We start from the raw sequence: 227,400 nt of genomic DNA, 5'->3' as shown, positions 1-227,400 counted from the left end.
TTGTTCATCCCAGATACATCAGCAGAGGTTTATCGCTATGCCTGACTACAAGGCCCCCTTGCGTGATATTCGCTTCGTTCGTGACGAACTGCTCGGCTATGAAGCGCACTATCAGAGCCTGCCGGCTTGCCAGGACGCTACCCCGGACATGGTCGACGCCATTCTGGAAGAAGGCGCCAAGTTCTGTGAGCAAGTGCTGGCACCGCTGAACCGCGTGGGTGACATCGAAGGGTGTACCTGGAGCGAGTCAGGCGTTAAAACCCCAGCAGGTTTCAAAGAAGCCTACAAACAGTTCGTCGAAGGCGGCTGGCCAAGCCTGGCTCACGACGTGGCACACGGCGGTCAAGGCCTGCCCGAGTCCCTGGGCCTTGCAGTGAGTGAAATGGTCGGCGAAGCCAACTGGTCGTGGGGCATGTACCCAGGCCTGTCCCATGGCGCTATGAACACCATTTCCGAGCATGGCACGCCCGAGCAGCAAGACGCCTACCTGACCAAACTGGTCTCGGGCGAGTGGACCGGCACCATGTGCCTGACCGAACCGCACTGCGGCACCGACCTGGGCATGCTGCGCACCAAGGCCGAACCCCAGGCCGACGGTTCCTACAAAGTCTCCGGCACCAAGATCTTCATCTCGGCCGGTGAACACGACATGGCCGACAACATCGTCCACATCGTCCTGGCGCGCCTGCCGGATGCACCGGCTGGCACCAAAGGTATCTCGTTGTTCATCGTGCCCAAGTTCCTGCCCAACGCCGATGGTTCGGTGGGCGAGCGCAACGCGGTGACCTGTGGCTCCCTGGAGCACAAGATGGGTATCCACGGCAACGCCACCTGCGTGATGAACTTCGACGCGGCTACCGGTTACCTGATCGGCCCGGCGAACAAAGGCCTGAACTGCATGTTCACCTTTATGAACACCGCGCGTCTGGGGACTGCGCTGCAAGGCCTGGCCCACGCCGAAATCGGCTTCCAGGGCGGCCTCAAATATGCGCGTGATCGCTTGCAGATGCGCTCCCTGACCGGCCCGAAAGCGCCGGAAAAAGCCGCCGACCCGATCATCGTGCACCCCGACGTGCGCCGCATGCTGCTGACCATGAAAGCCTTCGCCGAAGGCAACCGTGCGATGGTGTACTTCACCGCCAAGCAAGTGGATATCGTCAAGTACGGCACCGATGACGAAGCCAAGAAACAGGCCGATGGCCTGCTGGCCTTCATGACCCCAATCGCCAAGGCGTTCATGACCGAAGTCGGTTTCGAGTCCGCCAACCACGGCGTACAGATCTACGGCGGCCACGGGTTCATCGCTGAGTGGGGCATGGAGCAGAACGTTCGCGACAGCCGTATTTCGATGCTGTACGAAGGCACCACCGGCATTCAGGCGCTGGACCTGCTCGGTCGTAAAGTGCTGATGACCCAAGGCGAAGCGCTGAAGGGCTTCACCAAGATCGTCCACAAGTTCTGCCAGGCCAACGAAGGCAATGAAGCGGTCAAAGAGTTCGTTACACCGCTGGCGGCGCTGAACAAAGAGTGGGGCGAGTTGACCATGAAGGTCGGCATGGCCGCGATGAAAGACCGTGAAGAAGTCGGTGCCGCCTCGGTGGACTACCTGATGTACTCCGGTTACGCGTGCCTGGCTTACTTCTGGGCCGACATGGCCCGCCTGGCCGCTGAAAAACTGGCCGCCGGCACCACCGAAGAGGCGTTCTACACCGCCAAGCTGCAGACCGCGCGCTTCTACTTCCAGCGCATCCTGCCGCGCACCCGCACCCACGTGGCAACCATGCTGTCGGGCGCGAGCAACCTGATGGACATGAAAGAAGAAGACTTCGGCCTGGCTTACTAAGCCGCACCGGGATCTTCCGAAACCGCCGCCCTTAGGGGGGGCGGTTTTTTTTTCGCCGGTTGTAATGCCACTAGCCGATCCCCTGTGGGAGGGGGCTTGAACTGGCCTAATGATCCCGGACACCTCTTAAGGGCGATATGATTCGCCCAATCAGGAGGTTCCATGCAAGAACGAAAGACCTACACCCGCGAGTTCAAGCAACGTGCTGCAAGTATGGTTCTTGATGATAACTGCTCAGTTCCTGACGTCTGCGCGTCGATGAGCGTTGGGCCTACGGCTCTGCGCCGTTGGATTGATCAGGTTCGCAAAGAGCGTCAGAAAGGGCAGCCAGTGGCAGGTACCAAGGCAATCAGCGACGAACAGCGAGAGCTTCAACAGCTGCGAGCCAAGGTCAAGCGCCTGGAGACCGAGGCTGAAATCTTAAAAAAAGCTACGGCTCTCTTGATGTCGGATCCCGATCGTTTTTCCTGATCGAGGAGCTGAGAGAGTCGAGCTCATATCCGACCCGCCTTCTTTGTAGTGCGCTGAACGTTTCCCGCAGCGCGCTTTATGACTGGCTTAAGCGTCGCTCAGAGCCGAATACCAAGCGTGACGCGCTTAGAGCAAAAGTCGTGCAACTGCATGACGAAAGCCGGGGAAGTGCAGGTGCACGGATGATCTCTCAGCACTTGAAGGCCCAGCAGATCAAGGTAGGTCGGCATCTGGCCGGAAAACTCATGGCGGAGGCAAATCTGGCCAGCAGACAGCGCCGCCGCCATCAATATCGCTCTAGAGGCGTTGAAGCATTTGTGGCCAAGAACCTGCTTGAGCGTAACTTCGAGCCAACCGCAATTAATCAAGTCTGGTGCGGCGACGTTACCAGCCTAATGGTTGGGAAACGCTGGTATCACTTGGCAGTGGTCATTGATCTGTTCGCCCGCCGAATCGTTGGCTGGGCGTTTTCTCTGATCAATGACGCCAACCTGGTTAGCAAGGCGCTGAGAATGGCGGTGGAGGTTCGAGGCAAACATGCAGGCTTGATGTTTCATTCGGATCAAGGCTGCCAATACACCAGCCAGCTCTTTCAGTCCGCGTTGCTGGAGTATGGGATAACCCAAAGCATGAGCCGCAGAGGGCAGTGCTGGGACAATGCACCAACAGAGCGTTTCTTCGGGACGCTCAAATCAGAGTGGGTGCCCACCAAGGGCTATATGACAGTTGAAGAAGCCAAGCAGGATATGACCAGCTTCTTCATGCGATACAACCGAATCAGGCTCCACAGCTACAACAACTACCTGTCGCCAATAGCCATGGAGCAGAAGGCGGCTTGATCACCGTAATCGGTGTCCGGAAAAACTTGACCAGAACAGCTTGCTCCCGATAGCGGTGGGTCAGCTACAAAGGGGTTGACTGATACACCGCTATCGGGAGCAAGCCCCCTCCCACATTCGGTCACTGTCGACTATAAAAATTGCACCCTTGCATTAAGGGATTACCGGACCGTGCCGTTACAGTGATGGCAATGTGATACATGTCGGACGAGTTGTGTTTAACTGGTCCCGCAGAGGCACTATGCCATCACTTTTTGCGGGTCGGAGTTTTACCCTTGTCACGCGTGTCTGCCGTACGGTTCAGCCATTTCCTGCCCTCGTTGCTGCTGTTGCTGGCCGGGCTCTCGGCTGCGTATCTCAAAGACCTCAACGTCTTCTTCACCTCGCTGTTCAACGTGCTGCCCACCTTGGTGCTGTTGCTCGGCGGTGCGTACTGCGCGGTTTATCGGCGCCAGCGTGAGCTGTTCCTGATGATCACGGTGTATGTCGCGTATTTCCTGCTCGACACCCAGACCGATTTCTACCGCGATAATGGCCGCGTGCGCGAAGACGCCGCCGTGGTGTTTCACCTGTGCTGCCTGCTGCTGCCCTTGCTGTTCAGCGTGTATGCGCTGTGGCAGGAAAAGACCCACTTGTTTCGCGACTTCGTCGCACGCTGCGCGGTGTTGCTGGCCGTCGGCAGCGTGGCGCTGGCGCTGGAGCAAAGTTATCCCCAGGGCGTGCTGGACTGGTTGGCTGAAATTCGCTGGCCGGCGCTGCATGGCGCCTGGATGAGCCTGATCCAGCTGTCATACCCGATGTTTCTGATCGGCTTTCTCACCCTGGCCGCCCAGTACTGGTATCAGCCGCGCCCGCTGCATGCCGCGCAGTTGGTGGGGTTGCTGGGGATGTTCTGGATGCTGCCGCAAACCTTCATCCTGCCGTTTACCCTCAACATCATGTGCAGCCAGGTCATGCTGATGATCGCTGCCGGTGTGGCGCACGAGGCGTATCAAATGGCGTTTCGCGATGAGCTGACCGGCTTGCCGGGGCGCCGCGCCCTTAACGAGCGCATGCAGCGGCTGGGCCGCAACTACGTGCTGGCGATGGGCGACGTCGACCACTTCAAGCGTTTCAACGACACCCATGGCCATGACGTGGGTGACCAGGTGTTGCGCCTGGTGGCCAGCAAGCTGTCCAAGGTCAACGGCGGCGGGCGCGCCTATCGTTACGGCGGGGAAGAGTTTGCCGTGGTGTTCGCCGGCAAGACCCTGGATGAATGCCTGCCGCACCTGGAGGAAATCCGCGAGATCATCGCCAACTATGCGATCAAATTGCGCAACCCGGACCGACCCCCTGACGACCATCAAGGCCGCCAGCGTCGAGCCGGCAGCGGCGCCTCGAGTGTGTCGGTGACCGTCAGCATCGGCGTGGCCGAGCGCCAGGCCGAGCAGCGCAGCCCTGAAGAAGTGCTCAAATCCGCCGACCAGGCGCTGTATGCCGCCAAGGGCGCCGGGCGCAATTGTGTGATCGCAGCCGGGCAGAACCGTCGCGGTGCGGTGCGTATGGAGCGTGCTGCCGGTTGAGTAATGGTGCTGTATTCAGCAGCGCTACAGTGATTGTTCGAGGCGTTGGCCGGCAGTAGCTTGAACTATCTGCCGCCGGAGACATTGCCATGCCTGAATACAAAGCTCCCCTGCGCGACATGCGCTTTCTGATCGACAACGTGTTCGACTTCCACGGCCACTACGCGGCCCTGGGTGCGACGGACGCCAGCCCCGACATGGTCAATGCAATTCTCGAAGAGGGCGCGAAGTTCTGCGAGAACGTACTCGCGCCGCTCAATCGCAGCGGCGATGAAGAGGGCTGCCATTTCGATCAGGGTGTGGTGACCACGCCCAAGGGCTTCAAGGAAGCCTTCGCTCAGTACGCGGAAGGTGGCTGGCACGGCTTGGCGGCCGACCCGACCTACGGCGGCCAAGGCTTGCCGCAGTCACTGGGGCTGGTGCTGAGCGAGATGATCGGCTCCAGCAACACGTCCTGGGGCATGTACCCAGGCCTGACCCACGGTGCAATGTCAGCGATCCACGCCCATGGCACCGACGAACAGAAAGCCACTTACCTGCACAAGCTCACTGCTGGCGAATGGACCGGCACCATGTGCCTGACCGAAGCCCACTGCGGCACCGACCTGGGCTTGATCAAGACCCGCGCCGTACCTCAGGCCGACGGCAGTTACGCGGTCACCGGCAGCAAGATCTTCATCTCGGCCGGCGAGCACGACATGAGTGCCAACATCATCCATCTGGTGCTGGCCAAACTGCCGGATGCACCGGCGGGCACCAAAGGCATCTCGTTGTTTATCGTGCCCAAGTTCCATGCCGATTCCGGTGAACGCAACGCGGTGCACTGCGGCTCCATCGAGCACAAGATGGGCATCAAGGCCTCGGCCACCTGCGTGCTGAACTTCGACGGCGCCAAGGGCTTCCTGATTGGTGAGGCGAACAAAGGCCTCAACTGCATGTTCACCATGATGAACCACGCGCGCCTGGGCACCGGGATGCAGGGCTTGTGCAATGGCGAGGCGAGCTTCCAGGGCGCGATCAAATACGCCAACGACCGCCTGCAAATGCGCTCGTTGACCGGCGCCAAGGCCCCGGAGAAAGCCGCCGACCCGATCATCGTGCATGCCGACGTACGCCGCATGCTGCTGACCATGAAAGCCTTCAACGAAGGTAATCGCGCGCTGACCTACTTCACCGCCCAGTTGCTCGACACGGCGCACCTGAGTGACGACGCCGGCCAGCGCCAGGAGGCCGAGGACTTGTTGGCCTTCCTCACGCCGATCTGCAAAGCCTTCATGACCGAAACCGGGCTGGAGGTGACCAACCACGGTATGCAGGTATTCGGCGGCCATGGCTACATTCGCGAGTGGGGCATGGAGCAATTGGCCCGGGATGCACGGATTGCGCCGATCTATGAAGGCACCAACGGTATCCAGGCCCTCGACCTGCTGGGGCGCAAGGTGCTGGGCAGCCAGGGCAAGTTGCTGCGCGGCTTTACCAGAATTGTGCATAAGTTCTGCGTCGCCAATGCCGAGCATGCGCAATTCAAGGCCGCGGTAGAACAGCTCAACCAGTTGAACCAGCAATGGGGTGAGCTGACCCTGAAGGTAGGCACGGCAGCGATGAAAAATCCTGATGAAGTAGGCGCGGCGGCCATGGATTACCTGATGTACAGCGGTTACATCATCCTCGCCTACCTGTGGTTGCGCATGGCGATCGCGGCGCAGGCACACCACGAGCCAGAGTTTGCCCAGAGCAAACTGGCGACCTGCGACTTTTACTTCAAGCGCCTGTTGCCACGCACCGCCATGCACCGGGCTGCGGTGGAGGCGGGCAGCGACTGCCTGATGATCTTACCGGCGCAGGCGTTTGCCCTATAGACGGAAGAGGTTCGGCGTGACTTTTAAATACTTAATGGTCACGAACGGACCCTATGTGTCTGAAAAGTTGTTCGGGTACACTCGGAGTCTGTAAAACCGATCCTATCGAATCACTTTTCACGTTCTCACGAGGTTTGCCATGGCTGATTACAAAGCGCCGTTGCGTGATATGCGCTTCGTCCTCAACGAAGTTTTTGAAGTCGCCACGACGTGGGCCCAGTTGCCTGCCCTGGCCGACACGGTTGACGCCGAAACCGTTGAAGCGATCCTCGAAGAAGCCGGCAAGGTCACCGCCAAATCCATCGCGCCGTTAAGCCGTGGCGGCGATGAGCAAGGCTGCCACTGGACGGACGGTGCGGTCACTACGCCGGACGGTTTCCCCCAGGCCTACGCGACTTACGCCGAAGGTGGTTGGGTCGGGGTGGGTGGCGACCCGGTGTACGGCGGCATGGGCATGCCCAAGGCGGTGTCGGCGCAGGTTGAAGAGATGATCAACTCGTCCAGCCTGGCTTTCGGCCTGTACCCGATGTTGACCTCGGGCGCTTGCGTGTCGATCAATACCCACGCCAGCGAGGAACTCAAGGCCACCTATCTGCCGAAGATGTATTCCGGCGAGTGGGCCGGTTCCATGTGCCTGACCGAAGCCCATGCCGGCACTGACCTGGGCATGATTCGCACCAAGGCCGAGCCCCAAGCGGACGGTTCCTACAAAGTCAGCGGCACCAAGATTTTCATTACCGGCGGCGAACACGACCTGACCGAAAACATCATCCACCTGGTGCTGGCCAAACTGCCGGATGCACCGGCGGGCCCCAAAGGCATCTCGCTGTTTCTGGTGCCGAAGTTCATGGTGAACGCCGACGGCAGCCTCGGCGCACGCAACCCGGTGAACTGCGGTTCGATCGAACACAAGATGGGCATCCAGGCCTCCGCGACGTGCGTGATGAACTTCGACGAAGCGGTGGGTTACCTGGTCGGTGAGCCTAACCGTGGCTTGGCGGCGATGTTCACCATGATGAACTACGAGCGTCTGGGGGTGGGCATCCAGGGCCTGGCATCCGGCGAGCGCTCCTACCAGAACGCGATTGAATATGCCCGCGACCGGCTGCAGAGCCGCTCTCCATTGGGCGCACAAGCCAAGGAAAAACCCGCCGACCCGATCATCGTGCACCCGGACGTGCGCCGCATGCTGCTGACCATGAAGGCGGCGAACGAAGGCGGCCGTGCGTTCTCCACCTACGTCGCGACGCAACTGGACATCGCCAAGTTCAGCGAAGACGCCGCCGCCCGCGAGCGTGCCGACAACCTGGTGGCGCTGTTGACGCCGGTCGCCAAGGCATTCCTCACGGACCTGGGCCTGGAAACCACCGTGCTCGGCCAGCAAGTATTTGGTGGCCACGGCTACATTCGCGAGTGGGGCCAGGAGCAGTTGGTGCGTGATGTGCGCATCACCCAGATCTACGAAGGCACCAATGGTATCCAGGCGCTGGATCTGATGGGGCGCAAGATCGTCGGCAACGGCGGCGCGTTCTACACCTTGTTCGCCGATGAGATCCGCCAGTTCATCGCCACTGCGGGCGAGGCATTGGGCGAGTTCACCCGTCCGCTCGGCGCGGCAGTGGATAACCTCGATGAACTGACCGCCTGGGTGCTGGACCGTGCCAAGACCAACCCGAATGAAATCGGCGCAGCCTCGGTGGAATACCTGCATGCGTTCGGTTACATGGCGTATGCCTATATGTGGGCGCGCATGGCCAAGGCTGCGTTGGGCAAAGAGGCCGAAGAGGATTTCTATGCCAGCAAGCTGGGCACTGCGCGCTTCTACTTTGCGCGCCTGTTGCCACGCATTCACTCGTTGAGTGCGTCGGTAAAAGCCGGTAGCGAATCACTGTTCCTGATGGATGAAGCACTGTTCTAGGGGGCGAAGCGCGCATGTAAGCATTCTCTTACATGACGTGCTGCTAATCGTCCTCTATCGCCATATTGGATCCACGGATAATCTACTTCACATGGACGTCGCGCAGGAAGCGCAAAGCAACAACACGGACACGTAGGATTCTGCCAGGATGGCGGAGTGAAATGGATGTCAGGGAAACAGTCTGCAAAGCCCCGCTTCGGCGGGGTTTTCTTTTGCCCGCGAAAAAGTCAGGCGCCTGCCTGCGGGGCATTCATCACGTCCTCCAGCAACGTGCGCAGCAATGCCACCGTCGCTTGCTGGCGCTGCACGTCACGGCACACCAATCCGACTTTCAACGGCACCCTGGGTTCGCTCAAGGGTTTCCACAGCAGCGACTGGCTGTTGTGTTCGTCCTGCGAACGCCCCGGTAGCACAGTGGCCAACTGGGTGTGGGGCAGGCTGTCGAGAATCCCCACCATGGTATTGAGCTCCGCCTGCACCTGCGGGCGCCGACCCAGGTTGGCCAACTGGGCCTGCCAGATCTGGCGCACCTGAAATTCCTCGCCCAATAGCAACATCGGCAACTCGGCTGCCTGTTTCAGCGAGACCTTCTTGAATTCCCGCAAGGGATGTTGCTCAGGGATGACTACCTTCAACTCATCTTCATACAACAACACGCCATGCAGGCCCGGCTGGCGCGGTGGCAGGTAGCTGATACCGATGTCCAGCGAGCCGTTGAGCAGCCGGCGTTCGATTTCCAGCCCGGTCAATTCGTAGATCTGCACCACCAGGTGGGGTTGGGCCTTGCGCACCCGCTCGAGCATCTGCGGCACCAGGCTGGTGTGCACGGTTTGTAGCACGCCGATGGCCAAGGTGCGCATCGCCTGGCCTTTGAAGTTGCGCAACGCCTCCACGGCTTGTTGCATGCCGTCGATCAGGGGCAAGGCATGGTTGTACAACGTGTGTGCCGCCAGCGTAGGGAGCAGGCGTTTGCTGCTGCGCTCGAACAGGCTCACGTCCAGGTTCTGTTCCAGTTGGCGAACCTGCTGCGACAAGGCCGGTTGGGAAATCGACAGACGCTCGGCGGCACGGCCTACATGGCCTTCTTCATACACCGCGACGAAATAACGCAGTTGCTTGAAATCCATAAGATTTGCTTATCGAAAAAGCTGGAAAATCGAAATGGCCGTGGGCCCTTGAGACGCCTAGTCTAGCGCCTATTCGCAGGGCTTACAGGGCCGGATCGGGCAATGAATAACGTTTTTGGTAATGGCGTTTACATAGGCAAGGCAAAACACCTCAGCACCGGGCTTGCGCCCGGTACCGACCAAGGTCCGCTTGCTGTCAGGGGTGAACTGTGAACCTGTTCCGGCGCGCCGCGCCGAGCCTTGATGACCTGGTGCTTCATGATCCGCATCGTGATTTTTCCAGCCATTGCCTGATGCCTACTGTCGCGCGCCCCTGCGAGGTGTTCGTCCAGGGTCACGGCTCCTGGCTGTCGGACAGCGACGACCGTGCCTACCTGGATTTCAGCCAGGGCGGCGGTGCCAACAGCCTAGGCCATAGTCCACAAGCGGTGCGCGACGCCATTGCTGAACAGATGCAAACCGTGATCAATCCTGGCATGGGGTTGCATAACCGGGCGCAGCTCGACCTGGTTGAGCGCCTGTGTCATCACACCGGCAGCGATCAGGCCTATCTGCTCAATAGCGGTGGGGAGGCTTGTGAAGCCGCAATCAGACTGGCGCGCAAGTGGGGCCAACTGCATCGCGGCGGCGCTTATCACATCATCACGGCGGGTAACGGCTGCCATGGCCATGGTTTCGCAGCGATGTCGGCTTCGGCCGTTGCCCGCGAAAACCGTTTCGACCCGCTATTGCCGGGCTTCAGTCATGTGCCGTTCAACGATCTGCCGGCGCTGCACGCTGCCGTCGACGCGCACACCGTCGCCATCATGCTGGAGCCAATCCAGAGCGCCGCGGGTGTCATTCCCGCGACCGAACACTACCTCAAAGGCGTCGAACGCCTGTGCCGCGAGCTGGGGATCCTGCTGATTCTTGACGAAGTGCAAACCGGCATCGGCCGCTGCGCCAGCCTGCTCGCCGAACAGCAATACGGCGTGCGCGCCGACATCATTACCCTCGGCAAAGGCCTGGGCGGTGGCGTGCCCCTGGCGGCATTGCTGGCGCGCGGCACAGCCTGTTGCTTCGAGGCGGGCGAGCTGGACGGCACGCATCACGGCAATGCGCTGATGGCGTCAGCGGGTAGTGCGGTACTCGATGCCGTGTTGGCCAACGGCTTTCTCGAACAGGTACGCGAATCCGGCCAGTACCTGGCAGAAGGCCTCGCGCGCCTGGCCCACCGTTATGAACACGGACAATTGCGCGGCAACGGTCTGCTATGGGGCCTCACACTGTCGGACGATTCTGCGACCGCGGTGGTAAAAGCCGCGCTCCACGAAGGCCTGATCCTCACCGCTACGCAGCCTGATTGTCTGCGCTTTACCCCCGCCCTGAATGTCAGCAGAAACCACATCGACGAAATGCTTCTGCGCCTTGCCCGCGCCTTCTCTCGGGTACGTACCGCTCAACTGCAATGCCGCAAGGGCATCGCTGTCTGACCTCGATTTCCTGAACCGTCTCGCGGGATACGCGGCGCCTCCAGCCTGATTCTTTTGGCTGGGGGCGTTTTTTTGCGTGGGTAATTTTTAGACTGAAAAGGTTCCTTGTGCGTCATTGGAAATAGTGGCTTTTTAGCAATATCAGTCAGAGTGAACTGGATGGGTTTCGGTCGCTGGCGAAGATCTATGAAAATTTAAACGATGCTCAGATTCAGCAATTGCTGGATCTAACAGAGTTTGTGGAGATATATCATGACCAGAAAATATAAAAGTGAGGCGCTTGAGTCCATTCACCAATCTGCCGAAGCGCTTTTTACAATTGGTGCCATTGGCAAAACCACGCTTCGTGAGTTCGACGAATCGTGTCTGGCAACGGTTCCTGCACAAATGCTAGCTGAGCAGATCAAACACTTACGTGAAAGCAGCCACGTCAGCCAACCGGTGTTCGCTCGCTACCTGAACACCAGCGCCTCGACGGTAAAGCAGTGGGAATCCGGCGAAAAACAGCCCAGCGGCATGGCGCTCAAGTTGTTGAGCATCGTTCAAAAGCATGGCCTGCAGATTCTGGCGTGAGATGGCCCAATGCCAGAACCCACTGAACCCTCACGAAGCGCCAAGGTCGATTAGCTACACGGCTCACACGAGCCGATTTTCTGGAGCTGACCCATGGACATCATTCGTATCATCATCGCCATTCTGCTGCCGCCACTGGGTGTGTTCCTGCAAGTAGGCTTCGGCGGAGCGTTCTGGCTGAATATCCTGCTGACCCTGTGCGGTTACTTCCCCGGCATCATTCACGCGGTGTACATCATCGCCAAGCGCTGAGGCCCTCAGCCTTTGGCGATGAGGCGCGAATTGCGCTCATTGCGAAACGCCAGTTGCTCGATGGTCTGGGTGGCATGTTCGGCTTCTTCCCGCGCTTGAAGGATGATGCCGTGCTGCTCGGACTTGCTGCACACCGGGTCGGCGTTGCTTGCATCCCCCGTGAGCATGAAGGCCTGGCAGCGGCAGCCGCCGAAGTCCTTTTCCTTCTCATCGCATGAACGGCACGGCTCGGGCATCCAGTCGTAACCGCGAAAACGGTTGAAGCCGAACGAGTCGTACCAGATGTGTTGCATGCTGTGGTCGCGCACATTGGGAAACTGTACCGGCATCTGTCGGGCGCCATGACAGGGCAGCGCAGTACCGTCCGGTGTCACTGTCAGGAAAATACTGCCCCAGCCATTCATGCAGGCTTTCGGGCGTTCTTCGTAGTAATCCGGCGTGACGAAAATCAGCTTGCACGGGTGGCCTTCGGCTTCGAGCTTGGCGCGGTATTCGTTGGTGATGCGTTCGGCGCGTACCAGTTGTTCCCTGGTCGGCAATAACCCCACACGATTGAGCTGCGCCCAGCCGTAGAACTGGCAGGTGGCAAGCTCGACAAAATCTGCCTCAAGGGCAATGCACAGCTCGATAATGCGGTCGATCTTGTCGATGTTATGCCGATGGGTGACGAAGTTCAGCACCATCGGGTAACCGTGGGCTTTCACCGCTCGGGCCATTTCGAGCTTTTGCGCGAAGGCTTTTTTCGAGCCGGCCAGCAGGTTGTTGACCTGTTCGTCGCTGGCCTGGAAGCTGATCTGGATATGGTCCAGGCCGGCCTTTTTGAAATCGCTGATCTTCTGTTCGGTCAGGCCAATGCCTGAGGTGATCAGGTTGGTGTAGAACCCCAGCTTGCGCGCTTCGAAGATCAGTTCGGCCAGATCCTGGCGCACCAGCGGTTCGCCGCCGGAGAACCCGAGCTGAGCGGCGCCCATCTCCCGGGCCTCGCGAAAGACCTTGATCCATTGCTCGGTGCTCAGCTCCTTGCCCTGCTCGGCAAAGTCCAGCGGGTTGGAGCAGTACGGGCACTGCAGCGGGCAGCGGTAAGTCAGCTCGGCGAGCAGCCACAGCGGCAGGCCGATGGCGGGTTTTTCAGGCAAGGGTGATCCAGTGCTCGGCACGGGCGACCTCCATGAATTGCTCGATGTCATCACCGAGTTCCGGCACGCCGGGAAATTGCTGGTCCAGCTCGGCGATGATGGCGGCCACGTCGCGCTCACCGTCGATCAAGCCACCAATCAGCGCGGCGCTGTCGTTGAGCTTGATCATGCCTTCGGGGTAGAGCAACACATGGCCTTTTTGCGCGGGTTCGTACTGGTAGCGATAGCCTTGGCGCCAGGCCGGTTTTCTGCTGCGATCAAAGCTCATAGGGTGATCCCTTTATGCCAGACCCGCTGCGCGGTCACGCTGTGATACGGCGGGCGGTTCAGTTCGTAGGCCATGCTCATGGCGTCAAGCATGCTCCACAGGATGTCCAGTTTGAACTGGAGAATTTCCAGCATGCGCTCCTGGCCTTCACGGGTGGTGTAGTGCTGCAGGGTGATCGCTAACCCGTGTTCCACGTCGCGACGGGCCTGGCCCAGGCGGGTGCGGAAGTATTCGTAGCCGGCCGGGTCGATCCACGGGTAATGCTGCGGCCAACTGTCGAGGCGCGACTGGTGGATCTGCGGCGCGAACAGTTCGGTCAAGGAGCTGCTGGCGGCTTCTTGCCAACTGGCGCGGCGGGCGAAGTTGACGTAGGCGTCTACCGCAAAGCGTACTCCGGGCAGCACCAGTTCCTGGGAGCGCAGTTGGTCCGGGTCGAGACCGACGGCTTGGCCCAGGCGCAGCCAGGCTTCGATGCCGCCGTCTTCTCCGGGCGCGCCATCGTGGTCGAGCAGGCGCTGGATCCATTCGCGACGGATTTCACGGTCCGGGCAGTTGGCCAGGATCGCTGCGTCCTTGAGGGGAATGTTCACCTGATAATAGAAACGGTTGGCGACCCAGCCCTGGATCTGCTCGCGGGTGGCGCGGCCTTCGTACATCGCCACGTGATACGGGTGATGAATGTGGTAGAGGGCGCCTTTGGCGCGCAAGGCGTGTTCGAATGCTTCGGGGGTCATCGGTGTATCAGTCATATGAGTCTCCTACAACTCGATGCTCATGCCGTCGTAGGCTACTTCGACATTACGCCGCACCAGCTCGGCTCGCTCGGGGGAATCTTCATCGAGGATCGGGTTGGTGTTGTTGATGTGGATAAGCACTTTGCGCTGCTCGGGCAACTGTTCCAGCACTTCGAGCATGCCGCCAGGGCCATTTTGCGCCAGGTGGCCCATTTCGCGGCCGGTGCGGGTACCGACGCCACGGCGCTGCATTTCGTCGTCGTCCCACATCGTGCCGTCCACCAGCAGGCAGTCGCTGCCGGCCATGATGTCCAGCAGCGGCGCGTCGACCTTGCCCAGGCCTGGGGCGTAGAACAGTTTGCCACCGGTGCGCAGGTCTTCGACGATCAGGCCGATGTTGTCGCCTGGGTGCGGGTCGAAGCGGTGCGGAGAATACGGCGGGGCGGCGCTGCGCAGCGGCAGTGGCGTGAAGCGCAGGTTGGGGCAGGCCGGGATGGTGAAATTGGCGTCCAGCTCAATACGGTTCCAGGCCAGGCCGCCGTTCCAGTGAGTAAGCATGGTGAACAGCGGGAAACCGGTGCTCAGGTCTTCATGGACCATGTCGGTGCACCACACCTGGTGCGGGCAACCCTCGCGCAGGCTCAGCAGGCCGGTGGTGTGGTCGATCTGACTGTCCATCAGGATGATCGCGCTGATGCCGGTGTCACGCAGGGCGCGGCCCGGTTGCATCGGCGCAAACCCTTGCAGTTGTGCGCGGATATCCGGTGATGCGTTGCACAGTACCCAATTCACACCATCATCGGAAATCGCGATGGACGACTGGGTCCGCGCCTGGGCCCGCAGGCTACCATCACGAAAACCTGCGCAATTCACGCAGTTGCAGTTCCACTGCGGGAAGCCGCCGCCGGCGGCGGAACCTAGAATCTGGACAAACATGATCGCTCCATCAAGCACAGCTCAAAACAAAAACGCCCCGGGCGAACCGAGGCGTTGTATTACCCAGCGGATTAACGGCTGGCGAAGTACATGGTGACTTCGAAACCGATGCGCAAATCAGTGTAAGCAGGTTTGGACCAGGTCATATTCATACTCCTATCAAGGGACGGGATGTTCACTACCAAGTAGTACATATAGTCCACCTCCCATGGGAGATGTTCAGATATTGCGTGGGAATATTACGCAATTCTTTTCAAGTTAGCGCTGTCCCGAAAGAAAAAGCCTGTTGCACGGTTGGCAATGATCACGCCGCTGGCTGCCAGCGCCCCCCGATGCACGGGCCGTTGGCGATGCAGCGCCAGCCGCCTGTGGCGTCGTTCAGTTGTTGCGCGGCGCGCCGCATATCGTCCCGCGAGCAGCTTTGTATCAATTCTTGTAATTGTTCCAGATAACCCGATGAGTGGCCCGCCAACTGCGCATGCCACAGCAAGTCGGCGGCTTGGGCCATCGGCAGGGATTGGGCAGTGAATTGCTGCGCCAAGGCTTCGTTGCCCATGTCTGTGCTGCGCTCGATCAACGACGGCAGTTGTGCCAGGAACGTCTGCACCTGTTCGACGATCTCACCGAGGGATGCGCTGGGAGACTGCACGCCGAACAGCAAGCCGGTCTGCCCATTGACCTGTCGGATGCCACTGAAAACGGCGTAGCCGATTTGTAGTTCGACCCGCAGGCGCTGGTAGAACGGCCCCTGAAGCAGATGACCGAGCAAGCGCCAGGCGGCTTCATCGGACAGGGCTTGAGTGGGTGTCGGGTAAAACAACAGCATCGCCGCTTCGCTGGACGCGGTGTTGATCTCGTGCCAGCGGCGCTGACCTTTGAGCGATTGAGGTTCGTATTGCAAAGGCGCAGGCTGCCCAGGCAAGCGGGCCGCTGCGGTCTTGATCGCCGCTTCACAGGCTGCCGGCAACCCTGAGCCCAGCCCTTGCCAGTGGGCGGTGGCCCACGAGGCTGGCGTCGCTTGGGGCGTCGGTTGAACGCCGACACAGCAGGCGGGCAATGCCTTGAGCAATTCGCGGATGGCAATCATCGGTGCCGGAGGTGGAGGCGCCAAGTGTTCAGCGCCAGTGCTCAAGCAGCGCGTCATTGCTTCAAGCACGGCTGGCATGGGCTCGTGGAAACCGAGCATTTTTACCTGCCAGTCATTGGCGATGGTTTCGAAAGCCAACTCGACGCCCGCTTGACCGGCACTGTCGCGCAGCGGTTGTAAAAGACTGTCCAGGCCAGCAGGCACGGCGCCCTCAAATCGCCAGCGCAGGTACAGGGCGCCTTCACCGGTGTCATTGGCCAATGCCTGGCTGAATGTCAGCGCCGATGTTTCCCGTCGGCCCCGCGAGCGGTCCTGGGCGAATGTGCGCAAGCCCCGGTGGGCGCTGGTCTGGCCGCGAATCAAGCCGGCACGTTCTTCTTGAGCAGCGGGACGAAGAAACGGGTTAGCCGGCGCAAGCTGCCATTCATGCCTGGCGGGCGGCAGATGCAGTGCGTCGAGCATGGCCTTGAGCGCTGCGAGACTTTGGTCCGATACGTCTTCAAGGTCGTTGCGTGCCAGCCCCAGGGCGCTTTGGACTTGTTGTTGGCGAGCAGTCAGCAAGACGAACTCTTCGCGTAGGGGCGTCCAGTCGCTGTGTGCGAAAAAACTCAGCCAGTCGTGCAGCAGCGCCTCGATCTGTGTAGTCGCATCGCCTTGGATGTCGATATCCAGCACAGCATGTCCGGCAAAGTGGTACAGCACCGAGGCGTGCAAGGCAGTCGCCAGGCGTCGCGCTTTGAGTTCAGCGAGCAAGCCACCCGGCGCCGGGCTGTTGAGCCAGGTACAGAGAAACGCCAGCGCTTCGCGCGGTGCGTCACAGGTGATGACCTGATGCAGATGATGATCGGCAACATGTTGATAGCCCCTGGCTTGCCCGGCCATCAACGCTGGCGGCGCGGCCTGGGGATGTAACGGGCCGCCGTTCAACTGCGCACTGAATTGCTGCGCCAGCGCTTCCAGGTCTTGCTGCGATTGTGGGCCGGCAAGGCTCAACGTCATCTGCCCGCTTTGATAGAAGCGCTGATGAAATTCGCGCAACGCCTGCTGAAAAGCCTCACATTCCACTGGCAGGCTGTCGCGATTGCCCGCATGGAAGCCGCGCAACGGGTGATCAGCGGCCAAGCCCTCCAGCAAGGCTACCTGTTGCTGCGCCTTGGCATCTTGCGACCAGGCAACGAACTCGGCGTGCAGCACTTCGCGCTCGCGCAGTTGGTCATCGAGGGCCAGGCGAGGGTGCGTCAGCATGTCGGCTAACCGCACGAGCCCATCGTCGAAGGTCGGAACCGGCAGCTCAAAAAAGAATTCGGTAGTGCGCTCGCGGGTGCTGGCATTCACTTGCCCGCCATGACGCTGCACGTAGGCCATCAACCCTTCGTCTGCCGGAAAACGCTCGGTTGCCAAAAACAACAAATGCTCAAGGAAATGCGCCAGCCCCGGCCATGCCAATGGCGCGTCATGGCTGCCGGCAGCCACGCGCAAAACGGCCGCGCAGCGCTTCAAACGCGGTGCATGGCGCAGGCAAATGCGCAGGCCATTAGCCAGAGTGAGGTGCAGGGGTTGAGCGTGAACCGACGCAGGCATGGGCACTTCCGAAGCGGGGGAAGCGCCTATGCTAGCAAACCCGGTGGATCAGGGCTTGTGCAGCGCGCCGTAAAGCTCGGGGCGACGGTCGTGCAAGTAATGATTGGCGGCGCGGGCGTTGAGGATCGATTGCCGGTCCAGCGTGCCGACGATCAACGCTTCATCCAGGCCCGCCTGGGCGATGCGGTGGCCATCGGGCCCGGCAATGCTGCTTTGGCCGCAATAGTGAATATCGCCTTCGTGCCCGCAGTAATTGGCATAGGCCACGAAACATTGGTTCTCGAACGCTCGGGCCCGCACGGTGACGTCGGCGACAAAGTCGAACGGCACCATATTGGCAGTGGGTACCAGAATCAGTTCGGCACCGGCCAGGGCCAGGCGCCGCGTGTTTTCCGGAAACTCCAGGTCGTAGCAAATCAGGAAACCCAGCTTCCAGCCGTTCACTTCCACCAGCGGGAAGTCATCCTCACCAGCACTGAACATCGCGTGGTCGAGGTCGCCAAACAGGTGAGTCTTGCGGTAGTTGCACAGGCGTTTGCCGTGGGCGTCGATCAACTGCACGGCGTTGTAGATCTGGCCGTCTTCGGCCCGCTCCGGGTAACCATACAGAATCGCCAGCCCGGCACTTTGCGCGATTTCAGCAATGGTGTGTGCCGACTCGCCATCCCGGGCCTCGGCCAAGGCGCCTGTGGCTTCGGCGCCAATGTTGTAGCCCGTCAGGAACATTTCCGGCAGCACCAGCACATCGGCACCCGACGCTTCATGCGCCAGTTGCTGCAGGCGCTTGAGATTACCGGCCACGTCCAGCGGCAGTGGCGGGCATTGGTACAGGGCGACACGCATGTCAGGCTCCTTATTCGGGCAGGGCGATTGGCCCTATCTCGTCAAACACATCGCCGGGCCCTGGGTTTTCCGGGTGGGTGCTGCCGCCGAAGTGAGTCATGATGCCCCACACCGCGTTCAGCGAGGTTTGTACCGCGCCCTCCACCCAGGCTGGGGTCCAGGAAACGTCGTCGCCGGCGATAAAAATCCCACGTTGTTCGGCGGGCATGTCTTTCTGCATGAAGTGCGCATACATGCGCTGGTTATACCGATAGTGGCCGGGCAATGCACCTTTGAAAGCCCCAAGGAAATGCGGGTCGGCTTCCCAGGACACGGTGATCGGGTCGCCGATGATGCGCGCCTTGATGTCGACTTTCGGGTAGATCTTCGTCAGCGCGTCGAGTGCCAGTTTGACCCGCTTATCGATGGGCTGGGGCAGCATTTTCAGCGCGTCGCTCATCCACGAGTAGGACAGGCAAATCACCCCAGGCTTGTCGTCGCCGTTGTCGAAAAGATAAGTGCCGCGCGTCAGGCGGTCGGTGAGGGTCATGCTCATCAGGTCGCGGCCGGTTTCCGGGTCTTTGTCTTTCCAGAACGGGCGGTCAACCATGACAAAGGTTTTCGATGACTGCATGTAGCGCGTGCGGTCCAGGGCCATCCACATCTTTTGCGAGAACAGGGTTTCGTCGCATTCGATCTGGGTGGTCAGCAGCCAGCTTTGGCAGGTGGTCAATACGGCGGCGTATTCGCGGGTGTCACCGTAGATGTCGGTAACGGCGAAACGGCCGTCGGCGGCGTGAGCAATGCGCTTCACGCCGGCCCGTGGCGCGCCTCGATGCAATGAGCTGAGGCTGGTGCCGGCAGGCCAGTGGGCGCATTGCTCCGGTACGTGACGCCAAATGCCCATGGGCACTTGTGCCACGCCGCCAACGACCAGGTGCTGATGGTCGTCGCAGTTGGTCATCACCACGCGGAAGATTTCCAGCATCGAGTTGGGGAAATCCGAGTCCCAGCCGCCGGTGCCGAAACCGACCTGGCCAAATACTTCGCGATGATGAAACGATAGCTTGGCAAAGGCTTTTGAGGTGGCGACGAAATCGTAGAAAGTGCGGTCGTCCCACAGCGGCACCAGTTTATTCCACAGCGCTTTGAGGCGCGGCACGTCGCGGTCACGGATCGCCTGTTGAATATCGCCGAACTGCGAACCGGCTTCCAGCGCGTCGGCCCAAGCGTCGGCGACCTCCTGGAACAGCACCGGCAGGTCGGAGAGTTTTTGCGCGTAGTGCGTCTGGCCTTCCAGATCGATAACGGTACTGCCAGACGCTGGCGTCAGCGGGTTGGGAAAGGGTTTGGTTTCCAGGCCCAGCTTGTCCACATAGTGATAGAAGGCCGTGGACGACACCGGAAAGCGCATCCCACCCAGCTCGGCGATAATGCCTTCGGCGCCTTCAAACGCCTGGGAGCGCAGGCGACCGCCCATCTTCGAAGCTTCGTATACCACCGGCTTCAAGCCCAGCTTCATCAGTTCGTAGGCCGCCACCAGGCCCGCGATTCCCGCGCCGACAATCGCCACTTCAGCACCATGGTTGGCGGCGGGAATACTGCCCAGGCCGGCCGGGTGCTCGATCCAGTCATCAAAGGCAAACGGAAAATCCGGGCCGAAGATGGTGATGGGCTTTTTACCATTGGCGGGGTGTCGGTTGGTCTTGCTGATGGTGCTGGACGGAATGCTCATGGCTGACCTTACTGACGACTCGGCGGGACAGGGCCCGTTGAGTATAGGAAAAGATGGCAGCCAGTTTAGGGAGCGTTGCGCTCGTTAATAAGACGCAATGTGTCGTCGGATTGTACTGGTTTTAGTCAATCTGACGAAGTTACTGGTCAGATAGGTTGTCCACGGTCTAATTTGTTACTGAGAATGATTGAAGTAGTGGTTTTTTCCACACCCTCGACACTGCCGATCTGATCCAGCAATTGATCAAGCTGCTCCGGCGACTCGGTCCGCAGCCACGCCACGTAATCAAATTCACCGCTCACAGCGCACAACTGCTGCACCTGAGCCATCGCGCTCAGCCGGCGCAGCACTTCCTTGCCCGAACGCGGTTGCACGGTAATGCCCACATACGCCTGCAGCCCGCCATCCGCCACGCGCTGGCCCAGGCGCACGCCATAACCGGTAATCACCTGAGTCTTCTCAAGGCGCGCCAGGCGCGAAGTCACCGTGGTGCGCGCAATCCCCAACTGCCGGGCAAGCATGGCCACGCTTTCGCGGGCGTTGAGCTGCAAGGCGGCGATCAGTTGACGGTCGATTTCGTCTAGGGCGGGCAAGGGTGGAGCTCCAGTGCGGGGGCAGTGGGTGTGCATGTTACAGGCTTGGTCGGGCTTACAGAACTGCGGTGCCAGACATGCAAAGCGGTAAGCTCAGCGGCAGCATTCGAACTTAACCATAAGGTATGAGTAGTTAAGTTTGATGCTATCAGTGGACCAGTGAATTGCCAGTAATACTCAAATCAGGTTTATGTACTGTCAGTGTGCCTGCCAAAGGAGTGGTATAGGATGTATCTTTATGAAGGTTTCTTGCGCGTTGTGATACGGTCAAGAGGGTGATAAGAATAAATTTCTGGTGGAGATTATTATGGTTGAATGGCTATTTTCTGGTATCGGGGCGACGCTTGTATCCGATTGGTTGAAAAAGCGTGAAAGCCGAAAGCAAAACCTATTTTTCCCGCAAAGCATCCAGCCGCTTGTATTGACGGACTCACCGTATGCATTGTCGCTTGGAGCAAGAGTAAAATTTATCCGCACAGAAATTTTAAACCTGAGCTTAAGACAGTTAAGTGAAATATTAGAGATCGAAAAAGTTTCCAGTCTCGAACGTTTTGAGTTAGGTGTTGAAGAATTCCCCCTTCAAGTATTGAAAAAATTCGAAGCGTATTTTTCTATAAGGCCAGAGTATCTGGACGGGGTCAGTAAAGGGATTTTTTTGAATTTTCATTTGTGTTCGTCTGAGGTCGAGCATTACCTTTCGCAGGGTTACACACCGCTTATACTATGCTGTCCTAGCGAGCGGAGTGAGCTGTTTTGTAGAGTCGTTTTTAAGAAGCATGATGGCGCATTTTTAAAGGTTGTAGTGGGTGATTTGTTGTGCTCGTTCGCATCAAGTGGAGGAGGGCAACTCAATATTCAGATACTGATTCAAGCTTTATTGCAGCGAAACGCTTCTTATACCGATGTAAGAGTTTTAAAGGTTGCAAGCCGTGCCTGGGAATTAATGAGGCAGGGAAGTTATTACAATCAGGATGAATTCCATCGTTCGGCGGATTGGGATTGCCAGGATGTCTTCGTTAAGTGGTTTAAGGACTGCGAAGAGTCTAATAAGCGTTGGAATAAAGTTTGTTAGCAGCAATGAGTTGCAGTAGGTCTTGCCTACAGATGCCGGGTGAGCTGGACGTGTGCTTAGGTGCTCTTATCAGCTTACCTATGGGCATGCCTTAAGCAGGATGCGCCGATAAAAGCCTATAAGGGCTTACCTGCGCGCTGGCGTTAGGATGAAGTCGAGCTTCGTAATGTATTCGTTTTCAGGTTTGGAGTTGCTTGAGATCGCGGATGAGATCGATCGGGACCGGCTGTAGGTTACCGTTAAAAAACGAACCGGGAGTGGCGGCGTGGATATTCCGTAATGCACGTGCCGTTGAACCTATGATGCTTGAATGTGGACATTTTTTGGACACTTTTGCTTTTCATGAGCATTTTTTGCCCAGCATTTCGGAGTGTAGAAACGGCAAAAGCCGCGCAGTGCGCGGCTTTGAGTATGGTGGGCCCAGTAGGACTCGAACCTACGACCAAGGGATTATGAGTCCCCTGCTCTAACCAACTGAGCTATAGGCCCTCAGTAGGTCGCGGATTATAACGATGGTTTGTTCACTGTGCCATCCGAAAAATCCTTCTGCCTCGTGCGAAGGAAGGTTGCGGCAAATTGCTCCGGTGGCAGGGGCAGGCTGACGATGTAGCCTTGCATCTGTTCACAGCCTTCTGCGGCGAGGAAGGCTTGCTGGGCGGGGTTCTCCACGCCTTCGGCGATGATGGTGAATTGCATGCTGTGGCCGAGGGCGATGATGGCGCGGACGATGGCGGCGTCGTGAGGGTCGTCGGGCAGGCCGCGGACGAAGGATTGGTCAATCTTGAGGAAGTCCAGCGGCAGGCGTTTGAGGTAGCTGAGGGAAGAATAGCCGGTACCGAAATCATCGATTGCCAGTTGCACGCCCAGGCCTTTGAGTTGGTGCAGCACCTCCAGCGCTTCTTCGGCTTGGCTCATGATGAAGTTTTCGGTGATCTCCAGTTGCAGGCAGCCGGGCTCCAGGCGGTAGTCGCGCAGCAGTTGTTCGATGCGTGACAGCAGGTTGGGGTGACGCAGTTGCGCGCCGGCGAGGTTGACGGACAGTGGCCCGAAATCATCGAAAGCGTCTTGCCAGGCGTGCATCTGTCGGCAGGCCTGTTCCAGTACCCAGTCGCCAATTTGCAGAATCGTGCCGTTCTCTTCGGCCAGGGCGATGAAGTGTTCGGGTGGTACGTCGCCAAAGGTCGGGTGATGCCAGCGTATCAAGGCTTCGGCGCCGATCAGTTGCTGGGTGAGCAGGCTGCGTTTGGGTTGGTAATACAGGCTCATCTCTTCACGTTCGATGGCGCGGCGCAGTTCATGCTCCAGTGCCACGCGTTCATTGGCCTGGGCCGTCAGGTCGCGGGTGTAGCTTTCAACGCGGTTGCGGCCCTTGGCTTTGGAACGGTACATCGCGGCGTCGGCATTTTTGACCAGGGTGGCGACATCGGTGCCGTCCTGCGGGTACAAACTTGTGCCGATACTCGCGCTGATAAAGAATTCGTGCTCGCCGGCCTGGAAGGGCGGTGTGAAGCAATCGAGCAGTTTGTTCGCCAGATATTGCGCATCGCTGGCCTGGTGCAGGCCGGGCAGCAGGATGATGAATTCATCGCCGCCCAGGCGGGCGACGGTGTCGATATCGCGCAGCTGGTCCTTGAGGCGTACGGCGATGTCTTTGAGCAGCAGGTCGCCGACCGGGTGGCCCAGGCTGTCGTTGATGTGTTTGAAGCGGTCCAGGTCAAGAAACAACACCGCGCCTTGACTGCCGCTTTCCTGCTGGCCGTTGAGTGCCGCCTGCAGTCGGCTTTCAAACAGCGTGCGGTTGGGCAGGCCGGTCAATGGGTCGTGATGGGCCTGATAATCGAGGCGCGCCTGGGCGAGCTTGAGGCTGGAGATGTCGGCAAATACGGCGACAAAATGCGTGACCACCTGCTCGCGATTGCGCACGGCGCTGATGGTCAGCCAGCTCGGGTACAGCTCACCGTTCTTGCGCCGGTTGGAAATTTCGCCCTGCCAATGACCCTGGGTCGACAGTTGGTACCACATTGCGGCATAGAAAGCGCTGTCGTGCATGCCAGAGGCGAGCAGGCGCGGGGTATGGCCCAGCGCTTCGGCCTCGCTGTAGCCGGTGATTTCGCTGAAGGCGCGGTTTACCGCACTGATGTTCTGCCGCGTGTCGGTGATCAACACGCCTTCGGCGGTGCTTTCGAACACCGTGGCGGCTTGTTGCAGTTTTTCCTGCATCAGCTGGCGTTCGGTGATGTCGCGGGCGATGGTCAGCATGCAGTCTTCGTCGCCGATGGGCAGCGGGCGGCTGGAGAGTTCGCAGAGGCGAATCTGGCCGTCAACGCGGCGGATATGGCAGATGAAGTCGCGGACAAAGCCGTCGCGCTGCATCAACTCCAGCATGTGCTTGCGCTCATTAAGGTCGACCCATATGCCAAGGTCCAAAGCCGACTGGTCGAGCGACGTGGCGCTGGTGTAGCCGGTCAGGTGGCTGAAGCCTTCGTTCACTTCGATCAGCAGACCATCGCTTTGCCGGCTCAGCAACAAACCATCGGGGGAGGCATGAAACGCCTTGGCAAACTTCTCTTCGGAAGTTTGCAGCTGCTGTTGGGTTTCCTTGAGCTGGGTGATATCTCGCACCACGACCACCAGGGCCTCGGTGGTATCGAGTTGGAACGGCTCGGTCGAAATAAGCCCGGTAAACGCTTGGCCATTGCTGCGCCAGAAAATCATCTCCAGGTTGCGGATGCTGGTGGTCTGCACGCGTTGCAGCAAATCCGGGCCGACGCCTTCAACACCCCAGATATTCAGCTCGGTGGCGGTTTTGCCCACCACCTCCTGGGCGCTCAGGCCAATCTGGTCTTCAAAGGCCTTGTTGACTTCAAGCAGGCATCCGTCGGACAGGCGGGCGATCACCAGGATGTCCGGGCATTGCTGGAACACTGAGGCAAACTTCTGCTCGGACAGCTGCAGTGCCTCTTCCGTACGCTTGGCTTCGCTGATGTCGATCATCAAGCCGCGCAGCACCGGTTCATGGCCGTACTCGATCAGGCTGACAATGTCGCGTACCCACAGGCAGCGGCCATCGGCGGTGATAACGCGATAGTCGATGCTGTGATCATGGTTGGCGCGGGTTTCACGGTAGCAATACGTTTCGGCGCGGGTCAGGTCGGCGGGGTGAATGATGTTGCGCCAGAAACCGGGGATCAGCCAATGTGCGCGGGGGTAGCCGAGCAATTCTTCAGCATGGGGCGACACGTAGCTGTAGGTGAAGTCGCTGATGTTGGCTTCCCAGGCGATAGCGGACAGGCTCTCCACCAGGCCGCGATAGTGGTACTCGCTGCTGCGCAGTTCTTGCTCAAGGGCGACCCGGCGGGAAATTTCCGAGCTGAGCCGACGATTGATTCGAATCACAACGGCCAGCACGGTGCTCAGCAGCAATACCGCAGGCAGACCGTACATCAGCAAATCCGCCCAGAGCGTGCGGTGATCGCTGAAGCTGCCGACCCAGCGCTGCTGGATCGCATCGGTTTCGGCTGGGCTGAGATCGGCGAGGACCTTGTCCAGAATGCCCACCAGTATTTTCTCATCCTGTGGCACGCCCATTGCCAACTGATAGCGGTAGGGCGTTTCGCCGCTCACGTATAAACCATCGAGTTTCAGTTGGCGCAGGCTCCACACGCTGGAAGCCAGGTCGCTGACGACCGCATCGACTTCATCGGTGGCCAGGGCCTGCAGCATAGAGCTTACGTTCGGCATCGCGACGAGATTGAGGTCGGGGTGGTGGGTGCGCAGTAATTCATGAGGCGCATAGTTTTCCACCACGGCGATTTTCAGTCCGTACAAGTCGTTGAGATTGCGCGGCTTGGCGCCGCCTTCATGGGCCAGTATCACGATGGGAAAGTCGAGATAGGGGCGCGTGAAGGCCAGGAAGCTCTGGCGTTCCGGGGTAGACATGACGCCAGGTAGCAGGTCGAGCTGACTGTTGCGTGCTTGCTCAAGCACAGCGGTCCAGTTTGCCGGCTCGATCAGCTTGACCCGGATGCCCAGGCGATCCTGGATCAGGCGCACATAATCGGCGGACAGGCCCTGGTAGCGGCTCTCTTCATCGCGGTATTCAAAGGGCGGCCAGGACGCATCCACCCCAAGGCGCAGCTCCTGATGGTCCGTCAGCCAGCTACGCTCATCATCCGTGAGAGTCAACGCGCCAGCCGTTGCGGTCCAGGTCAGCAGCGACAGCAGTATCACGGTCGGCAATCTGGGCATAACGGTCTCGTTATGGCACGGGGAATTTCTCGAGTGTAGACGGGCATTGCGGGGGAGGGGAGGGGCAGGGCAGTTATCTGTGGAAAGTAATTGTTAGAAAGCAAAACCCCCGGCCTGGGCCGGGGGTTCTGGTATCACTCGTCGAGGAAGGAGCGCAGATGCTCGCTTCGCGTCGGGTGGCGCAACTTGCGCAGCGCCTTGGCCTCGATCTGACGGATCCGCTCACGGGTCACGTCAAACTGCTTACCGACTTCCTCAAGGGTGTGGTCGGTATTCATGTCGATGCCGAAACGCATGCGCAGTACCTTGGCTTCACGGGCAGTGAGGCCGGAGAGTACGTCGCGAGTCGCTTCCTTGAGGCTCTCAACGGTGGCGACATCGATTGGCGACTGCATGGTCGAGTCTTCGATGAAGTCACCCAGATGGGAGTCTTCGTCATCACCGATCGGGGTTTCCATGGAGATCGGCTCTTTAGCGATCTTCAATACCTTGCGGATTTTATCCTCAGGCATTTCCATGCGTTCGCCCAGCTCTTCCGGGGTCGGTTCGCGACCCATTTCCTGCAACATCTGCCGGGAAATACGGTTGAGCTTGTTGATGGTCTCGATCATGTGCACCGGAATACGGATGGTGCGGGCCTGGTCGGCGATCGAGCGAGTGATCGCCTGACGGATCCACCAGGTGGCATAAGTCGAGAACTTGTAGCCGCGACGGTATTCGAACTTGTCCACCGCTTTCATCAAGCCGATGTTGCCTTCCTGGATCAGGTCGAGGAATTGCAGGCCACGGTTGGTGTACTTCTTGGCGATGGAGATCACCAGACGCAAGTTGGCTTCAACCATCTCTTTCTTCGCGCGGCGGGCCTTGGCCTCACCGATCGACATGCGACGGTTGATGTCCTTGATCTCGGCAATCGTCAGGCCGGTTTCAGCCTCCAGTGCGCTCAGTTTCTGCTGGCAACGGAGGATGTCCGGCTGCAGGCGGCCAATGGCTTCGGCGTATTTCGCCTTGCCTTTGGCCAGGGCGTCGCTCCAGTTTTCGTCAACTTCGTGGCCGGGGAACTGGCGCAGGAAGTCGGTACGCGGCATGCGCGCATCACGGACACAGAGCTGCATGATCGCACGCTCTTGTGCACGCAGACGCTCAAGAGCGCTACGAACCCGTTCAACCAGGCCTTCGAATTGCTTCGGTACCAGCTTGATCGGCATGAACAGCTCAGCCAGGGCCAGCAGCTCGGCAATGGCCTGCTTGTTGGCACGACCATGCTTCTTCAGGGCCTTGCGGGTGATTTCCATTTGATCGGAAACCGCACCGAAACGCTGGGCAGCGATGACTGGGTCTGGACCGCTTTCGACTTCTTCTTCGTCGTCGGTGCTGGCTTCAGCCTCGTCTTCGTCGGCGTCGTCGTCCGCTTTCGGCGCCTTCGGATCGACAGGCGGCGGTATTTCGGCGGCAGGCGGCGCAATGCCGTCGTCCGGGTCGATATAACCGCTGAGGACGTCAGACAGGCGGCCACCTTCGGTGGTGACGCGAGTGTACTCGGAGAGAATGTGGTCAACCGTGCCAGGGAAGTGCGCGATTGCGCCCATCACTTCACGGATGCCCTCTTCGATACGCTTGGCGATTTCGATTTCGCCTTCGCGTGTCAGCAACTCGACGGTACCCATTTCACGCATATACATGCGCACAGGGTCAGTCGTGCGACCGATGTCGGTCTCCACCGCGGCCAACGCGGCAGCGGCTTCTTCAGCGGCTGCCTCGTCGGTATCGGCGTCGGCCAACATAAGGGCGTCCGCATCCGGAGCACTCTCGTGTACGGGGATCCCCATGTCATTAATCATGCGGATGATGTCTTCCACCTGCTCTGGATCTGAAATATCCTCAGGCAGGTGGTCGTTGACCTCTGCGTAAGTCAGATACTTCTGCTCACGACCAAGGGTGATCAACTCTTTGATACGAGACTGCTGTTGCGCTTTTCCGGACATAACACCCTATCCACTGAAGGTCTTGGCGGGCAAAAAACAAGCCGAGGATTATACCCGAGCTATGACCTCACACGCCAGCTGAGGTCGGGTTTGATGTGCAAACGTTCTGTTTTAAGAGGTCGCGCATCTGTTTTGCTATCTGAATCTGCTCTTCAGCCGACAATCCCGGCTGTCTTGCTCTCTTGATGAGCTCATCGAGGGTCTGTGTATGTTGACCCGCGGATAACCTGTTAATGGTGTCTAAAAACTGTTGTTCAAGGTTATCGCCGTCAATTAGCCACTCCTTTTCCGCGAGTGCCTTCAATAGGCGGCCCTGTTCCGTGCCATGCCAGCGAGCCATCAGCTGAATTGAGTTTAGCTTAGGATTTTTCTGCACGGCCTCGATCAGGGCGATAAGCACCTGAGCGTAGGTGTTGCTCTCGTTGGCAAAATGATCGGCGCTTTCTACCTTGCCCGCCAATTGCGGGTGGTGGATAAGCGTGCGCAACGCAATCAGTGTCGGCGCTTCTACGGCAACCGGCGTGCGCGGGGCATAAGCCTCATCGCGATCGCCGCGCTTGCCATTCTTGCTCCAGGGCTTCTTGTCCCACTTCTTGCCGCCGGCCCCGGGCTTCTTCGGCGTCCACTCCTGCTGGGGCGTAAACGCCTCCTGCGGTTGGTGGAAGTCGGCATAGTCCGGCATGGCGTCGTAATCCATGCCTGGGTCGTAGGCGGGCGGCGCATGCTGAGGAGCGCTGTGCACCAGCTGGCTCACGGCCTCGCCGCTCAATCCGGTGATTTCCAGCAGGCGCTGGCGCATCAGGGTGCGCAAGTTGGCACCTGGGACTTTGTCGATCAACGGCGCTGCGAGGGTGGCCATATGGGCCTTGCCTTCAAGCGAGCGCGGGTCGGCCTCTTCGGTCAACTGCTGGAAAAAATAGTCCGCCAGCGGTTGTGCATGTTGATTGATACGCGCCCGGAACGCGTCGGTGCCTTCGGAGCGCACCAGGGTGTCCGGGTCTTCGCCTTCGGGCAGGAACAAAAAGCGTGCACGGCGCCCGTCCTGCAGGCTCGACAGCGTGGCCTCAAGCGCGCGCCAGGCGGCATTGCGGCCGGCCTGGTCGCCGTCGAAACAGAACAGCACGCTGGGCACCACGCGGAACAGGCGCTTCATGTGTTCTTCGCTGGTGGCTGTGCCGAGGGTCGCCACCGCATTGCGCAGGCCCTGCTGGGCCAGGGCGATGACGTCCATATAGCCTTCAACCACGATGATCTCGTCGAGGTTGCGGTTGTTCTTGCGCGCTTCGAACAGGCCGTAGAGTTCCTGGCCTTTATGGAAAACCGGGGTTTCCGGGGAGTTCAAGTACTTGGGCTTGTCGTCCCCCAGCACTCGGCCACCGAACGCGATGATGCGGCCGCGGCTGTCGCGGATCGGAAACATCACGCGGTCACGGAAGCGGTCATAGCGTTTGCCGGTCTCGGCGTTTTCAATCAGCAGGCCAGCGTCAATCATGGCTTTTTGCTGGAGCGTATCGCTGCTCAGGTGCTTGTACAGGTTGTCCCAGCCGGGCGGGGCAAAACCGAGGCCGAAGTCCCGGGCGATTTCACCGGTGAGGCCCCGGCCCTTGAGGTAATCGACAGCGGCTTTGCGCTGCGGATGGCTTTTAAGCGCCTGCCGATAGAAATCGGCAGCGGCGGTCAGCAGCGGATACAGCGGCGAGTCGGTGGGTTGGCGCGGTTTGTGCGCGCGGCCGCTTTCTTCGCGGGGGATTTCCATGCCGGCGGCTTTCGCTAGGTCCTCGACGGCCTGGGGGAAATCCAGGTTGTCGTGGTCCATCAGGAAGCCGAGGGCGTTGCCGCCGGCGCCGCAACCGAAGCAGTAATAGAACTGCTTGTCCGGGCTGACACTGAACGACGGGGTTTTTTCCTTATGGAACGGGCAGCAGGCGGTGTAGTTCTTGCCGGCTTTTTTCAGTTGCACGCGTGAGCTGACAACATCGACGATGTCGGTGCGGTTCAGAAGGTCGTCAATAAAGCTCTGGGGAATCAGCCCGGCCATGGCGTTCTCGTCATCACTGCGTGTAAATGAGGGCCCGTGAAATGTTCAAGCGCACGTTGGGCGCTCGAGCATTATCGTCTGCATGGGGTGTCAGGGAGTGTATCTGCCGAACATTCGCTGACGTTAGTCTCTATCAGTGTCCGACGAATAAAAGTTGCCCGTGAGTCCGGTCTTGACCTGTGAGCGGTCTCGGAAGCTCATTGATGGGCACAGTCGACACAGTTGATCGCCTGCTTGAAGAATAGGTGTGCTCGTCAGTAGCCTTGTTAGGCTCGTCAGAAGAGACGTGCACCGCTGGCAAAAGAGCCAGTCCTGACGTGTGAAGCAGTGTCTCGGTCGCGTGTGCGGCGTCGACGATGAAGCACCAAGCGATATCCGCAAATGCCAACAGCCCGGCTGAGGGCCGGGCTTGGCAGAAGCTTGCTACGAACGTCTGTGTATTAGTACAGACGAACGGCGCGGCGCTGTTCGCGCTGAACTTTCTTGGCGTGACGCTTAACAGCGGCTGCTGCCTTACGCTTACGCTCAGAAGTTGGCTTCTCATAAAATTCGCGGCTACGAACTTCAGCCAGAACACCGGCTTTTTCGCAGGAGCGCTTGAAACGACGCAGAGCTACGTCGAAGGGTTCGTTCTCTTTTACTTTGACGGCTGGCATCCAGAGCTACCTTCTTTCATTACCGGGATCAACGTTCTCGTCGCAAACAATTCGCGGCTGAGGTCGTCGGTTTTTAAGGGTTGCGGATGTTAACCCCTCATTGGCAGGAATGCAAAGCCTCTGATCGAAAACCGCTAGTCGGGAGGGGGAGTGACGACTATTATGCGCGCCTTCGAATTCAGCCTCTACAAGGCGCAAACCCATGCTAGTACTGGGACTTGAAACCTCCTGCGACGAAACCGGTGTCGCACTTTACGACAGTGAACGCGGGCTTTTGGCCGATGCGCTGTTCAGTCAGATCGACCTGCACCGTGCCTATGGCGGCGTGGTGCCGGAGCTTGCCAGCCGTGATCACGTCAAACGCATGCTGCCGTTGATTCGCCAGGTGTTGGATGAGGCTGGCTGCGTGCCGACCGAGATCGACGCGATTGCCTATACCGCAGGCCCGGGATTGGTCGGAGCCCTGCTGGTTGGGGCTTCCTGTGCCCAGGCGCTGGCGTTTGCCTGGGGGATTCCGGCCCTCGGTGTGCACCACATGGAAGGGCATTTGCTGGCACCGATGCTGGAAAAAACACCGCCAGCGTTCCCGTTCGTCGCTTTGTTGGTTTCGGGGGGGCATACGCAGCTGGTTCAGGTCGACGGCATCGGCCAATACACGTTGTTGGGCGAGTCGCTGGACGATGCCGCAGGCGAAGCATTCGACAAGACCGCGAAGATGATGGGGCTCAATTACCCCGGTGGTCCGGAAATCGCCCGTCTTGCCGAAAAAGGCGTAGCCGGCCGTTATACGTTCCCACGGCCGATGTGCGATCGCCCGGGGCTGATGTTCAGCTTCAGCGGCTTGAAAACTTCAGCGTTGAATACCTGGCAGCAGAGCGTCAGCGCCGGAGACGATGGCGAGCAAGCCCGTTGCGACATTGCGCTGGCGTTCCAGCAGGCCGTGGTGGAGACTTTGACCATCAAGTGCAAGCGCGCCCTGAAGCAGGCAGGCATGAAGCGCCTGGTGATTGCTGGCGGCGTCAGTGCCAACAAGGCTTTGCGCAGCGCGTTGGAGAAAATGCTCGGTGAGATGAACGGCGACGTGTTCTACGCGCGCCCTGAGTTCTGCACCGACAATGGCGCGATGATCGCCTACGCTGGTTGTCAACGCCTGCAAGCCGGGCAGCATGAGAGCCTGGCGATCAGCGTGCAGGCGCGTTGGCCGATGGAGCAGTTGTCGCCGCTGTAAGGGTTAGCCTGGACGGCCCTTAGAAATGCCGTTCGCGCCCGGCAAACAGGTCGCGTAGATTGCCGCGGTGGCGCCAGACGATCAGCAGTGTCAGCACGCTCATCGGCAGCAGCGCCGCCGGTGCTTGCCAGGCCAGTAATGGCAGGGTGAGCGGTGTGGCGATCAGCGCAGCCAACGAGCTGGTGCGGGTCAGGTAGAACGTCAGCAGCCAGGCGAGCACCGCCAGCAACGCTGCCGGCGGGTAGATCCCCAGCAGCATGCCGGCCGCCGTGGCGACGCCTTTGCCGCCGCGAAAGCGGAAGTACAGGGGGAACAGATGGCCCAGGACGGCGCATACGCCCACCCAGGCCTGCTGTTGCAGGGTAAGGCCGACGAGGCTGGCGAGCAGTACGGGCAGCAGGCCCTTGCAGATGTCGCCCAGCAGCGTCAGCACGGCGAGTTTCTTGCCGGCCAGGCGCAACATATTGGTGGCACCGGCATTGCCTGAGCCACTCATTCGCGGATCGGGATTTCCCGTCAGGCGGCTGAGCAAAATGGCAAAGGACAGCGAGCCGAGCAGGTAGGCGAGAATCGCCAGTGACCAAAACATGCTAACTATTCCGGGCGAGGACGCCCTGATTCTAACGGGGCATCGCGCCCTTGTCGTGCTGCGGAGAAGAGTGCTTGGACAGAGTGTTTATCGAAGGCCTGGAAGTCGACACCGTGATCGGAGCCTACGACTGGGAGCGCGGAATCCGTCAATGCCTGCGCCTGGACCTGAGCTTTGCCTGGGATAACCGTCCGGCCGCCGCTGGCGACGACCTGACCTTGGCATTGGATTATGCCAGCGTGTCCGCGCGTATCCAGGCCTTTGCCGAGCAGTCCCAGTACCAGCTGGTGGAAACCTTCGCCGAACGCCTGGCCGAAGTGTTGATGAGTGAATTCCAGATTCCCTGGCTGCACCTCAAATTGACCAAGCCAGGTGCCGTCCCGGCGGCCAAAGGCGTGGGCGTGGAGATCGAGCGCGGATGTCGCTGACTCAGGTTTACCTTGGCCTGGGCAGTAATATCGAGCGCGAGCTCAATTTACGTGCGGGACTCGATGCGCTGGCGAGCTTTTTGACGGGCATGCGCTGTTCGGCGGTGTTCGAAAGCCAGCCGGTGGGTATCAAGAGCGGGCCGTTCTTCAATCTGGTGGTGTCGGCGTGGACCGACCTGTCGTTGATGGAGCTGGACCGTCGGTTGAAATCCATCGAGGCCGACAACGGCCGCTATGCGCCAGATCGTAAGGGGCTGCCCCTGGATATCGATGTGCTGCTGTATAGCGATCTAGTGGGTAATTTCGACGGTTTGATCCTGCCGCGGGCTGAGATCCTGAAAAACGCTTTCGTATTGTGGCCGCTGTCGATGATGGCACCGGATCGGGTGCATCCTGAAGCGGGCAAGACCATGGCTGCGCTGTGGCGCGATGCGCAGATCGATCAGGTGCTCGCGCCTGTGGCGTTTGAGTGGCAGGGCCGGCAACTCACGGCAGACGTGCTTCTGTAGGAGCCGAGCTTGCTCGCGAAAAACCAGAGGGCGCTGCGTTATCGCTGATGTCCTTCGCGAGCAAGCTCGCTCCTACAGAGGCTTGTGTTGTTCTTTGTAGGCTTTTAGTGCGTTAAGCCGTTCACGCTTGAGCGCCTCGCCCAGCTCCGGGCCTTTGAAGCCTTTTTCCAGCAAGGGCGCCACTGCCACCTCGCGCGCAGCCTTCGCCGCGCCCCGCAAATAATCTGCCTGTGGATAACTGCGCTGTTCAAGACCCTTGCGGCCCCGCGCATCCATCTCGCAGGCGACCACGAATTCCTCGAAGCGTTGCGGTCGACGGTAGACGTCAAAACTTTGCAGCAACTCCAATAGCGTCGATGCCTTCAGCTCCAGGGCGCGATGCCCGTGGGTGTGATATTGGCCCACCAGCAACGCCAATTCCTGGCAATCCTTTGGCACTTTGAAACGTTCATTAACTGCCTTGATCAGCTTCAAGCCCCGGTGTTCGTGGGCAATGTGCTGCGGCAACTTATCCACAGGCGTCAGACCTTTGCCCAGGTCGTGCAGCAGGCAGGCCCAGCGTACGCTCAGCGGTTGTTTGTGCACTGCAGCCTGTTCCAGCACGCTCAGGGTGTGCACGCCGGTGTCGATCTCGGGATGATGGGCTTCGGGCTGCGGTACGCCGAACAGCGCATCCACTTCCGGCATCAGGGTTTTCAGCGCATGGCTGTCGCGCAGCACCTGAATAAACACCTGGGGCTGGTCTTCCATCAATGCCCGGGAAATCTCCTTCCAACTGCGCTCCGGCGTCAACGCTTCCAGTTCGCCGGATTCGCTGAGCTGACGCATCAGTGCCAGGGTTTCGGGAGCCACGCTGAATCCGAGGTGCGCATAACGCGCGGCAAACCGCGCAACCCGCAGCACTCGCAGGGGATCTTCGGCGAACGCGGGCGAAACGTGACGTAAAACGCGTGCTTCCAGGTCGCGTTGGCCGTGGTAGGGGTCAGTCAGATTGCCCTCATCATCTTCGGCCATGGCATTGATGGTCAGGTCGCGACGAACCAGGTCTTCTTCCAGCGTGACGTCGGGGCTGGCGTGAAACACGAAGCCGCCGTAGCCCCTGCCACTTTTGCGCTCGGTGCGGGCGAGGGCGTATTCATCGCCGTTTTTCGGGTCCAGGAACACAGGGAAGTCAGCGCCGACCGGCTTGAAGCCTTTGGCCTGCATCTCTTCGACGGTGGCGCCAACGACGACGCGATCGATATCGATGACCTCGATGCCCAGCAGGCGATCACGCACGGCACCGCCGACTTTGTAGATTTTCATGAAAAAGCCTCCATTAGCGGCACAGGATACCGTCTGCGCCGGGCCAATGGAGGCTTTGCCGTTTCAGAGATGCACGACGGCCAGGTCCAGACGGCCGTAGTCGGTGTCGTTATGATCGCTGCGCGGGGGAACATGGTGGGTTTTCACCACTTGGTCGCCCTGCAGGGTTTCCAGGTGGATATCGAAGCCCCACAGCCGGTGCAAGTGCTTGAGCACCTCCTCGGTGGATTCGCCCAAGGGTTTGCGGTCGTGCTGCTGGTGACGCAAGGTCAGCGAGCGGTCACCCCGCACGTCGATGCTGTAGATCTGTACGTTGGGCTCGCGGTTGCCCAAGTTGTATTGCGCCGCCAAGGTCTCGCGGATAGTCCGGTAGCCGGGTTCGTCATGAATGGCCGGCACTACCAGGTCGTCCTTGAGGTCGTCATCCATGATGCTGAACAGCTTGAGGTCGCGAATCACCTGGGGAGACAGGTACTGCAGGATGAAGCTCTCATCCTTGAAGCTGCTCATGGCGAACTTGATGGTGGAGAGCCAGTCGCTGCCAGCGATTTCCGGGAACCAGCGACGGTCCTCCTCGGTGGGGTGTTCGCACATGCGCCGGATATCCCGATACATCGCAAAGCCCAGCGCATAGGGATTGATGCCGTTGTAGTACGGGCTATCGAAACCGGGCTGGAACACCACACTGGTATGGGAGGTGAGGAATTCCATCATGAACCCGTCGGTGACCAGGCCCTCGTCGTACAGGTCGTTCATCAGCGTGTAGTGCCAGAACGTCGCCCAGCCCTCATTCATCACCTGGGTCTGGCGCTGGGGATAAAAGTACTGGGCGATCTTGCGCACGATGCGCACGATTTCGCGTTGCCATGGCTCCAGCAGTGGCGCATGTTTTTCCAGAAAATACAGGATGTTTTCCTGAGGTTCGGCGGGGAAGCGTGCATTGTCCTTGTCGCTGTTCTTGCCGGCGCGCTTTGGAATGGTGCGCCACAGATCGTTGATCTGTTTCTGCAAGTGCTCCTCACGTTCCTTCTGACGCAGACGTTCTTCTTCGGCCGAAATCGGATAGGGGCGTTTGTAACGGTCAACGCCGTAGTTCATCAACGCGTGGCAGGAGTCGAGCAGGTCTTCCACCGCGTCGATGCCGTGGCGCTCCTCGCATTGCATGATGTACTGCTTGGCGAACACCAGGTAATCGATGATCGAACTGGCATCGGTCCAGGTGCGGAACAGGTAGTTGCCCTTGAAAAAGCTGTTATGCCCGTAGCACGCGTGGGCCACCACCAACGCCTGCATGCAGATGGTGTTTTCTTCCATCAGGTAAGCGATGCACGGGTCGGAGTTGATCACGATCTCGTAGGCCAGGCCCATCTGGCCGCGGGTATAGGACTTTTCGGTGCTGAGAAAGTGTTTGCCGTAGGACCAATGGTGATAACCCAGCGGCATACCGACGGAGGCGTAGGCGTCCATCATCTGTTCGGCGGTGATCACTTCGATCTGATTGGGGTAAGTGTCCAGGGCATAACCCGCCGCGATGCGGCTGATTTCCCGGTCATAGGCCTGGATCAGTTCAAAGGTCCACTCGGACCCGGTGGAAATAGGTTGGCGCTTATGCTCTTTTTTGGCGGTCATGACACTAACCTGCGCTGGAAGAGTTCACGGAAGACCGGATAGATATCGCCGGCCGAGACCAGTTGCTGTTGGGCGAACGTATCGGCAAAGGCTTCGCCGATGCGCTCGTATTCGAACCATAGCGCCTGGTGCTCACGGGGGGTAATTTCGACGTAGGTGTAGTACTGCACGAAAGGCATGATCTGGTTGATCAGGATGTCGCGGCAGATCGGCGAGTCATCGTTCCAGTTGTCCCCGTCGGACGCCTGGGCCGCGTAGATATTCCACTCATTGACCGGGTAGCGCTCGGCCATGATTTCCTGCATCAGCTTCAGGGCGCTGGAGACGATAGTGCCGCCGGTTTCGCGGGAATAGAAGAATTCTTCTTCGTCCACTTCCCGGGCGCTGGTGTGATGGCGGATGAACACCACCTCGATCTTGTCGTAGTTCCGCTTCAGGAACAGGTACAGCAAGATAAAGAAGCGCTTGGCAATGTCCTTGGTGGCCTGGGTCATGGAGCCGGACACGTCCATCAGGCAGAACATCACGGCCTTGGAACTCGGGTTGGGCTGCTTGACCAGCAGGTTGTATTTCAAGTCAAAGGTATCGAGGAACGGCACGCGATGAATGCGCGCGCTGAGCTTCTCGATCTCTGCCTCTATTTCCTGGATATCGCCGAAGTTGTCCGGTTCTTCGCGCCTCAGGCGCTCCAACTCTTCCTTGGCCTGCTTCAATTTTGCACGGCTGCTTCCTGACAGGGCGATACGCCGGGCGTGGGCTGAGCGCAGGGTGCGGATGATGTTGATACGCGACGGGTTGCCCTCGTTGCTGATACCCGCACGCACGGTTTTGAACGTGTCGGTGCCAGTCAGGTTGCGTTTGACCAGGTTGGGCAGTTCCAAGTCCTCGAACATGAATTCGAGAAATTCTTCCTGGGTGATCTGGAACACGAACTCGTCCATGCCCTCGCCGGAGTTACCGGCCTTGCCCGCGCCCTTGCCCCCACCGCCACCTTGCGGGCGCTGAATGTGGTCACCCGTGGTGAACTCCTTGTTGCCCGGATGCACCACGGTTTGCTTACCGCCCCGGCCGTGGTGCAGCACGGGTTCGTCGATGTCCCGTCCGGGAATGCTGATTTGTTCGCCATGTTCCATGTCGGTAATGGAGCGGCGGCTGACGGCCTCTTCAACGGCCTTTTTGATATGGTCACGGTAACGCCGCAGGAACCGCTGGCGGTTTACCGTGCTCTTGTTCTTGCCATTGAGGCGTCGGTCGATCACATAGCTCATGGGGAGCCCTCCGGGCAGCTTCACGTTACAAGCTTCAAGCCGCGAACTGGAAGCTTAGGGACAAGCGGTCGACTGCCAGGCCGGATGCCTGGCAGTGGCCGCCTGTCGCTGCCTTACTGCGATTTGCGCACCCGCAGGTACCACTCGGAGAGCAGTCGTACCTGTTTGTCGGTGTAGCCGCGCTCGACCATTCGTGTGACGAAGTCGTTGTGTTTTTGCTGATCCTCCTTGCTCGCCTTGGCGTTGAAGCTGATAACCGGCAGCAGATCCTCGGTGTTGGAGAACATTTTCTTCTCGATCACCACCCGCAGCTTCTCGTAGCTGAGCCAAGTTGGGTTCTTGCCGTTGTTGTTGGCGCGGGCGCGCAGCACGAAGTTGACGATTTCGTTGCGGAAATCCTTCGGATTACTGATGCCGGCGGGTTTCTCGATTTTCTCCAGCTCCTCGTTGAGTGCCACGCGGTTGAGGATTTCGCCGGTTTCCGGGTCGCGGTATTCCTGGTCCTGAATCCAGAAGTCGGCATACAGCACGTAGCGGTCGAAAATGTTCTGGCCGTACTCGCTGTAGGACTCTAGGTAGGCGGTCTGGATTTCCTTGCCGATGAATTCGATGTAGCGCGGCGCCAGGTATTCCTTGAGGAAGCGCAGATAGCGCTCGCGGGTTTCGGCCTGGAATTGTTCCTGTTCGATCTGCTGCTCCAGCACGTACAGCAAATGCACCGGGTTGGCGGCGATCTCGTGAGGGTCGAAGTTGAACACCTTGGACAGGATCTTGAACGCGAAACGCGTCGACAGGCCGTTCATGCCTTCATCGACGCCCGCCGTGTCGCGGTATTCCTGGATCGATTTGGCCTTGGGATCGGTGTCCTTGAGATTTTCCCCGTCGTACACGCGCATTTTCGAGTAGATATTCGAGTTCTCCGGCTCCTTGAGGCGCGACAGCACGGTGAACTGGGCGAGCATCTTCAGGGTGTCGGGTGCGCAATGCGCCTTGGCCAGGGAGCTGTTGAACAGCAGTTTGTCGTAGATCTTGATTTCATCGCTGACCCGTAGGCAGTACGGCACCTTGACGATGTAGATACGGTCGATGAAGGCTTCGTTGTTCTTGTTGTTGCGGAAGGTGTGCCACTCCGATTCGTTGGAGTGAGCCAGCAGGATCCCAGTGAATGGAATCGCGCCCAGGCCTTCGGTACTGTTGTAGTTACCTTCTTGCGTGGCCGTGAGCAGTGGGTGCAGCACCTTGATCGGCGCCTTGAACATCTCCACGAATTCCATCAGGCCCTGGTTGGCCCGGCACAGCGCGCCCGAGTAGCTGTAGGCATCGGCGTCGTTCTGTGGGAATTCTTCCAGTTTGCGGATATCGACCTTGCCCACCAGTGCGGAGATGTCCTGGTTGTTCTCGTCGCCCGGTTCAGTCTTGGCGACGCCGATCTGGTTGAGGATCGACGGGTAGAGCTTGACCACGCGGAACTGGCTGATATCGCCACCGAATTCGGACAGGCGCTTGGTGGCCCAGGGCGACATGATGGTATTGAGATAGCGCCGAGGGATGCCAAAGTCTTCTTCGAGGATGGCGCCGTCTTCGGTGGCGTTGAACAGGCCCAGGGGCGACTCGAACACCGGCGAGCCCTTGATCGCGTAGAAGGGCACCTTTTCGATCAGTTGCTTGAGTTTTTCGGCCAGGGACGACTTGCCACCGCCGACGGGGCCGAGCAGGTAGAGGATCTGTTTCTTTTCCTCCAGGCCTTGGGCAGCATGGCGGAAGTAGGAGACGATCTGGTCGATGCATTCTTCCATGCCGTGGAAGTCTTCAAAGGCCGGATAGCGGCGGATCACCTTGTTGGAGAATATTCGCGACAGCCGCGAGTTGTTGGCGGTTTCCACCAACTGCGGCTCGCCGATTGCCAGCAGCAGGCGTTCGGCGGCAGACGCATAGGTACTGCGATCCTGTTTGCACAGTTCGAGGTACTCTTGAAGCGTGAGTTCCTCCTCCTGTGTGGACGCGAAACGTTGTTGGAAGTGGCTAAAGATACTCATGACGTCGTCACCTCGCTCGATACGTGGAGCCGACGCCGGATCAATCAGTCGATGCTGGCAGTCATTGACGTTCGCCAATAGCTGTTTTCCCCCCAGAACACCCTGAAACGCTACCGATGACCCGCACGCCGGTGTACCGGCTCTCCCCTGATTTGGATGGCCTGCGCTTAAGGATAGTTCGGAATCGGGGAGGTCAAGGCGCGATGCGTAATTAGTTTGGCCGCGCCGTTCGTCAGAAACGGCGCAAGCCCAAGCGTCACGCGGGGTAGCGGGGTGTGAAAAAAATTATTGCGAATCGCCTGAAGATATTTCCGCAGGATAGGTCGCACGCCACAGCTCAAAGCCGCCGTCCAGGCTGTAGACGTCGGAGAAACCCTGGCTGACAAGATAAGCCGCTGCGCTCTGGCTGGAGTTGCCGTGGTAGCACGCAACGATCAGCGGCGCGTCGAGGTCGGCGGCGCGGATAAAGTCGGCGATGTTGACGTTGTCCAGATGCCGGGCGCCGGCAATGTGCGCAGCGGCATACGTAGGCTGGTCACGGATATCGACGACCACAGCGCCTTGTTCGCGCAGGGCCTGGGCTTGTTCGGGGGGAATACGTTTGAATTCTGTCATGGCGGGCTCCTAGGGCTTGGCGGCGGCCGTCTGTGTATTGGATACGGGGGATTCACACTGGCAACTGATGCGCTCGCCGGTGTCGATGTTCATCAGGGTCATGGCACCACCCCACACGCAGCCGGTGTCGAGGGCGAACACGCCGGGTTCTTCGCATTTGCCTTCTAGGGCGGCCCAATGACCGAAGATGATTTTCGTGTCACGGGTTTTGCGTTCCTTGTGCGCAAACCAGGGTTTATAGCCAGGCAGCGCGGTATCGGCGCCTTCCTTGCTCTTGAGGTCCAGTCGGCCCTCGGCCGTGCAAAAGCGCATGCGCGTGAAGTAGTTGGTGATCACCCTCAAGCGGGCAACGCCGCTGAGGTCGCTGTCCCACTTCATCGGCTCGTTGCCATACATGCCGTCGAGGTAGGCGGTGTAGAGGTTGTCATCGGCCAGGGCGCTTTCGACTTCGGCTGCGCACTTGAGGGCTTTTTTCAACGTCCATTGCGGTGGGATGCCAGCATGGACCATGGCGATGTTGCGGGCCTCGTCGTAATGCATGAGCTTTTGTCGGCGCGCCCACTCCAGCAACTCGGCCCGGTCCGGCGCTTCGAGGATTTCCCGCAGCGTATCGCCTTTTTTCAGACGCTCGATGTTGTGGCCGGCCGCGAGCAGGTGCAGGTCATGGTTGCCCAGCACGCAGACCAGCGAATCACGCAGCTTATAGAGGTAGCGCAAGGTTTCCAGGGACTGCGGACCACGGTTGACCAGATCGCCGACCAACCAAAGGCGATCGGTTGCCGGGTCGAACGTGACGCGTTCGAGCAGGCACTTGAGGGGCTCCAGGCAGCCTTGCAGGTCACCGACCGCATACGTTGCCATCAGTGCAGGGCTCCGGGTACGGCGAGGCGGAATGGCTTGATGATCGCGTCGAACAGCTTGCCGTCGGTCGCTTTCATTTGATAGGTGCCTTGCATGGTGCCGACTTTGGAGGTCATCACCGTGCCGCTGCTGTAGGTATGGCTGGCGCCGATGTCGATCAACGGTTGCTGGCCGACAACACCCGCGCCGCGTACTTCTTCGACCTGACCATCACCGTCGGTGATCACCCAATGGCGCGACAGCAGCTTGGCCGGCACCAGCCCGTTGTTTTTCACCGTGATGGTGTAGGCAAAGGCAAAGCGGTTGTGTTCAGGTTGGGATTGGTCCGCCAGGAAGCGGGTAACGACGCTGACGTCGATCTGGTAGCGAGGATCGGACATGCAAGAGGCCTTAAAAGCAGATGCGCAGGACAGCTGATGCGGGCCAGTCTAGGCCAAGAGGTGGCCACTAGGCCAGATATGTGATCCAAATGTGGGAGGGGGCTTGCTCCCGATAGCGGTGTGTCAGTTGAAATTTATCCACTGATACTCCCCTATCGGGAGCAAGCCCCCTCCCACATTGGATCGCGTTGAACCTTACCCTTCTGTCGGGGCAGGCTGAATCGCCAGCTGGTCGGCCAGGCGCACGAACGCGGCTAGGTCCAGTTGCTCGGGGCGCAGGCTGCCGTCGACGCCGGCCGCTTCGATTTCGGCGTTGCTCAACAGCGCCTTGAGCGTGTTGCGCAGGGTCTTGCGGCGTTGGTTGAACGCTTCACGCACGACGCGCTCAAGCAATTTGTGGTCCTTGGCCGGGTGCGGCAGCACGGCATGGGGCACCAGGCGCACGATGGCCGAGTCGACCTTCGGCGGCGGGTTGAATGCGCCCGGGCCAACGTTGAACAGATGCTCGACGCGGCAATGGTACTGGACCATGATCGACAGCCGGCCCCAATCACCACCACCCGGCCCGGCGGCCAGGCGCTCCACCACTTCTTTTTGCAGCATGAAGTGCATGTCGCGGATGATCCCGGCGTTGTTCAGCAGGTGGAAAATCAGCGGGGTGGAGATGTTGTATGGCAGGTTACCGACCACACGCAGGCTGCTGGGCGCAGCATTGAGCGTATTGAAGTCGAACTTCAGCGCATCGCCCTGATGCAGATTAAAGTTGGGCTTGTCGGCAAACTGCTGGTTGAGAATCGGGATCAGGTCCTTGTCCAGCTCAACCACGTCCAGTTGGCCGCCACTGGCCAGCAGGCCCTGGGTCAATGCGCCCTGGCCTGGGCCGATTTCCAGCAGGCGGTCGCAAGATTTGGCGTGGATGGAGCGCAGGATGCGGTCAATTACGCCAGCGTCGTGCAGGAAGTTTTGCCCGAAGCGCTTGCGCGCCCGGTGTTGGTAATGCTCAGTCATATACGGGTCTCGGCCATCTGATAGGCGGTTTCCAGGGCCATGTGCAGGCTGCCGGTATCGATCTTGCCGCTGCCTGCCAGGTCCAGGGCAGTGCCATGGTCGACGGAGGTGCGGATGATCGGCAGGCCCAGTGTCACGTTGACTGCGGCGCCGAAGCCTTTGTATTTCAGCACGGGCAGCCCCTGGTCATGGTACATCGCCAGCACTGCGTCGCAGTGCTCCAGATATTTGGGGGTAAACAGAGTGTCGGCAGGCAATGGGCCGCGCAGGTCCATGCCTTCTTGGCGCAGACGCTCTAATGTCGGTTCAATGATGTCGATTTCTTCACGGCCCAAATGCCCGCCTTCACCGGCGTGGGGGTTGAGCCCACAGACCAGGATACGCGGTTGGGCAATGCCGAATTTGTGTTGCAGGTCGGCGTGCAGGATGCGTGTGACGCGTTCTATGCGCTCGGCGGTGATGGCGTCGGCGATGTCGCGCAGCGGCAGGTGCGTGGTGACCAGCGCGACGCGAAGGCCCCGGGTGGCCAGCATCATCACGACTTGTTCGGTGTGTGTGAGTTCGGCCAGGAATTCGGTATGGCCGGAAAAGGCGATACCGGATTCGTTGATCACGCCTTTATGGACGGGCGCGGTGATCATGCCGGCGAAGTCGCCGTCGATGCAGCCTTGGCCGGCGCGGGTCAGGGTTTCCAGTACGAAGGCCGCATTGGCCTTGTCCAGTTGCCCGGCGATGACCTTGGCTTGCAGGGGCGTGTCCCACACATACAGGCTGCCCGCCGGCGCCGGCAGGTCGGGCCAGTTGCCCGGTGCGACGCTCAGCAGGTTGACAGCCACACCCAGTTGCGCGGCCCGCTCAAGGAGCAGGTCGCAGCTGGTGATGGCAATCAGGGGGTGTGGCTGGGGTTGCGAGGCGAGCAGCAGGCACAGGTCTGGACCAATGCCGGCCGGCTCGCCGGGTGTTACCGCGAAACGCTGGGGTTTCACTGGGTTGCCTGGTCGGTGCCTGTTTGCTCGGCGCCTGGCAGCTTGTTTTCTACGTAGGCTTCGTCACGGATCTGACGCAACCAGGTTTGCAGCTCTTCGTCGTACTTGCGGTTACGCAGTACGGTCAGGGCTTGCTGTTCGCGGGCCTGGTTGGTGTTGTCGGTGGCGCGACGGCCAAGGACTTCCAGCACGTGCCAGCCGTATTGGGTCTTGAACGGCTTGGACAGTACGCCTTGCGGAGTATCGGCCATCACCTGCTGGAACTCGGGCACCAGGGCTTTCGGGTCGATCCAGTTCAGGTCGCCGCCGTTGAGGGCAGAACCTGGGTCTTCCGAAAAGCTCTTGGCCAGGGTGGCGAAGTCTTCACCGCTTTCGATGCGGTCATAGATCTTCTGGGCCAGTTCCTTGGTTTGTGCCTCGGTACGGATTTCGCTTGGTTTGACCAGAATGTGACGAACGTGTACTTCGTCTTTCAGCGAGGTCTCGCCGCCGCGCTTGGCCAGCAGCTTGAGGATGATGAAACCGCCCGGAGTACGTGCCGGTTGGGTAATGTCACCCACGTTCATCGCACTCAGCTCGCGGTCGAACGGCGGCGGCAGTTGAGCGGCTTTACGCCAGCCCATGTCACCACCGTCGAGCGCGTTGTCGCTGCCGGACTGGGCAATCGCCATCTGGGCGAAATCAGCGCCGGCCTTGAGGCGATCATAGATAGCCTGGGTTTTGGCTGCGGCCGCATTGAGCTGCTCGGCGTTGGCGCTGTCGGGCGTTGGGATCAGGATATTGGCCAGGTGCAGCTCTTCGGAAAGCTGCATCTTGCCCAGGTCCGAGGCCAGGAAGTTCTTCACTTCCTGCTCCGACACCTGCACCCGTTCGGCTACGCGACGCTGGCGTACACGGCTGATGATCATTTCACGCTTGATCTGGTCACGCGCGTCCTCATAGGACAGGCCATCGTGCGCCAGAGCTGCGCGGAACTGGTCGATGCTCATATTGTTGCGTTGAGCGATGGTGCCGACGGCCTGGTTCAGCTCTTCGTCAGAAATACGGATGCCGGAGCGTTCGCCGATCTGCAGTTGCAGGTTTTCCACGATCAGGCGTTCCAGCACCTGGGGTTCCAGGACGCTGGTCGGCGGCACACCACCGCCACGCTTGGCGATGGTTTGCTGAACTTCCTTGACCCGTTGGTCCAGTTGGCTCTGCATGATCACGTCGTTATCGACGATGGCTGCGACTTTATCCAGCTGTTGCACCGCGGCATGCGCCGAGGCGGCACCCAGGAACAGCGCGCCCAGCACGAGCGGGCGCAAGCACTCAGAAAGCTTTGTCTTCACGTTCACGATAACCTTCAATGCCTTTGTCGAGGAAGCTCTCTACCTTGGCGCCGGTCAGGCCGCCGAGTCCTTTGAGGACAATTTGGAAGAAGAGCCCGTGGTCACCCTTTTCGTTGAGAGGGGCGATCTGGCTGTATTCGTCGTTGGAAACCCAGTAGCGGTTGATGACGCGCAGTTTCCAGCAGCAGTTGTCGTACTCGAAACCGCCGAAGGCTTCCAAGGTACGGTTGCGGGCGTAGTCATACTGCCAGCGGGTGATCAGGTTCCACTGCGGAATGATCGGCCACATCATCGAGAAGTCGTGTTGCTGGATTTTGTAGTAGTCCTTGATGAAGTTCGGGTTGCCTTCGCTGCCATAGTCACCACCAAATTGCCATTTGCCGGTCAACTGGTTGTAGACGACCTGGTCATTACGGTAGCGATAGCCGACGTTGATTACCTTATTCGGGTTGTCTTCCGGCTGGTAGTGGAACATCGCGCTGCCGGAGCGTGGGCTGTGGCTGGTAGGGTCCCAGTTGTAGTCGGCCGTCGCACGCCAATCTCGGTTGAAGCGGAAAGAGTAATCCAAGGCGATCGGCGACACGTCTTCATGTGCATCATCACGGGTTGTCGCGTCTACACCTGGCAATTGTACTTCGCGGTCTTTGAAGTACACAGCCTGGCCGATACTGATACGTTGACGCTCAAGGCCGTCGTCTTGAATCCAGCGGCTGGTCAGGCCCAGCGACAGTTTGTTTTCGTCGCCGATACGGTCGCCGCCGGTGAAGCGGTTGTCACGGAACAACGAGTCGAAACTGAATGGAGTTTCGCTAGTGTCAAACACCGGGATATTTTTCTGATCTTTCTCTGGTACATAGAGATAGAACAAACGTGGTTCCAGGGTTTGCTGGTAATTACGACCAAACCATTGGGTATTACGGTCAAAGAAGAGGCCGCTATCGATACTGGCAATGGGGACGGAGCGATTTTGAGAACTATTGAACGTCTCGCCCAGAGCCGACGCGCCTAGTCTATTGACTACCAGGTCATTCTTGCCGGTGTTATCCAGGTCAAGGTCGTATTTGGTATAGACATACTTGAGCTTCGGTGTAATGAAACCGTAGGTCCAATTCAGCGGCAGGGAGACGCTCGGTGCTGCACTCAGGCGAGTACCGTTGGCACGGCTCAACCCGAGGACGTTGTTGTCCAGACGAGAGGAAATTGCTCCGTCCTTGTCAGTGTAAGAGCCGTTCTGAAGATCTCGGTCGAACCGCACCGCTTCTGTTTCGTAAGCGAGGTCCAGCCCGCCAGGATGGTAAGGCAGCGCACCGTTGAAAGTGATCTGTGGCAAGCGGTCGTATGGGGTGAACTCCGATACCGTCGCCAGTTGGTACGCCTGAACGTTCAAGCGAGCCTGGTACGTATCACCGCGGTAAGTCAGGGAACCCTGCTGGTTGACGAAGTCGCGACTCTCTACGCCTTCTTCGTAGGACTTCAGGTCCTGGAAGTAGTAAGGATCGCTGATTTTGGTGTAATCAACCAGTGACGTCAGCCGCGAATCCAAGCCACCTTTATGCTGCCAATTGAGCATATAGCGGGTTTTTTCGGAGTCGGTCTGGTTCTTGCGCTCATCGTTGTCGTCGTTGAGGTACGCCCCACCAAACTGCCCTTCGCTGGACTTGGTGAGGTAGCGGAATTCGCCTTCCATCAACATGCCGCGCTTGGTCATGTATTGCGGGTACAACGTGGCGTCGTAGTTCGGTGCCAGGTTGAAGTAGTACGGCGTTACCAGCGTAAAGCCAGTTTCACTGCCGGTGCTGAAGCTCGGCGGCAGGAAGCCGGATTGACGACGGTCGTCAATCGGGAAATAGATGTAAGGGGTGTACAGGATCGGGATGTTCTTGACCCGCAACGTCGCGTTGGTGGCCGTACCGAAACCGGTGGCCGGGTTCAACGTGATGTTGTTGCCCTTGAGCTGCCAGGCGTTGCTGTCCGGCTCGCAGGTGGTGTACGTACCGTCCTTGAGACGGATGATCGCGTTCTCGGCACGCTTGGCGTAGAGCGCGTTACCGCGGATACGCGACTTGTGCATCACGTATTCGGCGTTGTCGATCTGGGCGGCGCCGGTATCGAGCTGGACCTGGGCATGGTCGCCCACGATCAGCGCGCCGTTGTCGCGCAGACGCACGTTGCCGTTCAGCTCGCCACGGTTCTCGGCCTGATACAGGCTGGCTTCCTCGGATTCCAGCTGCATGCTGCCCTGGCGCATGACGACGTCACCGGCCAGTGTCGCGACCTGCTGTTCCTGCTCGTAACGAGAGGCTTTGGCACCGATGAAGGTCGGCGCATCGCCCTTGTCCGTCTTGTCGTTCATGCCAGGACGAGTCGGCTCGATGTAGGCACCGCCGCAGTAAGGGCCGGTTTCGGCCAGCTGCGCTGCGGTCAGCTTCTCGCGAGGCACCCAGTCCAAGTGGCTGTAGTCTTTGCTGCGCGAACGCAGCCCACGGCCCTTGGCTTCGGTGACCAGCATGGTCTTGGGCTCGGCGTCGGCGCTGCCGCCAGCCTCGCCTTGCGGCGTGCTGTTGGCCGAGCTGACGGCAGAGCCGTCATGCACCGGCCGCGGTGGCAACGGGGCGGCGGCGGTTTTCGGCGCGCAATCCCAGGCACCCGAAGCAGAGACTGAGCAGTCATACTGTTCCGCGGCGACCACGAATGAGGTGGCGAAGGGTTGCAAGGCCAGCAGACTGCCGGTTACCAGCAACGGAAATTTTCTACGAAACGCGGGGGATTTCAATGCCATCTTATTAGTCCGGGCTTCCTGCGTGCCATCTGCCCGCGGTTTGGGCCGCACGCCTCTCGATGGTCTGAAAAAGATGCGTGATAATAAAGCATGCCCCGCTTGACGGCTAGCGCCGTCGGAGACCCTTGTAATGCCCGAGCACGATCTACGTTTACAACAGCTGGAAGTCTGGCTGGATGAGCAGTTGCCGATCCTCTTCAACGCCCAGGACTGGGGTGCCGTACCCCCGGCCACATTGACTGCGGCCAGCAGCGACGCGAGTTTCAGGCGTTACTTCCGCTGGGAGGGTGGGGCGCATACATTCGTCGTGATGGATGCGCCACCGCCCCAGGAAAACTGCAAACCTTTCGTCGATATCGCGCATTTGCTCGCGAAATCGGGAATTAATGTGCCAAAAATTTATGCGGAAGATTTGCCGCGTGGCTTTCTTTTGCTCAATGACCTGGGCCGAAACACCTACCTGGACGTGATTGACGAACAAAACGCCGATCAATTGTTTGCCGACGCCATCGACGCGTTGCTGGCATTCCAGCAGTTGCCGATGGACGCGCCGTTGCCCAGCTATGACGTGGCGTTGCTGCGCCGCGAGCTTGAATTGTTTCCTGAATGGTACGTACGCCGCCACTTGGGTATCGAGCTCGATACCCAGCAGCAAGCCCTCTGGCAGAGTGCCAGCGAGCTGCTGGTCGACAGCGCCCTGGCGCAGCCCAAAGTGCTGGTGCACCGCGACTATATGCCGCGCAACCTGATGATCAGCGAGCCCAGCCCCGGCGTGCTGGATTTCCAGGACGCGGTCTACGGCCCGGTGACCTACGACATTACCTGTCTGTTCAAGGATGCCTTCCTCAGCTGGCCCCAGGCTCGCGTGCGGGAGTGGCAGCGCGGCTATTGGGAACGCGCCGGGCAGTTGGGGATCCCCGTGCAGGCTGAGTTTGAAGAGTTCCTGCGCGCCAGCGACCTGATGGGCGTGCAGCGTCACCTCAAGGTCATCGGTATCTTCGCGCGGATTTATCACCGCGACGGCAAGCCACGCTACCTGGCGGATGTGCCGCGTTTCTTTGCCTATATAGAAGCGGTGCTCGCCGACCGTCCGGAGTTGAGTGACCTGGGCGAGCTGCTCGCCAGCCTGCGCCAACCGGCCGAGGCCTGCGTATGAAAGCGATGATCCTGGCGGCCGGCAAGGGCGAACGCATGCGCCCGCTGACGCTGCACACGCCCAAGCCGCTGGTGCAGGCGGGCGGCAAGCGGTTGATCGAGTATCACCTTGAGGCGCTGGCCAAGGCCGGCTTTACCGAGATCGTGATCAACCATGCCTGGCTCGGCGAACAGATCGAAAGCTACCTGGGCGACGGTGCCCAGTTCGGCTTGCGCATCCGCTATTCGGCCGAAGGCGAGCCGCTGGAAACCGGCGGCGGGATTTTCAAGGCCTTGCCGTTGCTGGGGGATGCGCCGTTTCTGGTGGTCAACGGTGATATCTGGACCGACTACGACTTCAGCCAGTTGAAGCGACCGCTCCAGGGCCTGGCCCACCTGGTGATGGTCGACAACCCGGCGCATCACCCGTCTGGTGGCGACTTCTACTTGAACGACGGGTTGCTTCATGATGCGGCGCCGGGTGCCGATAACCTGACCTTCAGTGGCATTTCCGTGCTCGACCCCCAGTTGTTCGCGGGCTGCAGTGCGGGTGCCTTCAAGCTGGCGCCGCTGTTGCGGGCGGCGATGGACAAAGGTCTGGTAACGGGTGAACACATGAAGGGACGCTGGGTTGATGTCGGAACGCTTGAGCGTCTGGCGCAGGTCGAAACCTTGCTGACAGCGGGGCCGTAGGGATGTTGTGGCCAGGGACGCTGATCGGCGCCGGGGCTGGCTTTGCGATTGCCAGTATTCCGGGGGCTTTGTTGGGTGCATTGTTGGGACAGGCGCTGGACCGGCGCCTGCAGTTGCACAGCTGGGCGCAGTTGCGCGAACGCCTTGGCGGGCGCCCCGCGTTGCGCAACGACGAATTGTTGTTCGTGCTGTTGGGGCGCCTGGCCAAAAGTAACGGCCGGATCGTGGACGGGCATATCCAGCAGGCGCGCCAGGAAATGCGCACACTGGAGATGACCGAGTCGGCCCAGCGCCGAGCCATCCTGGCGTTTAACCGTGGCAAATCCGGCAGCGATCGAGTACGCAGCTATCTGCGCGTGCTCAAGGCGCAACCCCATGCCGCCGAGGGCGTTTTACGTGCCTGCTGGCGCATGGCCTGGGCGGACGGCCGGGCGGATGATGCCGAGCGCGACTTGATCGAGCTGTGGGGTAAATGGCTGGGCTGGACGCCGCAACAGGTCCGGGCCCTGGCGTCCGATTACGCGCCGGCGCGCAAGCCATTGGTCAATCGTAACGGGACCTATCAGGACGCGTTGCGGCTTCTGGGGGTGACGGCCACCGCCGAGCCTTCGGTGATCAAACGGGCCTATCGCCGCCTGCTCAGCCGCCACCACCCGGACAAGATCGCCGGCAGTGGCGCCAGCCCCGCGCAGGTGCGCGAGGCGACCGAGCGAACCCGTGAGCTGCATAACGCCTATGCGTTGATTCGCGAGCGGCGGGACTTTCGCTGAGGCGATTGCCCTAATGTGGGAGTCCCCCCTACGCCTCCGGCGTAGCGCTGTCGCGCATCAAACTGGTTCATCGTAAAGTTGAAGAACGCGGGCGGGGCAAAGGCCGTAGCCAGCACTGGTGTGTCACCACCCGAGTGGGAGAGTGGCCTGCACGGTATCGGCGTGGAGTCATTGTCGGCACAGCAAGCTGTGACCACATATAAGAGAGTGAATCCGCTCGCCACCGTGTACCCCGCCCGCGTCGTTCAATCCTGCGAGGAATTGTCATGACGCGCAAGAACCAAAAACGTTTTGAAGTTATCCATCCGGACTGCGCTGCCGTTGATGTAGGCGGCCGAGAGCATTTAGCCGCTGTTGATCCGTCGAAATACAGTGACCCGGTTAAGCGGTTTTCAACCTTCACCGATGATTTGCATGCCATGGCCGATTGGTTTGAATCCATGGGCGTCAAGGTGGTGGCGATGGAGGCGACCGGCGTTTATTGGATCCCGCTCTTCGAAATATTGGATAGACGAGGTTTTGAGGTCTATCTCGTTAATTCCCGTGCGACTCGGCAAATAACCGGTCGCAAGTCCGACGTACTGGATTGTCAGTGGATCCTTCTACTCATGACGCACGGCCTGTTGAGGGGCGCTTTTCGGCCTTCGGACAACGTGTGCTCACTGCGCTCCCTGGTCCGTCAGCGTGGCAATAAAGTCCGCGACCAAGCCAAAGCCCTCAACCGGATGCAAAAGGCTTTGGTGCAGATGAACATCCAATTGGCGCAAGTCATCAGCAACATTGCCGGGGTGACAGGCATGAGCATTTTGCGGGCGATTGTTGACGGAGAGCGCGACCCCGAAGTACTTGCCATGCTCAGAGACAAGCGTGTCAAAGCCGATCAGGCAACCGTTGCGCGTAGCTTGAGGGGCAATTGGCGAGCCGAGCATTTGCATGCGCTGAGCCAGGAACTGGCGGCTTATGACTTCCTGGAAAAACAGATCGGTGAATGCGATCAAGCTATTGCTTTTGCGCTTGAGCGGTTGCCGGTTCTTCAGGAGCAAGTTATCCCTCCCAGCAAAACACTGCGTAACCCGCACCGCTCCAATGAGCAGCAATCAGTTCTGCATCGTGCACTGAACCAAGTAATGGGGGTGGATTTGACCGCCATCCCTACCATCGGAATCGATACGGCGCTGGTTTTGGCCAGCGAATTAGGACCGGACTTATCACGATTCCCTACCTCCCAGCACTTCTGCTCTTGGCTAGGGCTTGCCCCGCCCACGAGGATTTCTGGAGGTAAGCCCCTTGCGGGCAAAGGCGTAAAAGTGATTAACCGTGCCGCACAGGCATTGAAGCAGGCGGCTTCTATTGCACGCAATGACAAGAGTTTTATCGGTGCCAGCCATCGTGCACGTTTGACCCGAATGGACACCTGCTGTGCGATTAAAGCGACAGCGCATCAGTTGGCACGGTTGATTTACGCCATGCTGACTAAAGGCCAGCCTTACGTTGAAAAAGGGATAGAGGAATTTGAAGAAAGAAGCCGTGACCGGCAAATGCGCGCCTTGGAACGCAAGGCGCGCAAGCTGGGATTAGAGTTGGTTAAAGCGGCTTAAATTTTAAGAGCAAAAACAATGGGTTATTTTATGTTTGATAAGAGGGGGCTTGCTCCCGATAGCGGTGGGTCAGTTTGAATTACTGAGACTGACACACTGCTATCGAGAGCAAGCCCCCTCCCACATTGGTTTTGTGGCATTGGCGAGCACTGTGTTCAGCCTTTGTCGGCCTGCGGGCTCAGCCAGCCGCGAACGCGCCGGTACAACTGTTCTTGCTCGGCGGCGTCGTTGCCGGGCAAGGCCTTGAGCTGCACCTGCTTGTACCCCTCATTTTTGCCGCGTTTGGCCGCCTGGCTACGGGCCAATGCGTTTTTGCCGTCCTGGGCGCCGTCTTGATAGAACACATCCGCCGTAGGCAGTTTCAACGCTGGCGCCAATTGCTGCAGGTCCGGTTGACGCGCGGCGGGTGTCTTTCCAGCCACCATCACCAGTTTCTGTACCTGGGCAGGCTGTTTCTCGCTCAGATAACGCGCAGCCCACCATGCGCCGGTGCCATGACCGAGCAATACCACACTGCGGGCACCCTGGGTCTGGGCGAACGCGACGGCGGCGTCGATGCGGTCGAAGATGCGTTTGGCATCGGTTTTGTCCTGTTCATCCGCGCCCGGTACCACCGCCGGGTCAGTGCCTTCGGCTTCTGCGCTGGCGGCCTGTTCGACCGGCTTGGCGACCGTGCTGCCGTCTTTGCTGCTGGTGTCGACCGCCGCTTTGGGCGGTTCGATGACGCGTGGCGGCAGGGTGTCCAGATTGACGTCCGGCAATGACAGGCTGAGGGTGCCCCAGGCAGCGTTCGGCAACTTACTGCGCAGCGGGCCGATTGCCTGCGGCCAGTCAGCATTTTCGCCGGCGCCTGGCACGATAATCACCACGCCCTGGGGTTCGGCGCTGTTGGCGGGCTTCCACAGGGCCAGGAACGTATCGCTGCCGGCCTGCAATTGTTGTTGTTCCTGTTGCGCGACCTGGCGTTCGAGGGCGCTGGCTTCTGCCTGGCTGCGCTCGACCAAGGGCTGGCGCTCGACGGGTGTTTCGGCGGCGGGCGCTGGCGCGTCGGCGGCCTGGACAGAAAAGGCGCTGGTAAATAGCAGCGACAGGCACAATGCTGGCAGTGCCGAACGGTTTCGAGGTGGCATCGTTAAATCCCGGCCAGAAATGATTCCAGCAGCCTAATGGGTTGATCAGTATTTGTCAGTGATGTGAGACGTGGATCATGGGTTTTCGCTTCCTGCTGGTTATCGGCTGTCTGTGGGTTGCCTTGATGGCGAACGCCGCGCCGGCACCCGCTACACCCCAGGCGCAACTGAATGCGCAGCAGCGCGCATGGCTGGCGCTGCACCAGCAATTGCGCGTGGGCTTGGTACTGCAGGCGCCTTACGCACAATACGACCGACGGCTGCAGCGCTTGTCCGGGGCCAATGTCGAGTTGATGCAGTGGCTGGCCAAGGCGCTGGGCATCGAGCTGACCTGGCGTAACTTTCCTGATCTGGAGCAGTTGGAAGCTGCCGTGCGTGACGGCGAGGTGGATATCGCACCCGGCCTGCAGCAAACCCCGGCCGGCTTGCGCCTGTGGTTGTTCAGCGACCCTTATATGCGTGTGCCTCAGCATATCGTCGGCATTCGCGACGGCGGCGGCGCGGTGGAGTTGGAAAAACTCGACGCACACACGCGCATCGCCGTGCGCATGCCCAGCGCGGTGGCCGACTACCTGCGCAGTACGTATCCCAATCTCAACCTGCAAGGCGTGCCCATGGAACGCCAGGCCCTGCAGTTACTGGTGAGCCAGCAGGCGCGCTATGCGGTGGTGGATGAGGCGCAACTGAGCCGGTTGGCCGGCGAGGCGGAGTTTGCCGGGCTGGCGGTGGTCGGCGATATCGGCTTGCCGCAATTGCTGCGGGTGGCCACGCGGCATGAATGGCCGGAACTGGCGGGCATCATGCAAAGTGCCTTGCGGGCGATACCCGCCCGCGACCTCGACCAGTTGCACAACCGCTGGCTGCAACCCCAGTACCCGCGTTTTTCCGAATCAATGGGCTTGTGGAAAAACCTCAGCGTGTTGCTGGGCCTGTTGCTGCTCGCCAGCCTCGCGGCAGTGCTCTGGCAGCGCCGCCAGCAGCGCAGTCTGGAGCACGCCCTGCTGGCGGCGCGGGAGGAAAGCGCAGCGCGTGCCGCCGGTGCCGAAGCCTTGCGGCTGACGCAGTTTTCCATCGATCAAAGTACGGTCGGCATCCTGTGGGTCAATTGGGACAGCCATGTGCGGTACGCCAACCGCGCCGCCGAAAGCATGCTCGGCTATGGCCCTGGCGCGTTGATCGAACGGCCGCTGATCGATCTTGACCCGGCCTTGAGCATGGACCGCTGGCTCAACCTGTGGAAGCGCGCGCGTGCCAGCGAGGACGGCGCCCAGACCTTCGCCACCGATTGCCTGCGTGCTGACGGCAGCATCCTGCCCGCCGATGTGTCCTTGAGCTTTCTGCGCTTTGCCGACGGCGAGTACCTGGTGGTGTACCTGACGGACGTCACCGAGCGCCGCCGCTATGTGGCCGCCTTGCTGCAAAGCGAGGCGCAGTTGCGTGAATTGTCAGCCCACCTGGAAACGGTGCGCGAAGAAGAAAAGGCGCGTATCGCCCGCGAGGTTCACGACGAACTCGGGCAAATGCTCACCGTGCTCAAGCTGGAAACCTCGATGTGCGAATTGGCCTATGCGCAGCTCGACCCGGGCCTCAACGAGCGCTTGAACAGCATGAAGCGCCTGATCGCCCAACTCTTCCAACTGGTGCGGGATGTGGCAACCGCGCTGCGCCCGCCGATTCTCGACGCCGGCATTGCTTCGGCCATCGAATGGCAGGCGCGACGTTTCGAAGCGCGCACGCTGATTCCCTGCCTGGTCAAAGTCCCGGAAAACGTGCCGGTGCTGAGCGATGCCAAGGCCATCGGCCTGTTTCGCATTCTGCAGGAGGCCCTGACCAATGTGATGCGCCATGCCCGGGCGCATACTGTAGAACTCACGCTGGAGGTGGACGGCCCGGACCTGCGGCTGACCATCAGCGATGACGGTATCGGCTTCGTGCAGGCCCAAGGGCGGCCGGTATCGTTCGGCCTGGTCGGCATGCGCGAGCGGGTGCTGATCATGGGCGGGCAGTTGTCCCTGGTCAGTGAGCTGGGGGAGGGCACCACCCTGAGTGTCACGGTGCCGTTGAATGCATGACACTAAAAGGAAATTCCCGTGATCCGCGTACTGGTAGCCGAAGACCACACCATTGTTCGTGAAGGCATCAAGCAATTGATCGGCCTGGCCAAAGACCTGCTGGTCGTGGGCGAAGCGAGCAATGGCGAGCAGTTGCTGGAGACTTTGCGACATGTGCCCTGCGAAGTGGTGTTGCTGGATATCTCCATGCCCGGTGTGAATGGCCTGGAAGCCATCGCGCGCATTCGTGCGCTGAATAACCCGCCGGCAATCCTGGTGCTGTCCATGCACGATGAAGCGCAAATGGCCGCCCGTGCTCTCAAGGTTGGCGCGGCCGGTTATGCCACCAAGGACAGCGACCCGGCGCTGTTGCTGATGGCGATTCGCAAGGTCGCGGCGGGCGGGCGTTATATCGACCCGGACCTGGCCGACCGCATGGTTTTCGAAGTCGGCCTGACGGACTCACGCCCCTTGCACTCGTTGCTGTCGGAGCGCGAGTTCTCGGTGTTCGAACGCCTGGCCCAGGGCGCCAACGTGAACGACATCGCCGTGCAACTGGCCCTGAGCAGCAAAACCATCAGCACCCACAAGGCGCGCTTGATGCAAAAGCTCCATATCAGCTCCCTGGCCGAGCTGGTGAAATACGCCATGGAACACAAGCTGCTGTAGCGGCGTATCCATTAACGACACCGCGCAAGCGCCGCCCAGCGAAGGCTTGTCGCTGCACTGTCCCATGCCCGCCATGTGTGTAGGGCGATCCCTACCCCGAACCTTCCATCCGGCTGATGCGATTCTCTCCTGGCCCCCGATTTCCGGGGCCTCGCGCCTGGACTACGCTTGTGTCACAGCAGTCCAAAACACAAAGGTGCGGGTATGAGCGAGGTGGATTCAAATGATGTGCTGGTCAGCTTTCGTGGCGTGCAGAAAAGCTACGATGGCGAAAACCTGATCGTCAAAGACCTCAACCTGGAGATTCGCAAGGGCGAGTTCCTCACCTTGCTCGGGCCGTCCGGTTCGGGCAAGACCACCAGCCTGATGATGCTGGCCGGTTTTGAAACGCCCACCGCTGGCGAAATCCAGCTGGCTGGCCGCTCGATCAATAACGTGCCGCCGCACAAGCGCGATATCGGCATGGTGTTCCAGAACTACGCCTTGTTCCCGCACATGACCGTGGCCGAGAACCTTGCATTTCCCTTATCCGTACGTGGCTTGAGCAAGACTGACATCAGCGAGCGGGTCAAGCGCGTGCTGAGCATGGTCCAGCTCGACGCCTTTGCCCAGCGCTACCCGGCGCAACTGTCCGGGGGCCAGCAACAGCGGGTGGCCCTCGCCCGCGCATTGGTGTTCGAGCCGCAACTGGTGCTGATGGACGAACCCCTCGGCGCCCTCGACAAGCAGCTGCGCGAACACATGCAGATGGAAATCAAGCACCTGCACCAGCGCCTCGGCGTCACCGTGGTGTATGTGACCCACGACCAGGGCGAAGCCTTGACCATGTCCGACCGCGTGGCGGTGTTCCACCAGGGCGAAATCCAGCAGATCGCCGCGCCGCGCACCCTCTACGAAGAACCGAAAAACACCTTTGTGGCCAATTTCATCGGCGAAAACAACCGCCTCAATGGCCGTCTGCACAGCCACACCGGCGAGCGCTGCGTGGTGGAACTGGCGCGCGGCGAGAAGGTGGAGGCGCTGGCGGTGAATGTCGGCCAGATCGGCGGCCCGGTGACCCTGTCGGTGCGCCCGGAGCGCGTCAGCCTCAATGGGGCCAGTGACAATTGCATCAACCGTTTTTCCGGGCGGGTGGCGGAGTTCATCTACCTGGGCGACCACGTGCGTTTGCGCCTGGAAGTCTGCGGCAAGACCGATTTTTTCGTGAAACAACCGATCGCCGAGCTGGACCCGGCCCTGGCGGTCGGCGACGTAGTACCGATTGGCTGGCAAGTCGAGCACGTTCGCGCACTCGACCCACTTCTAGAGGCGAACTGATCGCCCCCTGGCTTCACCAACCCTGCACGTGGAGAGCACAACAATGTTGAGATCCCTTAAGTTTTCCGTCCTGGCTATCGGCCTGATGGGCGCGACACAGGCCATGGCAGGCCCGGACCTGACCGTCGTATCGTTTGGCGGCGCCAACAAGGCGGCCCAGGTCAAGGCCTTCTATGCACCGTGGGAAAGCGCGGGCAACGGCAAGATCATCGCCGGTGAATACAACGGTGAGATGGCCAAGGTCAAAGCCATGGTCGACACCAAGAGCGTGTCCTGGGACCTGGTGGAAGTGGAGTCGCCTGAGCTTTCCCGTGGGTGCGACGAAGACATGTTCGAGCCCCTGGACCCGAAACTGTTCGGCAACACGGCGGACTACGTCAAAGGCGCGATCCAGCCTTGCGGCGTAGGTTTCTTCGTATGGTCGACGGTGCTGGCCTATAACGCCGATAAACTGGCGTCCGCACCCGCCGGCTGGGTGGATTTCTGGGACACCAAGAAATTCCCGGGCAAGCGTGGCCTGCGCAAAGGCGCCAAGTACACCCTGGAATTCGCCTTGATGGCCGACGGCGTCGCGCCTAAGGACGTCTACAAAGTGCTGGCCGGCAAAGATGGCCAGGACCGTGCGTTCAAGAAACTCGACGAACTCAAAGCCTCGATCCAATGGTGGGAGGCCGGTGCGCAACCGCCGCAGTACCTCGCTTCGGGCGACGTGGTGATGAGCTCGGCCTATAACGGCCGCATCGCCGCCGTGCAGAAAGAAAGCAACCTGAAAGTGGTGTGGAACGGCGGCATCTATGACTTCGACGCCTGGGCCATTCCAAAGGGCCTGGACAAGGACCGCGCTGAAGCTGCGAAGAAATTCATCGCCTTCTCGGTGCAGCCGCAGCAGCAGAAGACCTACTCCGAAAACATCGCCTACGGCCCGGCCAACACCCAGGCCGTCCCGTTGCTGGCCAAGGACGTGCTCAAGGACATGCCGACCACCCCGGAAAACATCGCCAACCAGGTGCAGATCGATGTGAGCTTCTGGGCCGATAACGGCGAGCAGCTCGAGCAGCGCTTCAATTCCTGGGCAGCTAAATAACACCGCCTAACTCTTGTGGGAGGGGGCTTGCTCCCGATAGCGGAGTGTCAGTCAGCCAATCTATAGCTGATCTGCCGCCATCGGGAGCAAGCCCCCTCCCACAAGGGATCTGCATTTATTTTCAAGATCCGGAGTTCAGCCATGGCCCTCGCCATTCCCACCCTCAAGCAGCGCCTGGCCCGTGCCGAGCGGCTCAATCGCTGGAAAGCCCAGGCCTTGATTGCGCCATTAGTGCTGTTTTTGCTGCTGGTGTTCCTGGTGCCCATCGTTGCGTTGCTCTACAAGAGCGTCGGCAACCCGGAAGTGGTGGGCGGCTTGCCGCGTACGGTGGTGGCGGTCACGGCTTGGGATGGCCGTGGCTTGCCCGGCGAGCCGGTGTACCAGGCGCTCAGTGAAGACCTGGCGCAAGCGCGCAAAAACCAGACCCTTGGCGATCTGTCCAAACGCTTGAACATGGAACTGGCCGGCTATCGCAGCCTGCTCACCAAAACCGCGCGGGCGCTGCCGTTTACCGAAGCGCCGGCCTCTTATAAAGCCGCGCTGGAAACCCTCGACGAACGTTGGGGCGACCCGGCGTACTGGCAGGCGATCCGGCGCAATACCAGCAGCCTGACGCCTTACTATCTGCTGGCGGCCGTCGATCACCGTATTGACGACTTGGGCGAAATCGCTCCGGCCACCCCCGACCAGGCCATCTACCTGGATATCTTCGCCCGAACGTTCTGGATGGGCCTGGTGATCACGGTCATCTGCCTGCTGCTGGCCTATCCCCTGGCTTACCTGTTGGCCAACCTGCCGGCGCGCAAAAGCAACCTGCTGATGATCCTGGTACTGCTGCCATTCTGGACCTCGATCCTGGTGCGGGTGGCGGCGTGGATCGTACTGCTGCAATCCGGCGGCCTGATCAACAGCGCCCTGATGGGCCTGGGCCTGATCGATGCGCCGCTGGAATTGGTGTTCAACCGTACCGGCGTGTACATCTCCATGGTGCATATCCTGCTGCCGTTCATGATTCTGCCGATCTACAGCGTGATGAAAGGTATCTCGCCGACGTACATGCGTGCGGCGATTTCCCTGGGCTGCCACCCGTTCGCCAGCTTCTGGCGCGTGTACTTCCCGCAAACCTACGCCGGCGTCGGCGCCGGTTGCCTGTTGGTGTTCATCCTGGCGATTGGTTACTACATCACCCCGGCCTTGCTGGGCAGCCCGAACGACCAGATGGTCAGCTACTTCGTGGCCTTCTACACCAACACCAGCATCAACTGGGGCATGGCCACGGCGTTGGGCGGCTTGCTGCTGCTGGCGACGGTGTTGCTGTACCTGATCTACAACCGGCTGGTGGGCGCCAGTCGCCTGCGCCTGAGCTGAGGAGACCTTGCGATGCTGAGCCCTTATATGTCACCGGTGGAGCGGCTGTGGTTCTACAGCCTGCGAATTTTGTGTGGCCTGATCCTGCTGTTCCTGATCCTGCCGGTGCTGGTGATCATCCCGCTGTCGTTCAACAGCGGCAGTTTCCTGGTGTACCCGTTGCAGGGCTTCTCGCTGCAGTGGTACCAGGACTTCTTCGCGTCGGCCGAGTGGATGCGCGCCCTGAAGAACAGCATCATCGTCGCCCCGGCAGCCACGGTGCTGGCGATGGTGTTCGGAACGCTGGCGGCGATTGGCCTGACCCGTGGCAACTTCCCCGGCAAGGCCTTGGTGATGGCCCTGGTGATTTCGCCGATGGTGGTGCCGGTGGTGATTATTGGCGTGGCCAGTTACCTGTTCTTCGCCCCGCTGGGCCTGGGCAACAGCTTCTTCTCGCTGATTGTGGTGCATGCGGTGCTGGGCGTGCCGTTTGTGATCATCACCGTGTCGGCGACCTTGCAGGGTTTCAACCACAATCTGGTACGGGCGGCGGCCAGTCTGGGCGCATCACCGTTGACCGCGTTTCGCCGGGTGACCTTGCCGCTGATCGCGCCGGGGGTGATTTCCGGGGCGTTGTTCGCCTTCGCCACTTCGTTCGATGAGGTGGTGGTGACGCTGTTCCTCGCCGGGCCGGAGCAAGCCACATTGCCCAGGCAGATGTTCAGCGGCATCCGTGAAAACCTCAGCCCCACCATTGCCGCAGCGGCGACGCTGCTGATCGGCTTCTCGGTGGTGCTGTTGCTGACCCTGGAATGGCTGCGTGGCCGTAGCGAAAAGCTGCGCACCGCCCAGGTCTAAAGCCCGGTACAGATTAAAATGTGGGAGGGGGCTTGCCCCCGATGGCAGTGTGACAGTCAGCAACTCTGATACTGATACACCCTATCGGGGGCAAGCCCCCTCCCACACTGCTTCTTTGTCATTCAGATAACCATTCAGCTCTTGAATGGCAGACAACCCAGTTGTCTCAGCTATTCTTGTGCCAGCCCATCACCGACAAGAGGCCGCGCACATGAGTACTTCCTCATTCAAGATCGCCCACAAACTGCTGACCGGCGCTGGCGCCATTGAGCAACTCGGCGCCGAGTTGACGCGCCTGGATGTGGATAACCCGCTGATTGTCACCGATGCCGCGCTGGTCAAGTCCGGCACCGTCGCGCTGGCACTCGAACATCTGGGCGGGCGGACTTATGAAATTTTCGACCGCGTGCTGCCCGACCCGGAAATCGCCATTGTCGAAGATTGCATGCAGGCCTACCGCGACGGCGGGCACGACGGCCTGATCGGCGTGGGCGGCGGCAGTGCCATCGACATCGCCAAGAGCGTGGCCGCATACGCCGGTTACCACGGCGCCCTGGCGGATTTGTTCGGCGTCGACCAGGTGCCGCGCAAGGGCCCGCCGCTGATCGCGATTCCCACTACCGCCGGCACCGGCTCCGAGGTGACCAATGTGGCGATCCTCTCCGACAAGGTCGCCCAGCTGAAAAAAGGCATCGTCAGCGACTACCTGCTGCCGGATGTCGCGCTGATCAGCCCGCAAATGACCCTGACCTGCCCACGCAGCGTCACTGCCGCCAGTGGCGTCGACGCGCTGGTGCATGCCATTGAATCCTACCTGTCGCTGAACGCCTCGCCGATCACCGATGCCCTGGCGATCGGCGCCATCAAGCTGATTGCTGGCGCCTTGCCCAAGGTTTATGCCAACCCGGCCAACCTGCAGGCCCGTGACGATATGGCCACCGCCAGCCTGATGGCCGGCATGGCCTTTGGCAACGCGGGCGTCGGCGCGGTGCATGCGCTGGCGTATCCGTTGGGCGGCCGGTTCAACATCGCCCACGGCGTGAGCAACGCATTGTTGCTGCCCTATGTGATGCACTGGAACAAGCTGGCCTGTGTCGAGCGGATGCGCGACATCGCCCAGGCCATGGGGGTAAATGTCAGCGGGTTGAGCGTGAATGATGCCGCCGACCAGGCCGTCGAGGCGATGACGCGACTGTGCGCCGCCGTCGAGATTCCGTCGGGCCTGCGCAGTTTCGGCGTGCCGGAGGAGGCTATCCCGGCGATGGCCACTGAAGCGGCGGGTATTGAACGCCTGATGCGCAACAATCCGCGCCAGCTCAGTGCCGCCGATATCGAGAAAATCTACCGGGCTGCGTACTAGCCGTTGAGTTAGGTCACGGTGCGCAGGGCAAAGCATGAGGTATACAATGCGCGCCATCGTGATTTAGCTCAAAAAAGGTGCGTCATGCAGCCCTTCGTCATTGCTCCATCGATTCTCTCCGCCGACTTCGCCCGCCTGGGCGAAGAAGTGGACAAGGTATTGGCCGCGGGTGCCGACTTCGTGCACTTTGACGTCATGGACAACCACTACGTGCCCAACCTGACCATCGGCCCGATGGTGTGCGCTGCGCTGCGCAAATACGGGATTACCGCGCCGATCGACGCGCACCTGATGGTCAGCCCGGTGGACCGCATCGTCGGTGACTTCATCGACGCCGGCGCGACCTACATCACCTTCCACCCGGAAGCCACGCTGCACGTCGACCGCACCCTGCAGTTGATCCGCGAAGGCGGCTGCAAGGCGGGCCTGGTGTTCAACCCGGCCACGCCGCTGAGTGTGCTGGAGTACGTGATGGACAAGGTCGACATGGTCCTGCTGATGAGCGTCAACCCAGGCTTTGGCGGGCAGAAGTTCATCCCCGGCACCCTGAACAAACTGCGCGAAGCGCGGGCGCTGATCGATGCGTCGGGCCGGGATATCCGTCTGGAAATCGACGGCGGGGTCAATGTGAACAATATCCGTGAAATCGCGGCGGCGGGCGCCGACACCTTTGTGGCCGGCTCGGCGATCTTCAATGCGCCGGATTACCAGGAAGTGATCGCCAAGATGCATGCCGAACTGGCGCTGGCGCGCCCATGAGCGGCTTTGAGCAGCTGTTCCCCGGCAAATTGCCACGGCTGGTGATGTTCGATCTGGACGGTACCTTGATCGACTCGGTGCCTGACCTTGCGGCGGCGGTGGACCAGATGCTGCTCAAGCTGGGGCGCAAGCCTGTGGGGATTGAGGCGGTGCGTGAATGGGTCGGCAACGGCGCGCCGATGCTGGTGCGACGGGCGCTGGCAGGCCATATCGACGCCACCGGTGTGGACGAGATGGAAGCCGAACAGGCCCTGCAATTGTTCAACACCGCCTATGAAAGCAGCCACGAACGGACGGTGGTGTATCCCGGCGTGCGTGACACCCTCAAGTGGTTGAGCAAGCAGGGCGTGGAAATGGCCCTGATCACCAACAAGCCGGAGCGCTTCGTCGCTCCGCTGTTGGACCAGATGAAGATCGGCCGGTATTTTCGCTGGATCATCGGCGGCGATACCTTGCCACAAAAAAAGCCCGACCCGGCGGCGCTGTTCTTTGTGATGAAAATGGCGAATATTCCGGCGTCCCAATCGTTGTTCGTCGGCGACTCGCGCAGTGATGTCTTGGCGGCAAAAGCGGCGGGAGTGCAGTGCGTGGCCCTGAGTTACGGCTACAACCATGGCCGGCCGATTGCGGAAGAATCGCCAGCGCTGGTCATCGATGACCTGCGCTTGTTAATCCCCGGTTGCTTGGGCGCGGGCGCTGAGATAACGTTGCCCGACATCGACCCGTCCCCTACTGGAAATGCCATCGTGGTGGTCACTCGCAAACTCTGGATGAAAGTCATCAAGGCCCTGGCCCGCTGGCGTTGGCGCGCCTGACTGATCCCCGCCGCGCTGCGGCCCGTTTGCCTACCTGACCGATTGACCCTCACACCACGAGGCACCTGATGATCCGCGAAGAATTCCTGCGTTTGGCCGCTGCCGGCTATAACCGTATCCCCATGGCCCGTGAAACCCTGGCCGACTTCGACACGCCGCTGTCGATCTACCTGAAACTGGCCGACGAGCCGAACTCTTATCTGCTGGAGTCGGTACAGGGCGGTGAGAAGTGGGGCCGTTATTCGATCATCGGCCTGCCGTGCCGCACGGTACTGCGAGTGCATGACCATCATGTGAGCATCACCCATGATGGCCTTGAGATCGAAAGCCATGACGTAGAAGACCCGCTGGCCTTCGTCGAAGCCTTCAAGGCGCGCTACAACGTGCCGACCATTCCTGGCCTGCCGCGTTTCAACGGCGGTTTGGTGGGGTATTTCGGTTATGACTGCGTGCGCTACGTGGAGCAGCGTTTGGGTAAATGCCCGAACCCGGACCCGCTCGGCGTGCCGGACATCTTGCTGATGGTCTCCGACGCGGTGGTGGTGTTCGACAACCTTGCCGGCAAGATGCACGCGATAGTGCTGGCCGACCCTGCCCAGGCGGATGCCTTCGAGCAAGGCCAGGCCAGCCTCGAAGCGCTGCTGGAAAAACTGCGCCAGCCAATCACCCCGCGCCGTGGCCTGGACCTCAGCCGTCCACCCGCCGCCGACCCGGTATTTCGCTCCAGCTTTACCCAGGCGGACTACGAGCGGGCAGTCGATACCATCAAGGAATACATCCTCGCCGGTGACTGCATGCAGGTGGTGCCCTCGCAACGGATGTCCATCGACTTCAAGGCCGCGCCGATCGACCTGTATCGAGCGCTGCGTTGCTTCAACCCGACGCCGTATATGTACTTCTTCAATTTCGGTGACTTCCACGTAGTGGGCAGTTCGCCGGAAGTGCTGGTGCGCGTCGAAGACAACCTGATCACCGTGCGCCCGATCGCCGGCACGCGCCCGCGTGGCGCCACCGAAGAAGCGGATCTGGCGCTGGAAGAAGACCTGTTGAGCGACGACAAGGAAATCGCCGAGCACCTGATGCTGATCGACCTGGGGCGTAATGACACCGGGCGGGTCTCGGAAATCGGCTCGGTGAAGTTGACCGAGAAGATGGTCATCGAGCGGTATTCCAATGTGATGCATATCGTGTCCAACGTCACCGGTGAGCTGAAGGCCGGCCTGACTGCGATGGACGCACTGCGTGCGATTCTGCCGGCCGGTACCTTGTCGGGCGCGCCAAAGATTCGCGCGATGGAAATCATCGACGAACTGGAGCCGGTCAAGCGTGGCGTCTACGGCGGCGCCGTGGGGTATTTCGCCTGGAACGGCAACATGGACACGGCGATTGCGATCCGCACGGCAGTGATCAAGGACGGCGAGCTGCATGTGCAGGCCGGTGGCGGCATCGTGGCTGACTCGGTGCCGGCCCTTGAATGGGAAGAAACCCTGAACAAGCGCCGGGCGATGTTCCGTGCGGTGGCGTTGGCTGAGCAAACGCCGCAAAGCTGAAGCCAAATGTAGATCAAAATGTGGGAGGGGGCTTGCCCCCGATAGCAGTGTGTCAGCCAGCACATCATGGACTGACAGACCGCTATCGGGGGCAAGCCCCCTCCCACATTAAGCCTTCATTGTCCTGCTGTTAGAAATCCAGACTCACCCCGACACTGACCCCTTGCTGGGTCAAACTGTCATCCTTCCTCACGTTGTACGCCGCCCGTAACGCCAGGTCCTGCGTGAGCTTGTGGCTGACCCCCAGGCTCAAGCGATCCGAATTGCTGCGCGGCGTATATCCGTCCAATTTGAAGTCGAGCCCTTGCACGCTGTTGAGCGAAATATTCACCTTCTGGGTGTCATTTTCGAACTCGTGCTCGTGGGCCACTTCGCCAAACACCTGGGTGTGCGGGGTGATGCGGTAGCTGCCCTGCAGCCCGACGCCCAGGCGCTTGGAGTCGCGCTGCTGGTCATCGAAGGTCAGGGCGGTGGAGCGGCTGTCTTTTTCCGAGTAGCCGTTCACTTCGACCCGCGCGTAATCGGCGCTGATAAAGGGCGACAGGTGCCAGTCACTGCCCGGCGCGGCGATGTCATAACCCACGCGACCGCTCAGGGCCCACAGCCAGCCATCGGTGTCACCCTTTTCCGACCCCTCGCTGACGCCCAGGGCGAACTTGCGCTTGAGGCTGTCGAAGTCCAGCTTGCCGCCGGTCAAGGCGGCGTCGGCCCACCAGTGATTCTGCTGATACTGGGCGAACGCCGTGCCCATGTAGCTGTTGAGCTTGTAGTCCGAATCGCTGGCGCCAGCTTCCAGTGTCTGGCGGTACAGGCCTGCGGCTACGCCCATGCGCCAGGCCTCGTTGAGTCGGTAGCTGCCACCGATGTTGAGGTTATAGCCACTGCCATCGCCGCTGGCCGAGCTGCTCTGGTCATCGAAATCCAGACGCTGGCCACCGCCCGCCACGATCGCTCGCCATTGGCCAACGGCTTGCCAGTGGCCGGTATCTGCCTGCCATTGATTGCGCAACTCATCTTGATGGGCGCGCAATGTGCCTTGGGCCATTTCCGGCAGCAGGGTCAGCTCCCAGGGCGCCGCGAGGAGGGAATAGGCGTAGTCGGCAATCAGCTGTTGCCCCGCCACCGTGGGGTGGACCGAGTCGTTGTAGATCAGCTTGGTCGGGTCCGGATTGGTGCCGCCGATGCCGTAGACCGGGTTGGCGGTGCAACTGTTTCCACTGAAACAGGTACCGGTCAAGTTTTGCCCGGTGGCGAGGCCGAAGCGGGCCGGATCGGCGAAGGCTTCGTTCAACAACAACGGAATGTTCAGCGGGATCACCTGCGCATCGATCTGCGACAGGCGCTGTACCAGGGACTGGTTGAAAATAGTGCTCAGGGCCGACGTTGCTGCCTGCTGCGGGGTGCCATTGATGGCCGGCGTCAGTCCGAGGTCGGGCAGCATCCATACCATGATGTAACGCGCGCCGGCTTGTTGCAGGGCCTGGGCACTATCCGCCAGGCGCCCGCCAGCGGCGACCGCCTGGGCGGGGCTGAGTACGCGACCCTGGAGAAAGTCATTGCCGCCACCGGACAGAAAGTACAGCGCATTCGGATCGGCCAGCCCGCCGTTGGCCGGCAGGTAACCCTGTCGACTGCGCAGCACCGTGCCGCCCCCTGCATTGCCGGGGGGGATCGCAGCGTTGGAAACCGAAGTAATGGAGTCGAGGATATTGTCGGTACGGTAGCCGCCGACCGCCCAGTTGTTGCCGTCCGGCAAGCCCTGGGCCGCGCGCACCGGTGAGGTGGAGGCGTTCAGGTCGTTTGGTGCCACACCCAGCTTTGCGCCGAGCAAGGTCGAAGAAACGAGACCGTAATCGGCTTGGAACGTCGGCCCGGTGCGGTTGGTAAAGCGCAACGTCGATCCGGCGCTGCCGTCGGGGAACTGACCGGCATCAGCCAGGCTGTCGCCGAACACCACCATGGTTGAGTAAGGTGACGGTGCCGCATAGGCCTGCGCGCAAGCCAGGGATAGCAGGCCGGCAGCCAGGGGCGCGAAGAACGGAGCTCTGGGCATGGAAAATTCCATTGAGTTATTTTTATGTCGGAATCGAAACACTAGCAAAGTATTGAGCGTTTTCTATAGCGCAAAACCGAATTTTCCTACGCGCATCCCAACGAGCATAAGCCCGTATTTGCTGCTCCATATTGCACCGCTGGCGAGGCTACGTTACTGTGCCTGAACGTATGAATGAGACCCTCCCCGTGTTGATCATCAGCAAACTCTTGATGCGAGTAGTCAAGGCACACGCCCGTTGGCGTTGGCGCGCCTGACATTTTTCCCTGCCGGCCTGGCCGGATCTGTACCGATTTGCCTTCTTTTACTTTTGTCTGACGCCCCTTGCCGTTCACCCCGGCAACCGGAACGTGCGTCTGGCAGCGGGCCACACGCTTGGAAGGCGGTCATTTGAAATCAGTGAATTCAAGAGGTTTGAACCCACATGTTGCTGATGATTGATAACTACGATTCCTTTACCTACAACGTTGTGCAGTACCTGGGCGAGCTGGGTGCCGAGGTCAAGGTGGTGCGCAACGACGAACTGACCGTCGCCGAGATCGCCGCACTGAATCCGGAACGTATCGTGGTTTCGCCTGGCCCGTGCACGCCGAACGAAGCGGGCATCTCCCTGGAAGCCATTCAGTATTTTGCCGGCAAGCTGCCAATTCTTGGCGTGTGCCTGGGCCATCAGTCCATTGGCCAGGCGTTTGGCGGCGACGTGGTGCGCGCGCGCCAGGTGATGCACGGCAAGACCAGCCCGGTATTCCACAAGGATCTGGGCGTGTTCCACGGCTTGAACCTGCCCGTGACCGTGACCCGTTATCACTCGTTGGTGGTCAAGCGCGACACCCTGCCCGAGTGCCTGGAACTGACGGCCTGGACCCAGCTGGAAGACGGCTCGGTCGACGAGATCATGGGCCTGCGCCACAAGACACTGAATATCGAAGGGGTGCAGTTTCACCCTGAATCGATCCTGACCGAGCAGGGCTACGAGCTGTTCGCCAATTTTCTCAAGCAGAGCGGCGGCACGCGCTAAGGACTTTCCATGGATATCAAGACTGCCCTGGGCCGTATCGTCGGCCACCTGGACCTGAGCACCGCTGAAATGAGCGATGTGATGCGCGAGATCATGACCGGCCAATGCTCCGACGCACAGATCGGCGCCTTTATGATGGCCATGCGCATGAAGAGCGAAAGCATCGACGAAATCGTCGGCGCCGTATCGGTGATGCGTGAACTGGCGGACAAGGTCGAACTCAAGACCCTCGACGGCGTGGTCGATGTGGTCGGCACCGGCGGCGACGGTGCGAACATCTTCAACGTATCGACGGCGTCCTCGTTCGTGGTCGCGGCAGCGGGTTGCACCGTGGCCAAGCACGGCAACCGCGCGGTGTCCGGCAAAAGTGGCAGCGCGGACCTGCTGGAAGCGGCCGGCATCTACCTGAACCTGACGCCGGTACAGGTGGCACGCTGTATCGACAGCGTCGGCATCGGCTTCATGTTCGCCCAGTCTCACCACGGCGCGATGAAACACGCGGCCGGCCCGCGCAAGGACCTCGGCCTGCGTACCCTGTTCAATATGCTCGGCCCGCTTACGAATCCGGCCGGTGTGAAGCATCAAGTCGTCGGTGTCTTCAGCCAGGCGTTGTGCCGGCCATTGGCCGAAGTGCTGCAGCGCCTGGGCAGCAAGCATGTGCTGGTGGTGCATTCCAAAGATGGCCTGGACGAATTCAGCCTGGCGGCGCCAACCTTCGTGGCGGAGTTGAAGAACGACCAGGTTACAGAATATTGGGTCGAGCCTGAGGATCTGGGCATGAAGAGCCAGAGCCTGCATGGCCTGGCGGTGGAAAGTCCGGCGGCGTCGCTTGAATTGATTCGTGATGCCTTGGGGCGACGCAAGACCGAAAACGGTCAAAAAGCCGCGGAAATGATTGTGCTCAATGCTGGCGCGGCACTTTACGCAGCCGACCATGCCTATAGTCTTAAGGAAGGTGTCGCCTTGGCCCACGATGCGCTGCACACCGGTCTGGCTCGCGAGAAACTTGAAGAACTCGGAGCATTCACAGCCGTATTCAAGATGGAGAATGAAGCATGAGTGTTCCGACCGTTCTGGAAAAAATCCTGGCGCGCAAGGCTGAAGAAGTCGCCGAGCGCCGTGCCCGTGTGAGCCTGGCCGAGCTGGAAGCCCTGGCAAAAGCTGCTGATGCACCACGAGGGTTTGCCAGGGCCTTGCTCGAACAGGCCAAGAAGAAGCAGCCGGCGGTGATCGCCGAGATCAAGAAGGCCTCACCGAGCAAAGGTGTGATCCGCGAGCACTTCGTGCCACAGGAAATCGCCGTCAGCTATGAAAAGGGTGGGGCGACGTGCCTGTCCGTACTGACCGATGTTGATTTCTTCCAGGGATCTGATCTGTTCCTGCAGCAGGCGCGCGCCGCGTGCACATTGCCGGTGATCCGCAAGGACTTCATGGTTGATCCCTACCAGATCGTCGAAGCTCGCGCCCTGGGCGCCGACTGTGTGCTGCTGATCGTTTCCGCACTGGATGACGTGAAGATGGCCGAGCTGGCCGCTGTAGCCAAGAGCGTGGGCCTGGATGTACTGGTCGAAGTGCACGACGGCGACGAGTTGGAGCGTGCACTGAAGACCCTCGACACACCGCTGGTGGGGGTCAACAACCGTAACCTGCACACCTTCGATGTCAGCCTGGAAACCACCCTCGACCTGCTGCCGCGTATTCCGCGTGACCGCTTGGTGATCACCGAGAGCGGCATCGTCAACCGCGCCGATGTGGAGCTGATGGAGATCAGCGAGGTGTATTCGTTCCTGGTCGGCGAGACGTTCATGCGCGCCGAGAACCCAGGGGCGGAACTGCAGCGTCTGTTCTTCCCGGAGCGGGGTGTGGTGGTCAGCGGTTCCACGCTCGATTGAATCGATTTGAAACGCGATCAAAATGTGGGAGGGGGCTTGCTCCCGATAGCGGTGGTTCAGTTGACTGATTCACAACTGATACCCCGCCATCGGGAGCAAGCCCCCTCCCACATTGGTCTTGTGCTTATTCAGGTAGGTCAATGTAGATGACTAAGCTGGTTTCGATGACTGTGCAAGCAGGCCTTGCCGCCGAGCAGGACTTGCTGGCCGCCGTCTGCGCAGGTGAGCGGGAATACGGGCTGTTGTTCTGGCAACCCAACGATCAAGCCTTGGTCATGCCGCGCCGTTTGAGTCGATTGCCGGCTTTTGAAGCGGCCAGCCGAGTCTCGGCAGAGGCCGGTTGGCCGGTGCTGTTGCGCGAAACCGGCGGTGAGCCGGTGCCGCAGTCGGCCGCCACGGTCAATATCGCCTTGGTCTATGCGCCGCCGCGCAGTGAGGGGGATCAAGGGCGCATCGAAACCGGCTACCAGCGCCTGTGCCAGCCGATCTGCGATGTGCTGCTTGAATTGGGCGGCGAGGCGTCTATTGGCGAAATTGACGGCGCGTTCTGCGACGGTCGTTACAACGTCAATCTCAACGGCCGGAAAATGGTCGGCACGGCCCAACGCTGGCGGCAGAGCGCTGGTCGCCCAGTGGGGTTGGTACACGGTGCTTTATTGCTGGATAACGATCGCGATGAGTTGATTGCGGCGGTCAATCGGTTCAATCAAGCCTGTGGCCTGGAACAGCGGGTGCGTGCCGAGAGCCATATCGCGCTGCACGAAGTGTTTCCGGTGCCGGACGTGCTCAGCCGGCTCGACACCTTATACCGTCAGATGTTGGCAGGTTTGCTGCCAGGCTAACGGGTTCCGAACACCACCATTGTCTTGCCTTTGACGTGCACCAGGTTGCGCTCTTCCAGGTCCTTGAGCACACGCCCCACCATTTCCCGCGAACAGCCCACGATGCGCCCGATTTCCTGGCGCGTGACCTTGATCTGCATCCCGTCGGGATGGGTCATGGCGTCTGGCTGCTTGCACAGCTCCAGCAGGCAGCGAGCGACACGCCCGGTCACGTCGAAGAACGCCAGGTCGCCGACCTTGCGCGTGGTATCCCGCAGACGTTGGGCGATCTGCCCACTCAGGGCATACAGAATGTCGGGATCATGTTGGGCCAGTTCGCGAAATTTCGTATAGCTGATCTCGGCCACTTCGCACTCCACCTTGGTGCGCACCCAAGCGCTGCGCTGTTGCTCCTTGCCGGCCTGCTCGAACAGCCCCAGCTCGCCGAAGAAATCCCCGGTGTTGAGGTAGGCGATGATCATTTCGCGACCGTCTTCGTCCTCGATCAGGATGGTGACCGAGCCCTTGATAATGAAGAACAGCGTTTCGGAGCGCTCGCCCGCGCAGATGATGTTGTGCTTGGCCGGATGACGCCGGCGTTGGCAATGCATCAGCAGCTTGTCGAGGTTCTTGATCTTGGGTGTGGGAGTAAGAGCAACCATGGTTGTATCCCGAAAAACTGCACGATGTGGTTGGATTTGTTTTTATCAGCGCGACCGGCATTGATACACGCTGTACAAACGATGGCAATGCGCCATTGATTTGGCGCCAGCTTACCAGACACATTCTGACTCGATTAGCGTATTTCACCGGCAAACGCTGTTATTGATCGTTTTCCTGCAGGGCGCTGCCGCTGCGAAGCCCTGTGCTAAGCTGGCGACCCTTTTTTTAGCAGTGGAGTCTGGGCGATGAAGGCACGCATCCAATGGGCGGGCGAAGCCATGTTCCTCGGAGAATCGGGCAGTGGCCACGTGGTGGTCATGGACGGCCCGCCGGAAGCCGGTGGCCGCAACCTGGGTGTACGCCCGATGGAAATGTTGCTGCTGGGTGTCGGCGGTTGCAGCAATTTCGACGTGGTCAGTATCCTGAAAAAATCCCGTCAGGCCGTGGAAAGCTGCGAAGCCTTTCTGGAAGCCGAACGCGCAACCGAAGATCCCAAGGTGTTTACCAAGATCCATATGCATTTTGTGGTCAAGGGGCGCGCGCTGAAGGAAGCGCAGGTCAAGCGTGCCATCGAGCTGTCGGCAGAGAAGTACTGCTCGGCGTCGATCATGCTGGGCGCGGCCGGTGTGGCCATTACCCATGACTACGAAATCGTCGAGTTGGGTTGATCGTTCCCGCGCTCTGCGTGGGAATGCATCTCGTGACGCTCCGCGTCACCCTTGCGCAGGTGCCGGATTTTGCGCTGAAAGCGGGACGCGGGGCGTCCTGGGTGGCATTCCCACGCGGAGCGTGGGAATGATCTTCATGCTTCAGATTCTGTAGGTGCTTTTAGTCATGACCTTGGCCAGCATGCTCATGCCGAATCTCACCGGCGCAGGAAAGCGGAAGCCGCCGGCGTCCAGTGCGCTTTCAGCGTGATGTTCTTCATCGATGCGCATCTGCTCGAGAATGGCCCGGGACTTTTCGTCCTCGGCCGGCAATTGTTCAAGGTGTTCGTCCAAGTGCTTGCAGACCTGGCGTTCGGTAGCTGCGACAAAACCGAGGCTGACCTTGTCACTGATCAGGCCGGCAGCGGCGCCGATACCGAACGACAAACCATAGAACAGCGGGTTCAGCACACTGGGATGACTGCCCAGCTGGCGAATGCGTTGTTCGCACCACGCCAGGTGGTCGATCTCTTCCTCGGCCGCGTGCTCCATCGCTGCACGTACCTGCGGTAACTTGGCGGTCAGGGCCTGGCCCTGGTACAACGCCTGGGCACAGACTTCACCGGTGTGGTTGATGCGCATCAGGCCAGCTACATGGCGGGTCTCGGTCTCGCTCATCTGTGCGTCCGGCTGCACGATGGCGGGTGACGGGCGGTACGGTTGGCCGCTGAACGGCAGCAGCGTACGCATGGCCGTGTCGGCTTGCAGCAACAGACGGTCAATCGGCGAGTAGTGACGTTGGGTAGTCATGCTGACCTCCGGGAAGAATCTCGGCGGCCAGTTTACCGCAAGAGAGGACGGCGCGTTTGCGCTGAGTCAATTTGCCCTGCGCACTCAGCCCGGTGGCCAGTTCATCTGGCGCTGACCCAGCACATGCATATGAATGTGGTAAACGGTCTGCCCGCCGTCTTCGTTGCAGTTCATCACCACGCGGAAGCCTTTTTCGCAGCCTAGTTCCACCGCCAGGCGCTGGGCGGTGAACAGGATATGGCCAGCCAGGGCTTTGTCGTCTTCGGTCAGGTCATTGAGGGTGCGAATGGGCTTTTTCGGGATGACCAGAAAATGGACCGGCGCCTGTGGGGCGATGTCGTGGAAAGCCAGGACATGGTCATCTTCATAGATGATGTTCGCGGGTATTTCCCGGTTGATGATCTTGGTGAACAGAGTATCCACAGCTGTTTCTCCAGGGTGAAAGTGAAGGTGAGTGTACTCAAGCGGTCAACGCGGGCAATAGGCCTTGTTGATGGCGCCGGCAATTTTGCGGGTCAGCCAGCGCGGGCTCAGACGTGGGCTGAATGCCAGCCAGCGGTTGCGCCGTCCGGGGATGATAATGGCCTTGTTCTTTTCCAGCGCACGCACGGTATAGAGCGCGACTTCTTCGGGACTCATCAACTGTTGGCTGCGGTCGAGCTTTGCGGTGTCCATTTGCGCGGTACCGAAGAAGGCGGTGCGCGTGGGGCCTGGGCACAGCACCGAGACCTTGATGCCACAGGTCTTCAGTTCCTCGCGCAAGCCTTCGGAAAAATGCAGCACATAGGCTTTGCTTGCGTAGTAGCTGCTCATCCACGGGCCTGGCTGGAAGGCGGCGACCGAGGCCACGTTGAGAATTTGCCCGCCGCCGTGCAATGCCATGGCGTTGCCCAACGCATGGCACATGCGGGTCAGGGCGAGGATGTTGACTTCGATCAGGTCCTGCTCGGTCATCCAGTCCTGGGCCAGGAACGGCCCGCTGGTGCCGATACCGGCGCAGTTGACCAGCAGGTCGATCTGCCGCTCACCTTCTTCGAGTTCCAGCAAAAAACCCGACAACCGCAGCGGCTCGCCAAGGTCACAGGCGCGAAACAGCACCTCGACGCCGAAACGCTGAGTCAATTCGATCGCAATGCTTTCCAACTGATCACGCTGGCGGGCCACCAGAATCAAGCTGCGGCCACGTCGGGCCAGGGCTTCGGCCAAAGCCAGGCCGATACCGCTGGAGGCACCGGTGATCAGAGCGTAACGGGTCATGCCTTTCTCCATCGCAACGCCGCCGGCCTGTGACAGAGGCATCACAGGCGGCGGGCGTTTCTTCACTGTTCTGGAGAGTCTACAGGTTCGGCCGCGTCGTCAGCACTTTGCGCGGCGTCTTCATCACCGATGACGCTTTGGTCGGCATCTTCATCGGTGCTCAGGGAGCTGCTTTCATAGCTGCTGCCCATGTTGGCTTCGAGTTGGTCCAGATAGCCGTTCATGCCCAGGGTGACCACGACGATGAGCATCAACGGGATAAACGCCAGCCACAACGAAGCCAGGATTTTAACCGCTGTGGAGTTGCGGGGTGGGGGCGCACCGTACTGGTTGGCGCCAGTGTTACCCGGCAGTACCAGCAGCAGCAGAGGGAAAACGCTGTTCACCAGCGGCACCAGGTTCAGCAAGTACAGCCAGCCAGACCAACCCAGGTCGTGCAGGCGCTGCACGCCGATTTGCACGCTTACCACGACGAGCGCAACGAACAGTGCAAAGCCCAGCAGCGAGCCGAGAATGATCGCGATCGTTGGCGAGGCAGTGGCCACCGCGAAACCCACGGTGCTGATGATGCCTGCAGCCACAAGCATCGCGACGGTCAGTGCCAGCGTCCAGGCGAGATAGCGCAGGCGACCGATACGCCCGTGGATAGTGAAGACCTTGAGCGTGGCGTACTCGGGCAAGTTATCACCGACCGCAGCGCGTGGCGGTGCGTAAGGCGATGCGGCGGTATGCGAGAAGTCCGAGGCCGATGCGCCTGTTTCGTGGGTTTCGGCAAGGCTGAAAGCCACGGGTTGTTCGGCTTCGATACGTGCCTCGACCCCGGCGTTTTGCAAGGCGGTGAGGTAGGTGTCGGCATCGGCGCGGGACAGATCGCGCTTGAGCGCGACCGGGCGGCCGGTGAAAAGCTTTTCGATCGCTTCGACATCGCTCTTGAACAGCTCGGCGAGGTTCAGTTTGGCGGTGGTGCTTTCGACACCCGGGCGCAAGGCTCCGTCGAACACAATCTTGAAACGGCTGTCGCTCATGCGGGCATCCTTGTCACTTGATCAGGGGAGGGTATGCAGGCTGCCCAATCGGCAGGCCTGGTATTTGGTTCAACGTGGCCAGCGTAATTGTGCCGAGTTTTCGCGTGCCTGGCGGTATTGCGCATCCAGTCGCGCGACGAGTTCATCCACGCTCGGCAAATCATTGATCTCACCGACGCCTTGGCCGGCAGACCATACAGTCTTCCATGCTTTGGCCTCATCGCTCAACGGTTTGAGCTTGGAACCGAGGTTGACCTCGCCTTTGCCTTGAAGGGCAGCGAGATCAAAACCGGCGTTTTCCAGGCTCTGGCGCATAAAGCTTGCAGGTACGCCGGAAACAGCCGGAGTGTGCACGATGTCGGCGGCGCGCGCTGTGAGCAGCATCTCTTTATACGCATCCGGGGCATGGCTTTCGGTGGTACCGATAAAGCGCGTGCCGAGATACGCCAGGTCTGCGCCGAGCACCTGGGCGGCGAGAATCTCCCGACCATGGTTGAGACAGCCGGCCAGCAACAAGGTTTTGTCGAAGAACTGGCGTATCTCGGCAACCAGCGCAAACGGGCTCCAGGTGCCGGCGTGCCCCCCTGCGCCGGCGGCGACCGCGATCAAGCCGTCGACGCCCGCTTCAGCGGCTTTTTCGGCATGGCGACGAGTAGTTACGTCATGAAACACCAGGCCGCCGTAGCTGTGCACGGCATCGACCAGTTCCTTCACCGCACCGAGGCTGGTGATAACGATGGGTACTTTGTGCTCGACGCAGATCGCCAGGTCGGCCGCCAGTCGTGGGTTACTGTTGTGCACGATCAGGTTGACGGCATAGGGCGCCGGGTTATCCAACAGCGCCAGGCCGGCTTCGATTTCCTCCAGCCAGGCCCTGAAGCCGCTGCTTTCGCGTTGATTGAGTGCCGGGAAACTGCCGACGACCCCGTTGCGGCAGCAGGCCAGCACCAGTTGCGGGTTGGAAATCAGGAACATCGGCGCAGCCACCACAGGCAGGCGCAGACGTTGTTCAAGCAGGGCGGGCAGCGACATTGGAGATTCCCCGGGTAATGACGTTAAAACGGTTTGACCACGACCAGAATTACGACCGCCAGCAATATCAGAACGGGCACTTCATTGAACCAGCGATAAAAGACATGGCTGCGGGTGTTTTCGCCACGGGCGAAGCGTTTTACCTGCGCGCCACACATGTGGTGGTAGCCGATCAGCAGGACGACCAGGGTGAGTTTGGCGTGGATCCACGCGCCCGATTGGAAGATACCGGGGTTGAGCACCAGCAACCAGATGCCGAAGACCAGCGTGGCAACCATCGCCGGGCCCATGATGCCCCGGTACAGCTTGCGCTCCATGACGCTGAAGCGCTCCTTGCTGACGGTGTCTTCACTTTGGGCGTGGTAGACAAACAGGCGTGGCAGGTAGAACAGCCCGGCAAACCAGCAGACGATGCTGACGATATGGAAGGCTTTGACCCATAGATAGAGCATTTTTAGTAATTCCCAGGTTCACGGTAGCGAAGATAGTAGTAGCTCATGCGCCCGTACGTCACGTTGGCGGTTGTCGCAGGGCGATACGGCCCCTATTATCGACGGCTTTCCAGTGGGTTCGTTGAGGGCAGGTTTATGGTCAAGGTCGGTATCGTCGGCGGCACGGGTTACACCGGTGTCGAATTGCTGCGTCTGTTGGCTCAGCATCCGCAGGCTGAGGTGGTGGTCATCACTTCACGCTCCGAGGCTGGCCTGGCCGTGGCCGATATGTACCCGAACCTGCGAGGCCACTACGACGGCCTGGCCTTCAGCGTGCCGGACATCAAGACGTTGGGCGCCTGCGATGTGGTGTTCTTCGCCACGCCTCACGGTGTTGCGCACGCGCTGGCCGGCGAGCTGTTGGCGGCGGGCACCAAGGTTATCGATCTGTCGGCGGACTTCCGCCTGCAAGATGCCGATGAGTGGGCCAAGTGGTACGGCCAGCCCCACGGCGCGCCAGAGTTACTGGAGGAGGCGGTGTACGGCTTGCCGGAAGTCAATCGTGAGCAGATCAAGCAAGCCCGCCTGATCGCGGTGCCGGGTTGCTATCCGACTGCGACCCAGCTGGGTTTCCTGCCGCTGCTGGAGGCCGGCTTGGCGGATGCTTCGCGTCTGATCGCGGACTGCAAGTCGGGCGTCAGCGGTGCTGGTCGTGGGGCCGCAGTGGGCTCGCTGTACTCCGAGACGTCGGAAAGCATGAAAGCCTATGCGGTAAAAGGGCATCGTCACCTGCCTGAAATTCGCCAGGGGTTGCGCCGTGCTGCGGGTAAGGACGTGGGCCTGACCTTCGTACCGCACCTGACGCCGATGATCCGTGGGATCCACTCCACGTTGTACGCGACCGTTGTCGATCGCTCGGTAGACCTGCAGGCATTGTTCGAAAAGCGTTATGCCAACGAACCGTTCGTCGATGTGATGCCGGCGGGCAGCCATCCGGAAACCCGTAGCGTGCGGGGCGCCAACGTGTGCCGGATTGCGGTGCATCGTCCGCAGGATGGCGACCTGGTGGTGGTGTTGTCGGTGATCGATAACCTGGTCAAGGGCGCATCGGGCCAGGCGGTGCAGAACATGAACATCCTGTTTGGTCTGGATGAGAAGTTGGGCTTGTCCCATGCGGGCATGTTGCCTTAAGGCGTTCGCCCTGATGCGCAAAAGGCCCGTAAGTCGGGCCTTTTGTATTTTTACGGGGTGCAACGCAGATTGATATACCGTAACAATAGTTGACCGCTTTTCTAGGAGAAGCGGATAATACCGGCCATTACGCATATGGCGGCGCTACGCCGGGAGATTATCAGCATGAGCGTTGAATCCTTCACCCCCACGGCTTTGCAATTCACCCACGGTGCTGCGCACAAGGTGAAGAGCCTGGTCGATGAAGAGGGTAATGATCGCTTGAAGCTGCGCGTATTCGTTACGGGCGGCGGTTGTTCAGGGTTTCAGTACGGTTTTACCTTCGATGAAGATGTGGCCGATGACGACACCATCGTTGAGCGCGAGGGCGTGAGCCTGGTCGTTGATCCGATGAGCTTCCAGTACCTGGCGGGTGCTGAAGTGGATTACCAGGAAGGGCTCGAGGGGTCGCGTTTCGTGATCAAGAACCCTAACGCTACGACGACCTGTGGTTGTGGGTCGTCGTTCTCGATCTGATCGGAAGGCTAATCTGCACGCATAAAAAACGCCGCTTGGCTTTGATAGGCCAAGCGGCGTTTTGCTGCCTGGAGATCAGGCCGGGTAGATCGCGCCCAGCACGCGCAGCCCGCGAGCACCTGTGACGCTAGGGCGGTTCGCGGCGATGCCTTCCAGGCAGCAGTGGGCCAGCCAGGCGAAGGCCATGGCTTCCACCCAGTCCGGGTCTACGCCATAGAGCGCGGTGCTACTGACCTGTGTGGACGGTAGCAGCGCGGCCAATCGATTCATCAGCGTCCCGTTGTGGGCGCCGCCGCCGCATATCAACAGGGTTTCTGTCTGAGGTTGGGCGCTTTGCAGGGATTCGACGATGGTCAGGCTGGTCAGCTCCAGCAATGTGGCTTGCACGTCCTCGGGAAGAAACGCTGGCAGCCCGTCGAGATGTTGCTGCAGCCAACGCAGATTGAAAACTTCCCGGCCGGTACTTTTCGGGCCTTTGGTCGCGAAAAAAGGGTCGCTGAGCAGCGTGTTGAGTAACTGCGGCTGAACCTTGCCGCTGGCTGCCCATTGCCCGTCACGATCAAAGTGTTCGCCACGTTGATGATGAATCCACGCGTCCAGCAAGACATTACCCGGGCCGCAGTCGAAGCCCGATACCGGCCTGCCGGTTTCTATCAGGCTCAGGTTGCTGAAACCGCCGACATTCAACACCGCACGCTTGCCGGTACTTTCACCGAACAGCGCCTCGTGGAAGGCAGGTACCAAGGGTGCGCCCTGACCGCCTGCGGCTACGTCGCGGCTGCGGAAGTCACTGACCACCGTGATGCCAGTCAGCTCGGTGAGCAACGCAGGATTGCCGATCTGTACCGTAAAACCTCGGGCAGGTTCATGGCGGATGGTCTGCCCATGGCTGCCAATCGCGCGGATGTCCTGGGGTGTGAGGTTTTGCTGGTCCAGCAAAGCGCGGATGCCTTGAGCGGCGAGTGTCACCCAGGATTGCTGGGCGATTGCCGAACGGGCGATCTCATCCGGGCCGCTGGCGCACAGGCTTAGCAGCTCGGCGCGCAGAGGGGCAGGCATGGGGATGTAATGGGTGGCGATCAGACTGATCGCCGAATCTTGTTCGATAAGGGCGATATCCAGGCCATCGAGACTGGTCCCGGACATCACACCGATATAACGCGGCATGCCTTAACGCTTCGCCGAAGCCAGCAGGGTGGAGCGCTCCTGATCCATACGGGCCATCAGTGGCTGGCTTTGTTGCATGAAGCGCGCGCGTTCTGCTTTGGCGATCGGGTCGGCCATCGGGAGTTTCTGGCCCAATGGATCAACGTGTACTCCGTTGACCTGGAATTCATAATGCAAGTGCGGCCCGGTGGACAGGCCGGTCGTGCCGATGTAACCGATCACTTGCCCCTGCTTCACGTTGCCACCGGTTTTGACGCCCTTGGCAAACCCTTGCATGTGGCCATACAGCGTACGGTAGGTGTTGCCGTGCTGAATGATCACTGTGTTGCCGTAACCACCGCGACGCCCGGCCAACAGAACCTTACCGTCGCCAGCTGCCTTGATTGGCGTGCCACGGGGAGCGGCATAGTCGACACCTTTGTGAGCGCGGATTTTGTTCAGAATTGGATGCTTGCGACCCATGGAGAAACGCGAGCTAATACGAGCGAAGTCCACCGGTGTACGGATGAACGCCTTGCGCATGCTATTGCCATCTGCGGTGTAGTAACTGCTGTTGCCCTGTTTGTTGGTATAGCGCACTGCGGTGTAGGTTTTGCCGCGGTTGGTAAAGCGCGCAGACAGGATGTTGCCGGTGCCGACCACTTTGCCGTTGGCAACTTTCTGCTCGTAGATCACATCGAATTCGTCACCCTGGCGAATGTCCTGGGCGAAGTCGATGTCGTAGCCAAACACGCTGGCCATATCCATGGTCATGCTGTGGGACAGGCCGGCGCGGGCGGCGGATTGCGACAGCGAGCTATTGATCACGCCGTGTACGTAGGCTGAGCGCATGACCGGTTTGGTGGTGATGCGATTGAAGGCAAAACCCTTTGCGCCTTTGCTCAGGCTGATGCTTTCCAGGTCATTGATATTGGTGTGCAGGTTGTTCAACTGGCCATCGGGCGTCAGTTCGAACTCAAGCTTCTGCCCATGTTTGAGCTGGGTGAATTGCTTGGCTTGCTTATCGGTGGCCAGGACGTCATTGACGGTGGCGGCAGGCAATCCAACCTTTTCGAACAGCGTTGACAGCGTGTCACCTTTACTCACGATCACTTCGCGGTGCTGAGGACTCTTGGCTGCAACTGCTGCGGGCTTTTCCTGGGCGGCTTCCTGAGTCTCTTCAGGCGTGTTTTCAATCTGTGCGAACGGAGACTCAGCAGGGGTATTTGTGGCTTGTTGAGCGTCGGAAGCGTCTTGATCTTGTGTCAGTTGCTCAACAGGGCTTTCCAGGTCGAGGCTTAGGGATGTTCGTTTGGCTTCTACGTCACTGGAAGGGAATACCAGGAGTGCCAGGCTGAGAAGGGCGGCGATACCACTTGCGGCGAGCAGGTGGGTCTTCGGGTAAAGCGGCGGCGCTTTAGACGGTTCAGTGGTCATAGGTATTTTGACTTTGAAGATGAAATGGAAAAGATGAATGACATGATGAAGATGAAATAACTGTATAAAATATAACCAAATCATCTGTGGCGCAAGCTCGCGAACGCTGGGCTTGTGCAATGGTGTCCGTGCGCAGGGCAAAACTTGTAATTAGTCCCTGATCTTGTATGGTTGGTTCCCTTTTGAATCTGAGCCTTGCGGGTCTGTTATGAAGTCGGTTGAAGAGCAGCTAGCGCTGATAAAACGTGGTGCGGAAGAACTGTTGGTCGAAGCTGAGCTGGTCGAAAAGCTCAAGCGTGGCCAACCCCTGCGTATTAAGGCCGGCTTTGACCCAACCGCGCCGGATCTGCATCTTGGCCATACCGTGCTTATTAATAAGCTGCGTCAGTTCCAGGAGCTGGGTCATCAAGTCATCTTCCTTATCGGTGACTTCACCGGGATGATCGGCGACCCGAGCGGCAAGAGCGCAACGCGCCCGCCGCTCACTCGCGAGCAAGTGCTCGACAATGCCGAGACCTACAAGACCCAGGTATTCAAAATCCTTGATCCGGCCAAAACCGAGGTGGCATTCAACTCCACCTGGATGGACCAGATGGGGCCGGCGGACTTCATCCGCCTGACGTCGCAATACACCGTCGCGCGCATGCTCGAGCGCGATGACTTCGACAAGCGCTATTCCACCAATCAGCCGATCGCTATCCATGAGTTTCTTTACCCGTTGGTCCAGGGGTATGACTCGGTAGCTTTGCGCGCGGATGTCGAGCTGGGCGGGACGGATCAGAAGTTCAACCTGTTGATGGGGCGTGAGCTGCAGCGTGCCTATGGGCAGGAAGCTCAGTGCATTTTGACCATGCCGTTGCTGGAGGGGTTGGACGGCGTCAAGAAGATGTCCAAGTCGCTGGGCAACTATGTCGGCATCCAGGAAGCGCCGGGCGTGATGTACGGCAAGCTGGTTTCCATTCCGGATTCGTTGATGTGGCGTTACTTCGAGTTGCTGAGCTTCCGCTCGATGGATGAGATCAATGCGTTGCGTGCTGATGTGGAGGCAGGTGCAAACCCGCGTGATGTGAAGATCAAGCTGGCCGAAGAGATCGTGGCGCGTTTCCATGGTGAAGAGGCTGCGGCCAACGCTCACCGTGCGGCGGGTAATCGTATGAAGGATGGCGAGTTGCCGGACGACCTGCCGGAGATCGAGTTGACGGCGGCAGAGGCAATGCCGATCGCGGCTGTCCTTAATAAGGCGGGCCTGGTGAAGAACTCAGCGGTTGCCCGTGACCTTCTCGGTTCGGGCGGTGTGCGTATAGATGGTGAGGTGGTTGATCGCACCTTTATATACGAGCTGGGCGCGACTCATGTTTGCCAGGCGGGAAAGAAGGCATTTGCGCGTATCACGCTCAAATCCGAATAAGTCGTTAATAAGGGCTTGACGGCGAATTATATCGCTCTATAATTCGCCCCACTTCCGGCGCAGTCGAAACGGAAAACTCCTTGGTAAACAATGAGTTAAGTAGGTTTCGGCAGCAAGTTGCTTCAGTCCATCGAAGCCAAAAGGAAGTTGAAAAAGAGGTGTTGACAGCAGCGTGTAACGCTGTAGAATTCGCCTCCCGCTTACGAGAGATCGCAAGCGCAAGTGGTTGAAGTTGTTGAAGAAATCTTCGAAAACTTCTGAAAATAACCGCTTGACAGCAAATGAGGCTGCTGTAGAATGCGCGCCTCGGTTGAGACGAATAGCTCTTAACCAACCGCTCTTTAACAACTGAATCAAGCAATTCGTGTGGGTGCTTGTGGGGTCAGACTGATGGTCAACAAGATTATCAGCATCACAAGTTACTCCGCGAGAAATCAAAGATGTAACCAACGATTGCTGAGCCAAGTTTAGGGTTTCTTAAAAACCCAAAGATGTTTGAACTGAAGAGTTTGATCATGGCTCAGATTGAACGCTGGCGGCAGGCCTAACACATGCAAGTCGAGCGGTAGAGAGAAGCTTGCTTCTCTTGAGAGCGGCGGACGGGTGAGTAATGCCTAGGAATCTGCCTGGTAGTGGGGGATAACGTTCGGAAACGGACGCTAATACCGCATACGTCCTACGGGAGAAAGCAGGGGACCTTCGGGCCTTGCGCTATCAGATGAGCCTAGGTCGGATTAGCTAGTTGGTGAGGTAATGGCTCACCAAGGCGACGATCCGTAACTGGTCTGAGAGGATGATCAGTCACACTGGAACTGAGACACGGTCCAGACTCCTACGGGAGGCAGCAGTGGGGAATATTGGACAATGGGCGAAAGCCTGATCCAGCCATGCCGCGTGTGTGAAGAAGGTCTTCGGATTGTAAAGCACTTTAAGTTGGGAGGAAGGGCAGTTACCTAATACGTGATTGTTTTGACGTTACCGACAGAATAAGCACCGGCTAACTCTGTGCCAGCAGCCGCGGTAATACAGAGGGTGCAAGCGTTAATCGGAATTACTGGGCGTAAAGCGCGCGTAGGTGGTTTGTTAAGTTGGATGTGAAATCCCCGGGCTCAACCTGGGAACTGCATTCAAAACTGACTGACTAGAGTGTGGTAGAGGGTGGTGGAATTTCCTGTGTAGCGGTGAAATGCGTAGATATAGGAAGGAACACCAGTGGCGAAGGCGACCACCTGGACCAACACTGACACTGAGGTGCGAAAGCGTGGGGAGCAAACAGGATTAGATACCCTGGTAGTCCACGCCGTAAACGATGTCAACTAGCCGTTGGGAGCCTTGAGCTCTTAGTGGCGCAGCTAACGCATTAAGTTGACCGCCTGGGGAGTACGGCCGCAAGGTTAAAACTCAAATGAATTGACGGGGGCCCGCACAAGCGGTGGAGCATGTGGTTTAATTCGAAGCAACGCGAAGAACCTTACCAGGCCTTGACATCCAATGAACTTTCCAGAGATGGATTGGTGCCTTCGGGAGCATTGAGACAGGTGCTGCATGGCTGTCGTCAGCTCGTGTCGTGAGATGTTGGGTTAAGTCCCGTAACGAGCGCAACCCTTGTCCTTAGTTACCAGCACGTTATGGTGGGCACTCTAAGGAGACTGCCGGTGACAAACCGGAGGAAGGTGGGGATGACGTCAAGTCATCATGGCCCTTACGGCCTGGGCTACACACGTGCTACAATGGTCGGTACAGAGGGTTGCCAAGCCGCGAGGTGGAGCTAATCCCAGAAAACCGATCGTAGTCCGGATCGCAGTCTGCAACTCGACTGCGTGAAGTCGGAATCGCTAGTAATCGCGAATCAGAATGTCGCGGTGAATACGTTCCCGGGCCTTGTACACACCGCCCGTCACACCATGGGAGTGGGTTGCACCAGAAGTAGCTAGTCTAACCTTCGGGAGGACGGTTACCACGGTGTGATTCATGACTGGGGTGAAGTCGTAACAAGGTAGCCGTAGGGGAACCTGCGGCTGGATCACCTCCTTAATCGACGACATCAGCTGCTCCATAAGTTCCCACACGAATTGCTTGATTCATTGAAGAAGACGAAAAGAAGCAGCCCGAAATTGGGTCTGTAGCTCAGTTGGTTAGAGCGCACCCCTGATAAGGGTGAGGTCGGCAGTTCGAATCTGCCCAGACCCACCAATTTTGTGTGGGAAACGCCTGTAGAAATACGGGGCCATAGCTCAGCTGGGAGAGCGCCTGCCTTGCACGCAGGAGGTCAACGGTTCGATCCCGTTTGGCTCCACCACTACTGCTTCTGTTTGTAGAAAGCTTAGAAATGAGCATTCCATCGTTGTGATGGTGAATGTTGATTTCTAGTCTTTGACTAGTTCGTTCTTTAAAAATTTGGGTATGTGATAGAAAGATAGACTGACCGTTACTTTCACTGGTAACGGCTCAGGCTAAGGTAAAATTTGTGAGTCGCTCTTAATTGAGTATGATCGAATTTTCGGCGAATGTTGTCTTCACAGTATAACCAGATTGCTTGGGGTTATATGGTCAAGTGAAGAAGCGCATACGGTGGATGCCTTGGCAGTCAGAGGCGATGAAAGACGTGGTAGCCTGCGAAAAGCTTCGGGGAGTCGGCAAACAGACTTTGATCCGGAGATGTCTGAATGGGGGAACCCAGCCATCATAAGATGGTTACCTTACACTGAATACATAGGTGTATGGAGCGAACCAGGGGAACTGAAACATCTAAGTACCCTGAGGAAAAGAAATCAACCGAGATTCCCTTAGTAGTGGCGAGCGAACGGGGACTAGCCCTTAAGTGGCTTTGAGATTAGCGGAACGCTCTGGAAAGTGCGGCCATAGTGGGTGATAGCCCTGTACGCGAAAATCTCTTAGTCATGAAATCGAGTAGGACGGAGCACGAGAAACTTTGTCTGAATATGGGGGGACCATCCTCCAAGGCTAAATACTACTGACTGACCGATAGTGAACTAGTACCGTGAGGGAAAGGCGAAAAGAACCCCGGAGAGGGGAGTGAAATAGATCCTGAAACCGTATGCGTACAAGCAGTGGGAGCCCACTTTGTTGGGTGACTGCGTACCTTTTGTATAATGGGTCAGCGACTTATTTTCAGTGGCGAGCTTAACCGAATAGGGGAGGCGTAGCGAAAGCGAGTCTTAATAGGGCGTCTAGTCGCTGGGAATAGACCCGAAACCGGGCGATCTATCCATGGGCAGGTTGAAGGTTGGGTAACACTAACTGGAGGACCGAACCGACTACCGTTGAAAAGTTAGCGGATGACCTGTGGATCGGAGTGAAAGGCTAATCAAGCTCGGAGATAGCTGGTTCTCCTCGAAAGCTATTTAGGTAGCGCCTCATGTATCACTGTAGGGGGTAGAGCACTGTTTCGGCTAGGGGGTCATCCCGACTTACCAAACCGATGCAAACTCCGAATACCTACAAGTGCCGAGCATGGGAGACACACGGCGGGTGCTAACGTCCGTCGTGAAAAGGGAAACAACCCAGACCGTCAGCTAAGGTCCCAAAGTTATGGTTAAGTGGGAAACGATGTGGGAAGGCTTAGACAGCTAGGAGGTTGGCTTAGAAGCAGCCACCCTTTAAAGAAAGCGTAATAGCTCACTAGTCGAGTCGGCCTGCGCGGAAGATGTAACGGGGCTCAAACCATACACCGAAGCTACGGGTATCACGTAAGTGATGCGGTAGAGGAGCGTTCTGTAAGCCTGTGAAGGTGAGTTGAGAAGCTTGCTGGAGGTATCAGAAGTGCGAATGCTGACATGAGTAACGACAATGGGTGTGAAAAACACCCACGCCGAAAGACCAAGGTTTCCTGCGCAACGTTAATCGACGCAGGGTTAGTCGGTCCCTAAGGCGAGGCTGAAAAGCGTAGTCGATGGAAAACAGGTTAATATTCCTGTACTTCTGGTTATTGCGATGGAGGGACGGAGAAGGCTAGGCCAGCTTGGCGTTGGTTGTCCAAGTTTAAGGTGGTAGGCTGGAATCTTAGGTAAATCCGGGATTCTAAGGCCGAGAGCTGATGACGAGTTGTCTTTTAGACGACGAAGTGGTTGATGCCATGCTTCCAAGAAAAGCTTCTAAGCTTCAGGTAACCAGGAACCGTACCCCAAACCGACACAGGTGGTTGGGTAGAGAATACCAAGGCGCTTGAGAGAACTCGGGTGAAGGAACTAGGCAAAATGGCACCGTAACTTCGGGAGAAGGTGCGCCGGTGAGGGTGAAGGACTTGCTCCGTAAGCTCATGCCGGTCGAAGATACCAGGCCGCTGCGACTGTTTATTAAAAACACAGCACTCTGCAAACACGAAAGTGGACGTATAGGGTGTGACGCCTGCCCGGTGCCGGAAGGTTAATTGATGGGGTTAGCTAACGCGAAGCTCTTGATCGAAGCCCCGGTAAACGGCGGCCGTAACTATAACGGTCCTAAGGTAGCGAAATTCCTTGTCGGGTAAGTTCCGACCTGCACGAATGGCGTAACGATGGCGGCGCTGTCTCCACCCGAGACTCAGTGAAATTGAAATCGCTGTGAAGATGCAGTGTATCCGCGGCTAGACGGAAAGACCCCGTGAACCTTTACTATAGCTTTGCACTGGACTTTGAATTTGCTTGTGTAGGATAGGTGGGAGGCTTTGAAGCGTGGACGCCAGTTCGCGTGGAGCCAACCTTGAAATACCACCCTGGCAACTTTGAGGTTCTAACTCAGGTCCGTTATCCGGATCGAGGACAGTGTATGGTGGGTAGTTTGACTGGGGCGGTCTCCTCCTAAAGAGTAACGGAGGAGTACGAAGGTGCGCTCAGACCGGTCGGAAATCGGTCGTAGAGTATAAAGGCAAAAGCGCGCTTGACTGCGAGACAGACACGTCGAGCAGGTACGAAAGTAGGTCTTAGTGATCCGGTGGTTCTGTATGGAAGGGCCATCGCTCAACGGATAAAAGGTACTCCGGGGATAACAGGCTGATACCGCCCAAGAGTTCATATCGACGGCGGTGTTTGGCACCTCGATGTCGGCTCATCACATCCTGGGGCTGAAGCCGGTCCCAAGGGTATGGCTGTTCGCCATTTAAAGTGGTACGCGAGCTGGGTTTAGAACGTCGTGAGACAGTTCGGTCCCTATCTGCCGTGGACGTTTGAGATTTGAGAGGGGCTGCTCCTAGTACGAGAGGACCGGAGTGGACGAACCTCTGGTGTTCCGGTTGTCACGCCAGTGGCATTGCCGGGTAGCTATGTTCGGAATAGATAACCGCTGAAAGCATCTAAGCGGGAAACTAGCCTCAAGATGAGATCTCACTGGGACCTTGAGTCCCCTGAAGGGCCGTCGAAGACTACGACGTTGATAGGTTGGGTGTGTAAGCGCTGTGAGGCGTTGAGCTAACCAATACTAATTGCCCGTGAGGCTTGACCATATAACACCCAAGCAATTTGTTGCTCCTAGTTGAAAGACGAAAGAGGCCAGATTGCGGTGTGTGAAGACGCAATGAACCGAAAGTTCGATGCTCACGAAACACCGAATTCTATCCCATACCCAATTTGCTGAAGCGAGGCCATCTGGTCACGACTCAGTACCCGAATTTCTTGACGACCATAGAGCATTGGAACCACCTGATCCCATCCCGAACTCAGTAGTGAAACGATGCATCGCCGATGGTAGTGTGGGGTTTCCCCATGTGAGAGTAGGTCATCGTCAAGATTAAATTCCGAAACCCCATTTGCGAAAGCAGGTGGGGTTTTGTTTTGGGCGGTCGAAAAGTGCCAGGGGTATATATCTCCGGCTGGGGATGTGCGGCCTTTCTATGCAATGCCTCTTCGCATGGCTATTATGCGTGCCTCATTGTGAGGCGATACCTGCATGCTTACGCTGTTAGAACTTCTGAAAGATGGCCGATTCCATTCCGGAGAGGCGCTGGGTGCCGCCCTGGGCGTTAGCCGCAGTGCCGTGTGGAAGCAGCTTCAGCTTCTTGAGGCTGAATTGAATCTGCCTATTCATAAGGTGCGTGGTAAGGGATACCAGCTAGCATCGCCGCTGGTATTTTTGAATGCAGAAGAAATTACGCGAAGTGTGCCTTCGTTGCCGTGGCCTATCCACATTCATGACTCGATTGATTCCACCAACGCTGAGGCGTTGCGCTTGGTGGGTGCCGCGCAAGCCGCGCCGGTTCTGGTATTGGCTGAGCAGCAAACAGCCGGCCGGGGCAGGCGTGGCCGAAAGTGGGTCAGTCCATTCGCCCAAAACATCTATTACAGTCTCGTGCTGCGTATTGAGGATGGCCTCGGGCAATTGGAGGGCTTGAGTCTTGTGGTGGGTTTGGCGGTCATCCAGGCTTTGCGAGAGTCGGGTGTGCAGGGCGCAGTCTTGAAATGGCCAAACGACGTACTGGTCGGGCAGAAGAAGATTGCTGGAATATTGCTGGAGTTGGTGGGGGATCCGGCAGACATCTGTCACGTGGTTGTCGGCATCGGCATCAACGTGAATATGCAGAAGGCCGAGGTTGACCAGCAATGGACGTCGGTACAGCTTGAGACGGGTTCTGCTGCTGATCGTAATGCCTTGGTGGCCCAAGTCAGCTTGCAGCTCCAGCGCTACCTGGATCGGCACAGGGAGTCTGGCTTTTCAGCTCTCCAGGAGGAGTGGGAGAGCAATCATGCATGGCAAGGGCGAGCGGTATCGCTTATCGCCGGTGTGAGTCGTATTGATGGAGTGGTACTCGGTGTTGACCGTCAAGGTGCGTTGCGCTTGAGCGTTGACGGTGTTGAGAAAACTTACAGCGGCGGTGAGCTAAGCCTGAGGTTGCGTGATGATTCTTGAGCTCGACTGTGGGAATAGCTTTATCAAATGGCGAGTGCTGGGTGTCGACAGGGTGGCCGCCGTGGCGGAGGGCGTTGTCGGTTCGAATCTCGCATTGATTGAAAGCCTGAATGCGGTGCCGGATATGTCGCTCACCCGTTGCCGGCTGGTGAGCGTTCGTGCGCTGGAGGAAACAAACAAGCTGGTCGAGACATTGGTCGAGGCTTTTGGCATCACTGTTGCCTGCGCGACATCAGCTGCGCAGATGGCGGGCGTTCGCAATGGCTATGACGATTTCGAGCGGCTTGGTCTGGATCGTTGGCTGGCGATCCTTGGTGGGTACAAGTTGGCGTCAGGCGCTTGCCTGGTGCTGGATTTTGGCACTGCGGCGACTGCCGATTTTATCGATGCCGATGGCGAACACTTGGGAGGTTTCATTTGCCCAGGCCTGCCTCTCATGCGCAACCAGCTGCGCACGCATACCCGCAAGATACGCTACGACGATGCTGCTGCTGAGCGTGCTCTGGAACGTCTATCGCCTGGACGTACAACCGCCGAGGCGGTCGAGCGTGGCTGTACACTGATGCTAAGGGGGTTTGTGTTGACACAGATCGAGCTTGCCAGAGGTTATTGGGGAGACGACTTCACGGTGTTCCTGACTGGTGGAGATGCTGACCTGGTGTTCGACGCTGTGCCGCAGGCGCGGCTTGTTCCTGATCTGGTATTTATTGGTCTGGCAATGGCGTGTCCGTTGTTATGAGGTGTTTATGCGTTGGCTGTTCCTGCTTCTACTGATCCTCAACGTCTTTTATTACATATGGCATCAGCAAGAGGCGCCATTGCGCGCCAAGGACGTCACCCCGCTGAGCCTTTATCGTGGCTCCCAGCAGGACATACGATTGCTTAGTGAATCTTCCGAAACGATGGCTCGCAGGGATCGTGCAAAAACGCCCGACACGCAAAATTCCTGCCTGTACATCGGAGGATTTACCGATCAGCGTCAAGCGCAAGCTGTCGAGCAGCGCCTCACCAGCCTGGATATAAAGGTCAAGGTTCAATTGCTGAACATGCCTGAGGCCAGCGGTTACTGGCTTCGAGTGGCCCCTGAAAGCAGGCGCTTGGCGGATGATCTGCCCTTTGAAAACCTTGCTAAGGAATTCAATGAGTTAAAACACAAAATAATGCTGTGCGAAGGCATTGCAACTCTCGAATAGTTTGCATAGAATGGCGCCCGCTTCGCAGTGAAGACCTTCAGAGGCTTTGGTGGGAAGTGACGTCAATGCAGCTAACCTCATAATTTAAATGAGAAAATGCTTGACAGAAGGTCGGCGTGATGTAAAATGCCGGCTCGCTTAGGAGGGGTTCCCGAGCGGCCAAAGGGATCAGACTGTAAATCTGACGTCTACGACTTCGAAGGTTCGAATCCTTCCCCCTCCACCATTTTAGCGTGAGCTGCAAGCTCCGCGGGTATAGTTTAGTGGTAGAACCTCAGCCTTCCAAGCTGATGATGCGGGTTCGATTCCCGCTACCCGCTCCAAGTTTGCAGGTTGTGCACGGTGTTTTGCTCTTGTAGCTCAGTTGGTAGAGCACACCCTTGGTAAGGGTGAGGTCAGCGGTTCAAATCCGCTCAAGAGCTCCATATAACAAGGCAGATATGAAAATATCTGCCTTTGTTTTAACGGCTGCCTCGGCTTGTGTCATGTTGTTTCTGGCGTTGGTTGTCAGTTGATTTCAAGTCTGTTGGGGTTGGTTGTTGTAAAGTCTTTTTCGGGCCTGCATAATGGTCGGCCTGATTTTGTTTTAGGTCAGTAGCTCAATTGGCAGAGCGACGGTCTCCAAAACCGTAGGTTGGGGGTTCGATTCCCTCCTGACCTGCCAGATTCACGTGGTGTGTCTGGCTTTCTTTTCACAGGATCTTCATAGATGACTCCTAAGGCTGAAGCTCAAAGCTCTCGTTTCGATCTGTTCAAGTGGCTCGCCGTAGTCGCCTTGGTGGTCGTAGGCGTTGTTGGCAATCAGTACTATTCTGCTTCGCCGATCCTGTACCGCGTTCTCGCTTTGCTTGCCCTTGCTGCTGTAGCTGCCTTTGTAGGTCTGCAGACCGCTAAAGGCAAGTCTTTCGCGGTCCTGGTAAAGGAAGCTCGCACCGAAATTCGTAAAGTCGTTTGGCCGACTCGCCAAGAAACCACACAGACCACATTGATTGTCGTGGCTGTCGTTCTGGTTATGGCGTTGCTGTTGTGGGGGCTTGATTCCCTGCTCGGCTGGCTTGTTTCCTTGATTGTTGGCTAAGGGTGTCCCGTGGCTAAGCGTTGGTACGTTGTGCATGCTTACTCGGGTTACGAGAAGCATGTTATGCGCTCTTTGCTGGAGCGCGTAAAGCTGGCAGGCATGGAAGATGGCTTCGGCGAAATTCTGGTTCCCACTGAAGAAGTGGTTGAAATGCGGAATGGTCAGAAGCGCAAGAGTGAACGCAAGTTCTTCCCTGGCTACGTGCTGGTACAGATGGACATGAACGAAGGTACTTGGCACTTGGTCAAGGACACTCCTCGTGTCATGGGTTTCATTGGCGGTACCGCTGATAAGCCTGCGCCGATCACTGACAAAGAGGCGGAAGCAATTCTGCGTCGTGTTGCTGATGGTAGCGACAAGCCTAAGCCGAAGACGTTGTTCGAGCCGGGTGAGGTTGTTCGTGTTACAGACGGTCCGTTCGCTGATTTCAACGGCACTGTCGAAGAAGTTAACTACGAAAAGAGCCGGATCCAAGTGGCAGTGCTCATTTTCGGTCGCTCTACTCCGGTAGAGTTGGAGTTCAGTCAGGTCGAGAAGGTCTAGCTGAGCAAGCATCCCAACCCCGCAGCCTAGGCTGTGGGGTTTTGTCGTCACTGGGATAAACGCGCAAGTAACCGGGGAGCCTTTCGAGGCGTTCGAACCCGTAATTGGAGTGCCTCATGGCCAAGAAGATTACCGCTTACATCAAGCTGCAAGTGAAGGCCGCTCAGGCCAACCCTAGCCCACCCGTCGGTCCAGCTCTGGGTCAGCACGGCGTGAACATCATGGAATTCTGCAAGGCTTTCAACGCCCGTACTCAGGGTCTTGAGCCAGGTCTGCCGACTCCAGTGATCATCACTGTATACAGCGACCGTAGCTTCACTTTCGAAACCAAGTCGACTCCGGCTTCGGTTCTTCTGAAGAAAGCTGCTGGTCTGACTAGCGGTTCCGCTCGTCCGAACACCGTTAAGGTTGGCACCGTAACTCGTGCTCAGCTGGAAGAAATCGCGAAAACCAAAAACGCGGATCTGACTGCAGCTGATATGGATGCAGCCGTGCGTACCATCGCCGGTTCTGCTCGTAGCATGGGCCTTAACGTGGAGGGTGTGTAATGGCTAAGCTGACCAAGCGCCAAAAGGCTATCGCTGGCAAAATCGAAGCGGGCAAGGCCTACAATTTTGTAGACGCTGCTGCTCTGCTGACCGAGCTGTCGACTGTCAAGTTCAGCGAGTCCGTTGACGTTGCTGTGAACCTGGGTGTTGACCCACGTAAATCCGACCAGGTCGTTCGTAGCGCTACTGTGCTGCCACACGGTACTGGCAAGACCGTACGTGTTGCCGTTTTCACCCAAGGCCCGGCTGCTGAAGCTGCTCTGGCCGCCGGCGCCGATCGCGTTGGCATGGACGACCTGGCTGCCGAAATGAAAGGCGGCGACCTGAACTATGACGTCGTTATTGCCTCCCCGGATGCAATGCGCGTTGTAGGTCAGTTGGGTCAGATCCTGGGTCCACGTGGCCTGATGCCTAACCCTAAAGTCGGTACCGTAACGCCAGACGTAGCTACCGCGGTTAAAAACGCCAAGGCTGGTCAGGTTCGTTATCGCACCGACAAAAACGGCATCATTCACACCTCCGTTGGCAAAGTCGGCTTCGATGCCGTCAAGCTGAAGGAAAACGTTGAAGCCCTGATCGCTGATCTGAAGCGTATCAAGCCTGCTTCCTCGAAAGGTATCTACGTCAAGCGCGTTACCCTGAGCACCACTATGGGCCCAGGTCTGGTCATCGACCAAGGCTCGCTGGACGTATAAGACACAGGTTGGCGCAAGTGATTGCGCCAATTGAAAGATTGGGGTCCCTGCCTGGCGGGGGCTATCCAAGACCGTAGGCGACGTAAGTCTTAAACCAACAAGCCTACGCAGATGGTGCTCCCGGTTCCTTACCGAATCAGACACCAAAACGACATCAGGCCTAGGCCGGATGAAACGGTAACAAGCAGGAGTTAAACCCGTGGCAATTAATCTCGAAGACAAGAAGGCCATCGTCGCTGAAGTCAACGAGGCTGCCAAAGCTGCTCTGTCCGCTGTCGTGGCTGATGCCCGTGGTGTGACAGTAGGCGCTATGACCGGACTCCGTAAAGAGGCTCGTGAAGCTGGCGTGTACGTACGTGTTGTACGTAACACCTTGCTCAAGCGCGCCGTTGCTGACACTGAATACAGTGTGCTCAACGACGTGTTCACCGGCCCGACTCTGATCGCGTTCTCCAAAGATCATCCAGGCGCTGCTGCCCGTTTGTTCAAGGAATTCGCCAAGAGTCAGGACAAGTTCGAGATCAAGGCAGCTGCGTTCGAGGGCAAGTTCCTCGCAGCTAACCAAATCGACGTACTGGCAACACTGCCGACCCGCGACGAAGCCATTTCGCAGCTGATGAGCGTGATTCAAGGCGCTACCAGCAAGCTGGCTCGTACTCTGGCTGCAGTTCGCGAGCAAAAAGAAGCTGCCGCAGCCTAAGGCTGAGCAACTTCTCTCGCGTATTTTTGTTTATTTCGATGGCCGCGTAGGCCGTCCCCCAATTCAGGAAATACAGCAATGTCTATCTCCCAAGACGATATCCTCAACGCCGTAGCTGAAATGTCGGTTCTGCAGGTTGTTGAGCTGATCAAAGCTTTCGAAGAAAAATTCGGCGTTTCCGCTGCCGCTGCTTCCGCTGGCCCAGCTGTTGCTGCTGTCGCTGCTGAAGAGCAAACCGAATTCAACGTCATGCTGCTGGAAGCTGGCGAGAAGAAAGTAAACGTGATCAAGGCAGTACGTGAACTGACCGGTCTGGGCCTGAAAGAAGCCAAGGCTGTAGTTGACGGCGCTCCTGCCCAGGTTCTGGAAGCTGTGTCGAAAGACGCTGCTGACAAAGCCAAAGCTACTCTGGAAGAAGCAGGCGCTAAAGTCGAGCTGAAGTAAGCATCGACCTTGCGTCTCCAGCCCACGCTTTAAGCTGAAGGCTGATGGCTGGTGGCTCTTGCCACCGGCCTTTTTCCGTTCTTGGCTGACGACTCGGTCGCCGCCATTAACGCGCTGTAGCCACCCGATGCGGTGGTGCAAACCATGGGGTTTGCAAGATTTTCTGGCTGCTCCCGTCGGGAGGGCCAAACAAGCAGGTGACCAAGCTGGGGAACGCTGATGGCTTACTCATATACTGAGAAAAAACGTATCCGCAAGGACTTTAGCAAGTTGCCGGACGTCATGGATGTCCCGTACCTTCTGGCTATCCAGCTGGATTCGTATCGTGAATTCTTGCAGGCGGGAGCGACCAAAGATCAGTTCCGCGACGTGGGCCTGCATGCGGCCTTCAAATCCGTTTTCCCGATCATCAGCTACTCCGGCAATGCTGCGCTGGAGTACGTCGGTTATCGCCTGGGCGAACCGGCATTTGATGTCAAAGAATGCGTGTTGCGCGGTGTTACGTACGCCGTACCTTTGCGGGTAAAAGTCCGTCTGATCATTTTCGACAAAGAATCGTCGAACAAAGCGATCAAGGACATCAAAGAGCAAGAAGTCTACATGGGCGAAATCCCACTGATGACTGAAAACGGTACCTTCGTTATCAACGGTACCGAGCGCGTAATCGTTTCCCAGCTGCACCGTTCCCCGGGCGTGTTCTTCGACCACGACCGCGGCAAGACGCACAGCTCCGGTAAGCTCCTGTACTCCGCGCGGATCATTCCGTACCGCGGTTCGTGGTTGGACTTCGAGTTCGACCCGAAAGACTGCGTGTTCGTGCGTATCGACCGTCGTCGCAAGCTGCCGGCCTCGGTACTGCTGCGCGCGCTCGGCTATACCACTGAGCAAGTGCTGGACGCCTTCTACACCACCAACGTATTCAGCCTGAAGGATGAAACCCTCAAGCTGGAGCTGATCGCTTCTCGTCTGCGTGGTGAAATTGCCGTCCTGGACATCCAGGATGAAAAGGGCAAGGTCATTGTTGAAGCTGGCCGTCGTATTACCGCGCGCCACATCAACCAGATCGAAAAAGCCGGCCTCAAAGAGTTGGAAGTGCCGCTGGACTACGTCCTGGGCCGCACTACCGCCAAGGTCATCGTTCACCCGGCTACAGGCGAAATCCTGGCTGAGTGCAACACCGAGCTGAACACCGAGATCCTGGCCAAAATTGCCAAGGCCCAAGTCGTTCGCATCGAGACCCTGTACACCAACGACATCGACTGCGGTCCGTTCATCTCCGACACGCTGAAGATCGACTCCACCAGCAACCAATTGGAAGCGCTGGTCGAGATCTATCGCATGATGCGTCCTGGTGAGCCGCCAACCAAAGACGCTGCCGAGACCCTGTTCAACAACCTGTTCTTCAGCCCTGAGCGCTATGACCTGTCTGCGGTCGGCCGGATGAAGTTCAACCGTCGTATCGGTCGTACCGAAATCGAAGGTTCGGGCGTGCTGTGCAAGGAAGACATCGTCGCGGTATTGAAGACCCTGGTCGACATCCGTAACGGCAAAGGCATTGTCGATGACATCGACCACCTGGGTAACCGTCGTGTTCGCTGCGTAGGCGAAATGGCCGAGAACCAATTCCGCGTCGGCCTGGTACGTGTTGAGCGTGCGGTCAAAGAGCGTCTGTCGATGGCTGAAAGCGAAGGCCTGATGCCGCAAGACCTGATCAACGCCAAGCCAGTGGCTGCAGCGGTGAAAGAGTTCTTCGGTTCCAGCCAGCTCTCGCAGTTCATGGACCAGAACAACCCGCTCTCCGAGATCACCCACAAGCGCCGTGTCTCCGCGCTGGGCCCGGGCGGTCTGACCCGTGAGCGCGCTGGCTTTGAAGTCCGTGACGTACACCCGACGCACTACGGTCGTGTATGCCCGATCGAAACGCCGGAAGGTCCGAACATCGGCCTGATCAACTCCCTGGCCGCTTATGCGCGCACCAACCAGTACGGCTTCCTCGAGAGCCCGTACCGTGTGGTGAAGGAAGGTCTGGTTACCGACGAGATCGTGTTCCTGTCCGCCATCGAAGAAGCTGATCACGTGATCGCTCAGGCTTCGGCCACGATGAACGACAAGAAAGTCCTGATCGACGAGCTGGTAGCCGTTCGTCACTTGAACGAGTTCACCGTCAAGGCGCCGGAAGACGTCACCTTGATGGACGTATCGCCCAAGCAGGTAGTTTCGGTTGCAGCGTCGCTGATCCCGTTCCTGGAACACGATGACGCCAACCGTGCGTTGATGGGTTCCAACATGCAGCGTCAAGCTGTACCGACCCTGCGCGCCGACAAGCCGCTGGTAGGTACCGGCATGGAACGTAACGTAGCCCGTGACTCCGGCGTTTGCGTCGTGGCTCGTCGTGGCGGCGTGATCGACTCCGTTGATGCCAGCCGTATCGTGGTTCGTGTTGCAGATGACGAAGTTGAAACCGGTGAAGCCGGCGTCGACATCTACAACCTGACCAAATACACCCGTTCGAACCAGAACACCTGCATTAACCAGCGTCCGCTGGTGCGTAAGGGTGATCGCGTTCAGCGTAGCGACATCATGGCCGATGGCCCGTCCACCGACATGGGTGAGCTGGCACTGGGTCAGAACATGCGCATCGCGTTCATGGCCTGGAACGGTTACAACTTCGAAGACTCCATCTGCCTGTCGGAACGAGTTGTTCAAGAAGATCGCTTTACCACGATCCACATCCAGGAACTGACCTGTGTGGCGCGTGACACCAAGCTTGGGCCAGAGGAAATCACTGCAGACATCCCGAACGTGGGTGAAGCTGCACTGAACAAGCTGGACGAAGCCGGTATCGTTTATGTAGGTGCTGAAGTTGGCGCTGGCGACATCCTGGTCGGTAAGGTCACCCCGAAAGGCGAGACCCAGCTGACTCCGGAAGAGAAGCTGCTGCGTGCCATCTTCGGTGAAAAAGCCAGCGACGTTAAAGACACTTCCCTGCGTGTACCTACCGGTACCAAGGGTACTGTCATCGACGTACAGGTCTTCACCCGCGACGGCGTTGAGCGTGATGCTCGTGCACTGTCCATCGAGAAGACTCAACTCGACGAGATCCGCAAGGACCTGAACGAAGAGTTCCGTATCGTTGAAGGCGCGACCTTCGAACGTCTGCGTTCCGCTCTGGTAGGCCACAAGGCTGAAGGCGGCGCAGGTCTGAAGAAAGGTCAGGACATCACCGACGAAATCCTCGACGGTCTTGAGCACGGCCAGTGGTTCAAACTGCGCATGGCTGAAGATGCTCTGAACGAGCAGCTCGAGAAGGCTCAGGCCTACATCGTTGATCGCCGCCGTCTGCTGGACGACAAGTTCGAAGACAAGAAGCGCAAACTGCAGCAGGGCGACGACCTGGCTCCAGGCGTGCTGAAAATCGTCAAGGTTTACCTGGCAATCCGTCGTCGCATCCAGCCGGGCGACAAGATGGCCGGTCGTCACGGTAACAAGGGTGTGGTCTCCGTGATCATGCCGGTTGAAGACATGCCGCACGATGCCAATGGCACCCCGGTCGACGTCGTCCTCAACCCGTTGGGCGTACCTTCGCGTATGAACGTCGGTCAGATCCTCGAAACCCACCTGGGCCTCGCGGCCAAGGGTCTGGGCGAGAAGATCAACCGTATGATCGAAGAGCAGCGCAAGGTCGCAGACCTGCGCAAGTTCCTGCACGAGATCTACAACGAGATCGGCGGTCGCAACGAAGAGCTGGACACCTTCACCGACCAGGAAATCCTGGATCTGGCGAAGAACCTGCGCGGCGGCGTTCCAATGGCTACCCCGGTGTTCGACGGTGCCAAGGAAAGCGAAATCAAGGCCATGCTGAAACTGGCAGACCTGCCGGAAAGCGGCCAGATGCAGCTGTTCGACGGCCGTACCGGCAACAAGTTCGAGCGCCCGGTTACTGTTGGCTACATGTACATGCTGAAGCTGAACCACTTGGTAGACGACAAGATGCACGCTCGTTCTACCGGTTCGTACAGCCTGGTTACCCAGCAGCCGCTGGGTGGTAAGGCTCAGTTCGGTGGTCAGCGTTTCGGGGAGATGGAGGTCTGGGCACTGGAAGCATACGGTGCTGCATACACTCTGCAAGAAATGCTCACAGTGAAGTCGGACGATGTGAACGGTCGTACCAAGATGTACAAAAACATCGTGGACGGCGATCACCGTATGGAGCCGGGCATGCCCGAGTCTTTCAACGTGTTGATCAAAGAAATTCGTTCCCTCGGCATCGATATCGATCTGGAAACCGAATAACACGTGACGCGAATCGAGAGCGGGGCAGTGATGCCCGCTCTCTGCTCCGCCAGGAGGAAAGGCCTTGAAAGACCTACTGAATTTGCTGAAAAACCAGGGTCAAGTCGAAGAGTTCGACGCCATCCGTATTGGACTGGCATCGCCTGAGATGATCCGTTCGTGGTCGTTCGGTGAAGTTAAAAAGCCGGAAACCATCAACTACCGTACGTTCAAACCTGAGCGTGACGGCCTGTTCTGCGCCAAGATCTTTGGCCCGGTAAAGGATTACGAGTGCCTGTGCGGTAAGTACAAGCGCTTGAAGCACCGTGGTGTGATCTGCGAGAAGTGCGGCGTTGAAGTTGCGCTGGCCAAGGTTCGTCGTGAGCGCATGGCGCACATCGAACTGGCTTCGCCGGTTGCCCACATCTGGTTCCTGAAATCGCTGCCGTCCCGTATCGGCTTGCTGATGGACATGACCCTGCGTGATATCGAACGCGTTCTCTACTTCGAGAGCTATGTCGTTATCGACCCAGGCATGACCACCCTTGAAAAAGGTCAGCTGCTGAACGACGAGCAGTACTTCGAAGCGCTGGAAGAGTTCGGTGATGATTTCGATGCCCGCATGGGTGCCGAAGCTGTCCGCGAACTGCTGCACGCTATCGACCTGGAACACGAGATTGGCCGTCTGCGCGAAGAAATTCCGCAAACCAACTCCGAAACCAAGATCAAGAAACTGTCCAAGCGTCTGAAGTTGATGGAAGCCTTCCAGGGTTCCGGCAACTTGCCAGAGTGGATGGTGCTGACCGTTCTGCCGGTTCTGCCGCCAGATCTGCGTCCGCTGGTACCGTTGGACGGTGGTCGTTTCGCGACGTCCGACCTCAACGACCTGTACCGCCGCGTGATCAACCGTAACAACCGCTTGAAGCGCCTGCTCGATCTGTCCGCTCCGGACATCATCGTGCGCAACGAAAAGCGTATGTTGCAAGAAGCGGTCGACGCCTTGCTCGACAACGGTCGTCGTGGCCGCGCTATCACCGGTTCCAACAAGCGTCCTCTGAAATCCCTGGCTGACATGATCAAGGGTAAGCAAGGTCGTTTCCGTCAGAACTTGCTCGGTAAGCGTGTTGACTACTCCGGTCGTTCGGTAATTACCGTAGGCCCGACCCTGCGTCTGCACCAGTGCGGTCTGCCTAAGAAGATGGCGCTCGAGCTGTTCAAGCCGTTCATCTTCGGCAAGCTGGAAATGCGCGGTCTTGCGACCACCATCAAAGCGGCCAAGAAAATGGTCGAGCGCGAGCTGCCAGAGGTTTGGGACGTTCTCGCTGAAGTGATTCGCGAACACCCGGTTCTCCTCAACCGTGCACCGACCCTTCACCGTCTGGGTATCCAGGCGTTTGAACCGGTACTGATCGAAGGCAAGGCTATCCAGCTGCACCCTCTGGTCTGTGCTGCGTACAACGCCGACTTCGACGGCGACCAAATGGCCGTGCACGTTCCGCTGACACTGGAAGCCCAGTTGGAAGCGCGTGCGTTGATGATGTCGACCAACAACATCCTGTCGCCAGCCAACGGTGAGCCAATCATCGTTCCGTCGCAGGACGTTGTATTGGGTCTGTACTACATGACCCGTGAAGCGATCAACGCCAAGGGTGAAGGTCGTGTGTTCGCTGACCTGCAGGAAGTTGACCGTGTGTTCCGTGCCGGCGAAGCCGCACTGCACGCCAAGGTCAAAGTGCGGATTCACGAAACCGTCAACGACCGTGACGGCGGCAGCGTGAGCAATGTTCGTATCGTCGACACGACTGTCGGCCGTGCGCTGTTGTATCAGGTTGTACCAAAAGGTTTGTCGTACGACGTCGTCAACCTGCCAATGAAGAAAAAGGCGATCTCCAGGCTGATCAACCAGTGCTACCGCGTGGTTGGTTTGAAAGAGACCGTGATCTTCGCTGACCAGTTGATGTACACCGGTTTTGCTTATTCGACCATTTCCGGCGTTTCCATCGGTGTTAACGACTTTGTTATCCCAGATGAAAAAGCTCGCATCATCGCGGCTGCAACCGATGAAGTGAAAGAGATCGAGAGCCAGTACGCCTCCGGCCTGGTAACCCAGGGCGAGAAGTACAACAAGGTGATCGACCTTTGGTCCAAGGCCAACGACGAAGTTTCCAAGGCGATGATGGCCAACCTCTCGAAAGAGAAAGTCATCGACCGTCACGGCGACGAAGTTGACCAGGAATCCTTCAACTCGATGTACATGATGGCCGACTCGGGCGCACGGGGTTCTGCTGCGCAGATCCGTCAGCTCGCCGGTATGCGTGGCCTGATGGCCAAGCCGGACGGTTCCATCATCGAAACGCCGATTACAGCGAACTTCCGTGAAGGGTTGAGCGTACTCCAGTACTTCATCTCTACTCACGGTGCTCGTAAAGGTCTGGCGGATACCGCGTTGAAAACCGCTAACTCCGGTTACCTGACACGTCGTCTGGTAGACGTTGCCCAGGATCTGGTTGTAACCGAGATCGATTGCGGCACCGAGCATGGCCTGGTGATGACTCCGCACATTGAAGGCGGTGACGTTGTAGAGCCGCTGGGTGAGCGCGTATTGGGTCGTGTTATTGCCCGTGACGTCTTCAAACCGGGTACCGAGGAAGTTATCGTTCCTGCCGGCACTCTGGTAGACGAGAAATGGGTCGAGTTCATCGAACTCAACAGCATCGACGAAGTGATCGTTCGTTCGCCGATCAGCTGCGAAACCCGCTATGGCATCTGCGCCAAGTGCTACGGTCGTGACCTGGCTCGTGGTCACCAGGTGAACATCGGTGAAGCGGTCGGCGTTATCGCTGCCCAGTCCATCGGTGAGCCGGGTACCCAGCTGACCATGCGTACGTTCCACATCGGTGGTGCGGCAAGCCGGACCTCCGCAGCCGACAGCGTTCAGGTGAAGAATGGCGGTACTGTCCGTCTGCACAACCTGAAACACGTTGAGCGAGTGGATGGCCACCTGGTTGCTGTGTCCCGTTCCGGTGAGCTGGCAATCGCTGATGACTACGGTCGTGAGCGTGAGCGTTACAAGCTGCCGTACGGTGCTGTGATTTCGGTTAAAGAAGGTGACAAGGTCGACGCTGGCGCAATCGTGGCCAAGTGGGATCCGCACACTCACCCAATCGTTACCGAAATGAAAGGTACCGTGACCTACGTGGGCATGGAAGAAGGCATCACGATCAAGCGTCAGACTGACGAATTGACCGGTATGACCAACATTGAAGTACTCGACGCGAAAGATCGTCCAGCTGCCGGTAAAGACATCCGTCCTGCCGTGAAGATGGTCGATGACAACGGCAAGGACTTGTTGCTGCCAGGCACTGACGTAATCGCTCAGTACTTCCTGCCAGCCAACGCCCTGGTCGGTGTAGCGGATGGTGCGAAGATCGCGATCGGTGATGTTATCGCGCGTATCCCGCAAGAAACTTCGAAGACTCGAGACATCACCGGTGGTCTGCCGCGTGTTGCCGACTTGTTCGAAGCTCGTCGTCCGAAAGAAGCGTCGATTCTGGCTGAAGTCAGCGGCACCATCGCGTTCGGTAAAGAGACCAAGGGCAAGCGTCGTCTGGTCATTACCCCGAACGACGGTAGCGATCCGTACGAAGAGCTGATTCCGAAGTGGCGTCACCTGAACGTCTTCGAAGGCGAACAGGTAAACCGCGGCGAAGTTATCTCCGACGGCCCGAGCGACCCACACGATATCCTGCGTCTGCTGGGTGTGAGTGCGCTGGCCAAGTACATCGTTAACGAGATCCAGGACGTTTATCGTCTGCAAGGCGTGAAGATCAACGACAAGCACATCGAGACCATCCTGCGTCAGATGTTGCGTAAAGTTGAAATCGCTGAATCCGGCGATTCCAGTTTCATCAAGGGCGACCAGATGGAATTGACTCACGTACTCGTAGAGAACGAGCGTCTGGCTGGCGACGAGAAATTCGTTTCCAAGTTCACTCGCGTCCTGCTGGGTATCACCAAGGCGTCGTTGTCCACTGAGTCGTTCATCTCGGCGGCCTCCTTCCAGGAGACCACTCGCGTACTGACCGAAGCAGCGGTAACCGGCAAGCGCGATTACCTGCGCGGCCTGAAAGAAAACGTGGTCGTGGGTCGTCTGATCCCGGCTGGTACCGGTTTGGCTTACCACAGCGAGCGCAAGCGCCGCCGTGACGCTGACAAGCCGTTGCGCGTAAGCGCCAGTGAAGTGGAAGCTGCACTGACCGAAGCGCTGAACTCAAGCGGTAACTGAGTTCTGCGATAAATAAGTCTGGGCCCTGGCAGCCCCATTCGTCGGATCGAGGCATTTTTGCCCCGGTTCGACGGGCGGGGAGGTCGGGGCCTTGCCTTGACTGGGGGCAAGATCCTCTTTAGACTCTTGTACCCCTAAATTTGGCGGGAATTCGTTCCTGCCATTTTGCTTTTCTTGCAAGACAATAGCGTCGCAAGACAACAGTGGAGCTAGTAGATGGCAACTATCAACCAGCTGGTACGTCAGCCGCGTAAGCGTATCGTCGAGAAATCCGACGTGCCTGCGCTGCAGAACTGCCCGCAACGTCGTGGCGTATGCACCCGTGTGTATACCACCACGCCGAAAAAACCTAACTCGGCACTGCGTAAAGTATGCCGTGTGCGCCTGACCAACGGTTTCGAGGTTTCCTCGTACATCGGCGGTGAAGGCCACAACCTGCAAGAGCACAGCGTGGTACTGATCCGCGGCGGTCGTGTAAAAGACTTGCCAGGTGTTCGTTATCACACCGTACGCGGCTCCTTGGATACTTCCGGCGTTAAAGGTCGTAACCAGGGTCGTTCGAAGTACGGTACCAAGAAGCCTAAGTAGTAACGGCTTTTTGTAAACCTGAATCATCTTATTTTCTGAGTCGATAAGAGTAAGGTCGGAGGCGTCCCGAAAGGGCACCGATTCCGAGCGAACCTGAAGACCGTTTGAGGGCTTATCCATGCCAAGAAGACGCGTAGCAGCCAAGCGCGAAGTGCTTGACGATCCAAAATACGGAAGCCAAATTCTGGCCAAGTTCATGAACCACGTTATGGAAAGCGGCAAGAAAGCCGTTGCCGAGCGTATCGTTTATGGCGCGCTGGAAAAGGTTAAAGAACGCAAGAACAGCGACCCCCTGGAAATCTTCGAGAAAGCTCTCGACGCCATCGCTCCGCTGGTCGAAGTGAAGTCGCGCCGTGTAGGCGGTGCTACTTACCAGGTTCCGGTTGAAGTTCGTCCGTCCCGTCGTAACGCTCTGGCAATGCGCTGGTTGGTAGACTTCGCCCGTAAGCGCGGCGAGAAGTCTATGGCCCTGCGTTTGGCCGGCGAACTGTTGGACGCTGCTGAAGGTAAAGGTGCTGCTGTTAAGAAGCGTGAAGACGTGCACCGTATGGCTGAAGCTAACAAAGCTTTCTCGCACTACCGCTTCTAATTTTAGCTTCACTAATTTTGCGAGGGCTTTATGGCTCGTACTACTCCGATTAGCCGCTACCGTAATATCGGTATCGTCGCTCACGTGGATGCTGGTAAAACCACCACCACCGAGCGCGTACTGTTTTACACCGGCAAAAGTCACAAGATGGGCGAGGTGCATGACGGCGCCGCGACCACAGACTGGATGGTTCAGGAGCAGGAGCGTGGTATTACCATTACTTCTGCTGCTATTACCGCCTTCTGGAAAGGTTCCGAGAAGCAGTACAAAGACGAGCACCGCTTCAACGTAATCGATACCCCGGGCCACGTAGACTTCACCATTGAAGTTGAACGTTCCCTGCGCGTACTCGACGGCGCTGTCGTTGTGTTCTGCGGTACCTCGGGTGTTGAGCCACAGTCGGAAACCGTATGGCGTCAAGCCAACAAATACGGCGTTCCACGTCTTGTTTACGTAAACAAGATGGACCGTGCTGGTGCCAACTTCCTGCGCGTGATCGGTCAGATCAAGCAACGTCTGGGTCACACTCCGGTGCCGATCCAGTTGGCTATCGGTTCCGAAGATAATTTCCAAGGCCAGATCGATCTGCTGACCATGGAAGCTGTCTACTGGAACGATGCCGACAAAGGTATGGTTCCTGTTCGCAAGCCTATCCCTGCTGAACTGCAGGAACTGGCTGACGAATGGCGCAACAACATGGTTGAAGCTGCGGCCGAAGCCAACGAAGAGCTGATGAACAAGTACCTCGAAGGTGAAGAACTCACCAACGTGGAAATCAAGGCTGCTCTGCGTCAGCGTACTATCGCTGGTGAGATCGTCCTGGCTGTTTGTGGCTCCTCGTTCAAGAACAAGGGCGTTCCCCTGGTTCTCGATGCTGTGATCGACTACCTGCCGGCACCGGTTGATATTCCTGCCATCAAGGGTACCGACCCGGATGACGAGACTATCGAGTTGGAGCGTCATGCAGACGACGCAGAACCGTTTTCCGCTCTGGCATTTAAAATTGCCACTGACCCATTCGTGGGTACCTTGACCTTCGTCCGCGTTTACTCGGGCGTGTTGAACTCCGGCGACGGCGTAATCAACTCGGTTAAAGGCAAGAAAGAGCGCGTGGGTCGTATGGTGCAAATGCACGCAAACGCCCGCGAAGAGATCAAGGAAGTACGCGCTGGTGACATCGCGGCCTTGATCGGCATGAAGGATGTCACCACTGGTGAAACCTTGTGCAACGCTGACAAGCCAATCATCCTGGTTCGCATGGACTTCCCGGAGCCGGTTATTTCGGTTGCTGTTGAGCCTAAGACCAAGGATGACCAGGAAAAAATGGGTATCGCTCTGGGCAAGCTTGCTCAGGAAGATCCATCTTTCCGCGTCAAGACTGATGAAGAGACTGGTCAAACGATCATCTCGGGCATGGGCGAGCTTCACCTGGACATCCTGGTTGACCGGATGCGCCGTGAGTTCAACGTCGAAGCCAACATCGGTAAGCCTCAGGTTTCCTATCGTGAGCGCATCACGAAGAGCTGTGAAATCGAAGGCAAGTTCGTTCGTCAGTCCGGCGGTCGTGGTCAGTTCGGTCACTGCTGGATCCGTTTTGCTCCTGCTGACGAAGGTCAGGAAGGTCTGCAATTCGTGAACGAAGTAGTAGGTGGTGTTGTTCCTAAGGAATACATCCCTGCTATCCAGAAGGGTATCGAAGAGCAGATGAAGAACGGTGTTGTTGCCGGCTATCCGCTGATCGGCCTGAAAGCAACCGTTTTTGACGGTTCTTACCACGACGTCGACTCCAACGAGATGGCGTTTAAGGTGGCTGCCTCCATGGCAACCAAGCAGCTGGCCCAGAAGGGCGGTGGTGAGTTGCTTGAGCCAATCATGGCGGTAGAAGTTGTTACACCTGAAGACTATATGGGTGATGTCATGGGCGACCTTAACCGTCGTCGCGGCATGATCTTGGGTATGGAAGACACGGTTTCCGGCAAAGTGATTCGCGCCGAGGTTCCGTTGGGTGAGATGTTCGGTTATGCGACCGACGTTCGCTCCATGTCTCAGGGTCGCGCAAGCTACTCTATGGAATTCAAAAAATACAACACAGCTCCGGCGCACATCGCTGAAACTGTATCCAAAAAACAAGGCTGATTCAGTCCTTTAGGCAAGGAGTTAATTGTCGTGGCTAAAGAAAAATTTGATCGTTCCCTACCGCACGTCAACGTTGGCACTATCGGTCACGTTGACCACGGTAAAACCACTCTGACTGCTGCTCTGACTCGCGTTTGCTCCGAAGTATTCGGTTCCGCAATCGTTGATTTCGATAAAATCGACAGCGCACCAGAAGAAAAAGCTCGTGGTATCACCATCAACACCGCGCACGTTGAATACAACTCGCTGATCCGTCACTACGCTCACGTTGACTGCCCAGGTCACGCTGACTATGTGAAGAACATGATCACCGGTGCTGCCCAGATGGACGGCGCGATCCTGGTTTGCTCGGCCGCTGATGGTCCGATGCCACAAACCCGTGAGCACATCCTGCTGTCCCGTCAGGTTGGCGTTCCGTACATCGTGGTTTACCTGAACAAGGCTGACCTGGTAGACGACGCTGAGCTGCTGGAACTGGTTGAGATGGAAGTGCGCGACCTGCTGAGCACTTACGACTTCCCAGGTGACGACACTCCGATCATCATCGGTTCTGCTCGTATGGCTCTGGAAGGCAAAGACGACAACGAAATGGGCACCACGTCCGTTCGTAAACTGGTTGAGACTCTGGACAGCTACATTCCAGATCCAGTCCGTGTTATCGACAAGCCGTTCCTGATGCCAATCGAAGACGTATTCTCGATCTCCGGTCGCGGTACTGTTGTAACTGGTCGTATCGAGCGCGGTATCGTTAAGGTTCAAGATCCACTGGAAATCGTTGGTCTGCGTGACACTACCGTCACCACCTGTACCGGTGTTGAAATGTTCCGTAAACTGCTCGACGAAGGTCGTGCTGGCGAGAACTGCGGCGTTCTGCTGCGTGGTACTAAGCGTGACGACGTTGAGCGTGGCCAGGTTCTGGTCAAGCCAGGTTCGGTTAAGCCGCACACCAAGTTCGAAGCTGAAGTGTACGTGCTGAGCAAAGAAGAAGGCGGTCGTCACACTCCGTTCTTCAAAGGCTACCGTCCACAGTTCTACTTCCGTACTACTGACGTGACTGGTAACTGCGAACTGCCGGAAGGCGTAGAAATGGTAATGCCAGGCGACAACATCAAAATGGTTGTCACCCTGATCAAAACCATCGCTATGGAAGACGGTCTGCGTTTCGCAATCCGTGAAGGCGGCCGTACCGTTGGTGCTGGCGTTGTAGCTAAAATCATCGAGTAATTATCTCTTCTGAGATAGTTCTGATGTTTTGAAAAGGCCCCCGCTCAGCGGGGGCCTTTTTTATTGGGTTGACACCTATCAGGGCCGTCTATAGAATTGCGCCTCCTTTTAACGGGCGTATTGCGCTCGCTGGGAATAGCAGCCGGAGTCTGAAATCCAATGCAAAATCAGCAAATCCGTATCAGGTTGAAGGCTTTTGACCATCGCCTGATCGACCAATCCACCCAGGAAATCGTGGAAACCGCGAAACGTACTGGTGCACAAGTGCGTGGTCCAATTCCACTGCCTACCCGTAAAGAGCGGTTCACCGTTCTGGTCTCTCCGCACGTCAACAAAGACGCGCGTGACCAGTACGAGATCCGCACTCATAAGCGCGTACTGGACATCGTCCAGCCAACGGATAAAACCGTTGACGCACTTATGAAGCTTGATCTGGCGGCCGGTGTGGAAGTACAGATCAGCCTCGGCTAAGACTTGGGTCTTAGTCGTGTAACGCTCTGAAATGGGCGGCCATAGCGGGTGAAAGCCCCGTACACTCATGAGGTTTACAACATGACTATTGGTGTAGTCGGTCGTAAATGCGGTATGACCCGTATTTTCACCGAAGAAGGTGTCTCCATTCCGGTCACGGTCATTGAGATCGAGCCGAATCGCGTCACCCAGTTCAAAACTGAAGAAACCGATGGCTATCGTGCAGTGCAAGTCACTGTCGGCGAGCGTCGTGCTTCGCGCGTGACTGCTGCTCAAGCAGGTCACTTCGCTAAAGCAAACGTTGCAGCTGGTCGCACCGTCATGGAGTTCCGTCTTGAAGACGGCGACTACAAGGCTGGCGATCTGATCAACGCTGAAATCTTCGCCGCTGGTCAACTGGTTGATGTAACCGGTCAGTCCAAGGGTAAAGGCTTCCAGGGTACGATCAAGCGTTGGAATTTCCGTGGTCAAGACAACACTCACGGTAACTCCGTTTCCCACCGCGTCCCGGGCTCTATTGGCCAGTGCCAGACTCCTGGTCGTGTATTCAAGGGCAAAAAAATGTCCGGTCATATGGGCGCTGAGCGCGTGACCGTGCAGTCCCTCGAAGTAGTGCGCGTCGACGCTGAACGCAATCTGTTGTTGGTCAAGGGTGCTGTTCCTGGCGCTACTGGCGGCAACCTGGTTGTACGTCCAGCGGCCAAGGCTCGCGGTTAAGGGGAAGCTGACATGCAATTAAATGTAAATGACGCTCAAGCGATCGAAGTTTCCGAACTGACATTTGGCGGCGAATTCAACGAGACGCTGGTTCACCAAGCAGTCGTGGCCTACATGGCCGGCGGCCGTCAAGGTAGCAAGCAGCAAAAGACCCGTTCCGACGTACGTGGTGGCGGTAAGCGCCCTTGGCGTCAGAAAGGCACTGGCCGTGCTCGTGCCGGTACTATCCGTAGCCCAATCTGGCGTGGCGGTGGTACCACTTTCGCAGCTCGTCCACAGGATCACTCTCAGAAGCTCAACAAGAAGATGTACCGCGCAGCACTGCGCTCCATCCTTGCTGAACTCGTGCGTACTGATCGTCTGGTCGTGGTTCAGGACTTCGCTGTTGAAAGTCCAAAAACCAAAGAACTGCTGGGCAAACTGACCAACATGAGCCTGACCGACGTTTTGATCGTGTCTGAAGCTGTTGATCAGAACCTGTACCTGGCTGCTCGCAACCTGCCACACGTTGATGTACGTGACGTGCAAGGTTCCGATCCAGTTAGTCTGATCGCATACGACAAGGTGTTGATCACCGTGTCGGCCGTGAAGAAATTCGAGGAGCTGCTGGGATGAACCAGGAACGCGTATTTAAAGTTCTGCTTGGCCCGCACGTTTCCGAAAAGGCTACGGTTCTGGCTGACAAGAAAGGCCAGTTCGTTTTCAAGGTTGCAACTGACGCAACCAAGCTGGAAATCAAGAAGGCCGTCGAAAGCCTGTTCAGCGTGAAAGTAGAGCGTGTTACTACCCTGAATGTTCTGGGTAAGAGCAAGCGCACTGCTCGCGGTCTGGGCAAGCGTAATGACTGGAAGAAGGCGGTTATCTCCCTTCAACCAGGCCAAGATCTCGATTTCAGCAGCAGTGCTGAGTAAGGAAGGGGTGCATCATGGCAATCGTTAAATGCAAACCGACTTCCCCTGGCCGCCGTTTTGTGGTCAAGGTGGTCAACCAGGAGCTGCATAAAGGCGCTCCTCACGCACCGCTGCTCGAGAAGAAATCGAAGACTGGTGGTCGTAACAACAATGGTCGTATTACCACTCGTCACATCGGTGGTGGCCATAAGCAGCATTATCGTCTGGTCGATTTCCGTCGCAACGACAAAGATGGCATCTCCGCCACTGTCGAGCGTATTGAATACGATCCAAACCGTACTGCTCACATCGCTCTGCTGCTGTACGCAGATGGCGAGCGTCGCTACATCATCGCCCCTAAAGGCGTGAGTGCTGGTGACCAGCTGATCGCAGGTGCCTTGGCACCGATCAAGCCGGGCAACGCTCTGCAACTGCGCAACATTCCAGTTGGTAGCACCGTACACGGCATCGAATTGAAGCCAGGTAAAGGCGCGCAAATCGCTCGTTCCGCTGGTGCTTCGGCTCAGCTGATCGCTCGTGAAGGTGTCTACGTGACCCTGCGTCTGCGTTCTGGTGAGATGCGTAAAGTACTGGCTGAATGCCGTGCGACCCTGGGCGAAGTCTCGAACTCCGAGCACAGCCTGCGTTCGCTGGGTAAAGCTGGTGCCAAACGCTGGCGTGGCGTTCGCCCAACCGTTCGTGGTGTTGCCATGAACCCGGTTGACCACCCACACGGTGGTGGTGAAGGTCGTACCTCTGGTGGTCGTCATCCGGTATCGCCATGGGGCTTCCCGACTAAGGGCGCGAAGACTCGTGGTAATAAGCGTACCGACAAAATGATCGTCCGTCGTCGCAAGTAAATAGAGGGATACGACAGTGCCACGTTCTCTGAAAAAAGGTCCTTTTATTGATCTTCACCTACTGAAGAAGATCGAAGTGGCGGCGGAAAAGAACGATCGCAAACCAGTTAAAACCTGGTCGCGTCGTTCGATGATCCTGCCACAAATGGTCGGTTTGACCATCGCAGTACACAACGGTCGTCAACACGTCCCAGTTCTCGTTAACGAAGACATGGTCGGCCACAAACTGGGCGAGTTTGCCGGTACCCGCACTTATCGTGGGCACGTGGCAGACAAGAAAGCCAAGCGTTAAGGGGTTAGGAAATGGAAGTAGCCGCTAAGTTGTCGGGCGCTCGAATCTCCGCCCAGAAAGCCCGCTTGGTCGCCGACCAGATCCGCGGGAAGAAGGTGGGCGAAGCGCTCAACCTGTTGGCTTTCAGCAGTAAGAAAGCCGCCGAGATCATGAAGAAAGTGCTGGAGTCGGCCGTAGCCAACGCCGAGCATAACGAAGGCGCAGACGTTGATGACCTGAAGGTCAGCACCGTTTTCGTCAACGAAGGGCGTTCGCTGAAGCGCATCATGCCACGTGCCAAAGGCCGTGCTGATCGCATCGTCAAGCGGTCTTGCCATATCACTGTCAAGGTTGCTGACAAGTAACGGAGTCGAAGAGATGGGTCAGAAAGTACATCCCATTGGCATTCGCCTGGGAATCGTCAAGGAACACACCTCCGTCTGGTATGCAGACGGCCGGACTTATGCGGACTATTTGTTCGCTGATCTGAAGGTGCGTGAGTATCTCCAAGACAAACTAAAAAGCGCGTCCGTAAGCCGTATCGATATCCATCGCCCGGCGCAAACCGCACGTATCACCATCCACACCGCTCGTCCAGGTATCGTTATCGGGAAGAAAGGTGAAGATGTTGAGAAACTGCGTCAGGACCTGACCAAGCAAATGGGTGTGCCTGTGCACATCAATATCGAAGAGATCCGCAAGCCGGAGCTCGACGGTATGCTGGTTGCGCAGAGCGTAGCTCAGCAGCTGGAGCGTCGTGTCATGTTCCGTCGCGCTATGAAGCGCGCTGTACAGAACGCCATGCGCATTGGTGCCAAAGGCATCAAAATCCAAGTGAGCGGTCGTCTCGGCGGTGCTGAAATCGCACGTACTGAATGGTATCGCGAAGGTCGTGTGCCATTGCACACCCTGCGTGCCGACATCGACTATGCCAACTACGAAGCTCACACCACTTACGGTGTGATCGGTGTAAAGGTTTGGATCTTCAAAGGCGAAGTAATTGGTGGTCGCCAAGAAGAACTGAAACCACAAGCACCAGCGCCTCGTAAAAAAGCTGCTAAGTAAGGGGTACGCCAAATGTTGCAACCAAAGCGTACGAAGTTCCGCAAGCAGATGACAGGCCACAACCGTGGTCTGGCTCAGCGCGGTAGCAAAGTCAGCTTCGGCGAGTTCGCGCTGAAGTCTGTAGCTCGTGGTCGTCTCACCGCTCGTCAGATCGAGTCAGCGCGTCGTGCTCTGACCCGTCACGTAAAACGTGGCGGCAAGATCTGGATCCGTGTATTCCCGGACAAGCCGATCTCCAAAAAACCTCTTGAGGTTCGGATGGGTAAAGGTAAGGGTAACGTGGAATACTGGGTAGCCCAGATTCAGCCAGGCAAAGTCCTGTATGAAATCGAGGGTGTAACTGAAGAGCTGGCGCGTGAGGCTTTTGCCCTGGCTGCTGCAAAGCTGCCGCTCGCCACCGCCTTTGTTAAACGGACGGTGATGTGATGAAAGCGAATGAACTTCGTGAAAAATCCGCACAGCAGCTGAACGAGCAACTGCTCGGCCTGCTGCGCGACCAGTTCAATCTGCGTATGCAGAAAGCAACTGGCCAGTTGGGGCAGTCTCATCTGCTCTCGCAAGTTAAGCGCGACATCGCTCGCGTGAAGACTGTGCTCAACCAGCAGGCAGGTAAGTGATCATGGCTGAAGCCGAAAAGACTGTCCGTACGCTGACTGGCCGTGTTGTCAGCGACAAGATGGACAAAACCATCACCGTTTTGATCGAGCGTCGCGTTAAGCACCCGATCTACGGTAAATATGTTAAGCGTTCGACTAAGCTGCACGCGCACGACGAAACCAATCAGTGCCACATCGGCGACAAAGTCACTATTCGTGAAACTCGTCCGCTGGCCAAGACCAAGTCTTGGGCATTGGTTGATGTTCTCGAACGCGCTGTGGAAGTCTAAGGACTAGGGGTCGGAGAAATTATATGATTCAGACTCAATCCATGCTCGATGTGGCCGATAACAGCGGCGCTCGCCGCGTTATGTGCATCAAGGTGCTGGGTGGCTCCCATCGTCGTTACGCTGGTATCGGTGACATCATCAAGGTTACCGTCAAGGAAGCAATTCCTCGCGGTAAAGTGAAAAAAGGCCAAGTGATGACTGCTGTTGTAGTCCGCACTCGTCACGGCGTACGTCGTGCTGATGGCTCCATTATCCGCTTTGATGGCAACGCTGCTGTTCTTCTGAACAACAAGCAAGAGCCTATCGGCACCCGTATCTTTGGGCCAGTGACCCGTGAACTTCGTACTGAGAAGTTCATGAAGATCGTCTCGCTCGCCCCAGAAGTGCTGTAAGGAGATCCGACATGCAAAAGATTCGTCGTGACGACGAGATCATCGTGATCGCCGGCAAAGACAAAGGTAAGCGCGGTAAGGTGCTTAAGGTTCTCGCTAATAACCGTCTGGTTATCGGCGGTCTGAACCTGGTCAAGCGTCATACCAAGCCTAACCCGATGTCGGGCGTGCAGGGCGGTATCGTCGAAAAAGAAGCTCCGCTGGACGCTTCTAACGTCGCCATTTTCAACGGCGAAACCAACAAGGCTGACCGCGTTGGTTTCAAAGTAGAAGATGGCAAGAAAATTCGTGTCTTCAAGTCGACCCAAAAAGCGGTTGATGCTTGAACACTGCTAGGTAGAAGACCATGGCACGACTAAAAGAGATTTACTGGAAAGAAATCGCACCGAAACTTAAGGAAGAACTTAAGCTTTCGAACGTGATGGAAGTTCCACGCGTTACCAAAATCACCCTGAACATGGGTTTGGGCGAAGCGGTCGGTGACAAAAAAGTCATCGAGCACGCTGTTGCTGACCTGGAAAAGATCACCGGTCAAAAAGTCGTTGTGACTTACGCTCGGAAATCCATCGCTGGCTTTAAAGTCCGCGAAGGCTGGCCGATCGGCGTCAAAGTGACTCTGCGCCGTGAGCGTATGTACGAATTCCTGGATCGTCTGCTGTCGATCTCCCTGCCTCGGGTTCGCGACTTCCGCGGCCTGAATGCCAAGTCCTTCGATGGTCGTGGTAACTACAGCATGGGCGTGAAAGAGCAGATCATCTTCCCGGAAATCGACTACGACAAGATCGATGCTCTCCGCGGTCTGGACATCACCCTGACCACCACTGCCAAGAACGATGATGAAGGTCGCGCCCTGTTGCGTGCTTTCAAATTCCCGTTCCGCAACTGATTGGAGTAGGACCATGGCCAAGATGAGCATGAAAAACCGCGAGCTGAAACGTCAGCTCACGGTTGCCAAGTACGCCAAGAAGCGTGCAGCACTGAAAGCAATCATCGTTGATCTGAACGCAAGTCCAGAAGCGCGTTGGGAGGCTACAGTTGCTCTGCAGAAGCAGCCACGTGACGCAAGCGCCTCGCGCATGCGTAACCGCTGCCGCCTGACCGGTCGTCCACACGGCGTTTACCGCAAGTTCGGCCTCGGCCGTAACAAACTGCGTGAAGCGGCAATGCGTGGTGACGTACCAGGTCTGGTTAAAGCCAGCTGGTAAGTACTTTCAGCGTCAAGGTGGTTGGTATCGCAAGATACTGACCGCCGGTGACCTTGAATCTGGAACAAGCCCCTTTTGGGGCTTGTTTCATTTCCGGACTGTGTCTAAAATACGCGGCTCGCCTGAGCCCGTGTTTTTTACGCTCGGAGATTCTCGGCGACATATGTAGCCGCAAGGCTAATTTTTTGTGTATTAGGAGCGTCTAGCCCATGAGTATGCAGGACCCGTTAGCGGACATGCTAACTCGTATCCGTAATGCCCAGATGGCTGAAAAGTCCGTCGTAAGCATGCCATCTTCCAAGTTGAAGGTAGCTGTTGCCAAAGTCCTGAAAGACGAAGGTTACATTGCGGGTTATCAGATCAGCAGCGAAATCAAGCCGTTGCTGTCCATCGAGCTGAAGTACTTCGAAGGCCGTTCGGTCATCGAGGAAGTGAAGCGCGTTAGCCGTCCAGGCCTGCGTCAGTACAAGTCCGCTGAAGATCTGCCGAAAGTTCGTGGCGGTCTGGGCGTGTCTATCGTCTCCACCAACAAAGGTGTGATGACGGATCGTGCTGCGCGCGCTGCCGGTGTCGGCGGCGAAGTTCTTTGCACTGTGTTCTAAGGGGGGATAAGCATGTCTCGCGTCGCTAAGAACCCCGTTAAGCTGCCAGCCGGTGTCGAAGTCAAATTCGCAGGCCAACAGCTTTCGGTGAAGGGTGCCAAGGGCACTCTTGAACTGAACATCCATTCGTCCGTTGAGATCGTTGAAGAAGCTGGTGAGCTGCGTTTCGCTGCTCGCAATGGCGATCAACAAACTCGCGCAATGGCCGGTACCACGCGTGCGTTGGTAAACAATATGGTCCAAGGCGTAAGCCAAGGCTTCGAGCGTAAGCTCCAGCTGGTCGGTGTTGGTTACAAAGCGCAAGCAAAAGGCACGGTTCTGAACCTTGCCCTTGGCTTCTCGCACCCAGTGGATTACGAACTGCCGGAAGGCATCACCGCTGAGACCCCTAGCCAAACCGATATCCTGATCAAGGGCATCGATAAGCAGCTGGTAGGTCAGGTGGCCGCTGAGATCCGCGACTTCCGTCCACCAGAGCCGTACAAAGGCAAAGGTGTGCGCTACGCGGACGAAGTCGTCCGTCGTAAAGAAGCCAAGAAGAAGTAGGGCATAGCAAATGACCGACAAAAAAGTTACTCGACTGCGTCGCGCTCGCAAAGCACGCCTGAAAATGCACGAACTCGAAGTCGTGCGTCTCTGCGTGTACCGCTCGTCGCAGCATATCTACGCCCAGGTCATCTCGGCCGACGGCAACAAAGTCCTGGCAAGCGCCTCGACTTTGGATAAAGAACTGCGTGATGGTGCCACCGGCAACATCGACGCGGCCACAAAGGTTGGCCAGCTGGTCGCTACACGTGCTAAGGCCGTGGGCGTCTCGCAAGTGGCTTTCGACCGCTCTGGCTTCAAGTACCACGGCCGCGTTAAAGCGCTGGCTGATGCTGCTCGTGAAGCTGGGCTGGAGTTCTAAGTTATGTCAAATAACGACCAAAAGCGCGACGAAGGCTACATTGAGAAGCTGGTTCAAGTTAACCGCGTAGCCAAAACCGTTAAGGGCGGCCGTATCTTCACTTTCACCGCGTTGACCGTGGTTGGTGATGGTAAAGGGCGTGTTGGCTTCGGCCGTGGCAAGTCACGTGAAGTGCCTGCCGCGATCCAGAAGGCAATGGAAGCTGCTCGTCGCAACATGATCCAAGTTGATCTGAACGGCACCACTCTGCAGTACGCAATGAAGTCCGCCCATGGCGCTTCGAAGGTGTACATGCAGCCTGCTTCTGAAGGTACCGGTATCATCGCTGGCGGCGCTATGCGTGCTGTCCTCGAAGTTGCTGGCGTTCAGAACGTTCTGGCCAAGTGCTACGGCTCGACTAACCCGGTAAACGTGGTTCACGCCACTTTCAAAGGTTTGAAAGCTATGCAATCTCCTGAGTCCATTGCTGCCAAGCGCGGCTTGACTGTCAAGGAGATCTTCTGATCATGGCTACCGTTAAAGTAACGCTGATCAAAAGCATGACCGGCCGCATCCCTAACCACAAATTGTGCGTTAAAGGTCTGGGTCTGCGTCGCATCGGTCACACTGTAGAAGTCCAGGATACTCCCGAGAATCGCGGGATGATCAACAAGGCTTACTACATGCTGCGTGTAGAGGGTTAATCGATGAAACTCAATGATCTGAGTCCAGCGCCGGGTTCCCGTCGCGAAAAGCATCGTCCGGGCCGTGGTATCGGTAGCGGTTTGGGTAAGACTGGTGGCCGTGGCCACAAAGGTCAAACCTCCCGCTCCGGTGGCACCATTGCTCCAGGCTTTGAAGGCGGTCAACAGCCGCTGCATCGTCGCCTGCCTAAGTTCGGTTTCGTATCCCTGAAAGCCATGGACCGCGCAGAAGTGCGTCTGTCCGAGCTGGCTAAAGTGGAAGGCGACATCGTTACTGTGCAGACCCTGAAAGATGCCAACGTGATCAACGTCAACGTACAGCGTGTGAAAATCATGCTGTCCGGTGAAGTGACTCGCGCTGTCACTATCGGCAAGGGAATCGGCGCCACCAAAGGTGCGCGTTCGGCTATCGAAGCAGCTGGCGGCAAGTTCGAGGAATAAATGGCTAAGCAAGGTGCTCTCTCAGCGCTCGGCAAAGGCGGTATGTCTGAACTTTGGGCTCGTCTGCGTTTTCTGTTCCTGGCGATTATCGTCTACCGAATAGGCGCACACATCCCGGTTCCAGGTATCAACCCGGACCGACTCGCAGACCTGTTTCGACAGAATGAGGGGACCATTCTTAGCTTGTTCAACATGTTTTCCGGCGGCGCGCTGGAACGGATGAGCATCTTTGCACTGGGGATCATGCCGTACATTTCGGCATCGATCATCATGCAACTGATGACCGCCGTCAGCCCGCAGTTGGAGCAGTTGAAGAAGGAAGGTGAAGCTGGCCGTCGCAAGATTAGCCAGTACACCCGCTACGGCACTGTCGTCCTCGCCCTGGTTCAAGCTATCGGCATGTCCGTTGGCCTGGCTGGGCAGGGCGTTGCGTTCACTGGTGACTTTGGCTTCCATTTCGTCGCGGTATCCACTTTTGTGGCTGGTGCGATGTTCATGATGTGGCTGGGTGAGCAGATTACTGAGCGTGGTGTTGGCAACGGTATCTCGATGTTGATTTTCGCAGGTATCGTCGCCGGTCTTCCGAGAGCAATCGGGCAGTCTTTCGAGTCTGCGCGTCAGGGCGATATCAATATCTTCGCCTTGGTTGCCATCGGTTTGCTGGCAGTAGCGATTATCGGTTTTGTGGTGTTCATTGAGCGTGGCCAGCGTCGTATTGCTGTTCACTACGCCAAGCGTCAGCAGGGCCGTAAGGTCTTTGCTGCGCAGACTAGCCACTTGCCGCTGAAGGTGAATATGGCCGGCGTTATTCCGGCAATTTTCGCGAGCAGCATCTTGCTGTTTCCGGCTTCGTTGGGTACCTGGTTTGGTCAGTCCGAAAATATGGGCTGGCTGCAGGACCTCTCTCAGTCGATCGCTCCTGGTCAGCCGTTGAATATTCTGCTGTTTAGTGCAGGGATTATTTTCTTCTGCTTCTTCTATACGGCGTTGATGTTCAATCCGAAAGACGTAGCGGAAAACCTGAAGAAGTCCGGTGCCTTTATTCCGGGTATTCGTCCAGGTGAGCAGTCTGCGCGCTACATTGATGGCGTTCTGACTCGTTTGACCCTGTTCGGTGCTCTATATATGACGGCCGTGTGTCTGCTTCCCCAGTTCCTGGTGGTTGCAGCAAACGTTCCGTTCTACCTTGGCGGGACCTCGTTGCTGATCGTGGTCGTGGTTGTGATGGACTTCATGTCCCAAGTACAATCGCACCTCGTTTCGCACCAGTACGAATCCCTGATGAAGAAAGCCAACCTGAAGGGCTACGGCAGCGGCATGTTGCGCTGAGTACCCCATAAGGTTCGAGGAGTTGGTGATGAAAGTTCGTGCATCGGTGAAAAAGCTGTGCCGTAACTGCAAGATTATTCGCCGCGAAGGTGTTGTTCGAGTAATTTGCAGCGCGGAACCGCGTCACAAACAGCGCCAAGGCTGAGTGTGATCCGCTTGAAGCCCGGCAGCTAGTGCGCTGCCGGGTTGATTATTTGTTATTACAGCGATATTATCTCGCGCCCTATTTCTTGGCTTCCGGGGCGTAGGTAGCTGTCAATTGGAGTCCCACTGAATGGCCCGTATTGCAGGCGTTAACATTCCAGATAACAAGCACACTGTTATCTCGCTGACCTACATCTATGGTGTTGGTCGCACTACTGCGCAGAAAATTTGCGCAGATACTGGGGTAAACCCAGCCGCAAAGATCAAAGATCTGAGCGACGAGCAGATTGAGCTGTTGCGTGGCGAAGTGGCGAAGTTCACCACTGAAGGTGACCTGCGTCGCGAAATCAACATGAAAATCAAGCGTTTGATGGACCTCGGTTGCTACCGTGGTCTGCGTCATCGTCGTGGTCTTCCAGTGCGCGGTCAGCGTACCAAGACTAACGCGCGTACCCGTAAAGGTCCGCGTAAGCCGATCCGCAAGTAATCGCCCACGCGAATCGACAGGAAAATTATCATGGCAAAACCTGCTGCTCGTCCTCGTAAAAAAGTTAAAAAGACAGTGGTTGATGGCATCGCCCACATCCATGCATCTTTTAACAACACAATCGTGACCATCACCGACCGTCAAGGTAACGCGCTTTCTTGGGCTACCTCCGGTGGTTCGGGTTTCCGCGGTTCCCGCAAGTCCACCCCGTTCGCTGCTCAAGTAGCTGCTGAACGTGCTGGCCAAGCTGCGCTGGAATACGGCCTGAAAAACCTCGACGTTAACGTCAAAGGTCCAGGTCCAGGTCGTGAGTCTGCTGTCCGTGCTTTGAACGGCTGTGGCTATAAGATCGCCAGCATCACCGACGTGACGCCAATCCCGCACAACGGGTGCCGTCCGCCGAAGAAGCGCCGCGTGTAATCCAGGAGATTGTAAAGAATGGCTCGTTACATTGGTCCAAAATGCAAACTCGCTCGTCGCGAAGGCACCGATCTCTTCTTGAAGAGCGGCGTGCGCGCGATCGAATCGAAGTGCAACATTGAAGCAGCACCTGGTATCCACGGCCAACGCCGCGGTCGCCAGTCCGATTACGGCACCCAACTGCGTGAAAAGCAGAAGGTCCGTCGTATTTACGGCGTTCTCGAGCGTCAGTTCAGCGGCTACTACAAAGAAGCTGCTGGCAAAAAAGGTGCAACCGGTGAAAACCTGCTGCAACTGCTCGAATGCCGTCTGGACAACGTTGTATACCGTATGGGCTTTGGTTCGACTCGTGCCGAATCCCGTCAGCTGGTATCGCACAAGTCGATCAGCGTTAACGGTCAGACCGTAAACGTTCCGTCCTACCAGGTTCGTGCTGGTGACGTGGTCGCAGTTCGCGAGAAAGCAAAAAACCAACTTCGCATTGTCCAAGCTCTCGATCTGTGTGCCCAACGTGGCCGCGTAGAATGGGTAGAAGTAGACACTGAGAAGAAGTCGGGCGTTTTCAAGAACGTTCCTGCTCGCAGTGATCTGTCCGCCGACATCAACGAAAGCCTGATTGTCGAGCTCTACTCCAAGTAAGGGCTAGAAAATAGGTGCATCCATGCAGATTTCGGTAAATGAGTTCCTGACACCCCGCCACATTGATGTGCAGGTTGTCAGTCCAACCCGCGCTAAAATTACGCTCGAGCCTCTCGAGCGTGGTTTTGGCCACACCCTGGGCAACGCGCTGCGCCGCATCCTGTTGTCCTCAATGCCCGGCTGTGCAGTAGTCGAGGCCGAGATTGACGGTGTGCTCCACGAGTACAGCGCCATCGAAGGTGTACAGGAAGACGTAATTGAAATCCTGTTGAACCTTAAAGGTCTGGCTATCAAGCTGCACGGCCGTGACGAAGTTACGCTGACCTTGTCGAAGAAGGGTTCGGGGGTGGTTACCGCTGCCGATATTCAGCTGGATCATGATGTCGAGATCGTTAACCCCGATCACGTAATCGCTAACCTGGCGTCTAACGGCGCCCTGAACATGAAGCTCACCGTAGCTCGTGGTCGTGGTTATGAACCGGCCGACTCGCGTCAGAGCGATGAAGACGAAAGCCGCAGCATTGGTCGCTTGCAGCTTGACTCTTCGTTCAGCCCGGTTCGCCGTATCGCATACGTGGTGGAAAACGCCCGTGTCGAACAGCGTACTAACCTGGACAAGCTGGTTATTGATCTGGAAACCAACGGTACCCTGGATCCTGAAGAGGCTATCCGCCGCGCTGCAACCATTCTGCAACAGCAGTTGGCTGCGTTCGTCGACCTCAAAGGTGACAGCGAACCAGTGGTAATCGAGCAGGAAGACGAGATCGATCCGATCCTGCTTCGCCCGGTTGACGATCTGGAACTGACTGTACGTTCGGCTAACTGCCTTAAGGCGGAAAACATTTACTACATCGGTGATCTGATTCAGCGTACCGAAGTAGAACTGTTGAAGACTCCGAACCTGGGCAAGAAATCCTTGACTGAAATCAAGGACGTTCTGGCCTCCCGCGGTCTGTCCCTCGGCATGCGCCTCGACAACTGGCCGCCTGCAAGTCTTAAGAAGGACGACAAGGCGACTGCCTGATCGTCGTAATCACCGAACGTGAGTTTGGTAAGGAATGAACCATGCGTCATCGTAAAAGTGGTCGTCACCTGAGCCGTACCAGCTCGCACCGCAAGGCCATGTTCCAAAACATGGCGGTGTCGCTGTTCGAGCACGAGCTGATCAAAACTACACTGCCGAAAGCTAAAGAACTGCGTCGCGTTGCTGAGCCGCTGATCACTTTGGCCAAGACAGACAGCCTGGCTAACCGCCGTCTGGCTTTCGACCGTACTCGTTCGAAAGCTATCGTTGGTAAGCTCTTCAACGACCTGGGCAAGCGTTACGCTACCCGTGAGGGTGGCTACCTGCGCATCCTCAAGTGCGGTTTCCGCACTGGCGACAACGCGCCTATGGCGTACGTCGAGTTGGTTGATCGTGCTACTGCCGGCGAAGCTGTAAGCGCCGAGTAAGACGAGTCTGTAACGAAGAACCGGGCCTAGCGCCCGGTTTTTTGTGCGCGTAACAAAAGCGCGATATGTACAAGTTTCCCTATGGAGCAAGGGGCACTATGCGTATTGCCTTGGTTGGTAGTAATTTTCTATTGAAGTCCGCAATTTAATAAATTTGTGGGTGTCATGCCGTTGATCAATACTCCCTCCAAGCCGATTAGCCGGCAGTTTCAATTCCGACCTGAGGAAGATTGCGCATGAGCCAGAATAAAATCCTTACCACCGCCAGCGGCGCTCCCGTTGCGGATAATCAGAACTCCCGTTCCGCCGGCCCCCGTGGCCCACTGCTGCTCGACGACTTTCACCTGATCGAGAAGCTCGCTCACTTCAACCGTGAAAATATTCCGGAGCGCCGTGTACACGCCAAAGGTTCGGGCGCCTATGGTACGTTCACCGTTACCCAAGACATCACTCAATACACTAGCGCCAAGCTGTTCGAGTCAGTAGGTAAGCAAACGCCGACCTTCCTGCGGTTCTCCACTGTGGGTGGCGAGCGCGGTTCGGCTGACACTGAGCGCGACCCACGCGGTTTCGCCTTGAAGTTTTACACCGAGGAAGGCAACTGGGACATCGTTGGCAACAACACGCCGGTGTTCTTCATCCGCGACCCGCTGAAATTCCCCGATTTCATCCATACCCAAAAGCGCTTGCCGCAAAGCAACCTGAAAAGCGCGCAGATGATGTGGGATTTCTGGTCGCACTCCCCAGAGGCGCTGCACCAGGTCACCATCTTGTTTTCGGACCGTGGCATCCCGGACGGCTACCGCCACATGCACGGCTTCGGCAGTCACACCTACAGCCTGATTAACGCCAAGGGCGAGCGCCACTGGGTGAAATGGCACTACAAGACCAAGCAAGGCATCAAGAACCTGGCACCGGCTGAAGCTGCGCGCCTGGCGGGTACCGACCCAGACTACGCCCAGCGCGATCTGTTCGGCGCAATCGAGCGCGGTGACTTCCCGAAATGGCGCGTCTGCATCCAGGTCATGACCGAGGCCCAGGCCAATGCTCATTACGAAAACCCTTTCGATGTAACCAAGACCTGGTCGCAGAAGGAGTTCCCCCTGATCGAGGTGGGTGAGCTGGAACTCAACCGCAACCCGCAGAACTATTTCGCTGAAGTGGAACAAGCCGCGTTCGGCCCAAGCAATATGGTTCCGGGCGTTGGCCTGTCGCCAGACCGTATGCTGCAAGGACGCGTCTTTGCCTACGCAGATGCTCATCGGTACCGCGTTGGCACCAATCACCAGCAGCTGCCGGTGAACGCCCCACGTAACCCCGTCAATAGCTATCAGCGTGACGGTTCGATGGCCTTTGGCAGCAACGGTGGCGCAGCGCCCAACTACGAGCCAAACAGCTACGCCGATGCGCCTAAGCAGGCGCCACACTACGCGGAGCCCGCATTGGCCTTGAGCGGCGCTGCAGATCGTTACGATCATCGCGAAGATACCGATTACTACAGCCACGCCGGCGCGCTGTTCCGCTTGATGAGCGACGAGCAGAAAGCGCTGCTTACCAGCAACATCGCCGGTGCGATGAGCGGCGTTTCCAATGATGTGGTCCAGCGCCAACTGCAGCATTTCTATAAGGCGGACCCCGCTTATGGAGAAGCAATCGCAAAGGCACTGGGTGTATCGCTTAACTGACTCTAAACGATAAGCAGAACCGCCCTCATTTGGGCGGTTTTTGCGTTATTTCAGCTACTTTTCTCCGGAAATCTTCGCTTTTCTGCCGTTGATCCCGTGACCTTCAAGTCATCATGGTTCAAACTACAGACTTTCAAGCAGGGAGATGTAGGGCGATGCAAGGTCACCCCGACGTAATCGATTACCTCAACACGTTGCTGACGGGCGAACTGGCAGCTCGTGACCAATATTTCATCCATTCGCGCATGTACGAAGACTGGGGCTTTACCGAGCTCTACGAACGTATCAATCATGAGATGGAAGAAGAGGCGCAGCACGCTGACGCACTGATGCGCCGTATCCTCATGCTCGAAGGTACGCCACGTATGCGCCCCGACGACTTGGATGTGGGCACCACGGTGCCGGATATGCTCGCTGCTGACCTTCGCCTGGAATACAAGGTCAGGGCCGCGCTCTGCAAGGGCATTGAGCTGTGCGAGCAGCACAACGACTATGTCACTCGTGAAATCCTGCGAGTGCAGTTGAATGACACCGAAGAAGATCACACCTACTGGCTGGAAAAGCAGTTGGGTCTGATCAAGCTGATCGGCCTGGAAAATTACCTGCAATCGCAGTTCTGATTCCGGCTGCAAAAAAGCCCCTGCCACCGATGAGGTGACAGGGGCTTTTTATTGGGCCCGATAAATCAGGCCCGGTCACGCTCCATCAGCGGCTTCAGGTAGTAGCCAGTATGGGACTGTGACATTTCGGCGACTTGCTCCGGTGTACCGACCGCAATGATCTGGCCGCCCTTGGAACCGCCCTCCGGTCCGAGGTCTACCAGCCAGTCGGCCGTCTTGATCACGTCCAGGTTGTGCTCGATAACTACCACTGTGTTGCCGTGATCTCGCAAGCGGTGCAGCACGTCCAGCAGTTGCTGGATATCGGCAAAGTGCAGGCCCGTGGTGGGTTCATCAAGGATGTACAGGGTTTTGCCCGTATCTCGTTTGGACAACTCACGGGACAACTTCACCCGCTGCGCTTCACCACCCGATAGCGTGGTCGCCGACTGCCCCAGCTTGATATAAGACAGGCCAACATCCATCAACGTCTGCAGCTTGCGCGCCAGCGCCGGAACCGCATCGAAGAACACCCGGGCTTCCTCGATGGTCATCTCCAGGGTTTCGTGGATGTTCTTGCCCTTGTATTTGATTTCCAGGGTTTCGCGGTTATAGCGTTTGCTCTTGCACACGTCGCACGGCACGTAGATATCCGGCAGGAAGTGCATCTCTACCTTGATCAAGCCGTCGCCTTGGCAGGCTTCACAGCGACCGCCCTTGACGTTGAACGAGAAGCGGCCCGGCCCATAACCCCGCGAGCGGGATTCCGGAACGCCGGCAAACAGCTCGCGAATCGGCGTGAACAGCCCGGTATACGTCGCTGGGTTGGAACGCGGCGTACGGCCAATCGGGCTCTGGTCGATATCGACCACCTTGTCTAGGTGTTCCAGGCCCTTGATGCTGTCGTGGGCCGCCGCTTCCTGGGTAGTGGCACCGTTCAGGGCGGTGGCACTCAATGGGAACAGCGTGTTGTTGATCAGCGTCGACTTGCCCGAACCGGAAACACCGGTCACACAGGTCAGCAGGCCCAGGGGAATTTCCAGGTCCACATTGCGCAAGTTGTTGCCACGGGCACCCTTGAGGTGCAAGGCCATCTTCTTGTTGCGCGGAGTACGTTTGGCCGGCACTTGAATTTTGACCCGGCCAGACAGGTATTTACCGGTCAGGGAGTCCGGATGAGCCATTACTTCGGCAGGTGTGCCTTCGGCGACAATATGCCCGCCATGTATGCCAGCCCCCGGGCCGATATCAACGACGTAATCCGCCAGGCGAATAGCGTCTTCATCGTGCTCGACCACAATTACCGTGTTGCCGATATCCCGCAGGTGTTTCAGCGTACCCAGCAGGCGATCATTGTCACGTTGGTGCAGGCCAATCGACGGCTCGTCGAGGATGTACAACACGCCCACCAGCCCTGCGCCGATCTGGCTGGCCAGGCGAATCCGCTGGGCCTCGCCACCCGACAAGGTATCAGCACTGCGATCCAGCGATAGATAGTCCAGGCCGACGTTGACCAGGAACTGCAGACGTTCGCGAATTTCCTTGAGGATCTTGTCGGCAATCTCCCCGCGGCGGCCGGTCAGCTTGAGCACGCCAAAGTATTCACAGGCATCGCCGATTGGCAGGTTGGTCACCGCCGGCAACGTCTTCTCGCCAACCCACACATGCCGCGCTTCACGGCGCAGGCGAGTGCCGCGACAATCAGGGCAAGGTTGGGTGCTGAGGAATTTCGCCAGTTCTTCACGTACGCTCGCCGACTCGGTCTCGCGATAGCGACGTTCCAGGTTTGGCACGATGCCTTCGAACGGGTGCGAACGTTTGACGATATCGCCCCGGTCGTTCAGGTATTTGAAGTCGACATTCTGCGAACCACTGCCATTGAGGATGACCTTCTGCTGGTCAGCCGGCAATTGGTTGAACGGCACCTCCAGGCTGAACTTATAGTGGGACGCCAACGACCCCAGCATCTGGAAGTAATAGACGTTGCGCCTGTCCCAGCCGCGTATCGCCCCCTCGGCCAAGGTCAGTTCGCCATTGACCAGGCGCTTGATGTCGAAGAACTGCTTAACGCCCAGACCATCGCAGGTCGGGCAGGCGCCGGCCGGGTTGTTGAAGGAAAACAGCTTGGGTTCCAGTTCGCTGATAGCGTGGCCGCAGATCGGGCAGGCAAAGCGCGCAGAGAAAATGACCTCTTCGCCCGGCTCATCGTCCATCGGCGCCACCAGGGCAATACCGTCTGCCAGCTTCAGCGCGGTCTCGAACGACTCCGCCAGGCGCTGCTGCAGATCGGCACGCACCTTGAAGCGGTCGACTACTACATCGATGGAGTGCTTCTTCTGCTTGTCGAGCTTCGGCGCTTCATCCAGCTCATAGAGCTTGCCGTTGATGCGGGCGCGCACGAAACCTTGCGCCCGCAGCTCTTCAAAGACCGACAGGTGCTCACCCTTGCGCTCGCGGATGACGGGCGCCAGCAGCATCAGCTTGGCACCTTCCGGCTGGGTCAGGACCAGGTCGACCATCTGGCTGACGGTCTGGGCTTCCAGCGGAATATCGTGGTCCGGGCAGCGGGGAATACCCACCCGTGCATACAGCAGACGCAGGTAATCGTAAATTTCGGTAATGGTGCCCACGGTGGAGCGCGGGTTATGGGACGTCGACTTCTGCTCTATGGAAATGGCCGGCGACAAACCTTCGATGGTGTCGACGTCGGGCTTTTCCATCATTGACAGGAACTGCCGGGCATAGGCCGACAGCGATTCCACATAGCGCCGCTGGCCTTCGGCGTACAGCGTGTCGAACGCCAGGGACGATTTGCCCGAGCCGGACAGGCCGGTGATAACGATCAATTTGTCCCGGGGCAGGGTCAGGTCGATGTTCTTCAGGTTGTGGGTTCTAGCCCCACGAATCAGGATCTTGTCCAAGATGGCCTCGCACGGCGGGCGTAAATAATGCCGGAGTATACGGCTAAAGACTGGATGAATATACACTGTCAAAAGGCCGCTTGCAGCCTTACATGAAAGCTGCGCGGCAAAGCGCCGCATATACCCCCTCAATCGATGGGACTGGTAGAATCGCCGCCGGTTCACACGAGGTTTTTCCATGCACGATCCCCATAGCGAACGCATGAGTAGCGGCGAGACCCGAGCGGCAAGCGGTCTGGCCCTGGTGTTCGCCTTCCGTATGCTGGGCATGTTCATGGTGTTGCCGGTGCTGGCGACCTATGGGATGGATCTCGCCGGCGCGACCCCCGCATTGATCGGCCTGGCGATTGGCGCCTATGGCCTGACCCAGGCGATCTTCCAGATTCCGTTCGGCATCATTTCCGACCGTATCGGCCGGCGCCCGGTGATTTACCTGGGGCTGATCGTGTTCGCCCTCGGCAGTGTGCTCGCGGCGCAGTCTGATTCGATCTGGGGCGTGATCGCCGGACGTATCCTGCAGGGCGCCGGGGCGATTTCGGCCGCGGTAATGGCGCTGCTGTCGGACCTGACCCGCGAACAGCATCGCACCAAGGCCATGGCCATGATCGGCATGACCATCGGTTTGTCGTTTGCCGTGGCAATGGTGGTCGGCCCGCTGCTGACGCGCGCGTTCGGCCTGCATGGGTTGTTTCTTGCCACCGGCGGCATGGCGTTGTTCGGTATCGTGATCGTGGCCTTTATGGTGCCGCGCTCTACCGGCACGCTGCAGCACCGTGAATCCGGCGTCGCGCGCCAGGCGCTGTTGCCGACCCTCAAGCATCCGGACCTGTTGCGCCTGGATTTAGGTATCTTCGTGTTGCACGCAATGCTGATGTGCAGCTTCGTCGCCTTGCCCCTGGCCCTGGTGCAAAAAGCCGGGTTGCCCAAGGAGCAGCACTGGTGGGTCTACCTGACCGCGCTGTTGGTTTCGTTCTTCGCCATGATCCCGTTCATCATCTACGGCGAGAAGAAACGCAAAATGAAACGAGTTTTACTCGGCGCCGTCGCGACATTGATGCTCACTGAACTATTCTTCTGGCAGTTCGGCGACAGCCTGCGGGCGCTGGTGATCGGTACGGTGGTGTTCTTCACCGCGTTCAACCTGCTGGAGGCGTCATTGCCTTCGCTGATCAGCAAGGTTTCACCGGCCGGTGGCAAGGGCACGGCGATGGGCGTGTATTCCACCAGCCAGTTCCTCGGTTCGGCGCTGGGTGGGATCATGGGCGGCTGGATGTTCCAGCATGGCGGTTTGTCGGTTGTGTTCCTCGGATGCGCCGGGCTGGCTGCACTTTGGCTGGCCTTTGCTGTTACCATGCGCGAACCTCCGTATGTGACGAGCCTGCGCCTGCCGTTATCGCCTGAAGCGATGCGCGAAGCTGGCCTGGCCGAGCGCCTCAAGGCCGTCGTTGGAGTAACGGATGCAGTAGTGATCGCGGAAGAAGCTGCGATTTACATCAAATTGGACACCGAATTATTGGATCGCGCGACGCTCGAGCAACTGGTCAACCCAGTGCCGACAGCGCGCCCAGCCTAGGAGAACGTTATGGCCCGTGGGGTTAACAAAGTCATATTGGTCGGTACATGCGGCCAGGATCCCGAAGTTCGCTACCTGCCGAACGGTAACGCCGTGACCAACCTGAGTCTGGCGACCAGCGAACAGTGGACCGACAAGCAGACTGGCCAGAAGGTCGAGAAAACCGAATGGCACCGTGTGTCGATGTTCGGCAAGGTTGCCGAGATCGCCGGTGAGTATCTGCGCAAAGGTTCGCAGGTGTACATCGAAGGCAAATTGCAGACCCGCGAGTGGGAAAAAGACGGCATCAAGCGTTACACCACCGAAATCGTGGTCGATATGCAAGGCACCATGCAACTGCTGGGCGGCCGTCCACAGGGCGATCAACAGGGCCAGGGCGGCATGTCCAACTCGGCACCGCGTCCACAGCAGTCGCGTCCGCAGCCAAGCCAGCAGCCTCAGCGTGAGTCGCGCCCAGCGCCACAACAGGCCGCGCCGCAGCCAGCTCCGGATTTCGACAGCTTTGATGACGATATCCCGTTCTGAGGCCTAAACCTCCAGACACAACAAAACCCCCGATAGCCTGGCGTCGGGGGTTTTTTATGGGCGATGCTTAACCACCAAGAGAGGAGAATCCTATGACCTGGTCCGCCAAGCAATACACGATGTTCGAGCAGCAACGCACGCGCCCCGTCCGCGACCTGGTGGCGGCGATTCCCAATACCGACGTGGGCACAGCCGTCGATTTGGGCTGTGGCCCCGGCAATTCCACCCAGGTGCTGACCGAGCGCTTTCCCCATGCGCACATCACCGGCATGGACAGCTCCGACGACATGTTGATCGACGCGCGCAAACGCTTGCCGACGCTCAGCTTCGAATTGGCGGATATCGGCGCCTGGACCCCGGCGCAGCAGTTCGACGTGATTCTCGCCAATGCTTCCCTGCAGTGGCTGCCTGACCACGCCACGCTCTATCCGCATCTGGTCCATCAACTGACCCCCGGCGGCACGCTGGCGATACAGACGCCGGACAACCTCGACGAGCCTGCCCACCGGCTCGCCCGCGAAGTCGCGGCGCAGGGACCATGGGCTGCAAAGATCGGCGCGGTCAAGCATAACGAGCGACATTCGGCGAGCTATTACTACGAGCTGCTGAGTCGGTACTGCACTACCGTCGACGTATGGCGCACCACCTACCAACATCCGCTGGCAGACCACGCGGCCGTGGTGGAGTGGTTCAAGGCTTCAGGGCTGCGACCCTTCCTGGCCCCCCTGAATGATGGCGAACAAGCTGCGTTCCTGCAGGAGTACCAGGCGCGGATTAGCAACGCTTACCCAGCCCTGAGCGACGGCACCGTGTTGCTGCCATTCCCGCGCCTGTTCATCATCGCCACGCGCTGAGGTTACTCAGCGGCGGTCAAGCCACCGCCGCTTGGGCCTTCAGATAGTCATTTGTCGACACCACGCCCGCATACCCGAAGGCCAGCGACGCCATGTATGCGCCATGCACTTGCGCGGCGGGAATCACCTGCCCATTGAATTCCTGGTCGCGGGTCGCGCACGCATCGTGGATCACCGTGACCTTGTAGCCCAAGTCCGCTGCTGCCCGCACCACCGCATCGATGCACATATGGCTCATACTGCCGACCACAACCACGTCGGTGATGCTGCGCTGTTCCAGCAACTCGCGCAGGTTGGTCTGGCGAAAAGCATTCACAAAATGCTTGAGCACCACCGGCTCATTGCCCTGGTTCAGCACTTTGGCATGCAGATGAGCACCTTCTGAGCCCGGCGTGAAGAACGGCGCGTCATCGCCTTCGAACTCGTGACGAACGTGAATCACGGCATCCCCGGCCTGACGAAAGGCCTGCAGCACTCGCGCAGCGTTGTCCGCGGCGGCCTCCACACCATCAAGCGGCCACTTGCCCTGGGGGAAGTAGTCGTTCTGGACATCGATCAGGATGAGTGCTTGCTTGGCCATGTGAATTGCCTCGTGATGGGTTGATAGGCCCAGTATCTTAGCTGGCGCCGTCGCCGGATATGGGGTGCGATTCATGTGAATCGTGCAGAACGCCGCATACCCGCAGCAGCGTCGTGCAGAATGACGCAGGCTAACTGCTATTGCGTTTGCTCCAACTGTTTGATTTTCAAACGATCCTCCTCAACCAGATATTGGCCTGATCCCTGCTACGCTTCCCCCACATACATGGCCGAATGCCAAGGGGGACGCATGACCCCAATTTCACCGAAAAAATGGGTAGTCGCTCACTCGACACGCGCTGGCGCACCCCAGCATGAAGTCGACACCAATCGCGCCCTGGCGCGCTGGCTGGCGCAGATACTGGGGCTCAAGTTCGGCGGCAGCTACGATCCACAGAAGCATGCTGGCCGCGATCTGTACCTGCTTCCCACACAAACCCTGGTGGGGGCGGCCCAAGCCCGCGCGCTCAATATCAAGGGCCCGCAAGACCTGTGGGGCGGTTATGTCGATCACGGGTTCATCTGCACCAAAGCCATCAGTCATGGCCTGCTGGGCCCAGAAGCCAAGGCGCCGGAAGGCTGGTCGCCGTTGTTCAGTGAGCGGGTGCGCGACGTGGTACTCGATGGCTTGAGTGTCTTCGCTGTGGAGGATGCACGGCCGGCCGCCACGCGCTTGCTCTACAGCGGGCCGATTCGCTTGAAACCCGTGAACGCCTGCGCTGGGCGCGGCCAGCAAGTCATTCGCAGCCTCGACGAATTCGACGCCCTATTAGCGCGTCCCGAAGCGGCGGGGATGTTCGACGATGGCGTGGTGCTGGAACAAGACCTGCACGACGTGGTCACTCACAGTGTAGGCCAGAGCTTTATTGGCGATCAGGTGCTGAGCTACTGCGGCGAGCAATACCTGACCCGGGACGGGCAGGGGGAGGACGTTTATGGCGGCTCTCAACTGCTGGTGGTGCCCGGTGGCTACGACGACCTGCTCACGCTGGACCTGCCCGATGATGTGCGTGAAGCCGTCAGGCAAGCACAGGTCTTCGACAGTGCTGCCGACGAAGCCTACCCGGGCTTCTACGCCTCGCGGCGCAACTACGACATCGCCCAGGGCCTGGACAGCGACGGCCAGCGCCGCAGTGGCGTGCTCGAGCAATCCTGGCGCATGGGCGGGGCCAGCAGCGCGGAAGTCGCGGCGCTGCAGAGCTTTATCAACAACCCGAGCCTTACGGCGATCCGTGTGGCCTCGGTGGAAACCTACGTGGACCAGGCGCTGCCGGCGGATGCCATCGAGGTGTACCGAGGCCCGGCTGAAAACAGCGATTTTTTACTCAAATACGTGACGGTTGAGGCTTATGACGGCTAGAAGCGAGAGCATTGCGATCGATATAGACGACGAACAGATGAGCGGGACCTTCCTGAGCCCCAAATCCAAAGTGCCGGGCGTGCTGTTCGTGCATGGCTGGGGCGGGAGCCAGGAGCGCGACCTGGAACGGGCCAAAGGCATCGCGGGGCTCGGTTGCGTGTGTCTGACCTTCGACCTGCGCGGCCACGCCGGCACCGGGATCCCGCTGTCCCGCGTGACCCGTGAAGATAACCTGCGCGACCTGCTGGCCGCCTATGACCGCCTGCTGTCCCACCCGGCGATCGACACCTCGGCGGTGGCGGTGGTGGGCACCAGCTACGGCGGCTACCTGGCGGCCATCCTCACCTCATTGCGCCCGGTGCGCTGGCTGGCGTTGCGTGTGCCGGCGCTGTACCGCGACCAGGAATGGCTCAAGCCCAAGCGTGACCTGGATAAAGCCGACCTGATGGACTACCGCAGCACCCTGGTGCGTGCCGAAACCAACCGCGCCTTGCATGCCTGCGCGCAATTTACCGGCGATGTACTGATCGTCGAATCGGAAACCGACGACCACGTGCCCCACGCCACCATCATGAGCTACCGCGCGGCGTGCCAGCAGACCCATTCCCTGACCCATCGCATCATCGACGGCGCCGACCATTCATTGAGCGATCCGGTGTCGCAGCAGGCCTACACCTCGATCCTGGTGGACTGGATCACCGAGATGGTAGTGGGCGAGCGGTTGAGCATCATTCAGTCGCAATAAGCCAGTGACGTAGATCGTTCCCATGCTCTGCGTGGGAATGCCTCCCGGGACGCTCCGCGTCCAGCCAAGCTAATGCGCACGGGTGACGCAGAGCGTCCCGGGCTGCATGGCCACGCGGAGCGTGGGGACGATCAGTCTGTCTGTTTCAACTTCGTATCAGGCTGTCTTCTTGACCCGCAACGCCTTGGCCTTCGCTTCCACACCCAAATACATCACCAGTGCGATCAGCAGCGGGCAAATAAAATAGATCGCCCGATAAGCAATCAACCCGGCCAGCAAACTCCCGCGTGACGCCTCATGCTGCAACAGCCCAATGAATACCGCTTCGAGCACGCCAAGCCCCGCCGGAATATGCGTGAGCACCCCGGCAATCGCGCTGATCAGCAGCACTCCCAGCACCAGCGGATAGTCCAGTTTCGACGGCAACAGTGTGAAAATCACCGCCGCCATCAGCGCCCAATTCAACGCGCCCAGCATCAATTGCAAACACGCCATGCGCAGCGACGGCAGGTTGATTTCCATGCCGCGAATCGTCCACGCGCGCTTTTTCGAAAACCGGCAGGCGGCCAGGTAGCCCAGGCTGGCCAGTACCAGCAGCGCGCCGATGCCTTGCAGTGCCGTGGTGCTGACCTTCCAGCCCGGCGGCATGGTGACCAGGCCGCTGCTGAAAATCACCCCCGAGATAGCCATATAGCCGAACCAGTTGGTCGCCAGGCTCAGTCCCAGGATCTTGGCGATGTTGCTGGTGCTCACCCCCAGGCGCGAGTACAGGCGATAACGCATCGCGATGCCGCCCACCCACGCGCTCAGGTTGAGGTTGAACGCGTAGCTGATGATCCCCACCGGCAGGATCTGCTTCCAGCGCAACGGCTGACGAATGTAGGTGCGGCCGATCAAGTCAAAGCAGGCGTAGACGATAAAGCTGCACACGGTGAGCGCGCTGGCGATCAGCAAGGTGCGCACTTTGAATTCGCTCAGGGTCTGCAGCACTTCGCTCCAGTCGATGCGCCGGGCAAGCAGGGTGAACAGCACGATCAGCAGCAGGAAGAACGCAATGGTCAGGGGTTTCTTCCAGCGCTGGAACCGTGAGCCGTGTTTTTCAGACGTCATGGGCCGGACTCTCAATGGGTTTCAAACGCGGTTTGTGCGCTGGCAGCCAGCCGGTCAGGACCGGGAAATGACGCATTACATGAAACACCAGGAAACCCACGGTCAGGCGCCACAACCACAGGCGGGGTTTGCGCTTCTCCGGCATGGTCTGGCAGTGGTTTCTGGCCAGCGCTTCGAGGCTTTCGTACAACTGCTGATTGAACGCCCGATCCCGAATCAGCACATTGGCTTCCAGGTTCAATGCCAGGCTCAACGGGTCCAGATTACTTGAGCCCACCGTACTCCAGTCATCGTCCACCAAGGCGACCTTGCCGTGCAGCGGGCGCTGGCAGTATTCATGAATCACCACGCCATCCTTGAGCAGATAGTCATAGAGCATGCGCGCCGCCAGCTTGGCGAGCAGCACATCCGGCTGGCCTTGCATGATCAACTGGACGTGCACGCCACGGCGGGCGGCGTTGCGGATTTCGCGCAGCAGGCGGTAGCCGGGGAAGAAATACGCGTTGGCGATCACGGCGCGTGTACGGGCTTTGCTCAGGGCGTGGATATAGGCTTCTTCGATGTCATCGCGATGCTGCACGTTGTCGCGATAAATCAGGCGCACCAAGCCGTCTTCCTCAGACGTGGCCCACGGCGCAGGGCGTTGCGGGCGCCGCCGCCAGCCACGCCGAGTGCGCACCTGACGACCACTTTGCGCCAGGGCGAAGTGGTGCAGGTCGGCTACTGCCGGGCCGACGATTTGCACCGCATAATCCTGCTTGGCTTCAGGGCCGAAGTCGCCCAGGTGGTCGGCGGAAAAGTTGATGCCGCCGATGAAGGCCACAGCGGCATCCACCACCACTATTTTGCGGTGCAGGCGGCGAAACCAGTTGGTGCGGATGCCCAGCGTTTTCGAGGCCGGATCGAACATCTGCACCGCCACCCCGGCCTCGGCCAGCTCGCGCAAAAACGAAACACTCAATTCGCCGCAACCAAAGCCATCAAGGCTGGCAACCACCTTTACCCCGCGCTGCGCCGCCTCGATCAAGATGTCTTTGAGCTCAAAGCCGACCTTGTCTTCGAAGAGGATAAACGTCTCCAGCAGAATCTCGCGCTGTGCCGCGCGCATGGCCTCGAACACCTTGGGGAAGTAGGCCTCGCCATTCTCCAGCAGTTCGATTTGATTGCCACTCTGCCAGCCGTAATCCAGGTCACGCGCCTTGGCGTCATCCGGCGGTTGATCGGTGGCGATATGTTCTACAGCAACGTTCATAGCTCAATCTCCACCGACAGCGGCACATGGTCCGAGAGGTGCGACCAGGGCCGCGTGGTCAGCACGCGGGGGTTATGCACCTTCAAATTGCGCACGTAAATGCGGTCCAGCGGCAACAGCGGCAGGCGCGCCGGAAACGTGCGCGCAGGTTTGCCCAGGGTGTCGGCGAAGACCTCCTTGAGGCCGCTTTGGCTGAGGTCGGCGCGCTGGCGCCAGTCGTTGAAATCGCCGGCGACCACCAGCGGCGCGTCAGCCGGAATCTCGCTGATGCGCTGCTCCAGCAAGCGCAATTGCTGCTGGCGATGCACCTCACGCAAGCCCAGGTGGATGCAGATCGCATGCACCTGCTGCCCGCTGCCCGGCAGGCGCAGGACGCAATGCAGCAGGCCACGGTTTTCATGGCCGCTTTGGGAGATGTCGAGGTTGTCGTGACGGATGATCTGGAATTTCGACAGCAACGCGTTGCCGTGGTCGCCGTGGGGGTAGACCGCGTTGCGCCCGTAGGCGAACTGCGGCCAGATGCTGTCGGCGAGGAACTCGTACTGCGGCATCTTCGGCCAGTCGCTGTAGCGCTGGGGATGGCGCTCGTGGGTGCCGTGGATTTCCTGGAGGAACACCATGTCGGCGCCGACGCTGCGCACCGCTTCGCGCAGTTCGGGCAGGATGAAGCGTCGATTCAAGGCGGTGAAGCCCTTGTGGATATTGACCGTCAGCACGGTAAAGCGCGTGATGGCGGTGGTGGGCGTGGGCGGGATCAACTCCGGCTGGGTCATGCCAGCACCCCCGGCTCGGGCAGTCGTCCGGGCTCCGTCAGCAGGTTGGTATCCAGCCCGAAGCGCTGCAGCAATTGGCGGGCATCGTAAGGTGCGCGCACCTTGATGTCGTTGTCGAAAAAGCAGAATACGTCGCGCTGTTTGCGGGCGCGTGGCTTGTGTTTCGGATCAATCAGGTGCGCATCCGTGGGCTGTTTGCCGTGACGCCAACGCTCGATGCGGTCGCCCCAGCGCTTGAGGGCTTCGTCGGTATAGCCGCTGGCGTACAACTGTTTGTCGCCATGCAAACGCAGGTACATGAAGTTGGCGGTAACGTCTTCGGCATACGGCCACTTGCCAGCGGTGTCCGCCACCACCAGGGCCACGCCGTACTTATCCAACAGCTGCACGAACTCAGGCACCGCAAAACTTGCGTGACGAATTTCCACGGCATGGCGCATGGGTCGCTTGCCGTAGGCCTTCATGCTCGCCTTGCCATTCAGGCGCGGCTCATGCTGATGGGCGAGGGCGGCCGCCTGCTGGGTGTCGGTGGGCAGTTCGGCGAGGAAGGCTTCGAACAGGGGCGGGTCGAACTTGAAGCTGGGCGGGAACTGCCAAAGGATCGGCCCAAGCTTTTCTTTCAACTCCAGTACCCCGGAGGCGAAGAAATTCGCCATGGGCTTGTGCACCTCCCGCAGGCGCAGGATGTGCGTGATATAGCGTGGGGCCTTGACGCTGAACAGGAAGCCTTCAGGCGTGTCGGCATACCACTCGGCGTAGCGCTTGGGCGTTTGCAGCGCATAGAACGAACCGTTGATTTCAATGCCGTTGACGGCGCGTGACGCAAACTGCAACTCGCGTTTCTGGGTCAAGCCTTCGGGGTAGAAATCGCCCCGCCAGGGCGTGTAGCGCCAGCCGGAAATGCCGATATGAATCGCCGCCATGCTTACTCCCATTGATGTAGGGTCGATTGCCCTGCGTTTTGGGATGACTGTGAATTTTGACCGAAAGTTTCCACATTCCTACAAACGGTCGAGCGTCCGAAGGTAGGAAGCAGGTGGTTGAATCAGGGGAACGATCACGGCTCAAACCCGTCAGTTCCTAACAGACCCTCTGAAGGAGCCCGGTGTTTTGCTGAATTTCAAGACTGCATTACTGCTCGGCGCGCTGCTGTTCTGCGGCAATGGCGCACTGTATGCCGCAGCCACCGCGCCTGAGCCCGAAGCCCCGGCCAAGCCGGAATTGCTGGTGGAGGGCGGCCTGCTGGGGGCCATCAGCTCCAGCATCGACGATGTGCAGCAGAAGCTGGACCTCAACCAGAATTTCATCGACGAATGGCGCCTGCGCGCCGACCGCGCCGCCAACGAAGTAGGGCGGCTGGTCAACCAGACGGCCGCGCGCTCGCCGTGGAGCGTGGTCGGGGATTTTCTGTTGCTCTCGGCGGTGTGGATCGGCGCCTTTGCGCTGTTGACCCTGCTAGGGCGCCTGATCGTCCGGCGCTTGAGCCAGCGGGTGTTTTTCCAGCGCCGGGCGCGCCTGCTGGCGGTGCTGGGGTACGTGGTGCCTTACACCATCCCGGCGGTTATCTGCCTGCCGTTGACGCTGTCTGTCAGCCACTTTCTAGTCAACTCCGTGGGCCGGGCGCTGGCGCTGTGTTTTGCCTACGCCACCAGTAGCGGCATCTTTTCCACCTCAATGCTGCTGTGCGTCATTGTCATGTTCAACCTCGGCCACAAGCGCCCGGCGGTGCAGATCATTCGCGACTACTGCCCCAAACCGCTGTTTCTGATCGGCTTCCTCGCGGCCCTCAGCGATGCACTGACCAGCCCGCAGATCGCCCGCCAGTTCGGCGGCAATATCACCAGCAGCATCGCCGTGTTTACCGGCCTGTTCGCCACGCTGATCTTCGGCGTGCTGGTGGTGCGCCTGCGGCGTCCGGTGGCACATTTGATTCGTAATCGGCCGCTGGCCCAGCGCCTCAAACACCCGGCGTTGCAACAGTCATTGCGAGTATTTTCCGGGCTCTGGTATTGGCCGATTCTGCTGATGGTGCTGGTCTCGGCGATCAACCTGATCGGTGCCGGCGACGACAACCAAAAGGCCCTACGCTGTGCCTTGTTCACCACGATCCTGCTGATCGGCACCGTGTTCCTCAGTACCGTGCTGCAACACCTGTTCAAGTCGCGCAGCCAAGTGGCGATCCAGCGCAGCAGCGCGTACAAGGAGCGCTTCCTCAGCCTGTTGCACGCGATATTGCGCATCGTCATGGCCATCGCCTTTATTGAAATCCTCGGGCGGATCTGGGGCGTGTCGTTGTTCGAGTTTGCCCAGCGCAACTCGGTGGGCCGGGCGATCAGCGATTCCCTCAGCAGCATCGGCCTGATCCTGCTGATGACCTGGCTGTTCTGGGTGGTGCTTGATACGGCGATTCAGGAAGCGCTCAAACCCCCGGTGAACAAGCGCTCCAGCCGCCAGCCCAGCACCCGCGTGAAAACCATCCTGCCGCTGCTGCGTAACGCGGTGAAGATTATCCTCGTGGTGATTTGTGCGATCACCACCATGGCCAACCTGGGCATCAACGTCGCGCCGCTGCTGGCGGGTGCCGGTGTGGTCGGCCTGGCCATCGGTTTCGGTTCGCAGCAGTTGGTGCAGGACGTGATCACCGGCCTGTTCATCATCATCGAAGACACCTTGTCGATCGGCGACTGGGTGGTGCTCGACTCCGGCCATGCCGGCACCGTCGAGGGCCTGACCATCCGCACCCTGCGCCTGCGCGACGGCAAGGGCTTCGTGCATTCGGTGCCGTTCGGGCAGATCAAAGCCGTCACCAACCAGTCGCGGCAGTTCGCTTATGCGTTCTTCTCGGTGCAGTTCACCTACGACACCGATGTGGACAAAGCCGTGGAGCTGATCCGCGAGGCCGGGCAGTCGATCCGCGACGATGTGTTCCTCAAGTACAACCTGCAAGGGCCGCTGGAGGTGTTTGGGGTCGACAAGATGGACCTCAACGGCGTGGTGCTGACGGCGCAGTTCCGTACCGTGTCGGGTGGGCAATATGCGGTGAGCCGTGCGTTTAACCAGCGTCTGAAAAAGCTTGTGGATAACTGCGATGAGGTGCATTTCGCGCAGACTTATCCACAGCAGGTGTTGTTGCCCAAGCGCACTGCCCAAGTGGATGAGCCGGAGGCGGTGATGCTGACCGAGCAGCCTCGCTCGCAATAATTGTGTTGCTTTAGCTGAAGCCATCGGGGGCAAGCCCCCTCCCACATTTTGATCTGTGAACGCAATCAACTGTGGGAGGGGGCTTGCTCCCGATGAGGCCCTCAAACTCAATGCCGGATCAACTTCTCCTGCACCGCCTGCCGATCCACCTCCGACAAAATCTGCTGCTTACCGCCCACCATCACCGCCGCCGGCACCCCATCCCGATACACAATCCGATTGCCACTCACCGCCGGCACCTTGTTGCCTGGTAACAGCGTACCTACCAGATTCAACGGATCCGCCCCGCACACGGCAATCAAGCTGCCGTCGTGAGGGCGCCGCCTTACTTCGCGCAGCAACGGGATAGCCTCCGGCAATGCAAACTGCTCACCCGCCAACCCGCTGACAAACCGTCCGCCGCGAATTTCGCCCCGGGCCTCCAGCCGATGGAAAGTGCGCAGCAATTCGCGCCAGCTCGGCAGCCAGTCCGCCTCGCGCTCCAGCAAGCGCCAGAACACCACGCCATAGCGGCGCAGCAGGGTCATCGCCACATGTTCCAGCGTCTCGGCCGAATGCGCACCGGCGTCGCTCGGCGCGCGGCGGATCAAGGCCCAGCGCCCGGCGTCGTCCATGCCGCCGATAAACGCGCCGCGCCCACGCCGGCTGCTGCGCGCCTGGCGTTTGCTGGCGGGTGTGGTCAGGGCGCGCAGCCCGGCGAAGCTGTCGGCATTGACCAAGCCCGCGCCGACCAACTCCTGCAACGCGGTTTCCAGCTCGCTGCGCAGCAGATGGGCTTCATGCACCAGCTCATCGAAAAACAACGCGCCCTGTTCGCGCAGGGCTAAATGGACCTTTTGCGCCTTGGGCGACAGCGTTGTGCTGTCCGTCTGTTCGGTCAGCCCGCTCCACAGCGGCACCTGGCTGCGCGGCAACAGTACGATCGGCGTGCTGCGCAAGGCCATGGCGCTGGCCTTGTGGCTCAGGCGTGTCCACACCAGCTTGCCGCTGCGGCACAAGTCGTCGAGCCAGGTCGACGAGTAGTCCTTGATCCGCGCGCTGAGCAGGTCACTGTCCCAGGCCGAAGTAGCAGCGGCATAGCCTTCGAACTGACCGACGATTTGCGGCAACACCGCGCTGCCTTGGCCGCGCGTGTGGTCGGACAGGTGCTGCCAGTCGAACAGAAAACGCATGAAGTCCTGCAGCGCCACCGGTTCGATTTCCCGGCGCAGGCGCTTGACCGTGTAGCGATGAATACGCGCCAGCAGGTGCCGTTCGCACCATTGCTCCTCAACGGCGCCGGGGCTGAAGTGCCCGCGCAGCACATAGCCTTCCTGCTCCAGCCGCGCCAGAGCCTGGGCCACGGTGGCGGCGGGCAACGCCAGCGGCGCGGCAATCTCGGGCAGCGTCAACGGGCCGAAACCGCCCAGGCGTGCGCGCAGCACTTCTACCAACGCCTCATCGAATGTCCACGGCTCATCGAAACCGGGCAGCAGCGGCAGAGTGTGCGGGTAAATCGCCTGCAAACAGCTCAAGCGTTCCACGGCCACCCATAGGCCGTTGGGCAGCGGGTAAGCGCGTCCGGCCTCGGTCAATGCTTGCAGCCACTCGGCCCATTGCGGCGTGACTTCCTGGCCTGCAATGCAGGCAAGGCTCATCAGCGCTTCGTGCATTTCATCCGGCCCCTGGGGCGCCGGCCAGGCCTCTTCGCGTACGCCGGCGATGGCCTCGGCATCCAGTGCGCCGAGGTCGTCGGTACTTTGCGGGTCGCTCCAGCGGCGGTTGAGCACGGCCTGGGTGCGGCGTTCTTCCAGCGGCGCGTCATCGAGGAAGGTGTAGGGGCGCGCGCTGAGAATCTCGGCGGCCATCGGCGAAGGCGCGGGCAGGTCGCGGCTGACCATGCGAATGTCGCCCGCTTCCATGCGCCGCAGCAGGGCCAGCCAGCCATCGCTGTCCATGGCTTCGTGCAGGCAGTCGTCGAGGGTTTGTTCCACCAGCGGATGGTCGGGCACTTCGCGTTCGCCGGCGAGGTTTTCCAGGCAGGCAATCTGGTCGGGAAACACACTGGCGATCAGGTCTTCGCTTTTCATGCGCTGGATCTGCGGCGCCACCTTGCGCCCGCCGGTATAGCGCGGCAACGCCAGCGCCACGCCGGCGTTCCAGCGCCAGCGCACACCGAACAGCGGTGCATCCAGCACCGCCTGGATCAGCAGGTGCTCAGCGCTATTGCTGTTGAGGTAACGCCACACTTTATCGAGGGCGAAGCTGTGACTGGTGGACAGCGACAGCACGATCGCATTTTCGCTGGCCGCCGCTTGCAGCTCGAAGTTGAAAGTGCGGCAAAATCGCTTGCGCAGGGCCAGGCCCCAGGCGCGGTTGATGCGGCTGCCAAAGGGCGTGTGGATGATCAACTGGGTGCCGCCGGACTCGTCGAAAAACCGCTCCATGATCAACGTGTCCTGGGACGGCAACGCGCTGAGGGCCAGGCGTGCGCGGGCCAGGTAATCCAGTATTTGTTCGGCGCTGGCGCGGTTCAAACCCAGCGTATCAGTGAGCCAGCCCTGCGCCGGGAGCAGGTCGCCGGGGCTGGCGCTGAGCAGCTGATCCAGCTGCCCCTGCAAACGGGCCACCGCCGCCGACAACTCATTGCTGCGCCCCGGCGCTTCACCCAGCCAGAACGGAATGGTCGGCGGCTGGCCGTGGGCGTCCTCGACCCGCACCTTGCCGGCTTCTACCCGCAGGATGCGGTACGACGTATTGCCCAACTGGAAAATATCGCCCGCGATGCTTTCCACCGCGAAGTCTTCGTTGACGCTGCCGATGTTCAGGCTCTGGGGCTCCAGCAGCACGCTGTAGTCGGCGTTGTCGGGGATGGTGCCGCCGCTGGTCACCGCCGTGAGCCGGGCGCCACGGCGGCCGCGCAGGGTATGGGTCACGGCGTCACGGTGCAGATAAGCGCTGCGGATACCCTGGCGCCCGTTGTAGCCCTCGGCAAGCATGTGCAGCAGCGCCTGGTAGTGGCGCTGATCCAGCTCGGCATACGGCGCGGCGCGGCGGATCAGCGTCAGCAGGAGCGCTTCCGACCATTCGCGGGCGCTGACCTCGGCGATGATCTGCTGGGCCAGCACGTCCAGCGGCGCCACGGGGATGTGCAAGGTGTCGAGTTCGCCACGGCGTACGCAATCGAGGAGGGCGGCGCATTCGATCAGGTCGTCGCGGGTAGTGGCAAACAGGCGGCCCTTGGGCGTGCCGCCGACCTGATGCCCGGAGCGGCCGACCCGTTGCAGAAAGCCGTTGATCGAGCCGGGCGAGCCGATCTGGCAGACCAGGTCCACATCGCCGATATCAATCCCCAGCTCCAGGGACGCGGTAGCGATCAGCACTTGCAGCTCACCGGCCTTGAGGCGTTGCTCGGCGTCCAGGCGCATTTCCTTGGCCAGGCTGCCATGGTGGGCGGCCACCGCCGTTTTGCCCAGGCGCTCGCTCAGGTGCCGCGCCAGGCGTTCGGCCAGGCGTCGCGTGTTGACGAATATCAGGGTGGTGCGGTGTTCACGGGCCAGTTCGGCGAGGCGGTTATAGACCAGTTCCCACACATCATTGGCCATCACTGCCGAGAGCGGCACCGGTGGCACTTCTATATCCAGGTCGCGCGGGCGGGCGTGGCCGATGTCGACGATGGTGCATTCGCGCCCGGTGCCGACCAGAAACCGCGAGACCGCTTCGATGGGCTTTTGCGTGGCCGACAGGCCGATGCGCGTCAGCGGCTCGGCGCACAGCGCTTGCAGGCGCTCCAGGCTCAGCGCCAGGTGACTGCCACGCTTGCCGGCGGCAATCGCATGGATTTCATCGACGATCACCGTGCGCGTGCTGGCGAGCATCTGCCTGCCCGAGTCCGAACCGAGCAGCACATACAGCGATTCCGGGGTGGTGACCAGGATATGCGGCGCGCGCTTGCGCATCTGGGCGCGATCTTTTTGCGGGGTGTCGCCGGTGCGCACTGCGGTGCGGATCACCAACGGCGGCAGGCCTTGTTTCTCGAGGTGCTCGGTGATGCCTGCCAGTGGGTTTTGCAGATTGATCTGAATATCGTTGGAGAGTGCCTTGAGCGGCGAAACGTAGACCACCAGGGTTTCATCGGGCAATTGGCCGCCGTTGGCCAGACCCTGGTGGACCAGGTCGTCCAGCACCGCGAGAAAGGCGGTCAGGGTCTTGCCCGAACCGGTCGGCGCGGCGATCAGCGTCGAGCGGCGCTGCCGGATCAGCGGCCACGCCTGGGCCTGCGCGCCGGTCACCGAGGGGAAGGTACTGCGGAACCAGGTACTGACGGCGGGGTGGAAGCCGTCCAAAGCACTGTCCGTTGATTCGGGAAAGTTCATGTAGTGATTGATGCCACCTGCTCCAACAAGTTGCAAACACCTACTTTGTCCGTGACGGTTGCGCTACAAACCCGCAAAATGCAACGATTCTGGAATAAACCTACGGCAAGGCTCACGCGCCTGCCGACACAACCATCGTTCCAAACAGACCGGGCCTGCTCAATCTATGCGAATGCGCCTTATGTTACTGGGCGGCGGGAATGCCCTCGGGCAGGCGCTGATTCGCCTCGGTGCAGAGGAAGACATCGGTTTCCTCGCCCCCAAACCGCCCCAAGACGGCTGGGATGCCGCAAGCCTCACCCAGTTGCTCGACGACACCCGTCCCGATGCGTTGATCAACCTCGCCTACTATTTCGACTGGTTCCAGGCCGAAGCGGTCAGCGAAACCCGCCTGGCGTCCCAGGAATTCGCCATCGAACGCCTCGCCGAGTTGTGCCAGCACCACAGCATTACCCTGCTGCAACCGTCCAGCTACCGCGTGTTCGACGGTTCCCGCGCCACCGCTTACAGCGAAAAAGACGAGCCGGTGCCCCTGGGCCTGCGTGGCCAGGCGTTGTGGCGTATCGAGCAGAGCGTACGCGCCACCTGCCCGCAACATGTGCTGTTGCGCTTTGGCTGGCTGCTCGATGACAGCGTCGACGGCACCCTCGGACGCTTCCTTGCCCGGGCCGAACAGCCGGATGAATTGCTGATGGCGGACGACCGTCGCGGCAACCCGACGCCGGTTGACGATGCGGCGCGGGTGATCATTTCCGTGCTCAAGCAACTCGATTGCGCGGCGCCGCTATGGGGCACCTACCATTATGCCGGCCACGAGGCGACCACACCGCTGGCGCTGGGCCAGGCGATCCTCACCGAAGCGCGCAACTTCCACCCGCTGGCCATCGAGTCACCGACCGCCCAGGCCCACGCGGCGCGGCCGGATGCGGCAGAAGAACCGCAACACGCGGTGCTGGCCTGCAAGAAAATCCTGCATACGTTCGGCATCAAGCCACGGGCGTGGCGTGCGGGCTTACCGGCGCTGCTTGACCGCTTCTACCGCCACACCTGACACACTACAAAACCAAATGTGGGAGGGGGCTTGCCCCCGATAGCAGAGTGTCAGTCAACAGATTCATTGACTGATCCACCGCCATCGGGGGCAAGCCCCCTCCCACATTTTGGTTATGCCTATTGCTTAGAATTTGTAGCCGATACCCACCATGTAGACCATCGGGTCGACGTCCACGTTGACCTTGGCCCGAGTGCCCTGGCCCAACGCATTGTTATCCACCGTCGCCTTGGTGCTGATATCGATATAGCGCGCCTGGGCGTTGATCATCCATTTGTCGTTGATCATGTAATCGGCGCCGATCTGCGCGGCCCAGCCCCAGGAATTCTCGGCCTTGAAGTTGCTGAAGCCGGCCTGCTCGGCACGGCTGCCGACGTGCTCGTCGTAGATCCAGGTGTAATTGATACCGGCGCCCACATACGGTTGAAACGCCGACTGGTGATCCAGCGGATAGTACACAACGCTCAAGGTCGGCGGCAGATGTTTCAGCGTGCCGAGCTTGCCGTTGGCGGCGCCGAGGGCGGTGTTCTTGATTTTTACGTCATGCTCGAATGGCGTGGCGGCCAGCAGTTCGATACCGACGTGATCGGTGAGCATGTAGGCGAAGTTCAAGCCCAGTTGGGTGTCGCTGCTCATGGTCGCCTTGCCGCCCAGGTTGGTGCCCGCCAATGGGCCCTGGTCAACCTTGACGCTGCTGCTGTCGGCCTTCGGATTCACCGTGATTGCACCGGCGCGAATCAGGATGTCGCCCGCCTGGTGAGCGTGAGCGACAGGGGCGACGAGGGCGAGCGCGAACAGGGACGCGCCGAGCAGGGACTTGTTCATGGGAGCTCCAAAAGGACGTTAAAAGTTGTACGTCCAATGGTAAAGATCGTTCCGCTCGATCTGTTGACTCAGCTCAATGAAAGGGCAACCACGCGGTAAAAACTGTGGGAGGGGGCTTGCTCCCGATGCGGTGGGTCAGCCAATAACTCTGTTGACTGGCACTCTGCTATCGGGAGCAAGCCCCCTCCCACATTTTGATCTGCGGTGTGTTTGCAGTTAAGGGTTATTCCTCCAGCTCGTACATATAAATCTTCTCGGCATCCATCTGGTAACCGGCGTCAGCCAACTCACTGGACGACGGCTTGACCTGCATCGCACCTTCGATCCAGTACGGCTGGTACAGCTCATCGAGTTTCACGCCGACTTCGCTTTTCACATGCACGATCTGGTTCGACGGCGGCGGCGGAACGTGGATGCACGCGCCGAAATACGGCACCAGCAGGAACTCGGTGGTGCGGCCTTCTTCGCTCACCTCGAGCGGCACGATGTACCCCGGCAGGCGAATGTGCTGGCCGTCCAGGCTCTGTACCACCGGCGCGTTGGGCAGGTCCTGCCTCGCAGCCGGCGCGGCTTCGACGGACAAGGCATCGGCCATGTTCGAGAGGTCATGCAGCGGTTTCATATTGGGCACTTCCGGTGGCGCATCCGGCGGGATCATTTCCTGCCACGACAGATCCCTGGGCTGCTCCTCGGCCCAGGCAGGCACGGCCACCAGCAATAGCAGGGCAAACAGGGCACGACGCATCGACAGCTTCCTCATAAACGGATGGACAGGCCATCGGCCAACGACTGGCGATAGGCACGCCATGCGGGCACGCTGCCCATCAATAACGCCGCCGCCAGGATACCGGCGAGCAACGTCCATTCATATTCGCTCGGCCACGCCATCGGCAGGTCCAGGCCGTAATTGGCCTGCAAATAACCGCGCGATGCGGCAATGCACAGGTACAACAAACCCAGACCTGCCACCACGCCGGCCAGGGCCAGGGCGAAGGCCTCGAAGATCAGCAGCGTTGCGATATGCCACGGCCGTGCGCCCACCGAGCGCAGGATCGCCATTTCGCGGCGGCGTTCGTTGAGGCTGGTGAGGATCGCCGTGAGCATGCCGATCAAGCCGGTCAGCACCACGAACAGCGAAATCACGAACAAGGCTTTTTCGGCCGTGCCCATCATGCTCCACAGCTCTTGCAGCGCCACGCCCGGCAGAATCGCCAGCATCGGCTCGCCACGGAATTCATTGATTTCCCGTTGCAGAGCGAAGGTGGAAATCTTGTTGTTCAAGCCGAGCATGAAGGCGGTGATGGCTTGCGGCGTGAGGTCCATATTGCGCGCCTGATCGGCGCTGATACGGCCTTTGCCCTGGGCCGGCACGCCGTTGTGCCAGTCGATGTGGATCGCCTCCATGCCGCCGAGGCTGATATGCAGCGTGCGGTCCACCGGCGTGCCGGTGCGCTTGAGGATGCCGACCACGGTGAACGGCTTGTCATCGTGCTTGACCAGGCTGACCACCGCCACGCCATGGGCCAGCACCAGCTTGTCGCCAAGTTTGTAGTGCAGTGCATCGGCCACTTCGGCACCGAGCACCACCTCGAACGGGTCGGTGGCAAAGGCGCGGCCGCTGGCCAGCTCAAGGTTTTGTTTGCGCCCGTACTGGTAATGCTCAAAGTACGATTCGTTGGTGCCCATCACCCGGTAACCGCGATGAGAGTCGCCGAGGGAAATCGGGATCGCCCATTTCACCTGAGGGTTGGCGGCGAAGTGCTCATAGCTGTCCCAGCGGATGTTATTGGTGGCGTTGCCGATGCGGAACACCGAGTACAGCAGCAGGTTCACCGAGCCCGAGCGGGCACCGACGATCAGGTCGGTGCCGCTGATGGTGCTGGCGAAGCTGTTGCGCGCTTCCACGCGCACGCGTTCCACCGCGAGCAACAAGCAAACGGAAAGCGCGATGGCGAAGGCGGTGAGGATCGCGGTAAAGCGGCGGTTAGCCAGGCTGGCCATGGCTAGACGAAACAGATACATCTCAAACCTCTGCGGGCGCGGCGGCGCGATTGAGTTCGGCCAGCGACAGGTTGCGGTCGAACAGCGGCGCCAGGCTTTGGTCGTGGCTGACAAACAACAGGCTGGCCCCGGCGTCGCGGCATTCGGCGAACAGCAACTGAATGAATGCCTCGCGCGCGTCGTAGTCAAGGGCCGAGGTGGGTTCGTCGGCGATCACCAGTTCCGGTTGGCCGATCAGCGCACGGGCGGCGGCCACCCGTTGTTGCTGGCCGATGGACAGCGAGTCGGCGCGGCGCTCGAGCAGGTCCGGGTCCTTCAAGCCCAGGTGTGCCAGCAAGGTCGCCGCGGCCTGGTCGACACTGCCGTGGCGCTGGATCGCTCGCTGCGCACGCAGTTTGGAGAAGTGGCACGGCAACTCGACATTTTCGCGCACCGACAAAAACGGCAGCAGGTTGAACTGCTGGAAGATGTAGCCGGTGTGGTCCACCCGGAACCGGTCACGGGCGCCGGCCGAGAGTTCGGTCAGCTCCTGGCCAAGCAGGCGGATACTGCCCCGGCTGGGCGTCTGCACACCGCCGAGCAGTCCGAGCAAGGTGGTTTTGCCACTGCCGCTGGGGCCCTTGAGGAACAGGGTTTCCCCCGGCTCCAGGCGGAACGCGGGGATGTCCAGCAACTGCGGGTGGCCGGGCCAGTTGAAGCCCAGGTCGGACAGTTGGATCAATGCATGGGTCATGTGAACTCAGAACTTCAGGGTGGCTGCAGTGGCTGTCGCGTCAACGCCTTGCTGGCCGCTCGGGCCGATCAGTTGTACCTGAATCTTCTGGGTGGCGGGAAAGGTCTTGAACACTTGGCTCAGGTCCAGGTTGCTCAGCGCCGTCGGCGTGGCGCAGGTGAACTGGTAATGGGCGTGGATTTCGCTGTGGTCGTGATGGTGTTCGTGGGCGGCGACGCCTTTGCCGTCGGTGGCGTGGTCATTGTCATCGCCATCGTCGTCATCGTGATCGGCTTCCGGTTTATCGCCGAACAGCGGGCTGTTGAGTTCCTGGGAGCTGACGACGCAACCGGCGGCCTTGGGCAGGTTGAACAACACCAGCGGGCTTTCCAGCTGTTTGCGCGCAGCGGCGACTTTGGCCTTGTCGGCGGCACTGGTCGCGACGTGTTCGAAACCCACCAGGTTCATGGCCGGGCTGTCCAGTTCAAGCTCCAGGGACTGGCCGTCGAGCACCGCATTGAGACGGCCCACGCCATGTTCATGGGCACCGAGGCTGGCGTGCTCATGGTCGTGATCTTCATGAGCATGAGCGACCGCCAGTGGCAGCAGGGCAAACGGCAAAGCGAGCAGCAGACGGCGCATGACAGGACTCCAAAGATGAAGGTTTTGTTATGTGATCTTATAACACTGGTGCCGAGAGTTTGACCGGCCGCTTGGCGTTGCGCAAGCTGCATGGGAGCATGCCCGTCAGAAAAAATGCAGGAGTAAGGACGATGTTGCGAATTCGTGGAACCGTCGGCGACCTGCCGGTGGACTTGACCCTGGAGTTGGACGACGGCGATTGGGCGCGGTTGGGCGCACAACTGCAGGCCGCCCCGGTGCCTACCGAGTCGACTGCGGTACCGCTCAGGCAAAGTGAGGATCTATGGCAGAACGCCCAGGATCTGTTGCGCAACGCCGGGCAGCTCAGCGGCTTGGAGTTACTGGATCAACTGGAAGGCCTGGCCGGCGATGCGGCGGCAGGCAAGCGCCTGTTGGTGCGCCTGCGCCACAGCGCCAAGGTGAAGGTGACCAGCGGCGGGGATACGCCGCTGTACAGCTGGATGGGCGATTAATACAACGCGGCAAACAATTTGCGGCGGTACGCCGTGACCAGCGGGTGATCGTTGCCCAGCAGCTCGAACACCTGCAGCAAGGTCTTGTGCGGCAGGCCTTCGCTGTAGCTGCGATTGCGGATAAACAGTTTGAGCAGGCCTTCCAGCGCGGCGTCGTATTGCTGGCGCGCCAGTTGGTGAATGCTCAACTGATAGGCCGCTTCGTCATCCTGCGGGTTCTGCGCCAGGCGGCTTTTCAGGTCGGCGGCGTCCGGCAGGTCGGCCGCCTGGCGCAGGAAGGTGATTTGCGCCTTGGCCCCGGCGAGGGCAGCTTTGTGGTCATCGCCTTTTACGGCGTCCAGCACGGTTTGTGCTTCATCCAGTTCGCCGCGCTCGGCCAGGCAACGCGCGTACAGGATCAGCGCGGCGGCGTTGGTATTGTCTTCGCCCAGCAGCGCCACCAGCACGGCTTCGGCATCGCTGATGCGGCCTTCGGCGAACAACGCTTGTGCCTGCTCCAACGGATCGGCCGCAGCCGGTGGTGGCATCTGCACATGGGGCTCGAGCATCGCCCGCACCGCCGACTCCGGCTGCGCCCCGGCAAACCCATCCACCGGTTGACCGTCCTTGAACAGCACCACGGTCGGCAGGCTCTGAATACCGAAACGCGCAACGATGTCCTGCTCGGCCTCGCAATCGACCTTGGCCAACAGCAATTCGCCGCGATAACTCTCGGCAATCTGCGCCAGCATCGGCATCAGCGCCTTGCACGGCGCGCACCACTCGGCCCAGAAATCCACCAACACAGGTTTTTCAAAAGAGTTCTGAATCACCGCCTGGTCGAAGTTGGCGGTGGTGACGTCGAAGATGTACGGCGTGGGCTCACTCATGAGGCGTCTCGAATAAAGCGGGAATGGGGGCAACTATAAGGGCTGGCGTGGGCTATCGGAAGTCGTATGGGAGTCAGCGCTCGGACGCGTGCCAAAACGGGTCGAGGTACCAGTCTTGAGCATAGGTATCTACACAACTTTGTAGCAGCCTACGCTAACCACGATGCGAAGCGAGCCGCTCTTGATCTTGCTCTTGATCTAGGCGCCCCGTTAAACCACGCTGGCCGGAATTCGATATTGATTTGGGGGGTAAACCGGCAGGGATGCCGGTTTAGCCGCCCCGCGCCATGGATGGCGCGTGGCGGCGGCCCCCCAAATCACTGTCGGATTACGGGCACACCGAGCCTAAGCGAGGTGCCGAGTGGTGGGGCATGAGCGTTTTGCTTACTTTTGCGCTTTTCAAAAGTGAGACGCCGTAAGGGCGGAACCCTAAGCCGTCGTTACCGCAGCAACGGATATGTACTCGCCTTGATCCAACATCCTGGTCGGCTGTCAGGCCGCCATCGGGGGCAAGTCGAATCGTCGCACCGCCCCTCCCACATTTGGATCGCGCGGCATCAGTCAGATAGCTATAGGCCGCCAGGTCGCCACGGGCGCAAGCTCCCTCGCCACAGGTTCAGGGCTACGCCAAAGTTGTGTAGATACCTATGAGGGAAACCCATTGTTTTGATACTGACCTCGGCAAACTCGCTGATAAGCAAATGCAGGCTGCGGCGCCAGCGAATGCGTGGACTAACTTGGCGCAAATTATCAGTCCGCGCAGCTTGAGCAGTTCCAGTTGAGCTGGAACATCGATGGCAGGTTTGCTGAATGACCTCATGCTCCGAAAATACCGGGCATAAAAAACCCGCACAATTTGTGCTTGGTTACCGAAGCAACCAGAGGCATGGCGGGTGTATTAGCGCAAAGGTTAGGCAGATGCCCTGCATTTGACAAGTCCTTTGCTTCTTTGGTTATCAGAGAATTTGTGTGCGAAGACATTGCAGTCGACTGTCAGAGCTGCGAGCGAGGAATGGCATTTTCCACGCCGTGCTTTTTCTTGTCTCAACCAATTTATTGCTGGAAATTTGTAACGCTGGCGATCATCGCCGCGAATGGTACAAGCTCACCTTGCGAAACTCCCAGGGCTCGGCCAGGTCCGGCAGGGTCAATGCGTCCAGCACCTCCAGGCGCTGATAACTCGCGTGCTGGAAGTCGCGCACCCGCGAATCGGCCACCAGGGCTTCGCGGCCACGGGTCAGGAACTGGTCCAGCAGCGGCAGGTTGGCGCGGTCGTAAAGCACGTCGGCCACCAGGATCAGGTCGAAGCGATCGGCTTCGGTGAAGAAGTCCGCCGAATAACTCAGTTTCACCCCGTTGAGTTCGGCATTCGCCCGGCAAGCGGCCAGCGCCAGCGGGTCCAGGTCACAGGCCACCACTTCCAGTGCCCCGGCTTTGACCGCTGCAATCGCGGCCACGCCGGAACCGGCGCCGAAATCCAGCACGCGCTTGCCCGCGACCCACTCGGGATGCGCCGCCAGATAGCGCGCCAGCGCCAGCCCGCTGGCCCAGCAGAAGCTCCAGTAGGGCGGCTCATGCAGGATGCGCCGGGTTTCTTCCTGGCTGAAGGCGCGGTCCATGTTGTCGGCGTCGAGCAGCCACAACGACAGTTCGGTGCCCGGCAGCGCGCAGGGCACCAGCTGTGCGTCGCCGATCAACTCGCTCAGGGCGTGTTGCAGGTGCAGCGGTGGCGTCATGGTGCCTTGACGAGCTGCAGGGGGCCGGTGGTCTGGGTGATCGCCTGGGTGATGCGCACTGCGGGCAGGTGCAGGATCAACTGGCCGGACTGGCTGGCGCGAGCACGCAATTCCACCCGCGCACCGGCCGGGAACGCTTCGGGGTTGAAGCGCAGGCGAAAGGCCAGGGGCTTGCCGTTGCCGGTCAACACGCTGCTGGCAAGCAGTTGTTGCGGGCGCGAGCGGTCGTCGATCACCAGCAGCGCCATTTCGACTTCGGCGCCGGCCGGCACGTTGGTCAGGTTGCCGCTGATTTCACGCTGGTAGGCGGGCAGGGGGCCGAGGTCTTCAATGCCGGGGACTTTTTTCTCTTGTGCAGGGGTTGGCTGCGGCGCGGCAGGCTTGGGGGCTTCGCTGCTGCAGGCGACCAGAAAACTGAACAGGGTGATCAAAACAAGTGGTCGTAACTGCATGTACGGCTCCAGAAAGGACAAAATCCGTGGCTTAAAAATATGAAACATATAAGCCTGCCTATATACCGTAAAGGCTATGGCTTGTCTTGCTACGGGGATGCGCTACCATGGCCCTCCCATTTTTTGTTGCCTGCCAACCATGCACTGTCCCTTCTGCGGTGCCAACGACACCAAGGTCATCGACTCGCGTCTGGTCGCCGAGGGCGACCAAGTGCGTCGCCGGCGCGAATGCCTGGCCTGCGGTGAGCGTTTCACCACCTTCGAAACCGCCGAACTGGTATTGCCACGTCTGATCAAGTCCGACGGCAGCCGCCAGCCTTTTGACGAAGAAAAACTGCGCGCCGGTATGCAGCGCGCCCTGGAAAAACGCCCGGTGAGTGTCGAGCGGCTGGAAGCGGCGCTGGCGCATATCAAGCACAAGTTGCGTGCGACCGGCGAGCGCGAGGTCAAGAGCCTGGTGGTGGGCGAGCTGGTGATGGGCGAGCTGCAAAAGCTCGATGAAGTCGCCTATATCCGTTTCGCCTCGGTGTATCGACGCTTTCAGGACCTCAATGAGTTCCGCGAAGAAATCGACCGCCTGGCCCGTGAGCCTTCCAAACAATGACCGCTGAACAGGCTGTGCTCGACGCCCATTACATGGCCCGCGCCCTCGAATTGGCGCGCAAGGGCCTGTACACCACCCATCCCAACCCACGGGTGGGCTGCGTGATCGTGCGCGATGGGCAGATTGTCGGCGAAGGCTGGCATGAGCGCACCGGCGAGCCCCACGCCGAACCTAATGCCTTGCGCGCCGCCGGTGACAAGGCGCGTGGCGCTACGGTGTACGTGACCCTCGAGCCGTGCAGCCACCACGGCCGCACGCCGCCCTGCGCCGATGCGCTGGTGAGCGCCGGTGTGGCGCGGGTAGTGGCCGGCATGCAGGACCCCAACCCGGAAGTGGCGGGGCGCGGCATGCAGCGCTTGGCCCAGTCCGGGATCGAGATTCGTAGCGGCGTGCTGGAATCTGAAGCGCGCGCGCTGAACCCTGGCTTTCTCAAGCGCATGGAACAGGGCCTGCCGTTTGTGCGGGTCAAACTGGCGATGAGCCTGGACGGGCGCACCGCGATGGCCAGCGGCGAAAGCCAATGGATCACCGGCCCCGCCGCCCGCGCCGCCGTCCAGCGCCTGCGTGCCGAAGCGAGTGTGGTGCTGACCGGCGCCGATACGGTGCTGGCCGATGGCGCGCGCCTGACCGTGCGCGCCGCCGAGCTGGGCCTGGATGCACACACCACCGCCCTGGCCATGTCGCGCCCGCCGCTGCGCGTATTGATCGACGGTCGCCTGCGCGTGCCGCTCAATGCACCTTTCTTCAAGGCGGGCCCGGCGTTGGTGATCACGTGCGTGACCGCGGAAAACCAGTTCCCCCGTGGCCCCGAGTGCTTGGTGGTGCCGGGTGTCGAGGGCCAGGTCGACTTGCGTTCAGCGTTGGTGGCACTGGCCGCCCGTGGCGTCAACGACGTGCTGGTGGAAGCGGGCCCAAGCCTGGCGGGCGCGTTTGCCCAGCAGGGCCTGGTCGACGAATACGTGATTTTCGTCGCCGGCAAGTTCCTTGGCTCCGCAGCCCGGCCCTTGCTGGACTGGCCGCTTGAGAAACTCGTCGACGCCCCCCACCTCAAGATCACTGACATGCGCGCGGTTGGCGACGACTGGCGAATCACCGCCGTCCCGCTGCCGGCCGCGAGCGTATAATTCCCGGCCTGCGCGCAAGCGTCAGCCCCCCGTTTTCAGGAGCACGACATGTTCACCGGCATTATCGAAGCCATCGGCAGCATCCGCGCCATGACCCCCAAGGGCGGCGACATCCGCCTGCTGGTTGAAACCGGCAAGCTCGATCTGGGCGACGTCAAGCTGGGCGACAGCATCGCCGTCAGCGGTGTGTGCCTGACCGTCGTCGATCTGCCGGGCAATGGCTTTGCCGCCGATGTCAGCCGCGAGACCCTGGACTGCACCGCGATGAGCGATCTTGCGGCCGGCAGCCCGGTCAACCTGGAAAAAGCCCTGACGCCGACCACGCGCCTGGGCGGCCACCTGGTCAGCGGCCATGTCGATGGCGTCGGCGAAGTCGTGGCGCGCAGCGAAAACGCGCGCGCCGTGGAATTTCGTATTCGCGCGCCGAAGGAGCTGGCCAAGTACATCGCCCACAAAGGCTCGATCACCGTCGACGGCACCAGCCTGACCGTGAACGCCGTCAATGGCGCCGAATTCGAACTGACCATCATTCCCCACACCCTCAGCGAAACCATCATGGCCGCCTACCAGCCAGGTCGCCGGGTGAACCTGGAAGTGGACTTGCTTGCCCGTTACCTGGAGCGCCTGTTGCTCGGCGAAAAGGCCGCAGAGCCTGCATCGGGTAACATCACCGAAAGTTTTCTGGCCGCTAACGGCTACCTGAAATCCTGACCAAGGGGGTGCCGCGTGGCGCTCAATAGCATCGAAGAACTGGTTGAAGACATCCGCCAAGGCAAGATGGTCATCCTGATGGATGACGAAGATCGCGAGAATGAAGGCGACATCATCATGGCCGCCGAGGCCTGCCTGCCTGAGCACATCAACTTCATGGCCAAGCACGCCCGTGGGTTGATCTGCATGCCCATGAGCCGCGAACGCTGTGAACTGCTCAAGCTGCCGTTGATGGCGCCGCGCAATGGCTCGGGTTTCGGCACCAAGTTCACCGTATCGATTGAAGCCACTACCGGCGTCACCACCGGCATCTCCGCCGCTGACCGCGCTCGCACCGTGCAGGCCGCCGCCGCCAAGGATGCCAAGGCCGAAGACATCGTCAGCCCGGGCCACATCTTCCCGCTGATGGCCCAACCGGGCGGTACCCTGGCACGCGCCGGCCATACCGAAGCGGCCTGCGACCTGGCGCGCATGGCCGGGTTTGAGCCGAGCGGCGTCATCTGTGAAGTGATGAACGACGACGGCACCATGGCCCGTCGCAGCGAACTCGAAGCGTTCGCCGCCGAACACAACCTCAAGATCGGCACCATCGCCGACCTGATCCACTACCGCATGATCCACGAACGTACCGTTCAGCGGATTGCCGAGCAGCCGCTGGACAGCGAACTGGGCCAATTCAATTTGGTGACCTACCGTGATTCAGTGGAAGGCGACGTGCACATGGCCCTGACCCTGGGCAACATCTGCGCCGACGAGCCAACCTTGGTGCGCGTGCACAACATGGACCCGCTGCGCGACTTGCTGATGGTCAAGCAGCCCGGCCGCTGGAGCCTGCGCGCCGCCATGGCCGCGGTTTCCCAGGCGGGCAGTGGCGTGGTGCTGTTGCTTGGTCACCCGCTGGATGGCGACGTGTTGCTGGCGCATATCCGCGAAACGGCGGAGCACGCGCCGGTGAAAAAACCGACCACCTACAGCATCGTCGGTGCCGGTTCGCAGATCCTGCGCGACCTCGGTGTGCGCAAAATGCGCCTGATGAGCGCACCGATGAAATTTAATGCGATATCCGGTTTCGATCTGGAAGTTGTAGAATACGTGCCCTCCGAATAAAGGCTGGCGATTTTTTGCCCCTTGTTCGCGGTTAAATCATCACTGAGGGACGCACTTTTCGCGTCCCGGCTCTTTAAGAGATTTGTCGAATGACCCTGAAGACCATCGAAGGTACCTTCATCGCCCCCCAAGGCCGCTATGCCCTGGTGGTTGGCCGCTTCAACAGCTTCGTGGTTGAAAGCCTGGTAAGCGGTGCCGTTGACGCCCTGGTTCGCCACGGTGTGAGCGAGAGCGACATCACCATTATCCGTGCCCCTGGCGCCTTCGAAATTCCACTGGTTGCGCAAAAGGTTGCCCAGCAGGGTGAATACGCGGCGATCATTGCCCTGGGCGCGGTCATTCGTGGCGGTACCCCGCACTTCGAATACGTGGCGGGCGAATGCACCAAGGGCCTGGCCCAGGTGTCCATGGAGTTCGGCGTGCCGGTCGCATTCGGCGTGCTGACCGTGGATTCCATCGAGCAAGCCATCGAGCGTTCCGGCACCAAGGCCGGTAACAAAGGCGCTGAAGCTGCCCTGTCCGCCCTGGAAATGGTCAGCCTGCTGTCGCAGTTGGAGGCCAAGTGATTTCCGACGAGAGCGATCGTTTCAACCCTCGCGACGAGCGTCCAGCCGACGCCGGCAAACCGTCGAAAAGCGAAAAGCGTCGCGCGGCCCGCCAGCTCGCGACCCAGGCCCTGTACCAGCGCCACATGGCCGGTACGTCGCTGAACGAAATCGAAGCGCAATTTCGCGTCGACAACGATTTCACCTTCGCCGACCAGAGCTACTTCCACGACATCCTGCACGGTGTTCCGGCCAACCTGACCGAGATCGACGCCGCGCTGTCGCCATGCCTGGACCTGACCCTCGAAGAGCTGGACCCGGTTGAACTGGCCGTATTGCGCCTGTCCACCTGGGAACTGCTCAAGCGCGTCGACGTACCGTACCGCGTGGTGATCAACGAAGGCATCGAACTGGCGAAAGTCTACGGTTCGACCGACGGCCACAAGTTCGTCAACGGCGTGCTCGACAAGCTGGCTCCGCGCCTGCGTGAAGCCGAAGTGAAGGAACACAAGCGCTGATTTGCGCTTGAGTCCCGTGGGCGAGTTCGAGCTGATCCGCAACTACTTCGCCGCCGCGCCCTGTGCGCAAGGCGGCGAAGGCATTGCCCTGGGGATCGGCGACGACTGCGCCTTGCTCGCGCTCCCTGCCGGGGAGCAGCTGGCAGTTTCTACAGACACCTTAGTGGCCGGCGTGCACTTTGCCGACCCGTGTGACCCGTTCCTGCTCGGCCAGCGCTCGCTGGCCGTGGCGGTGAGCGATTTGGCCGCCATGGGCGCCCACCCCCTCGCGTTTACTCTTGCCCTGACCACGCCGACCGTCGATGCCGACTGGTTGCAACGCTATGCCCAGGGTTTGAACGCCATGGCGCAACGCTGCGACGTGGGCCTGGTGGGCGGCGATACCACGCGCGGGCCGCTGAGCCTGACCTTGACCGTGTTTGGCCGCGTGCCGGCCGGGCTTGCCTTGACGCGCAGTGGTGCGCGGCCGGGGGATTTGCTGTGCGTCGGTGGGGAGTTGGGCAATGCGGCCGGGGCCTTGCCGCTGGTATTGGGTCAGCGCAGCGCGGCAGCCGCCATCGCCGAACCGCTGCTCGCCCACTATTGGTCGCCGCAGCCGCAACTGGCGTTGGGCCTGGCCCTGCGCGGTAAAGCAACCTCGGCCATGGATATCTCCGACGGGTTATTGGCCGATTGCGGGCATATCGCCAGGGCATCGGCTGTCAGCCTGTTGATCGAGCGCGACACATTGCCGTTGTCGGCGGCATTGCTGGCGTTTGTTGGCAGCGACGAGGCCCGTGTGGCCGCGTTGAGTGGGGGCGACGACTATGTGCTGGTGTTCACGCTACCCCAGGCCGAACTGGCACCGTTACGGGCCAATGGCTGGCCGATCCATGTGATCGGACGGGCCGAAGCGGGGCAGGGCGTGACGCTGCTCGACAGCCACGGCCAGGACATTACCCCGGCAGTGCACGGCTATCAGCATTTCCGCGAGCTGCCGTAGCCGGCGCGCTGGGCTACCCTTCATATGAATATCTCCACGTAGGAAGCCGTCACTATGAGTGTGCGCCGCTGGTTGCTGATCATGCTGTGCGCCTTTACCGCTGTGCTCCAGGCGGATGAAGCCCCGGCGCCTGGCAAGATCATGCTGGCCAGCGAGGAATGGGACGACTACACCAATAAAGATGGCAGCGGCCTGGCCTGGGACGTGCTGCGCCGGGTGTTTGAACCGGCAGGCGTCACCCTGCAAATCCACAGCGCGCCCTATACCCGCTCGATTGGCCTGGCCCAGCGTGGCGAGGTGGATGGCTGCGTCGGTTCCTATCGCGACGAAGCTGACCAGGTGCTGTACCCGCACTGGCCTTTCGATTCCGACCCTATCTATGCCCTCGGGCTGGCCACGTTGCCCACGCCCAACCTGGCGACGCTCGGTGATTACCGCCTGGCTTGGGTGCGTGGCTATAAATACGAGAAATATTTGCCGAATGTGCGCCGGTTCAACCAGATTCAGCGCCGCAGCGGCATTTTAGCGATGCTGCAATACGGCCATGCAGACTTCTACATTGAGGCCCTCACCGAAGCCAAGTACGTGCTCAGTCAGGCCGACGACCCGTCCCGGTTCACCCTCACGCACATCATGGAACTGCCGCTCTATATAGCCTTTGCCGATAACGAACGCGGGCGAGCATTGATGAAAGTCTACGACCAGCGCATGACTGTCTTGGTGAAAAGCGGCGAGTTGAAGCCGATTTTCGAACGCTGGAAACAGCCCTATCCGTTCTGACCTGCATAGAACCAAGCCGAAGGCCAATCGAACCTATTGATCTTTATCAGCGATCATTCAGCTTAAGCGTCTGTAGGAACAGGCTGTTACAATGCCCGCCTCTGTGAAATCTGAAATCAGGAGCACACGGTGCCCGTCGTTTTCGTCGCCGCTTCCAAGCTGCCTACCCCCTTTGCCACGTTCACCATGCATGGCTTTCTCGAAGAAGCCACCGGGCGCGAGCACGTTGTGCTCAGCCTGGGCGATATCGCTGATGGTGCGCCGGTGCTGGGCCGCGTGCATTCCGAATGCCTGACCGGCGACGCGCTGTTCAGCCAGCGCTGTGACTGCGGTTCGCAATTGGAAGCCGCGTTGCAGGCCATCGCCCGTGAAGGGCGTGGCGTGCTGCTGTATTTGCGACAGGAGGGCCGTGGCATCGGCCTGCTGAACAAGATCCGCGCCTATGAATTGCAAGATGGCGGCGCCGACACCGTGGAAGCCAATGAGCGCCTGGGCTTTGCCGCCGACCAGCGTGACTACGCCATCTGCCTGCCGATGCTCGAGCACTTGGGCGTGAAATCCCTGCGCCTGATGACCAACAACCCGCGCAAGGTCAAAGCCTTGACCGAAATGGGCATCACCGTGGCCGAGCGCGTCCCGCTGCACACCGGGCACAACCCGCACAACAAACTCTACTTGGCCACCAAAGCCAGCAAGCTCGACCACATGATGGGCAATGAGCATCAAGGCGAGGTCGACCGCGCGTGACCCGCGGCCAGGTGAAACGGCGACTGTCCTTCAACTGGTGGCAGTACCTGGCCCTGGCATTGCTGCCATTGTTTGTGATCAACCTGGTGTTCGGCCGCGCCGAGTCCCTGCTTCCCGTACTGGCCATGCCGTTGTTTATCGCCGGCGTAGCCTCGATGTTTCTCAGCCTGCGTTATTTTCACGCCTATAAACACGCGCTGATCGCCACCTCCAAAGCCCTCGACACCCCGGAAGAACCCGCCGCCTGGATCGCCCTCGCGGCGCGTCGACGCACGGCCTTGCTGGTGGCGGCATTGCCAGCCTGGATCGGTGCGCTGGCGGTGTTCGTCGGCCTGGAAGCGGTGCCGCTGTTCTTGCTGGCGCTGTCGACGATGGTGCTGTTTTACCTCTATCGCATACCGCGTCAGTTGGGATGAAGCGCTACGGGCTGGCGTTGCTGCTGGTATTCAGCGCCCAGGTGGTGGCGGTTGATCGGGTGGTGAGCCTGGCGCCGTCGCTTTCCGAAATCGTGGTCGAGTTGGGTGCCGCTGACTTATTGGTCGGCGTGCTCGATGGCGGCGATCGTCCGGCGCAATTGGCAAGCGTGCCATCGGTCGGCCGCTACGGCCAGTTGGACATGGAACGCCTGCTCAGCCTCAAGCCCGATCTGATCCTGCTCTGGCCCGGCAGCATCGGCGCGGCCCAGCGCGAGCAGTTGCAGCGCCTGAACCTGCCGGTGTACATCGCCGAGCCCCATAACCTTGAACAACTGACCGCTCAGGTCCAAGCCATTGCCGAGCAATTGGGGCGCGGGGAGGCCGGCCGAGTACTTGCCGACAAACTGCGCCAACGCCTCGCCTACCTGCGCCAGCGCTATCAGCGCGCCGAGCCGGTGCGGGTGTTTTACCAGGTATGGAACCAGCCGCTGTACACCGTGGGCGGTGGGCAGATCATCAGTGATGCGTTGACGGTGTGCGGGGCGCGTAACGTGTTCAACGACCTCACGCTGCCGGCGCCTCAGGTCAGTGTCGAATCAGTGTTGCAGCGTGATCCCGAGCTGATCCTGGTGGGCGATCAGGCGCAACTGGACGCTTGGAAGGTGTGGCCAACGATGACGGCGCGCGTGCGCTTGGTGCCGGACAAGGGCCTGGAACGGCCCAGCGCACAGATGCTGGAAGCGCTGGCGCGGTTGTGTCAGGTGATTGCGCCGAACCTGTGAGGCCGCTATCGGGGGCAAGCCCCCTCCCACATTTTGTGGCGCCTCACATCTGCGGCGTCCACGTTACGCCGAACATCCAGACCCGGCCTTCTTCCCGGTAATCCTGATTGTTCAGGAACGCCGGATCGTTATAGCTGTAGCGCGCACGGGAATAGGTTTTGTCCAACAGGTTGTCGACCTTCAACGACAGCGACACCGCGTGGCTCAACGCCCAACTGCTGCGCAGGCCCAGCAAGGAGTAACCGCCCAGGCGATTACGGTTGGCTTCGTCATCGTAGCTGCTGCTGATGGCCTGCCAGCTTGCACCTACGCCGAACTTATCGAACTGCCGGTCCAGATCCAGGTTCATCGTGCGCCGTGCACGACGAGCCAAAGTATGGCCACTGTCGCGATCACGCGGGTCGATCAGCGACACGCCCAGGTTGCCCTGCCAGCCAAACAGCTCCTGCTTGAGCGCCGCCTCAAAACCATTGATCCGCGCCGACGCCACGTTCTGCGGCTTGCCGCCGTCGAGGATGATCGCGTCACTCAGGTCGGTGCGGTACAGCGAGGCCTCGAGGCGGGTGCTGTCTGTTAACTGACTGCGCCATTGCAGCTCGTAACTCTTTGAGCGTTCAGGTTGCAGGTTGGGGTTGCTGTATTGCGTGTCGGGGTAATACAGGTCGTTGAAGGTGGGCGCACGCAAGCCTTCGCTGTAGCTGAGCAACACATCGTTGTCCGGATTGATCGGCACCGTCAGCGTGCCACTCCAGCTGTTCTGGCCGCCGAACTGCTGGTTCTGGTCGCGGCGCAGGCCCAGTTCGGTGGAAAACCACTCACCCTGGAAACGGTGCTGCACAAAGGCGGCGCGGTTCCAGCGGCTGTCTTCGGTAAAGGTGGTGGAGCCGTGGAAGCGGTCTTCGTACCAGTCGCCACCGACGATCAAGCTGTTGCGGTCGTTCAGCGTCAGGTCGTTCTGCCAGTTGACCGAGTCGCGGTAGGTATTGAACACGCTGAAATCCTCGCTGAGGGTATCGCGCTTGGTGTCGCGGTTTTCGCTGTGGCCCAGTTCCAGGCGCGACTGCCAGCCTTCGCTGAGAGTGGCGTCGACATAACCGCTGGCACTGCTGACGGTGTAGTCGGTGTAGGGTTTCTGACCGAGGCTTTGCCCGGTGGCGAAGTCATAGCGCCCGAAGCTGTTGTCGTACTCCGACTTGCCACGGTTATCCAATAGGTTGAAACCCACCTCCAACTCGTCGCTGAACGAATGGCTGAGGTTCAGGCTCAGGGACCGGTTGCGGTAGGCATCATGGTCGCCATCGCTGGGAAACGACTGATGGGTAGAATTGATGCCGGCGGTTTCATCCAGGCTAGCGCCCAGGTTGAAGCGCGTCTGTTCATCGCCGCCCGACAGGCCGAGGCTGTGCTGCCATGTCTGGTTGCTGCCAAAACCCAGCTTCAGGCGCGGTTGCAGGCCTTGCGCGGCGTTGCGCCGGGTAAACACCTGGATCACTCCGCCGATCGCATCGCTGCCGTAGATCACCGAACGTGAACCGCGCAGCACTTCCACGCGCTCGATCTGGTCGACGTTCAGGTATTGCAGGCCGCTGTCGCCGGACGTGGTGTTGGCAATGCGCTGGCCGTCCACCAGCACCAGGCTTTGCGCAGACTTCGTGCCGCGAATGTAAATGCCCGGCAAGCTGCCCCGGCCGCCGGTGGGCGCAACTTGCACGCCGGGCACGCGGCTGAGCAGATCGGTCAGGCTGGAAGGTTGCAGGCGGTCGATATTGGCGCGGGTGAACACGGTGTTGGCAGCGCTGCTGTCATTGCGCGCCTGCACCTGGCGGTTGGTGCTGATGACCACGTCGGAGAGCTTCAGGGCCTGGTCCCGGGTATCGGCGAGCAGGTGCGAGGCTGGCAGAAGCAGCAATGCGAGGTACAGGCGTTTCATGGGCCGTCCATAGCGTTTGAAGGTTGCACACATCAAAAAATGTGGGAGGGGGCTTGCCCCCGATTGCAGTGCTTCAGTCAATAGCTACAACTGATACACCGCTATCGGGAGCAAGCCCCCTCCCACATTTGGATCCGGTTACGGATTCAAGAGCGCCAAGCGCTCGCGCACCGAGGCTTCGATACCGGCTTCATCCAACCCGCATTCAGCCAGCATCTGCGCCGGTTTTGCGTGTTCGACGTACATATCCGGCAGGCCCAGGTGCAGCACCGACTTGAGGATATTCGCCCGCGCCAGGAACTCGCTGACCGCCGCGCCGGCACCGCCCATGATGGCGTTTTCTTCGATCGTCACCAGCAACTCATGGCTACCGGCAATCTCGCGCACCAACGCTTCATCCAGCGGTTTGACGAACCGCATGTCGACCACTGTGGCGTCGATCTTCTCGGCGACTTTCAAGGCTTCGGCCAGTTGCACACCGAACACCAGGAAGGCCGTCTTGCTGCCCTGGCGGCGCACGATGCCCTTGCCGATCTCGATAGGTTCCAGGTCTTTCTCGATGAGCGCATTCGGGCCATTCCCGCGCGGATAGCGCACGGCCGCCGGGCCGTTGTACAGGTGGCCGGTGCTGAGCATCTTGCGCAGTTCGTTCTCGTCGCTCGGCGTCATCACCAGCATGCCGGGGATGCAGCGCAGGTAGGACAGGTCGAAACTGCCGGCGTGGGTCGGGCCGTCCTCGCCCACCAGGCCGGCGCGGTCGATGGCGAACAAGACGTCGAGATTCTGCACCGCCACGTCATGCACTAACTGGTCATAACCGCGTTGCAGGAAGGTGGAGTAAATCGCCACCACCGGCTTGGCGCCTTCGCAGGCCATGCCGGCGGCGAAAGTCACCGCGTGCTGCTCGGCAATCGCCACATCGAAGTAACGCAGCGGGAAACGCTCGCTGAACGCCACCAGGTCGGAGCCTTCCTTCATCGCCGGGGTAATCCCCACCAGGCGCGGGTCGGCGGCGGCCATGTCGCACAGCCATTCGCCAAAGACACCGGAATACTTCGGCCCGCTGGCCTTTTTCGGCGCAGCGGCGGGAGCGTCCAGCGGTTCCAGCTTGGTAATCGCGTGGTAACCAATCGGGTCGACTTCCGCCGGCGCGAAGCCTTTGCCTTTTTTGGTGACGATATGCAGGAACTGCGGGCCCTTGAGGTCACGCATATTGCGCAGCGTGGCGACCAGGGTCGGCAGGTCATGGCCGTCGATAGGGCCGATGTAGTTCCAGCCCAATTCTTCGAACAGCGTGCCGGGCACCAGCATGCCCTTGGCATATTCTTCCGTGCGACGGGCAATTTCCCACGCGCCGGGCAGGCGCGACAGCACTTTCTTGCTGCCTTCACGCATGCTGGCATAGGTACGGCTGGAGAGGATTTTCGCCAGGTAATTGGACAGGCCGCCGACGTTTCGCGAAATCGACATGTCGTTGTCGTTGAGGATCACCAGCATGTTGGCGTCCACTTCCGGCGCATGGTTCAACGCTTCGAAGGCCATGCCCGCAGTCAGCGCGCCATCACCGATCACCGCAATCGCCTTGCGATCGCTGTTTTGCAGGCGAGCGGCAATCGCCATGCCCAGCGCTGCGCTGATCGAGGTGCTGGAGTGGCCGACGCCAAAGGTGTCGTACTCGCTCTCGGAGCGACGCGGGAAGGCGGCGATACCGTCCTTCTGGCGCAGGCTGGCCATACGCTCGCGACGCCCGGTGAGGATTTTATGCGGATACGCCTGATGGCCCACGTCCCACACCAGCCGGTCGTCCGGGGTGTCGAATACGTAGTGCAAGGCGATGGTCAGCTCGATCACGCCCAGCCCGGCGCCGAAGTGCCCACCGGTCTGGCCGACCGTGTAGAGCAATTCCAGGCGCAGTTCATCGGCCAGGGTTTCCAGCTCGGCTTCACCCAGTCGACGCAGGCCGTCCGGCGTGGCAGCGCGGTCGAGCAGGGGCGTGGACGGGCGCTTGCGGGGAATCTCTTGGAACGTCGTGGGCATCAGGCGAATCGTTATAGGTATAGAAGAGGCGGCAGTTTACCTCAAGCGTTGCAAACTGCCCACGCAGGGGCGCCAACTTGGCCGATATGCGGCGCTGATCGCCACGGTTATCAGTGGCGACGTTCGACGATATACCGCGCCAAGTCACGCAACGGCTCAGCCGCCGCGTCGAAAGGTCGCAGGGCGTCCAGGGCCTGGTCGCGCAGTTCCAGGGCATACGCCTTGGCGGCTTGCAGCCCGAGCAGCGCAGGATAGGTCGGTTTGTCCCGAGCGATATCGGCGCCCTGGCGTTTGCCGAGGGTCGCGGTGTCACTTTCCACGTCGAGAATGTCGTCCTGCACCTGGAACGCCAGGCCAACAGCCCGTGAATAGGTGTGCAGCGCCGCCAATTGCGCGACTTGGGCCCGACCACTGGCCAGGGCACCGAGCTGCACCGCAGCCTCGATCAACGCGCCAGTCTTGTGGCGATGCATGTGTTCCAGGGCCGTTTGATCCAGCTTGCGGCTGACCGAACCCATGTCGATCGCCTGCCCGCCGACCATGCCGGCCGGACCTGCCGCCAGTGCCAGGGCGGTGACCATGCGCAGGCGGATCTCGGCATTCACGCGGCTCAAACGCGGGTCGAGCAACGCGCTGAACGCCAGGCTCTGCAGGCCATCACCGGCCAGGATCGCATAGGCTTCATCGAAGGCTTTATGGGTGGTCGGCTGGCCGCGACGCAAATCGTCGTCGTCCATCGCCGGCAGATCGTCGTGTACCAGGGAGTAGGCGTGAATCAGTTCTACCGCACAGGCCGCGCCATTCGCGTCCTCGGCTGGCGCACCCAGCGCTTCACACGCCGCATACGCCAGCAACGGGCGCACGCGCTTGCCGCCATTCATCACGCTATAGCGCATGGCGTCGTAAAGGCGCTTCATTTCCGGGCTTGGCGCAACAAACAAGGGCTCCAGCGCCGCATTCACCCGGGCTTGGCTACTGGCCTGATACGCATCGATCATTCGGGTTGTTCCGCATCGAAAGGTTCTTCGGCCAACTCCCCATCACGCTCAAGCAATACCTGCACTTTCTGCTCAGCCTGCGCCAACGCGCTCTGGCAGTCACGGGTCAGGCCGATGCCTTGCTCAAACGCCGTCAACGAGTCTTCCAGCGACAACTCGCCGTTCTCCAGACGCTCGACCAGGGTTTGCAGGTCGGCGAGGGATTGTTCGAAATCGAGTGCAACTTTTTTGCGGGCCATGGCGGCAATTCCGGTAGACGGTAAACCGGCGCGACACTAGCAGACATGGGGGATTGGGGCAAATGAGTGGGGGGTGTCATTCTCCTTGGGTATTGACCTGGTAACGCGTGCTGCGACCGCTTCCGGGGAGACGGATCAGGCAGTTTTTTTCCAGCAAATCAGACAGATGGCGGGTGGCTGTCGCCTTGGACACTTTGGCGACTGCCTGGTACTGCGCGGCGCTGATCCCATGCTCAAAGCCTTTATCACCACCGTCGAGCAGACGATTGAGTACTTTGACCTGCTCGGCAGATAACGCAGCGCCGCGGTGTTGGTCCCAGAACCTGGTCTTGCTCAGCAAACGGTCAATTCGTGCCATCGCTTGTTGCAGGCTGCGCAACAATGTTCTCAGGAACCACTCCAGCCAATCAGTGATATCGAGCGTGGCCTTTTGGCTGGACTCCAATGCGTTGTAATAGCCCATGGGGTCGTCAAGGATACTGGCTGACATCGCATAAAAGCGTATCGCGTGATGGTCGCCCTGGGCCAAGGCCAAGTCAGTGATGGCGCGTGTCAGGCGACCATTACCGTCATCGAGCGGGTGAAGTGTGACAAACCAGAAATGCGCAATGCCAGCGCGTATGAACGGGTCCAGTTCTGGTTGATGGCGGCTCAGTTCGAACCATTCAAGGAAGTCATCCAGCGCCTGCTCCAGCCCCTGGCGTGGCGGCGCCTCAAAGTGCACGGTCGGCCGGTCAAGACGCCCCGATACCACCTGCATAGGCTCATCCCCTCGCAACCCCCCGACCTTTATGCTTCGCGCGGTAAGGCCCGCTTCTGGAATCGGAAACAGCAGATGATGCCAGTGCATGAGACGCGAGTACGTGAACGGCTCGGCAAATTGCTCAGTGGCATCTATCATCAGGTCAGCGAGGCGTTCGCTACGGCGGCTGACCTGACCGTCTTTCGTCGTTTCCAAGCCTAACCGTCGCGCCAGGGAGGACCGCACCGAGCCGACATTCAGTTGCTCACCTTCAATAGCGGAGGAGGCCAGGATGTTTTGCAGCAGCGCGTCCAGTTCGTTCTGCGCGCTGGCTGCCTGACCAGCGGAGCCGAGCATGCCTAGGAGTTTGCCTTGGGAGTGACCGCAGTCGCGCAGCAAGGCAGCCAAGCGTCCGGGCTGCCAGTGGAAATGGGGCCAGTCGATGTGTTGCCAGATCCAGCGTGGTTGATTCATAGGGGGAAGCCTAGGCGTGTGAGTCGAATAAAGGGGGTATTCGGCTCATTTGGTGAGCCGATTGTGCTTGGTATTTGGCTCGTCGTCTAGGCTGCATCGGGCCACCGAGTGCGTTTCCGGAGTGGGCATTTGATATCAACAGAAGCTGACGTCGATTCTGTCGACTTTTAGTTTTATGAAGCGCTCGTTACATTCAGGATGGTCGTAATGAATGTCCTCATCATTTAATGAGACGAAGCTGTGAAATTGTGTGTCGTGTAGGTTCCCGTAGAGTAGGTAGGCGTAGCCGGGACTTATCTTTTCAATCAATGGTGTTCTCGGTTCAACCCTCTCAATCTCGTAATCATCAGATAGATTCATTGTCAGCTCGACGTCATAGATTTTTCCGACTTCTATGTCATGTGGCGAATAGCTGACGAAGCAATTTATGATGGTTCCCTCAATGAGCAGAGTTATGTCTTCCTCTATATGCTCGTTGAGCGCTAACACCTGTGCCTTTATATAGCTATTTTTTGTGTGGTCTAATGGTTTTATCAGAGGGGTCGCCATTTATCATCCTCCAGAAGTCTTTTCCGCTTTTCGTATGCAAAGTCGTAATATGGCCGCTTGTATTTGTTCCTGCAAACGCGAATTTCGCTTGCCCTGTCCTATTTGTTCCCATTAGTAAAACATATCCAGTTGTTGGAGCGTTTCTGTACGAATATTGAACCTGCGTGCCTTCATTTATTACATGTCGGGCGGTGAGTAAGTATTCGTGACTAGAGTCGGCGCCGAATTCAGAACCGTGCTTCTCGTAATGCTCATTGAGTTTTTGCTTGCTGGCAAATGCTGACGGACGTTGTGTTGCAGATGGACTATTAGGTTCGCCTGCATCGACCTGGGCATCACTCGCGGGCTCCTTAGGCTCTTTTTTAGCGTTACATCCTTTTTCCTCCGGGCAATTGCTCAAGCCTAACGGGTCTACCCATCCCGTCGGATTGGGCACGTACTGGTACGCGTTGATCCCACCGGCCAGCTTCACCGGATCAGGTGTCAGGTAACGACCAATATCTGGATTGTAGTAGCGATGGCGGTTGTAGTGCAGGCCGCTTTCCTGGTCGAAGTATTGGCCTTGGAAACGTAGCGGGTTGTCGATTTTGCCTACGTCGAGACGGCTGATTTCGCCGTAGGCGCGGTAGTGGGCGGACCAGACGATTTCGCCTTCGGGCGTGGTGAGTTCTTGCGGTGTGCCGAGGTGGTCGAGTTGGTAGTGGTAGGGCTTGGTTTCTTCTGGGCCGAAGCCTTCCAGCAGTGCTAATGGGCGGAAGCTGTCGGGTTCGTAGAGGTAGCTGCGGTGACATTCCGCATGATGTTCGGCGATCAGCTTGTCGCCTTGCCAGAAGAACTCGGTGGTTTTCCCGTCCACAGTTTTGCTGATGCGCCGACCGAACGGGTCATAACGATAACTGGCGCTTTGGCCGTTTGGCTTGGTAATGCCGATTAGCCGATGCTGGCAGTCGTAGCGGTACTCGGTAACGAGTGAATGACCCTTGCCGCGTCGTTCGCATATCAGGTTGCCGAAGGCGTCATAGTCGTAATGATGATCGCCTTGGATCATCAATCGATTACCCGCGACGATGTCCGGGCCTGGCCTGTCTTGCATGAGCAGGTTGCCCGCCGGGTTGTGGCCGAAGCGTTCCTGGGCGTCTTGCGAGTGATCGGCGCGGGTCAGGCGGTGGAGCGGGTCGTAGCGGTAAAGATGTTCGCCTTTGCGGGTGTCGTGCAGGCGGGTGAGGTTGCCGGTTTTGTCGTAATCGTAGTGGCGTTGGTAGAGGTGGTTTTGCTGTTGCGTGACGGCGTGGGTATGTAGCCGGTTTTGGTCGTCGTAGTGGTAGTGGCTGAGCAGTTGGCCTTGTTGGCGTTGGTGTTCGCGACCGGCTTTGAACAGGTGTGAGGTCAGCAGCGAACCGTTCAGTTCGACGGTGACGAGGTGGCCGCCTTTGTCGTGGTTGAAAGTGAGGCGGTTGTTGTCCGGTAGGCGTAAATGCTGAAGTTGGCCGCAGGCGTCGTAGCCGTAGCGCAGCGTGCCCCAGCCTTGGTGTTCGGCGGATAGGCGGTTTTGGCGGTCGTATTCGTAGGCCAGGAACCAGTGGCCGTCGTCGACGCTGAGGAGGTTGCCTTGGCGGTCGTAGGTGTATTCAACCGTATTGCCGTCGGGCAGGGTTTTTCTTACGAGGCGACCGGCATAGTCGCGCTGGTATTGAGTGACGAGCTGACTGCCGTCGTCGCCGTATTCGGTTTTCTCCAGCAGATTGCCGTTGAGGTCGTAGGCATACGCAGTGCGTTGGCCGTCGAAGCCGGTTTCCTGTTGGATCAGGCCGTTGGGGTGGTAGTCGAGCTGGTAGGTTTCGCCGACTTCGTTTTCGATGGCAGTCAGCAGTAAGCGGGCGTTGTCGTAGCGGTAGTTGACCTGGGTGCCGTCGGCATTGATGCGGCGGCTGATCAGGTGCAGGCCGTCGGCGTATTCGTAGCGGGTGACGTGGCCCAGCTCGTCGCGCTCGGCGATGATTTTTCCGTAGGGGTTGTAGCTGAATTCTCGTGTGGCACCGTCCTGCAATACCAAGCGAGTTAACCGACCCACGGCGTCCCATTGATACTGAGTCAGCGCGCCCTGTTCATCCTCACGCGCAACCTGCCGGCCCAGGTCGTCATAGCGATAGCGCTTGATCCCGCCATTCGGTAGCTGTTCTTCAACAAGCTGTCCGCGTTCGTTCCACACCAACCGATGACAACTGTGATCCGGATACCAAACCCCGGTCAGTTGCCCTTGCTTGTCGTAGCTGTAGTCAGTCGCGTTGCCATCCGGGTCAATCTGGCGAATGACATCGCCCTGTTCATTACGCTCATATTTCCAGACCGCCTCACCACGTCTTACAACCCGTACGAAACCGTTGTCATGCTCGTAGGACGTCGGCTCATCATCCCCAGGAAACAGCGCGACCAAGCGTCCGGCGTCGTCGTATTGATACGCCGTCACCGCACCCAGCGGGTCCTGCTCGGCCGTCAGGCGGCCCTTGTCGTCGTAGGATTTGAAATGTTGAGCGCCGTCGGGATCGATGCGCTGTACCAGCCGCGCTCGCTGGTCATGTACGTAAACTTCCTGGCTGCCGTCGGCGTTGTGCACGGTGACGCGACCGTCGTCACCCCAGGCATACCGCGTGTCCATCTGCGAAAAGCTGGCCCAATGCCTGACACAGCGCGCTGCCTTGCCAGCGCGTTCCCATTCCCAGAAGAAACTCGCCCCACCGGCCAGTTGCCGTTCAAGAATGACGTGCTGCTCGTCGTACCGATAAACCTCGCGTTCACCGACAGCATTGGTCGCTGACACCAGTCGTCCAGCGCCGTCATAGGCGTAGGAAACGACGTTCTGCTCGGTCACCCAAACGAACGGTTCATGCCCCGTGGCGCGATGAACCTGGTAATCCACCGCCACGATGCGGTCGAACTCATAACGCAACAGAAGCGAACGGCCCACGCCGTTGTCCAGCCGCTCAAGCCGTCCCAACCGATCCCGGACAACCAACAACCGGTTGTCATACGCATCGCTGATCGCCGTCAGCACACCGTCGCAAAAGTGGTAGAACCGCGACCCCTGGGCCAGCACCAGTTCATCCGGCAACGACCCCAAGTAAATCGCGGCTTCGGCCAGGCTGTTGGTAATCGCCGGTCGAGCAACCGTCGGCAAGGGCAGGGTGGTCGAGCGATTCTCATGGTCTGTCCACACCACCGAATCGCCTGACACCACAAGCCGCTGTGCCAGCGCATGACTCCAGCCAAACCCCAACCCACAATCCACTTCCACCGCACTGGTGCGATACAAGCGCGTCCACTCAAACGGCAAGATGCCATCCAGCGCGCCATCGGTGAGCGTCAGCAGTTCCTCGCCGGTGACCATCGACACCGGGCAACCGTTCGTAACGGTTTTATCCGCAGAGGCCGCCGCATCACCCTTCGGGTTCGAAGCCACGGCAGGCACATCATCCACATGCTCTTTGTGCCTCAGCACCGCGTTCTGCCGAGCCTTCCAGCGCATCTGCAGGGTGCCCTGTTTCAGCCCACCGACCACCCCTCGAACCGCCACCGCTTTATAGCGATCCACCGCCTGCATAAACTTGGTCAGAATCGCCAACATACTCTGTACGAAGCCAACCGCGGCCTCAACAATCCGAGCGCCATACTTGACCAGCCGCAAGCTTAAATACGCCACACCCGCCGCCGGTAAGGCGATGGTCAGCACCGCGCCAATCACCAGATCAATCAGCAGCGATACTATTAACCCTGCAGCCATTTCCGCGACCTGGCTCGGCGGCAACGCGTCCAGCCATATCATCGCCGTACGTATCAGCAGGTACAGTGCAGCCTCATCGCTGGCGAGCAACATCGCCTGTTCCATGATCTTGGGGGCATCGGTGGCGATTTGCGCCAACTTGGCTGCCTGGGCTCCCAGTTGTTCTACATATTGCAACGGATCTTCAAGGATCGACTGCACCAGCTTTATGCTGTCCCACACATCACGGATCGCCGCCCAACTGCCCGCCAGTACGCCGCTGCCAATTGCACTGGCCGTGGATTGCTGCCAATGCGGCTTGAAGTCTTTCCACTGATCGCGCAGCCATTGCTCCAGGTCTGCTGTCAGCCCGGCATAAGAGTCAAACAAGGCATCCACTTGCTGCGCTGAAACTCCGCCTTGAACCCGAACTTGATAGCGCCCGCCAGCGGCGCAGTAGTGCGAACCCTCGCCGTGTTCATCGAGCATGATCACTGCTGAGCTACCGTCATCCAGGCGGGTCACCTCAACGGGGATGTCGCCAATTGGCACGTCATACAGTGACTCGAACCTGCTCTGGATCTTAAGCACGCCACCCGCAGGGCAAAGAGCCACGGTAGAGGAATCCGCGTCGGTAAGGCTCACCGACTGCTGCGAATCCCCGGCCCGTAACACCCGGTCCATTCCCAGCAACGACGGCATATCCGTGGCATGGCTCACCGAATCCAGTGCCCGGGAATACCAGGCACCCATTTGCTGGCGATAAATCATCAGGCTCTGATGGAAAGTATCCAGCTCATATTCGATCGAGGTGATGTGGGCAGCGTGGGTCATCCATGACGTCTCGGCAGAAGGCAAGGCGTCGGAGTCTGCCCCAGCGAAAGGCAGCTGGATGAGTGGTTTGAAAAATCAGATTGCGCTTACAAAGGGCGGGCAATAGTCGATGGCGACTGATGCCCACGGAGCACTTCAGATTGCGATGCTGCTGATTGACGAATAGTGCCCAATGAGCGCCTTTCAGCAGGACTCAAATGCATTCAACCAGACCCCCATCCGTTGCGATTCGAAACTTTGCGCCGTATAGACGCGATGACCGCCCTGGCGCTGGGGCTCGGGCATCAACCTGATGACCTCATAATGACGAAACGCCTTGATGGTCGTGCCGGACACCTGCGCGGCTTTGCCGATATGCATGAAAAGTTCTTTTTCAGATAGTGCGTCGGCCTATTTCAGCCGGTTGGCCCTCTGCGTCAGTGAAGAGCCCCGCGCGGGCCCGAACAGGAGGACCGTTCCGTAAGGTAAGCAGGACCCTTCCTAGACTATTTAAGAGCTCTTGTGACGGCCCGGCGGCTTGACTAGCCTGCCGAAAACACAAGAGTGAAAAAGTATGAACGAGGCCTCTATCGGTTTAAACGCGCCGCCTGATGGCTACACCGATTGGCTGACAGGCCTCAAGAGCCGTATCCATAACGCACAGCAGCGCGCGTCAATCGCGGTCAATCGTGAATTGGTGATGCTCTACTGGCAGATTGGACGCGAAATTTTGGCCCGTCAGAGCGATCAAGGCTGGGGGAGCAAAGTGATCGACCGCCTTGCGCAGGATCTGCGTGCAGCGTTTCCCGACATTAAGGGTTTTTCGCCGCGCAACCTCAAGTACATGCGTGCTTTTGCCGAGGCGTGGCCGGATTCGGAATTTGTGCAACAGGCTGCTGCACAATTGCCCTGGGGTCACAACATGGTGTTGCTCGAAAAGCTTCCCGGCCCGGAAACACGTCGCTGGTACATCACTCAGGCAGTTAAACACAGCTGGTCGCGGAACACGCTGTTACTGCACATCGAAAATTGCTTGCTGGAGCGCAGTGGCAAGGCAGTCAGCAACTTCGAAAGCCATTTGCCCAAGGCACAATCCGATCTGGCACGAGAATCTCTCAAGGACCCTTATCGCTTTGACTTCCTAAGCCTGGGCCTGGATGCGAAAGAGCGTGATATCGAAAATGCTTTGATCAAACATGTCACTGAGTTCTTATTAGAGTTGGGCGCGGGCTTTGCCTACGTTGGCCGGCAAGTACTGCTGAATGTTGGCGGTGATGAGTTCTTCGTTGACCTGTTGTTTTACCACTTGAAACTGCGCTGCTACGTAGTGATCGAACTCAAGGCGGGTAAATTCAAGCCCGAGCATCTGGGCAAGTTGAGCTTCTATCTCGCGGCTGTAGATGCCGAACTGAAGCACCCACAGGATGGCCCGACCATTGGCCTGTTGCTGTGCAAGGGTAAAAATGAGGTGGTGGCTGAATATGCTCTGCGCGATAACAACCGGCCTATCGGTGTGGCGGAATATCAGTGGGTAGAGTCTTTGTCGGCAGAACTGCAGACCAGTTTGCCCAGCATTGAGCAGATAGAGAGAGAGCTGGCGGGGTAAGCCGGTTCAAACACCGAAAGCCTGCCTTTTCAGGGCAGGCTTATCGTCACACTGGGCTGACTTATTTCTGCTGAGCCGTCAGCGCCGCATACCCATTCATCAAATTGCGATAGTTAGGAATCCGCTGCGACAACAGATTCCCCAGCCCTTCGATATCGTTGCGCCAGTCACGGTGCAACTCACACGCCACCGAAAACCAGTTCATCAATTGCGCACCGGCCTGGGTCATCCGGCTCCATGCCGCCTGCTGCACCGTGGTATTGAACGTGCCCGACGCATCCGTTACCACAAACACCTCAAACCCTTCCGCCAGCGCCGACAAGGTCGGGAACGCCACGCACACATCCGTCACCACGCCGGCGATGATGATCTGCTTGCGCCCGGTGGCCTTGATCGCCTTGACGAAGTCTTCGTTGTCCCAGGCGTTGATCTGGCCTGGGCGAGCGATATACGGCGCGTCCGGGAACATTTCCTTCAACTCCGGCACCAGCGGGCCGTTGGGGCCTTGCTCGAAACTGGTGGTGAGGATGGTCGGTAGGTTGAAGAACTTGGCCAGGTCGGCCAGGGCCAGAACGTTGTTCTTGAACTCGTTGGGGGAGAAGTCCTGCACCAGGGAGATCAGGCCGGTCTGGTGGTCGACCAGCAGGACAATGGCGTCGTCTTTGTTGAGGCGGTTGTAGGTTGGAGTGCTCATGGTTGAATCCTTTTTTGTTTAGGTTGGTTGGGCGTTGTGTTCAACATGGGCACAGATTAATGGTTGGTCTGGGAGTGATAAATCGGCTGTCGCGTGTCTTACCGTCAACAAGAAGGAGACAATCAAAAGGTGGAAAAGAATGACTCCACGTAGCGCTACCATGGTTTAATATTCATTATATAAAGACCCTTATAGGGTGATATTTTAAATGAAAATAAACTATCTTCTAGCAAATTGGCCATCGGGCGTCATCGCCACCCAAGCGTGGCTGCGCGAACAGGGTGTTGGCCCGAATCTTATTCAGAAATATCAGCAAACAGGCTGGGTCGAACGCGTGGGTCACGGTGCCTGGAAACGCAGCGGCGAGAGCATCGACTGGCACGGCGGTGTATTCGCGTTGCAACAGGGCGCAACAGTGCAGGTTTGGCCGGGCGGCGCGACGGCCTTGAGCTTGGCCGGTTACAGCCATTACCTGACGTTTGGAAAAGAGTCTGTAGATCTATTCGGCCTATCAGGGGCCGTTCTTCCCGGTTGGTTTCGCAAGCATGCATGGGAAGCGCAGGTGAACTTCTATCCGGGCGTGCTCTTTACGGAATTGGAAGATATGGCGTTACAAGTTTTCCAAATACCTTACCGCCAATTCGCGCTAAAAATCTCCACCCCGGAACGTGCGGTGCTCGAGCTTATTCACCAAAGCGCCGACGAGATGCTGTTCAGCGGCGTGGCCGATATCCTCAACGGGCTTGCCACACTGAGCCCAAAGCGCCTGCAGACGCTGCTTGAAGCGTGCAACTCCATCCGCGTCAAACGTGTGTTCTTTGTGCTGGCGCGTAATACAGGCCATGCCTGGTACGCGCGAATAGATCGTTCCAGCATCGATCTAGGCAAGGGCAAGCGGCAAATCATCCGGGGCGGTCGACTCGATAACGAGTTCCTTATTACCGTTCCGGAGAGCTTTGCCGATGTCCCTTGATCCACGTTATGCCGCTCAGGTTCGTCTGTTGGTGCAGGTCATTCCTTACGTAGCGGCGCAACGATGTTTTGCACTGAAGGGCGGAACGTTCAGGACCAAATCAAGATTGAAGTTTCGCCGGTGCTACGCGGCACCGTGCATCCACCGACGACGCAAGACGTAGTGCCACGGGTCGAGGATGAATTCGGATTCGCCTCCATGGCAGTGGTGTCCTTGCCCGACCTATACGGCGGCAAAATCTGCGCTGCGCTGGATCGGCAACATCCCCCCGAGACCCGACGTGATGTTGATGCTTCGAGAGGAAGGGCAGGCGCGTGAAATCTTCGTGGGCTTTCTGGTGTAGCTGATCAGCCACAGCCGTCCCATGGCTGAGTTGCTTGCGCCCCGCTGGAAGCCATTGGCGGGCGCGTTTCAGGCTGAATTCGCCGGCATGACGCGAGAGCCCGTCACACTTGGCCAGTTAGAAGCGACCAGAGAGTCGTTGTTGACTGCGATCCGCCAACAACTCAATGAGCAGGATGCTGCCTTCCTGATCTCGATCAAACAGGGAGAGTCTGACTGGAAGACGCTGAACCTGCCGGGAATAGATCGTTTGCCTGCCGTGCAATGGAAACTGCACAACGTCAGGCAGATACCTGCTGCAAAACGGATGGAGGCAGCGGCAAAGCTGGAGACGGTGGTTGAGCGGTTGTTGGCAGGTAGGCATGACGTGAAAAAGCCTGCTTTTTATAGCAGGCTTGTCTTAACGCTGGGTTTGCTTACCTCTGCTGCGCCGTCAGCGCCGCATATCCATTCATCAAATTTCGATAGTTAAGAATGCGCTGGGACAACAGACTCCCCAGGCCTTCGATATCGTTGCGCCAGTCGCGGTGCAACTTACACGCCACCGAGAACCAGTTCATCAACTGCGCACCGGCCTGGGTCATTTTATTTTTATAGGGTTCTAGTTAAGCATCAGAATCTTTCGTACAGGCTATTTACAGCCTGTACTCAAGATCCTCATATATGACAGGAAGCCATTTGATGGCTGAAGCTGCTGGAAGTGAGCCGTTTAAGCGCAATATCAAGTGCTTGATCGTCAAACAGCTTGTTTTTGCGAGCGGCTGCAGCGACACCGCCATCCCATTGTTTCAGTGCCTCACGTAAAGCCGGAACCGTTGGGGCTACATCTTCCTGGGTCAGCAGCCAGTCGACTGTTGCCAATAGCTCCATGCCGAAGGGTGACTCAAAGCCATCAATCAACTCCGCGGTAAGCTCCAAGGCCTGGGAATATTCCTTGGCCTCTGTTCTGAGATAGGTTTGTAGAAAGGCTCTGCGGTCTTGGTCAAACCAGATCACATCACTGTTTTCCGCATCGCTGATTCGCTTATCGCAATGCAGATAACTACCGTCCAGATTGTTAAGCAGGTGTTCCAGCCGGTTGGCATACGGCCCGTACTTATGAGCAACAAATTTAAGATCCAGTGGGTTTTTGAGGCCTGGCCGCTTCTCAATTGCGCGTTCCAGGAACCAAGCCAGTTTCTGAATCTCAAGCAGGCTGCATTCCATGCCTAACACCCAGTAGCGTCGAACCAGTTCCGCAATGAGCGCTCGCGCAGGCGTAAGCTTTTCTACACCGTTGCGTTTGGCGACATTCAGATACTGATTGGATGGCTCAAAAACCAACACATCGACATCCAGATCGCTCAAGACATCCTCAATCTGTTCGCGAACGTCCGGCCATTTCAGACCACCGTTACCGGCCCCTAACGGAGGAACCGCCACCGACTTCACATGGTTTTCAATCAGAAAACGACGGAGGTCGTGCAGGCCTTCGATTATCCATGCCATCTGCGATGGTGATCGCCAGTGACGTTTGGTCGGGAAGTTAACGATCCAGCGAGGACCGTCCAGTTCGTTGACCGCAGTTACGTGCACTTCTCCGGTCTTTACTTCGCCAGCTTTACAGGCAGCAGCGTACAAGCGATAGTTTTCTGCAAAACGCTCCTTGAACATCAGCGCGATGCCCTTGCCCATCACGCCCACGGTATTCACCGTGTTGACGAGGACTTCGGTGTTGGCTTCCAGAAGGTTACCCTGAGTGAATCTGATCATGGAAAATACCATCCCGGACGAGCATGTACAGGCAACGTCAGGCCTCTTGCGGCGACGTCCTGCTCTATGCGTTCTTTCATCGCATCGGTGTAACACATGATGCCAAGGAGTCCTGTAATCGGTAAGTGGTGGTGAATCAGCGCTTCAGCCTGATAACGCTCCATTTTGCGAGGGTCATCGGGGTCACGTTTGAAGTCACGCCGTTGAAGGATAGACCAATCGATCTCGTGGAGATTCTCCAGGTCGCTGTAATAGTCTGTCCAATCCGGGTACGCATGTGCATTTGTGAAGACGAACGGTAGGCCAAGCTCGGCGACGCGGTGGAGGCTGGAGACCAGAATCACGATCTCGTCATTGCTGCGTTGCTGAACGCTCCAGCCGGAATGAATATTTTTCATCATCACAGAGAAGGGTGTGAAATAGAAGGGAACGTAGTCTGACAAAAAGCCTGAAGGAGCAATGGGGACACAGCGCGTGCGGCGTTTATCGATTAAATCAACATTGCCTATGTTCACATATTGCGCAGCCTGCACCTCTGAGCTGGCGCAGTGCAGGCCGTTGTCCAGAATCCAGGGCAGATTGTCGCGATGAACGATTCGCCAGATCAGAGCTTTTTCAGGATTCAGGTTGTTATAAATCATCTAAGAAACATTCCCCGATTCACTCCGATTTGTACATTAACGCCGGCCTCGCGCATTTTAGACCCACAGAGGGTTTCTACTTCAGCATTAGAAACAAAAACCTTGAAGAAATCGTTAGGGGAAACTACGTCGGGCGAAAGGCACTCAGCCATACAGATGCTTTTGCATTGGGGATCGTGGTAGTCCCTGGCATTCATAACCTCCCAATTGATTGTCTCGAAGCCATCGGCATAATCCAGCAACTGAATGGCATCGTTAGCCAATGGGTGGCGGGGAATGACCTTCCATTGCTTTCTAATTGCCACGTTTCGATGCACCGTAATCACAACAAATTGGGTGTCAGGCCTTCTGCGTTGAACGCTTCCATCGAATGGATTTGCGGCAAACCAGTGGAAAGGTACGTACTGATCTAGTGCGAGACCTTGTCGTTTTTTCAGAATGTCGGCATCAGCCACGTCTTCGAATGCCCTGAGCTGAGCTCGCGGTTTTAGCCCGTGCTGAAAAATACCGCTCAGGTTTTCTAGAGAAGTTAGGTGATAGAGAAGTTTTTGTTCCTTGATATCTGGCATATCGGTCTCCTTGACCTACGTATGAGCTGAAGTTGTTCCATCCTGCTCGCCCATCCGTTGGCGGGATGGGGTAGGTGATTCTATTGTGATATCAGTTTGGCTAGCAATGGCCGGGCTTTTTAGGAGGATTGCTAAAAATTATATGAGTCAGCAATTTTCTGACGTTCTCATATTCGTCGCGCCGGCCGGTCCGATCCCTTTCATTTGCAGGACGTTTCCTAGAGAATCCCAACCGCTTGCGCCAGCGAAATTGGGTGACTAGGCTGTCGACCGTCACTGCAATTCAGTGACCGGGTTTAGTCGCCCGGACTTCGCTAGGCGCATGCGCCATCTCAAAGACAGGTGTCTTCTCACCTGCACTTAATGGTGGCTGTGCGCAGGGCACCTTCGGGTGCACCGGTGCCTAGCGACCGGTCGACTAACCTGCGTACAGCCGCCCACCTCTGCTCGTTTAGTCGCGAAAGGACGGTGGTATTTACTTACTGCTAGGAGTTTTGCTATGGATAACGTTTGTTCGCATTCACGTCATCAGAAGTGACCAACCCTTTTACCGTCAATGAAGAACTGAGCTTCGAGGACGCCTGGGTGAAGGTGGCTGAGCTGCTGCATTGTGCGGTGGCCACGTCGCAGGTGCTCGGCGAGCCAATGGCTGCGTCGCAGAGGGCGGTGTTGCATTTGGTGGAGATGGCGAAGATGGTCGCGGATCGGGCGGTGGAGTGTTTGCAGCCGAGGTAATTTGACATTTGCAGTGGGGCAGCAATGTGCTAACTCACTGCCTTACAGGCCCGCCTGCTCTTACAGCGTTCATGTCGCCATCTGGCGTTTTGGCGACATATCAAACCATCCCTTTGTCATTTGGGCAGCGGTCTGCTGCTCATTTTAGCTTGTCGCCAACACGGCGCGCGAGGGTGTTAGAGTCGCTAAAAACCACCTCATCAAGGATGTAGTAATTGCCTATAAAAACGGATGTTTGGACCGTCGGTGTTGCACCGAGCAAGCTCCCTTTGAGCCAATTGGTCAGTGAGCAGTTGCTTGAAAATATGATCCTCAACTCGCCAGGCATTCTCTCCGATGAATGGATGCTGATAGGCAAGCAAGAAAAAACCAGCTCAGGTGGGCGCATTGACCTGCTGGCGATCGATCCCGATGGATACTTGGTCCTGGTTGAACTCAAGCGCGACCGTACCCCTCGGGACGTAGTCGCCCAGACCCTCGATTACGCCGCTTGGGTTCAGGGTTTACAGCCAAATGAGATTGGCGCCATCTATGAGCGGTTCAAGCCTGGGAATACCCTCTATGCTGACTTTTTAGCGCGTTTTGGACGAGTCTTGAACGATGATGAGCTGAACCAAAGCCATCAACTGGTCATTGTCGCAACGGAATTGGACGCGAGCAGTGAGCGGATTGTTGAATACCTCAGCAAACGAGATATTCCGATCAACGTGCTGTGTTTTCAGATTTTCCAAATGGGTGATCAGCAACTACTGAGTCGGTCTTGGTTGCTCGATCCCGTTCAGACCCAAGTGAATGCGGTGTCAGCGAGCGAGGGGCATACCGAGCCCTGGAATGGCGAGTTCTATTGCTCGTTCGGCGACTCGACTTCACGCTCATGGGAAGATGCAAGGGAGTTTGGTTTTATCTCGGGCGGTGGTGGCGCCTGGTATAGCAGGACTCTGCAACTGCTTTCACCGGGGGATCGTGTTTGGGTCAACATTCCGCAACAGGGGTACGTTGGTGTCGGAAGAGTGCGCGGGAAATCCACACCCGCGAACGAATTTACCGTCACTGTAAACGGCGAGGAGCGCCCTGTGCTTGAGGTTGCTAAGCGGGCAAATTATCACGCTGAATTTGTAGATGACCCAGAGCGGTGTGATTACTTTGTGTCGATTGAATGGCTGGATACCGTGCCGGTGAGCCAGGGTGTGCGGGAGACGGGGATGTTTGGGAATCAGAATACGATTTGTCGGCCCAGAACGCAGAAATGGCGGTGGACGATTGAACAGTTGAAGGAGAAGTTTGTTGGTTTTGATAAGGTGGTTGCGAGTATGTTGTAGCGATCCCTGACGGATTGATATTGCGCGTTCAGCAGATATTAAAAAGCCGGCTTGTGGCCGGCTTCTCGGGGACTGCCTCAGCTTGTTTTTGACAAACCTCACCAGCCTTCAAATCGCTCAGCCCACATTGCGTCGGGCTGAATAGTAGGGGTATCCGCGGGAACTCCTCCGCATCGCCTGGCAGGGTAAATAGCTTAAAGCCACCCCTGCCAAATGTGCGGCGCATGATACCCACATTCACCTCAGTTGCCCACCTCCGATTCAGAGCCTTCCCAGCCCAGCAGGTGTTCGTCCAGCGGTACCGGGGGGCGGCGGTTGTTGAGGGTGGACCACCAGAATACCCAGCCGACTATCTGGAAGTTCTGCTCGAAGCGTTCGTCGTAGGTGAGGTATTCGTCCGGGTGTTCGCTGGCGTTGTGGCTGCGCATGCGCAAGCCACCGCCAGGTCGGTTGTAGAGGTATTTGATGCGCAGCATGCCGTCGTGTTCGACGGCGTAGATTTCGCCGTCGATGATTTGGGTGCGGCCTTTATCGATGGCGAGAGTGGCGCCTTGTTGGATGATGTCGATCATGCTGTTGTCGACCATGTAGGCGCCTACCGCGCGGTCGGGGTTTACGTTGAGGGTTTCGAGGGTGTGCTGGGTGACGCGGATGCGTTCGGTTGAGGTGAATGTGGGGTGGAGGGGGATCTCCACGTCGGTATTATTCGGGCGGCAGGCAGGGCCTGTGAGGTATTTGCCGATGTCTTCGCGGGTCGGTGCAATCCTTGCGGTGGGGCCGTCCAACAGGTAGTTGACCGGTGGGTGTTTGGGGCCGCGACCGTCGCTTAACCAGCGACTGGAGACGCACAGCAGTTCTGCGAACTCGTTGAGTCGGCCCATGGGGACGCCGCGTTTGAACCAGTTGTTCACGTGCTGAGGCGTGACGCCGCGATTCTTGGCGAAGTCGGAGGCGGAAAGATGAACTTCCCGTAATAGCGCTTTTAAACGATCACCTGATGTATTCATAAACGCAGAGTTTACCGGCCAGGAAAACTATTCAAATAAACTATGCGTTGAGTTGCGTGTGTAGGCTTTTCCTTAGTTGTAGCTTGATTCTTCATTCGTTCGTGTTAGTTAAACATGGAAAATCAAACGTTGAACTCGTTGTTTAATGTTCATAAAAAAAGCCCCGAATAATCGGGGCTTTTTAATTGCCGTGGCAATGAGGCGCAAGTATCAGCCTTTGTAGGCGGCTACCGACTTCATGATCTCGGCGCGGGCAGCGTCTGCGTTGCCCCAACCATCGATCTTCACCCATTTGCCTTTTTCGAGGTCTTTGTAGTTCTCGAAGAAGTGCTTGATCTGTTCCAGCAGCAGTGGCGGCAGGTCGGTGTATTCCTTCACGTCGACGTACAGCTGGGACAGCTTGTCGTGTGGCACTGCGATAACTTTGGCATCGCCGCCGCCGTCGTCGGTCATGTTCAGGATGCCGACCGGGCGTGCGCGAATGACCGAGCCTGGGGTGACCGGGTAAGGGGTCACGACCAGCACGTCGAGGGGGTCACCGTCGTCAGCCAGGGTGTTGGGAATGAAACCGTAGTTGGCCGGGTAGAACATCGGGGTGGCCATGAAACGGTCAACGAACAGGCAGTCGCTGTCTTTGTCGATTTCGTATTTGATCGGCGCGTGGTTGGCCGGAATTTCGATGGCGACGTAGATGTCGTTCGGCAGGTCTTTGCCAGCCGGAATCTTGCTGTAGCTCATTGGGCGTTGCCCCCGTAGTTGGCCATATGACATGGCCGGATTGGCCTAAAAGTGGCGGCGATTATAGGCATATTCTGACGCCGATGCCATGCGCCAAGCGTCGTACGGTCATTCGACCTGCGGCTGGTAGCGCGGGTCGTGGGCTTGCAGTTGGGTCAGGCGGGCCAGCGGGTCCTGGCGGTAAAAGCGGCTGAGTTGGGCGTACACCTGTGGGTAATGGCTGACCAGTAAATCCGGGGCGCTGAAAAAATACTCGCTGGTGACGGCAAAGAATTCCGCCGGGTTTTCCGCTGCGTACGGGTCGATCTCGGTGTCGGCGTCCGGGTTGGCGTCGAGTTGGCGATTGAGGTCGTCGAAGGCGCTTTGCATCACGCTGGCCCATTCCTGCACGCGCATGTCGTTATGCAGCGGGGGCAGGCCGTTGGCGTCGCCGTTGAGCATGTCCAGTTTGTGCGCCAGCTCGTGGATGACCAGGTTGTAGCCTTCCCATTGGCCGCTGGCCAGCACGCCGGGCCAGGCGAGGATCACCGGGCCTTGTTGCCAGGCTTCGCCGCTGTGCTCGCCGTCCCACTCATGTTCCACGCCGCTGGCATCGCGATGACGTTGCGGGCTGAGAAAGTCGTCAGGGTACAGCACGATTTCATGAAAGCCCTGATACCAGTCGAGGTCACCCAGGTTCATCAGCGGCAGTTGCGCCTGGGCGGCGAGTAGCAGGCGTTGTTCCTGATGCAGTTCGACGCCGGGCAGGGCGGTGAGGTGTTTTTCGGCGAGGAACAGCACACAGGCTTCGCGCAGCCACTGGTCTTGCTCGGCGGTGATGCCGTCGAGGAAGGTCAGGTGGTGACGCACCCGTTGCCAGGTGTCATCGGCAATCGGGTGCTTGGCCAGCAGGCGCCGGCGACGCCAGGCGCTGAGGGACCACATGGGCGATCAGTGCGGATTGGCTTCGGAGGAGGTGCGGCCAAAGCGGCTGCGCACCACGCCGATGATCATCGGCACAAGGGATAGCAAGATGATGAACACCACCAGCAACGACAGGTTCTTCTTGATAAATGGCACATTGCCGAAGAAGTAACCCAGGGTCACCAGGCCGCCGACCCAAAGGATGGTGCCCAGCACGCTGAAACCGAAGAAACGCGGGTAGGGCATCTTGGCAATGCCGGCGACGAACGGCGCGAAGGTGCGCAGGATCGGCAGGAAGCGCGCCAGGGTTACAGTCTTGCCGCCGTGCTTGTCGTAGAAGTCGTGGGTTTTTTGCAGGTAGTCGCGGCGGAAAATTTTCGAGTTCGGGTTGCTGAACAAGCGCTCGCCCACGGTTCGTCCTATTACATAGTTGGTGCTGTCGCCGAGGATGGCTGCCAGCATCAGCAGGCCGGCCAGCAACACCGGGTCCATGCCGCCACCTGCGGCGACAGCGCCGGCGATGAACAGCAACGAATCACCCGGCAGGAACGGCATGACCACCAGGCCGGTCTCGCAAAAAATCACCAGGAACAGAATGGCGTAGATCCACGGACCATAGTTGGTTACCAGCATGTCGAGGTAAACGTCGAGATGCAGGATAAGGTCAAGCGGGTTGAAATCCATGGATGGCACCTGTGTGAATGGCCCGGCTCAGCAGGCCAGTGCGGGGACGACGGGGAATAAGGCTACACGTGTATGTCGAGATTCTTACAACCCTGAAAGGTCGGCATTATACGGATTGAATGGTGAAAAGCGTGTGGCTTTTGTAGCGGGGAGTGTCGTGAAAGTGTGAAGCGGTTGGGTGCCGGTTTAATGTGGGAGGGGGCTTGCTCCCGATGGCGGTGGGTCAGTGACACGAGTATTGGCTGACACACCGCTATCGGGAGCAAGCCCCCTCCCAGCAGGGAACTGTGGTGTTTGGGGGCTAGTCCTCGTTGATCGGCAGTACATAGTTTTTGAATTCGGTATCTTCGCGAAACCCTATCGACTCATAGGTCTTCTGCGCCACGTCATTGTCGCTGCTGGTAGACACCCGCAACCGCACCGCGTGGGTTTCCTTGGCCATCTTCTTCGCCGTGCGCATCAGATTGTCGGCGACCAATTGTCGACGTGCGTCCTCGGCCACGTAGATGTCATTGAGGATCCACACGCGTTTGAGCGACAGCGAGGAAAAGCTCGGATACAGCTGGCAGAACCCCAGCAGTCGCTTGTCATCATCATCGGCCAGCGCCAGGTAGATCACCGATTCCTTGCGCCGCAGGCGCTTTTCCAGAAAGGCCCGCGACGAGTCCGGGAACGGCAGGGCACCATAGAACTCGCGGTATTTGACGAACAACGGGGTCAGCAGGTCCAGGTGTTCCAGGGTCGCTTGAGTAATCCGCATGCCAGGCCTCAACATCCAAATGGGTATGACCACGCGCGCGGTGGTGGCTCGATGCTGCCTAATGCCGCGAAAAAGCGCAATCGTGTCGCGATCAATCCACAGGTGGGCTTAGCAGGAAATTGCCTTTCATCAGGTCCGGGTCATCTGATTCGATCGTCTGCAGTTGCGCTTCATCCTTGAGATGGACCCCGGACACTTGCCGGCGACAGGCCTCGCGCATCAGGTACAGCAGGCGATGGGCCGCCATGCCGTAGCTCAGACCTTCCAGGCGCACATTGGAGATGCAGTTGCGATAGGCATCGGTGAGGCCGACCTTGGGGTTGTAGGTGAAATACAGGCCCAGGCTGTCCGGCGAACTCAGCCCCGGCCGTTCGCCGATCAGGATCACCGTCATTTTGGCGCCGAGTAGCTGCCCGATCTCATCGGCCACGGCGACGCGGCCTTGTTCCACCAGGATCACCGGTGACAGGGACCAACCTTCGGCGTGGGTCTGTTCTTCCAGGCGTGCAAGAAAAGGCGCGGTGTGTTTATGCACGGCCAGCGCCGACAGCCCATCGGCGACCACGATCGCCAGGTCCACGCCATCGGGATGCGCCGCCGCGTAATCACGCAGGGTCTGCGCCGAGTCATCGCTGAGGCGGCGTCCCAGATCCGGCCGTTGCAGGTACATATGCCGGTCGGTGGCGGCGCTGTGCAGCAACAGGCTGTCGCGGCCGCGTTCGGCGAATTGGCGGCTCAGCGCTTGATGGTCGAAGGGCAGGTGCACCGCATCCCGCGCCTGGGCGTGGGCCAACTGGAAATCCAGCTGTGCGTCGGTGGGAATGCTGGTGCCAGTGCGGCCCAAGGCAATGCGCGCCGGGGTCAGGCGGCGCAATTGCAGCCATGGATTGTCAGGCAGGTCGAGTTGCACAGGCGGCTCCTTCATCCCAGTTGCGCCAACGCGCGGCGGAACGCCGGTGGCAGGCTGTTGCCGAAGCGTACCTTGCCGTCGGCTTGCGTAAATATGCCCATTTTCGCCAGCCATTGCTCGAACTCCGGCGCCGGTTTCAACCCCAGGGTCTGGCGGGCGTACAGCGCATCGTGGAACGAGGTGGTCTGGTAATTGAGCATGATGTCGTCGGAGCCGGGGATGCCCATGATGAAATTGATCCCGGCCACGCCGAGCAGGGTCAGCAGGGTGTCCATGTCGTCCTGGTCGGCTTCGGCGTGGTTGGTGTAGCAGATGTCGCAACCCATCGGCACGCCGAGCAGCTTGCCGCAGAAGTGGTCTTCGAGCCCGGCGCGGATGATCTGTTTGCCGTTGTACAGGTATTCGGGGCCGATAAAGCCGACCACGGTGTTCACCAGAAACGGTTTGAAGTGCCGAGCCACCGCATAGGCGCGGGTTTCACAGGTTTGCTGGTCGACGCCGAAGTGCGCGTTGGCCGACAAGGCGCTGCCCTGGCCGGTTTCGAAATACATCAGGTTCTGCCCCAGGGTGCCGCGGTTGAGGCTCAAGCCCGCGTCATAGCCTTCCTGCAGCAGGCTCAGGCTGATGCCGAAGCTGGCGTTGGCTGCTTCGGTGCCGGCGATCGACTGGAACACCAGGTCCAGGGGCACGCCACGGTTGATCGCTTCGATGGAGGTGGTGACGTGGGTCAGCACGCATGCCTGGGTGGGGATGTCGTAGCGCTGGATGATTGCGTCGAGCATCTCCAGCATGGCGCAGATCGAGGCGATGCTGTCGGTGGCCGGGTTGATGCCGATCATCGCGTCGCCGTTGCCGTAGAGCAGGCCGTCGAGAATGCTGGCGGCGATGCCGGCCGGTTCGTCGGTGGGATGGTTGGGTTGCAGGCGTGTGGACAGGCGCCCGCGCAGGCCCATGGTGCCGCGAAATTGGGTGACCACGCGGATCTTCTGTGCCACCAGTACCAGGTCCTGCACGCGCATGATCTTGGACACGGCGGCAGCCATTTCCGGTGTCAGCCCCGGCGCCAGTGCGCGTAGGGATTGTTCATCGGCGGCGTCGCTGAGCAGCCAGTCGCGCAGGCCGCCGACGGTCAGGTGGCTGACCGTGGCGAAGGCCAGTTTGTCGTGGGTGTCGACGATCAGCCGGGTGACTTCGTCGGTTTCATAGGGAATCAACACTTCTTCCAGGAAGTGCTTGAGCGGGGTGTTCGCCAGCGCCATTTGGGCCGCGACCCGTTCGCCATCATTGTGCGCCGCCACGCCCGCCAGGAAGTCGCCGGAACGCGCCGGGCTGGCCTTGGCCATCAGGTCCTTGAGGCTGTCGAAGCGGTAGGTCTGTGCACCTACCGCGTGGGAAAAGCTTGCCATACAGTGTCTCCTTGACGACGCGGGCAAGGCGCCCGCGTCGAGGTTTACGGCAGTTAGTGCAAGGCGGCCTCTGCGGCCTGGATCGCCGCGAATTCTTCTTCCGGCGTGCCCGCTACCAAGTGATGCCGGCTGTAGAAAGCAAAGTAAGCAATTAATACTCCATAGATGATCGCGGCGCCAATGACCACGCGCGGATCCACCAGAAAGCCCGCCACCACGGCCACGCAGGCCAGTACCAGCGCCACGCCCGAGGTGAAGATGCCGCCCGGCGTGCGGTAGGGGCGCTCCATTTTGGGGCGACGGATGCGCAGGGTGATGTGGGCGGCCATCATCAGCACATAGGAGATGGTGGCGCCGAACACGGCCACCAGAATCAGCAAATCACCCTGGCCGGTCAACGACAGGCCGAAACCGATAATGCCGGGGATCACCAGCGCCAATACCGGTGCCTTGCTCTTGTTAGTCTCGGACAGTTTGCGCGGCAGGTAGCCGGCGCGGGACAAGGCAAAGATCTGTCGCGAATAGGCGTAGATGATCGAGAAAAAACTGGCGATCAAGCCGGCCAGGCCCACCAGGTTGACGAAGCTGCCCATCCAGGTCGAGCCGCCGTAGGACAATGCCAACGCTTCCACCAGTGGGTTGCCGGATTTGATCAAGGCGTAAGTGCCCGCGCCGCCCGGTGCGATCACCAGGATCAACAGGGCAAAGCTGGTCAGCACCACAATCGCGCCGATCAGCCCGCGTGGCAGGTCGCGTTTGGGGTTCTTGGTTTCTTCAGCGGCCAGGGGCACGCCTTCTACCGCGAGGAAAAACCAGATCGCATAGGGGATCGCCGCCCACACGCCGACGTAGCCGAACGGCAGGAAAGGGCTGGCACCCTTGGCTTCGGTCACCGGGATATCCAGCAGGTTGGCGACATTGAAGTGCGGCACCATCGCTACCAGAAACACGCCCAGGGCGATGGCTGCGATGGCGGTAATCACGAACATCAACTTCAGCGCTTCACCCACCCCAAAAATGTGGATGCCGATAAAGATGATGTAGAACGCTAAATAGATCATCCAGCCGCCAATGCCGAACAGCGACTCGCAATATGCGCCGATAAACACCGCGATGGCGGCGGGCGCGATGGCGTATTCGATCAGGATCGCCGTGCCTGTGAGAAACCCGCCCCAAGGGCCAAACGCGCTGCGGGCAAAGCCGTAGCCGCCGCCTGCGGTGGGAATCATGGAAGACAGTTCGGCCAGTGAAAAACACATGCACAGGTACATGGTGGCCATCAGCAGTGTGGCGAGAAACATGCCGCCCCAACCGCCTTGGGCCAGGCCGAAGTTCCAGCCGGCGTAATCGCCGGAGATGACGTAGGCGACACCGAGGCCAACTAATAACACCCAGCCGGCGGCGCCTTTTTTGAGTTCGCGTTGTTGGAAGTAATCGGTGCCGACTTTTTCGAAGTCGACGGAAGAACTTGTGGGTTCGCTGGGCATGGGAAGTACCTTCCATTCTTATTGTTTTAACTCGGCCTCTGTGTGCCGAATGCAGTTCGCAAGTACTTGTGAAGTTTTAAGTGTGGGAAGGGGCTTGCCCCCGATGGCGGTGTGTCAGCTACTGAGTTGTTGGCTGATCCACCGCTATCGGGAGCAAGCCCCCTCCCACCTTTGATTGCATTGCAAGGGTGGGAGGGTGTTGTGGGTTAGAAGAAGCCCAATGGATTAATGTCGTAGCTCACCAGCAAGTTCTTGGTCTGCTGGTAATGGTCCAGCATCATCTTGTGCGTCTCGCGGCCCACACCGGACTTCTTGTAACCGCCGAACGCGGCATGTGCCGGGTACAGGTGGTAGCAGTTGGTCCACACGCGGCCGGCCTTGATCGCCCGGCCCATGCGGTAGGCGCGGTTGATGTCGCGGGTCCACAGGCCGGCGCCCAGGCCGAACTCGGTGTCGTTGGCAATGGCCAGGGCTTCGGCTTCGTCCTTGAAGGTGGTGATGCTTACCACTGGGCCGAAGATTTCTTCCTGGAACACGCGCATTTCGTTGGTGCCCTTGAGCAGGGTCGGCTGGATGTAATAGCCGGTGGCCAGGTCGCCGCTGAGCTTCTCGACCTTGCCGCCGATGAGCAGCTGCGCCCCTTCGCCCTTGGCGATTTCCAGGTAGGACAGGATCTTGTCGAACTGCTGCTCCGACGCTTGGGCGCCGACCATAGTGTCGGTGTCCAGCGGATCGCCGCGCTTGATCGACTCGACCTTTTTCATCACCACTTTCATGAAGTCTTCATAGATCGACTCTTCCACCAGCGCGCGCGATGGGCAGGTGCACACTTCGCCCTGGTTGAAGAACGCCAGCACCAGGCCTTCGGCGGCCTTTTCGATGAATTGCGGTTCGGCTTTCATGATGTCGGCGAAGAAGATGTTCGGCGACTTGCCACCCAGTTCGACGGTGGACGGAATGATGTTCTCGGCCGCCGCATGCATGATGTGCGAGCCCACCGGAGTGGAGCCGGTGAAGGCGATCTTGGCGATGCGCTTGCTGGTGGCCAGGGCTTCGCCGGCTTCTTTACCGAAACCGTGCACCACGTTGAGTACGCCGGGCGGCAGCAGGTCGCCGATCAGCTCCATCAGCACGTTGATGCCCAGCGGCGTTTGCTCGGCGGGCTTGAGTACCACGCAGTTACCGGCGGCCAGGGCCGGGGCGAGCTTCCAGGCGGCCATCAGCAGGGGGAAGTTCCACGGGATGATCTGGCCGACCACGCCCAGCGGCTCATGGAAATGATAGGCGGCGGTGAGTTCGTTGATTTCGGCGCTGCTGCCTTCCTGAGCGCGGATGCAGCCGGCGAAGTAGCGGAAGTGGTCGGCGGCCAGCGGGATGTCGGCGTTGAGGGTTTCGCGCACGGCCTTGCCGTTGTCCCAGGTTTCGGTGACGGCCAGCAGTTCGAGGTTCTGTTCGATACGGTCGGCGATTTTCAGCAAGACCAGCGAGCGGTCCTGGGCCGAAGTCTTGCCCCAGGCGTCAGCGGCGGCGTGGGCGGCGTCCAGGGCTTTGTCGATGTCTTTGGCAGTAGAGCGGGGGAATTCGGCGATGGGCTTGCCGTTGACCGGCGAGGTATTGGTGAAGTAATTGCCATCGACCGGAGCAACGAATTCTCCACCGATGTAGTTGCCGTACTTGGCCTTGAACGAAACGATAGCGCCTTCAGTACCGGGGTGTGCATAACGCATGGTGGGCATCTCCTGCTTTTATGTTTATTGGAGTACAGCGCGGCAAGCGCGTGATAAAGCGTAGAGCAAAGGTTGGGCCACTGCGTTGCAGGCCAGGTAAATCAAGGGGTTAATAATTTTACCGGGCGTTGCTGTCACCCATTCGATACAGGCGCGGTGACAGTGTGTGCCATAAACGATACAGCCCGTGACCGGCGGGTCGGGTCGGGATTGCAATGGCTGGGTGCCTGGAGGATGCTGGGCGTTCTCACGCAGGGAGAATAATAAGAACATGCACAACGATCAGTTCAGTCGCCACGCCCGGCAAGTCTTGACCGTCACACGCGGGCATGAATGCTCCCAAGGCCCCGGCAGCGATCCATCGATTGCCCGCTCCTGGCTGCGCTGCCTGGAGGACTACCACCTCGATCCCGCGCAAACTATCGCCCCTACCGTGCTCGAACAGGGGCGCCTGCTGGAAAGTCGCGAACGCCTGCAGCAGGTGCTGCACATCGCCGGCAACGAGATGAACAGCCTGCATCAACAGCTCTCCGGCGTTGGCCACGCGGTGCTGCTCACTGACGCGCGCGGCGTGATCCTCAACTGCGTCACCGCGCCGTCCGAGCGCAAGATTTTCGAGCGCGCCGGGTTATGGCTGGGCGCCGATTGGAGTGAGGCCCGCGAGGGCACCAATGGCATCGGGACGTGCCTGGTTGAGCGCCAGTCCGTAACGATTCATCGCGACGAACACTTTCGCGGCCGGCACACGGGGTTGACCTGTTCGGCGAGCCCGGTGTTCGATCCTCATGGCGAACTGCTGGCGGTGCTGGACGTGTCGTCGGCTCGGGAAGCGGTGTCGCGCCAGAGCCAATTCCACACCATGGCGCTGGTCAATTTGTCGGCCAAGATGATTGAAAGCTGCTATTTCCTGCGCCACTTTGAACACCACTGGCTGCTGCGCTTTCACCTGCAGGCCGAGTCGGTGGGCCTGTTCAGCGAGGGCCTGCTGGCGTTCGACGGGGAGGGGCGCATTTGCGCGGCCAACCAGAGCGCGCTGAACCTGCTCGCATGCACGCGTAGCGGTTTGCTGGGGCAGCCGGTGGAGGCATTTTTCGATTGTTCGCTGGATCAACTGCTGAGCCGCGCCAGCGCCAGTGCGACCGCCAGTTGGCCATTGCGTACCCGTGAGGGGCGCAGCCTGTTTGCGGCATTGAGAGGCCAGCCGCGCCGTGTGCCCACGCCGGTTACCCGACCAGCATCGCCACGGCTATCAGGAATTTGCCTGGGCGACCCGGCGCTGCAAGACGAAATGCGCAAGGCGCTGCGGGTGTTCGAGCGCGATGTGCCACTGCTGATCAACGGTGAAACCGGGTGCGGGAAAGAAGCGTTCGCCAAGGCCGTGCACCAGGCCAGCCAGCGTTCCGATAAGGCCTTCGTCGCGCTCAACTGTGCGGCCATCCCGGAAAACCTGATCGAAAGCGAGCTGTTTGGCTATCGCGGTGGCAGTTTCACCGGAGCGCTGAAGGAAGGCATGCGCGGCAAGCTGCAACAAGCCGATGGCGGTACGCTGTTTCTGGATGAAATCGGCGATATGCCTGTGGCGCTGCAAACCCGTTTGTTAAGAGTGCTGGAGGACCGCCTGGTGGTACCTATCGGCGGTGAGCCCCAGGCGGTGAACGTGCGAATTATCAGCGCCACCCACCGAAATCTGCTTGAACGTGTGCAGGACGGCAGCTTTCGCGAAGATTTGTATTACCGCTTGAACGGCCTGGAAGTCGCCCTTCCGGCGTTGCGTGAGCGCAGTGACAAGTCGCAACTGCTGGACTTCCTGCTGGCGCAGGAGGCGGGTAAGCAGGCTGTTGGCCTGGCGCCTGCAGCGCGTGAAGCTCTGTTGGCGTACGCGTGGCCGGGCAATATCCGACAGCTGCGTACGGTGTTGCGCACGCTGGTCGCGCTGTGCGACACAAGCCTGATCGGGCTTGAGGATTTACCTGCAAACATCCGTCAGGCTCGCGCGCAATCGAGTGAACAGAGCCCTGCACGTTCGCCCCTGGACGATGCCGAGCGGTCGGCTTTGCTGGCAACGCTGGAGCAGCAACGCTGGCACATGAGCCATACGGCGCAGCAGTTAGGGGTGAGCCGTAATACGCTTTACCGAAAGTTGCGAAAGTATGAAATTTCACGCAGTTTGGTCGTTTAGTCGTGAAAAATGCAGTTCACCTCAAGCCATGGGTGGCTCCACTGGCCTGCCTACTGCCGGCGCACTTGGCAGAGTGACCTAAAGAGTGCCATTTCCTACTCCCTGCGCTAACCTGCCTCGATGATTTACGAGGTCAACTATGCACATTCATATTCTGGGTATCTGCGGCACGTTCATGGGCTCGATGGCGGTACTTGCCAAAGAGCTGGGCCATCACGTTACCGGCTCCGATGCCAATGTTTATCCGCCCATGAGCACTCAGCTACAAGCTCAGGGCATTGAGCTGACTCAAGGCTACGACCCGGCGCAGTTCGACCCGGTCCCCGATCTGGTGGTGATCGGCAACGCCATGTCCCGGGGTAACCCTGCGGTCGAGTATGTCCTTAATAAAGGCTTGCCGTATGTCTCCGGCCCCCAGTGGCTGGCCGACCATGTGCTGCAAGGGCGCTGGGTGCTCGCGGTTGCCGGTACCCACGGCAAAACCACCACCAGCAGTATGTTGGCCTGGGTGCTGGAGCATGCGGGCATGAGCCCGGGTTTTCTGATCGGCGGTGTGCCACAGAACTTCTCGGTGTCGGCGCGCCTGGGGGAGACGCCGTTCTTCGTGATCGAGGCCGACGAGTACGACAGTGCGTTCTTCGACAAGCGCTCCAAGTTCGTCCACTACCGTCCGCGCACGGCGATCCTGAACAACCTTGAATTCGATCATGCCGACATCTTCCCGGATCTGCCGGCCATCGAGCGGCAGTTCCACCACCTGGTGCGTACCATTCCAAGTGAAGGGCTGGTGATTCACCCGACCACCGAACCGGCGTTGCAGCGCGTGATCGAGATGGGCTGCTGGACTCCGGTGCAAACCACCGGCGCGGGCGGGCAGTGGCAGGTCAAATTGCTCAGTGACGACGGTTCCAGGTTTGAAGTGCTGTTCGAAGGCCAACCCCAAGGCACGGTCGAGTGGGACATGACCGGCCAGCATAACGTCGCCAACGCCTTGGTCACCCTGGCGGCTGCGCGGCATGTGGGGGTGGTGCCTTCCATGGGTATCGCGGCATTGAGCGCATTCAAGAGCGTGAAGCGGCGCATGGAAAAGGTCGCCGATGTGAATGGGATTACCATCTACGATGACTTTGCCCACCACCCCACGGCGATTGCTACGACGTTGGACGGCCTGCGCAAACGCGTCTGTGATGCGCAGATCATTGCTGTCGTCGAGCCGCGCTCCAACTCCATGAAGCTGGGGGCGCACCGTGATGGCCTGCCGGAAAGCGTCAATGACGCCGACCAGGCGGTCTGGTATGCACCGGCCAACCTGGGCTGGGACCTGCCGGCGATCGCCGCGCGGTGCAGTGTGCCTTCGACCGTCTGTGATTCGTTGGAGGGTATCATCGAGCACGTCAAGCACCTGGCCAAGCCAGGCACCCATGTGGTGATCATGAGCAACGGCGGCTTCGGCGGGTTGCACGGCAAGCTGGCCGAGGCGCTCAAGTGAGCGGCCCGGAACGCGTCACCCTGGCGATGACCGGCGCCTCCGGTGCGCCTTATGGCCTGCGTTTGCTTGATTGCCTGGTGCGTGAAGACCGTGAGGTGCATTTTCTGGTCTCCAAGGCGGCGCAGTTGGTGATGGCGACTGAAACCGATGTCGCATTACCGGCCAAGGTGCAGATGATGCAGGCGTTCCTCACCGAATACACCGGCGCGGCGGCGGGGCAGATCAAGGTCTATGGCAAAGAGGACTGGATGTCGCCGGTCGCTTCCGGCTCCGGGGCGCCGGCGGCGATGGTGGTGGTGCCCTGTTCCACCGGCACGCTGTCGGCGATTGCCACGGGCGCCTGTAATAATTTGATCGAGCGCGCGGCGGACGTGACCTTGAAGGAACGTCGTCAGTTGATCCTGGTGCCGCGTGAAGCGCCCTATTCGAGCATCCATCTGGAGCACATGCTCAAGTTGTCGAACATGGGCGTGACCATATTGCCCGCATCGCCCGGCTTCTATCACCAGCCGCAGACCATCGACGACCTGGTGGATTTTGTGGTGGCGCGCATTCTCAACCTGCTGAATATTCCCCAGGACATGCTGCCACGCTGGGGCGAGCATCACTTGAGCGGCGATGAATAAGGCGCTGCTGGTCGTGCTGGCGCTGCTATTGGCGGGCTGCGCCACCGCTCGCACGCTGGATGCCGCCCAACCTGGCGCGCCGGTGGTGTATGCCGGCACGCGGTTGGACCTGTATGCGATCAATGGAGGCTGTTGTGCCAAGGACAGATTCGGCGCTGAGGCGCCGAGTTATCCGCATATCGACCTGCCGGCCAGTGCGCTGCTCGACACCCTGCTGTTGCCACTGTCGGCGTTGACGGTGCTGGGTGTGGGCTTCAACGCCACGGGCGGCCTATAACGCAAACCTCAACAACACCAAAAAACCCATGTGGGAGGGGGCTTGCCCCCGATTGCCATAGGTATCTACACAACTGTGTAGCAGCAGCCTACCCTAACCACGATGCGAAGCGAGCCGCTCTTGATCTTGCTTTTGATCTTAAGCGCCCCGTTAAACCACGCTGGCCGGAATTCGATAGTGATTTGGGGGGTAAACCGGCAGGGATGCCGGTTTAGCCGCCCCGCGCCATGGATGGCGCGTGGCGGCGGCCCCCCAAATTACTGTCGGATTACGGGCACACCGAGCCTAGGCGAGGTGCCGAGTGGTGGGGCAAGAGCGTTTTGCTTACTTTTGCGCTTTTCAAAAGTGAGCCGCCGTCAGGGCGGAACCCTAAGCCGCCGTTACCGCAGCAACGGATATGTACTCGCTCTGATCCAACATCCTGGTCGGCTGTCAGGCCGCCATCGGGAGCAAGCCCCCTCCCACATTTAGGTCGCGGGGTATCAGTTAGAGAGGCTTCGGCTGCTGAGCCGTCACAGGTTCAGGGCCGTGCCAAAGTTGTGTAGATACCTATGCCCCGATTGCGGTAGCCCAGTCAACTCATCAGTGACTGATATACCGTAATCGGGGGCAAGCCCCCTCCCACATTGGGTTCAGTGTTTGCCTTTAGTTATTTACCGAGCTTGCGCAGCTCATCCGACTCCACCACACGCACCCCGTCCTGTTCTTCCAGCGCCAGGCGCCACATGGCGCGGGCCAGTTCGCAGACTTCAATGCCGTGGTACTTGCCCGGAATCAGGCGTGACAGCGGCCCGGCCAGTTGTTCGGCCAGACGCGGCTCGAGTCTTTCGCCCAACAGCAACGATGGCCGCACGATCGTTAGTTGCGGCCAATCCTGTGCTCTCAACGCCTGCTCCATGTCCCCTTTGACCCGGTTGTAGAACACCGAGGATTTCGGGTCGGCGCCAATCGCACTGATCACGATCAGGTGCCGCGCGCCCATTTCCCGTGCGCGCTTGGCGAAGGTCACCACCAGATCCAGGTCGACCGCACGGAACGCCGCTTCCGAACCTGCTTTCTTGATCGTAGTGCCCAGGCAGCAGAAAGCGATATCCACTTGGCCGCTCAGGTGTGGCAGGACCACTGCCGGGTCGCCCACCGGGTTTTCCAGGCGCGGGTGTTCAGCCAATGGTTTGCGGCTGGGTGCCAGTACGCGGGTCACGGTGGGTTCGTTGAGCAGGCGGTCCAGCAAGTGTTCGCCGGTAAGGCCAGAGGCGCCGGCCAGCAGGATATGCTGCGGTGTCAGGTACATGGTGTTTCCCCCTTGTTACACGTTACAGCTTAGTTGCCTTTGGCTTCCTTGCTATTCATTGAGACGCTTTCGAGCGCCTTTCGTGCCTGCTGTTTGCGTAATAATTGCCAATGGGCGATCACGCCCTTGGGGGCCCAGATCTGCGGTTCGGAGGCTTCGAAATTGTCCGCCTGTTCGCGTTCGGCCATGTGCAGTTGTGCCAGTTTGAACGCCTGTTGCAAATCGTCCGTTTGGCTGAAAGCTTGTGCGAAAAGGGCATCACCAAAGTAGGTGAAGTCTGCTTCTTCTGAACAACCGAACGACACGCGATCCGCGCGCGAGGCGGTCATGATCAGCGTGCGTTCATCCTTCAATGCCGGGATGAATCCGCCGGAGTAACAGGCGGAAATCACGATGATCTTGTCACGGTTTTTCAGCGGCGCGAGCACGGCGGCCAGCTCGTCGGCCGGCAGGTCGGCCAGCTCCATGCGCGGCTGGTCCAGCACCAGTTCGTGTTCATGAGTGCCGTGGCTGGTCATATAGATGAACACCAGGTCTTCCGGCCCGCTGCGTTCGGCCAGGGTTTGCACGGCACGGCGCAGATTTTCGCGGGTGGCCATGGGGCGGTCGGCGATATGGTCGCGGTGGTTGACCAGGCGAATCTGCCCATGTGCACCGAAGCGGGTGGCGAGCATATTGCTGACGTAATCGGCTTCGCGCAGGAATACGCTTTGCTTGCCGTCACCGGCCAGTGCCAGGGTATACAGCTCGATGGCAGGCGTAGACGCAGGCACGGCGGCGAGGGCGTCAGCCAGTAAGCGGCCCTGGGCCAGTACGCCGATTTCCAGTGGGTCGGGCAGCAGCTTGCCCTCGGCATCGCGCACGCGCATGCCGTTGACCCAGGTGCCGGCCTGAACCGTGCCATCGGTGAGCACCAGCGTGCCGCGGCCCTGGTAGCTGTCGCTGTCGAAGCCGCCGATATAGAAGCTGCCATCGGTAAGGTTCAGGCGACCTTCGCCGCTGAAGCGCCAATCGATGAACTGGCCGACGTAGTGGCTGCCATCGACGCCGATCAGTTCGCCCTTGCCGCTGAGCGCGCCTTCCTTGAACTGGCCGATCCACACGTCGCCGTCGGCATTTTCATAGCGACCCTTGCCGTTGAGCTGGTTCTGTTTGAACTGGCCGACGTAGATATCGCCATCCGCGCTGTTGAACGTGCCGTTGCCTTCCAGCTGACCATCGACGAAGTGGCCGCTGAACTGATTGCCGCTGTCGTCGTTGCGCTGGCCTTCGCCATTGGGCTTGCCGTGAGCGAATTGGCCCTGGTATTGGCTGCCGTCGGCCAGCTCCAGGCGTCCGAGGCCGGAGTACTGGTCGTCCTTGAATTCGCCGCGATAGGTCATCTGCCCCTCTTTGAGGGTGCCTTCGCCGTTGCGTCGACCGTTCTTGAAGCCACCGACGTAGCTGCTGCCCGCCGTGGTCAGGCGGCCCTGGCCGTCAAACAGGCCCTGCTTGAATTGGCCCTGATAGACTTCGCCGTTACTGCCATGCCATTCGCCCTGGCCATGCCACTGGCCCTTATCGAACTCGCCGGCGTACCAACTGCCGTTGGGGTAGTCGACACGGCCCTGGCCTTGCAGCAAGCCGTTGACCACATCACCACGGTAGCGGCCGCCATCGGGCAGGCGCGCGTCGGGCGGCAACAGCGATTCGCCGTCTCCGCACGCGGTGAGCAACAGGGCAAGGGCAAGGGGAGCGAGTGGGCGCATAGCGGGATCCGGATAATTGAGCGCCGAGTATGCCGCAGCCGAGAGGTTCATACATAAATTTACATACACTATGGCAAGGTTTGTTGCCTCACCACAGGCAGCGTCCTACACGAAGCAGAGTGACAGCGACTCGGCGATGTAGGCAGGTTTCTCCTGGCCTTCGATTTCCAGGGTGGCGGTGGCCTTGAACAGCCATTGGCCGGGTTTTTTCTCGTGGACATCGGTGAGCGTGACGTTCAGGCGCACCTTGGAGTCGACCTTTACCGGCTGGATAAAGCGCACGCTGTCGAGGCCGTAATTGACCGCCATCTTCAGGCCTTCGGGCATGATCAGGATGTCTTCCATCAGCTTGGGCATCAGCGACAGCGACAGGAACCCATGGGCGATGGTGCTGCCGAACGGGGTGTGCGCCGCCTTGACCGGGTCGACGTGGATGAATTGATGATCGCCGGTGGCCTCCGCGAACAGGTTGATGCGCGCCTGGTCGATGGTGAGCCACTCGGAACGTCCGAGTTCCTTGCCGACATACTCTTTGAGCTGCGCTACGGGTACCTGGGGCATTGCATCTCTCCTGGTTTCATCGTTTTTATCCCCCGCTGATGAGGGTTTTTTTATGGGATACAGAGAACCAATGTAGATCATCATGGGCAATCGGCCCGGTCAACGACATGCTTTTGGCGAATGCCGGAGCATAGGGCGGGCGTGCTTATAATGCGCGCGGGCTTTAAGGGGGAGAAAGCGGATGCTGTTACGTGGCCTGACCTGGCTGGTGTTGTTTCAACTGATCGGCACAGCGATCAATCATCTGCTGTTGCCGGTATTGCCGGGACCGATCATCGGCCTGCTGCTGATGCTTGGCTTTCTGATCTGGCGCGGCGAAGTCAGCGAGCCGCTGAGCCTGGCGGCCGGCAGCCTGCTGCGGTATCTGCCGTTGCTGCTGGTGCCGCCGGCCGTGGGCGTGATGGTGTATGCCAAGGACATCGTTGCAGACTTCTGGGCCATTGTCGGCGCGCTGGTGCTGTCGCTGGTCATCGCCATGGGCGTCGTCGGCGTGCTGATGCAACAGATGGTCAAGCGCAAGGAGAAGGGCCAATGATGTTCGATTGGCAGGGCGCCTGGACGGCCGTCATTCATCACCCGCTGTTCGGGATCGGCATCACCCTGGGCGCTTATCAACTGGTACTGGCGGCTTTCGAGAAAACCCGCTGGATCTTCCTGCAGCCGGTGCTGGTCTCCATGTTGCTGGTGATTGGTGTGTTGCTCACTTGCGGCCTGAGCTACGTCGAATACCGCGAAAGCACCGAGATCATGGGCATTCTGCTGGGGCCGGCGACGGTAGCCCTGGCGGTGCCGCTGTATCTGAACCTGCGCCGGATTCGCCAATTGTTCTGGCCGATTTTTACTACGCTGGTGATAGGTGGGGTGTTGGCCACCGGCCTGTGCGTGGTGTTGGGCTGGTGGTTCGGCGCTGAACACAGGGTGCTGATGACCATGGCGCCCAAGTCGGTGACGTCGCCGATTGCCATGCTGGTGGCCGAGCAGATCGGTGGCGTGGCGGCATTGGCTGCTGTGTTCGTGTTGATCACCGGAGTGGTCGGCGCGATGATCGGCCCGGCGCTCCTGTCGCGCCTGGGCGTACACAGCCCCGAAGCACGCGGCATGGCCCTGGGTATGACGGCCCATGCCGTCGGCACCTCGGTGGCCCTGCAGGAAAGTGAAGAATGCGGCGCCTTCGCGGCGCTGGCGATGAGTCTGATGGGCGTGGCCACGGCGGTGTTCCTGCCGCTGGCCGTGTCGGTGATCGTTTGAACCGGGTTTAAGGAAACCTTTATGAGTCTGGCGCTGTTTCCGCTCAACACTGTGCTGTTCCCTGGCTGCACCCTCGATTTGCAACTGTTCGAGGCGCGCTACCTGGACATGATCAGCCGCTGCATGAAAAAGGGCGAAAGCTTCGGCGTGGTGTGCATCCTTGACGGCAAGGAAGTCGGCCTGGCCCCGGACGGCTATGCGCTGATTGGCTGTGAGGCGCTGATTCGCGACTTCAAGCAACAGGACAACGGCCTGCTGGGCATTCGTGTCGAAGGCGGGCGGCGTTTCCGCGTACGTGACGCCCATGTGCACAAGGACCAGTTGCTGGTGGCCGAGGTGCAGTGGCTCGAAGAGCTGCCGGAGCAGCCGCTGGAAGACGAGGATGCCGACCTGCTGGCGCTGCTGCAGGCATTGGCGGAGCACCCGATGGTCGCTTCGCTGGATATGGACGCCCGTGCCGAGGGCCAGCAGGCCCTGGCTAATCAGCTGGCGTATCTGCTGCCGTTCACCGAGGCCGACAAGCTCGACCTGCTGCAACTCGACGATCCGCAGCAGCGGCTGGATGCGATCCAGATGCTGCTGGATGAGTTGCAAGGTGAATTATTCACCTAAGATTCGGATTTCCCTGACGTGGTTTTCAGACTTTGTTTGGTTGCTTCCAGCAGCGCGGCTTGCACTATTTTCCGATCACACCCTAATGATCGGAGATGACCATGATTCGGCTGACACCCTCGGAACAAGAAGCCTGGGACGCGTACCTTGTCAGCGTGACCACGCAATTACTCCAGCAGGATGCCACGCGGGGCCCGGAATACATCGCCGAACGCGCCGCTGAAATCGCTGATGAAATGCTGCTGGAACGACGCGAGCGTTACGTTGAGCGCCGCTCGGCATCGGTAGAGTGGATCGGCCCGGCCAAGGATCAGTAAGCGTACCTGAGCAAAGCATGGGACGTGCCGGTAAAAGCAATAAACCCGAGCACGGCCACCACGGCGGGCAACACCAGCCACCAGGCTTTTTGCGTCATCGCGGGCAAGGGGCTGCGGTACTGACTGAAGCTGAGGCTGAACGCGCAGACGGTCATCGCCAGCAGCGTGCCGGCCAGGATGTCCGTGGGCCAGTGAGCACCCAGGTACACCCGCGACAATGCAATGAACGCGGCGGGTATGCAGCCCAGTAGCAGCCAGGTCAGGCGTAACCGCGTGGGTTGGCCCCGGCCTGCCAGTACCGCCAGGGCCAGGAAGAACGCAAACGCGCCGGAGGCATGGCCGCTGGGCATGCTGAAGCTGGTGAGCGGGTCGGTAAGGATTTCCGGGCGGCCACGGGCGAAGAAGAGCTTGGTGCCGGTGTTGATCACGGCGGCTCCCGCCAGTGTGACGCCAACGAATAGGGCATGACGCCACTGTCGCGCCAGTAGCAGCAGGCCGGTGAAGACCGCGCTGGCCACGAACATTTTCTTGAATTCGCCCAACTGGGTAATGCGCACCATCACTTCGTCAAGCCACGGGCTGCGATGTTCCTGCACAAGGGCGCTCAGGCCCTGGTCGAAATGGTTGAGGTGCGGGTAGCCGATGAACAGCGCGACCAGCAAGATCAGGCTGGCACAACCAATCCACAGGGTAGCGCGGCGATGACCGCGCAGGCTGCTGTTCAAGCTCAGCCCCAGCAGCACCGCCAGGCAGGCCGCGACAATGGCCGCTTCCGGCCAGAAACCTTCGGGCAATGGCAGGCGGAACGCAGCGCCGGCGGCCCATCCCGGCAGCAGATAAGCCACCGACCACCCCGCTGCCGCGATAACGCTCACGGCCGCGAAGCGCGGAAACGGCATGTCGCACATGCCGGCCACCATCGGCAGCATGGGGCGCAGCGGGCCGATGAAGCGCCCGACCAACAGGCTGGCGATGCCGTACTTATGGAAGTAGGTTTCAGCGCCATTCATCCATTCGGGGTGCTGACGAAGGCCGGGCAGGCGTCGGATGTTCTGGTGGAAATGCCGGCCCAGGTAGTAGGAAACCCCATCGCCCAATAAGCCGCCGAGGAATCCCAGCAGCAGGGTTTCGCTCAACGACAGCGCGCCGCTGCCGGCCAGTGCGGCAATCGCGAACAGCAGCACCGTACCTGGCACGATCAGTCCGGCGATGGCCAGGCATTCCACGCACGCAACGATAAACACCGCCGCCGCCAGCCATTGTGGGTTCAGGGTCAGCCAGCCGGTAATGCTATCGAGCCAATGGCCCATACACTCCACTCCATATGTAATCTGAAACGCTGATGATCAAACTGTGGGAGGGGCTTGCTCCCGATGGCGGTGGGTCAGTGTCAGATGGTCTGACTGACACACCGTTATCGGGAGCAAGCCCCCTCCCACATGGAGCATCAAATCAAAAAATAATCGCGGCCTTCGACCTGTCCCCGCCGCAGCGGGTTCCGTGTGCAATAAGGCGCATAGCCAGCATCGACGAAACGGTACATCAAATGCTCATCGCGCCCACTGGGGATGCCCAGTCGTGTGGTCTGGATGATCTGCGTGGGCACCTGGCCTACGTCTTCCACATACAACAGTTCCTGATCGAAGCGCTTGGCATCCCACATCGGCACCTTCAGGCCCAGCGCCTTGCACAGCAGCGTCTGGCCCGCACAGAGTTTCTGCGCGGCGCGCGGGCTGCCATCGGGGTTCGGGTTGTTCAACAGCATTTGCGCCAGGCTCGCCGGGCCGGAAATTTCATCGACCCAGGGATACGCCGATTTGATCAGCACGGCATTGCCCGGGCCATGGGCGCTGAAATTCAGCGAATCACCGCCACGGGCGTAATACATGTAGATATGCCCGCCATCCAGAAACAAAGCCTTACGCTTTTCTGTGTAGCCGAGTGAGGAGTGGCTGCCTTTTTCGGCCACGTAATAGGCTTCGGTTTCAATAATTCGGGCTGAAAGCCAAATTCCGCCGACACGATGACGGATGACTTTTCCGAGCAGTTCTTGCGCGAGCAACTGTGCATCGCGGTCGAAGAAGCTGTCGGGGAGGGCGCTGGCAGGGAGTTCGGGCGTCATTCTGGACATAACGTTCAAGGTGATTACGGCTAAATGTGACGGAATCATAACAACTCCCACCTTAATTACCGCTGAACCCCAGGTTTTTACAGTTCATTTCGACCATCCGCCCCTCACCGCTGTCAGTCGGGCGGCGTCACAGCTATAATCTGCCGCTTTCCTCTTTGCCAAGACTACCTGACCCATGACTGAGTCCGTTCTTGACTACATGACCCGCCTGGGTCGCGCTGCCCGTCAGGCCTCGCGGTTGATCGCCCGTGCGAGCACTGCGCAGAAGAATCGCGCGTTGTTGGCCGCCGCCGACGCTCTGGATGCTTCGCGCCCAGCGCTTACCGCCGCCAACGAACAGGACCTGGCCAACGGCCGCGCCAATGGCCTGGAACCGGCCCTGCTGGATCGCCTGGCGCTGACCCCGGCGCGTATCGACGACATGATCGAAGGTCTGCGTCAGGTAGCCAAGCTGCCTGACCCCATCGGTGAGATCCGCGATATGCGTTACCTGCCGTCCGGCATCCAGGTCGGCAAGATGCGCGTGCCCCTGGGCGTGATCGGCATCATCTATGAGTCGCGCCCGAACGTGACCATCGACGCCGCGAGCCTGTGCCTCAAGTCGGGCAATGCCACCATCCTGCGCGGCGGTTCCGAGGCCATCAACTCCAACCGTGCCATCGCTGCCTGCATTCAGCAGGGCCTGACCGTGGCCGAGTTGCCCGCCGAGGTGGTGCAAGTGGTGGAAACCACCGACCGCGCGGCGGTTGGCGCATTGATCACCATGCCGGAATTCGTCGACGTGATCGTGCCGCGCGGTGGCAAGAGCCTGATCGAGCGCGTCAGCCGCGACGCCAAGGTGCCGGTAATCAAGCACCTGGACGGCGTGTGCCACGTCTACATCGACATCGCCGCCGACCTCGACAAGGCCATCCGCATCGCCGACAACGCCAAGACCCACCGCTACGCGCCGTGCAATACCATGGAAACCCTGTTGGTGCACGCCGGCATCGCCGAGCGCGTGCTGCCGCCGCTGGCTGCCATTTATCGCGACAAGGGCGTGGAGCTGCGTGGTTGCGAGCGTACCCGTGCGTTGCTGGGCGCGGACGTGATCGAGGCGACCGAGCAGGACTGGTACACCGAGTACACGGCGCCGATCCTGTCGATCCGCATTGTCGACGACCTGGACCAGGCCATCGAGCACATCAATAAATACGGTTCCAAGCACACCGACGCCATTGTCTCCGAGCATTTCAGCGATGCCCGGCGTTTCCTCAATGAAGTGGACTCCGCTTCGGTGATGGTCAACGCCTCGACGCGCTTTGCCGATGGCTTCGAGTACGGTCTGGGGGCGGAAATCGGCATCTCCACCGATAAGCTCCATGCCCGTGGCCCGGTTGGCCTGGAAGGCCTGACCAGCGAGAAGTACGTGGTATTCGGCGACGGTCACGTGCGCACTTGATGGCTAAACGCATCGGGCTGCTCGGCGGTACTTTCGACCCCGTGCACATCGGCCATTTACGCAGTGCCCTGGAAGTCGCGGATGCCCTGGCCCTGGATGAATTGCGCCTGATGCCTAATTTCCGGCCGCCCCATCGCGATACGCCGCAGGTGTCAGCGCAGCAGCGCCTGGAAATGGTGCGCGTTGCCGTGGAGGGTATATCGCCGCTGGTGGTGGACGATCGCGAGCTCAAGCGCGATAAACCGTCCTACACTGTCGACACCCTGGAACTGATGCGCGCCGAGTTGGCCGCCGATGACCAGTTGTTTCTGCTTTTGGGCTGGGACGCATTTTGCGGCCTGCCCTCTTGGCACCGCTGGGAGGAACTCCTCCAGCATTGCCACATCCTGGTTCTGCAACGCCCGGATGCCGACAGCGAACCGCCGGATGCCTTGCGCAACCTGCTGGCTGCGCGGTCGGTAAGTGACCCCTTGGCCCTGACCGGGCCGAACGGGAATATTGCATTCGTCTGGCAGACCCCGCTTGCGGTGTCCGCCACCCAGATCCGTCAACTGCTGGCCAGCGGTAAGTCGGTACGTTTCCTGGTGCCTGACGCGGTCCTGGCCTACATCGATGCGCACGGACTTTACCGTGCGTCGAACTGAAAAGGCGCGCTTGTCGCTACGCACCGTCGTGCAGCGAGCGCCCGAACATACGAGCAAAACGAGTTTTATATGACGAACAAAGACGTAAGCAAAGTTAAGCGCAAAGGCACCTTCAAGAGCGCGCCGCTGCCGGTAGAAGCCCACGTTGGCCCGGAACTGGCTGGCGAAGAGCTGGTAAAAGTTGCCGTGGCTGCCCTGGAAGACGTGAAAGCCCAGGACATCCAGGTGCTCGACGTGCGCGACAAGCAGAGCATCACCGACTTCATGATCATCGCCACCGGTACCTCCAACCGCCAGATCGGCGCGATGCTGGACAAGGTTCGCGAAGCGGTCAAAGCCCAGGGCGTGAAGCCGCTGGGTGAAGAAGGCAAGGGCGACAGCGACTGGGTGCTGCTGGACATGGACGACGTGATCGTTCACATGATGACCTCCAACGCCCGCCAGTTCTATGATCTGGAGCGTCTGTGGAAAGGCGCCGAGCAGAGCCGTGCCGCCGATGGCAAGCACCACAGCCCGGAAGTGGGCCACGCGCACTTCGACAAGCTCAACAAAGACCAGGAATAAGGAACGGCTGTGCGCCTGCGTCTGATCGCTGTCGGTTCACGCATGCCCAAGTGGGTGGAAGAGGGCTGGCACGAGTACGCCAAGCGTCTGCCTGCCGAGCTGTCGCTGGAGCTGGTGGAAATACCGCTCAATACCCGGGGCAAGAATGCCGACGTGGCGCGCTTTATCCGTCAGGAAGGCGAAGCCATGTTGGCCAAGGTCGGGCCCAACGAGCGCATCGTTACGCTCGAAGTGCACGGCAAGCCCTGGAGCACCGAGCAGTTGGCGGTGGAGCTGGATCGCTGGCGCCTGGATTCGCGTACCGTCAACTTCATGGTCGGCGGCCCCGAAGGGCTGGCGCCGGAAGTCTGTGCGCGGGCCGATCAGCGCTGGTCGCTGTCGGCGCTCACGCTGCCGCACCCGTTGGTAAGGATTCTGATCGGTGAACAGCTGTATCGCGCCTGGACAGTTCTGTCCGGGCATCCTTATCACAAATAATCTGCGCCATTCCCGATGACCCAGCCGATCCGCATCAAGGACCACGAGAAAGACGCACGTCTGGTACGTGCGCGCGTGGTATTTGGCGCGATCATGGTGGTGGCGCTGATCGGGGTGCTGATCGCGCGCCTGTATTACCTGCAGGTCATCCAGTACGAATATCACTCCACCTTGTCGGAAAACAATCGGGTGCATGTGCAGCCGATCCCGCCGACCCGTGGGCTGATTTTCGACCGCAATGGCGTGGTGGTCGCGGATAACCGGCCCAGCTTCAGCCTGAGCATGACCCGCGAGCGTTCCGGCGACTGGCAACAGGTGCTCGATGTGATCGTCGAGGTGCTGCAGCTGACGCCGGAAGACCGAGTCATCTTCGAGAAGCGCATGAAGCAGGGGCGCCGGCCTTTCGAGCCGGTGCCGATTCTGTTCGAGCTGAACGAAGAGCAGATCGCACGGATCGCGGTGAACCAGTTCCGCTTGCCGGGCGTGGAGGTGGTGGCGCAGTTGGTGCGGCATTACCCTCAGGGGCCGCACTTTGCGCACTCGGTCGGTTATATGGGGCGCATCAACGAGAAAGAGCTGAAAACCCTCGACCCGGTCAATTACAGCGGCACCCATCACATTGGCAAAACCGGCATCGAGCGTTTCTACGAGCCCGAACTGCACGGCCAGGTGGGTTACGAAGAGGTCGAGACCAACGCCCGCGGCCGCGTGTTGCGCGTGCTCAAGCGCACTGATCCGTTGCCGGGCAAAGACATCGTGCTGAGCCTGGACATCAAGTTGCAGGAAGCCGCCGAAATGGCGCTGGGTGGCCGTCGCGGTGCGGTGGTGGCGCTGGACCCGAAGACCGGCGAAGTGCTGGCCATGGTCAGCCAGCCGAGTTTCGACCCCAACCTGTTCGTGACCGGCATCAGCTTCAGGGCCTATGCCGAGCTGCGCGATTCCATCGACCGGCCGCTGTTCAACCGCGTGTTGCGCGGCCTGTACCCGCCGGGTTCGACCATCAAGCCGGCGGTGGCGATTGCCGGCCTGGATTCGGGTGTGGTCACGGCGTCGAGTCGGGTCTATGACCCCGGCTACTACATGCTGCCCAACTACGATCACAAATACCGTAACTGGAACCGCACCGGTGACGGTTATGTCGACCTGGATACCGCGATCATGCGCTCCAACGACACCTATTTTTATGACCTGGCCCACAAGCTGGGTATTGATCGCCTGTCGGCCTACATGGGCAAGTTCGGCCTCGGTCAGAAAGTCTCCCTGGACATGTTCGAAGAGTCGCCAGGCCTGATGCCGTCGCGGGAGTGGAAGCGGGCGACGCGCCGCCAGGCGTGGTTCCCCGGCGAAACCCTGATCCTCGGCATTGGCCAGGGTTATATGCAGGCCACCCCGCTGCAACTGGCCCAGGCGACGGCGCTGGTGGCGAACAAGGGCATCTGGAATCGTCCGCACCTGGCTAGGACCATTGAGGGCGAGAAACCGCTGGATGAGAATCCGATCCCCGACATCGTGCTGCGCGACCCTTCCGACTGGAACAAGGTCAATCACGGTATGCAGCAGGTCATGCACGGCGCCCGTGGCACCGCACGCAAGGCGGCGATCGGTGCGCAGTACCGCATCGCCGGCAAGAGTGGTACCGCCCAGGTGGTCGCGATCAAGCAGGGTGAAAAGTACGACCGCTCCAAGGTTCAGGAACGCCACCGCGACCACGCCTTGTTTGTCGGTTTCGCCCCGGCAGATGACCCGAAAATCGTGGTGGCGGTGATGGTGGAGAATGGCGAGTCCGGCTCCGGCGTCGCGGCCCCGGTGGTGCGTCAAGTGATGGACGCCTGGCTGCTGACCGCCGACGGCAAGCTCAAGCCCGAATATGGCGGCCCCCCTTCAAGCCCCGAGGTTACGGCCCGTGAAGAGTAATTTTGACCGCATCCTCTCCAGTGAGGATGTGATGCGTCGCCGTGCGACGTTGCTGCAACGCATGCACATCGATGGCCCGCTGCTGGTGCTGCTGCTGATCTTGGCGGCGGGCAGCCTGTTCGTGCTGTATTCGGCCAGCGGCAAGAACTGGGACCTGCTGATCAAGCAAGCGTCTTCGTTCGGCCTGGGCCTGTTGTCGATGGTGGTGATCGCCCAGCTCGAGCCGCGCTTCATGGCGCGCTGGGTGCCGCTCGGTTATGTCGCCGGGGTTTTGCTGCTGGTGGTGGTGGACGTGATGGGCCACAACGCCATGGGTGCGACCCGCTGGATCAACATCCCAGGGGTGATTCGCTTCCAGCCGTCGGAATTCATGAAGATCCTCATGCCGGCCACCATTGCCTGGTACCTGTCCAAGCGCACGTTGCCGCCACAGCTCAAACATGTGGGGATCAGCCTGGTGCTGATCGGCGTGCCGTTCATTCTTATCGTGCGCCAGCCGGACCTCGGCACCTCGTTGCTGATCCTGGCGGGCGGCGCGTTCGTGCTGTTCATGGGTGGCTTGCGCTGGCGCTGGATTCTCAGCGTGCTGGCCGCCGCCGTGCCCGTGGCCGTGGCCATGTGGTTCTTCTTTATGCACGACTACCAGAAGCAACGGATCCTGACGTTCCTCGACCCGGAGAGCGACCCGCTGGGTACCGGCTGGAACATCATCCAGTCCAAGGCAGCGATCGGTTCCGGCGGCGTGTTCGGCAAGGGTTGGTTGCTGGGTACCCAGTCGCACCTGGACTTTTTGCCTGAAAGCCACACCGACTTCATTATTGCGGTGATGGGCGAAGAGTTCGGCCTGGTCGGCATTTGCGCGCTGCTGCTGATCTATTTGCTGTTGATCGGTCGCGGGCTGGTGATTACCGCGCAGGCGCAGACGCTGTTCGGCAAGTTGCTGGCCGGCAGCCTGACCATGACTTTTTTTGTTTATGTTTTCGTCAACATCGGTATGGTCAGTGGCCTGCTGCCGGTGGTAGGTGTGCCGTTGCCATTCATTAGCTACGGCGGAACTTCGCTGGTGACATTGCTGTCAGCGTTTGGGGTTTTGATGTCGATTCATACGCATCGCAAATGGATCGCACAGGTTTGAATAAGGTGAAGATGTCAATGCAAGTAATGCGCGGCTGGGCAACTCGGCATGCGTCCTGGATGGGCCTGATTGGGCTGCTGGGCGCAACGCAAGAGGTGCAGGCCGGTGACTACGATGGCTCACCTCAGGTCGCCGAATTTGTCGGTGAGATGACCCGCGACTACGGTTTCGCCGGTGAACAACTGATGGGCGTGTTTCGCGAGGCCCAGAAAAAGCAGGCGATCCTCGACGCCATCTCGCGCCCCGCCGAACGCGTGAAGCAGTGGAAGGAATATCGCCCGATGTTCCTCACCGACGCCCGTGTGGCGCGGGGCGTGGACTTCTGGCGCCAGCATGAGGCGATATTGGCCCGCGCCGAGCAGGAATACGGTGTGCCGGCCCAGGTCATCGTCGCGATCATCGGCATTGAAACCTTCTACGGGCGCAATACCGGCAGTTACCGGGTGATCGACGCGTTGTCGACCCTGGGCTTCGATTACCCGCCCCGCGCCGAGTTCTTCCGCAAGGAGCTGCGCGAATTCCTGCTGCTGGCCCGCGAAGAACAGGTCGACCCAATGACTCTCAAGGGCTCGTACGCCGGGGCGATGGGCTTGCCGCAGTTCATGCCGAGCAGCTTTCGCGCCTACGCGGTGGACTTTGACGGCGACGGGCATATCAATATCTGGAGCAACCCCGACGATGCCATCGGTAGCGTGGCCAGCTATTTCAAGCGTCACGGCTGGGTCGGCGGTGAACCGGTGGTCGTCCGCGCCGATGTGACGGGTGAACGCGCCGACGAAGGCCTGACCCAGGGTATCGACCCGGTGAAGACCGTCGGGGAGTTGCGAGCGCTGGGCTGGTCGAGTCAGAATGCGCCACGCGATGACATGCCGGTGACGGCGTTCCGCCTTGAAGGTGAAAATGGCCCGGAATACTGGATGGGCCTGAAGAATTTCTACGCAATCACGCGTTATAACCGCAGTGTGATGTACGCCATGGCCGTGCATCAGCTGTCAGACGAGCTGGTTCAAGCACGGGGCAACAAGTAATGCGGGTATCGCCGTTCAAAAAACCGCTCAAGCTGGTGGCGTTCGCCGCGTTGTCCCTGCTGATCGCCAGTTGCTCCACGACGCCGAGCCGAGCGCCGGCCAAGAAGGCCGGCGGCGCGGTGGTTCGCGCCCAGCCGGGCCTGGATATCAACCGTGCGCACAAAGATGGCGCGCCGTGGTGGGATGTGGATGTGTCGAAGATCCCCGATGCCACGCCCACCTTGCACTCCGGCCCTTACAAGGCCAACCCCTATACCGTGCTGGGCAAGAATTACTTCCCGCTGCAGGACTCCAAGACCTACGTGCAGTCCGGCACGGCGTCCTGGTACGGCACCAAGTTCCATGGCCAGAACACCGCCAACGGCGAAGTGTATGACCTGTACGGCATGAGCGCGGCCCACAAGACCCTGCCGCTGCCCAGCTACGTGCGCGTGACCAACCTGGACAACAACCGCACGGTGATCCTGCGGGTCAATGACCGTGGGCCGTTCTATTCGGACCGGATCATCGACTTGTCCTACGCCGCCGCAAAGAAACTCGGTTACGCCGAAATCGGTACCGCACGGGTCAAGGTCGAAGGCATCGACCCGGCGCAGTACTGGGCCCAGCGTGGCAAGCCGGCGCCGTTGATGCTCAACGAACCGCAAACCCCACAACCGCAAGTAACGGCGTCGACCGGCAAGATCGAACAATGGACGCCGCCGCCCGCGCAGCATGCGCCGGATACGGTCGTCGTACCCCGTGCCGCGCCCGGTGCCTCCACCGTGGGTGGGCAGTACCTGCAAGTGGGCGCTTTCGCCAACCCGGATGCGGCAGAACTGTTAAGGTCCAAGCTCAGCGGCATGGTCAGCGCGCCAGTGTTCATCAGCTCCATCGTGCGTAACCAGCAAACCCTGCACCGTGTGCGCATGGGGCCGATCGGCTCGCCGAGCGAGGTGGCGCAAGTGCAGAACAGCGTACGCCTGGCGAACCTGGGGCAACCCAGCGTAGTGACCGCAGAATAAGGCAATAAAGGACTGCAGGTTCAGGCGGGTGCCTGGGCCCTGGTTGTTGGCTCGTTGAACAATAAAAACCCAGGGGCAAGGGGTGAGCGGGCAACCGAACACGTGACAGTCTGGAAGCGGGCTGTCTGAATAGTTTTGCCCGCGAGGGCAAGTTTCCATAAGCAATTTCGAGAGACGGATGAACATCACCACCTTAGCCAAACGTACGTGCCTGCTTATCTCGCTGATCATTACCCCGGCCGCCTGGGCGGTTGAGATGGTGCCGGCTTCCCCGCAACTGGCCGCAAAGTCCTGGGTCCTCATGGATGCCGCCAGTGGCAACGTGCTGGTCGAAAACGGCGGTGACGTGCGCCTGCCTCCAGCCAGCCTGACCAAGCTGATGACCGCCTACATCGCGACCCTGGAAATCCGTCGCGGCCAGATCGGCGAAAACGACCCGGTGACCGTCAGCGAAAACGCCTGGCGTACCGGTGGTTCGCGGATGTTCATCAAGGTCGGCTCGCAAGTCACCGTCAGCGACCTGCTGCACGGCATCATCATCCAGTCCGGTAACGACGCCAGCGTCGCCTTGGCCGAGCACATCGCCGGCAGCGAAGACGCGTTCGCCGACATGATGAACAAGACGGCCGGCGACCTGGGCATGACCAACAGCCACTTCATGAACCCGACCGGCCTGCCGAATCCAGAGCATTATTCGTCGGCTCACGACATGGCGATCCTGGCCCGTGCGATCATCCGTGTTGACCCGGTGCACTACGCCATCTACTCCCAGAAAGAGTTCTTCTGGAACAACATCAAGCAGCCTAACCGCAACCTGTTGCTGTGGCGCGACAAGACCGTCGATGGCCTGAAAACCGGCCACACCGACGAAGCCGGCTACTGCATGGTGTCGTCCGCCGTACGTGATGGCCAGCGCCTGATCGCCGTGGTATTCGGCACCAACAGCGAGCAGGCCCGTGCGGCCGAGACGCAAAAGCTGCTGACTTACGGCTTCCGCTTCTTCGAAACCCAGACCTTCTACCAGAAGGGTACGGAGCTGGCGACCGCGCCGGTATGGAAGGGCGCAACCTCCCAGGTCAAGGCCGGCCTGGCTGATGACCTGACCCTGACCATGCCTAAAGGCCAGCTGAAAAAGCTCGCTGCCAGCATGACCATGAACCCGCAATTGGTTGCCCCAATCGCCAAGGGCGACGTGATCGGTAAAGTCGAAGTCAAACTGGACGACAAGGTGGTGCACAGCGCCGACCTGATCGCACTGGATGCCGTCGACGAAGGTGGTATCTTCCGCCGCGTGTGGGATAGCATCCGTCTATTCTTCTACGGCTTGTTCAACTGATTGTGTGCACCTGCAAAGCCCCGCGTTGATCCGACGCGGGGCTTTGCCGTCGCCACGGCTTACCGCTTACGAGGCCGTTACGCCATGACCGATACCGAAGTAAAGGCGCCAAAGATAGAATTTCCGGTGGTGGACTACCCCATCAAGATAATCAGCGATACCGGCGTAGGCCGCAAAGACTTGATCCTCGAGATTGTGCGCAAGCACGCGACGATCAATGATCAGCGTGTGGACGAGCGATCCAGCTCCACAGGCAAATACACCACGATCCAATTGCACATCGTTGCAATCGGTCAAGACCAGCTCTACGACATCAACAGCGAACTGCGGGCCACCGGCTTCGTGCACATGGTGTTGTGATGCCACAGGTCCTGGGCTTTCGCGAGCTCGGCCGGATGGCCTACGAGCCGGTCTGGCACGCCATGCAACGCTTCACCAATGAGCGCGGCAGCTCGGCAGCGGATGAAATCTGGCTGGTCGAACACCCACCGGTGTTCACCCAGGGCCAGGCCGGCAAGGCTGAGCACCTGCTGCTTCCGGGGGATATTCCGGTGGTGCAGGTCGACCGAGGGGGTCAAGTGACTTACCATGGGCCTGGCCAACTGGTCGCTTATCTGTTGCTGGATGTGCGCAAGCTGGGGTTTGGCGTGCGTGACCTGGTAAGCCGCATGGAAGCTTGCCTGATCGAGCTGTTGGCCAGTTACGGCGTGACCGCTGCGGCCAAGCCTGATGCACCGGGTGTGTATGTGGATGGCGCGAAAATCGCTTCCCTGGGTTTGCGCATTCGTCACGGGTGTTCCTTTCATGGCCTGGCCCTGAATGTGGACATGGACCTGGCCCCGTTCCGGCGCATCAACCCGTGCGGCTACGCTGGGCTTGCGATGACCCAGTTGAGCGACCATGCAACACCCATAGAATTTGCCGAGGTAAGTGCCCGGCTGCGCGCGCAGCTCGTCAAACACCTCGACTATGCTGAGCAGACGACCCTGACGGGCGGAATCGATTGATATGACTACTGATGTTGTGCAAACCATGATCCCGACGCTGGACGTTACCGAGCGTCCAGTCCCGGCCCCGCGTGCCAAGGTGGAAGCCGGCGTCAAGCTGCGCGGCGCCGAGAAGGTTGCACGCATCCCGGTCAAGATCATCCCGACCACCGAACTGCCGAAAAAGCCTGACTGGATTCGCGTGCGCATCCCGGTCTCGCCGGAAGTCGACCGTATCAAGGCCCTGCTGCGCAAACACAAGTTGCACAGCGTGTGCGAAGAGGCCTCTTGCCCAAACCTGGGCGAATGCTTCTCCGGCGGCACCGCCACCTTCATGATCATGGGTGACATCTGCACCCGTCGTTGCCCGTTCTGCGACGTGGGCCACGGCCGTCCGAAGCCCCTGGACGTCAACGAGCCGGAAAGCCTGGCTATCGCCATCGCCGACCTGAAACTCAAATATGTGGTGATCACCTCGGTCGACCGTGACGACTTGCGAGACGGCGGTGCTCAGCACTTTGCCGATTGCATCCGCGAAATCCGCAAACTGTCGCCGAACGTCATGCTTGAAACCCTGGTGCCCGACTACCGTGGCCGCATGGATGTAGCGCTGCAGATCACCGCCGCTGAGCCACCGGATGTGTTCAACCACAACCTGGAAACCGTTCCGCGCCTGTACAAGGCCGCGCGTCCGGGTTCGGATTACCAGTGGTCGCTCACCCTGCTGCAGAAGTTCAAGCAGATGATGCCGCACATTCCGACCAAATCCGGCTTGATGCTGGGCCTGGGCGAAACCGACGAAGAAGTCATCGAAGTCATGAAGCGCATGCGCGAGCACGACATCGATATGCTGACCCTGGGCCAGTACCTGCAACCGTCCCGTAGCCACCTGCCGGTGCAGCGTTTCGTGCACCCGGATACCTTCGCCTGGTTCGCCGAGGAAGGGTACAAGATGGGCTTCAAGAACGTAGCCTCCGGCCCGTTGGTGCGCTCTTCGTACCATGCTGACGAGCAGGCCAAGCTGGTCAAGGCGAGCCTGGTTTCCTAACAAAGAGTTTGGTAATGGAGATCTGCCCGCCACCGCAGATCCAATGTGGGAGGGGGCTTGCCCCCGATTGCGGTGTGACAGTCAATACACGAGTGACTGATACATCGCCATCGGGAGCAAGCCCCCTCCCACATTTCGTTATGCGTCATATTAAGGAGAATTGTGCATGACTAGCGCCGTACCTGCATTGCGCCTCGAAGGCACCATCGGCCTGATCGCTCCCGCCGGCCCTGCCGCGCTGGACGTTGAAAAAGCTGGGCAATGGATGCGCGCCCGTGGCTACGAACTGCGCATTTTCCCGGGTGTGTATGAGCGCGACGGCTACCTGGCCGGCAGTGATCAAGTGCGTCTCAACGACCTGCATGCTGCCTTCGCCGACCCCGAAATCGACGCCATTTTCTGCCTACGCGGCGGCTACGGCACGCCACGCTTGCTCGATGCGCTGGACTTCGACCTGTTGCGCGCGCACCCGAAGCCTTTCGTCGGCTACAGCGACATCACCGCCTTGCACCTGGCGATCAACCGCTACGCGGGCTTCGTCACCTTCCACGGGCCAATGCTCAATGCCGACTTGCTCGGTGGCAAGCAACCCCCCACCGAGTCATCGCTGTTCAGCCTGCTGCGTGGCCAGCTTGGCGCCGGCAGCCTGCTGACGCACCCGGTGGCCTACCCCTTGACCACCATTGAGCCTGGCATCGCCTGCGGGCGTTTGTTGGGCGGCAACCTCTCGATGATCGCGGCGGTGATGGGTACCGCCTACGACATTGACGCTGAAGGCATCATTCTGTTTATCGAGGACATCAACGAGCCGCTCTATCGCATCGACCGTCTGCTGACGCACCTGCGCCTGGCGGGCAAACTCGACCAGGTGGCGGGGGTATTGGTGGGGGATGTGGCCGGTGTGGATCAGGTGGGGCTGGAAAGACTGTTGAAACAGACCTTCGAACCGCTGTGCATTCCGGTGCTGTCCGGCTGGCGCAGCGGGCATTGTGATCCGAATCTGACGTTACCGATGGGGGCTTTGGTGCGTTTGGATGCGGGGGAGCAGCGGGTGGTGTTGGAGCAGGATGTAGTCTGTAAATGATCGTCGGTTCCTAAACCGCAATCGGGGGCAAGCCCCCTCCCACATTTTGAAATGCATTCCAAGTGTGGGAGGGGGCTTGCCCCCGATGGCGGTAGTTGCCTTGAGCACATCTATCGGCCCTGCAGTGACTCCAGCAGCTTCACCGTCGGATACCCATCCGCCGGCCAGCCCAGCGCTTGCTGCGCCGTTCGAATCGCCTTGCGTGTGTTGGCGCCGATGATCCCGTCGGCATTGCCTGCGTCGTAGCCCTTGGCGCTGAGCGCCGTCTGCAGGTCGATGCGTTGCGAGCGGCTCAGCGGTAGCTCATCCTTCGGCCAGCTCCCGCGAATCACACCACCGCCACCAAATCGCTCCGACAGCAGGCCAACGGCCAGTGCATAGGACGACGAGTTGTTGTACTTCAGGATCGCACGGAAGTTATCCAGAACCAGAAACGCCGGGCCACGGTAGCCGGCCGGCAACAGCAGGGCGGCGGACAGTTGGTCGACATTGGCTGGCAGGCTTGCGCCAAGCGGCAGCTGGATGCCCAGTTGCAGCCATTCGGCGACGGTCTTGCGGATGCCACCATCGGCCAGGGAGTAGTCGAAGCCCGTTGGCAGTGGCTGCACCTCAACGCCCCACGGCTGGCCTTTCTGCCAGCCGGAGCTTTGCAGGTAATGGGCAGTGGACGCGAGGGCGTCACCGGGGCTGTTCCAGATATCGCGGCGGCCGTCGCCGTCGAAATCCACGGCATGGGTGTTGTAGGTGGTGGGGATGAATTGGGTCTGGCCCATTGCGCCGGCCCAGGAACCTTTCATCTGGTCGGCCGCAATATCGCCGTGCTGGATGATCTGCAGCGCCGCCAGCAGTTGCGCCTGTGCGAACGCCGGGCGACGGCCCTCATAAGCCAGGGTCGCGAGGGAGCGAATCACCGAGTTATTGCCCTGGAACTGGCCGAAGTTGCTTTCCATGCCCCACACCGAGACCAGTGCCTGGCGATCGACGCCATACCGCTCTTCGATGCGCTGTAGGATATCGGCGTACTTGACCAGTAACGCCTGGCCATTACGCACGCGCAGCGGCGACAGCGCGCCGTCGAGGTATTCCCACACCGGCCGGGAAAACTCCGGCTGGCTGCGGTCGGCGCGAATCACCGCCATGTCCGGGCTGACGCCGGCGAAGGCATTATCGAAGACGTCGGCGGTGATTCCGGCTTGCAGGGCCTGCGCACGGAAACCGGCCTGCCATTCGGCGAAGGTCTGGGTCGGTTGGATGTTCAGGTTGTCTACCGCCAGCGGCGCAACGACGGCAGGCGCCACGGCCGGTACGGTCTTGAGCGTGGGCAGGGGTTGAGCGTCCGCGGCGGTGGGTTTTTCCGCGCAGGCGACAAGCAGAATGAGGCTGGAGGCAGCGATCAATTGGCGAAGGTGCCAACGACGGGAAAGACTAGAGGGCATGCACAGGTCCAGGGGGTTACAAATCCAGTGCAGACCTTATCATGCCAGAGGGGCGCTTGCCTTCAGGCAGCCAGAAAGTAAGAAGCCTCCCAGCTATTAGACTGGAAGGCTTCGCGGCGGTAGCTGCCTTTGCCCTTGCCGGCGCGTTCTTGACGGCTGCGGAACAGGGGCTGGGCGATGATGGATTTGGCCTTGTTCGGGCCATGCTTGGATGGCTTTTTGCTCATGATCTTTCTCTCGTTCGGGTGGGTGGAGCGGCGAAAATAATCTGCCTATATTGCGGCGCTGTAAAGCCTGAAAATTGTAAACACAAACAAAATGTGGGAGGGGGCTTGCTCCCGATGACGGAGTGTCAGTCACTGGATTTTTTGACTGTTACACCGCTATCGGGAGCAAGCCCCCTCCCACATTGGGTTTTTGGTGTTCTTGCGGGGGTTATTCGGCAGGCAATGCCAGGCGCTGGCCGGCCATCAGCAGTGACAAACGGCTCAGGCTCATCCACGGCGAACCGGCCGCCTGGCCTTTGATCTGTGCATCAATGCGCTGCGCTTCCAGCAACAGTTGCGCCCAGCGTTGCGCCGAGTGCCGTTGCAGGGCCTTGCTCATCAGGGGTTTGCGCTTGTCCCACACCGACGGTCGGGCTTGGCTGAAGCATTTGTCCAGGGGGGTGCCCTGGCTGTATTGCAAAGCGATGTTAGCCAGCACCCGCAGTTCCCGGGCCAGGGCCCAGAGAATCACCGGCGGTTCCACACCTTCGCCGCGCAGCCCTTCTAGCATGCGCAGGGCGTGGGCCGGTTCACCGTTGAGGATCGCGTCCACCAGCCCGAAGACATCGAACCGCGCACTGTCAGCCACCGCGCCCTGCACGGTTTCGACGGTAATCTGCCCATCTTCCGCCATCAGCTTGAGCTTTTCGATCTCTTGGGCGGCGGCCAGCAGGTTGCCCTCGACCCTGGCGGCGATCAGCTCGACGGCGTCTTGCGTGGCCGACAGCCCGGACTGTGACAGGCGCTGGCGAATCCATTGCGGCAGCTGGCTGCTGTCCACCGGCCAGATCTGGATGAACTGGGTCTGTGGGCCTTCCACCAGCGCCTTGCCCCATTTGGTTTTCTGCGCACTGCCGTCGAGCTTGGGCAGGCTGACCAGCAGCACCGTGTCTTCAGCAGGGCGCGCGCAATATTCCATCAACGCCGCCGCGCCCTTATCGCCCGGCTTGCCCGAGGGCAGGCGCAGCTCAAGCAGGCGTTTTTCAGCAAACAGCGACATGCTCGCGCCTGCCTGCAGCAGCGTGCCCCAGTCGAAACTGGCATCGGCACTGAACACCTGGCGTTCATCGAAACCTTGCTGGCGCGCCGCCGTGCGAATGGCGTCGGCCGCTTCCTGGCACAGCAACGGGTCATCGCCGCTGACAATATAGACAGGCGCGAGGCCACCTTGCAGGTGTTTGGCGAGTTGGGCGGGGGCGAGTTTCATAGGCAGGGCGAACGGGGCGCCAGGAGCGCCCCGTTTGGCTTACTCGACAGGGACTTCAACAGGCGACTGTTTCGGCGTGTTGTCTTCATACTCTTGCGCGGCTTTCAGCGCATCGGCGTCAGCCTTGGCCTTGTTGTCGGCGATTTGCTGCAGCTCCGCGAGTTTTTCCGGGGTCAGCAGTTGCAGGCGAGTCATCATGCGCTGGACCAGCTCACGACGCATTTCCTTGCGCACCTGAAGGGTCTCGGAGTCCGAACCCACCAGGTTGTTGCCGTCGTGGCTCACGACTTTCTGCACCTGGATCTTGTCACCCATCAGTGGCAAGTGATCGCGGCCTTGTACTTCGAAGTTGACGGTGGTGGTCAACTCGACATCCGACGCGCGGCCCGCACTGGCGTAGCTGATGTTGCGCTGGGTTTCGCGCTCATCAACCAGGTCCAGTTTGTAGGTGGCCCCGGTATAGACGCGCACACCGCTGTTTTCCAGGGCCTGGCGCAGCTGAATCACGGTCTCGCCGTAGGCATTGCGTGCGCTGACGTCGAGTTCCTTGAGCGACAATTCGTTGGTGCCGGTGCCGCGCAGCTGGAAGCCGCACGCGCTCAACAGAACGGCCAGGCCCATTACCAGCAGATTGCGTTTGATCATGTTTGTTGCTCCCCTTGAAACCAGGCGGGCCGTATCGAGGCCCTGAAGGTTTAGTTCGGCGCAGGGCTCAAGCCCTGCGCCCGATCCGATTTAGCTGGCGACGATATTGACCAGTTTTCCGGGCACTACGATCACTTTGCGGATCGTCAGGCCTTCGGTAAAGCGCAGCACGTTCTCGTTGCAGCGTGCAGCCGCTTCGACTTCTTCACGACTGGCGCTGGCCGGCATGTCGATCTGGCCGCGCAGTTTGCCGTTGACCTGAATCACCAGTTGCAGCGTGTCCTGTACCAGCGCGCTGTCATCCTGCACCGGCCAGCGGGCGTCGATGACGGCACCGCTGTGGCCCAGGCGGTTCCACAATTCGTGGCTGATGTGCGGCGTGATCGGCGCGAGCAGCAGGGTAACCGTTTCCAGGCCCTCGTGGATCAATGCGCGATCCTGTTCCGTGGCCTGCGGGGCTTTTTCCAGCACGTTCATCAGCGTCATCACCTGGGCGATGGCGGTGTTGAACTTGTGGTTCTGCCCTACGTCCTGGCTGGCCTGGCGGATAGCCAGGTGGGTGCTGCGGCGAATGGCCTTCTGCTCATCGTTCAGGGCGGCGACGTCCAGCTTGCCCGGCAAGCCCTGGCTGACGTGGGCATGGGCCAGGCGCCAGACGCGCTTGAGGAAGCGGTGCGAGCCTTCTACGCCGGAGTCGGACCATTCGGCGCTCATGTCGGGCGGCGAGGCGAACATCATGAACAGGCGGCAGGTGTCGGCGCCGAACTGATCGATCATCGATTGTGGGTCGACGCCGTTGTTCTTCGACTTGGCCATCTTCTCGGTGCCGCCGATTTCCACCGGCAGGCCGTCGGATTTGAGCTTGGCGCTGATGACCTTGGCTTTGCTGTCACGCTCGAGTTCGACGTCCGCCGGGTTGAACCAGGTGTAGGCGCCATTGGCTTCGCGGCGATAGTAGGTCTCGGCGATTACCATGCCCTGGGTCAGCAGGTTCTTGAACGGCTCGTCGGAGCTGACCAGGCCTTCGTCACGCATCAGCTTGTGGAAGAAGCGCGCGTACAGCAGGTGCAGGATGGCGTGTTCGATGCCACCGATGTACTGGTCCACCGGCAGCCAATGATCGGCTGCGGATTTCTCGACCAGGCCACCTTCATAGTGCGGCGAGGCGTACCGGGCGTAATACCACGAGGACTCGACGAAGGTGTCCATAGTGTCGGTTTCACGCTTGGCCGGCGCGCCGCATTTAGGGCAGCTGCATTCGTAGAACTCGGGCATGCGCGCCAGAGGCGAGCCGGCGCCGTCCGGCACCACGTCTTCGGGCAGGACCACCGGCAACTGGTCTTCCGGGACCGGCACGTCACCGCAGCTTTCGCAGTGGATGATCGGGATCGGGCAGCCCCAGTAGCGCTGGCGGCTGATGCCCCAGTCGCGCAGGCGGAACTGGGTGCGCGAGGCGCCGAGGTTTTTCTTGATCAGCGCGACTTCGATCGCGTCGAATGCGCCCTGGAAGTCCAGGCCGTCAAATTCGCCGGAATTGATCAGGGTACCGTGCTCGCCGTAGGCGTCTTGCCACGGGGCCGGGTTGGTCTCGCCCGCGCTGGTGCGCACCACGGACTTGATCGGCAGGTTGTATTTGGTGGCGAATTCGAAATCGCGCTCGTCGTGAGCCGGCACCGCCATGACCGCGCCGTCGCCGTAGTGCATCAGCACATAGTTGGCTACCCAGACCGGCAGCTTCTCGCCAGTCAGCGGGTGCTCGACGAACAGCCCGGTCGGCAGGCCTTTTTTCTCCTGGGTCGCGACATCGGCTTCAGCCACGCTGCCACCTTTGCATTCGGCGATGAACGCCTGCAGCTCAGGGTTGTTCTGTGCGGCCTGGGTGGCCAGCGGGTGTTCAGCGGCCACGGCGACGTAAGTTGCGCCCATCAGGGTGTCGGGGCGGGTGGTGAATACCTTGAGTGCGCCGGCTTCGCCGATCGAGTCGACGTTGTACGGGAACTGCACTTCCATGCCCTTGGATTTGCCGATCCAGTTGCGCTGCATGGTCTTGACCTGTTCGGGCCAGCCCGGCAAGTCGTCGAGGCTCGACAGGAGTTCATCCGCGTAGGCGGTGATCTTGAAGTAGTACATCGGGATTTCGCGCTTTTCGATCAGCGCGCCGGAACGCCAGCCGCGGCCGTCGATCACCTGTTCGTTAGCCAGCACGGTCTGGTCGACCGGGTCCCAGTTCACGGTGCCGCTCTTTTTGTAGATCACGCCTTTTTCGAACAGGCGCGTGAACAGCCATTGTTCCCAGCGATAGTAATCCGGCTTGCAGGTGGTCACTTCGCGGGACCAGTCCACCGCCAGGCCCAGGCTGCGCAGCTGGGTCTTCATGTAGGCGATGTTTTCGTAGGTCCACTTGGCGGGGGCTACGTTGTTTTTCATCGCGGCGTTTTCCGCCGGCATGCCGAAAGCATCCCAACCCATGGGTTGCAGGACGTTCTTGCCGAGCATGCGCTGGTAGCGGGAAATCACGTCGCCGATGGTGTAGTTACGCACGTGCCCCATGTGTAGCTTGCCGCTGGGGTAAGGGAACATCGATAGGCAATAGAAAGTCTCCTTGCCTGGCTGTTCGCTGACTTCAAAGGACTTTTGCTCGTCCCAGAAGGTTTGTGCGGCATTTTCTATTTCACGGGGCTGATATTGTTCGTGCATGGCTACTTTTGAACTGAATAAGGGTGGCCTATTCCTCTTCGGTGCAGTGTCCGGGTTGTTCGACACCAGAAAGCGGCGCGTCCGTGCCCAAACCCTGCGGGAAGTGGAGTTACAGGAAGCGCCGTAGCATACATGACCCCACTCTATCGAGGGAAACCCTGATTGCGCAGGCAGGGCCGTCTGTCGCGGCATCGGGCAGGCGCAGCCACGGGGGCTACGCTGTTTATTGGGGAGCATGTATTTCTTCAATGAGGTGAGGGGATGGCTGAATCGCAGCGAACTTTAACGAAACCGCAATTATATGAAGGATTGATCGACCGTTTGGGTCGGGCATTGGATGCCGCAAGAACCGCAGGCCGATTGCGTGGTGAACGGCCTCTGGAGCTGGAGTTGCAAGGCTTGAGCCAGGCAGAGCTTGACTTGATCAAGAACTATCTGGCGTTGCACCACCAACGCGCCTCTGATGGGCAGGCCTCCCCGCCAGTCCAGGCGCCTTCCCGTTCGGCCAAGGTGATTTGGCTGAAGGACCTGCCGGCCGGCCGCGGCCCGGAACGTTTCCGATCCGTACGGTGTAAGTAACCCGCGTTATCCGCCACTTTGCAAAATGTGCTGGTAAGGATTGTTGCCGAACCCCGTTGCATCTAGGCTTCGGGCATCTTTGGAGATGCCCGATGCCTTTTCGTTATTTCATCAAACAATTGTTACTGCCGCCCGGTATTTTCTTGCTGTTGCTGGCGCTTGCCTGGTGGTTTCGCCGCAGTCGACCGCGCCTGGCGGGGTGTTGCTTTGCCTTGGGATTGGGCGGGATGTGGCTGATCAGCCTGCCGGTAATGGTGCAGTGGGGCGCGCACGCCTTGGAGACAGCGCCGCCTTTGGCCCGCGAAGACTGGGCAAGCCTGGCCCAGCGCGCCGATGCGATTGTGGTGCTGGGTTCCGGGCGCGAGCGCGGCGACATTGCCTGGGGCACCGACCAACCCACCGGCATCGGCCTGGAGCGTGAGCGTTATGCGGCGCGGCTGGCCAAGGCGTCCGGGTTGCCGGTGCTGACCACCGGTGGCCTGCATTACGGCACGCCGCCCAGCGAGGCGCAGTTGATGGCGGTGTCGATGGAGGATGACTTCGGCGTGACGGTGCGTTGGAAAGAAGAGCGTAGCCGCACCACCTGGGAAAACGCCCTGATGAGCGCCGAGATTCTCTTGCCTCAAGGCATCAAGCGCGTGGTGGTGGTGACTCAAGCCTGGCACATGCCGCGTTCGGTGTGGAGTTTTGAAAAGGCCGGCTTTACCGTGGTGCCGGCGCCGGTGGGGTTCCTGGGCGTGGATAACGCGCGTCCACTGGGCGGCTGGATGCCGGAGGTCAAGGCGGTATGGCAGAGCGGGCAGTTGATCAATGAGGCGGTGGGGCAGGTGGGGTACCGGTTGTTCTACAAGTAGCACCGCAGGCCAAGTGTGGGAGGGGGCTTGCTCCCGATTGCGGTGTGTCAGTCAGTACATCTGGCACTGATACACCGCCATCGGGGGCAAGCCCCCTCCCACATTGGTTTTGTGTTTGATCTGTTAGACCGTCTTGGCCATTCGACCCGCCAGCAGCGCCCAACCGAACAACAGCACGCACACAATGATCAGCGGCCACGACCGCCATTGCAGGTAAGGCGTGAGGTTGTGCATCGGCACCACGTCGCCATAGAGAATGCCGCGCTCGAATTGCGGGATCTGTGCGGTGATCTGCCCAAACGGGTTGATCAGGCCGGTCACGCCGTTGTTGGTGGCGCGGATCATCCAGCGGCCGGCTTCCAGCGCGCGCATCTGCGCCATCTGCAGGTGCTGCAGCGGGCCGATGGAGCGGCCGAACCAGGTGTCATTGCTGATGGTCAGCAGCAGGTCGCTCTGGGCCGACAGGCCAGCGGCGAACTCCGGGTACACCACTTCATAGCAAATGAACGGTGCGATCTGATAACCCTTGGCCTGGAGCATCGCCTGGTCGGCGGGGCCGCGGGCGAAGTCCGACATGGGCAGGTCGAAGAAGGCGATCAACCCGCGCAACATATCCTGCAACGGCACGTACTCACCAAAGGGCACCAGCTTTTGCTTGAGGTAGGTGCCATCACCTTCGCCGACCACGGTGATGCCATTGAAGTAGCGCTTCTCATGGCGTACTTCCTGGCGAATCGGTACCCCGGTGATCAGCGCGGTATTACGCTCGGCGGCGAACTTGCCCATCATGCCCAAGTAGCCTTCGACCGACTCCTTGAGCACCGGAACGGCGGTTTCCGGCCATACCAGCAGGTCGACGCGCCTGGAGCTCAAACTCATGTCGCGGTACAGCGCCAGCTGCGCATTGAGCTGCTCGGGGTCCCACTTCATGCTTTGTTCGACGTTGCCCTGGATGGCGGCCACGCTCAAGGGCGGGCCGGAGGGCGAGGTCCAGGCATGGTGCTTGAGCGCCAGGCCAATGGCCCAGGGTGCAACGAGCAGCACCAGGCCGGCGGCGATGAAACTGTTGCGCTTGCTCGCCAACAGGCGCGGCAGGTTGCACAAAAGGGCTGCCGTCAGCGCCAGGGCGAACGAAATCAGCCACATCCCGCCCAAGGGCGCAAGGCCGGTCAGCGGGCCGTCGAGTTGACTGTAGCCGGAGTACAACCACGGAAAACCGGTGAGGAACCAGCCACGAAAGGCTTCCTGGCCGACCCACAACGCCGCGAAGGTCAGCGCATCGGCCAGGGGCGCTTCATTGCGGCGCAGCCAGCGCGCCCACAGCCAGGCGGGCAGGGCGAAGAACCAGGCGATGGCGGCGGTGAACAGCAGCATCAGGAAACCCGCCAGCAGCACCGAAGCGCCGCCGAAGTGGTGGATGCTGTAGTAGATCCAACTGGTGCCGGCGCCAAACAGGCCGAAACCGAAACACCAGCCGCGCCCCAGGGCCTGGCGAGGTGTCAGCTCGCGCAGGCCGATATAGAACACACCGACCGCCACCAGCGCCAGCGGCCAGATATCGAACGGCGCCAGCGCCAGGGTGGTGATGGCGCCGGCCACCACGGCCAGCAGATTACCGGGCCAGCCGGGTGCGATCAGACGGCGCATTTCAGTCCTTAACGGGCAATAGGAGTCAAACGGATCAAGTGGATGCGGCGGCTGTCGGCATTCAGGATGCGGAAGCGATAGGCGCCGATCTCGGTGGTTTCGTTACGCTTGGGCAGGTGCCCGAACGCACTCATCACCAGGCCGCCGACGGTGTCGAACTCGTCGTCGGAGAATTCGCTGTCGAAGAACTCGTTGAAGTTCTCGATGGGCGTCAATGCCTTGATCAGGAAGTCACCGCTGGGCAGTGGCTTGATGTAGCTGTCTTCTTCAACGTCGTGCTCGTCTTCGATGTCGCCGACGATCTGCTCCAGCACGTCCTCGATGGTCACAAGGCCCGCCACGCCACCGTATTCGTCGATCACGATCGCCATGTGATTGTGGTTGGCGCGAAATTCGCGCAGCAGCACATTCAGGCGCTTGGACTCAGGCACGAAGGTGGCCGGGCGCAGCAGGTCCTTGATGTTGAAGTTGTCGCCGTTCTCTTTGAGGATCAGCGGCAACAGGTCCTTGGCCAACAGGACGCCCATGACGTCGTCATGGCTTTCACCGATCACCGGGTAGCGCGAGTGCGCCGAGTCGATCACGGCCGGGAGGAATTCGCGCGGGGTCTGGGTCGCCCTGATACTGATCATCTGCGAGCGCGGCACCATGATGTCGCGTACTTGCAGGTCAGCCACCTGGATGGCGCCTTCGACGATGGCCAGCGCTTCGCTGTCCAGCAACTTGTTCTGGTGGGCCTCGCGCAGCAGCTCCAGCAGCTCCTGGCGGTTTTTCGGCTCGTGGGCAAAAGCCTGGGTCAGTTTACCCAGCCATGACTTTTGCCCGTTGCTCGATCGGTCTTCGCTCATAGCGATTACTCTAAATCCTTGATTGTTTCAGTTGAGTGTCGATTGGTTTTCGTCGTCGGCATACGGGTCGCGATGACCCAGTTCTGCAAGCAACGTTCGTTCCAGCGCTTCCATTTCCAGGGCTTCGTCATCGTCTATATGGTCGTAACCCAAGAGATGCAGGCAGCCGTGGATGACTAGATGGGCCCAGTGGGCCTCAAGTTCCTTTTCTTGCTCCCGCGCCTCGCGCTCGACCACCGCGACACAAATCACCAGGTCGCCCAGCAGCGGGATATCCAGAAACTCGTCGGGCACGTCGGCGGGGAAAGACAGCACGTTGGTCGCGTAGTCTTTCTGGCGCCAGGTGTGATTCAGCTCACGGCCTTCGGGCTCGTCCACCAGACGAATGGTCAGCTCCGAATCGGCGGTGCGCTGGCGCAGGGCCAGCTCGCACCACTGACGGAACTGTGCTTCGCTGGGCGCGGCCGCTTCGGTGGCCAGTTGCAGGTCAAGCTCAAGCATCGCGGCGCACGTCCTTGGACAGGCCGTCGTCGCGGTGTTCGAAGCGCTCGTAGGCCTCGACAATGCGCTGCACCAGCGGGTGGCGCACCACGTCCTTGGGCATGAAATGCGTAAAGCTGATACCCGGCACATCCTTGAGCACTTCGATCACCTGGCCCAGGCCCGACTTGGTGCCCTTGGGCAGGTCGACCTGGGTGATATCACCGGTGATCACGGCCGTGGAGCCAAAACCGATACGGGTGAGGAACATCTTCATCTGCTCGACCGTGGTGTTCTGGCTCTCGTCGAGAATGATGAAGCTGTTGTTCAAGGTGCGACCGCGCATGTAGGCCAGCGGCGCGATTTCGATCACCTGACGCTCGATCAGCTTGGCCACGTATTCAAAGCCAAGCATTTCGTAGAGCGCGTCGTAGAGCGGGCGCAGGTACGGGTCGATCTTCTGGGCCAGGTCGCCGGGCAGGAAGCCGAGCTTTTCGCCCGCCTCGACGGCCGGGCGCACCAACAGGATGCGGCGAACCTGTTCGCGCTCCAGGGCATCCACCGCACAGGCCACGGCCAGGTAGGTCTTGCCGGTACCGGCCGGGCCGATGCCGAAGTTGATATCGTTACCGAGGATTTCCTTGACGTACTTCTGCTGATTCAAGCCGCGTGGGCGAATCATGCCTTTTTTGGTACGCAGGGCCACGCTGGCTTCGGCCACCGGATTGTTGGCCAGGTCTTCCACGGCGGATTCCTGCAGGTACAGGTGCACCGTTTCCGGCGACAGCTCACTGCCCTTGGTTTCGCGGTAGAGACGGCGCAGCAGGTTTTCCGCAGACGTGGTGTGTTGAGGTTCACCAATGAGCTCGAATTGATTGCCGCGGTTGCGGATCTCGATGCTCAGGCGTTGTTCGATCAGCCGCAGGTGCTCGTCGAACTGTCCGCACAGGTTGGCGAAACGGCGAGCCTCAAACGGCTCGAGGAGAAAACGATGGGGTTCTACTGTAGGTGCGTTCAAGGTCGCTTTTAGCCGCCCTTTGGCTGTTGAGGTGAAAGAGAGAATAACGCCACGCGCCGGTGTGCGAAAGCACTTACGTCATCGGAATGTTGCACGGTCTCAGTGTGGGAGGGGGCTTGCTCCCGATGGCGGTGTGTCAGTCGCCGCATGTGCTGGCTGACACTCCGCCATCGGGAGCAAGCCCCCTCCCACATTGGATATGTGTTGACCTGGGAATTACTGGATCAACGAGCCACGCAACGAGTGCGGTTGCGCCGCATCGATGTGCACATCGGCAAACTGGCCGATCAGGGTCGGGTTGTCGCAGCGGAAGTTGACGATGCGATTGTTCTCGGTGCGGCCCTGCAATTCGCCGGGGTCTTTCTTCGAGTAATCGGTTACCAGGATGCGCTGGATCGAACCGACCATTTGTCGGCTGATCTCGAAACCCTGCTGATTCAGGCGATGTTGCAGCGCATTCAAGCGTTCCTTTTTCAACGCTTCCGGGGTTTCGTCCAGCAGGTCGGCCGCTGGGGTGCCGGGGCGCTGGCTGTAGACGAACGAGTAGGAGAAGTCGAAGCCCACGTCCTCGATCAGCTTCATGGTTTGCTGGAAGTCTTTCTCGGTCTCGCCAGGGAAGCCGACGATAAAGTCCGAACTGATGCAGATGCCCGGCACGGCGGCGCGCAGTTTGCGCAGCTTGGACTTGTACTCCAGGGCTGTGTGGTTGCGCTTCATTGCCGACAGGATGCGGTCTGAGCCCGATTGCACCGGCAAATGCAGGTGTTTGACCAGCTCCGGCACGTCGGCGTGGGCCTGGATCAGGCTGTCGGAGAACTCCAGCGGGTGCGAGGTGGTGTAGCGGATGCGCTCGATGCCATCGACGGCGGCGACTACGCGAATCAGCTCCGCCAGGTCGGCCAGGCGTCCGTCGTGGGTCTGGCCGCGGTAGCCGTTGACGTT

General features: G+C 59.4%; 214 protein-coding genes, 7 tRNA genes, 3 rRNA genes and 3 pseudogenes (1 of these 227 cut by a window edge). 137 read left to right on the top strand and 90 right to left on the bottom strand.

The genetic code is table 11. From position 1 onward, the window contains the following. The first annotated feature begins 37 nt into the window (after positions 1-37). From C4J86_RS24205 to C4J86_RS24185, 6 genes are all read left to right on the top strand, one after another. The gene (locus C4J86_RS24205) at positions 38-1,843 is read left to right on the top strand and encodes a phenylacyl-CoA dehydrogenase (protein ID WP_124372066.1); all 1,806 of its coding nucleotides are present in this window, start codon (positions 38-40) and stop codon (positions 1,841-1,843) included. A gap of 162 nt (positions 1,844-2,005) precedes the next feature. Next, positions 2,006-2,314: a transposase gene (locus C4J86_RS27165; RefSeq protein WP_256660109.1), complete on the top strand. Its 309-nt coding sequence runs from the start codon at positions 2,006-2,008 to the stop codon at positions 2,312-2,314. Next, positions 2,311-3,153, top strand: coding sequence for an IS3 family transposase (locus tag C4J86_RS24200; protein WP_305955299.1), 843 nt, complete (start codon positions 2,311-2,313; stop codon positions 3,151-3,153). The genes C4J86_RS27165 and C4J86_RS24200 overlap by 4 nt, the downstream gene beginning before the upstream one ends. 275 nt (positions 3,154-3,428) lie before the next feature. Beyond that, on the top strand, positions 3,429-4,718 hold the full coding sequence (locus C4J86_RS24195) for a diguanylate cyclase (RefSeq protein WP_124372065.1): 1,290 nt from the start codon (positions 3,429-3,431) through the stop codon (positions 4,716-4,718). A gap of 89 nt (positions 4,719-4,807) precedes the next feature. Then, entirely contained in the window at positions 4,808-6,577 is a 1,770-nt protein-coding gene (locus C4J86_RS24190; protein WP_124372064.1) for an acyl-CoA dehydrogenase C-terminal domain-containing protein, read from the top strand. Between the two features lie 139 nt (positions 6,578-6,716). Beyond that, the gene (locus C4J86_RS24185; RefSeq protein WP_124372063.1) at positions 6,717-8,495 is read left to right on the top strand and encodes an acyl-CoA dehydrogenase C-terminal domain-containing protein; all 1,779 of its coding nucleotides are present in this window, start codon (positions 6,717-6,719) and stop codon (positions 8,493-8,495) included. A gap of 227 nt (positions 8,496-8,722) precedes the next feature. On the opposite strand, the gene C4J86_RS24180 is transcribed toward C4J86_RS24185, so the two are convergent. Beyond that, positions 8,723-9,622, bottom strand: a complete 900-nt coding sequence (locus C4J86_RS24180) for a LysR family transcriptional regulator (RefSeq protein WP_124372062.1) — start codon at positions 9,620-9,622, stop codon at positions 8,723-8,725. A gap of 209 nt (positions 9,623-9,831) precedes the next feature. Between C4J86_RS24180 and C4J86_RS24175 the strand changes: the two genes are divergently transcribed. The 3 genes from C4J86_RS24175 (at position 9,832) to C4J86_RS24160 (ending at position 11,919) form a co-directional block, all read left to right on the top strand. After that, complete coding sequence (locus tag C4J86_RS24175; protein ID WP_124372061.1) at positions 9,832-11,094, top strand: aspartate aminotransferase family protein; 1,263 nt, start codon at positions 9,832-9,834, stop codon at positions 11,092-11,094. Positions 11,095-11,346: 252 nt separating this feature from the next. After that, on the top strand, positions 11,347-11,667 hold the full coding sequence (locus C4J86_RS24165; RefSeq protein WP_124372060.1) for a DNA-binding transcriptional regulator: 321 nt from the start codon (positions 11,347-11,349) through the stop codon (positions 11,665-11,667). Positions 11,668-11,760: 93 nt separating this feature from the next. Beyond that, positions 11,761-11,919, top strand: coding sequence for a YqaE/Pmp3 family membrane protein (locus C4J86_RS24160; RefSeq protein WP_003194776.1), 159 nt, complete (start codon positions 11,761-11,763; stop codon positions 11,917-11,919). A 5-nt stretch (positions 11,920-11,924) separates the two neighbouring features. Here C4J86_RS24160 and pqqE read toward each other — a convergent pair whose 3' ends face one another. The 9 genes from pqqE to C4J86_RS24115 form a co-directional block, all read right to left on the bottom strand. Next, complete coding sequence (gene pqqE / locus C4J86_RS24155; RefSeq protein WP_124364668.1) at positions 11,925-13,106, bottom strand: pyrroloquinoline quinone biosynthesis protein PqqE; 1,182 nt, start codon at positions 13,104-13,106, stop codon at positions 11,925-11,927. Beyond that, a complete protein-coding gene (gene pqqD, locus C4J86_RS24150; protein ID WP_124372059.1) occupies positions 13,048-13,323 on the bottom strand; it encodes a pyrroloquinoline quinone biosynthesis peptide chaperone PqqD in 276 nt (91 codons plus the stop codon). The genes pqqE and pqqD overlap by 59 nt, the downstream gene beginning before the upstream one ends. Further along, entirely contained in the window at positions 13,320-14,072 is a 753-nt protein-coding gene (pqqC, locus tag C4J86_RS24145; protein ID WP_124372058.1) for a pyrroloquinoline-quinone synthase PqqC, read from the bottom strand. Before pqqC ends, pqqD begins: the two co-directional genes overlap by 4 nt. Positions 14,073-14,081: 9 nt before the next feature. Next, positions 14,082-14,993 carry a pyrroloquinoline quinone biosynthesis protein PqqB gene (pqqB, locus tag C4J86_RS24140; RefSeq protein ID WP_124372057.1) on the bottom strand — a complete coding sequence of 304 codons (912 nt, stop codon included), beginning with the start codon at positions 14,991-14,993 and terminating at the stop codon, positions 14,082-14,084. A gap of 71 nt (positions 14,994-15,064) precedes the next feature. Next, the gene (pqqA, locus tag C4J86_RS24135) at positions 15,065-15,139 is read right to left on the bottom strand and encodes a pyrroloquinoline quinone precursor peptide PqqA (RefSeq protein ID WP_003194766.1); all 75 of its coding nucleotides are present in this window, start codon (positions 15,137-15,139) and stop codon (positions 15,065-15,067) included. A gap of 158 nt (positions 15,140-15,297) precedes the next feature. After that, the gene (gene pqqF / locus C4J86_RS24130) at positions 15,298-17,661 is read right to left on the bottom strand and encodes a pyrroloquinoline quinone biosynthesis protein PqqF (protein WP_124372056.1); all 2,364 of its coding nucleotides are present in this window, start codon (positions 17,659-17,661) and stop codon (positions 15,298-15,300) included. 48 nt (positions 17,662-17,709) lie between these two features. Beyond that, complete coding sequence (locus C4J86_RS24125) at positions 17,710-18,504, bottom strand: carbon-nitrogen hydrolase family protein (protein WP_124372055.1); 795 nt, start codon at positions 18,502-18,504, stop codon at positions 17,710-17,712. Positions 18,505-18,514: 10 nt separating this feature from the next. Next, complete coding sequence (locus C4J86_RS24120) at positions 18,515-20,197, bottom strand: NAD(P)/FAD-dependent oxidoreductase (RefSeq protein ID WP_124372479.1); 1,683 nt, start codon at positions 20,195-20,197, stop codon at positions 18,515-18,517. Between the two features lie 167 nt (positions 20,198-20,364). Continuing rightward, positions 20,365-20,811, bottom strand: a complete 447-nt coding sequence (locus tag C4J86_RS24115) for an Lrp/AsnC family transcriptional regulator (protein WP_124364663.1) — start codon at positions 20,809-20,811, stop codon at positions 20,365-20,367. A gap of 307 nt (positions 20,812-21,118) precedes the next feature. On the opposite strand from C4J86_RS24115, the gene C4J86_RS24110 reads away from it, so the two are divergent. Next, entirely contained in the window at positions 21,119-21,883 is a 765-nt protein-coding gene (locus C4J86_RS24110) for a helix-turn-helix domain-containing protein (RefSeq protein ID WP_124372054.1), read from the top strand. 412 nt (positions 21,884-22,295) lie between these two features. Here C4J86_RS24110 and C4J86_RS24105 read toward each other — a convergent pair. From C4J86_RS24105 to rpsU, 5 genes are all read right to left on the bottom strand, one after another. After that, positions 22,296-22,372, bottom strand: a tRNA-Ile gene (locus C4J86_RS24105). Between the two features lie 15 nt (positions 22,373-22,387). Next, entirely contained in the window at positions 22,388-26,131 is a 3,744-nt protein-coding gene (locus C4J86_RS24100; RefSeq protein ID WP_124372053.1) for a bifunctional diguanylate cyclase/phosphodiesterase, read from the bottom strand. Positions 26,132-26,265: 134 nt separating this feature from the next. Next, a complete protein-coding gene (gene rpoD / locus C4J86_RS24095) occupies positions 26,266-28,116 on the bottom strand; it encodes an RNA polymerase sigma factor RpoD (protein WP_124372052.1) in 1,851 nt (616 codons plus the stop codon). 67 nt (positions 28,117-28,183) lie between these two features. Beyond that, positions 28,184-30,154 carry a DNA primase gene (gene dnaG, locus C4J86_RS24090; protein ID WP_124364660.1) on the bottom strand — a complete coding sequence of 657 codons (1,971 nt, stop codon included), beginning with the start codon at positions 30,152-30,154 and terminating at the stop codon, positions 28,184-28,186. A gap of 440 nt (positions 30,155-30,594) precedes the next feature. Continuing rightward, positions 30,595-30,810: a 30S ribosomal protein S21 gene (gene rpsU, locus C4J86_RS24085; RefSeq protein WP_002551877.1), complete on the bottom strand. Its 216-nt coding sequence runs from the start codon at positions 30,808-30,810 to the stop codon at positions 30,595-30,597. 202 nt (positions 30,811-31,012) lie between these two features. Here rpsU and tsaD point away from each other — a divergent pair, with 202 nt between their 5' ends. Beyond that, positions 31,013-32,038 (top strand): tRNA (adenosine(37)-N6)-threonylcarbamoyltransferase complex transferase subunit TsaD, encoded by a 1,026-nt coding sequence (tsaD, locus tag C4J86_RS24080; RefSeq protein ID WP_124364659.1) that lies wholly within the window; start codon positions 31,013-31,015, stop codon positions 32,036-32,038. Positions 32,039-32,057: 19 nt separating this feature from the next. Here tsaD and plsY read toward each other — a convergent pair whose 3' ends face one another. Continuing rightward, complete coding sequence (gene plsY, locus C4J86_RS24075; protein ID WP_124372051.1) at positions 32,058-32,627, bottom strand: glycerol-3-phosphate 1-O-acyltransferase PlsY; 570 nt, start codon at positions 32,625-32,627, stop codon at positions 32,058-32,060. A 74-nt stretch (positions 32,628-32,701) separates the two neighbouring features. Between plsY and folB the strand changes: the two genes are divergently transcribed. After that, positions 32,702-33,055: a dihydroneopterin aldolase gene (gene folB, locus C4J86_RS24070; RefSeq protein ID WP_015886183.1), complete on the top strand. Its 354-nt coding sequence runs from the start codon at positions 32,702-32,704 to the stop codon at positions 33,053-33,055. After that, complete coding sequence (folK, locus tag C4J86_RS24065) at positions 33,046-33,564, top strand: 2-amino-4-hydroxy-6-hydroxymethyldihydropteridine diphosphokinase (RefSeq protein ID WP_124372050.1); 519 nt, start codon at positions 33,046-33,048, stop codon at positions 33,562-33,564. Before folB ends, folK begins: the two co-directional genes overlap by 10 nt. Positions 33,565-33,636: 72 nt before the next feature. On the opposite strand, the gene C4J86_RS24060 is transcribed toward folK, so the two are convergent. The 11 genes from C4J86_RS24060 to C4J86_RS24010 form a co-directional block, all read right to left on the bottom strand. Continuing rightward, positions 33,637-34,869, bottom strand: coding sequence for a multifunctional CCA addition/repair protein (locus C4J86_RS24060; protein ID WP_124372049.1), 1,233 nt, complete (start codon positions 34,867-34,869; stop codon positions 33,637-33,639). A gap of 63 nt (positions 34,870-34,932) precedes the next feature. Next, entirely contained in the window at positions 34,933-36,498 is a 1,566-nt protein-coding gene (locus tag C4J86_RS24055) for a SpoVR family protein (protein WP_124364655.1), read from the bottom strand. Then, positions 36,495-37,766, bottom strand: coding sequence for a YeaH/YhbH family protein (locus C4J86_RS24050; protein WP_124368561.1), 1,272 nt, complete (start codon positions 37,764-37,766; stop codon positions 36,495-36,497). Before C4J86_RS24050 ends, C4J86_RS24055 begins: the two co-directional genes overlap by 4 nt. 113 nt (positions 37,767-37,879) lie before the next feature. Next, complete coding sequence (locus C4J86_RS24045; protein WP_124368560.1) at positions 37,880-39,802, bottom strand: PrkA family serine protein kinase; 1,923 nt, start codon at positions 39,800-39,802, stop codon at positions 37,880-37,882. A 285-nt stretch (positions 39,803-40,087) separates the two neighbouring features. Continuing rightward, the gene (glpE, locus tag C4J86_RS24040; RefSeq protein WP_124372048.1) at positions 40,088-40,417 is read right to left on the bottom strand and encodes a thiosulfate sulfurtransferase GlpE; all 330 of its coding nucleotides are present in this window, start codon (positions 40,415-40,417) and stop codon (positions 40,088-40,090) included. A gap of 9 nt (positions 40,418-40,426) precedes the next feature. Further along, positions 40,427-41,278, bottom strand: coding sequence for a symmetrical bis(5'-nucleosyl)-tetraphosphatase (locus C4J86_RS24035; RefSeq protein ID WP_124372047.1), 852 nt, complete (start codon positions 41,276-41,278; stop codon positions 40,427-40,429). Further along, on the bottom strand, positions 41,278-41,658 hold the full coding sequence (gene apaG, locus C4J86_RS24030; RefSeq protein WP_124364650.1) for a Co2+/Mg2+ efflux protein ApaG: 381 nt from the start codon (positions 41,656-41,658) through the stop codon (positions 41,278-41,280). Before apaG ends, C4J86_RS24035 begins: the two co-directional genes overlap by 1 nt. Before the next feature lie 195 nt (positions 41,659-41,853). Beyond that, entirely contained in the window at positions 41,854-42,666 is an 813-nt protein-coding gene (gene rsmA, locus C4J86_RS24025; RefSeq protein WP_124372046.1) for a 16S rRNA (adenine(1518)-N(6)/adenine(1519)-N(6))-dimethyltransferase RsmA, read from the bottom strand. Beyond that, on the bottom strand, positions 42,663-43,652 hold the full coding sequence (gene pdxA / locus C4J86_RS24020; protein ID WP_124372045.1) for a 4-hydroxythreonine-4-phosphate dehydrogenase PdxA: 990 nt from the start codon (positions 43,650-43,652) through the stop codon (positions 42,663-42,665). Before pdxA ends, rsmA begins: the two co-directional genes overlap by 4 nt. Beyond that, positions 43,649-44,983, bottom strand: a complete 1,335-nt coding sequence (locus tag C4J86_RS24015; protein ID WP_124365212.1) for a peptidylprolyl isomerase — start codon at positions 44,981-44,983, stop codon at positions 43,649-43,651. The genes pdxA and C4J86_RS24015 overlap by 4 nt, the downstream gene beginning before the upstream one ends. Further along, a complete protein-coding gene (locus tag C4J86_RS24010; protein WP_124372044.1) occupies positions 44,964-47,762 on the bottom strand; it encodes an LPS-assembly protein LptD in 2,799 nt (932 codons plus the stop codon). Before C4J86_RS24010 ends, C4J86_RS24015 begins: the two co-directional genes overlap by 20 nt. Before the next feature lie 130 nt (positions 47,763-47,892). Between C4J86_RS24010 and C4J86_RS24005 the strand changes: the two genes are divergently transcribed. The 4 genes from C4J86_RS24005 (at position 47,893) to C4J86_RS23990 (ending at position 51,957) form a co-directional block, all read left to right on the top strand. Further along, on the top strand, positions 47,893-48,918 hold the full coding sequence (locus C4J86_RS24005) for an aminoglycoside phosphotransferase family protein (protein WP_124372043.1): 1,026 nt from the start codon (positions 47,893-47,895) through the stop codon (positions 48,916-48,918). Next, entirely contained in the window at positions 48,915-49,589 is a 675-nt protein-coding gene (murU, locus tag C4J86_RS24000; RefSeq protein ID WP_124372042.1) for an N-acetylmuramate alpha-1-phosphate uridylyltransferase MurU, read from the top strand. Before C4J86_RS24005 ends, murU begins: the two co-directional genes overlap by 4 nt. Positions 49,590-49,591: 2 nt before the next feature. Beyond that, positions 49,592-50,359: a TerB family tellurite resistance protein gene (locus C4J86_RS23995; RefSeq protein ID WP_124372041.1), complete on the top strand. Its 768-nt coding sequence runs from the start codon at positions 49,592-49,594 to the stop codon at positions 50,357-50,359. Between the two features lie 266 nt (positions 50,360-50,625). Beyond that, complete coding sequence (locus tag C4J86_RS23990; RefSeq protein WP_124372040.1) at positions 50,626-51,957, top strand: IS110 family transposase; 1,332 nt, start codon at positions 50,626-50,628, stop codon at positions 51,955-51,957. A gap of 155 nt (positions 51,958-52,112) precedes the next feature. Here the strand turns inward: C4J86_RS23990 and C4J86_RS23985 are convergent, their stop codons facing one another. Next, the gene (locus C4J86_RS23985; protein ID WP_124372039.1) at positions 52,113-53,087 is read right to left on the bottom strand and encodes an alpha/beta hydrolase family protein; all 975 of its coding nucleotides are present in this window, start codon (positions 53,085-53,087) and stop codon (positions 52,113-52,115) included. Between the two features lie 77 nt (positions 53,088-53,164). On the opposite strand from C4J86_RS23985, the gene C4J86_RS23980 reads away from it, so the two are divergent. The 10 genes from C4J86_RS23980 (at position 53,165) to trpE (ending at position 64,897) form a co-directional block, all read left to right on the top strand. Next, positions 53,165-55,159, top strand: coding sequence for a histidine kinase (locus C4J86_RS23980; protein WP_124372038.1), 1,995 nt, complete (start codon positions 53,165-53,167; stop codon positions 55,157-55,159). An 18-nt stretch (positions 55,160-55,177) separates the two neighbouring features. Further along, a complete protein-coding gene (locus C4J86_RS23975; RefSeq protein ID WP_124364641.1) occupies positions 55,178-55,807 on the top strand; it encodes a response regulator transcription factor in 630 nt (209 codons plus the stop codon). Positions 55,808-56,011: 204 nt separating this feature from the next. After that, the gene (locus tag C4J86_RS23970; RefSeq protein WP_124372037.1) at positions 56,012-57,124 is read left to right on the top strand and encodes an ABC transporter ATP-binding protein; all 1,113 of its coding nucleotides are present in this window, start codon (positions 56,012-56,014) and stop codon (positions 57,122-57,124) included. Positions 57,125-57,167: 43 nt separating this feature from the next. Beyond that, positions 57,168-58,208 (top strand): ABC transporter substrate-binding protein, encoded by a 1,041-nt coding sequence (locus C4J86_RS23965; RefSeq protein ID WP_124372036.1) that lies wholly within the window; start codon positions 57,168-57,170, stop codon positions 58,206-58,208. 141 nt (positions 58,209-58,349) lie between these two features. Further along, a complete protein-coding gene (locus C4J86_RS23960; RefSeq protein ID WP_124372035.1) occupies positions 58,350-59,576 on the top strand; it encodes an ABC transporter permease in 1,227 nt (408 codons plus the stop codon). Between the two features lie 12 nt (positions 59,577-59,588). After that, complete coding sequence (locus C4J86_RS23955) at positions 59,589-60,413, top strand: ABC transporter permease (RefSeq protein WP_124364637.1); 825 nt, start codon at positions 59,589-59,591, stop codon at positions 60,411-60,413. Between the two features lie 211 nt (positions 60,414-60,624). Beyond that, a complete protein-coding gene (locus C4J86_RS23950; protein ID WP_124368546.1) occupies positions 60,625-61,773 on the top strand; it encodes an iron-containing alcohol dehydrogenase in 1,149 nt (382 codons plus the stop codon). Positions 61,774-61,857: 84 nt separating this feature from the next. Continuing rightward, positions 61,858-62,532, top strand: a complete 675-nt coding sequence (gene rpe / locus C4J86_RS23945; RefSeq protein ID WP_065937054.1) for a ribulose-phosphate 3-epimerase — start codon at positions 61,858-61,860, stop codon at positions 62,530-62,532. Next, positions 62,529-63,347 (top strand): phosphoglycolate phosphatase, encoded by an 819-nt coding sequence (locus tag C4J86_RS23940; RefSeq protein ID WP_124372034.1) that lies wholly within the window; start codon positions 62,529-62,531, stop codon positions 63,345-63,347. The genes rpe and C4J86_RS23940 overlap by 4 nt, the downstream gene beginning before the upstream one ends. Positions 63,348-63,415: 68 nt before the next feature. Beyond that, complete coding sequence (gene trpE, locus C4J86_RS23935) at positions 63,416-64,897, top strand: anthranilate synthase component I (protein WP_124372033.1); 1,482 nt, start codon at positions 63,416-63,418, stop codon at positions 64,895-64,897. A gap of 130 nt (positions 64,898-65,027) precedes the next feature. Here the strand turns inward: trpE and estP are convergent, their stop codons facing one another. Then, positions 65,028-66,950: an esterase EstP gene (gene estP / locus C4J86_RS23930; protein WP_124372032.1), complete on the bottom strand. Its 1,923-nt coding sequence runs from the start codon at positions 66,948-66,950 to the stop codon at positions 65,028-65,030. 424 nt (positions 66,951-67,374) lie between these two features. Here estP and C4J86_RS23925 point away from each other — a divergent pair, with 424 nt between their 5' ends. From C4J86_RS23925 to C4J86_RS23910, 4 genes are all read left to right on the top strand, one after another. Then, a complete protein-coding gene (locus C4J86_RS23925; protein ID WP_124364632.1) occupies positions 67,375-67,968 on the top strand; it encodes an aminodeoxychorismate/anthranilate synthase component II in 594 nt (197 codons plus the stop codon). Positions 67,969-67,977: 9 nt separating this feature from the next. Further along, entirely contained in the window at positions 67,978-69,027 is a 1,050-nt protein-coding gene (trpD, locus tag C4J86_RS23920) for an anthranilate phosphoribosyltransferase (RefSeq protein WP_057723690.1), read from the top strand. Beyond that, entirely contained in the window at positions 69,024-69,860 is an 837-nt protein-coding gene (gene trpC / locus C4J86_RS23915; RefSeq protein ID WP_124364631.1) for an indole-3-glycerol phosphate synthase TrpC, read from the top strand. The genes trpD and trpC overlap by 4 nt, the downstream gene beginning before the upstream one ends. Positions 69,861-70,006: 146 nt before the next feature. Then, positions 70,007-70,702 carry a lipoate--protein ligase family protein gene (locus tag C4J86_RS23910; protein WP_124372031.1) on the top strand — a complete coding sequence of 232 codons (696 nt, stop codon included), beginning with the start codon at positions 70,007-70,009 and terminating at the stop codon, positions 70,700-70,702. On the opposite strand, the gene crp is transcribed toward C4J86_RS23910, so the two are convergent. Beyond that, positions 70,699-71,343 carry a cAMP-activated global transcriptional regulator CRP gene (gene crp / locus C4J86_RS23905; protein WP_124364629.1) on the bottom strand — a complete coding sequence of 215 codons (645 nt, stop codon included), beginning with the start codon at positions 71,341-71,343 and terminating at the stop codon, positions 70,699-70,701. The two genes, C4J86_RS23910 and crp, sit on opposite strands and share 4 nt — an antisense overlap. Positions 71,344-71,589: 246 nt before the next feature. Between crp and C4J86_RS23900 the strand changes: the two genes are divergently transcribed. After that, entirely contained in the window at positions 71,590-72,012 is a 423-nt protein-coding gene (locus C4J86_RS23900) for an OsmC family protein (RefSeq protein WP_124364628.1), read from the top strand. A 141-nt stretch (positions 72,013-72,153) separates the two neighbouring features. On the opposite strand, the gene coq7 is transcribed toward C4J86_RS23900, so the two are convergent. From coq7 to hemJ, 6 genes are all read right to left on the bottom strand, one after another. After that, positions 72,154-72,801 (bottom strand): 2-polyprenyl-3-methyl-6-methoxy-1,4-benzoquinone monooxygenase, encoded by a 648-nt coding sequence (gene coq7 / locus C4J86_RS23895; RefSeq protein WP_124364627.1) that lies wholly within the window; start codon positions 72,799-72,801, stop codon positions 72,154-72,156. Between the two features lie 84 nt (positions 72,802-72,885). Then, positions 72,886-73,224, bottom strand: coding sequence for a histidine triad nucleotide-binding protein (locus C4J86_RS23890; RefSeq protein WP_124372030.1), 339 nt, complete (start codon positions 73,222-73,224; stop codon positions 72,886-72,888). A gap of 45 nt (positions 73,225-73,269) precedes the next feature. After that, positions 73,270-74,058, bottom strand: a complete 789-nt coding sequence (locus C4J86_RS23885) for an SDR family oxidoreductase (RefSeq protein ID WP_124368539.1) — start codon at positions 74,056-74,058, stop codon at positions 73,270-73,272. Positions 74,059-74,120: 62 nt separating this feature from the next. Next, positions 74,121-75,083 (bottom strand): DUF805 domain-containing protein, encoded by a 963-nt coding sequence (locus C4J86_RS23880; RefSeq protein WP_124368538.1) that lies wholly within the window; start codon positions 75,081-75,083, stop codon positions 74,121-74,123. 69 nt (positions 75,084-75,152) lie between these two features. Next, the gene (locus tag C4J86_RS23875; protein ID WP_124372029.1) at positions 75,153-76,115 is read right to left on the bottom strand and encodes a nitronate monooxygenase family protein; all 963 of its coding nucleotides are present in this window, start codon (positions 76,113-76,115) and stop codon (positions 75,153-75,155) included. Between the two features lie 23 nt (positions 76,116-76,138). After that, the gene (hemJ, locus tag C4J86_RS23870) at positions 76,139-76,567 is read right to left on the bottom strand and encodes a protoporphyrinogen oxidase HemJ (RefSeq protein WP_124368536.1); all 429 of its coding nucleotides are present in this window, start codon (positions 76,565-76,567) and stop codon (positions 76,139-76,141) included. A gap of 135 nt (positions 76,568-76,702) precedes the next feature. On the opposite strand from hemJ, the gene argC reads away from it, so the two are divergent. Both argC and erpA read left to right on the top strand, forming a co-directional pair. After that, entirely contained in the window at positions 76,703-77,737 is a 1,035-nt protein-coding gene (gene argC / locus C4J86_RS23865) for an N-acetyl-gamma-glutamyl-phosphate reductase (RefSeq protein WP_010206935.1), read from the top strand. Between the two features lie 165 nt (positions 77,738-77,902). Then, positions 77,903-78,253 carry an iron-sulfur cluster insertion protein ErpA gene (erpA, locus tag C4J86_RS23860; RefSeq protein ID WP_003176443.1) on the top strand — a complete coding sequence of 117 codons (351 nt, stop codon included), beginning with the start codon at positions 77,903-77,905 and terminating at the stop codon, positions 78,251-78,253. A 75-nt stretch (positions 78,254-78,328) separates the two neighbouring features. Here erpA and C4J86_RS23855 read toward each other — a convergent pair whose 3' ends face one another. Together C4J86_RS23855 and C4J86_RS23850 are read right to left on the bottom strand one after the other, a co-directional pair. Beyond that, a complete protein-coding gene (locus tag C4J86_RS23855) occupies positions 78,329-79,420 on the bottom strand; it encodes an anhydro-N-acetylmuramic acid kinase (RefSeq protein ID WP_124372028.1) in 1,092 nt (363 codons plus the stop codon). Between the two features lie 3 nt (positions 79,421-79,423). Further along, positions 79,424-80,836, bottom strand: coding sequence for a peptidoglycan DD-metalloendopeptidase family protein (locus tag C4J86_RS23850; protein WP_124365211.1), 1,413 nt, complete (start codon positions 80,834-80,836; stop codon positions 79,424-79,426). Between the two features lie 208 nt (positions 80,837-81,044). On the opposite strand from C4J86_RS23850, the gene tyrS reads away from it, so the two are divergent. The 55 genes from tyrS to bfr all read left to right on the top strand — a co-directional run bounded on the left by tyrS (position 81,045) and on the right by bfr (position 123,545). Further along, entirely contained in the window at positions 81,045-82,244 is a 1,200-nt protein-coding gene (gene tyrS, locus C4J86_RS23840; protein ID WP_124364620.1) for a tyrosine--tRNA ligase, read from the top strand. Positions 82,245-82,741: 497 nt separating this feature from the next. Continuing rightward, positions 82,742-84,278: ribosomal RNA gene (locus tag C4J86_RS23830) — 16S ribosomal RNA — on the top strand. Positions 84,279-84,360: 82 nt separating this feature from the next. Then, positions 84,361-84,437: transfer RNA gene (locus tag C4J86_RS23825), tRNA-Ile, on the top strand. A gap of 30 nt (positions 84,438-84,467) precedes the next feature. After that, a tRNA-Ala gene (locus tag C4J86_RS23820) sits at positions 84,468-84,543 on the top strand. Between the two features lie 249 nt (positions 84,544-84,792). Then, a 23S ribosomal RNA gene (locus tag C4J86_RS23815) occupies positions 84,793-87,684 on the top strand. A 168-nt stretch (positions 87,685-87,852) separates the two neighbouring features. Beyond that, positions 87,853-87,968: ribosomal RNA gene (rrf, locus tag C4J86_RS23810) — 5S ribosomal RNA — on the top strand. The 16S, 23S and 5S rRNA genes sit together here with 2 tRNA genes alongside, the layout of an rRNA operon. A 159-nt stretch (positions 87,969-88,127) precedes the next feature. After that, entirely contained in the window at positions 88,128-89,084 is a 957-nt protein-coding gene (gene birA, locus C4J86_RS23805; RefSeq protein WP_124372027.1) for a bifunctional biotin--[acetyl-CoA-carboxylase] ligase/biotin operon repressor BirA, read from the top strand. Continuing rightward, a complete protein-coding gene (locus C4J86_RS23800) occupies positions 89,074-89,823 on the top strand; it encodes a pantothenate kinase (RefSeq protein WP_124372026.1) in 750 nt (249 codons plus the stop codon). Before birA ends, C4J86_RS23800 begins: the two co-directional genes overlap by 11 nt. Before the next feature lie 7 nt (positions 89,824-89,830). After that, positions 89,831-90,277, top strand: coding sequence for a hypothetical protein (locus C4J86_RS23795; RefSeq protein ID WP_124364617.1), 447 nt, complete (start codon positions 89,831-89,833; stop codon positions 90,275-90,277). A gap of 141 nt (positions 90,278-90,418) precedes the next feature. Next, positions 90,419-90,503, top strand: a tRNA-Tyr gene (locus C4J86_RS23790). A gap of 23 nt (positions 90,504-90,526) precedes the next feature. Further along, a tRNA-Gly gene (locus C4J86_RS23785) sits at positions 90,527-90,600 on the top strand. A gap of 26 nt (positions 90,601-90,626) precedes the next feature. Further along, positions 90,627-90,702: transfer RNA gene (locus tag C4J86_RS23780), tRNA-Thr, on the top strand. Between the two features lie 163 nt (positions 90,703-90,865). Further along, positions 90,866-90,941: transfer RNA gene (locus C4J86_RS23775), tRNA-Trp, on the top strand. A gap of 45 nt (positions 90,942-90,986) precedes the next feature. Then, positions 90,987-91,355 carry a preprotein translocase subunit SecE gene (gene secE, locus C4J86_RS23770; protein ID WP_005791990.1) on the top strand — a complete coding sequence of 123 codons (369 nt, stop codon included), beginning with the start codon at positions 90,987-90,989 and terminating at the stop codon, positions 91,353-91,355. Between the two features lie 9 nt (positions 91,356-91,364). Further along, a complete protein-coding gene (gene nusG, locus C4J86_RS23765) occupies positions 91,365-91,898 on the top strand; it encodes a transcription termination/antitermination protein NusG (protein WP_003176436.1) in 534 nt (177 codons plus the stop codon). Between the two features lie 116 nt (positions 91,899-92,014). Then, on the top strand, positions 92,015-92,446 hold the full coding sequence (gene rplK / locus C4J86_RS23760) for a 50S ribosomal protein L11 (RefSeq protein ID WP_003176435.1): 432 nt from the start codon (positions 92,015-92,017) through the stop codon (positions 92,444-92,446). Beyond that, the gene (gene rplA / locus C4J86_RS23755) at positions 92,446-93,141 is read left to right on the top strand and encodes a 50S ribosomal protein L1 (protein ID WP_003232403.1); all 696 of its coding nucleotides are present in this window, start codon (positions 92,446-92,448) and stop codon (positions 93,139-93,141) included. The genes rplK and rplA overlap by 1 nt, the downstream gene beginning before the upstream one ends. Before the next feature lie 199 nt (positions 93,142-93,340). Beyond that, entirely contained in the window at positions 93,341-93,841 is a 501-nt protein-coding gene (gene rplJ / locus C4J86_RS23750) for a 50S ribosomal protein L10 (RefSeq protein ID WP_003232405.1), read from the top strand. A 78-nt stretch (positions 93,842-93,919) separates the two neighbouring features. Then, positions 93,920-94,285, top strand: coding sequence for a 50S ribosomal protein L7/L12 (gene rplL / locus C4J86_RS23745; RefSeq protein ID WP_003176432.1), 366 nt, complete (start codon positions 93,920-93,922; stop codon positions 94,283-94,285). A 219-nt stretch (positions 94,286-94,504) separates the two neighbouring features. Beyond that, complete coding sequence (rpoB, locus tag C4J86_RS23740; protein WP_057724824.1) at positions 94,505-98,578, top strand: DNA-directed RNA polymerase subunit beta; 4,074 nt, start codon at positions 94,505-94,507, stop codon at positions 98,576-98,578. 64 nt (positions 98,579-98,642) lie between these two features. Further along, complete coding sequence (rpoC, locus tag C4J86_RS23735; RefSeq protein WP_124364615.1) at positions 98,643-102,842, top strand: DNA-directed RNA polymerase subunit beta'; 4,200 nt, start codon at positions 98,643-98,645, stop codon at positions 102,840-102,842. A gap of 216 nt (positions 102,843-103,058) precedes the next feature. After that, positions 103,059-103,430 (top strand): 30S ribosomal protein S12, encoded by a 372-nt coding sequence (gene rpsL, locus C4J86_RS23730; RefSeq protein ID WP_002555494.1) that lies wholly within the window; start codon positions 103,059-103,061, stop codon positions 103,428-103,430. Between the two features lie 118 nt (positions 103,431-103,548). Next, on the top strand, positions 103,549-104,019 hold the full coding sequence (gene rpsG, locus C4J86_RS23725; protein WP_002555493.1) for a 30S ribosomal protein S7: 471 nt from the start codon (positions 103,549-103,551) through the stop codon (positions 104,017-104,019). Between the two features lie 30 nt (positions 104,020-104,049). After that, on the top strand, positions 104,050-106,155 hold the full coding sequence (gene fusA, locus C4J86_RS23720) for an elongation factor G (RefSeq protein ID WP_124364614.1): 2,106 nt from the start codon (positions 104,050-104,052) through the stop codon (positions 106,153-106,155). Positions 106,156-106,185: 30 nt separating this feature from the next. Further along, on the top strand, positions 106,186-107,379 hold the full coding sequence (gene tuf, locus C4J86_RS23715; protein ID WP_003176426.1) for an elongation factor Tu: 1,194 nt from the start codon (positions 106,186-106,188) through the stop codon (positions 107,377-107,379). 159 nt (positions 107,380-107,538) lie between these two features. Further along, positions 107,539-107,850: a 30S ribosomal protein S10 gene (gene rpsJ / locus C4J86_RS23710; protein WP_003186070.1), complete on the top strand. Its 312-nt coding sequence runs from the start codon at positions 107,539-107,541 to the stop codon at positions 107,848-107,850. Positions 107,851-107,931: 81 nt separating this feature from the next. Continuing rightward, entirely contained in the window at positions 107,932-108,567 is a 636-nt protein-coding gene (gene rplC, locus C4J86_RS23705; protein ID WP_003176425.1) for a 50S ribosomal protein L3, read from the top strand. 12 nt (positions 108,568-108,579) lie between these two features. Then, positions 108,580-109,182, top strand: coding sequence for a 50S ribosomal protein L4 (rplD, locus tag C4J86_RS23700; RefSeq protein WP_057014518.1), 603 nt, complete (start codon positions 108,580-108,582; stop codon positions 109,180-109,182). Then, on the top strand, positions 109,179-109,478 hold the full coding sequence (gene rplW, locus C4J86_RS23695) for a 50S ribosomal protein L23 (RefSeq protein WP_002555488.1): 300 nt from the start codon (positions 109,179-109,181) through the stop codon (positions 109,476-109,478). Before rplD ends, rplW begins: the two co-directional genes overlap by 4 nt. Before the next feature lie 14 nt (positions 109,479-109,492). After that, complete coding sequence (gene rplB, locus C4J86_RS23690) at positions 109,493-110,317, top strand: 50S ribosomal protein L2 (RefSeq protein WP_003176423.1); 825 nt, start codon at positions 109,493-109,495, stop codon at positions 110,315-110,317. Between the two features lie 16 nt (positions 110,318-110,333). Beyond that, a complete protein-coding gene (gene rpsS, locus C4J86_RS23685; protein WP_002555486.1) occupies positions 110,334-110,609 on the top strand; it encodes a 30S ribosomal protein S19 in 276 nt (91 codons plus the stop codon). An 11-nt stretch (positions 110,610-110,620) separates the two neighbouring features. Beyond that, positions 110,621-110,953 (top strand): 50S ribosomal protein L22, encoded by a 333-nt coding sequence (gene rplV / locus C4J86_RS23680; RefSeq protein ID WP_003103908.1) that lies wholly within the window; start codon positions 110,621-110,623, stop codon positions 110,951-110,953. Between the two features lie 13 nt (positions 110,954-110,966). After that, the gene (rpsC, locus tag C4J86_RS23675) at positions 110,967-111,653 is read left to right on the top strand and encodes a 30S ribosomal protein S3 (protein ID WP_003176422.1); all 687 of its coding nucleotides are present in this window, start codon (positions 110,967-110,969) and stop codon (positions 111,651-111,653) included. A gap of 12 nt (positions 111,654-111,665) precedes the next feature. Further along, complete coding sequence (gene rplP / locus C4J86_RS23670; RefSeq protein WP_003232424.1) at positions 111,666-112,079, top strand: 50S ribosomal protein L16; 414 nt, start codon at positions 111,666-111,668, stop codon at positions 112,077-112,079. Then, positions 112,079-112,270 (top strand): 50S ribosomal protein L29, encoded by a 192-nt coding sequence (rpmC, locus tag C4J86_RS23665; RefSeq protein WP_002555481.1) that lies wholly within the window; start codon positions 112,079-112,081, stop codon positions 112,268-112,270. Before rplP ends, rpmC begins: the two co-directional genes overlap by 1 nt. Positions 112,271-112,272: 2 nt before the next feature. Further along, positions 112,273-112,539 (top strand): 30S ribosomal protein S17, encoded by a 267-nt coding sequence (gene rpsQ, locus C4J86_RS23660; RefSeq protein ID WP_003176419.1) that lies wholly within the window; start codon positions 112,273-112,275, stop codon positions 112,537-112,539. 23 nt (positions 112,540-112,562) lie between these two features. Continuing rightward, complete coding sequence (gene rplN, locus C4J86_RS23655; RefSeq protein WP_002555479.1) at positions 112,563-112,931, top strand: 50S ribosomal protein L14; 369 nt, start codon at positions 112,563-112,565, stop codon at positions 112,929-112,931. An 11-nt stretch (positions 112,932-112,942) separates the two neighbouring features. Further along, on the top strand, positions 112,943-113,257 hold the full coding sequence (rplX, locus tag C4J86_RS23650) for a 50S ribosomal protein L24 (protein ID WP_003176416.1): 315 nt from the start codon (positions 112,943-112,945) through the stop codon (positions 113,255-113,257). Between the two features lie 20 nt (positions 113,258-113,277). After that, on the top strand, positions 113,278-113,817 hold the full coding sequence (gene rplE, locus C4J86_RS23645; RefSeq protein WP_003176415.1) for a 50S ribosomal protein L5: 540 nt from the start codon (positions 113,278-113,280) through the stop codon (positions 113,815-113,817). Between the two features lie 13 nt (positions 113,818-113,830). Continuing rightward, on the top strand, positions 113,831-114,136 hold the full coding sequence (gene rpsN, locus C4J86_RS23640) for a 30S ribosomal protein S14 (RefSeq protein ID WP_003176414.1): 306 nt from the start codon (positions 113,831-113,833) through the stop codon (positions 114,134-114,136). Between the two features lie 209 nt (positions 114,137-114,345). Next, positions 114,346-114,738 (top strand): 30S ribosomal protein S8, encoded by a 393-nt coding sequence (rpsH, locus tag C4J86_RS23635; RefSeq protein ID WP_003176413.1) that lies wholly within the window; start codon positions 114,346-114,348, stop codon positions 114,736-114,738. A gap of 12 nt (positions 114,739-114,750) precedes the next feature. Continuing rightward, entirely contained in the window at positions 114,751-115,284 is a 534-nt protein-coding gene (gene rplF, locus C4J86_RS23630) for a 50S ribosomal protein L6 (protein WP_003176412.1), read from the top strand. 10 nt (positions 115,285-115,294) lie between these two features. Further along, positions 115,295-115,645, top strand: a complete 351-nt coding sequence (gene rplR / locus C4J86_RS23625) for a 50S ribosomal protein L18 (RefSeq protein WP_017135964.1) — start codon at positions 115,295-115,297, stop codon at positions 115,643-115,645. A 3-nt stretch (positions 115,646-115,648) separates the two neighbouring features. Beyond that, on the top strand, positions 115,649-116,149 hold the full coding sequence (gene rpsE, locus C4J86_RS23620) for a 30S ribosomal protein S5 (RefSeq protein ID WP_003176409.1): 501 nt from the start codon (positions 115,649-115,651) through the stop codon (positions 116,147-116,149). Between the two features lie 2 nt (positions 116,150-116,151). Continuing rightward, a complete protein-coding gene (gene rpmD, locus C4J86_RS23615) occupies positions 116,152-116,328 on the top strand; it encodes a 50S ribosomal protein L30 (protein ID WP_003176408.1) in 177 nt (58 codons plus the stop codon). A 3-nt stretch (positions 116,329-116,331) separates the two neighbouring features. After that, the gene (gene rplO, locus C4J86_RS23610) at positions 116,332-116,769 is read left to right on the top strand and encodes a 50S ribosomal protein L15 (protein WP_003176407.1); all 438 of its coding nucleotides are present in this window, start codon (positions 116,332-116,334) and stop codon (positions 116,767-116,769) included. Further along, entirely contained in the window at positions 116,770-118,098 is a 1,329-nt protein-coding gene (gene secY, locus C4J86_RS23605) for a preprotein translocase subunit SecY (RefSeq protein ID WP_003194637.1), read from the top strand. It abuts the gene before it with no gap. Between the two features lie 28 nt (positions 118,099-118,126). Beyond that, positions 118,127-118,243: a 50S ribosomal protein L36 gene (rpmJ, locus tag C4J86_RS23600; protein WP_002555468.1), complete on the top strand. Its 117-nt coding sequence runs from the start codon at positions 118,127-118,129 to the stop codon at positions 118,241-118,243. A gap of 129 nt (positions 118,244-118,372) precedes the next feature. Next, positions 118,373-118,729, top strand: coding sequence for a 30S ribosomal protein S13 (rpsM, locus tag C4J86_RS23595; RefSeq protein ID WP_003210063.1), 357 nt, complete (start codon positions 118,373-118,375; stop codon positions 118,727-118,729). Between the two features lie 30 nt (positions 118,730-118,759). Next, a complete protein-coding gene (rpsK, locus tag C4J86_RS23590; RefSeq protein ID WP_002555466.1) occupies positions 118,760-119,149 on the top strand; it encodes a 30S ribosomal protein S11 in 390 nt (129 codons plus the stop codon). Positions 119,150-119,167: 18 nt separating this feature from the next. Then, entirely contained in the window at positions 119,168-119,788 is a 621-nt protein-coding gene (gene rpsD / locus C4J86_RS23585) for a 30S ribosomal protein S4 (protein WP_003176404.1), read from the top strand. Between the two features lie 22 nt (positions 119,789-119,810). After that, entirely contained in the window at positions 119,811-120,812 is a 1,002-nt protein-coding gene (gene rpoA / locus C4J86_RS23580) for a DNA-directed RNA polymerase subunit alpha (RefSeq protein WP_003176403.1), read from the top strand. Positions 120,813-120,853: 41 nt separating this feature from the next. Next, positions 120,854-121,240 (top strand): 50S ribosomal protein L17, encoded by a 387-nt coding sequence (gene rplQ / locus C4J86_RS23575; protein WP_007918448.1) that lies wholly within the window; start codon positions 120,854-120,856, stop codon positions 121,238-121,240. A gap of 236 nt (positions 121,241-121,476) precedes the next feature. Further along, positions 121,477-122,925 (top strand): catalase, encoded by a 1,449-nt coding sequence (locus C4J86_RS23570; RefSeq protein WP_124372025.1) that lies wholly within the window; start codon positions 121,477-121,479, stop codon positions 122,923-122,925. Between the two features lie 155 nt (positions 122,926-123,080). Then, positions 123,081-123,545: a bacterioferritin gene (gene bfr / locus C4J86_RS23565; RefSeq protein WP_003176400.1), complete on the top strand. Its 465-nt coding sequence runs from the start codon at positions 123,081-123,083 to the stop codon at positions 123,543-123,545. A gap of 65 nt (positions 123,546-123,610) precedes the next feature. Here bfr and uvrA read toward each other — a convergent pair whose 3' ends face one another. Then, a complete protein-coding gene (gene uvrA, locus C4J86_RS23560) occupies positions 123,611-126,445 on the bottom strand; it encodes an excinuclease ABC subunit UvrA (RefSeq protein WP_124372024.1) in 2,835 nt (944 codons plus the stop codon). Positions 126,446-126,623: 178 nt separating this feature from the next. On the opposite strand from uvrA, the gene C4J86_RS23555 reads away from it, so the two are divergent. The 3 genes from C4J86_RS23555 to tam all read left to right on the top strand — a co-directional run bounded on the left by C4J86_RS23555 (position 126,624) and on the right by tam (position 129,397). Then, positions 126,624-128,018 (top strand): MFS transporter, encoded by a 1,395-nt coding sequence (locus C4J86_RS23555; RefSeq protein WP_124364611.1) that lies wholly within the window; start codon positions 126,624-126,626, stop codon positions 128,016-128,018. Between the two features lie 9 nt (positions 128,019-128,027). Further along, positions 128,028-128,543, top strand: a complete 516-nt coding sequence (locus tag C4J86_RS23550; protein ID WP_003232445.1) for a single-stranded DNA-binding protein — start codon at positions 128,028-128,030, stop codon at positions 128,541-128,543. Positions 128,544-128,635: 92 nt separating this feature from the next. Then, on the top strand, positions 128,636-129,397 hold the full coding sequence (gene tam, locus C4J86_RS23545; protein WP_124372023.1) for a trans-aconitate 2-methyltransferase: 762 nt from the start codon (positions 128,636-128,638) through the stop codon (positions 129,395-129,397). 16 nt (positions 129,398-129,413) lie between these two features. On the opposite strand, the gene C4J86_RS23540 is transcribed toward tam, so the two are convergent. After that, a complete protein-coding gene (locus C4J86_RS23540; RefSeq protein ID WP_124372022.1) occupies positions 129,414-129,977 on the bottom strand; it encodes a cysteine hydrolase family protein in 564 nt (187 codons plus the stop codon). Positions 129,978-130,226: 249 nt separating this feature from the next. Between C4J86_RS23540 and C4J86_RS23535 the strand changes: the two genes are divergently transcribed. Next, positions 130,227-131,336 (top strand): DUF3182 family protein, encoded by a 1,110-nt coding sequence (locus C4J86_RS23535; RefSeq protein ID WP_124372021.1) that lies wholly within the window; start codon positions 130,227-130,229, stop codon positions 131,334-131,336. Then, positions 131,326-132,081, top strand: a complete 756-nt coding sequence (locus C4J86_RS23530; RefSeq protein WP_124364607.1) for a S9 family peptidase — start codon at positions 131,326-131,328, stop codon at positions 132,079-132,081. Before C4J86_RS23535 ends, C4J86_RS23530 begins: the two co-directional genes overlap by 11 nt. A gap of 156 nt (positions 132,082-132,237) precedes the next feature. Here C4J86_RS23530 and C4J86_RS23525 read toward each other — a convergent pair whose 3' ends face one another. The 4 genes from C4J86_RS23525 to C4J86_RS23510 are packed head-to-tail and all read right to left on the bottom strand — an operon-like array spanning position 132,238 to position 136,139. Continuing rightward, the gene (locus C4J86_RS23525; RefSeq protein ID WP_124372020.1) at positions 132,238-133,191 is read right to left on the bottom strand and encodes a lysylphosphatidylglycerol synthase domain-containing protein; all 954 of its coding nucleotides are present in this window, start codon (positions 133,189-133,191) and stop codon (positions 132,238-132,240) included. Then, complete coding sequence (gene clsB / locus C4J86_RS23520) at positions 133,181-134,443, bottom strand: cardiolipin synthase ClsB (protein WP_124372019.1); 1,263 nt, start codon at positions 134,441-134,443, stop codon at positions 133,181-133,183. The genes C4J86_RS23525 and clsB overlap by 11 nt, the downstream gene beginning before the upstream one ends. After that, positions 134,440-135,216, bottom strand: coding sequence for an endonuclease/exonuclease/phosphatase family protein (locus C4J86_RS23515; RefSeq protein WP_124372018.1), 777 nt, complete (start codon positions 135,214-135,216; stop codon positions 134,440-134,442). Before C4J86_RS23515 ends, clsB begins: the two co-directional genes overlap by 4 nt. Next, entirely contained in the window at positions 135,213-136,139 is a 927-nt protein-coding gene (locus C4J86_RS23510) for a DUF72 domain-containing protein (protein ID WP_124372017.1), read from the bottom strand. The genes C4J86_RS23515 and C4J86_RS23510 overlap by 4 nt, the downstream gene beginning before the upstream one ends. A 187-nt stretch (positions 136,140-136,326) precedes the next feature. On the opposite strand from C4J86_RS23510, the gene C4J86_RS23505 reads away from it, so the two are divergent. Continuing rightward, positions 136,327-138,417, top strand: a complete 2,091-nt coding sequence (locus tag C4J86_RS23505) for a mechanosensitive ion channel family protein (RefSeq protein WP_124372016.1) — start codon at positions 136,327-136,329, stop codon at positions 138,415-138,417. A 107-nt stretch (positions 138,418-138,524) separates the two neighbouring features. Here the strand turns inward: C4J86_RS23505 and C4J86_RS23500 are convergent, their stop codons facing one another. Next, positions 138,525-142,772: a DEAD/DEAH box helicase gene (locus C4J86_RS23500; protein ID WP_124372015.1), complete on the bottom strand. Its 4,248-nt coding sequence runs from the start codon at positions 142,770-142,772 to the stop codon at positions 138,525-138,527. 166 nt (positions 142,773-142,938) lie between these two features. On the opposite strand from C4J86_RS23500, the gene C4J86_RS23495 reads away from it, so the two are divergent. After that, the gene (locus C4J86_RS23495) at positions 142,939-143,823 is read left to right on the top strand and encodes a sugar nucleotide-binding protein (protein WP_124364600.1); all 885 of its coding nucleotides are present in this window, start codon (positions 142,939-142,941) and stop codon (positions 143,821-143,823) included. Positions 143,824-143,949: 126 nt separating this feature from the next. Here C4J86_RS23495 and C4J86_RS23490 read toward each other — a convergent pair whose 3' ends face one another. The 5 genes from C4J86_RS23490 to C4J86_RS23470 all read right to left on the bottom strand — a co-directional run bounded on the left by C4J86_RS23490 (position 143,950) and on the right by C4J86_RS23470 (position 148,003). After that, a complete protein-coding gene (locus C4J86_RS23490) occupies positions 143,950-144,648 on the bottom strand; it encodes an OmpW family protein (RefSeq protein ID WP_124368519.1) in 699 nt (232 codons plus the stop codon). Between the two features lie 223 nt (positions 144,649-144,871). Continuing rightward, positions 144,872-145,393: a DUF3299 domain-containing protein gene (locus C4J86_RS23485; protein WP_124364598.1), complete on the bottom strand. Its 522-nt coding sequence runs from the start codon at positions 145,391-145,393 to the stop codon at positions 144,872-144,874. Positions 145,394-145,404: 11 nt separating this feature from the next. Continuing rightward, the gene (locus C4J86_RS23480) at positions 145,405-146,670 is read right to left on the bottom strand and encodes an ABC transporter permease (RefSeq protein WP_124372014.1); all 1,266 of its coding nucleotides are present in this window, start codon (positions 146,668-146,670) and stop codon (positions 145,405-145,407) included. Between the two features lies 1 nt (position 146,671). Further along, positions 146,672-147,382, bottom strand: a complete 711-nt coding sequence (locus tag C4J86_RS23475) for an ABC transporter ATP-binding protein (RefSeq protein ID WP_124364596.1) — start codon at positions 147,380-147,382, stop codon at positions 146,672-146,674. 6 nt (positions 147,383-147,388) lie between these two features. After that, the gene (locus C4J86_RS23470; protein ID WP_124372013.1) at positions 147,389-148,003 is read right to left on the bottom strand and encodes a DUF2796 domain-containing protein; all 615 of its coding nucleotides are present in this window, start codon (positions 148,001-148,003) and stop codon (positions 147,389-147,391) included. 131 nt (positions 148,004-148,134) lie between these two features. Between C4J86_RS23470 and C4J86_RS23465 the strand changes: the two genes are divergently transcribed. Further along, positions 148,135-148,476 (top strand): hypothetical protein, encoded by a 342-nt coding sequence (locus tag C4J86_RS23465; protein WP_124372012.1) that lies wholly within the window; start codon positions 148,135-148,137, stop codon positions 148,474-148,476. Here the strand turns inward: C4J86_RS23465 and trxA are convergent. The 3 genes from trxA to C4J86_RS23445 all read right to left on the bottom strand — a co-directional run bounded on the left by trxA (position 148,473) and on the right by C4J86_RS23445 (position 151,533). Continuing rightward, entirely contained in the window at positions 148,473-149,345 is an 873-nt protein-coding gene (gene trxA, locus C4J86_RS23460) for a thioredoxin (protein ID WP_124364593.1), read from the bottom strand. The two genes, C4J86_RS23465 and trxA, sit on opposite strands and share 4 nt — an antisense overlap. Before the next feature lie 1,082 nt (positions 149,346-150,427). Further along, the gene (locus tag C4J86_RS23450) at positions 150,428-151,081 is read right to left on the bottom strand and encodes a methyltransferase (protein ID WP_124372011.1); all 654 of its coding nucleotides are present in this window, start codon (positions 151,079-151,081) and stop codon (positions 150,428-150,430) included. Next, positions 151,078-151,533, bottom strand: coding sequence for a YbaY family lipoprotein (locus tag C4J86_RS23445; protein ID WP_124364591.1), 456 nt, complete (start codon positions 151,531-151,533; stop codon positions 151,078-151,080). The genes C4J86_RS23450 and C4J86_RS23445 overlap by 4 nt, the downstream gene beginning before the upstream one ends. Positions 151,534-151,672: 139 nt before the next feature. On the opposite strand from C4J86_RS23445, the gene nrdR reads away from it, so the two are divergent. From nrdR to C4J86_RS23390, 11 genes are all read left to right on the top strand, one after another. Then, entirely contained in the window at positions 151,673-152,137 is a 465-nt protein-coding gene (nrdR, locus tag C4J86_RS23440; RefSeq protein WP_124364590.1) for a transcriptional regulator NrdR, read from the top strand. Beyond that, positions 152,134-153,261 carry a bifunctional diaminohydroxyphosphoribosylaminopyrimidine deaminase/5-amino-6-(5-phosphoribosylamino)uracil reductase RibD gene (gene ribD, locus C4J86_RS23435; RefSeq protein ID WP_124372010.1) on the top strand — a complete coding sequence of 376 codons (1,128 nt, stop codon included), beginning with the start codon at positions 152,134-152,136 and terminating at the stop codon, positions 153,259-153,261. Before nrdR ends, ribD begins: the two co-directional genes overlap by 4 nt. A 48-nt stretch (positions 153,262-153,309) precedes the next feature. Then, positions 153,310-153,972: a riboflavin synthase gene (locus C4J86_RS23430; protein WP_124364588.1), complete on the top strand. Its 663-nt coding sequence runs from the start codon at positions 153,310-153,312 to the stop codon at positions 153,970-153,972. A 15-nt stretch (positions 153,973-153,987) separates the two neighbouring features. Beyond that, positions 153,988-155,079, top strand: a complete 1,092-nt coding sequence (ribBA, locus tag C4J86_RS23425) for a bifunctional 3,4-dihydroxy-2-butanone-4-phosphate synthase/GTP cyclohydrolase II (RefSeq protein ID WP_124372009.1) — start codon at positions 153,988-153,990, stop codon at positions 155,077-155,079. A gap of 89 nt (positions 155,080-155,168) precedes the next feature. After that, positions 155,169-155,645, top strand: coding sequence for a 6,7-dimethyl-8-ribityllumazine synthase (ribE, locus tag C4J86_RS23420; protein ID WP_122539990.1), 477 nt, complete (start codon positions 155,169-155,171; stop codon positions 155,643-155,645). Beyond that, positions 155,642-156,142: a transcription antitermination factor NusB gene (nusB, locus tag C4J86_RS23415; RefSeq protein ID WP_101273191.1), complete on the top strand. Its 501-nt coding sequence runs from the start codon at positions 155,642-155,644 to the stop codon at positions 156,140-156,142. Before ribE ends, nusB begins: the two co-directional genes overlap by 4 nt. A gap of 16 nt (positions 156,143-156,158) precedes the next feature. Beyond that, on the top strand, positions 156,159-157,124 hold the full coding sequence (gene thiL / locus C4J86_RS23410) for a thiamine-phosphate kinase (protein WP_124372478.1): 966 nt from the start codon (positions 156,159-156,161) through the stop codon (positions 157,122-157,124). 54 nt (positions 157,125-157,178) lie between these two features. Next, positions 157,179-157,904, top strand: coding sequence for an ABC transporter substrate-binding protein (locus C4J86_RS23405; RefSeq protein WP_124372008.1), 726 nt, complete (start codon positions 157,179-157,181; stop codon positions 157,902-157,904). Positions 157,905-158,033: 129 nt separating this feature from the next. Continuing rightward, entirely contained in the window at positions 158,034-158,651 is a 618-nt protein-coding gene (ribA, locus tag C4J86_RS23400; protein WP_057724861.1) for a GTP cyclohydrolase II, read from the top strand. Next, positions 158,648-159,067, top strand: a complete 420-nt coding sequence (locus C4J86_RS23395; RefSeq protein WP_124364584.1) for a nuclear FMR1 interacting 1 family protein — start codon at positions 158,648-158,650, stop codon at positions 159,065-159,067. The genes ribA and C4J86_RS23395 overlap by 4 nt, the downstream gene beginning before the upstream one ends. Next, positions 159,064-159,849, top strand: coding sequence for a cobalamin-binding protein (locus C4J86_RS23390; protein WP_124372007.1), 786 nt, complete (start codon positions 159,064-159,066; stop codon positions 159,847-159,849). The genes C4J86_RS23395 and C4J86_RS23390 overlap by 4 nt, the downstream gene beginning before the upstream one ends. A gap of 43 nt (positions 159,850-159,892) precedes the next feature. Here C4J86_RS23390 and C4J86_RS23385 read toward each other — a convergent pair whose 3' ends face one another. The 8 genes and pseudogenes from C4J86_RS23385 to C4J86_RS23350 form a co-directional block, all read right to left on the bottom strand. Beyond that, a complete protein-coding gene (locus C4J86_RS23385; protein WP_124372006.1) occupies positions 159,893-161,779 on the bottom strand; it encodes a TonB-dependent receptor domain-containing protein in 1,887 nt (628 codons plus the stop codon). A gap of 138 nt (positions 161,780-161,917) precedes the next feature. After that, on the bottom strand, positions 161,918-163,816 hold the full coding sequence (dxs, locus tag C4J86_RS23380) for a 1-deoxy-D-xylulose-5-phosphate synthase (RefSeq protein ID WP_124372005.1): 1,899 nt from the start codon (positions 163,814-163,816) through the stop codon (positions 161,918-161,920). A 110-nt stretch (positions 163,817-163,926) separates the two neighbouring features. After that, the gene (gene ispA / locus C4J86_RS23375; RefSeq protein ID WP_124372004.1) at positions 163,927-164,814 is read right to left on the bottom strand and encodes a (2E,6E)-farnesyl diphosphate synthase; all 888 of its coding nucleotides are present in this window, start codon (positions 164,812-164,814) and stop codon (positions 163,927-163,929) included. Beyond that, positions 164,811-165,053, bottom strand: a complete 243-nt coding sequence (locus C4J86_RS23370) for an exodeoxyribonuclease VII small subunit (RefSeq protein ID WP_003176346.1) — start codon at positions 165,051-165,053, stop codon at positions 164,811-164,813. The genes ispA and C4J86_RS23370 overlap by 4 nt, the downstream gene beginning before the upstream one ends. A 76-nt stretch (positions 165,054-165,129) precedes the next feature. Continuing rightward, the gene (locus tag C4J86_RS23365) at positions 165,130-166,269 is read right to left on the bottom strand and encodes a Fic family protein (RefSeq protein ID WP_124372003.1); all 1,140 of its coding nucleotides are present in this window, start codon (positions 166,267-166,269) and stop codon (positions 165,130-165,132) included. Positions 166,270-166,404: 135 nt separating this feature from the next. Beyond that, positions 166,405-166,818: a hypothetical protein gene (locus C4J86_RS23360; RefSeq protein ID WP_124372002.1), complete on the bottom strand. Its 414-nt coding sequence runs from the start codon at positions 166,816-166,818 to the stop codon at positions 166,405-166,407. Next, positions 166,775-171,409: an RHS repeat-associated core domain-containing protein gene (locus C4J86_RS23355; RefSeq protein ID WP_124372001.1), complete on the bottom strand. Its 4,635-nt coding sequence runs from the start codon at positions 171,407-171,409 to the stop codon at positions 166,775-166,777. The genes C4J86_RS23360 and C4J86_RS23355 overlap by 44 nt, the downstream gene beginning before the upstream one ends. Positions 171,410-171,637: 228 nt before the next feature. After that, positions 171,638-171,769, bottom strand: a pseudogene (locus C4J86_RS23350) (MerR family DNA-binding transcriptional regulator); the annotation flags it as partial. Between the two features lie 193 nt (positions 171,770-171,962). Between C4J86_RS23350 and C4J86_RS23340 the strand changes: the two are divergent. Continuing rightward, entirely contained in the window at positions 171,963-172,994 is a 1,032-nt protein-coding gene (locus C4J86_RS23340) for a YhcG family protein (RefSeq protein ID WP_124371999.1), read from the top strand. Between the two features lie 61 nt (positions 172,995-173,055). Here the strand turns inward: C4J86_RS23340 and ycaC are convergent, their stop codons facing one another. Then, positions 173,056-173,688: an isochorismate family cysteine hydrolase YcaC gene (gene ycaC, locus C4J86_RS23335; RefSeq protein ID WP_057724871.1), complete on the bottom strand. Its 633-nt coding sequence runs from the start codon at positions 173,686-173,688 to the stop codon at positions 173,056-173,058. Positions 173,689-173,896: 208 nt separating this feature from the next. Between ycaC and C4J86_RS23330 the strand changes: the two genes are divergently transcribed. From C4J86_RS23330 to C4J86_RS27155, 3 genes are all read left to right on the top strand, one after another. Then, positions 173,897-174,661 carry a type IV toxin-antitoxin system AbiEi family antitoxin gene (locus C4J86_RS23330; protein WP_124371998.1) on the top strand — a complete coding sequence of 255 codons (765 nt, stop codon included), beginning with the start codon at positions 173,897-173,899 and terminating at the stop codon, positions 174,659-174,661. Between the two features lie 63 nt (positions 174,662-174,724). Continuing rightward, positions 174,725-174,979 carry a nucleotidyl transferase AbiEii/AbiGii toxin family protein gene (locus C4J86_RS27160; RefSeq protein WP_256681365.1) on the top strand — a complete coding sequence of 85 codons (255 nt, stop codon included), beginning with the start codon at positions 174,725-174,727 and terminating at the stop codon, positions 174,977-174,979. Positions 174,980-175,025: 46 nt separating this feature from the next. Next, the gene (locus C4J86_RS27155; protein WP_256681364.1) at positions 175,026-175,475 is read left to right on the top strand and encodes a hypothetical protein; all 450 of its coding nucleotides are present in this window, start codon (positions 175,026-175,028) and stop codon (positions 175,473-175,475) included. On the opposite strand, the pseudogene C4J86_RS27150 reads toward C4J86_RS27155, so the two are convergent. From C4J86_RS27150 to C4J86_RS23305, 4 genes and pseudogenes are all read right to left on the bottom strand, one after another. Continuing rightward, positions 175,420-175,593 (bottom strand): annotated as a pseudogene (locus tag C4J86_RS27150) (hydrolase); the annotation flags it as partial. The gene C4J86_RS27155 and the pseudogene C4J86_RS27150 overlap by 56 nt on opposite strands. A gap of 67 nt (positions 175,594-175,660) precedes the next feature. After that, on the bottom strand, positions 175,661-176,755 hold the full coding sequence (locus tag C4J86_RS23315) for a macro domain-containing protein (protein WP_124371997.1): 1,095 nt from the start codon (positions 176,753-176,755) through the stop codon (positions 175,661-175,663). Further along, the gene (locus tag C4J86_RS23310) at positions 176,752-177,396 is read right to left on the bottom strand and encodes a DUF4433 domain-containing protein (RefSeq protein WP_124371996.1); all 645 of its coding nucleotides are present in this window, start codon (positions 177,394-177,396) and stop codon (positions 176,752-176,754) included. The genes C4J86_RS23315 and C4J86_RS23310 overlap by 4 nt, the downstream gene beginning before the upstream one ends. Next, entirely contained in the window at positions 177,393-177,965 is a 573-nt protein-coding gene (locus C4J86_RS23305; RefSeq protein WP_124371995.1) for a DarT ssDNA thymidine ADP-ribosyltransferase family protein, read from the bottom strand. Before C4J86_RS23305 ends, C4J86_RS23310 begins: the two co-directional genes overlap by 4 nt. A gap of 499 nt (positions 177,966-178,464) precedes the next feature. Between C4J86_RS23305 and C4J86_RS23300 the strand changes: the two are divergent. Next, positions 178,465-178,700: pseudogene (locus C4J86_RS23300) on the top strand (DUF6124 family protein). 215 nt (positions 178,701-178,915) lie between these two features. After that, positions 178,916-180,019 carry an endonuclease NucS domain-containing protein gene (locus C4J86_RS23295; protein WP_124371994.1) on the top strand — a complete coding sequence of 368 codons (1,104 nt, stop codon included), beginning with the start codon at positions 178,916-178,918 and terminating at the stop codon, positions 180,017-180,019. Positions 180,020-180,261: 242 nt separating this feature from the next. On the opposite strand, the gene C4J86_RS23285 is transcribed toward C4J86_RS23295, so the two are convergent. The 9 genes from C4J86_RS23285 to C4J86_RS23245 all read right to left on the bottom strand — a co-directional run bounded on the left by C4J86_RS23285 (position 180,262) and on the right by C4J86_RS23245 (position 189,641). Then, positions 180,262-181,026 (bottom strand): S24 family peptidase, encoded by a 765-nt coding sequence (locus tag C4J86_RS23285; RefSeq protein WP_124371993.1) that lies wholly within the window; start codon positions 181,024-181,026, stop codon positions 180,262-180,264. Between the two features lie 210 nt (positions 181,027-181,236). Next, on the bottom strand, positions 181,237-181,764 hold the full coding sequence (ppa, locus tag C4J86_RS23280) for an inorganic diphosphatase (protein ID WP_003176323.1): 528 nt from the start codon (positions 181,762-181,764) through the stop codon (positions 181,237-181,239). Between the two features lie 108 nt (positions 181,765-181,872). Continuing rightward, positions 181,873-182,688 (bottom strand): zinc-dependent peptidase, encoded by an 816-nt coding sequence (locus tag C4J86_RS23275; RefSeq protein ID WP_124371992.1) that lies wholly within the window; start codon positions 182,686-182,688, stop codon positions 181,873-181,875. 6 nt (positions 182,689-182,694) lie between these two features. Then, entirely contained in the window at positions 182,695-183,351 is a 657-nt protein-coding gene (locus C4J86_RS23270; protein WP_046069710.1) for a DedA family protein, read from the bottom strand. Between the two features lie 301 nt (positions 183,352-183,652). After that, a complete protein-coding gene (locus C4J86_RS23265; RefSeq protein ID WP_056846361.1) occupies positions 183,653-184,111 on the bottom strand; it encodes an N-acetyltransferase in 459 nt (152 codons plus the stop codon). Between the two features lie 91 nt (positions 184,112-184,202). After that, complete coding sequence (gene eutC, locus C4J86_RS23260; RefSeq protein ID WP_124371991.1) at positions 184,203-185,036, bottom strand: ethanolamine ammonia-lyase subunit EutC; 834 nt, start codon at positions 185,034-185,036, stop codon at positions 184,203-184,205. Beyond that, the gene (locus C4J86_RS23255; RefSeq protein WP_124371990.1) at positions 185,033-186,427 is read right to left on the bottom strand and encodes an ethanolamine ammonia-lyase subunit EutB; all 1,395 of its coding nucleotides are present in this window, start codon (positions 186,425-186,427) and stop codon (positions 185,033-185,035) included. The genes eutC and C4J86_RS23255 overlap by 4 nt, the downstream gene beginning before the upstream one ends. A 53-nt stretch (positions 186,428-186,480) precedes the next feature. Beyond that, the gene (eat, locus tag C4J86_RS23250; RefSeq protein WP_124371989.1) at positions 186,481-187,914 is read right to left on the bottom strand and encodes an ethanolamine permease; all 1,434 of its coding nucleotides are present in this window, start codon (positions 187,912-187,914) and stop codon (positions 186,481-186,483) included. A gap of 206 nt (positions 187,915-188,120) precedes the next feature. Further along, positions 188,121-189,641: an aldehyde dehydrogenase family protein gene (locus tag C4J86_RS23245; protein WP_124371988.1), complete on the bottom strand. Its 1,521-nt coding sequence runs from the start codon at positions 189,639-189,641 to the stop codon at positions 188,121-188,123. A gap of 271 nt (positions 189,642-189,912) precedes the next feature. Between C4J86_RS23245 and C4J86_RS23240 the strand changes: the two genes are divergently transcribed. From C4J86_RS23240 to C4J86_RS23225, 4 genes are all read left to right on the top strand, one after another. Continuing rightward, the gene (locus C4J86_RS23240; protein ID WP_124371987.1) at positions 189,913-191,820 is read left to right on the top strand and encodes a sigma-54-dependent Fis family transcriptional regulator; all 1,908 of its coding nucleotides are present in this window, start codon (positions 189,913-189,915) and stop codon (positions 191,818-191,820) included. A gap of 139 nt (positions 191,821-191,959) precedes the next feature. After that, a complete protein-coding gene (mpl, locus tag C4J86_RS23235; RefSeq protein WP_124371986.1) occupies positions 191,960-193,309 on the top strand; it encodes a UDP-N-acetylmuramate:L-alanyl-gamma-D-glutamyl-meso-diaminopimelate ligase in 1,350 nt (449 codons plus the stop codon). After that, a complete protein-coding gene (ubiX, locus tag C4J86_RS23230; RefSeq protein WP_124368491.1) occupies positions 193,306-193,935 on the top strand; it encodes a flavin prenyltransferase UbiX in 630 nt (209 codons plus the stop codon). Before mpl ends, ubiX begins: the two co-directional genes overlap by 4 nt. After that, complete coding sequence (locus C4J86_RS23225) at positions 193,928-194,212, top strand: YceK/YidQ family lipoprotein (RefSeq protein ID WP_124368490.1); 285 nt, start codon at positions 193,928-193,930, stop codon at positions 194,210-194,212. The genes ubiX and C4J86_RS23225 overlap by 8 nt, the downstream gene beginning before the upstream one ends. Before the next feature lie 649 nt (positions 194,213-194,861). Here C4J86_RS23225 and C4J86_RS23215 read toward each other — a convergent pair. The 3 genes from C4J86_RS23215 to C4J86_RS23205 form a co-directional block, all read right to left on the bottom strand. Then, entirely contained in the window at positions 194,862-195,503 is a 642-nt protein-coding gene (locus tag C4J86_RS23215) for an oxidoreductase (protein WP_124371984.1), read from the bottom strand. Between the two features lie 29 nt (positions 195,504-195,532). Further along, a complete protein-coding gene (locus C4J86_RS23210) occupies positions 195,533-197,251 on the bottom strand; it encodes a C13 family peptidase (protein WP_124371983.1) in 1,719 nt (572 codons plus the stop codon). Positions 197,252-197,356: 105 nt separating this feature from the next. Continuing rightward, complete coding sequence (locus C4J86_RS23205) at positions 197,357-197,812, bottom strand: MaoC family dehydratase (RefSeq protein WP_124371982.1); 456 nt, start codon at positions 197,810-197,812, stop codon at positions 197,357-197,359. Positions 197,813-197,993: 181 nt separating this feature from the next. On the opposite strand from C4J86_RS23205, the gene C4J86_RS23200 reads away from it, so the two are divergent. The 4 genes from C4J86_RS23200 (at position 197,994) to C4J86_RS23185 (ending at position 199,989) form a co-directional block, all read left to right on the top strand. Next, complete coding sequence (locus C4J86_RS23200; protein ID WP_124368487.1) at positions 197,994-198,347, top strand: CidA/LrgA family protein; 354 nt, start codon at positions 197,994-197,996, stop codon at positions 198,345-198,347. Further along, positions 198,344-199,060, top strand: a complete 717-nt coding sequence (locus tag C4J86_RS23195) for an LrgB family protein (protein ID WP_124368486.1) — start codon at positions 198,344-198,346, stop codon at positions 199,058-199,060. Before C4J86_RS23200 ends, C4J86_RS23195 begins: the two co-directional genes overlap by 4 nt. Before the next feature lie 21 nt (positions 199,061-199,081). Beyond that, entirely contained in the window at positions 199,082-199,672 is a 591-nt protein-coding gene (locus tag C4J86_RS23190; protein ID WP_124371981.1) for an LON peptidase substrate-binding domain-containing protein, read from the top strand. A gap of 101 nt (positions 199,673-199,773) precedes the next feature. Then, the gene (locus tag C4J86_RS23185; RefSeq protein WP_124371980.1) at positions 199,774-199,989 is read left to right on the top strand and encodes a hypothetical protein; all 216 of its coding nucleotides are present in this window, start codon (positions 199,774-199,776) and stop codon (positions 199,987-199,989) included. Here the strand turns inward: C4J86_RS23185 and C4J86_RS23180 are convergent. Continuing rightward, a complete protein-coding gene (locus tag C4J86_RS23180; RefSeq protein ID WP_124371979.1) occupies positions 199,983-201,299 on the bottom strand; it encodes a bifunctional DedA family/phosphatase PAP2 family protein in 1,317 nt (438 codons plus the stop codon). The two genes, C4J86_RS23185 and C4J86_RS23180, sit on opposite strands and share 7 nt — an antisense overlap. A 137-nt stretch (positions 201,300-201,436) precedes the next feature. Continuing rightward, on the bottom strand, positions 201,437-202,120 hold the full coding sequence (locus C4J86_RS23175; protein ID WP_124371978.1) for a DNA-3-methyladenine glycosylase: 684 nt from the start codon (positions 202,118-202,120) through the stop codon (positions 201,437-201,439). Between the two features lie 175 nt (positions 202,121-202,295). Between C4J86_RS23175 and C4J86_RS23170 the strand changes: the two genes are divergently transcribed. The 13 genes from C4J86_RS23170 to C4J86_RS23110 all read left to right on the top strand — a co-directional run bounded on the left by C4J86_RS23170 (position 202,296) and on the right by C4J86_RS23110 (position 214,781). Then, positions 202,296-203,561 carry a glutamate-5-semialdehyde dehydrogenase gene (locus C4J86_RS23170; RefSeq protein ID WP_124371977.1) on the top strand — a complete coding sequence of 422 codons (1,266 nt, stop codon included), beginning with the start codon at positions 202,296-202,298 and terminating at the stop codon, positions 203,559-203,561. After that, positions 203,561-204,205: a nicotinate-nucleotide adenylyltransferase gene (gene nadD / locus C4J86_RS23165; protein ID WP_124368480.1), complete on the top strand. Its 645-nt coding sequence runs from the start codon at positions 203,561-203,563 to the stop codon at positions 204,203-204,205. Before C4J86_RS23170 ends, nadD begins: the two co-directional genes overlap by 1 nt. 69 nt (positions 204,206-204,274) lie before the next feature. Then, positions 204,275-204,769: a ribosome silencing factor gene (gene rsfS, locus C4J86_RS23160; RefSeq protein WP_003176298.1), complete on the top strand. Its 495-nt coding sequence runs from the start codon at positions 204,275-204,277 to the stop codon at positions 204,767-204,769. A gap of 9 nt (positions 204,770-204,778) precedes the next feature. Next, positions 204,779-205,246: a 23S rRNA (pseudouridine(1915)-N(3))-methyltransferase RlmH gene (gene rlmH, locus C4J86_RS23155; protein WP_003176297.1), complete on the top strand. Its 468-nt coding sequence runs from the start codon at positions 204,779-204,781 to the stop codon at positions 205,244-205,246. Between the two features lie 15 nt (positions 205,247-205,261). Next, on the top strand, positions 205,262-207,160 hold the full coding sequence (gene mrdA / locus C4J86_RS23150; RefSeq protein ID WP_124371976.1) for a penicillin-binding protein 2: 1,899 nt from the start codon (positions 205,262-205,264) through the stop codon (positions 207,158-207,160). Positions 207,161-207,191: 31 nt separating this feature from the next. Continuing rightward, entirely contained in the window at positions 207,192-208,295 is a 1,104-nt protein-coding gene (gene rodA / locus C4J86_RS23145; RefSeq protein WP_065952056.1) for a rod shape-determining protein RodA, read from the top strand. A gap of 17 nt (positions 208,296-208,312) precedes the next feature. After that, the gene (mltB, locus tag C4J86_RS23140; protein WP_124371975.1) at positions 208,313-209,323 is read left to right on the top strand and encodes a lytic murein transglycosylase B; all 1,011 of its coding nucleotides are present in this window, start codon (positions 208,313-208,315) and stop codon (positions 209,321-209,323) included. Next, positions 209,323-210,327: a septal ring lytic transglycosylase RlpA family protein gene (locus tag C4J86_RS23135; protein ID WP_124371974.1), complete on the top strand. Its 1,005-nt coding sequence runs from the start codon at positions 209,323-209,325 to the stop codon at positions 210,325-210,327. Before mltB ends, C4J86_RS23135 begins: the two co-directional genes overlap by 1 nt. Positions 210,328-210,505: 178 nt before the next feature. After that, positions 210,506-211,663 (top strand): D-alanyl-D-alanine carboxypeptidase family protein, encoded by a 1,158-nt coding sequence (locus tag C4J86_RS23130; protein ID WP_124371973.1) that lies wholly within the window; start codon positions 210,506-210,508, stop codon positions 211,661-211,663. Positions 211,664-211,747: 84 nt separating this feature from the next. Next, on the top strand, positions 211,748-212,023 hold the full coding sequence (locus C4J86_RS23125; RefSeq protein WP_048724650.1) for a DUF493 domain-containing protein: 276 nt from the start codon (positions 211,748-211,750) through the stop codon (positions 212,021-212,023). Further along, positions 212,023-212,670 carry a lipoyl(octanoyl) transferase LipB gene (gene lipB, locus C4J86_RS23120; protein ID WP_124368475.1) on the top strand — a complete coding sequence of 216 codons (648 nt, stop codon included), beginning with the start codon at positions 212,023-212,025 and terminating at the stop codon, positions 212,668-212,670. The genes C4J86_RS23125 and lipB overlap by 1 nt, the downstream gene beginning before the upstream one ends. A gap of 25 nt (positions 212,671-212,695) precedes the next feature. Beyond that, positions 212,696-213,697 (top strand): lipoyl synthase, encoded by a 1,002-nt coding sequence (lipA, locus tag C4J86_RS23115; RefSeq protein ID WP_164485302.1) that lies wholly within the window; start codon positions 212,696-212,698, stop codon positions 213,695-213,697. Between the two features lie 166 nt (positions 213,698-213,863). Continuing rightward, on the top strand, positions 213,864-214,781 hold the full coding sequence (locus C4J86_RS23110) for an LD-carboxypeptidase (protein ID WP_124371971.1): 918 nt from the start codon (positions 213,864-213,866) through the stop codon (positions 214,779-214,781). 110 nt (positions 214,782-214,891) lie between these two features. On the opposite strand, the gene C4J86_RS23105 is transcribed toward C4J86_RS23110, so the two are convergent. The 5 genes from C4J86_RS23105 to leuS form a co-directional block, all read right to left on the bottom strand. After that, positions 214,892-216,217, bottom strand: coding sequence for a lytic murein transglycosylase (locus C4J86_RS23105; RefSeq protein WP_124371970.1), 1,326 nt, complete (start codon positions 216,215-216,217; stop codon positions 214,892-214,894). A gap of 62 nt (positions 216,218-216,279) precedes the next feature. Beyond that, positions 216,280-216,444 carry an alternative ribosome rescue factor ArfA gene (gene arfA / locus C4J86_RS23100; protein ID WP_003176285.1) on the bottom strand — a complete coding sequence of 55 codons (165 nt, stop codon included), beginning with the start codon at positions 216,442-216,444 and terminating at the stop codon, positions 216,280-216,282. 208 nt (positions 216,445-216,652) lie between these two features. Continuing rightward, on the bottom strand, positions 216,653-217,690 hold the full coding sequence (holA, locus tag C4J86_RS23095) for a DNA polymerase III subunit delta (protein WP_124371969.1): 1,038 nt from the start codon (positions 217,688-217,690) through the stop codon (positions 216,653-216,655). 39 nt (positions 217,691-217,729) lie between these two features. Further along, positions 217,730-218,335, bottom strand: coding sequence for an LPS assembly lipoprotein LptE (lptE, locus tag C4J86_RS23090; protein ID WP_124371968.1), 606 nt, complete (start codon positions 218,333-218,335; stop codon positions 217,730-217,732). Positions 218,336-218,425: 90 nt separating this feature from the next. Then, on the bottom strand, positions 218,426-221,032 hold the full coding sequence (gene leuS / locus C4J86_RS23085) for a leucine--tRNA ligase (protein ID WP_124371967.1): 2,607 nt from the start codon (positions 221,030-221,032) through the stop codon (positions 218,426-218,428). 261 nt (positions 221,033-221,293) lie between these two features. On the opposite strand from leuS, the gene C4J86_RS23080 reads away from it, so the two are divergent. Both C4J86_RS23080 and C4J86_RS23075 read left to right on the top strand, forming a co-directional pair. After that, positions 221,294-221,611: a hypothetical protein gene (locus C4J86_RS23080; protein ID WP_124371966.1), complete on the top strand. Its 318-nt coding sequence runs from the start codon at positions 221,294-221,296 to the stop codon at positions 221,609-221,611. A gap of 92 nt (positions 221,612-221,703) precedes the next feature. After that, positions 221,704-222,465: a YdcF family protein gene (locus tag C4J86_RS23075; protein ID WP_124371965.1), complete on the top strand. Its 762-nt coding sequence runs from the start codon at positions 221,704-221,706 to the stop codon at positions 222,463-222,465. Positions 222,466-222,588: 123 nt separating this feature from the next. Here the strand turns inward: C4J86_RS23075 and lnt are convergent, their stop codons facing one another. From lnt to miaB, 5 genes are all read right to left on the bottom strand, one after another. Then, entirely contained in the window at positions 222,589-224,112 is a 1,524-nt protein-coding gene (gene lnt / locus C4J86_RS23070) for an apolipoprotein N-acyltransferase (protein ID WP_124371964.1), read from the bottom strand. An 8-nt stretch (positions 224,113-224,120) separates the two neighbouring features. Next, complete coding sequence (locus tag C4J86_RS23065) at positions 224,121-224,960, bottom strand: HlyC/CorC family transporter (protein ID WP_122483878.1); 840 nt, start codon at positions 224,958-224,960, stop codon at positions 224,121-224,123. A 27-nt stretch (positions 224,961-224,987) separates the two neighbouring features. Then, positions 224,988-225,461: an rRNA maturation RNase YbeY gene (ybeY, locus tag C4J86_RS23060; protein WP_124364542.1), complete on the bottom strand. Its 474-nt coding sequence runs from the start codon at positions 225,459-225,461 to the stop codon at positions 224,988-224,990. After that, positions 225,454-226,458, bottom strand: a complete 1,005-nt coding sequence (locus C4J86_RS23055; protein ID WP_124364541.1) for a PhoH family protein — start codon at positions 226,456-226,458, stop codon at positions 225,454-225,456. The genes ybeY and C4J86_RS23055 overlap by 8 nt, the downstream gene beginning before the upstream one ends. 216 nt (positions 226,459-226,674) lie before the next feature. Beyond that, positions 226,675-227,400 carry the 3' portion of a tRNA (N6-isopentenyl adenosine(37)-C2)-methylthiotransferase MiaB gene (gene miaB / locus C4J86_RS23045; protein ID WP_124371962.1) on the bottom strand. Its footprint extends 603 nt past the window's final position, so only the last 726 of its 1,329 coding nucleotides appear in the window; its start codon lies off the right edge, out of view — the gene reads right to left on this strand; it ends in the stop codon at positions 226,675-226,677.

The organism is Pseudomonas sp. R2-7-07 (genome assembly GCF_003852355.1).
Classification (GTDB): Bacteria; Pseudomonadota; Gammaproteobacteria; order Pseudomonadales; family Pseudomonadaceae; genus Aquipseudomonas.
Note: the sequence above shows the minus strand (reverse complement) of the source record. Positions and strands in the feature narration are given on the sequence as shown.

Excerpts from the sequence above, each read along its gene's own strand:
- C4J86_RS24205 (WP_124372066.1), top strand. The coding sequence starts at position 38 with ATGCCTGACTACAAGGCCCCCTTGCGTGATATTCGCTTCGTTCGTGAC.
- C4J86_RS27165 (WP_256660109.1), top strand. The coding sequence starts at position 2,006 with ATGCAAGAACGAAAGACCTACACCCGCGAGTTCAAGCAACGTGCTGCA.
- C4J86_RS24190 (WP_124372064.1), top strand. The coding sequence starts at position 4,808 with ATGCCTGAATACAAAGCTCCCCTGCGCGACATGCGCTTTCTGATCGAC.
- C4J86_RS24185 (WP_124372063.1), top strand. The coding sequence starts at position 6,717 with ATGGCTGATTACAAAGCGCCGTTGCGTGATATGCGCTTCGTCCTCAAC.
- C4J86_RS24180 (WP_124372062.1), bottom strand. The coding sequence starts at position 9,622 with ATGGATTTCAAGCAACTGCGTTATTTCGTCGCGGTGTATGAAGAAGGC.
- C4J86_RS24165 (WP_124372060.1), top strand. The coding sequence starts at position 11,347 with ATGACCAGAAAATATAAAAGTGAGGCGCTTGAGTCCATTCACCAATCT.
- C4J86_RS24160 (WP_003194776.1), top strand. The coding sequence starts at position 11,761 with ATGGACATCATTCGTATCATCATCGCCATTCTGCTGCCGCCACTGGGT.
- pqqE (WP_124364668.1), bottom strand. The coding sequence starts at position 13,106 with ATGACATCGAGCAATTCATGGAGGTCGCCCGTGCCGAGCACTGGATCA.
- pqqD (WP_124372059.1), bottom strand. The coding sequence starts at position 13,323 with ATGAGCTTTGATCGCAGCAGAAAACCGGCCTGGCGCCAAGGCTATCGC.
- pqqC (WP_124372058.1), bottom strand. The coding sequence starts at position 14,072 with ATGACTGATACACCGATGACCCCCGAAGCATTCGAACACGCCTTGCGC.
- pqqB (WP_124372057.1), bottom strand. The coding sequence starts at position 14,993 with ATGTTTGTCCAGATTCTAGGTTCCGCCGCCGGCGGCGGCTTCCCGCAG.
- pqqF (WP_124372056.1), bottom strand. The coding sequence starts at position 17,661 with ATGCCTGCGTCGGTTCACGCTCAACCCCTGCACCTCACTCTGGCTAAT.
- C4J86_RS24125 (WP_124372055.1), bottom strand. The coding sequence starts at position 18,504 with ATGCGTGTCGCCCTGTACCAATGCCCGCCACTGCCGCTGGACGTGGCC.
- C4J86_RS24110 (WP_124372054.1), top strand. The coding sequence starts at position 21,119 with ATGGTTGAATGGCTATTTTCTGGTATCGGGGCGACGCTTGTATCCGAT.
- C4J86_RS24100 (WP_124372053.1), bottom strand. The coding sequence starts at position 26,131 with ATGCCCAGATTGCCGACCGTGATACTGCTGTCGCTGCTGACCTGGACC.
- rpoD (WP_124372052.1), bottom strand. The coding sequence starts at position 28,116 with ATGTCCGGAAAAGCGCAACAGCAGTCTCGTATCAAAGAGTTGATCACC.
- dnaG (WP_124364660.1), bottom strand. The coding sequence starts at position 30,154 with ATGGCCGGGCTGATTCCCCAGAGCTTTATTGACGACCTTCTGAACCGC.
- rpsU (WP_002551877.1), bottom strand. The coding sequence starts at position 30,810 with ATGCCAGCCGTCAAAGTAAAAGAGAACGAACCCTTCGACGTAGCTCTG.
- tsaD (WP_124364659.1), top strand. The coding sequence starts at position 31,013 with ATGCTAGTACTGGGACTTGAAACCTCCTGCGACGAAACCGGTGTCGCA.
- plsY (WP_124372051.1), bottom strand. The coding sequence starts at position 32,627 with ATGTTTTGGTCACTGGCGATTCTCGCCTACCTGCTCGGCTCGCTGTCC.
- folK (WP_124372050.1), top strand. The coding sequence starts at position 33,046 with ATGTCGCTGACTCAGGTTTACCTTGGCCTGGGCAGTAATATCGAGCGC.
- C4J86_RS24060 (WP_124372049.1), bottom strand. The coding sequence starts at position 34,869 with ATGAAAATCTACAAAGTCGGCGGTGCCGTGCGTGATCGCCTGCTGGGC.
- C4J86_RS24055 (WP_124364655.1), bottom strand. The coding sequence starts at position 36,498 with ATGACCGCCAAAAAAGAGCATAAGCGCCAACCTATTTCCACCGGGTCC.
- C4J86_RS24050 (WP_124368561.1), bottom strand. The coding sequence starts at position 37,766 with ATGAGCTATGTGATCGACCGACGCCTCAATGGCAAGAACAAGAGCACG.
- C4J86_RS24045 (WP_124368560.1), bottom strand. The coding sequence starts at position 39,802 with ATGAGTATCTTTAGCCACTTCCAACAACGTTTCGCGTCCACACAGGAG.
- glpE (WP_124372048.1), bottom strand. The coding sequence starts at position 40,417 with ATGACAGAATTCAAACGTATTCCCCCCGAACAAGCCCAGGCCCTGCGC.
- C4J86_RS24035 (WP_124372047.1), bottom strand. The coding sequence starts at position 41,278 with ATGGCAACGTATGCGGTCGGTGACCTGCAAGGCTGCCTGGAGCCCCTC.
- apaG (WP_124364650.1), bottom strand. The coding sequence starts at position 41,658 with ATGTCCGATCCTCGCTACCAGATCGACGTCAGCGTCGTTACCCGCTTC.
- rsmA (WP_124372046.1), bottom strand. The coding sequence starts at position 42,666 with ATGACTGAGCATTACCAACACCGGGCGCGCAAGCGCTTCGGGCAAAAC.
- C4J86_RS24010 (WP_124372044.1), bottom strand. The coding sequence starts at position 47,762 with ATGGCATTGAAATCCCCCGCGTTTCGTAGAAAATTTCCGTTGCTGGTA.
- C4J86_RS24005 (WP_124372043.1), top strand. The coding sequence starts at position 47,893 with ATGCCCGAGCACGATCTACGTTTACAACAGCTGGAAGTCTGGCTGGAT.
- murU (WP_124372042.1), top strand. The coding sequence starts at position 48,915 with ATGAAAGCGATGATCCTGGCGGCCGGCAAGGGCGAACGCATGCGCCCG.
- C4J86_RS23995 (WP_124372041.1), top strand. The coding sequence starts at position 49,592 with ATGTTGTGGCCAGGGACGCTGATCGGCGCCGGGGCTGGCTTTGCGATT.
- C4J86_RS23990 (WP_124372040.1), top strand. The coding sequence starts at position 50,626 with ATGACGCGCAAGAACCAAAAACGTTTTGAAGTTATCCATCCGGACTGC.
- C4J86_RS23985 (WP_124372039.1), bottom strand. The coding sequence starts at position 53,087 with ATGCCACCTCGAAACCGTTCGGCACTGCCAGCATTGTGCCTGTCGCTG.
- C4J86_RS23980 (WP_124372038.1), top strand. The coding sequence starts at position 53,165 with ATGGGTTTTCGCTTCCTGCTGGTTATCGGCTGTCTGTGGGTTGCCTTG.
- C4J86_RS23970 (WP_124372037.1), top strand. The coding sequence starts at position 56,012 with ATGAGCGAGGTGGATTCAAATGATGTGCTGGTCAGCTTTCGTGGCGTG.
- C4J86_RS23965 (WP_124372036.1), top strand. The coding sequence starts at position 57,168 with ATGTTGAGATCCCTTAAGTTTTCCGTCCTGGCTATCGGCCTGATGGGC.
- C4J86_RS23960 (WP_124372035.1), top strand. The coding sequence starts at position 58,350 with ATGGCCCTCGCCATTCCCACCCTCAAGCAGCGCCTGGCCCGTGCCGAG.
- C4J86_RS23955 (WP_124364637.1), top strand. The coding sequence starts at position 59,589 with ATGCTGAGCCCTTATATGTCACCGGTGGAGCGGCTGTGGTTCTACAGC.
- C4J86_RS23950 (WP_124368546.1), top strand. The coding sequence starts at position 60,625 with ATGAGTACTTCCTCATTCAAGATCGCCCACAAACTGCTGACCGGCGCT.
- rpe (WP_065937054.1), top strand. The coding sequence starts at position 61,858 with ATGCAGCCCTTCGTCATTGCTCCATCGATTCTCTCCGCCGACTTCGCC.
- C4J86_RS23940 (WP_124372034.1), top strand. The coding sequence starts at position 62,529 with ATGAGCGGCTTTGAGCAGCTGTTCCCCGGCAAATTGCCACGGCTGGTG.
- trpE (WP_124372033.1), top strand. The coding sequence starts at position 63,416 with ATGATCCGCGAAGAATTCCTGCGTTTGGCCGCTGCCGGCTATAACCGT.
- estP (WP_124372032.1), bottom strand. The coding sequence starts at position 66,950 with ATGCCCAGAGCTCCGTTCTTCGCGCCCCTGGCTGCCGGCCTGCTATCC.
- C4J86_RS23925 (WP_124364632.1), top strand. The coding sequence starts at position 67,375 with ATGTTGCTGATGATTGATAACTACGATTCCTTTACCTACAACGTTGTG.
- trpD (WP_057723690.1), top strand. The coding sequence starts at position 67,978 with ATGGATATCAAGACTGCCCTGGGCCGTATCGTCGGCCACCTGGACCTG.
- trpC (WP_124364631.1), top strand. The coding sequence starts at position 69,024 with ATGAGTGTTCCGACCGTTCTGGAAAAAATCCTGGCGCGCAAGGCTGAA.
- C4J86_RS23910 (WP_124372031.1), top strand. The coding sequence starts at position 70,007 with ATGACTAAGCTGGTTTCGATGACTGTGCAAGCAGGCCTTGCCGCCGAG.
- crp (WP_124364629.1), bottom strand. The coding sequence starts at position 71,343 with ATGGTTGCTCTTACTCCCACACCCAAGATCAAGAACCTCGACAAGCTG.
- C4J86_RS23900 (WP_124364628.1), top strand. The coding sequence starts at position 71,590 with ATGAAGGCACGCATCCAATGGGCGGGCGAAGCCATGTTCCTCGGAGAA.
- coq7 (WP_124364627.1), bottom strand. The coding sequence starts at position 72,801 with ATGACTACCCAACGTCACTACTCGCCGATTGACCGTCTGTTGCTGCAA.
- C4J86_RS23885 (WP_124368539.1), bottom strand. The coding sequence starts at position 74,058 with ATGACCCGTTACGCTCTGATCACCGGTGCCTCCAGCGGTATCGGCCTG.
- C4J86_RS23880 (WP_124368538.1), bottom strand. The coding sequence starts at position 75,083 with ATGAGCGACAGCCGTTTCAAGATTGTGTTCGACGGAGCCTTGCGCCCG.
- C4J86_RS23875 (WP_124372029.1), bottom strand. The coding sequence starts at position 76,115 with ATGTCGCTGCCCGCCCTGCTTGAACAACGTCTGCGCCTGCCTGTGGTG.
- hemJ (WP_124368536.1), bottom strand. The coding sequence starts at position 76,567 with ATGCTCTATCTATGGGTCAAAGCCTTCCATATCGTCAGCATCGTCTGC.
- argC (WP_010206935.1), top strand. The coding sequence starts at position 76,703 with ATGGTCAAGGTCGGTATCGTCGGCGGCACGGGTTACACCGGTGTCGAA.
- erpA (WP_003176443.1), top strand. The coding sequence starts at position 77,903 with ATGAGCGTTGAATCCTTCACCCCCACGGCTTTGCAATTCACCCACGGT.
- C4J86_RS23855 (WP_124372028.1), bottom strand. The coding sequence starts at position 79,420 with ATGCCGCGTTATATCGGTGTGATGTCCGGGACCAGTCTCGATGGCCTG.
- C4J86_RS23850 (WP_124365211.1), bottom strand. The coding sequence starts at position 80,836 with ATGACCACTGAACCGTCTAAAGCGCCGCCGCTTTACCCGAAGACCCAC.
- tyrS (WP_124364620.1), top strand. The coding sequence starts at position 81,045 with ATGAAGTCGGTTGAAGAGCAGCTAGCGCTGATAAAACGTGGTGCGGAA.
- birA (WP_124372027.1), top strand. The coding sequence starts at position 88,128 with ATGCTTACGCTGTTAGAACTTCTGAAAGATGGCCGATTCCATTCCGGA.
- C4J86_RS23800 (WP_124372026.1), top strand. The coding sequence starts at position 89,074 with ATGATTCTTGAGCTCGACTGTGGGAATAGCTTTATCAAATGGCGAGTG.
- C4J86_RS23795 (WP_124364617.1), top strand. The coding sequence starts at position 89,831 with ATGCGTTGGCTGTTCCTGCTTCTACTGATCCTCAACGTCTTTTATTAC.
- secE (WP_005791990.1), top strand. The coding sequence starts at position 90,987 with ATGACTCCTAAGGCTGAAGCTCAAAGCTCTCGTTTCGATCTGTTCAAG.
- rplK (WP_003176435.1), top strand. The coding sequence starts at position 92,015 with ATGGCCAAGAAGATTACCGCTTACATCAAGCTGCAAGTGAAGGCCGCT.
- rplA (WP_003232403.1), top strand. The coding sequence starts at position 92,446 with ATGGCTAAGCTGACCAAGCGCCAAAAGGCTATCGCTGGCAAAATCGAA.
- rplL (WP_003176432.1), top strand. The coding sequence starts at position 93,920 with ATGTCTATCTCCCAAGACGATATCCTCAACGCCGTAGCTGAAATGTCG.
- rpoB (WP_057724824.1), top strand. The coding sequence starts at position 94,505 with ATGGCTTACTCATATACTGAGAAAAAACGTATCCGCAAGGACTTTAGC.
- rpsL (WP_002555494.1), top strand. The coding sequence starts at position 103,059 with ATGGCAACTATCAACCAGCTGGTACGTCAGCCGCGTAAGCGTATCGTC.
- rpsG (WP_002555493.1), top strand. The coding sequence starts at position 103,549 with ATGCCAAGAAGACGCGTAGCAGCCAAGCGCGAAGTGCTTGACGATCCA.
- fusA (WP_124364614.1), top strand. The coding sequence starts at position 104,050 with ATGGCTCGTACTACTCCGATTAGCCGCTACCGTAATATCGGTATCGTC.
- rpsJ (WP_003186070.1), top strand. The coding sequence starts at position 107,539 with ATGCAAAATCAGCAAATCCGTATCAGGTTGAAGGCTTTTGACCATCGC.
- rplC (WP_003176425.1), top strand. The coding sequence starts at position 107,932 with ATGACTATTGGTGTAGTCGGTCGTAAATGCGGTATGACCCGTATTTTC.
- rplD (WP_057014518.1), top strand. The coding sequence starts at position 108,580 with ATGCAATTAAATGTAAATGACGCTCAAGCGATCGAAGTTTCCGAACTG.
- rplW (WP_002555488.1), top strand. The coding sequence starts at position 109,179 with ATGAACCAGGAACGCGTATTTAAAGTTCTGCTTGGCCCGCACGTTTCC.
- rplB (WP_003176423.1), top strand. The coding sequence starts at position 109,493 with ATGGCAATCGTTAAATGCAAACCGACTTCCCCTGGCCGCCGTTTTGTG.
- rplV (WP_003103908.1), top strand. The coding sequence starts at position 110,621 with ATGGAAGTAGCCGCTAAGTTGTCGGGCGCTCGAATCTCCGCCCAGAAA.
- rpsC (WP_003176422.1), top strand. The coding sequence starts at position 110,967 with ATGGGTCAGAAAGTACATCCCATTGGCATTCGCCTGGGAATCGTCAAG.
- rplP (WP_003232424.1), top strand. The coding sequence starts at position 111,666 with ATGTTGCAACCAAAGCGTACGAAGTTCCGCAAGCAGATGACAGGCCAC.
- rpmC (WP_002555481.1), top strand. The coding sequence starts at position 112,079 with ATGAAAGCGAATGAACTTCGTGAAAAATCCGCACAGCAGCTGAACGAG.
- rpsQ (WP_003176419.1), top strand. The coding sequence starts at position 112,273 with ATGGCTGAAGCCGAAAAGACTGTCCGTACGCTGACTGGCCGTGTTGTC.
- rplN (WP_002555479.1), top strand. The coding sequence starts at position 112,563 with ATGATTCAGACTCAATCCATGCTCGATGTGGCCGATAACAGCGGCGCT.
- rplX (WP_003176416.1), top strand. The coding sequence starts at position 112,943 with ATGCAAAAGATTCGTCGTGACGACGAGATCATCGTGATCGCCGGCAAA.
- rplE (WP_003176415.1), top strand. The coding sequence starts at position 113,278 with ATGGCACGACTAAAAGAGATTTACTGGAAAGAAATCGCACCGAAACTT.
- rpsN (WP_003176414.1), top strand. The coding sequence starts at position 113,831 with ATGGCCAAGATGAGCATGAAAAACCGCGAGCTGAAACGTCAGCTCACG.
- rpsH (WP_003176413.1), top strand. The coding sequence starts at position 114,346 with ATGAGTATGCAGGACCCGTTAGCGGACATGCTAACTCGTATCCGTAAT.
- rplF (WP_003176412.1), top strand. The coding sequence starts at position 114,751 with ATGTCTCGCGTCGCTAAGAACCCCGTTAAGCTGCCAGCCGGTGTCGAA.
- rplR (WP_017135964.1), top strand. The coding sequence starts at position 115,295 with ATGACCGACAAAAAAGTTACTCGACTGCGTCGCGCTCGCAAAGCACGC.
- rpsE (WP_003176409.1), top strand. The coding sequence starts at position 115,649 with ATGTCAAATAACGACCAAAAGCGCGACGAAGGCTACATTGAGAAGCTG.
- rpmD (WP_003176408.1), top strand. The coding sequence starts at position 116,152 with ATGGCTACCGTTAAAGTAACGCTGATCAAAAGCATGACCGGCCGCATC.
- rplO (WP_003176407.1), top strand. The coding sequence starts at position 116,332 with ATGAAACTCAATGATCTGAGTCCAGCGCCGGGTTCCCGTCGCGAAAAG.
- secY (WP_003194637.1), top strand. The coding sequence starts at position 116,770 with ATGGCTAAGCAAGGTGCTCTCTCAGCGCTCGGCAAAGGCGGTATGTCT.
- rpmJ (WP_002555468.1), top strand. The coding sequence starts at position 118,127 with ATGAAAGTTCGTGCATCGGTGAAAAAGCTGTGCCGTAACTGCAAGATT.
- rpsM (WP_003210063.1), top strand. The coding sequence starts at position 118,373 with ATGGCCCGTATTGCAGGCGTTAACATTCCAGATAACAAGCACACTGTT.
- rpsK (WP_002555466.1), top strand. The coding sequence starts at position 118,760 with ATGGCAAAACCTGCTGCTCGTCCTCGTAAAAAAGTTAAAAAGACAGTG.
- rpsD (WP_003176404.1), top strand. The coding sequence starts at position 119,168 with ATGGCTCGTTACATTGGTCCAAAATGCAAACTCGCTCGTCGCGAAGGC.
- rpoA (WP_003176403.1), top strand. The coding sequence starts at position 119,811 with ATGCAGATTTCGGTAAATGAGTTCCTGACACCCCGCCACATTGATGTG.
- rplQ (WP_007918448.1), top strand. The coding sequence starts at position 120,854 with ATGCGTCATCGTAAAAGTGGTCGTCACCTGAGCCGTACCAGCTCGCAC.
- C4J86_RS23570 (WP_124372025.1), top strand. The coding sequence starts at position 121,477 with ATGAGCCAGAATAAAATCCTTACCACCGCCAGCGGCGCTCCCGTTGCG.
- bfr (WP_003176400.1), top strand. The coding sequence starts at position 123,081 with ATGCAAGGTCACCCCGACGTAATCGATTACCTCAACACGTTGCTGACG.
- C4J86_RS23555 (WP_124364611.1), top strand. The coding sequence starts at position 126,624 with ATGCACGATCCCCATAGCGAACGCATGAGTAGCGGCGAGACCCGAGCG.
- C4J86_RS23550 (WP_003232445.1), top strand. The coding sequence starts at position 128,028 with ATGGCCCGTGGGGTTAACAAAGTCATATTGGTCGGTACATGCGGCCAG.
- tam (WP_124372023.1), top strand. The coding sequence starts at position 128,636 with ATGACCTGGTCCGCCAAGCAATACACGATGTTCGAGCAGCAACGCACG.
- C4J86_RS23540 (WP_124372022.1), bottom strand. The coding sequence starts at position 129,977 with ATGGCCAAGCAAGCACTCATCCTGATCGATGTCCAGAACGACTACTTC.
- C4J86_RS23535 (WP_124372021.1), top strand. The coding sequence starts at position 130,227 with ATGACCCCAATTTCACCGAAAAAATGGGTAGTCGCTCACTCGACACGC.
- C4J86_RS23530 (WP_124364607.1), top strand. The coding sequence starts at position 131,326 with ATGACGGCTAGAAGCGAGAGCATTGCGATCGATATAGACGACGAACAG.
- C4J86_RS23525 (WP_124372020.1), bottom strand. The coding sequence starts at position 133,191 with ATGACGTCTGAAAAACACGGCTCACGGTTCCAGCGCTGGAAGAAACCC.
- clsB (WP_124372019.1), bottom strand. The coding sequence starts at position 134,443 with ATGAACGTTGCTGTAGAACATATCGCCACCGATCAACCGCCGGATGAC.
- C4J86_RS23515 (WP_124372018.1), bottom strand. The coding sequence starts at position 135,216 with ATGACCCAGCCGGAGTTGATCCCGCCCACGCCCACCACCGCCATCACG.
- C4J86_RS23510 (WP_124372017.1), bottom strand. The coding sequence starts at position 136,139 with ATGGCGGCGATTCATATCGGCATTTCCGGCTGGCGCTACACGCCCTGG.
- C4J86_RS23500 (WP_124372015.1), bottom strand. The coding sequence starts at position 142,772 with ATGAACTTTCCCGAATCAACGGACAGTGCTTTGGACGGCTTCCACCCC.
- C4J86_RS23495 (WP_124364600.1), top strand. The coding sequence starts at position 142,939 with ATGCGAATGCGCCTTATGTTACTGGGCGGCGGGAATGCCCTCGGGCAG.
- C4J86_RS23490 (WP_124368519.1), bottom strand. The coding sequence starts at position 144,648 with ATGAACAAGTCCCTGCTCGGCGCGTCCCTGTTCGCGCTCGCCCTCGTC.
- C4J86_RS23485 (WP_124364598.1), bottom strand. The coding sequence starts at position 145,393 with ATGCGTCGTGCCCTGTTTGCCCTGCTATTGCTGGTGGCCGTGCCTGCC.
- C4J86_RS23480 (WP_124372014.1), bottom strand. The coding sequence starts at position 146,670 with ATGTATCTGTTTCGTCTAGCCATGGCCAGCCTGGCTAACCGCCGCTTT.
- C4J86_RS23475 (WP_124364596.1), bottom strand. The coding sequence starts at position 147,382 with ATGACCCATGCATTGATCCAACTGTCCGACCTGGGCTTCAACTGGCCC.
- C4J86_RS23470 (WP_124372013.1), bottom strand. The coding sequence starts at position 148,003 with ATGCGCCGTCTGCTGCTCGCTTTGCCGTTTGCCCTGCTGCCACTGGCG.
- C4J86_RS23465 (WP_124372012.1), top strand. The coding sequence starts at position 148,135 with ATGTTGCGAATTCGTGGAACCGTCGGCGACCTGCCGGTGGACTTGACC.
- trxA (WP_124364593.1), bottom strand. The coding sequence starts at position 149,345 with ATGAGTGAGCCCACGCCGTACATCTTCGACGTCACCACCGCCAACTTC.
- C4J86_RS23450 (WP_124372011.1), bottom strand. The coding sequence starts at position 151,081 with ATGACGCCACCGCTGCACCTGCAACACGCCCTGAGCGAGTTGATCGGC.
- C4J86_RS23445 (WP_124364591.1), bottom strand. The coding sequence starts at position 151,533 with ATGCAGTTACGACCACTTGTTTTGATCACCCTGTTCAGTTTTCTGGTC.
- nrdR (WP_124364590.1), top strand. The coding sequence starts at position 151,673 with ATGCACTGTCCCTTCTGCGGTGCCAACGACACCAAGGTCATCGACTCG.
- ribD (WP_124372010.1), top strand. The coding sequence starts at position 152,134 with ATGACCGCTGAACAGGCTGTGCTCGACGCCCATTACATGGCCCGCGCC.
- C4J86_RS23430 (WP_124364588.1), top strand. The coding sequence starts at position 153,310 with ATGTTCACCGGCATTATCGAAGCCATCGGCAGCATCCGCGCCATGACC.
- ribE (WP_122539990.1), top strand. The coding sequence starts at position 155,169 with ATGACCCTGAAGACCATCGAAGGTACCTTCATCGCCCCCCAAGGCCGC.
- C4J86_RS23405 (WP_124372008.1), top strand. The coding sequence starts at position 157,179 with ATGAGTGTGCGCCGCTGGTTGCTGATCATGCTGTGCGCCTTTACCGCT.
- C4J86_RS23390 (WP_124372007.1), top strand. The coding sequence starts at position 159,064 with ATGAAGCGCTACGGGCTGGCGTTGCTGCTGGTATTCAGCGCCCAGGTG.
- C4J86_RS23385 (WP_124372006.1), bottom strand. The coding sequence starts at position 161,779 with ATGAAACGCCTGTACCTCGCATTGCTGCTTCTGCCAGCCTCGCACCTG.
- dxs (WP_124372005.1), bottom strand. The coding sequence starts at position 163,816 with ATGCCCACGACGTTCCAAGAGATTCCCCGCAAGCGCCCGTCCACGCCC.
- ispA (WP_124372004.1), bottom strand. The coding sequence starts at position 164,814 with ATGATCGATGCGTATCAGGCCAGTAGCCAAGCCCGGGTGAATGCGGCG.
- C4J86_RS23370 (WP_003176346.1), bottom strand. The coding sequence starts at position 165,053 with ATGGCCCGCAAAAAAGTTGCACTCGATTTCGAACAATCCCTCGCCGAC.
- C4J86_RS23365 (WP_124372003.1), bottom strand. The coding sequence starts at position 166,269 with ATGAATCAACCACGCTGGATCTGGCAACACATCGACTGGCCCCATTTC.
- C4J86_RS23360 (WP_124372002.1), bottom strand. The coding sequence starts at position 166,818 with ATGGCGACCCCTCTGATAAAACCATTAGACCACACAAAAAATAGCTAT.
- C4J86_RS23355 (WP_124372001.1), bottom strand. The coding sequence starts at position 171,409 with ATGACCCACGCTGCCCACATCACCTCGATCGAATATGAGCTGGATACT.
- C4J86_RS23340 (WP_124371999.1), top strand. The coding sequence starts at position 171,963 with ATGAACGAGGCCTCTATCGGTTTAAACGCGCCGCCTGATGGCTACACC.
- ycaC (WP_057724871.1), bottom strand. The coding sequence starts at position 173,688 with ATGAGCACTCCAACCTACAACCGCCTCAACAAAGACGACGCCATTGTC.
- C4J86_RS23330 (WP_124371998.1), top strand. The coding sequence starts at position 173,897 with ATGAAAATAAACTATCTTCTAGCAAATTGGCCATCGGGCGTCATCGCC.
- C4J86_RS27160 (WP_256681365.1), top strand. The coding sequence starts at position 174,725 with ATGTTTTGCACTGAAGGGCGGAACGTTCAGGACCAAATCAAGATTGAA.
- C4J86_RS27155 (WP_256681364.1), top strand. The coding sequence starts at position 175,026 with ATGGCTGAGTTGCTTGCGCCCCGCTGGAAGCCATTGGCGGGCGCGTTT.
- C4J86_RS23315 (WP_124371997.1), bottom strand. The coding sequence starts at position 176,755 with ATGATCAGATTCACTCAGGGTAACCTTCTGGAAGCCAACACCGAAGTC.
- C4J86_RS23310 (WP_124371996.1), bottom strand. The coding sequence starts at position 177,396 with ATGATTTATAACAACCTGAATCCTGAAAAAGCTCTGATCTGGCGAATC.
- C4J86_RS23305 (WP_124371995.1), bottom strand. The coding sequence starts at position 177,965 with ATGCCAGATATCAAGGAACAAAAACTTCTCTATCACCTAACTTCTCTA.
- C4J86_RS23285 (WP_124371993.1), bottom strand. The coding sequence starts at position 181,026 with ATGAATACATCAGGTGATCGTTTAAAAGCGCTATTACGGGAAGTTCAT.
- ppa (WP_003176323.1), bottom strand. The coding sequence starts at position 181,764 with ATGAGCTACAGCAAGATTCCGGCTGGCAAAGACCTGCCGAACGACATC.
- C4J86_RS23275 (WP_124371992.1), bottom strand. The coding sequence starts at position 182,688 with ATGTGGTCCCTCAGCGCCTGGCGTCGCCGGCGCCTGCTGGCCAAGCAC.
- C4J86_RS23270 (WP_046069710.1), bottom strand. The coding sequence starts at position 183,351 with ATGGATTTCAACCCGCTTGACCTTATCCTGCATCTCGACGTTTACCTC.
- C4J86_RS23265 (WP_056846361.1), bottom strand. The coding sequence starts at position 184,111 with ATGCGGATTACTCAAGCGACCCTGGAACACCTGGACCTGCTGACCCCG.
- eutC (WP_124371991.1), bottom strand. The coding sequence starts at position 185,036 with ATGAAGGAGCCGCCTGTGCAACTCGACCTGCCTGACAATCCATGGCTG.
- C4J86_RS23255 (WP_124371990.1), bottom strand. The coding sequence starts at position 186,427 with ATGGCAAGCTTTTCCCACGCGGTAGGTGCACAGACCTACCGCTTCGAC.
- eat (WP_124371989.1), bottom strand. The coding sequence starts at position 187,914 with ATGCCCAGCGAACCCACAAGTTCTTCCGTCGACTTCGAAAAAGTCGGC.
- C4J86_RS23245 (WP_124371988.1), bottom strand. The coding sequence starts at position 189,641 with ATGCGTTATGCACACCCCGGTACTGAAGGCGCTATCGTTTCGTTCAAG.
- C4J86_RS23240 (WP_124371987.1), top strand. The coding sequence starts at position 189,913 with ATGCACAACGATCAGTTCAGTCGCCACGCCCGGCAAGTCTTGACCGTC.
- mpl (WP_124371986.1), top strand. The coding sequence starts at position 191,960 with ATGCACATTCATATTCTGGGTATCTGCGGCACGTTCATGGGCTCGATG.
- C4J86_RS23225 (WP_124368490.1), top strand. The coding sequence starts at position 193,928 with ATGAATAAGGCGCTGCTGGTCGTGCTGGCGCTGCTATTGGCGGGCTGC.
- C4J86_RS23215 (WP_124371984.1), bottom strand. The coding sequence starts at position 195,503 with ATGTACCTGACACCGCAGCATATCCTGCTGGCCGGCGCCTCTGGCCTT.
- C4J86_RS23210 (WP_124371983.1), bottom strand. The coding sequence starts at position 197,251 with ATGCGCCCACTCGCTCCCCTTGCCCTTGCCCTGTTGCTCACCGCGTGC.
- C4J86_RS23205 (WP_124371982.1), bottom strand. The coding sequence starts at position 197,812 with ATGCCCCAGGTACCCGTAGCGCAGCTCAAAGAGTATGTCGGCAAGGAA.
- C4J86_RS23200 (WP_124368487.1), top strand. The coding sequence starts at position 197,994 with ATGCTGTTACGTGGCCTGACCTGGCTGGTGTTGTTTCAACTGATCGGC.
- C4J86_RS23195 (WP_124368486.1), top strand. The coding sequence starts at position 198,344 with ATGATGTTCGATTGGCAGGGCGCCTGGACGGCCGTCATTCATCACCCG.
- C4J86_RS23190 (WP_124371981.1), top strand. The coding sequence starts at position 199,082 with ATGAGTCTGGCGCTGTTTCCGCTCAACACTGTGCTGTTCCCTGGCTGC.
- C4J86_RS23185 (WP_124371980.1), top strand. The coding sequence starts at position 199,774 with ATGATTCGGCTGACACCCTCGGAACAAGAAGCCTGGGACGCGTACCTT.
- C4J86_RS23180 (WP_124371979.1), bottom strand. The coding sequence starts at position 201,299 with ATGGGCCATTGGCTCGATAGCATTACCGGCTGGCTGACCCTGAACCCA.
- C4J86_RS23175 (WP_124371978.1), bottom strand. The coding sequence starts at position 202,120 with ATGTCCAGAATGACGCCCGAACTCCCTGCCAGCGCCCTCCCCGACAGC.
- C4J86_RS23170 (WP_124371977.1), top strand. The coding sequence starts at position 202,296 with ATGACTGAGTCCGTTCTTGACTACATGACCCGCCTGGGTCGCGCTGCC.
- nadD (WP_124368480.1), top strand. The coding sequence starts at position 203,561 with ATGGCTAAACGCATCGGGCTGCTCGGCGGTACTTTCGACCCCGTGCAC.
- rsfS (WP_003176298.1), top strand. The coding sequence starts at position 204,275 with ATGACGAACAAAGACGTAAGCAAAGTTAAGCGCAAAGGCACCTTCAAG.
- mrdA (WP_124371976.1), top strand. The coding sequence starts at position 205,262 with ATGACCCAGCCGATCCGCATCAAGGACCACGAGAAAGACGCACGTCTG.
- rodA (WP_065952056.1), top strand. The coding sequence starts at position 207,192 with ATGCGTCGCCGTGCGACGTTGCTGCAACGCATGCACATCGATGGCCCG.
- mltB (WP_124371975.1), top strand. The coding sequence starts at position 208,313 with ATGCAAGTAATGCGCGGCTGGGCAACTCGGCATGCGTCCTGGATGGGC.
- C4J86_RS23135 (WP_124371974.1), top strand. The coding sequence starts at position 209,323 with ATGCGGGTATCGCCGTTCAAAAAACCGCTCAAGCTGGTGGCGTTCGCC.
- C4J86_RS23130 (WP_124371973.1), top strand. The coding sequence starts at position 210,506 with ATGAACATCACCACCTTAGCCAAACGTACGTGCCTGCTTATCTCGCTG.
- C4J86_RS23125 (WP_048724650.1), top strand. The coding sequence starts at position 211,748 with ATGACCGATACCGAAGTAAAGGCGCCAAAGATAGAATTTCCGGTGGTG.
- lipB (WP_124368475.1), top strand. The coding sequence starts at position 212,023 with ATGCCACAGGTCCTGGGCTTTCGCGAGCTCGGCCGGATGGCCTACGAG.
- lipA (WP_164485302.1), top strand. The coding sequence starts at position 212,696 with ATGATCCCGACGCTGGACGTTACCGAGCGTCCAGTCCCGGCCCCGCGT.
- C4J86_RS23110 (WP_124371971.1), top strand. The coding sequence starts at position 213,864 with ATGACTAGCGCCGTACCTGCATTGCGCCTCGAAGGCACCATCGGCCTG.
- C4J86_RS23105 (WP_124371970.1), bottom strand. The coding sequence starts at position 216,217 with ATGCCCTCTAGTCTTTCCCGTCGTTGGCACCTTCGCCAATTGATCGCT.
- arfA (WP_003176285.1), bottom strand. The coding sequence starts at position 216,444 with ATGAGCAAAAAGCCATCCAAGCATGGCCCGAACAAGGCCAAATCCATC.
- holA (WP_124371969.1), bottom strand. The coding sequence starts at position 217,690 with ATGAAACTCGCCCCCGCCCAACTCGCCAAACACCTGCAAGGTGGCCTC.
- lptE (WP_124371968.1), bottom strand. The coding sequence starts at position 218,335 with ATGATCAAACGCAATCTGCTGGTAATGGGCCTGGCCGTTCTGTTGAGC.
- leuS (WP_124371967.1), bottom strand. The coding sequence starts at position 221,032 with ATGCACGAACAATATCAGCCCCGTGAAATAGAAAATGCCGCACAAACC.
- C4J86_RS23080 (WP_124371966.1), top strand. The coding sequence starts at position 221,294 with ATGGCTGAATCGCAGCGAACTTTAACGAAACCGCAATTATATGAAGGA.
- C4J86_RS23075 (WP_124371965.1), top strand. The coding sequence starts at position 221,704 with ATGCCTTTTCGTTATTTCATCAAACAATTGTTACTGCCGCCCGGTATT.
- lnt (WP_124371964.1), bottom strand. The coding sequence starts at position 224,112 with ATGCGCCGTCTGATCGCACCCGGCTGGCCCGGTAATCTGCTGGCCGTG.
- C4J86_RS23065 (WP_122483878.1), bottom strand. The coding sequence starts at position 224,960 with ATGAGCGAAGACCGATCGAGCAACGGGCAAAAGTCATGGCTGGGTAAA.
- ybeY (WP_124364542.1), bottom strand. The coding sequence starts at position 225,461 with ATGCTTGAGCTTGACCTGCAACTGGCCACCGAAGCGGCCGCGCCCAGC.